Here is a 230,686-nt window from a genome sequence, read left to right on the forward strand (position 1 = left end):
CAGCCGGCGTCTTTTCTCTTGACTGCTTTCAGATCATGGCCTGTCGCTTTGATCTCTTTCGGATTGATGATTTCCGCAGTCCCTGATTCGTCTGAGAAAAGCTTTTTGCAGGCTTGGCATCTCCAGTAGGCTTCATATCCGGCTTCTGTGCAGCCGGCGTCTTTCTTTTCTACCTTTTCAAGATTATGACCGGTTGCTTTAATCGCTGTCGGATTGCTGATTTCCACGGCTTCGTCTGAGAAAAGCTTTCCGCAGGTCTGGCATCTCCAGTAGGCTTCATATCCATCTTCTGTACAACTGGCCTCCTTCTTCTCAATTGCTTTCAGATCATGACCTGTGGCAGAAATTACCTCTGTTTTTTTTCTTTCGCATGCAGAGCAGGTATATGTTTTCTCACCCGCTGTTGTGCAGGTTGGAGAAGTAGTTATTACCCCACTATTCCAAATGTGTTCCCCAACATCGGTCGTTTCTGCGCAGGCATTACACTTATGCCAATGATTGTTTTCATCCGAAATCCAGTTTAAGCTCCAAGCATGTCCGAGTGGATTGGATGTTCCGCCGCAAACTGTACAAGTCTGTCCGCTTGTGCAAGTTGCCGTTCCACTCCAATTATGTTTAGTGCGTGGACTCGCAAGATGCCTACCACATTCTTGGCAATAAGTAGGCCTCCGATGAAATTGCGCGTCAAAATATTCATAGTTACTATAGTTTACAGATACCCATTTACCACAAGTTCCGCAATAGGCATTCCCAGCATATGCCGTTGTTGGCAGCATCATTAGCACCATGCCCAGCGTAAGCAGGACGCTCAAAAATCCTTTTTTCATATAGTTTCCTCCCAATAAACATCGAATTTTGTTGGTAATTTCTGTATATGAAGATTTTATCATGTTGACTGCTTCTATATAATCTCCGTTTCGCCTCGAAAAAGTATATTTTGCTATTTCAGCATATACTTTTTCAGTTCATCCCTCTTTTTTATATTCAGCTTCACATAAATCCTGCTCAGATAAGTTTTAACCGTATTGGGTGAAAATCCCAGATAATCTGCAATTTCCTGGTTATTCCAGTCACGGCTTGCCAGCATGGCAATCGAGAATTCCACCGTGGATAATGCATCTGTTACGAAATTCTCTGACATTGGATTGTGGATTGCCATCCATCCTCTGCTAAAACTGATAACCTTATCCGATAATTTGTTATATAGTTTTGAATCTTCCTTACGGATACATGACTCCAGAAGTCCCTGCAGCAAACCATGATGTTCAATAAAGGGTTCCAGGAATTCGTCTTCTTTCGCCATATTCCATGCCAGCATCAATGCGTCTTTTGCTTTCTGCTGATGTTTCAGATTCATCTGGCACATTGCCATCATGCAATACAGATAAATCATACTAATCGGATAGGTGCCGTCCCTGAACATGAATGCTGCCTCACAAATTCCAAGCGCTCTGCCGTACTCCCCTTTCAAATACGCCATATGAGCTGTCACATAGGCAGAAAACATCTTAATTCCAGGAGGCAGTGCTGCTGCATAAAATTCCACATCCGGAAGTTCATCTACCGGAAGATGCAAAAGTACGGAAGACATATATCCTGCAAATACACTAATTGCTTTATCCTCCGCAGACGAAGAATATTTTATTTCTTTTTCAAGACATTCCCGAATCTCCCGTATCCCTTTTTGGGATGCCACGGCTCTGCCAAGTGTCAGATTCGAATATACATATAACAGGCAGGAAGACATCTTAAGCTTTATATTATGGCTCATCAGGTAACGTTCTGCTATATGGCTGCATTTCTCCGCCTGCCCGGTAAAATAATAATATTCAGCACGTGCAATTTTCTGAAAATCCCTGTCTTCAAAACCGGCTACCGTCCTTTTCGCCTCACCCGGCTGAAATGATGCATTGATCAGTGGCAGGATGGTATACTCATTCATGATCGTGTACCTCCAACAGCTTCTATATTATTCGACATAAGATCAACTCCTAGCACTATTATACTGCTTTATCCATTTTTTGAGTATACTATTTGCACGAAGTCCATATTTTTTACAAATATAAGCCTGAATTATTCATGGGCATATAGAAATGCTCAATACTGCAAAGATTTGAAACAGTTTCCTTGAATTCAATCAGCTCATCCGCACAGTCATCCTGAAAATATGCAGAGATGACCTGATAGATCTCTCCATCAAAATTTATTTTAGTAACTATGTGGCTTTCAGCCACTTTCACGGCAAAGCCGTGAATAATTCAGGCTACTTTTTGTTTTCTCGGATTTTTCAGATCAATGATGTTTTCCATTTGCTCCTCCTTGAAATTTATTACCGCATAAAAAAAGCTGCATCCACACCAACCTTTTCAGGTTCTGGCATGGATACAGCCTTTATTATTTCTTATAATTTTTTTCGCAAAACAAATTTGCCCTTATTTATTTCTCAGCAGCCTCGCTCTTGGTTACAACAACCTTATCCAGATGCCAGATATCATCTACATACTCCTGGATGGTTCTGTCAGAGGAGAATTTACCACTGCATGCAGTGTTCAGAAGTGCCATCTTCGCCCACTTCTTCTCATCCTTGTAAGCTGCCTCCACTCTCTTCTGAGCCTCGGCATAGGATCTGAAGTCTCCGAGAATGAAATACTGGTCTGCTCTGGAGCAGTTTTTAGTGTTCAGAAGAGAATCATAGATATCTCTGAACAGCTCTGTATCGCTGGAGAAGGTTCCATTGATCAGCTGCATCAGTACCTGACGGATCTCAGCATCTGTGTTGTAGATAAAGTCTGGATCATATCCACCATGATTCTCATAATTAATGATCTGGTCAGCACTCATACCGAAGATAAATGCATTCTCCTGACCAACCTCCTCAACGATCTCTACGTTTGCACCATCCATGGTTCCAAGTGTAGGAGCACCGTTCAGCATGAACTTCATGTTACCTGTACCGGAAGCCTCTTTACTTGCAGTAGAAATCTGCTCGGAAACATCTGCTGCTGCAAAGATCATCTCAGCATTAGATACTCTGTAGTTCTCGATAAATACAACTTTGATCTTGCCGCCAATTGATGGATCGTTGTTTACAACATCTGCTACGCAGTTGATCAGTTTGATGATCTTTTTCGCACGCTCATATGCTGCAGAAGCTTTTGCACCAAAGATGAAAGTTCTTGGATAGAATTCCATCTCCGGATGTAATTTAATCTGGTTGTACAGATAGATTACATGAAGGATATTGAGAAGCTGTCTCTTATACTCATGAAGTCTCTTAACCTGTACATCGAAAATGGAGTGAGGATCAACTTCAACACCATTGTGCTCCAGAATGTATTTTGCAAGACGCTGTTTATTCTGGAATTTAATGTTCATAAATTCCTGAAGAGCCTTCTCATCGTCAGCATATACCTTCAGCTTGCTGATCTGGGAAAGATCTGTGATCCAGTCTGGTCCAATATGGTCTGTGATCCATGCAGCAAGATTCTGGTTTCCGTGAAGAAGGAAACGTCTCTGAGTGATACCGTTGGTTTTGTTATTAAATTTCTCTGGCATCATCTCATAGAAATCTTTTAACTCCTGATTCTTCAGGATTTCTGTATGAAGTCTTGCAACACCATTTACAGAGAAGCCTGCAACGATTGCAAGGTGAGCCATCTTAACCTGTCCGTCATAGATGATTGCCATCTTTTTGATCTTCTCATAGTTTCCAGGATATCTGTTCTGTACTTCAATGATGAAACGACGGTTGATCTCTTCGATGATCTGATATACTCGTGGAAGAAGTCTGGAGAACAGCTCGATCGGCCATTTCTCAAGAGCTTCAGCCATAATGGTATGGTTGGTGTAAGCAACACATTTGGTAGTTACAGCCCATGCATCATCCCAGCCAAGCCCTTCCTGATCCATAAGGATTCTCATAAGCTCTGCAACAGCCATAGTCGGATGAGTATCATTCATCTGGAATACAACCTTCTCGTGAAGCTTCTTGATATCATCATGTGTCTTTTTGTATTTCTCAATTGCAGCCTGAATACTTGCAGATACGAAGAAGTACTGCTGTTTCAGACGAAGCTCTTTACCGGACATTTTATTATCGTTCGGGTAAAGTACGTTTACAATATCCTTTGCAAGGTTCTCCTGCTCAACGGCTTTCTTGTAATCACCTTTGTCAAAGGAATCAAATCCAAACTCTTCGATAGCCGCTGCATCCCAGATACGAAGTGTATTTACTACATTGTTCTCGTATCCAACGATCGGCATATCGTATGGAATAGCCTTTACAGCCTGATATCCTTCATGGATGAATTTGTTCTGGCCGGTTGCCTGGTCATACTCAACTCTTACATATCCGCCGAAATGTACCTCTTTTGCATACTCCGGACGACGGAGCTCAAATGGATAGCCTTCCTCAAGCCATGCATCCGGAACTTCAACCTGGTATCCGTCTCTGATTTCCTGTTTGAACATACCATAGCGGTAACGGATTCCGCAGCCATATGCACTATATCCAAGTGTTGCAAGGGAATCAAGGAAGCATGCTGCAAGTCTTCCGAGACCGCCGTTTCCAAGTGCCGGATCCGGCTCCTGATCCTCAAGTGCATTGATGTCAATTCCAAGCTCTTCCAGAGCTTCTTTCACTTCACCGTATGCACCAAGGTTTAAAAGGTTGTTTCCAAGGGCACGTCCCATAAGAAACTCCATGGACATATAATATACGATTTTCGGATCCTGCTTTTCATAAGCGTTCTGTGTATCAAGCCAGTTATCGATGATCACATCCTTCACTGTGTAGCTTACTGCCTGGAAAAGCTGCTCCTGAGTTGCCTCTTCAAGCTTTCTGCGGTAAAGAAACTTAACGTTGTCTTTTACACTTTTCTTGAAGGTTTCTTTGTCAAACTGTTTGTCAATCATTTTGATCCTCCTGTTGTATGTTAAATCAAAGCTTTGTAACACCAAGAGTTACATGCTCTTTATTAATATTCCACTCTTTTACATAACCATCTGTCTCGCCATAAACGACTTCCTCAGCCAGAACTTCAGATTTGATCTCAGCCTCGTTTGCCTTCATGGTCTCGATAATCTTGTCATTATCTTTTACAGATACACGGATCTTATCCATAACCTCAAAGCCAGCCTCTTTACGCATGGTCTGTACTTTACTGATGATCTCGCGGACAAATCCCTCTTCGATCAGCCCAGGTGTCAGGTTGGTATCCAGAACAACTGCTGTCTCGCCTTCTGACTCTGTTACATAACCTTCTGTCTGTGCAGTCTCGATGAGCAAGTCTTCCTCTGTAAGCTCAACCTTATTTCCATCGATATCAAGTACAAGTACACCGTTTGTCTTCAGGTCGCTCATAGCCTTGCTTCCGTTAATCTCAGCAAGTGCAATACGGATTCCGCCGAGAAGCTTGCCGTATTTCGGGCCAACTGTACGAAGCTGTGGTTTGAAGCTGTAGGAAATGAAAGATTCCACGTCATCTGCAAATTTCACTTCTTTTACATTCAGCTCGTCTGCAATAATGTCTGTGAAATATTTATCCATCACCTTCGGAGCTTTTACATACATGGTTCCGATTGGCTGACGGTTCTTGATGTTTGCTGTGTTACGGCATGCACGGCCAAGAACAACAACATCCAGAACTTCTTCCATGTTTTCTTCCAGATCCTTGTTGATCCACTCTTCCTTTACTTCCGGGAAGTCGCAGAGATGGATACTCTCAGGAGCTGTTTTGTCCAGAGATCTTACAAGATTCTGGTAAATATCCTCTGTCATGAACGGGATCATCGGAGCTGCAGCCTTGGCAACTGTTACCAGTGCTGTGTAAAGAGTCATGTACGCATTGATCTTATCCTGCTCCATGCCTTTTGCCCAGAAACGCTCACGGCAGCGTCTTACATACCAGTTACTCATCTCGTCTACAAAGCCCTGAAGTGCTCTTGCAGTCTCCGGAATCTTATAGTCGTTCAGATCCTCGTCAACAGTCTTTACAAGTGTATTCAGCTTGCTGAGGAGCCATTTGTCCATAACCGGAAGCTTGTCATAGTCAAGTGTATATTTGGTAGCATCGAAGTTATCAATATTTGCATAAAGTACAAAGAATGCATAGGTATTCCACAGAGTACCCATGAATTTACGCTGACCTTCCTGAACAGCCTTGCCATGGAAACGGTTCGGCAGCCATGGTGCACTGTTGATGTAGAAGTACCAGCGGATGGCATCTGCACCGTATGTCTGAAGTGCATCAAACGGATCAACTGCATTTCCCTTGGACTTGCTCATCTTCTGGCCATTCTCATCCTGAACATGTCCAAGAACGATAACGTTCTTATATGGAGCCTGATTAAACAGAAGAGTAGACTCAGCAAGAAGGGAGTAGAACCATCCTCTTGTCTGGTCAACAGCCTCAGAAATAAAGTTTGCCGGGAACTGCTGTTTGAACAACTCCTGATTCTCAAATGGATAATGATGCTGTGCAAATGGCATTGCTCCTGAATCGAACCAGCAGTCAATAACCTCCGGTACACGGTGCATAGTGCCGCCGCACTCCGGACACTTCATGGTAAGCTCGTCAATGTATGGGCGGTGAAGCTCTACTGTCTTGGCGCGCTCGTCACCAGTTTTCTCATAGAGATCCTGACGGCTTCCAACAGATTCCATATGACCGCAGCTGCACTCCCAGATATTCAGTGGAGTTCCCCAGTAACGGTTACGGCTGATTCCCCAGTCCTGAACGTTCTCAAGCCAGTCACCGAAACGTCCTTTACCGATGCTCTCCGGGATCCAGTTAATGGTGTTGTTATTGCGGATCAGGTCATCTTTAACAGCTGTCATTTTAATAAACCAGGATTCTCTTGCGTAGTAGATCAGTGGTGTATCACAACGCCAGCAGTGTGGGTAATCATGCTCAAATTTCGGAGCATCGAACAGCTTGCCTTCTTTTTCAAGATCAGCCAATACCATTGGGTCTGCTTTCTTAACAAATACACCGGCATATGGTGTCTCAGCAGTAAGATCACCCTTGCCATCTACAAACTGTACAAACGGAAGGTCATATTCACGTCCTACACGGCTGTCGTCTTCACCAAATGCAGGAGCGATATGAACGATACCGGTACCATCACTCATGGTAACGTAGTTATCACATACGATATAATGCGCTTTCTTGCCCTTGGATGCTACATAGTCACCTGTGCATTTAAACAGCGGCTCATATTCCTTGTATTCCAGGTCTTTACCTTTATAGGTTTCCAGAACCTCATATGCGGGCTCTTCTTCCTTTGCAAGCTTGCCAAGTACTTTGTCAAGAAGGGCTTCTGCCATATAGTAAGTGTATCCGTCTGCTGCTTTTACTTTACAGTAAGTCTCATCCGGATTTACGCAAAGTGCAACGTTAGAAGGCAGTGTCCACGGTGTTGTGGTCCATGCCAGGAAATATGCGTCCTCTCCAACCACTTTGAAACGTGCGATCGCAGAACGCTCTTTTACTAATTTATAGCCCTGAGAAACCTCCTGGGATGAAAGCGGGGTTCCGCAGCGTGGACAGTAAGGAACGATCTTGAAGCCTTTGTATAAGAGGCCTTTGTTCCAGATTTCTTTCAGTGCCCACCACTCGGACTCAATATAATTGTCCTCGTAAGTTACATATGGATGCTCCATATCAGCCCAAAAACCAACTGTTGAGGAGAAATCCTCCCACATTCCTTTGTATTTCCAGACACTTTCTTTACACTGCTGGATAAACGGCTCCATACCGTATTCCTCGATCTGCTCTTTTCCATCCAGACCAAGCTTCTTCTCTACTTCAAGCTCTACCGGAAGACCATGGGTATCCCATCCAGCCTTACGCGGAACCATGTAACCCTTCATTGCACGGTATCTTGGGATCATATCCTTGATAACACGTGTCAGCACATGGCCGATATGCGGCTTGCCGTTTGCTGTTGGCGGTCCGTCATAGAATGTGTAAGTCGGGCCTTCTTTACGGTTTTCCATACTTTTTTCGAAAATATGGTTTTCTTTCCAGAATTCTTCTACTTTTTTCTCGCGATCAACGAAATTCAGATTCGTGTCTACTTTCTGGTACAAAGCTTTTTCCTCCTTTAAAATTATCAGTCGATTGCTGTTGGGATTTCCTGTTACATAAAGAATCCTGCAAAGCAGGATTCTCCGCCTGCGGCGGGTCGCTATAAGCGACATCTACCTTTCCGCCGCAGTGCGATCCTGCCCGGCAGGGCTTTTTATGCTATAGGGAATTCCAACGGAATTTCCTATAGCATAAAAAAAGCTCTCATCCTGCAAAAGGACGAAAGCTGTCAGCACTCGTTATACCACCTGTTACATTGTACAGGCTTGCACACGCAGCCGATACACGCTCCCTGTAACGGGGGAATTCCGTTATCTCCTACTTGTTCCTTCAGAGATAAAACTCCGGAGTGATCTTCGGCTGAATCTACTTGCGGCGGGCTTACACCATCCCCGTCTCGCTGAAAAGATTGCTGCTGTCTGTGTCTGCACAACCTTAAACGTTCAAAATCAGCTTACTGTCTCCATCACAGTCTTTAACTATTCTGTTTCCTATCTATTATAAGGGTCTGAATTTCTATATGTCAAGTGTTTTTCCGCTGAAAAAATGGGGAGAATAGGGGAAAATAATGCTGAATTTGTGGATTTTCCGGGGTGCTGTGAACAATTCACACTCTTTTAATAGTTTTACATAAAGAAAAGTGGTATAATGCAATTACGTATTGGGAATTTTATGTACTATTTTAAGAAAGGATTTTATATGATCAGGAAAAATCTTCATATGAAAATAAAGCGGATTTTCTGTGGAATCCTGACAGCAGCAATGCTACTTGGGCAGACGGGCGCTGTCTGGGCAGAAGCTACAGACACTGCCAGCGAATCTCCCACTCCTACTCCGGATCCGCATACCGAATATTATGCACAGGCAGCTGATACCGATTCCATTGAGGGTTGGCCGGAGGGTCCTAAGATTGAGGCGCAGTCAGCAGTTCTCATGGACTTAAATACAGAGGCGGTCCTGTATTCCAAGAATGCTAATACTCAGCTTTACCCGGCCAGTATTACCAAGCTTCTCACCTGTCTTCTTGGATGTGAGAACCTGGACGTGAACGCACAGCTTACCCTTTCCCAGCAGGCGGCTTACGGAATTGAAGCGGGAAGCTCCACCATTTATGGTGATGCCGGAGAGGTTTTTACAGTTGAACAATGTCTTATGGCACTGATGCTGGAATCAGCCAATGAAATGGCACTTGGTATTGGGGAAGAGGTTTCCGGTTCTGTGAAGAAGTTTGTAGAGCTGATGAACACCAGAGCCCAGCAGCTTGGATGCAAAAACACCCATTTTAATAACCCTAACGGACTTCCTGATGAGACTCATGTAACCACCGCAGGCGACATGGCAAAGATAGCCAAGGCTGCATGGCAGAATCCACTTTGCAGGAAATTTTTCACCACAGATCTTTATGAAATTCCGCCTACCAATATTTTTACAGAAACCCGCTATCTGCTCAATCATCACAAGATGATGGCTGGCAGGGATTACGCCTACGATGGTGTTCTGGGTGGAAAAACAGGCTACACAGATGCTGCTGGTGCGACTCTGATCACCTATGCCAAGCGCGGCAATATGACCCTGGTTGCAGTTGTGATGAATTCCGTAAATGGCGCCTGGGCTGACACAAAAAGTCTCCTGGATTACGGTTTCGACAATTTCGAATGTAAAAAAATGAAAATCAGCAAGAATCCTGTCCCGAAGAAAAATCTTCCAAGTGAACAGTATCTGCTGAATAATTGCGGAAATACTTATCCATTCTACTACACAAAAAATGTATACGTGACCGTCCCCACAGGAACAGACCTCAGTGTTCTTACCAAGAAACAGGCCATTCTTTCCAACGCTGTGGGACCATTGAGATTAAAGAGCAAGTATTATTTCAATGGCCAGATGGTTGGATGGGGAATGCAGTATGAACGGTCGATCATGACCAGTCTGCTGACAACACCGACTTTATAGAATAAGGGCTAAGAATGAAAACTGCATTACGCATTTTCGTTCTTAGCCCTGTATTATTGTAGTTCCTCTACTTTACACAATGTTCTTTTATCTCTTTATTCGAAATGCTCCTATTACTACAATTTCATTTCTCAACTCTTATACCAGAATTTCAGACATTTCACCGTAATATTTGAAGGATCTGCTATTAGTTTTCCTATATTCAGCTTCATGGTTTTTGTCTTTCCCGGTTTTATATTGACCTTAAAGGTTTTGGTGCGGGTCATTTCTTCATTAATGGTCATGGTAAATTTCAGCTTCACTTTTGTGATGGTGCTTTTGGATTTATTGGTGAAGCGGGTTGTGTAAATGGTTTTGCCGGAATCCGGATAATATTTATAGCCTTTCACTTTTACCTGAAGCTGTTTCAGTTTTGGCTTGGGGGCAGGCTTTTTGCCGACGATCACGGTTATGGTTCTCCGCTTGCCATTTACCAGGGCACTTACCTTGGCAGTGCCAGGCTTCTTTGCGATCAGGAATCCTCCGGCTGCATCAACAATCTTTTTATTGCTGGATTTCACTTTCTTGATGGTGATGCTTCCACCGCCGGTTTTGAAAACATAATTGGAAAACATGGTGGTATCCCCCACCTTCAGGGAGATGGAGCTGGAAACAGTTATGACTGTTTTCGCTACTGTGAAGGTCACCTTTTTCGTCTGATTTCCATATTTAAAAACGAAATCCGCCGAACCTGCTTTTGCAAAATATACGCTCACCTCAAAGCTGTCATTGGATTTTGGAGTAATGCCTGTAACCTGTGCCACTGATGAATCCGAAATACTTACAGAATATTTGGACGAATCCTTATTTGAATAAAAAACATAAGGATCGTCAACCGTTACCAGGAACATTCCTGTGGTTTTATCGTAATTGTTTTCCGGCGGATAAATGGCAATATCTGCGTTTTTGCGATTTTCCCGCACATTTACAGTGATGGAAAAATCTACGTTCTGCTCACTTGGAAAACTATCATAATTTACAAATATTTCCATCAATTCCATTTCATCAGATTTGGAGAACGTGGCTGAGCCCTGCAGCACCGTACCTCCGTTTGAATATAAGGGAATGCTGTCGTCATCCAGATACACGCTTGCCCTGCCTGGCGTCAGACTGGAGCTTTGAAAAGTCATAGTCACATCTACCTTGTAATCCATGGAGTCTTCATGAGGGATCTGATAGCCGATATAATAGCGGAATTCGTCTCCATCCCACACATTCATGCTGCCCATTCCGCTGAGTTTAAAACCATCCGAGGTAACTTCCTTGGTGATAGCCGCCTGCGCCCGCAGCGGACCAAAGAGAACCATCAGCAGTGTTACAAAGAAAAATGTCAGAATGTATTTCCCAAACCTGTAAAAATAATTTCTTAAACTCATAAAAACCCCTCCTTTTTTATACGCTGTTGTTGTATTACTTATAATCAGCATATGTGATTGGAGGGGATTTTTCTATTAACCAAATGTTAGTTTTTCATTCGTTACAAGAAGTAGTTTCACGGATTTACTGCTCTTCTTTCTTCAGTCTCCGTTTGGCACGATGCGCATCACGTTTCTGGCGGATTTCATCGGCTTCTTCATCGGTTACATTGGTGAGCTTCTTAATTACATAGTACTTATTGTCTTCCGTTCGGCGAATCCTGATTTTTCCCAGTACAAAGCCATGCTCCTGACAGAGGGACACACTGTAGTAAACCTTGGAATTATTCATAAACCAACGGATCTTACGCTTGGCAGGATTATGGCACAATGGACATTTCGTGCTGGTTACTTCCCGGTCCTTCATGGCTTTTTCGCGGGAATAGAACTCCCGGGATACATATTTATCATAGGTTGGATAGGATATGTGAATCTCTTCACGCTTGCTCTTGGGATTCTGATACACGTCCAGGGATGAGTTTGGAAAAATGTATTTATCTTCTATTTTCTGGAGAATACATGCAGTATAATAAGCATCTCCCAGAGCGCGGTGAAAATCCATTTTCTTCTCCACGCCCATTTTATCAGCAGCAAATTCCAGAGCACGGCGCTCGTCATTTTCTTCATAACGAATAGCAAATAATTTCTGCACATCATAATAAGTCACCGGACCTTTGAGCAGGGAAAGTTTTCCATAATATTTCATGTTCCGCTGCAGTTCCATTACATCCTGATTTCCCCAGGTAAAGAAAATATATTCTTCGCCACACCATTCCAAAAATTCCGTGATGGCCTGTGGGAAAAGAGTTCCATTCTGCAGATCCTTATAATTCATGTGAATCACTTCATGAATGCTGTCATGAATCCAATTGTACACCTGGGGCTTGATCAGACGCTGAAAGCTATCCACAATTTCTTTCTCTTCATTTAGTTTTATGGCGCCGATTTCTATGATTTCAAAAGGCAGACGGCTGTTAGACCACCTTTTTCCCCCCGGACTCTGATTCCATTCCAGGTCAAATACAATGTAATTCATGGGTAAATTCCTTTTCTGAAAATGTTTTTGTTACTGTGAACAGGTAAGCAGTAACATGTTTTTGCCATCCACGATTACTGCAGCAACATCTTGTTTTCACGCTCTGGAGCCTGTTTGAAAAGGCTTTCTGCAAGATGTACATCATAATTTGTGGGAGATTTTTTGTTCTGTCCTTTGCAGTTATCAACAATTCCAGACAAGTATAGCAGACAGGTGAAATGATGTAAAGACATAAGAAAAAACCTGCCGGTGGGTAGCCGGCAGGAAATGAGGGGGTATGAAACAAAATCTATGTAAATTAGAAAATCGTCTTAAAATGAACACAATCTATATAAAAGAAGCTGTTTACCATTATTTCAATATTGCTGAATAATCCATACACTGCAAGCACATCAAACAAAACATGCTCTGCCGCCTTCACTCGTTACTTATGTAAGTCGGCAATATCAGCCGCCGCTTCTGATTTACGGCTAATGCACACTCTATATTATCTAATTCAATTATCTATTTCAATCGTCTATTTCAATTATTTATTTCATCGGCACGAAGCAGGTGAACTGCTCCGCGCCAGTTATTATCTGTTATCAGTTTCCCACGGGAATTCTTATCTGTTAAAACAGCTCTTTCCCCGGAAATCAGCCTTCAATAGAAATAAACTTCTTCTCTTCCGGCACTTTTTTCTTCGCTTCCTTCGGGAAAGTAACAGTCAGAACACCATTGTCATATTTCGCATGGATGTCCTCATGCTCCAGTTCCTTACCTACGTAAAAGCTTCTGGAGCACTGTCCGGTGTAACGCTCTCTGTGAACGTATTTGCCGTTATTGTCTTTCTCATCTTTATTCTCGGTTCTGGAAGCCTGAATGTTCAGATAGCCATCCTTCAGCTGAATCTTCACATCCTCTTTATGGAAGCCTGGAAGATCAATGCTCAGCTCATAATTTCCATCCACATCCTTAATATCTGTCTTCATCAATTCAGCAGCTCTGTAACCTCTGTGATTCTCTCTTTCTACAGGTAATCTCATCCAGTCATCAAATAAATCTTCTCCAAAAATACTAGGCATTAACATAATCCATTCCTCCTTATATTGTGAACACTTGCGTGTTTAATTAACATCGTTGTTGAAACTGGAAGATTTCTTTTTCTCTCTTCCTTTGTTCTGCATGTAATATAACACGCATTGTTAGCACTGTCAATAGGAGAGTGCTAATTTCACATTTTTTTCACATTTATCTTAAATAAAAAACTAAATTTGTGTCCCTTTTCATATTTTCCTTTGTGAATCTCCAGAAATTCTGGTACAAACGGACTGCCTCTCCATTTTCCTCTACTGCATCTGTATTTCCAGTGATTGTATTGTAGATCATGGCAAATGCCAGATTCTCCATTGCCCCGGCATATTACACTGGTTCCGAGGTAACTCCTGAAGTGACAGTTACCCACAGTGGTAAAACCCTAGTAAAAGACAGGGATTTCACTGTAACATACCACAACAACATTGAACCAAGCAGTTATTACAATTCTCCGTGGGTTGGAATTGATGGAATTGGAAATTACCAGGGGTATGTAACCAAATCCTTTACTATAAACAGAGCTGACATCAGCAGCTGCACGGTTACGCTTTCCGATGAAAGCCTTACCTACACAGGCTCCTCTTTACGCCCAACCGCCACAGTAAAAAGCGGGGACAAGGAATTAACCCTGAACCAGGATTATTACGTTTCCTACAGAAACAACTGAGATGCAGGTACTGCTTCCGCAATCCTCACTGGAACTGGAAATTACACTGGTTCTGTTACGAGAGACTTTACCATTAAACCATTGGATATCAACCGCTATTCCGCTTCCCTTTCCCAGTATTCCTACACCAGTGACGGAACAGAGAAATGCCCGGATGTTACCGTTACATACGGAGACAAGACACTTGCGGCAGGCACTGATTTCACAGTTTCTTATAAAGATAATGTGAAGGAAGGTACTGCTACTGTAACTATTACTGGAGCTGGAAATTACACCGGCATTATTAACACAACCTTTACGATCACAGCAGCTCCTGGCAAGGATGACTCGGACGCAGGAAAAGATAATCCTGGTAAAGATGATTCTGGTAAAGATGATTCTGGTAAAGACGATTCTGGTAAGGATGATTCCGGTAAAGATGACTCTGGTAAAGACGATTCTGGTAAAGATGACTCCGGTAAAGATGATTCTGGTAAAGATAACTCTGGTAAAGACAATTCCGGTAAAGATAACTCCGGTAAAGATAACTCCGGTAAAGATGATTCCGATAAAGGCAACCAGAACAGCAGCATGAAAAAGGCGAAAACCCTTACCGTAAAAGGCTCTGCTACACGCGCAACCTTAAAGAAACTGGTTTCAAAGAAAAAATATTATGTACGGATCTGCACCTACAAAGTTGTAAGCGGCAAAAAATATTATTCCAAATGGAGTTCCAAAAAATCCGTAAAAATTAGATAATGTCAAATGCCAGGCAGCGTCTTTGAACGACGCTGCCTGGCATTTTTTCATAAATCTTCCAAACCTACCTGAAGATTCTATATTCTCTGTGTAACTATTCAGCACCTTCACAGTTACAACCTCCGCAAAATAGTACATACCTACTGAATAGTTATTTTTCTGTTTAAGTTTTTATCAACTCAGGAAATTCTCAATGATCACATTTTCCGCCTCAGCTTCCATCATTCCAAGAGTTCTTAGCTTCAGAAGCTGCTCATCGTTAATTCTTCCAATAGCGGCCTCATGAACAATTGCAGCATCCACATGCTTCGCCTGGATTTCCGGGATAGAACCCACCTCTGCATGATCCATAATAATGGAATCACACTGGATATGTGCGTGACATTTGTTCTTTCCAACAGCCTTCGGATGGAAAACCTGGGAAGAGTTTCCCTTTCCAACAGAACGGGAAATAATCTGTGCAGAAGATCCCGCTCCGTTCATACAGACTTCAATATCAGACTCCGCTTTCTGCTCCCCATCTGTCATCAGACGTTCCAGAACAAACAGCTTGGAATCTGCATCCATTGAAACATTTGTGGTACGGATTGTGGAGTCAACACCTTTGATCTGAACGGTATCCAGCGTAAATACGGAGTTCTCTCCAAGCTCAATATTAGTTACGGGATTCAGCACTCTGCTTCCGGTTCCATTCCCCTCTCCATAGTGTTTTTCCTCGTAATGTACATTAGCATTTTTACCCACATGGAAAGTATGAATACCATCGTGACGACTGTCATTACAGCCACTATTGTGGATTCCGCAGCCTGCAACAATGTCAACATCTGCACCGTCTGCCACATAAAAATCATTGTAAACCAGATCGGTCATTCCAGATACACTTACCACTACCGGGATGAAAACCTTCTCTCCCTTTGTCTCCCCGTCAATGAAAATATCGATTCCCGGCTTGTCCTCTTTTTTCTTTATTTTGATATGTTCGCTGTCACCGTGACAGATGGAAATACCATTCTGACGGAGATTAAAAGCACCTTTCTGCGCAAAGCCTTCGCTGATCTTATCAAGCACACCCTGGGTTGTTTCTTCTACTTTAACCATCAACATTTTCCTCCTTCATTCAGACATTTCTGACATTTTTCCTGCTGAAATAAGGTTGGGAAAACGTCTTCTTTCGTACCATATTTCTTTACTTCACCGTCTTCAATTACCATGATCTTATCTGCCATATTGATGATTTTTTCCTGATGGGAAATCAAGATCAGGCACTCCTTTTTCTCACGATGAATCTCCTCAAAGCGCTTGATCAGCATGGAAAAGCTCCACAGGTCGATTCCTGCTTCAGGTTCATCAAAAATGCTTACTTTATGAGACTTCGCTAAAACTGTGGCAATCTCAATTCGCTTCATTTCACCGCCGGAAAGGGTTCCATCCAGCTGACGGTTCAGGTAATCTTCGGAACAAAGTCCTACAGCTGAGAGAAGGTCACAGCTCTCTTTTTCCGTTAAATTCTTTCCTGCTGCAAGAGATAACATTCTTGCCACGGTCATACCTTTAAAGCGGGGTGGCTGCTGAAATGCATAGCCAATTCCCGCATTTGCACGATGATCAATATCGTATCCTGTAATGTTCTCATCATCCAGATAAATTTCTCCGCTGTTTGCTTTCTCAATGCCAGCCAGTACCTTGGCCAGGGTGGATTTTCCACCTCCATTTGGTCCGGTGATTACCAGCATTTCTCCATCCTGAACATCAAAACTGATGTGATTTACCAGACAGCGCTTTTTCCCCTCTTCATTCACTTCAAAAGTCAGGTTCTTTACTTTCAGCATATTCGTACCTCTTCTGTTAATTTTACATTACTGCTCCAATTATGCCCGAAATTCCAGAAAAAAATTGCTTTTGAGCAATAACGATTTTATCTCTTCTTGGACTGTACTCCAAATAAAAAAAATTGTCAACCACGACCTTCACAGCAACGCGCTTCGCGACGCACAGAAACACGAACCTTTTTGTGACAGGCACAAGAAATAGCGTTTGCTACGCAAACTTAGTTCTCTGGTTTTCTGTAAACTTTATCCACCAAAAACACCTCGCAGAGCGTTGCAAATGAATAGTAACAAAACTATACCATATTGGAGCAACTTTGAATAGCGCTCAGAAAATAATAGTATTGAATTTTCTCTTCTTTTGGTTTATAATCGACATATGTCGAAAACAAGGAGGTGACATATATGCCCAGACCGCCCAGATGCCGCAGAATCTGCCAGGCACCCCAATATGAAACTTTTTCTCCTGAAGAATGTCCCAGAGAGTCGGAAGCTGTCACTCTGACTCTGGATGAATATGAAGTCATCCGTCTGGTAGATCTGGAGAAGAAAACTCACGAGCAATGTGCTGCCCAGATGGATATTTCCCGGACAACTGTCACAGAAATTTATGAAACTGCCCGGGAAAAAATTGCCCGGTGCATCGTCCTTGGACAGCGCCTTGTCATAGCCGGGGGAAATTACCGGCTCTGCGAAGGTCGGGAGCATACGCGCTGCGGGAAATGCTGTTGCCGAAAGGGATCTAAACAGACTCCGCTTACCAGCTTAGACCTTTCACAGGAACTGCCAGCCGCTGACCGATTTAATAGTTCACTTTCTAAATCAAATTTACAAAATGAAGGAGATATCATTATGAAGATTGCAGTTACTTATGAAAATGGAGAAATTTTTCAGCACTTTGGACACACAGAAGCATTCAAGATCTATGACATTGCAGATGGCAAGGTTGTAAGTGCCGAAGTAGTCGATACCAATGGAAGCGGTCACGGCGCACTGGCTGGATTCCTGGTTGCACATGGCGTAGATACCCTGATCTGCGGCGGTATTGGCGGCGGTGCCCAGAATGCACTTGCCCAGGCTGGAATCCGTCTTTTCGGTGGTGTCAGCGGCAACGCTGATGAAGCTGTAAACGCATTACTCGCAGGAAATCTTGGCTATAACCCCAATGTACATTGCGATCACCATGATCATGAAGCAGGTCACAGCTGTGGCGATCATGGCTGCGGAAGTCATTCCTGCCATTAATATCTGACACAGATTTAACCTAACGGTTAATCAGCTGTATTTATAAAAAAGACTGATATAACATACCGGACTCCAACAACCTCCTGAAGTACAGTATCATTTATATCAGTCTTTTTTATTATTTCTTCATGGCCACAAGCTCTCTTCGTGCAAACAATATCGCCAATGATAATGCCGCTGCATCTGCGATCGGTCCAGCATACATCACCCCGTCAATTCCCATTATTAATGAGAAAACAACGATCAATGGCAAAAGAAATAGCACCTGTCTGGTCAGGGACATGACGATTCCAAGCTTTGCTTTTCCGATAGATGTAAAAAATCCTGAGGACATTGGCTGAATTCCATTTGCAAAAGTCATAAACATAAATATCTTCAGATAGCGTTCTGCGAACTGGAAATAAAGGTCACTTCCAGTTCCGAAAATACTTACAATCTGATGGGGAAATAACTGGAAACAAAGGAAAAATACAGTTGCAATCGCAGTACATGAAATCATGGAATAACGATATGCAAGTCTTACCCTGTCGTATTTTTTTGCTCCATAATTAAAGCCCCAGATTGGCTGACAGCCCTGTGAAATTCCAATACAAATCGCCATAAACACCTGGTTTACTTTTGAAATAACTCCTACACAGGCGATTGGAATATCACTTCCATAGACAGATAAACCGCCGTAATAACGTAAAATATTGTTCAGCACAATCTGAACAATTGCCATAGCAATCTGATTAATACAGGACGCCATTCCGAGAGAAATAATGGCTTTCAGGCACTCTGAAGAAGGCTTTAACATGCTCAGCTCCAGATACATTTTACGAAATTTTCCAAAGTAGATAACCACCAAAATTCCGGAAACAACCTGTCCGATCACCGTTGCCCAGGCAGCACCCTTGATTCCCCAGCCAAACCCAAAGATGAAAAGGGGATCCAGAATTGTGTTGATAATGGCACCTGTAAGAACACAGGTCATAGAATATGTAGGACTTCTGTCTGCACGGACAATATGATTTCCTCCAATGGATAACGCATAAAAAGGAAGTCCCACAGCTGTGATGCCAAGATAATCCACCGCATAGGGCATAACATCTGTCGTTGCACCAAATAAGCTTAGAAGCGGACGCAAAAACAGAAGTACTGCCACTGCCAGAATCACACCTGTGATTACCAGTGTGGAAAGCGCCGTTCCGGCTATGGAGCTTGCCTTCTTCTCTCTTCCGGCGCCCATTTCCAGGTTATAGTTAGACGCACCTCCAATTCCCAGAAGCAGTGCCAACGCCGTTGCAATAGTTGTTACAGGAAACGCAACATTAGTAGCAGCATTTCCCAGCATTCCAACGCCTTGGCCAATAAAAATCTGATCCACTATATTGTACAAAGCACTGACCAGCATGCTGATAATAGCCGGAATTGCAAATTTCCCGATCAAACCACCTACCGGAGCCGTTCCCAATGGATTTTGCTCCTGACTGATGTTTGTTTCTTCCAAAAAATCTCCTCCCCTGTTTAAAAGTATTTCTGTTTATTTCTCATAAATTCTGATATGAATCATAACAAATTCTGAAAAACGATTCAAGAATTTTATGCTCAAAAAGCCCAGCTGCATACACAACTGGGCTTTTTGTATGAATATGGTTATTATTTCGCTATCTGCAGGCGCACCGCCATATACTCTTTCCCCGGCAGCTTTACTCGGAACTTTCCTTTATGAATTCCTCCATCTGTAACAGTCATTTCCCAGGTATCGATTATTTCCACCTGATACTCTGTAGTATCATCAAAGTAGAAGTCTCGGAAGCCCGGTCGCATAAAGGAATAATAGTAAATAAAATAATCTTTCCTTGCTGGGAAGCCGGCAGCACGGCAGGCAACCTCATCCCACTTACACGGCATAGGTTCCACACCAAGTCCCGGTGTTTCTTCCATGATTTTTGCAAGAAATCTGATACGATCCGGTGAGGTTCCATGAAGAACGCCGCCATGAGACCACCAGAGAATACGATCCGGACTGAGATAAGTTTCACCGTGTCCCGGATATCCTCCGCGGCAGAATGCCTCCCAGAATCTTCTTGTCATTTCCTCACCGCTGATATTTCCCCAGCCAAACTGAATGTTACCCTCATAGCAGATTTCATCCAGAATTACAGGCTTATGATATTTCTCGCGCCACTCATTTACCAGCTCGGAGGAGCGGTATGTCTCAGTTCTCTGGATACTGCAATGGGTGATCCAGGGCAGGTTGTAATCATAATACGCTTTGCAGTTATGAATGGATCTGAGATGATGATAAGGATCCTTCTCACAGATAATGCCAGCATATCTTTCCCAGTCAGAAAGCGTTTTCTCATGCATCAGATCATATTCATTAGCCAGGGACCACCATACATTTCGATATGCGGAAAAACGTGCCAGCACATACTTCCAGTAACGGTCATCATCCTCTGCTTTCATCATGGAGAATCCCCATCTGTCATACGGATGCATAACAATCAGATCTGCCTCGATTCCCAAATTCATAAGTGCCTGAATACACTTTTCAATATGTTGAAAATGGGCTGGATTGAATCTGGTAAAATCCCAGTCATTGTCCGGTGCACAGCCATTATATTCCGCGAAATTATTCTCATTTAACACAGAGCTGTCGCAGGGTGTTCCCTCATAAGGATAGGTAATCGGCTCATGAAGGTTGTAGTCATAGTGCTTGGGAAAAATACAGAACCGGATCTTATTAAAAGCATTTTCTTCCAGAGTTTTCAGTGTCTGCTTCTGCAATTCTTCGTTCTGCAGATTCCATACATAGCAGGTCGTTCCAATGCAGTGATAGGGTGTTCCATCCTCATAAGCCAGGTAGTATGTGCCGGCTACACGGACTGGGCCATGGTTGTCTGCGGATGGATGTGTGGCAGTAAAACTACCCGTAAACATATCGGTGTTTTCAAATGATGTTTCAATCTCAAAGTTATATGTATCTTCAAAAGAAGGCATAAATCTTACTTTATAAATCCCATCCCCATCATAAAAACCATCCACTGTTTTTTTCTCGTTTTTACACTCGAAGATTCCCCGGATCCACTGGTCGCAGAACGGATTTCCATCCTTCGGGCCGGTCACTGTCACTTCAAAAGTGCCCCATTTTTCCACTGTTTTTGCATAGCTTATTCCCATAGTTTTTTACTCCTTCGCAAAACTAATACCGTCTCAGATATGATCTGATATGTACTGTGTTTCTCTCGTTTTAAATAGAAAAGCCTATACTTTCTGGTATCATCATACTACAGAAAGCATAGGTCCTGCAATGCTACTTTATTATGAAAATGTTAGAATTTATTAATAAAAATTATTCCTGATCAATACAGTCTTTTTAACACATCTTCATTTCAAAATAATCAAAATCCGCATACCGTCTCAACCCTGTCATATCATGGCAGTACATTCCGAAATGTGCCCCAGTGAAGCCGTCGCTCTGCTCATCTGTGAGAATTTTGGTCGGCAGTTCTGCCAGTTCTTTATACTCTTTTCCATCCAGAGAGTAGAAAAACTTCGCATACAGACCTTCCTGGGTTGTCACAACCCGCAGGAACAGTGGTGTTTCTTCTGGAATGGAGATTTCTTGAACCACGTCTGTGACGTCAAAATGATCGCTTTTTATCAGGCGAAGCTTGGCCGGACTTTTCAAGTCCAGAGTCTGATTTCCAAACTCTTCGTCTCTGGTTTTTACCAGAAGATAAAAATTACCGGTATCATACATGTAGGCAAGACCTGCCATCTGCTCCCGGCAGGTCGGGGTGAATTCAACGCATGTTTCCACCTGGACATGGCGCTCCATCTGTCGTCTTGCCACCAGGCTTACGTTATAGCAGGAGTTCAGGGATTCCTGTCCATAAAGACGCAGATAACCCGGACGCTCAGTCAGGCTGGTGTAGCTGTCATAGGGCTGACGCAGGGAGGTGTAGCGCACATCCAAAGTCTCAATATCAAACTCATCTCTGCAATAATCTTTCTCTGCTTCTTCTGGAAAAGTATACTCAGCAAGCCCTTCTGGCTCTTCCGTCTCCCACTGTCCAAAGTTACCACCACAGGCCATTCTCAGCCAACCCTCTTCGTTCCATACCATTTTCTGAATCGCAGTTTCACGGCCTAATACACACTGTCTGCTTCCCATAGGTGGTCTGCTGCAAAGATGAACCATATACCACTCACCATTCTGGGTGCACACAATATCTGCATGTCCACAACGCTGCAGCTCATCTGGATTCTCTATGTCTGAAGTCAGCACCGGGTTCCCCGGATCTTCCTCATAAGGTCCCCAGATGGATTTCGCACGGGCCATTGTTACCATATGATCATAACCAGTTCCACCTTCTGCCATTAACAGATAATAATATTCTCCAATATGATAAATATGAGGTCCCTCTGTATAGCCTCTTCCAGTTCCCGGAAAAACATTCTTCGCTTCTCCTACCAGGCACTCCTGTACCGGATCATATTCCTGTACCAGAATTCCCTTGAAATTATTGATCATATTCACAATGTACATTTTTCCATCTGTGTCATGGAAAACAGAGGGGTCAAAGCCTGAGCTGTTCAGATAAACCGGTTCAGACCAGCCACCACGGATATCTTTCGATTTCACCAGATAGTTATATGTATTAAACAGTCCACCTGTACGGGTCTTTACATCTGTATAGATCAGCCAGAAATACTCTCCGTTCCAGGAGATATCCGGTGCCCAGACACCGCAGGAATCACCTTCTCCCACCATGTTCAGCTGGCTCATTCTGTTCAGCGGAGATGGGAGCTGCTCGTAATGTTTCAGGTCCTTTGAATGGTAAATTTTCACTCCCGGCCACCACTCAAAGCTGGAATTTGCAATATAATAATCATCCCCTACGCGGATAATGCTTGGATCCGGGCAAAAGCCCGGAAGAATGGGATTCTGGATCATTTTCGGTTTCCTCCTCGTGTTAATTTACAGTGTTATTGCTATATATTTTACCATAGTTTCCAGCTGCTGTAATCCATTTTGTAAAATCATTGATATTTATTTTGCTATACATACCGCTGTATAGAGCCAGCCGTTTTGACAATTTTACTTGCCTCCAACTGCCAGATGTGCTATATTTAATTAAAGAAAGGGAAGCCAGCGACACACGGCCTACCTTCCGACAATGAATACTTAAATGCTTTTCAGCACCAGCCGTTCACTATGGCAGTAGTGGGCGGCTATTTTCTTTTCCCAAAGATCGTATAGCACAATCCTATGAGAGCTACAATGAAGATACCTATCTGGACCAGATCCGAATATGTAACGTACATTGGCATCCCTCCTTTCTTTCGTCCGGAGGGTTACCCCTCCGAAGAGGGTAGACCGCCTTGTGGTGTTCTGACTTCCCATAAAATCAGTATAACATTACACCCTAATTATAACAATCTGCGAGTTCACTTTCGTCAGGAACCATAAATTAAGAGTTACTGTTCACTCCGTTCACAGTAACACGCTTCGCGATGCACAGAAATCATGCTTTGCATGATTTCGCGCCGCAACTCTCGGGTTTTCTGTGAACTTTGTTCACAAAAAACGCCTCGCGGAATGTTACCAGTGAACAGTAACAATTAAGACATATTAAGAAAAAATCTTCTACAAAATACGCATTACAATTTGCAGGAAATTTCATATACCAGTTGGTTTTTGCAGCTGCAATGGCTATCCTGGCACTGTTCCTGGTAGCTGAGGGTGTACAGACCTTTAAGAAGCAGAAAGCTTTGAAAAAAGCCTAACAAAAAGGATCTCTGTCTCTCATTCCGAGATGACAGAGATCCTTTTATATATTTTTTAAATATTCACCAATACCACACTCACAATTGCCAATATCAGCGCCGCCACCGTACTCCTGCTTATCTTCTCTTTAAACGCCAGTTTTCCTACCACCGCTGCAAATATCATATTTCCTGCAGCTGTAGTTGGTGCTACAATATTGGCGGTAACTGCCGTATAGCTTTTCAACATAAACAAAGTGGTTAAAATATTAGACAATCCGATAAATACTCCAATAAGAAAATCATCCTTCTTACATTTCCACGGCATTTTCCCTTTTTTTACCAGAATCACAGCTGCAAGTAAAGCCGCCATCAAAAACACAGTGGCTAAAAACAGGATTTCCGTTTTGCTTGAAAAATATCTGCCATAAACAATATTCAGAAACGAGACCATGCCATTGGTAAAAGTCAGCCCAAATAACATCCACAGATTTTCACGCTTTATCTGTTTCAGGTCTTTCATCATAAGCATCAGGCTTCCTACCAGGATTACCATTCCTATAATCTGCCATATGCCCGGAATATCCATCCAGATTATTGCCGACAGCAGAATGCAGGGAAGGAAACCGATCCTGTTAAAAAAGGTAGTGTTATTGATTCCATTTCTGTCTGTACTGGCATTATTTCCAACCAGATTTCCAAACATAAACAGCATCAGAAAAATCGCCAGCATAAGCATCGGCCCATTTTTTAATCCTGACACTTCTATATTTCCACTGGCCGCACAGTAGATTGCCATTCCCAGAAATGCAGTAAAATAATTCAGGAAAACAATATAGTCCTGATCGGTCTTTTTAATACTAGCCAGCTTAAATCCATAGGAAATAAAACAGCTTCCTATCAGCGTTAATGCCAAATAAATCATTTCCCCAGTATTTCCTTCATCAGTCCAAAAAATTTCTTTTGGTTCGCTTTCATGGCAAAACGTACCGGAAACTTTATTTCCTGGTTGTTTCGCTCATCCACGATCAGCGCGCCATCCCCGGAACCGCCATTAATATCAATATCAAAACCATTTGTTTTCCATTCCTCAATGACACTTTCATCCAACAAACTTGCTACTGCCAATGCATCGTGAATTGCATCTGAATACCCGTTTCCTGCATGCATTTTATCCAGAGCCTCTATTCTCTGACGAATCAGCTTTGCCGCAAATACTGCTGGCTCCTTTTCAGTTTCTTCTAATGTCTTTGCATTATCCAGAGAAATTTCAGCAGAATGAGTTGCGTTCAAAGGCACAACATCACATGGGATTCCGCTTTCCAGAACAATTTTAGCTGCTTCTGGATCATGATAAAAATTGGCTTCCGCACAAGGCGTGATATTCCCTTTATGTACGCCTCCTCCCATGAGCACTATTTTTTCAATATTTTCTTTCATTTCCGGACACATCCGCAATGCCATGCCAAGATTGGTCAAAGGACCTACCGCAACCAGAATCACTTTCTCTTTACTGCTTTTTACTGCATTCATTAAAAATGTACATGCATGTTCTTCCTGCGCTTTCGCTTTTGGCTCCGGCAATGGAAATTCTTTTGGATGGACCGTATATTCCTTTCCATCTATTGAAATACTGATTCCATCCTGATCCAGTGCTGCATTTCGCTGTCTGGTCAGATATCTCACCATAGCCTGTGGACATCCCTGATATACAGGAATATCTTTTTTTACCAACTCAAGCACTTTTAGTGTATTTTTCACACAGTCTTCTACCGGTCTGTTTCCCCACGTCACTGTAATTCCAATAACATCTAACTTTCCAGACAATACCGCCATCATAATTGCGATCGCATCATCTGACCCGGTATCTACATCAAGAATTACTTTTTTCACCATGATCTCCTTTCGTCTGTCAAAACTGCTTCCGATAGGGAATTGATGGAACTGCCCCCTGCCTGGTAACAGCCACTGCTGCCGCTTTTGTTGCCAGCTCCAGAGCTGCTTTCACGCTTTCCCCTTCACTGACCGCCGCTATATAATATCCTGTAAAGGTATCTCCAGCAGCCGTGGTATCTACCGCATTCACCTTCTTCGCCTCACAAAATACACAATTTTCCTTATCTGCGTATACAGAGCCTTTGCTTCCCAACGTCAGAATAATATGCATCTCCGGAAATTTATCCTTCAACGCTTCCAGCACCTGCTCTTTTTTCCCAGTGATCTGCTCACCTTCCACTTCGTTCAAAAGCAACGTGTCCACCAGTTCCAGCGGAAGCTCCATGATCTTTTCATCGCATGGTGAAGGGTTCAGGAAAATGCGCAGTCCTTTTTGATATGCCTTTTCCATAATGTATTTCAGCTCATTGATCTCATTTTGAAGCAGTATGATATCGCCCTTTTCAAAATACTTCAGAGTTTCGTCTACCTGCATTCCGGTAATACTTTGATTGGCTCCGCCATACAAAATAATACAATTCTGTCCTGTTTCATCTACCTGAATAATGGCATGTCCTGTTTCCAGCTCTTCTCTTATCTGTAAAAAAGAAGTGTCTGCCCCATCCTCTTCCAACTGTTTTTTTAATTGCAGTCCATCCATGCCAATTGCACCGGCATGATACACATTTGCTCCGGCTCTTGCAAGGGCTATGGACTGGTTCAGTCCTTTTCCCCCGCAAAAATGCTGTAATTTTGTAGAAGAGAGTGTTTCACCTGGCGAAACAAAATGCTGCACCTGATAGACATGATCCATATTTAAAGAACCAAAATTTAAAACCTTTGTTTTCACAATGCACTCTTCTTTCTCGCCTCACTGGCTGATTTTTTCCACATAGCAAGTACCAGAACGGTAATTGTAAAAATGTATGGAAGCATTAAAATAAATTGGGACGGAATACCATAAGACTGCAGTCTTGCTCCGATGGAATCTATGCATCCGAAGATTAACGTTCCGACCCACACCAAAATTGGATTCTGGGCACCGAAATTCATTGCTGCGATTCCCATAAATCCACGTCCGTTTGTAATATTTTCCGCAAACATTTTAGAATAGCCCAGGGACAAATGTGCACCAGCCAGCCCTCCCATAACACCAGATATAATCATTACCTGATATTTGAGCCTTCGCACATTAATTCCGGCAGTTTCAGCAGCCATTGGAAATCTGCCTACACATCTTACCCGAAGTCCCCAGGCTGTACGGAATAACAAGAACCACATGACAACTACCATGATGATGCCCAAAACCTCTGTCACACACCAATTATTCAACACTTCATTCAGGAAAATATTATTATCGAATGCTGCAATGTGGATTCTTGGGATTCCTATAATATCACTTCCGGAATAAGTTCCGGATGTTCCAAGAAAGCGTTTAATTCCAAATTTTGTGATTGCCAGTGCAAACATATTGATTGCCATGCCAATAGCACAGATATTGGCTGAATATTTGATATTGGCTACCGCCATGATCAACGCCATTACCACTCCACTGACAATCGCCATAAGAATTGCGATCAGCCAGCTTCCTGTCATAACGCTTGTGAGAACCGCTACGAAAGCCGAAGTCAGCATAATTCCTTCCGTACCGATATTCAGAATGTCTGCCTGTTGTGTAATCGTACAACAAAGAGCTGCAAACAGAATCGGTGTTGCAGATCGAATCGTTGCATAAATCAGCGTCAGATCAAATATCTTGCTCATACTGATTTTCCCCCTTCCGATTTACTGCTTTCCTGCTTCTTCTTTTTTCTCGCTGCAAATTTACCTTTCGAAAACTGAAATAAGGTTTCCATTGTTGCAAAAATGATAAACACTGCTGTGATCGTATCTACAACGGATCTTGGAACTCCTGCGAAACGTTCCATGGAAAGTGCACCTGCTTTCAGCGCTGCAACAAACAGGGACATAACAGGAACCAGTAAAATATCATTCCATACAATCAAGGAAGCAAGCATACCATCATTGGCAATGTTCAGTGAGAAGTTGTCCAGGAAATATCCATAAGATCCAAGGACCTCAATAGCACCTGCAATTCCTCCAAGAGCACCGGATACCATCATGCCCTGGATTACAACTTTTTTCACATTCACACCAAGATATTCCGCATTTTTCTTATTCAGACCTACCATCTGGAATTTCAAGCCAATTGTAGATTTGTAAATGAACCATCCAATATAAGCAATAATTGCAATACCGATAAATAAACCAAAGTTTGCCTGGCTTGGATCCAGAATCTTTGGAAGCAATGCATCATCTGTTACATTTGGTGTCTGTGGAATTCCGCTTCCTGCGGTCAACGGACCATTACATAACCAGGAACAGAAATACTTTGCCACGTAAGTTGACAAAATACATACACAGATTTCATTTACATTCCACTTCACCTTCAGAATAGCGGGAATTGCTGCCCATAATGCTCCGGCAACCATTGCCACCAGAAAACAAAACAGAATATGCAGGATTCCTGGTAAAAAGGTTACATAATGTCCAGCCCAGGCTGCTGCCATAGCGCCCAGATAAAGCTCACCTTCAATTCCAGCATTAAAGCAGTCTACCTTTGCGGCTACTGCGAAACCAAGTCCGGTAAGAAGAATCGGAACAAATTTCTGAAGTGTGGTTCCCAGATTTACTTTTCCTATAAACGCACCTTTAAAAAGCTGTACATATGCATCTAATGGATGGTAGCCTACCAGCCACATGAAAATGGCGCCTATCACCATAGACAAAAGCAATGTTAATAACAGCGTCACATAACGATTGGATTTTTTCATCCTCTCTACGCCTCCTCCCTGTTCTGTTCCGCCTGTCCCAGCATATACAGACCTACTTCTTCTTTGGTTGCAGTCTTTGCATCCAGTATTCCTGTGATTTTTCCTTCGTACATAACTACGATCCGGTCTGACATATCCATAACTTCGTCTAAATCAGCGGAAACCAGCAAAATGGCTTTTCCATCTTTTTTTACATTTTCCAGGATAGTGCGGATGGATTCAATTGCACCGATGTCAACACCTCTGGTTGGCTGTGCTGCGATCAGAAGCTCTCCACCTGCATCTACTTCACGGGCAATAACAATTTTCTGCGCATTTCCACCAGACAGAGACTGGGTAATAACTTCTGCTTTCTTAGGACGGATATCGAATTTTTCAATCAGGTCTTCTGCAAATTTCCTTACTTCTTTTTTATTCCTGTTATGATGACTGGAAAATGGTTTTTGTTCAAATTTCAATGCTGCCAGGTTATCTTCAATAGACATTGCACGATTCAAGCCACGGATGTTACGTTCTTCCGGAATATGGCTTAAGCCTGCTTCTCTGGCTTTCTTCGGTGAAAAATTGGTAATGTTTTTTCCATTTAAGATCACAGACCCTTTTTCCACTTTCCGTAAACCAGTGATTGCCTCAATCAGCTCACTCTGTCCGTTTCCGTCTACTCCGGCAATTCCGACCGTTTCTCCGGCACGCACATGGAAGGAAATTCCACGGATTTTTGAATTTTCTTTTTCACCGGAAGTCCAGAGATTCTCTACCTTTAATACGGTTTCTCCTGGTTTTACTGCGTTTTCCGACTTCACGTGGAGATTGACATTTCTTCCCACCATCAGCTTGGCAAGTTCTGTAGGATTTGTATCTTTTTTATCCACAGTTGTAATATATTTTCCGGCCCGCATGACACTGATCCTGTCTGAAATTTCCATTACCTCATTTAATTTATGAGAAATAAAAATAATAGATTTTCCATCTTTTTTCAGTTCCTGTAAAATTTCAAAAAACTTTACACATTCCTGGGGTGTCAGTACCGCAGTAGGCTCATCCATAATCAGTACATTTGCCCCACGGTACAGAGTTTTGATAATTTCAACCCTCTGTGCTTCTCCTACTGAGATCTGGTCGATACGCTTGTCCGGCTGAATTTCCATATGATAATTATCTATGTAAGTCTGGATTTTTTTCCTGGCTTCTTCGAAATTGATGGTTACACCTTTCTTCGGCTCAAATCCAAGAATCACGTTTTCCAGAACAGTCAGTTCATTTACCAACATAAACTCCTGGTGAACCATTCCAATTCCCTTTTCAATTGCTTTTCCCGGCGTCAGATTCTGCATTTTTTCTCCGCCAATTTTGATTTCACCAGCATCTGGCTGATACAGGCCATACAGCATCTTCATCATGGTCGATTTGCCAGCTCCGTTCTCTCCTATCAGGGAATGAATTTCTCCTTTTTTCAGATTAAAAAAACTATGATCTACCGCTTTTACGGCTGCAAAATTTTTTTCAATATCTGTCATTTCTACAACATAATTTTCTGCACTCATAGTAACCTTGCCCTCTTTCGCTTTTCCAGGGGACTTTCATCCCCCGAAAAAGTACCTGTCATTATTCTTTGTTTCTACTGCTCCGGTTTTCCATAGCCTTCGTAGGAATCTACTACAATCTCACCGCTGACGATTTTTTCCTTTAATTCCTCTACTTTATCAACAATATCCTGCGGGAATTCATCTCCCAGAGATTCCTTTATTACAGCGAAATCAGTAAGTCCCACACCGTCATGTGCCAGATCCATATAAGTAGAGGTTCCGCCTTCAAAGGTTCCGTCAACTACAGATTGAATGATCTGATAAGTACAGTTATCAACATTTTTGGTCATTGAGGTAAAAACAGAGCCTGGATACAGATCGTCCTGGTTTGTATCTACTCCGATTGCATATACCCCCTGCTCGCTTGCAGCTTCCAGCACACCCATACCAGTAATATTTGCTACATTCATAACAACATCTGCGCCCTGGTTGATCTGTGCATTTGCCAGTTCTTTTCCCTTTAATGCGTCTGTGAAGGTTCCTGCAAATGACTGGAGAATTTCGATATCCGGATCAATATATTTTGCCCCCTGCTCATATCCAACATAGAAATCATGCAGTACCGGAATATCCATTCCACCTACCCATCCGATTATTTTCTTATCGTTAATGCCAGGAATATCTGTTTTGGTAGTCAGCATGGCGGCTGCCGCACCAGCAAGGAAAGAGCCTTCATTCTGAGCAAACAACGTGGAAACAACATTATCACCTGCATCGCTGACTCCGTCGATCATGGCAAATTTTGTATCCGGATAATCCGGGCAGTGTTTTTTCATAATTTCTGAAAACTGTGTGGAAACACCGATTACCAGATCGTATCCTGCATCTGCCATAGCTACAAAGTTTGCCTCCCAGTCAGCTGCTTCTCCAGATTCCAGTTCCTGTACTTCTACACCAAAATCTTCAATTGCTTTCTGTGCGCCTTCATGTGCCAGGTCATTAAAGGATTTGTCCCCAAGGAATCCGGAATATACCAGTGCCACCTTCAGTGGTTCTTCCCCATCTGCATGTACTGTCATTCCAGTTCCCATAATTCCCATAATCGCTGCCATTGCAGCTGCTAATACTCTTCTCTTCATTTATTTTTCCCCCTGTAAAATTTATAAGCTTTCGTATTCCAGACTGTCATAACGTTTCAGATTGTCTTCCACGATATCCCAGAATTTCTCCACATCCAGTTTCATTGCCACTTTGGAGTTCATTGGTTTGTCTGATAAATGGAATACATCACAATTGGTACGTCCATGGCTGCAGCCTCCGGAAATATCAATCTCCGTATACATCTCTTTCACTTCCATACAGCTTGGATCGATCAGATAAGCAATTGTAGTAGGATCATGAAGCGGGCCGCCTTCCCATCCGAAGGTTCTCTTCTGTGTCATGCAGAAGAATTTCATCAGATCTACAAATAATTTTCCTGCTGTTGTCTTTACATGAGACATTCTCTCTACAATTTCCGGATAGCAAAGAGCCTGTCTGGTCAGATCCAGTCCCATCATTACCACCGGTCTTCCGCAGTGGAATACTACATAAGCAGCTTCTGCATCAGCCATAATATTAAATTCTGCTGCCGGAGTTACATTTCCATGCTGGTAAGCGCCGCCCATCAACACGATTTCATCTATTTTCTCCAGGAGGCGTGGCTCTTTCTTAATGGCCATTGCAATGTTGCTTAACGGTCCTGTTGGAACCAGTGTCACATTGTCTTCGGAATTCATCACAGTTTCAATGATAAAATCTACCGCATGTCTGGGATCCAGTTGCTTCGCCAATGGACCAAATACAGGACCATCAAGGCCGGAATCTCCGTGTACTCTCTCTTCTGTAGGAAGGGAAGGACGAACAATCGCATCTGCCAGTCCTTTACATACCGGAACATCAATGTTCAGAAACTGGCATACATTCAGGGCATTTTTTGTAACCTTTTCCAGTGTCTGATTTCCTCTTACTGTGGTAATACCAAGAAGCTCCAGCTTCGGGTTTCTTGCTGCCAGCATAATTGCTACAGCATCATCATGTCCTGGGTCGCAGTCAATAATAATTTTTCTTTTCTTATCCATTTTCTTTTTCCTCTCGCTTTCTTTGCTTTTACTTGATCTGTTCTACTGTCTCTGTTTTTGGTAAACTTTTGATAAAACGTTTTATCTCTTTCGTGTTTTCACAATACCATTGGTAAAATAAAAAGTCAAGTTTTATCATCTTTGTTTTGTTGGTTTTGTCGTATATTACAATTTTATTTATTTGTTTTTGTGTATATTTCACAGTGCTTTTGCATTGCAATTGCTGGTAATTTATGATAAACTTTTGATAAATCTTTAGTAGTGAGGTAAAGAAATGAAAATCACAATCAAAGATATTGCAGCTGCCGTGGGTGTTTCTCCCGCAACGGTATCCCTGGTTTTAAACAATCGCCCCTCCCGCATTGCAGAGGAAACCAAAGAACGGATCAAAAAAACAGCCGAAGAACTTGGTTATAAACCAAATTCTGCCGCTGTTCTTCTAAAAACCCAGAGAAGCTATACCCTGGGGCTGCTCATTCCCGAAATCTGTAACGATTACTATGGGAAATACGCAAAAGGAATGGAAGACGCCTGCCAGGCAAAAGGCTGGTCTACCTTCTTTTGCACCACCAATAACAATCCAGAGAAAGAGCGTCAATACATAGAAACTCTCCATGCAAAAAACGTAGATGGCCTTTCCATTATTACAACGCCCTCCAACCAGTCCGGTCTTTTTTCCGGCAACCGTGACCTGATCCTGTCCTATGGCATCCCCATGGTACAGATGGATATGACCGACTACCACAAGCCTGCAAACGCAGTTATTTCCGACCATTTCAAGGGCGGTTATATGGCTGCCAGGCATTTGCTTTCTCTTGGGCATACCAGGATTGCTTTTATAACCGGCCCGCAGTTTCTGGAAGGTTCTTCCAGCCGTCTGCGTGGCTGCCAGCAAGCTATGTCCGACGCAGGGATTCCCTGGAATCCTTCCCTTGTTTTTGAGGGAAATTACAGCTACGAATCTGGCTATGCAGCCATTGACAGCCTGATCAGCCAGAAATTTACTGCAGTTTTTGCCTTTAATGATCTTATGGCATACGGGGTTTATAACAGTCTGGAGAAATACAATTTACACATTCCGGATGATGTATCAGTAGTCGGTTATGATGATAATTTTACTTCTGCCATTATCAATCCGCCTTTGACAACTGTCTATCAGCCGATTTACGAAATGGGAAAAACAGCTGCGGAAATCTTAATCCATGCTGCGGAACAGCCTGATACCGAACCTGTGGTAAAAGAATTTGATCTTCAGCTGATCGTGAGAAAAAGTACCAGGGATATTCGTTGAAACGTAAAAACGAGGATACTGTAATCCGAAAATCAATTACAGTATCCTCGTTTTTTATAATTTCATTCATTTCACGTTTTTTATGATTTTATTCGTTTTACGTTTTTCAAAAATTACAATTTTCTAGAGCTTTCCATCCAGCTCCGGCAGACACATAGGTTTCTTCCCTTCCAGCTCATCTGCCATATTCAGCGCCAGTATGTTCCAGTTGATAAAACCTCCATTCATAATCGGTTCCCCGTTAAATGGATTGTAATACTCATGAAGACATCCTGTTTTCTCCAGGTCCTCTCCCAGAAGGCGCATGGTGCGCTTATACATAATTTCCGCCTCCATGCGGTATCCGTAGTTCAAAAGTCCGCGGAATACCACATAGTTTGCAACCAGCCAGATCGGGCCAAGCCAGTTGGACGGATTATTGGTAACAGACAGGTCAAACATTTTTTCATCCTTTGAAAGCGTGGTCAGACCAAAGTCAGAACCAAAGGTATCGGAATCAAAAATATGTTTCACCATATCTGCAGCCTGCTCTTTGGTAGCAATTCCTGCATACATAGGAATAAAGCCAGACCATACACGTACCTTGATCGGCAGTGTTTTCCAGAAAACACCTAGTCCCTGGTGGAACCAGTCATATTTTCTGGTCTTAACATCCACGTCAACAGAATAGAAGAAATGGTCACGCTTGTCCCAGCATTCCTGCTGAATCGCGTCAATCAGCGCCTCACGTTTCTCAAGGAGCTTCTTTGCCTCTTCCTCTTTTCCAAACTGTCTGTATAATTTCGCACCAGCTTCCAGTTCTACACACATAAAGCTGTTCAGATAAATATTGGCAGTGGAAAATGGCGGACGGCCAAAAGTAGCCGGATCATTGTCCATGCCGATCATAATATCATCCTGCCATACATACAGTCCGCTGTTTTCATGAAAATAATAGTGATCATAACATTCAAAATACTTCGCCACACCGGGAAGAAATTCTTCCGTCCAGGCATAATCACCAGTATAATCACTGATCAGGCACATCTGGCTGCAAAGGAAAGGCTTATGCATATTCATGATCTTGCCTTCCTTATGCCTCATATTCAGATAAGGCTCCGGCCAGTCTGCCACCTCGATCATCATGGGAATATATCCATCTTCCAACTGATGGTCGAAGAAATTGCGGATATTTCCCTGTGCATGCTCTATAATTCTTGGCTTCACAGACGGATCCTGGTAGGAATCCGCCAGATTCAGAAAGCCATATACGGACCAGTAAGTATCCCAGTCCCATACATTTCCATCGTAAACAGAGCCCGGATCAATAAACGGGTAACGGATAAAGCTTCGCGGATTCTTAAGCACATCCTCCGTATGAGACATTACAAATTCTTTTAATTCCTGTCTATACTGCTCTGTCCTTTTATCTTCCATAAAATCAACCCTTTACAGCTCCGGCTGTCATACCTTCCATCAGTTTCTTATTCAGTGCCATGTACAGAATCAGAAGTGGGAATACACTCATGGATACAGAAGCGAAAATTGCACCCCAGTTCTTGGATCCAAACTCATCAGAGAAGTACAGAAGTCCTGTCTGAACAGTCTTCAGTGCAGAATCACTGATGAATGTCATGGAAAACAGAAGGTCGTTCCATTTGAAGAAGAACTGAAGAACCAGTACGGTTACAATAGAGTTCTTCATAAGTGGTGTTACAATATGCCACATCAGTCTGTAAATACCACAGCCATCAATAACGGCTGCCTCCATAATATCATCCGGGAAGGAACGAAGATATCCCTGAACCAGATAAATGGACAGCGACAGACCAAATGCTATGTACGTAATGATCAGACATGTTCTGGTATTTAACAGGTTTGATCTGCTGTAAATCTGGAACAGCGGGATCAAAGCAATTGCTACCGGAATCATGATACCGAAACGGAAATACTGTGCAACTGCATTTCTGAATTTCCATTTCATCTTTGTTACAGCAAATCCTACAGTTACTGAGAAAAATACAATAAATACAAGTGCTACTAATGTAGTGATCAAACTGTTCTTAAAGAAGGTGGACATATGTCCCCTTGTCCATGCATCAGAATAGTTCTGGAAATAAAAGCCATCATTTAACGCATAAGCTGGCTTCTCACTCCACTCAGCCTGTTTCTTGAAGGATGCAGTAAGCATCCAGAATAACGGATAGATCTCAATTACGCAAAGAAGGAAAATTACAATTCCTCGAAAAGCTGCTTTTACTTTTTTCATAATATTTCCTCCTTTCAGTCTTTCACATCAAATCTGTTGATAACAAGAGATCCAACTACACAGATCAGGAAGATCACGATTGCGATAACGCTGGCGTAACCAACCTTATTATAAGTAAATGCAACGTCATACATATACATGGACAGTGATTTTGTTGCACTTCCAGGTCCGCCCTTTGTAAGAGCCATAGCAGACTCGAACATTTTTACAGTTCCGGAGAAGCTGAATACAAGGCTGGTAATTACCATCGGACGAAGAAGCGGAAGAAGAATGTTTTTAAATAACTGCCATCCACCGCAGCCGTCGATTCTGGCTGCTTCCAGGATATCATCAGAGATATCAAGGAGTGCTCCATAGAAAATTACAGAATAGAATCCCATGGCTACCCAGATATCCATTACGCACAATGCCCAGAGAGCTGTACTGGACTGGCCGATCCATGGCTGAACAAGGTTCGTAAAACCAAGAGAGTCAAGCAATGAGTTTAACAGACCATAATTTGGCTGAATCTCATATATCTTTGCAAACAGCTGACCTACTGCAACAGTAGGAAGTACTACCGGGAAGAAAACCAGAGTTCTTACGATAGTTTTGCATCTTCTCAGCCAGAATTTAAACATCAGGGAAAGTAAAAGTCCCATTCCAACCTGGCCAACGGTTACTACCAATACATATTTACAGTTTACTGTCAATGCATTTAAGAAGTTCTTGTCTCTGAAAAGTCTTGCATAATTATCAAATCCGGCAAATTCCCACTGAAGTCCCGGGCTGCCGCTGAAGAATGAATAATACAACGACCAGATAACCGGTACCATTACAATAATGGTGTAAATAATCAGTGCCGGAACTACGAAAAGGGATATCGCTTTCTTATTACCTAATACCTTGTTCATAAAATTCCTTCCTTTCTGTGTCAAAAACCATTAAAATTTCGAATTTTTTCAACAAAAACGGGAGTGTCTGCTGGCAAACACTCCCATTTGAAGTTCAAAGCTTATATTGCCAAAGCTGTTACTTACTGCATGTCATATACATCCTGAATGGACTGCATATATTCTTCGCCAGTCATTTCGCCGTTTAACAGAGGCTGTACATTTTCCTGAGCTGTCTTGGAGATTTCGCTAGGCATTTTTGCTTCCCACCATGCAAATCCTTCTGTGGATTTGTCAATCTCGTCAAGAACAAGCTTGGTGTAGTTATCCATATCATCTGCTGCAACATCATATGTGTAACCTTTAACAGTTCCCTGATCTTCCATAGCTACGTTTCCGATGTTCTCCATGAAGTATTTCAGGAACCAGCCAGTAGCCTCATCATATTTGTCATTGTCAAGTGCAAGAATGTTACCACAGTTCATAGAGTAAGAAGTAGCGGAGCTGATGGACTCATCTGCAACCGGAATGTTGAAGAATCCGATTCCGTCCTCGCCTGCCGGGTTCTGGGAATCATCAGTCAGGTTCTGTGTAAACCAGGAACCATTGTAGAAGATGGCTGCTTTTCCACTCATCAGCATGGAACCAGCTGTGTTCATATCAACTGTTGTGATACCTTCTCCGAAGTATCCTTTCTCTGCCCACTCTGCAATCTTATCAGCTGCTGCAACAAGTTTCTCATCTGTATAAGGAACTTCGCCGTCAGCTGCTTTTGTCATAATGTCGTTTCCTGCGGTTCTTACTGCGTATGCATTGATCAGACGGGTTGCACCCCATTTGTCAGATCCGCCGGTTGTAAGAGGCTGGATACCTGCATCGGAAAGTTTCTGAAGAACCTCTTCAAACTCATCCCATGTAGTAGGAACTTCGCATCCTGCCTGCTCGAACAGGGCTTTGTTGTACCAGAAGCCTTCTACGTTCAGTCCAAGAGGAAGATCATAAAGATCATCTGTTCCGGATAATCCTTTCAGAAGCTCAACAGCACCGCTGTTTAAATAATCTGCTGTTCCGATCTCGTCAACAGCTTCTGTAATATTTTTAACCTTTCCGGAATCGATGAGAACGCTGAGCGGAGCACCTGCTTCGTAAGCGAACAGATCCGGAAGATCATTGGATGCTGCAAGTGTAGCAATTTTCTGCTGAAGGTTGTCAGAAGCAACCATCTCATATTCCCATGTAAAATTCGGGTTTACATTTTTCTGATAGTCTTCGCAGATTTTATTTAACAGCATACCATTGTCATTATCTTCTGCCCAGATGGTAAGGATTTTGATGTTTTTCTCAAGCTGCGGATCCTCTCCTGAGTAATCTGCTGCAAATGTAGGAACTGCAAACATGGTACTTGCTGTTAATGCTGCCATTAAAATAGCTAATGCTCTCTTTTTCATTATAAATTCCTCCAGAATTTTCAAAATTATTGAACTTTGTTATAATTTACTCTTGATAGCCATTTACTTTTCGGTCACGTTTAATTTGTTTCTTTGTATCCCCGGGAAATATCTTATGGTTATATAATACCATTGTTCTGTTTTTTTACCAGTGCCTAATTTTTTTGGTAATGTACAGTTTTTTTAGACTGTTTTTTATAAAAAATTCTACCTGTTCAGGCATTCAATTGTGCCAAATATATAAAATGCACATATTCAGCAATTTGAATATGTGCATTTTTGCAAATCCTGTTTTTATCATTCTGCTTTCCACACGTTTCCCTTATACTCATTGGGAGTCATGCCCTCGTGTTTTTTAAAAATATCACAGAAATATCTGTAATTATTATATCCCACCATTTCACTGACTTCATTAACCTTATATCCATCCTGCAACAGCTTCTTCGCCTTTTTTATGCGAAGATCCGTCAGATATTTCACATAAGATGTGCCAACCTCTGTTTTAAAAAGAACACTTAAGTAAGCCGTGCTCATTCCGGCTCTGTCTGCAAGCTCACTAAGTCCGATATCCTGATCATAATGCTCATCCAGATAAGTAAGAAGTTCCAGGATAACTCTGTGTTTGCTTCCGGTCTGGTCTGCGGTCAGATGCTTGCTGATATCAGACAGAACGCTTTTTCCATAGGCCTGTACTGCTTCTATGCTCTGACATTTTGCCATCTCCTGAAAAGAGACAAGGGACCCTCGTTCCACCTGCTTCTGACTTTCGATCAGTACATCGCTGAGCACACAGAGATGCTTGTAAAATTCCCTGCGAAAATCCTGCAACTCCGGGTAAAGTTCCTGCAGGCATCTGATTGCCTGCCGGCATTCTTCCCGAAATGCTGCAGCATCACAGTCTGTAATACATTTTACACTTCTCTCAAAAGTTCTTTCCAATTCCTGAAATTTCTCGCGATTAGCCTGTGCCTTACGATTATCCTCATGACGAGTCTTCGCCCATTCATCTTCAATTCTGGTAAGGGCTTTTTTCAGTTTGTCTGCTGTAACCGGCTTATCAATATAATCTTTTACGCCAAGAGTAAGCGCCCTCTGCGCATACACAAATTCAGAATAGCCACTGATCACAATAAAATATGTATCCGGACATTCTTCCTTCGCCGCCTCGATCACAGACAGACCATCCAGCCCCGGAATTCGGATATCCGTAATTACTACATCCGGTTTCTCACTTCGGATCACTTCCAGTCCCTGGATTCCGTCATAAGCAGCCCCTACTACCTCATAATCCAGCTTCAGGCGGGAAATTAAAGCCTTAATTCCCTGCACAACTATATATTCATCATCAATTACCACTAAGCGATACATGAAAATCCTCCTTGTATCTGCATTTCCCTATCCCTTATCTTACCGGAACCACAATCGTTACCTTCGTTCCATTGCCTGGACTGCTTTCAAATGTTACGCCGTATTTTTCCCCGTAATTCAACTTTATACGCTCTATTACATTGCGCACTCCATAACCGTTCTCCAGTCTGGACATATCGTCAATTCCCACACCATCATCTTCAATAGTGAAAATCATATTATTCTGCTCCTGCCAGCCGCGAAGGGAAATCTTTCCTTTTCCAATCTTCGGCTCCAGACCGTGATACATGGCATTTTCAATAAATGGCTGAAAAATAAAGGTAATCGTTTCACGCTGAAGAATTTCCCTTCTGATATCCACGAACAGTTCAAAACGATTATTGTAGCGCATATTCTGAAGCTTCATATAGCCCTGCATCCATTTCACAGAATCCGCAACTTTAATATATTTGCTTCCATTATTCAGCGCCAGCTTAAAGTTATCAGAAAGTGCTTCTACCATTTCTGCCATCTGGTCATCCCCATGCATGATTGCAACAAAGTACAGGGAATCCAGTGTATTATAAAGAAAATGGGGATTGATCTGGGACTGAAGCAAAAGCAGCTCTGCTTCCCGTTCATTCAGCTTCACCGCCATAAGATGCTCGGAAAGCTCCAGGTTCGTATTGACCATTTCCTTGAATTTCCGTCCAATCCGGCCAACTTCACTGTAGTCAAACTCTTCTGTAATGTGACGCTCTCCTTCCCCAACCTGTGCAATGGTATTTTCCAGCTGCTTCAGAGGATGGCTGATGGTTCTGGAAATGATTCGTGCCATGAGAAAGCCCACTACAAGAACACAGCCGGCTACCAGAAACGAGGTCAGACGGATATTTTTGCTCTCTTCACTGATCTCATTTTTCTCCACTACGTTTACAATATGCCAGCCTGTAGTAGAATTGGTGACAGAAGAAAACAGATACAGATGGTTCTCTCCCGGATTAGAATAGGATTGCATAATTGCATTCTCCCTTTCCTCATTTCCCACAAAATAAACCAGCTGATCATCCTCATCTACAACCATAAAGTTACTGGAATCAAAGCTTTCATTGCCCATAACAAAGGATTTTCCCAACAGCTTCCGGCTCAGTCCCACCACCATATAGCCCATTCCCTGTCCATCAGAGGGATTGATCATATATTTCGCATAAGAAAATCCTTTCTTTGTTCCTGCTTTTAAAATACTGTCACGGAAAAAAATTTCCTTTCCCTGCGCAGCCTTTGCCTGTTTCACCCAGCTTTCTTCCAGAATATCCTTATCACTATAATAATTATAGAAATCATAAGTACCCTGGTTCACATTGTTCAGCTGATACACATGACCATAAAGATCCGTAAATACTATATAATTCACCCACACCTGCTGACTTGCCATTTCATTTGCAATCACACGAAGCTTCACACGGTCTGTGGACGTAAACTTGCTGCCTCCGTATTCATTGCCTTTTTCCAAAATCTGCTGAAGAGCTTCATCATTCAGAAAGCTTCGCCCTACGTCTACAATGTTCTTCAGATTCATATCCATAACGCGGCTGGAATTCTTCAGTGTAGACTGATAAGATGCCCTGTAATTCTGTTCAATCGCATCAATAGAGGTTTTGTATACAATATTCATCAAAACGCCCACACCCAAAAGGGTGATAAGAAACATGGATAAAAAAATCTGATTCTGAATACTCAGCTGTCTCCACGCTTTCTGTATTCCTGAAGGTTCCTTTTTCTTTTCCATATTCTCATCACCCTTTCGCATTTTGCGTTATGATTACTGTTCAAATGCGATATGGTATGTACCGCTTCCCGCTTCGGCAGCCATATAGTCTGCTTCCCTGGTAAATGTCAGTCCATCGCTTTCCAGAACAGCTTTCGCCTTATCCAGACGGATCTCTGCTGTTGTATTTACCGGAATCTGAACAGTTAAAGTAATCTGTTTTCCCTGGACTTCCCATTTTACACCAACATCACCATAAATGCTATGATATTTTCCTGCAGTGTACTTCAGATTTCCACCAATGCGCGGATAGAGTATCGCATGTTTAAAGCCCGGATGTTCCGAATCCGCTTCAATTCCGGCCATTGCACGGTACATCCACTCACCAATAGCCCCATAAGCATAATGGTTAAAGGAGTTCATATCTGCACTCCACATGCTTCCGTCATCCTTCATGCCATCCCAGTGCTCCCAGATCGTAGTGGCACCTTTTTTCACCTGATACAGCCAGGATGGGAAGTCTTCCTTCAGAAGCAGGTCATAGGCTTCCTTCAGAGCGTGGTTCTGACTTAGTGCATGGCAGAAATACGGAGTTCCCACAAATCCGGTAACCAGATGACCGTTTTCTTTGTCCAGAAGGCGTTTCAGACCTTCTACCGTTTTTGTGATATATTTCTCAGGAGTCAGCTGGAAATACAGTGCCACAATATGTGCGGTCTGTGTCTGTGCTGTCATATTTCCTTCTGCGTCGAAGAAGGTCTCCTGGAATTTCTTTACGATCTTATGATAAAGCTCCTCATACTCTGCTGCCACATCCTCTTTTCCAAGGGCTTTCGCCATCTGGACAAAAAGTCCGGTAGAGTATGCATAATAGGCAGTACAGGTCAGATCGTTTGGTGTGGCTCCAAAGTAGCTGCCTTCTTCTGCATCAAGAGCTACCCAATCGCCAAACTGCAGCTTATAGTTCCAGATATAATCAACAGCATGGGCACGCATGAAGTCAATCCATCCCTTCATGCTGTTGTACTGTTTTTTCAGAATATCTTTATCCCCATACATCAGATACATGGTCCATGGATTGATGATGGCCGCATCAGCCCAGGCTGCTGCAGAGTGAGGTCCCTGGCGGAGAAGCCAGTTTCCATCTGTACGGCCTTCCTCAATATTCGGAACAACATGTGGTACACCGCCCTCTGGTGTCTGATCAACCTCCAGATCATGGAGCCATTTCTTATAGAACGTATAGGTATTCATCAGATAAGTGGCTGTACGGCAGAAAATCTGCGCATCACCAGTCCAGCCCAGGCGCTCATCACGCTGCGGGCAGTCTGTAGGTACATCAAGGAAATTACTCTTCAGTCCCCACAGGAAATTGTGATGCAGCTGGTTCAGCAGCGGATTCGAACACTCCAGACTTCCGTTTGAAGCCATGTTGGAGTGAAGGGTGCAGGCTGTGAAATTCTCAGCTTTCGGCTCACCTGGATAGGAAACAATCAGCGCATACTGAAATCCCATGTACGTAAAGGTCGGATGCCAGGTAACTGTCTCTTCCCTTGCAAAAGTATATTTCATCGTTGCCTTGGCTGCACGAAGGTTATCCAGATATACATTTCCATCTTTATCCAGAACCTCGAAGCAGTGAAGCTCGATCACATCGCCCGGTTTTCCTGCTGCAGTTACTTCAATTCGTCCTGCCATATTCTGGGCAAAATCAATAACCGTATCTCCTGCCGGTGTTTTGAAAATACGTTTTGCAGGAATACGATCCATTACACGAACCTTTGCAGCGTACTGCGCACGCATAACCTGTGTATCAAAGAATACAAGCTGAACCGGCTTCCAGTCGCCTTTTGTGGTTTCTGCCTTTGACCAGTCCGGAATCTCAAGGGCTGCATCATAAGTCTCACCATCATAGATTTCTGCAAATACCACCGGTGAATCGCAGCCTTTCCATGATGGATCCGTATAAACAGATTCTGTTGTTCCATCGGTGTAGCGAATCAGAAGTTCCATAGTAAAAGCCGTCTGATCACCATAGTTGTTGCGGGCCTTTGTCAGTCCCATAACTCCTTTATACCAGCCTGGAGCCAGCATTGCTCCGGCACCGTTAATGCCCTTCTGCAGATATTCCGTTACATCATAGGTCTGATAGAGGAGATGTCTTCTATAGGATGTCCAGCCCGGTGTCATCTCGTCCTCACCAACTTTTTTGCCATTCAGGTAAAACTGATACAGGCCAAGGGCTGTGGTAAAGGCATAGGCTTCTTTTATATCTTTTTTGATTTCAAAGGTTCCTCTTACATAGGTTCCTTTGGAAACGTTCTTATAGGAATCGTCAGTTTCGGCGGATACAAAAGGAGCTTTCCATGCTGGTGCGCCTTCCTCCCACTCACCATTTTTTCCTGCAAGGGCAGTTACAAAGGATGCGGTTTCGCTCCAGTCCGTTTCTTCCTGATCATCACTGGCTTTTGCACGGACAAAATAGCGCTTGCCGCTCTCCAGTGAAGCACCTTCTGCATAAACATGTGCAGATTCCTCAGACTCTGTTTTTCCGCTGTTATAGATCAGATCTGTAAAATCAGCGTCTTTTGCAATCTGAAGTTCGTAGGATTTCTGTTTTACATTTTTCTTATCGCTTACAAGCTCCCAGGCAAACTGGGGCATATGGGAAACACCAACCGGGGCTGTTTCATAATCCATATATATTTTCTTGATTGCCAACATTTGTTTTAACCCATCCTTTCTGACATATATTTCTTTGGTATATCGTAACTGTTCAGTACCTTCATGGTCACACACTTCGCAGAATAACATCTACTGAATAATTACGATCCAACACTTTATATTTTTAAATCGTATTTTAGCGTTTTCTCAGATTCAACATCTGTCTTGCCTCATCCGGAGTCGCTGGCTCCAGACCCATAGCGCGGATCAGATTTACCAGTTTCTCAACCACCTGCCAGTTGTACTCGGCATCTACACCTTCTGCCAGATAGTGGCTGTCTTCAAAACCAACTCGTACTACCGTTGCTCCCATAGCAATTGCAGCGGCCAGGAATGTCCAGTTATCACGTCCAAAGTGTGTAACGCCCCAAAGTGCATCAGATGGAACAAAGGAACGGAAAGCTGCCAGCATCTCCGGAGTAGGCTGCATGCCGCCTTTGTGACCAAATACCAGGTTAAACAGCATTGGATCCGCAAATGGCTGCTCAGATTTTACCACTGCCATATTATGTAACATTCCAATATCAAAAACTTCTGTTTCCGGAAGGATTCCTCTCTTATAAACAGCGTCTGCGCAGTAGCGGATATCATCAAAAGAATTAATATAAACTGCTTCGCCAAGGTTTGTACTTCCGCCATTGAGAGATGCGCTCTCTACCTTGGGATAATCAAGCGGATTGCAGCGTTCCTGGATATTCATATCCGAAACACCGCCTGTAGACGCCTGAACTACCACATCTGTCCGTTTCAGAATCTCATCAAAACACTCAGACATATAAGAAATGTCAGGTGTAAGGCTTCCGTCTGGTTTACGGCAGTGAAGGTGACACATAGCAGCACCAAGTTTTACGCTTTTCTCTACATCCTCTGCAAGCTTTACTGCATCCACACTGGTTCCTGCCTGTACAGGTGCCAGGGATATAATTACTTTTTTCATTATGTAAACCTCCTATTTAAGCGAACCTCTTTCTAATAGACATCTTCCTAACATACAGAGTCTCCGTAAGCTGTTCAAAACAGACTAAAAATTTACTTGTTATGTCATTAAAACTCTTACGTAATTGAAATTTGCCACTCGCGTAAACGAAGACCTGCAATCATGCTATTTTTCAGATCAATTCCTCTACAATTTCCTTCAACGTACTTACTTCACCCACATTTCCCGGGAAAATAATGTATGGCATTCCAGGGAATTTGCTTTCTTCGCCGGTCATCCATACCGGGATTCCCTTCTTCACCTGTCCCATAACACGGGCTTTCTTTACCCGAAGTGCTTTCGTTCCTACGTCAGATGAAGTGATTCCGCCTTTTGCAATGATAAATTTCGGCTTCACAGAAAACTTTCCGATAATACTGGTCACTGCGTTGGAAATCTTTACAGAAATCTGCAGTTTCTCCTCCGGAGTCATATTCTCCGGCGCAAGAAGCTGTCTGCTTGTATAAATTACAACGGTTCGTCCAGACAGGATTTTCTCCTCTGCTGCCTTCACCGTTCTCTCTACCTCTTTCTCCAGACCATTTTCTTCGAATACGGTATTTACCTGAAATTCCATAAAATCAGCCTGTCCGTCCAGTTCTTTCAGACAGTTCAGCTGGTCTGTGGTCTTCTTTACATGGGAACCGATCAGAACGATTCCTCCGTTCTTCGTGTCACCCTCCAACTGCTCTCTTCCAAGAAGAGGCTGGTCAGAAATCCTTCCCATTACTTTGGTGAAAGCTGCTGCTGTTCTTGCCATGTAATGCTTTCCTTCTTTCATTGCAAGCACCAGTGCTGCGCTGAAAACTTTCAAATCTGCATAAGATACTGCATTGACGATAATTTTCGCCATATTCTGTGCGGACATCAGCTTCTCCTTGATTCCCTGCACATCCAGAGCATTCAGCTCGTCCAGGGAAATGGTGATACAGTCCTCTTTATGATACTTTCCTTCTGTTTTTTCCTCGACGTATTCCGTAAGATCCGAGGATTTGTAGCCGAAGGTTTTGTCCCTGGCAAATTCCGTCATACCGGCTGGAACCAGGTTGTCCTGCTCTTTTACATAATGGATATTGTCCATTGTGTAGCGGCCGCCTTCTGGAAAAAACGGGCAGATGATCTCACCGTCAACAGCTGTGCTCCCTGCAGAAGCTCCATTGTCTGCTGCCGTTTTCTCTGGTCCGGCTGTATTCCCGTCAGCCAGACCTTCCGCCAGAAGCTGTGTTTCCAACGGATAATGACCTCTTAAAGTGGAATCTCCACGGGAAATGATCATGAAATCCTGTCCCAGTTCCCCTGCCACCTTTGCAACACGTGCGGCAATATCCTGGTGTACCTTTGTGGTCTCTTCCACGGAAAAGCTGCGGGAATTGGTGAGGATAAAAAACATGGATTCTTTTTCCTCAAAGCCCTTGCGGATGGATTCTTCCTCCCAGTCCGTATAAACAGACACATCATGAACGGTCTGCACACCTGTAGGATCATCATCCAGCACTACTAATTTTTTATGAAAACCTTCCATTGCCTGGGAAAGAAGGGCTTCTGCTTTGTCGGCATCTGTTTTGCTTCTCTCCTCGACGGTATGGAAAGGAATTACTTTACATTCCATAATTTCTATAGCTCTCCATTCTGTTCGTTCAAAGTATAATAAGAAATTGAGTGACATTTGCTATTCCACCGCCATCGGATTCTGCACGGCAGGATTTTTTACATTCATATCCCAGGTTGTGATAACTCAATTGTTACTGTTCACTCCGTTCACAGTAACACGCTTCGCGATGCACAGAAGGACGAACCTTCTTGTGACAAGCACAAGAAGTAGCGTTTGCTGCGCAAACTTAACTCTCGGGTTTTCTGTGAACTTTGTTCACAAAAAACACCTCGCGGAATGTTACCAGTGAACAGTAACACTCAATTTGTTATACGGTATATGCGACAGGGAACCAGATCCTCATTTCTCCATAATCACGGTTATCCCATGCATAATACGGAATCAGACGTACATGCTTTCTGCTCATGCCATGATATTTCAACGGCTGATAAAGCGCATTTCTGTCAAATTCAGAGCGGTCAATGGCATATTCCTCAGTTTCAAGAGCCATCATTCTTCTTCCCTGGATTTCAAACTCCACAGGAGTAAACTCTGCATTCAGATCCAGGTAAACATCATCCAGATCCGCCGCATGGGTATCCACACTCTCGCAGCAGTATACCAATGGTCCCCGCTCGATTGCAGCCTGTCCCACAGTTTCTTCCACCATATTGTTTGCAACAGTATAGCGAACCTTCATATCCAGACTCAGCTGCACATCCATATTCTGAGGATCTTCCACCAGAATATCAAGGTAAGTTCCAGCATCCTCTTTCGTCAGTTCACGGTCTGCACCAGCGCCCTTAATGGAACCGCCCGCTGACCATCCCGGAACGCGCAGTCTTAAATGAACCGGAGCATTTACTTTCACATCTTTTGCTGTGAAACGGATTGTTCCGTCAAATGGATAATCTGTAGACTGCACAAGTGTAAATTCTCCACCATTTTCCAGCTTCACCTGCGCCTCACTTGCACCGTACATACCAGTCCATACGCTGTTATCAGATGTCAGATATGCATATTCACTAGACTGTGCAATGGTTCTTGCCAGGTTGGGCGGACAGCAGTAGCTGAGAATATATTCGCTTCTGGTAAGCGGCCAGATCAGCTTGTAATCAAGCTTTTTGGCACGTCTTAACATGTTTTCATAGAAAAATCTCTTACCATCCAGACTCAGTGCAGCCAGGTTGGTATTTAACATCATTCGTTCCAGAATGTCAAAGTACTCTGCCTTTGGCTCCAGCTGGAACATGCGGTACGCCCAGAAAACGCCGCCCAGAGATGCACAGGTCTCATTATATGCCGTGATATTCGGAAGCTGATATTCATAACCATAAGCCTGATGCACAAGCTGATGGTCAAAAAAGTATCCATAGGGGGAGGCACCGTTATACAATGCTCCACATCCACCTGTGATATAAAGCTTTTTATCCACAAGACTTCTCCATACCTTGTGGAGAACCTCCATATAATCCGGATCTTCCTCTTCCAGGCAAAGGTCAGCCACACCTGCATAGAGATAGTTTGCACGTACAGCATGTCCCAGAATCTTTTCATGCTGCTTCAGCGGAATCTTATCCTGGTTATCATCCATACCATTTTTTACACTGTCGCGAAGAGCGATTGCCTGCTTTGCAAGCTTCAGATAGCGCTCATCACCGGTGGTGCGGTACATCTCCACAAGCCCCATATAATGAGAGGGGCAGACTGCGGTCTGTACCTCGCCGGTACGCTCTGCCTCTTCGTAAAGATGCTCCAGATAATCTGCAGTTCTGGCCGCGATTGCAAGGAAATTCTCCTTTCCGGTAATCCGCTTGTGCACACACGCTGCAGTAAACATGTGGCCGAAGTTATAAACCTCAAAATCATTGATATCGCCCATTCTTGAGACACCATTCCCGGTTCTCTCCCCGATGATCTGCTTTGTGGAAAGATAACCATCCGGCTGCTGTGCTCTGCCGATCAGGTCTATATAATTCTCAATTTCTTCCTTCAGCAGCTGATTATCTGTCTGGTAAGCAGTATAGATGGCAGACTCCATCCATTTATAGAAATCTCCGTCTCCAAAAACGGTTCCGTCAAAATCTCCCTCTGCATCGCCGGCACAGATCTTAAAATTCTCTACTACATGACTGATATCTTTACTGTCAAACATGTGCTTCAGCTGAGGCACGGTACTGTTTGCGCAAGTGTCAAAGCGTTCTTTCCAAAGACCGCCGGTCCACTTTACTTTCATTCCATCCAGGGCATGAACCTTCGCGTAGGGGGATCTGGTTGTATCTGTCAGCATGATTATTCTCCTTCTGTAATTTCATATTCTGATTAAACGGACATGTCGCCTATCAGCGACATCACCATATAGGAAAGTCAGCTGCTCCGCGATATTCCATATATTATTCTTTATAAGCCTTTCGCTTTCAATGCTGCTGCAAGTGCCTGTGCTCCAAAGCGCGGGCTGGAAAGTACCGGTTTGCCGATCTTCTCGTGGATTGCATCCTCTGCATAGGCCATAGAGCCCTGTGCCAGAAGAATTACGTCTACCTGGTCTGCGATCTCAGCAGCTTTTCCGCAAAGAAGTGCCTTAAATTTATCCTGGTCTGCACCAAAAGCATCTACCAGGCCATCCACCAGCTCTACATGGCGATTCATCTCTCTTGCCACACGGGAAACTGTATTCTTAGTTGGTTCCAGGGTGGTAGGCAATGTAGCCAGAACGCCCACTCTCTTGCCAAGGCGGGCTGCCTCGCGGCACATCTCCTCATCAATACGGACAATCGGAATACCTGTATAACGGCCAATATCCTGAGCCGCATCTGCGACTTCGCCAACAGAAGAGCAGCAGTTCAAAACCGCATCTGCGCCGTCAGAAACAGCCTGCATATACATTCCTACAAGACGGGCTGCTGCGCCTGCTGTTACATATCCATGCTCTCTTACTTCTGCCAGAATAGACGGATCCTGATAATTCAGGATTTCCGGTGCATCGCCAAGATTTTTTTTGATTTCTTCATTTACACACTCAATCAGCTCTGGTGTGGTACTTGTATAAACAATTCCTAATTTCATTTCCCTGTTCTCCTTCTCTTAACCAGTATAGAGCCTTTTCAAATACGCTCTGCGTTTTCACAAAGCTCCGGAAACTTTCTCCCTGGCTTTGCATTTTCACTTGTGAATTTTGCCCTATTAAAGTATCAAAACCCACTCCATCCTTTTATAGTTTATACAAAAATTTTACGATTACAGGGCCTCCACCGTCAAGTCCAATTTCTTTATTTAGTGTCACATTTATTTAGCGATGCAGCCACCATACAGACAAAAAGGGACGGCGTAGTTTCTAACCGCGCTGCCCCTCCTGATTGTACCCTTAAATAAATTTATTTGTTTGTAATCACAGAAGCAACTGCTTTCTTCCATCCTGCATACTTCTGCTCACGTTTTTCCACTTCCATATCCGGTTTATAGGACACGCGGTTTAATTTTCCAAAAATACTTTCATCCCAGACACCAAGCTGCAATCCTGCCGCATAGGCCGGTCCAATAGCGGAAAGCTCCTCGGAATCCGGGACCAGAACTCCGGCATCTGCAATATTGCTCTGGAACTGCATCAGATAGTCGTTTCGAGTCGGACCGCCATCTACGCGAAGCTCCTTCACCGGAACACCAGCGTCCTCAGACATAGCCTGTACAACATCTGTAATTTGATAGGCAATACATTCAAGTGCCGCTCTTACAAACTCAGCCTTGCGGGTAGTACGGCTCATGCCTACAACAGAAGCTCTCGCCTCGCTGTCCCAGTAAGGAGCGCCAAGACCGCTGAATGCAGGAACCAGATACAGGCTGTCCTCCTGAATGGCTTCTTTCGCCAGTTTACCGGTTTCTCCAGGAGAAGAAATGATCTGAAGATCGTCCTTCAGCCAGGTAATCACAGCGCCTGTATAGTTCAGATTGCCTTCAAGCACATAGTTAACCTTGCCGCCGATTTTCCACGCAAGAGAAGTAACAACCCCATGAGTACTGAGAATCGGCTTCTCCCCAATATTCATCATAATAGAAGAACCGGTTCCATAAGTGGATTTGATCATACCAGGCTGCAAACATCCCTGTCCAAAAAGAGAGCCGTGGGAATCGCCCATTACGCCATGGATTGGAATCTTATGAGGAAGAAGTCCCTCGAAATCCGTTTCGCCGAAGCAGGCATCGGAATCCGTAACCTCTGCCATATTTGCCGGATCAATACCAAATAATCCGCAAATTTCTTCATCCCATTTCAGATCAAAAATATTGAAAAGCTGTGTTCTGGAAGCATTGGAATAATCGGTTCTGTATTCTTTGCCCCCTGTCAGCTTGTAAACCAGCCAGCTGTCAATAGTGCCATGGCAGATTTCATGACGCTCTGCCGCCGCTTTTGCGCCCTCTTCATTTTCCAGAAGCCATGCGATCTTGGAAGCCGGAAAATAAGGGGAAAGATTCATTCCTGTTTTCTGGCGGATCAGCTCTGCTGCGCCAGCCTTTTCCACACGTGCACAAATATCCACGGCACGGGCGCACTGCCATACAACTGCATTTCCGTAAGGCTTACCGGTGACGCGGTTCCATGCAAGAGAAGTTTCACGCTGGTTACTGATTCCCAGCCCAACTACATATTCCTTCTCTACCCCCTCCAGAAGTTCTTTCACAACCTCCAGAACATTGCTGTAAATTTCCTCTGGATCATGGGAAACCCAGCCCTTTTCATTGATGATCTGCCTGTGAGGGCGGTCAGTACGGCGCATAATGCTTCCTGTCTCATCGAAAAGGAGCGCCTTGGTACCCTGGGTACTCTGATCAATACTAATAATATATTTTGCCATGTTTACTATCCTCTTAAAACTTTTATATTCTCTAAAATCAATATCTCTGTACCTTAAGTCTGTTTTGTAACTAAATAATAAGCGTGCCTGACCAGACTGCTCAGAAGCACGCCCAATCGGGCAGCACTTCTAAGCAGCATCCTGGTTCTGCATCCACGCAGTCTGTCAGTCACGCTTAAATTTGTTTCTTATTTGATTTTTATTTCAGAGCTTCCACAGCCTTCTTCGCAATACCCTCAGCATTTAATCCATAGTAATCAAATACTTCCTGTGAGGTACCTGTGATAACCGGAGCATCCGGAAGAGCCATGTTCAGCACTTTTCTCGGGCATTCTGCACCAACAACCTGTGCAACCATGGAGCCAAGTCCGCCAAATGGTGCGTGCTCTTCTACCGTGATCACTGCCTTTGCATTCTTGGCAGCTTTTACAACACCTTCAGCGTCAAGCGGTTTCACGCAGTACATATCCAGTACAGTTGCGGAAATGCCCTGCTCCTCCAGTAATTTGGCTGCTGCAAATGCTGGGCGCACCATCTCGCCGCAGGCAATGATTGCCACATCTGTTCCTTCTTTCAGAACAGTTGCCTTGTCCATTTCAAATGGGCAGTTATCTTCTGTATAAATATCCTCAACCGGATTTCTTCCAACACGGATGTAAGATGGTTTCTCATCCTTCAACAGAGCCTCGAGCAGATGCTTTGTCTGATGACGGTCGCTTGGAAGGTAAACTCTCATATTCGGGATTGCGGACATAGCTGCGATATCCTGTGCAGAATGATGGCTCATTCCAAGTGCGCCGTAGCTGATGCCACCGCTGATACCGATAAGAGTAACATTTGTATTGGAGTATGCCACATCAACCTTGGCCTGCTCGTAGCTTCTTGTGGATAAGAAGCAAGCTGGTGAGCATGCAAATGGTTTCTTTCCACATTTTGCAAGACCTGCGGAAATACTTACCAGATTCTGCTCTGCAATACCGGTCTCAATAAACTGATCCGGGAAATTATCTGCAAATGGTGTCATGGAAGCGGATCCTCTGGAATCGCTGCAAAGCACCATAATATCTTTATCGTCTTTTGCCTTGTCCATCAGTACTTCACAGATGGCCTGTCTGTTTGGAATTTTATTCATGAAGAGCGGCCTCCTTTCTTGCTGCAAAATCCGCGATGATCTGATCATATTCTTCCTGAGTCGGAACCTTGTGATGCCAGTTTGCCTTGTTCTCCATTACGGAAGAGCCGCAGCCTTTTACAGTGTTGGCAATTACAGCTGTTGGTTTGCCTTTTACAGTTTTTGCTTCTTCAAAAGCAGCATTTAACTGGTCAATATCGTTTCCGTCTTTTACATCGATCACATGCCATCCGAAAGAACGGATACGCTCATGGAGATCATCATGTCCCATAACGTCCTCTGTATTTCCGGAAATCTGAAGACGGTTACGGTCAATTACTGCACAAAGGTTGTCCAATTTGTACTGATGTCCTGCCATGAAGCCTTCCCATACAGACCCCTCTGCCAGCTCACCGTCACCCATTACGGTGTAAACACGGTAATCTCTGTTGTCTTTTTTGCCTGCAAGAGCCATGCCTACGCATACAGGAAGTCCATGTCCCAGAGAACCGGAGTTCATCTCGATTCCAGGAAGCTTATTGTTCGGGTGTCCGATATATTTGGAGCCAAATTTTGAAAAATGTGCTTTAATATCTTCCAGGTCCAGAAAGCCCTTTGCTGCAAGTACAGCGTAGTAAGCCTCTACAGAATGACCTTTGCTGAGTACGAAACGGTCGCGATTCGGGTCATCCATGTTTTCCGGAGAAATGTTCATCTGGCAGAAATACAGGCTCATCAAAGTATCGATCACACTCATGTCGCCGCCGATATGACCGCCCTTTCCGGCAACGATAATATCTACAGTATCTTTTCTCAAGTCAAAAGATTTTGCCTTTAAATTTTCCATTCTCATTCACCTCTTAAATATGCTTTCACATCTTCTTCAATAGGATCATATAAATCAGGAGTGATTCCCATGTATTTGCATGCCTCGTAAAGTACCGGAACTACATCTTTATGGATACCTACACAGTGATGGATGTATGGTCCTTCTACAATCTTGGCTTCCAGACGTTTGATGTTCTCAACCTCAACCCAGAGATAAGTTCCCATACCTTTCGGTCCGTCAACGCCTTTTGCTTTTCCAAGGAGCATGGAGTATTCTCCGTTATCACCGTCGAAACGTGCCAATGTCACTTCGCCATGCTTTGCTTCTGCTGTAATGCTTCCCGGATGGCTGAATGCCAGCGGATAAGTAAGCTTCGGTGTCTCTCTTGCAACAGAGATCGGCCATGGTCCGCAGTGCTGAAGGAGCTCGCCGTTTTCAATGTCAGGATGGCGGATGGTCCAGTCTGCAAAGAAGCTTCTTGTGTCATCAAGTGCTGCTGCCTCAACAAGAAGAGCGGTAATTGCACCGTGAATATCTGTCTCACATACAACCGGAATTCCCTCTTCATTGAGAAGTGCGTTTGCTGCACACGGCATAATTCCGATCTCGCTCTGCAGCTGGTTCCAGCACTGGATTGCAGCTGCCTGGCAGCCGTATTTCTCGATCAGGTTCTTCATGGCAACTTTCAAGGCTGCTACATTCTCAAGTTCATTATCTTTAATGCAGATTTCCATGTTCTGGCGGCAGTACTCAACAACCTTTGCAACCTCTGTTCCTTCTGCTTTTGCTTTCTTCATCTCATCTGTCAGCTCTGGCATTGGGATTGGGGTCAGCTGGATGTTGAATTTCTCAAGAAGTTCACCCTCGTTGCACATGGTGGACCAGAACTCGTATGGTCTTGTGGAAATCTGAAGAATTCTCATGTTGCGGAAGGTTTTTACTACATTACAGACAGCCATGAAATCACGAAGGCCACGCTCGAATACCGGATCATTCAGTCTGCAATTTGTCATGTATGTAAATGGAACGCGGAATCTTCTGAGGACTTTACCTGTTGCAAAAAGTCCGCACTGTGTATCACGAAGACGGACACCGTTCTCGTCTGGTCTCTCATCAAGAGGTCCCCACAGGAGAACCGGTACATTTAACTCTTTTGCAAGTCTTGCACATTCAAACTCAGTTCCGAAGTTGCAGTGTGGAAGGAAAAGTCCGTCGATTTTCTCTTTTTTGAATTTCTCTGCAATCTTGATACGGCCTGCCTCATCATAAAGAAGCCCCTCATCATTTACATCTGTGATATCTACAAAATCAATTCCTAACTCTCTTAATCTGTCTGCAGTAAGTCCACGATACTTAACTGCGTCCGGTGCACTGAAAATGCTTCGTCTGGTTGGCGCGTAGCCGATTTTGATCTTTGCCATTCTGGTATTCCTCCTTGTTTATATTTATTATTTTCTTTTGGTTTTTCTTAGCTGTAAAATCTTTTTCTTTATTACTTACCCAGATATTCTGTTTGCTTTTCTTTATAGCTCTAGTATAGGTCTCCTTCAGCTTTATTCCAATAAAAAATAAAGTATTTTTGACTTTATTTCCGCTTTATTTTTCACAAATATATTGTTTATTTTTCAATTAAGAAGTACAATATATACAACAGAAAAAATTTCTGCCAAAGAAATATGAACAGTTTCCACAGAAAACCAACTTTCTGCCCTAAACAGCAGATACTTTACTAAATACCACTCCGGGAGGTGCCGCAAATGTCCATTACTGCTAAAGAACTGGCCAGAAAACTGAATCTTTCACAGACTGCCGTCTCCATGGCGCTGAATAATAAGCCCGGAGTCAGCACGGAAACCCGCCGGCTGGTGGTAGAAGCTGCGGAAAAATACGGCTACGACTTTACCAAACTTTCTCTAAAGAAAAATAAAGCCGGAAGCATTTACGCGGTAAGCTATCGTTCCCATAATGCCATCATGTCCTATTCTCCTATTTTTGATGCTATGGTGGAGGGTATGGAATCCGTAGTGCAAAAAGATAATTATAAACTGAAAGTAATCACATTTTATGAAAAGCGGGATAATCTGGAGCATTATCTGGGGGATTTAAGAACTACTGACTGCGTTGGAATTATTTTGTTTGGTACTGAAATGCGGGAAGAAATGGTCCGGCCTTTCCTGAAGCTTCCTTTTCCGGTGGTGATCCTAGACGCCTATTTTGAAAACCTTAACTGTAATTATGTTGTTCCCAATAACCGTCAGGGAGCTTATCTGGCTACCGATTATCTGATCAGCCGGAGAATGAAGCAGCCTGGATACCTGCAGTCTGCTTATCCTCTCCGCAACTTTTCAGAGCGCCTGGAGGGATTTTATCATGCTGTCCATGATAACGGAATGTCCCGTTCCCGCTGTATTATCCACCAGCTTTCTCCAACCATTGATGGAGCAATGGCAGATATGCTTGCAATTATTGACAGGGGAGATACTCTGGCAGACTGTTATTTTGCGGACAATGACCTGATTGCAATCGGAACCATCAAGGCCTTGCGTCTCAGAGGCTACAAGGTGCCGGAGCAGGTGGCAATTGTAGGCTTCGACAATATCTCTGAGGGACGCATTATCGACCCCTCCCTTACCAGTATCAGCATCCCTCGTCATTATATGGGACAGGTTGCCGCCAGAGAGCTTCTCTCTCAAATAAACGAACCCCGGCAGCATACCTGTAAAATTGAAGTTTCGGCAAATCTGGTGAAACGATTTTCAGTTTGACGTAAAAAAGGTATCGCAACCTTTCATTTCCGGTTGTGATACCTTTTTTATTACTTATTGCAGAAATATTTGATACTAAAATTCCTGTTTTTTCACTGTATTTATGATATATTTATCCACTTCGAAATTATTTTCGAAAATACCGTCTTTTATTGTGAAATTATCACAAATTTGCTTTTCAATTATAATATCCGTGCATTTTTTCATCTGAAAAAACCGGATTTTCTGCGCTCTTTTCGCCCAAAACAAATCACGATGCATACAGATCATGCAGCCTTATATTTTACCCAATTACACTGGTAAAATCTTTACGTTTATGGTATACTTATTTCATTATCTGCAGATAGCAATGTCAGAAATATAGTAACCTGACATCTTCTACCTTACACTAATAACCGGAGGGATATTTATATGGATGAAAAAATCATGAAATTTTTAAGGAAAAACAATATCCATATCAGTAATATCAAATATCTGCTCAGGCAGGAGAATAAGACCTGTATTTATATGACCGATAGACGAGTTGTGAAAACTTTTATCACAGTCAAAGATTTATATGAAATTCTTATACCTTATGATTATATTTCCATAAATAAGGGCACCGTGGTTTCCAGAGGACAGATTGATCATATTGAGAACTGCACCTATCATATGAAGGATGGCGTACGTCTGGAAGGACGTAAGCGTGGCGCGGCCACTCACAAATTTCTGAACAAATCTTTGCATCAGGATCCTGCCAAGACTTTATCTCCAAATATTCGTACGCGTTTTTCTGTATTAGATGATATGCCCATTGCTTTTTGTGTAATCGAACTGATTTTTAATAAAAACGGAACTGGAATTGACTTCGTTTTCCGCTATTGCAATAAAGAAATGCTTCTTCTGGAAGGCATGGATACTCTGGAAATACTTGACCAGTCTTTTTATCAGGCATTTCCCAACGGAGATAAGAAGCTCCTTGCCGCATATACAGATGTTGCCTTGAATGGCGGAAGCTGTCGTCTCAAGACTTACAGTGCCAGGATTCATCGTGAACTTATTATCAAATGTTTCCAGCCATTGGAAAACTTCTGCGCATGTATATTGATTCCTGCCTATGAAATAGAGAAATAAACATTTTCCAGATTTCCATATATACATGATATGAGAGTCAAAAGGTCTTTTGCCACTCATATCCTTATATTTATTGATAAAATATTGGGAGGGAAGCGACTATGCAAAATTCATTTCCTGACGAAAGATATTCTGTGGCGGATGAAGCCATCCTGGGTGCTTTTTTTAAACTTCTAAAGAAAAAAACTCCTGATCAGATCACAGTATCCGATATCACTAAGACAGCCGGTATCGCGAGAAGCACTTTTTATAATCATTATCAAGACATTCCCTCTCTTGTATCCGCTGTTGAGGAAAAGACGATCCAGGATGTTTTTTCTATAATGGAAAAATTTCATCCTGAAAATGACCGGGATATCTGTCAGTCCTATTTTCTGACACTTTGCCACTATACAATGGAAAATCCTTTCCTTTCCAGTCTTCTGAGCACCCCCCATGGGAATGATCTCTTTGAAAAAATGCTGACTATGCTTCATCACTATGTCACCGCTACTACCTCCAGTGCCAGACCCGGCAGACACACAAAAGAGGAAATATCTTATGTGATCACCTGTGCGATCGGCAGCACAATCGGTGTTCTTCACAAATGGACCCGGGATCATTTCGATCTTGCACCAGAAGTCATTGCAGAGATTCTGACTCAGGTTTTCCTGACTGGCATGCTGCCTCTTTTATCCTAACGTGTTTGAAAAAGCATTCCCGCAAAATGAGGCGTGCAGATTGCGGGAACACTCTTTCAAACAAGCATAAGAAAAACCCGTCTAAGCAATTCACTCAGACGGATTTTTTTATGCCTGTGGCTCATCAATCAGGACATCCTGTCTCCTGATTTTCTTTGTTGTACTACGTATAAACGGATTTTTCCGGATCACCAGGCCTGTAATACGACGATAGGTCGGCTGACTTTTATTGTATACATCCAGAAATGCCTGAAGCTGTAAACGAATCATCTCAGTATCCAGTGCTTTTGCCTCCACAACTGCCTGTTCCGGATAGATACGTGCTGTCAGACCATTCTCTTCACCTGTTACAATCACTTCCGCAACAAGTGGATTCAGCGCAAGCTTATTCTCGATTTCTTCCGGTGATACATTTTCCCCATTGGAGAGAATGATCAGATTTTTCACACGACCGTTAATAAAAAGGTATCCATCTTCATCCATATACCCCTTGTCTCCAGTATGCAGCCAGCCATCCTTCAGCGTTTCTGCTGTTTCATCCGGCATCTGATAGTACCCTTTCATAACACTTGTACCCTTTACCAGAATCTCCCCGTTTTCAAACTTTATCTCCACATTCTCAAGTGGTTTTCCGATAGAACCCGGTTTATGATTTTCCGGTGTATTATTACTGATAACAGGAGAACATTCCGACATGCCATATCCTTCCAGTATCTGAACGCCATATTCTGCAAAACGGTCAATATAGTACGGATCCAGATGTGCCCCGCCGGTAAAAATCGTCTGCAGTTTTCCGCCGAATACTTTTTCTGCAAGAACCGCCTTCGGGATTTCCGGATCAGCAGCCGCCAGTCTCTTATAAATTGTCTCAATCATCATCGGAACCATGAGCATGATATCTGGTTTAAAAATGCTCATATTTCTGACCATATGAAGCAGGGAGTCATTGATACAGATAGTTGCCCCCTGAGAAAATCCCTTCAGCCAGTCCATGATAAGGCAGAATGCATGATGGATTGGAAGTACACTGAGCATGGCAGTTCCAGGCTCTGCTGAAATCTTAACTGCCTCAACGTTGGATGCCAGATTATTCTGTGTCAGCATAACCCCTTTGCTCTTGCCTGTGGTTCCGGAAGTAAAGATAATAGTCGCAATAGCTTCTGCATCCGGACAGGAAGCATCTTCTGCTGCACTCTTTCCCATATCTCTCAGCTCATTGATACTGTACACTCCTGAAGGCAGATCCTCCACCTCTTTCTGGAGCATCCACACCTTCTGAAGCTTCGGACAGTTTGCAAGAAATGCTTCCAGATATGGTCTGTGTTTCGGACTTAAGAAGAGTGCTTCGGAATCGGAGCGATTTATCAGGTCGATCAGTTCTTCACACGGGAGTGCAGCATCCAGCGGCACCGCTGTAGCGCATCCTGTAATAATTCCCAGATAGCTTTCGATCCATTCTACAGAACTGGTTCCGATTAATGCAATATGTTTTCCCTCAAACCCTTCTGCAAGAAGTCCTTTTCTGGTAGAAATCACGTTTTTCATTATTTCGCTGTAACTTTTCTCCAGAACTTCTTTTCGGTTAAGCCATTTTACTGCTTTGACTTCGCCAAATTTCTGTACACTTTCTTCTAATATATTCCTGATCAGCATATTTTTTCTCCTTCACTGTTCTGTGAACTGACACTCTGTTGATTCTTACTGAAGCTCCTCAAGAAGCTTAAGCGCCTCCTCAAGAGTTGTAATTTTTGTCACTTCGTTTTCATCCAGTTCAATATCAAAGGTATCCTCGAGCTCACCCAGAAAAGACATAAAATCCAGGGAAGTAAATCCCAGATCTTCACGGAATCTCATCTCACCTGTCATCTCTTCCGGTTTCACTTTACTGTACTGTGCTACGATATTTTTAAATTCTATTTCCTGACTCATTCCATTTCCTCCTGATTTTTGATTTCGTAACTGTTCAGTACCCTCACAGTTACGAGTCAAAATGCATTCCAAATCACCTTCGGTGATGGCATTTTGCCTTGTATGGCTCGGGATTTTGGCAAAAAACATGCCAAAACGCCTCGCGGGATACTACCTTCTGAATAGTTACTTGATTTCTATAAAAACAATGCCGACAAGTTCTCTTTAACCGTTCTTACTCCTTCAAGCTTTTTGGAACCTGTTACGCTTTATACCTGTTCCATAATCTCTCCAATGCTCATATCCGGCTCTGCAATTCCTTTAAAAAGAATACGCATCATATAATAATACAACAATTCCATGTCATGCTCCTCCAGATGCGCAGTCTGATAATGATAGGAAAAGTTCATTCCCCCATCCTCGGTATGAGATACGGTCAGATACATTTTCTTGGTTGCAGCGCCGTTTGCAAACCATTTGGCATGCTGGCGGATAGTTCCAAGCATTTCATTCTCCACCCTCACCGGCATTGGCTGATAGGTCAGATAGCAGCTTTCATAGCTGGTATGCTCCGGTATATGATATCTTTTTCTCATCTCATCCACAATAAATGCCGGGTCATAATTGCTGTGCATATAAATTCGATTCTGCATATTCTGGATTTCATAAGCTGCCGAAAGAAAATCTGTCTCTGGTGAGATCACTGTTCTGCATGGAAACATAATGGTTCGGCTTCCTCCGGAAGTCCATTCGTCATGGGTAGAACGTCTGGATATAAAATTCTGAATTGTAATATCTTCCTGTCCATTATTTACTTTTGACAAATAAGTACGGATACCAAGCAGAAGCAAATTTGTCATAGAGAGCTGATGATTCATACAGAAATCCATCAGGTTCTGTGTCGCATACGGTTCCAGATGATAATCCTTTACTGCAACAAACAGCTCGTTCATCTCAATGTCAGAAGCACGAAGCTTCGGATTTCCATGGCGCTTTCTTGCTTCCTCCAATACGGATGGTCCCTGAATATCAGAATATAACGGCTCACCCAGTGCATCCAGCTGGTCATCCCAGAATTTTTTATCTTTTGCAAAACGCTTTTCATTGCCCGCCTTTGCCAGGTCTTTTTTCAGAACCGTTTCAAAATCTGCCAGTTCCTGAGGACAGGCTGTTCCATATCTGTAATGCGTATATAATTGGAACAAATCTTCGATCATAACTACAAGTCCACAGGAATCGATCAGTCTGTGATCCATATGTAAAAAGAAACCATTGTATCCTTCTGGAAGCTTCAGCATGGTAAATTCACACATCGGAATATTATTTCCGTCAAATGTTTCATATGCCCACTGCTGCATCAGCTCATCTGCCTTTGCCAGACTTTCCATTCCTGACAGATCCTTCAGCTCAATATCACGTGGGTCCTGTTTTTCAATATACTGTTTTACATTTCCATCTTTATCCGGCTTTGTAAAACGGACTCTGGTACAACCGGAACGCTCTGTTTCCATCTGAATACATTTTTTTAATAATCCAAAATCCAGTTCTGCCTGTACAGAAGCCACAACGCTTACACCCGATACCTGCTGTGTACCATAATCCAGAATCCAGTTGTGATGCATTTTCTGAGCTGCCGTCAAAGGATAATAATTTCTCATATAATAGATAACCTCCATTGTCCCGGGTTTCCTCTTTATCCGGGACAGAAAACATTGTATGTATGCTTCAGGTGAAAAAATATCATACCTTCTCAGGAAATTCCAGTACCCAGAAGACTTAATGAACACTTTATAAAAAATTGACCGAGACTTATCATACATTTAACATAACAATTCAAAGGTGTATTTCCTGCTATGTACTATGTCTGATAAATCCCGGTCAGGATTTTTTCCGTTTAATCGTATTTTTCAAAAAATTCCATCATCTTATGCTGATACAGTTCCGGATCTGCATAGGCACTGCACAGATGCCGAGCTCCTGGTATGATCACCAGTTCCTTCTCTGCCCTGCAGAGCATATAATTCTGAAAAGAGTTATTGGGATATACATAGGTGTCCTTCTCTCCATGGAAAAAGAGAACCGGTCTTTTATTTTTTTTCATGGCTTCTGTAGTGTCTGCATCTTTCATATGAAATCCAGCCAGAAGAGAACAGAACCAGTCCAGTTCCATCAGAAGCAACGGAATATGATGCAGATGGAACCAGTTAGCTGCCATATCACGCATCTGCCGTTCCATAGACTGAAAACCACAGTCCGCAATCAGGCCTTTCACCTCCGGTGGAAGTGTATGTCCTGATGCCATCAGCACAGAAGCTGCACCCATGGACTGTCCGTACAGGTAAATCGGAAGCTTCTCTTTGTTTCGTTCAGCCATATATACTGCCCATTGCTGCACATCCCATTGTTCCTTTGCTCCAAAAGTAATATATTTTCCCTCGCTGTCACCGCAGCAGCGATGCTCTATAAACAGGACATCGCACTGATGCTCATGCAGATATTTCGCCATAAAAGACAACGTGCCAAACCGGCTGCCACGATATCCATGACTTAATATGACGATCCGTTTCGCAGCTTCTGCAGGAAGATATAATGCATGCAGTTTTAATCCGTCAATGCTTTTGATATAACAGTCCTGCATATTCTGTTCAAAGCACCATTCCTTACTCTCATTATATTCTCTGGCATAACCGTTCTGTGGATGATTTTCCCTGATATGAGACAGTTCAAACCATTTCCTTCTTTCCTTTTTCTGCTCTCCCCTTTTGCAGCAGACCACCATGTTAAAAAAGCGCCATCCCATCTCCAGTGATCCCAGAAAAACAGCCGCCAGTATTGCGAACAGCTTAATAATTTTTTTCTTCGTCATGATTTCCTCCGCAGTTCACATTTTGAATAAGAATCCTGTCCGTAAAACTTCAGTTATATCAGACAGCTTTAAGGTCTTTCACCATAGACTCAGGTGGCAGATAAGGTATCCACCTTTCAGGCTGATATCTCTCCGATGAAGATACTATTTTACCGGACCATCCCACGAAGCAAATTGATCTGCATATGTATCCAGATCTGCCACACTTACCGTCAGTTTTCCGTCTGTATTCTTATAATCTATATACATAGGATTGCACCCGCCTGTAGTTTCACCTACACTGTCTGTCGTGAATACATTTCCACAATTCTGGCATACCAGTCTTCCGTTCTGTTCCTTAAAATACGCCCTTGGCGATGGATTGCATACCTGACATGTATTAAGTGATAAGCGCGGAGTTCCATCCGAGCCTTTTACAGCAATAAGCTGGATATTGGTTCCATTGGAATCGTAATTGATATACATTGGATTCGAAGTCAATGTATCTGCATTAATTGAAATTTCACCATTCTCTACGGCAGGAGTTTCATATACCACTGTTTCCTCTTTCTCCGCATCTGATTCCGTATTTTCAGCTTCTGACGTATCCAGACTTCCAAAACCAAGCATCAGAGGAACCGTTCCCAGACTGAACATCAGCATCGCAGCCGCACCTGAGACAGGATTTCCCGATCCAAGTGCTATAATCTGCATGGACTGCATGGGGCCACACGGCATCAGCCCATTCAACAGTCTGACAAAAAACGGTCTGTTCTCTCTTCTTTTCTTGTTTATTTTATCAGTCAGCCTTTGTGGAAATCTGATTTGGAACTTTCTTAATAATGTAATCCAGCCCAACATGTTTATTCCCATGATCACCATGAACAAACCCGCTATTATTTTCAATATCCCCTGCAGAAGCAGTGGAATTCCCATTCCGCCGCCTCCTGTTAACAGCATTCCCATTCCGCCCAGCAAAAAACCGATTACCGAATATGAAATCACACGTCCCGTATTATATAACAAGGATGGAAAGATTATCTTATTTTTCGGAGTTTTCCCATTGTCATCGTCTGCCACAGGAATGCACTGCGACAGATTAATCCCTCCACACATCGCTATACAATGAACAGATGTAAGAAGCCCTACTTCTTGAATTTATATCTTCCTTTTCCGTGACCGGATACCGGTTCAATAATGTCTGCCTTTACCAAATTGGAAAGAAGTTTTGAAGCACCTGAACCTTTTAGCTCAAGAAGCTCCATAACTGCACTTCTTCCAAACACCTCATCAAAACCAAATCTTTCAAAAAGTCTATGAATATGAATCGTCGTTTTTACTGAGAAATCACTACCTTTTCCGGAAAGCACACTTTCAATATCCACTTTTTTGTCTTGAATGTCCACTTTTTCATTCTCAATATCCACTTTCGAATCCCCAATGTCCACTTTTTCTTCGTTCAAAAGTCCACTTATATGAAGATTTCTATTATGAAGCTCATTTTTCTCGTTCAAAAGAAGATTTCTGAGAAATACTTCCAGATACTCTGTTGTTTCGTGAATACCTTTTTGCAGGTTCGTATAATTTGCACGGACAAGTGCATTTCTAAAATACCACGCATTTTCCGCAAAAATATCATTGGTTGCAGAAAAGCCCAGTGTCCTTAAATATTTGATAAAGAACACTGCCGTTGTTCTCGTATTGCCTTCTCCGAAGATATGGATTTGCCATAATCTTGAAACAAACACCGCAAGATGATGGATAATCTCGTCCATTGAAAGTCCTTTATAACTAAAATCTTTCTCCTGCGAAAAATCATATTCCAGTGTGGCTCTCAGTTCTGAAGCACTACCGTACATTACAGTTGCTCCATCAAGCACCCATTCTTTCTTTGTGATGTTGTAATCTCGAATCTTTCCGGCGTGTTTATAAATACCCCGAAAGAGTTTGCGGTGGATAGAGATATACTCATTTGGAGAAAATGAGAACGCTGTTTCAGAAAGAATTTCAGCAATACGGGACGAAACCTTATCAGCTTCTTCGGTACGCTCATCATCGGACAAATGCACAGGTCTTTCCTCATAGTAACTATCAATAAGGCTCTGTGCTTCTTTCATTGTGATTTTGCCTTCAATATTCTGAATGGCAGTATCAATCAAATATCTAGATGGTTTGAGTCCGTCCACTGCCTGAAGTCCGATTGCCGTACTCCAAGCATATCCCTTATGAGCTTTATCCGGTTCAGACTCCCTCAAATATTCCTTAAACGGGTCTTTTTCCATATCCACTACCTCGCTTCATAGTCTTATAATTCAATCTAATTTGTGCAGACTGTCTGCGCAAATTCAAATCTGCACTATTCGCTTTTCTGCATATCCTCATCAGCTTTTGCAATCATCTGTCTGTACTGTTCTTTCACACTTTCCGGTGCAAGTATCTGTACCTTGCCATTAATCCCCCAAGGGATACTGTTTCATTCTTATTTGATATTATACTATGAATAATCTATTTTTTTCAAGATATGAGGATTCGTTCGCAACTTCTATTCGTCAAGGTGTTACTGTTCACTCCGTTCACAGTAACGCGCTTCGCGATGCACAGAAATCATGCATTCGCATGATTTCGCGCCGTAATTCTCGGGTTTTCTGTGAACTTTGTTCACAAAAAACGCCTCGCGGAACGTTACCAGTGAACAGTAACGTCAAGGTGTCACTTTTTGATAACACCTGATACTACATTTTTGAGGATAAGAAAAAGAGAGGCCGAAGCACCTCAATTATGAATTGCAGACACAGCATGATAGATTCCGTAATATGCACGATTATTGGCACCACGAAACTCTTTCGCACCGAGAAGGATCTCTGCGGCTTTAATGTCACTTTGTGCCGTTTCAATTCTATACAGAACCAGATCCTTCTGTGTTCCTTTTTCATTAGGCTGCTTCAAATAGCTTTACCCCCTCTTTTTCCACGTTTGCATAAAATGGGTACGCATCAACCCAATTTTGAAAATGCTGTTGACTTTTAGCTATGGGCTTTATATCAAGATCGTGATCCATATTAAAATCAAAGGTTTCACCAGATAATTCATGCCGATACTGTTTTATATCCATATCAGATAAATCCAGAAGAATCATAATATCTATATCTGAATCATCCCTGTAATCACCTCTTGCATAAGAACCATACAAAATCACCTTTTTTAAATGTTTTCCATATATTTTCTGCAAAATTTCTGTGTACTGGTCCAATAAATTTCGTGTTGTTATCGGCATAGTCCCACCTCCTGCTGCTCATTACCAGTTTCAATGCCTCTCACGGCACCTTCTGTTCAAATATAGTAGATATCTTACTTTATTATAAGCGTACCACACTCGGTTATGCAATAAGTATTTTTCTCCAAATTTAGACAAACATCTCCCACTTAATAAGGAATAAGAGCAGCCACCCTATTATTTATAGAATAGCTGCTCAGTTAAAATTCCATATTCAGTTTTATTCTACAAATCTGACAGTGAAATTCGGTCGTATGCACCATTTTCTTATCTTCTGAGTGTGGCTCCAAACCGATAATTGTAATATCTTTCTGATCTGGACCGTAAACCCAGTACATTCTCATTGCGCCACTGGTTTTATTTTCCAGATATTAGTCTATAGCTCCATAGCTTATCTTTTGTTCCCTTTACATTTATTATAATCTTACTACCACTGCTTATGCAATAAGATTTTTTCGACAACGCCAGAAGAGAATCACGCATCCTTTTCCTGTCTGTTTTTCCATTCCTGCTTCTTTTCTTTCAGTTTTTTCTGGAAATCATCAAACTCTGCCTGTTTTAATTCTTTTGTTACTGTCGTATATATATCAAGTGTCACATCACTTCTGCTATGACCACACAGGTTCTGTATCACTTTAATATTTACTCCTGCTTCTACCAAGCGTGTTGTAAACGTATGTCTGAGTGAGTGGCAGGAGAAGTTTGGAAGTAACACGGGATTATTTTTTTCTTTCAGGAGCTGTTTGTCATTACAGTCTCTTATAATACGCCGTAAAGCCCTATTTAGGGTTCCCTGGTTCTGCACATTACCAAAGCGGTTTACAAAAATGAAGTTGTGGTACCCGTCAATAGTTACTTTGGACTGTATTCCTGCCAGATCCTGCATTTTTTTCTCTAACAGGAACGCATTCTTTACTTCCTCCGTCATAGGGATCTGACGCACTCCAGCTTTGGTCTTCGGAGAATGAATATCGAAATAACAGCCGTTCTCATCCCGATGTTTATAATAAACCAGCGTATGGTTCACGTCTATTATTCCAGACTTTAAGTCGATATCATTCCAACGTAACCCGGTAATTTCACCTACACGCATTCCAGTTCCCAGCATAACTGTAAAAATAGGAAGCCAATGATAATACTGTGAGTTCTCTTTGGACAAAAATTCCATAAACAGCTCCTGCTCTGGTAATGTCAAAGCGCGTCTATGTGAATCCTCATAATGATGAGAACTTTTTAATTCTTTCAGCAAATTATCTGAAATATTTCTTCTTATGTAATTGTCTTCAACAGCAAGCTGCAGAATCTGATGTATCACTGTATGAATATTATCTATTGTCGCAATCTTTAGGCCCCTTGCATTACTCTGGAGAGGGTTACGTACAAGAAAGCTGATTACTAAAGGCCTATGGATTTTTATAGATGAGTTCCAGAATCTTTCTTTGAAAGAGGATTCCGTTCTGTTAGAAATGCTGTGTGAAGCAAGAAAGTATCATGTGAATATTGTGCTGGCTACTCAGTCAATCGCTGGATACAGAAACGATATCAAAGCAGCACTGGATAAAACGGCAGTCCATTCGTGACCGCAAGCACCTTTCCACCATACTTTCTTATTCGAGCCGAAAGTTATACTGTCCGGTGTCAGTGGTAAATTCTTTTCTGACCACTCTGCAATCAATTCTGGATGTACTGCCGCTAAGCTGTTACTCATATCAAAACCTCCACTTCCTCTGTGATTAAAGTATATGAGGTTTCGGCTTTTTCTTGTAGTTTGCGAATATCCGTAAAAATAGAAAAAGCCCTTTGAGAAAAGATTTCTCCTCTCTCAAAGGGCTTGATAAATGGGAATTTTCAAATTAGTCTTTGCAAATAACCTTTGAACCTTCACCATCAATTACAATTCCCTGACGGTTGTTAATCGGGCATAGATTCAAATCCGAAAACTCAGTCATTATTTTCTCGGTAACTTTCTTAAATGGTGCTGTAAGATAATGCGGAAGAACATAGAAATCAATCAAATCAAGCCCTGCATCATCTTCTTGTGAGTAGTCCTCTGGCTTTTCATCCATTTGCTCGATATATTGGATGCTTGGAGCGCATATAATTGCGCCTGCCGACTCGCCGATCATCAATTTTCCATTTGCCAATTCCTTTTTCAGTAGCCCATCAGTTCCCGTTTTACGGAGCTGGTCCATAAGAAAGAAAGAATTTCCGCCGGTAAAATATATCACATCTGCTTCTTCAAAAACAGACTGTATCGTTGAATAAGCCTCCGTTGAAATATCAATTTCAGTTACGATTGCTCCCAACTTTTTGAATAATTTTCGAGCCGAGCCGACATAACCGGTGTAGCCTTCACGCAGTGAAGCTGTTGGAATAAATGCGACTTTCTTATTTTCAATTTCTTCCTTTATCAGACTTCCCACACTTGAAAAGTGCGAACATAAAAATAGTTTCATCAATATTCTCCTTTATAAATACCGTTTTATCTTTTTCTTTCTGAAAATGGGCAATTCCGCAATGGAACTGCCCATATATCTTTAAAATATGCGATTTTTAAGGCTCTGCACCGTTTCAAGCACCATTTGGTGTAAATTTGGTGTATTTGTGTATTTTCAGAGCTTTTTCACAAATGAAGTACATCCCGTTTTGTAAGGTAAAACGGTACTTCTTAATAGAGCTTTGCACCTGCCGGAATATGGTCATCTACCATAAGGAGATGAAGCTTTTCTTCGCCTTCTTCTTCGTGTACTGCACTGAGAAGCATACCACAAGAGTCAATGCCCATCATTGCTCTTGGAGGAAGATTTGTGATTGCGATAAGTGTCTTACCAACAAGTTCTTCCGGCTCGTAATATGCGTGAATACCGCTTAAAATGGTTCTATCTGTGCCTGTTCCGTCATCAAGAGTGAACTGAAGGAGTTTCTTTGACTTCGGTACTGCAACACACTCTTTAACCTTTACAGCTCTGAAATCAGACTTTGAGAATGTATCAAAATCAACATCTTCTTCAAACAAAGGCTCAACCTTTACCTTAGAAAAATCAATTTTTTCCGGCTCTGAATTTGGTGTAGAAACCTCTTTAGAACTTACACCATTTTCGGATTTTACACCACCGAGGGTCTTCATTGTCGGGATTTCTAACTGCATACATCTTATACAATTTAATTCCCTTTATTAAAACACTTTACAGCCTTTCATCATTTATTCTCTAAACCTTTAGAACTGATTAAGGCTCTTTAATTTGTCGTACTCTTGTCGTACTATACAAATTTTGTCGTACCTCCTCAGCAAAACTAAATCAGACTCTTTCCTAAAATACATCTAATTTTTTTGCTAATTCCTGCATCGACTCATGCTTTTTTGTTTCTGTAACTTCTGCATAAATGTCCATCGTAGTTTCAATATTTGCATGTCCCATGATAGACTGAATTACCTTTAAATTTGTCTCATTTTCACAAAACCTCGAACAAAAAGTATGTCTCAAATGATGACATGAAAAATGCGGTATAAGAATCGGCTCTCTCTTTTCTTTGGCAGCTTTTAGCACCTCTTCTACATTATATGCTTCGTATATACGCTTAATTGCTCTATTGATAGCCTGTGGATTATGTACATTTCCAAAACGATTAGAAAAAACAAATCCAGACATTCCATCAATTTCTGTTTCATTGAACCCGTTTTCTTCTTGAAATGCATACTCTCTTTTAAGAGCTTCATAAACTGTATCAAGCATAGGAATCATTCTTATGCCCGCCTCTGTTTTAGGTAATGATACGGCAAATGAACAAATACCATGTCCCTTATATTCCCTGCTATAATAAACCAAACTATGATTGATACTAATTATCCGCTTCTCAAAATCAATGTCATCCCACCGGATTCCAATCGCCTCACCTATTCTGCAGCCAGTGCCAAGTAAAAACTTGAATAATGTCACCCAGCTTTCAAACCTTTCATTATTCTCTATGTATCTTATGAAAGCTCTCTGTTGCTCCAAGGTTAGTGCATGTCTCACACCATGATTTCGCCCCGGTAGCTTTTTTACTTGTGCCATTACCCCATCACTCGGATTAGTTCTGATAATATTATCCCTTACTGCTAACTGAAAGGTTGGATGTAACACCGTATGAATAGTCTCTAGCGTATTCACTTGCATTTTCTTATCTTTCAATAAGTATTGATAAAATTGTAGGACATCTGAAAACTTAATCACAGCAATCTTCTTTTTGCCAAACCCATCTTTCACGAAACGATCATACATATATTTATAATTCGTTCTTGTTGTTTCTCTCAATTCTGATTTTGTAGAAATATATCTATCAAAAACAAAATTAACTGTTGCACTGCCTGCAACATAGGTGTCCAGACCGTCTAGCTGATCTTTAACTAACTGTTCTTCACGTTCTCTTAATGTCTTAATATCTTTTGAATAAATGCTGCGTCTTCTGCCTAATGTATCCATATATGTATACACATACTTTCCATCGCATTTACGTTGTGTTTCGCCTTTTCTTAATACCCTCCCTTTTCTATCCTTCCTTGAATATGCCATTTTTCTCCTTTCTCAAGGAAAGAATTTTCACACTTAGCTTCTTTGGGAATCTTCCATTGCATACTGCAAATCAATTCCTTTTTGTAGCACTTCTGTTACGGTCATGTCATGTTTGGACGCATATTCTCTAAGTTTTGTGGCTTCTTCCTCTGTCAGTTTCAATCCAATCAACGTATTTTTCGGATTCGCTGACTTTGGTCTTCCCATTTTAGCCACATCGTACACCTCCATCCATTTCTCCTTTATTATACTTTTGGTTTAACCGTAAGTCAAGTGTATTTTCCTTTTCTCTGAAAATCTTTCCTTATCAAAAATAATTATTTTACTGCACCCGGAATGTTTCAAGATATTGATCAAAAATATCTAAGTCAACCAATACCATTCTGTCTATCTTCAAGATGGCTCCCGCATCCTTTGCTAATGTCTGAAATTTATTCATTCCCATACTGTACATTTCTGCACCCTCTTTATATCTGACTAACCTTTTCTTTTCCACTTTTTTTGTTGCTCTTTGCATATTCTTTTATTCCTTTTCTCTCTATATTAATATAAAAATTCTGCAGGCGGCTGTCGGGAAACAGCCTCATTGGAATCACACCATCTTTTCAGACCGGGCAGCCATCCCGGAAGTATCATTATCAGAAACAGTGTCTTCGCCACAAAGTTCCCACACTCTGCCTACAGCCAGATATGAATCGCTCATGTCAATTTCTCATAAACACGTATTCACGTACTCCAACCTTGCGACACGGTGTCGCAAAGTTACCATCATGACATTCATGGCGTATCCGCTGCCAGGCTATACTGTTTCATTTGTCCCGCAGAATAAAATATTCTGTTATCAAGGTGCAATTTATTTCTTAAAATCAACTTTTATACGTTAAATGTCTCCTATCAGAAGCCAGCAGAAAGGGATACTGGTTTCCAGTCATTCTTAACGTACTATTTTAAATTCTAAAATCGTTTTCAGCAGTTTCGCTTCTAATCTGTCACGCAGAGTTTTATCTACGCAGTAATGAACGTTTCCATATTCATCATACATTTTTCTGGTTGCCAGCTTTGCTATGTAGCCTTCATAATGTTTCATTACCGTATTAATTGCCATAACATTACCTGTTGTAGCATCCTCAATAATGCAAAATGGAAGCAGCCATTTTTCTTCTGTATTTTTATTTTTTACACTCACTTTTGTTTTCCTCCATTATCTGCTTCAGCAATTCCAATGAACGTGTCCGGTGCTCATGCACCGTACTTCTAACAAGATTCATTTTCCTTGCAATCGCAGCATCACTCATCTCCATAAAATATGACAGCAGAATTACTTCTCTTTTTCTATCCGTCAACGCATTCAATGCCTCTGCCAGTAAAGAACTTTTCACTTTCACATCATACTCACATGTTTTAAAAAAGTAGGATGTTTCATTATATTCATCCACTACTGACAGTTTCCCTGTCTGACATTCAGATAGTTCTGAAAACAATATTTCATGTTTTCTCCGATAATCCATATGCCTGTCATAATCTACCACTTCGCCATCCAGCGCCAGTTTGCACTTTCGATCAAACTGATGCCTGACCGTTGTTTCGTCATAGGAAGAAGATTGCTCCATAGAGTTCACCTCCTTCCCGATCGCAAGATATGAGCAAAGGTCTTTTCCCTTTCACCCATATCCCGTATGGAAAGTACGCGATGTTCGGGTCTGGAAGAATTTTTTTATCTTTATAATAAGAAACGCCTCCTGAGCCGAAGCCTAGCAGACGTTTTTCATTACCGAAACAGTGTTGCTTATAAAAAATAAACGATTCTTTTATCCTCAAATAAAATAAGCGGAAATAATAGATTTCGTCTACTATTCCCGCTTATTATCTCTTTTCTATTTTATACTTTACTACCCCAATATATTGTGAAATCAAAACTGCTGCCATTGTCACTGCAACCAAAGACACTATTGCATTCATCCCAGTAAGTGTACAAATCCCCGCAAACACATATATGCCCACAATAATTTTTACAGCTACCTTTCTGCAGTGTTTTTTTTCATCTGCATCAAGTTCCCGGTTAATGCTTTGTACCGGAGCCATATTCCAAATTAGAACACTGCTCAACACAATTATTCCCCACGCAAGATTTAAAGGTTGTGTATACAAACGATTAACAACCAGTACCAATGTCTGCACAGTAACAGAACACATAAAGCAGGCATCAAAGCTGTTTAGATGCACTCCACCAACAAAACTGCGCAACATCATAAAAATTCCTGTAACCACTGCAAATTCCGGAATCATATGCAAATATACCGCAATTCCAAAACAGGCCAAAAGACAGCTCAACATTTCAAGTCCTATTTGAAACCCATATTGGTATATTTCATATGATTCTTCTGGAACAGCACCGGATTTAACAATATAACTTGTCAGTTTTTCAGAAAAATATTTCATGTTACATCTTTTTCATTTTCCTCAGTGTTTCCGGCATTTTAGGCTGATGGAAGATATAGCAGCATGCACTATCCGCTGACATTTTTCCAAGTTTCAAAGATACGTTTGCTAATGCTTTAGCTGACTGTTTTTTTACATTTTTAGAATTCATAATCTGAATCTCCTTTCATTTGTTTCCTCTACACTACTACAAAAAAAACTGAATTTGTCTTTCTTGTAAAAAAAACGAGTGTTGATGTAACTTTTTCTATTTCCCTTTAAAAATAAAAAGTAGCGGCGACATTTATATCACTGCTACTTCTCTTTTAACCCGTATTTTCCTAAATACCAATTCCATCGGGCAACATCTTCTATTTTCTTTCTATACTCCTCTGAACTCTTGGCTATTTCTAAGTAGTCATAGGCGCCCGCCATTAACGTTGAAAAAATATTTTGCGGTGTTCCTTCTTCCATCAGCGTAAGGATTGGTATCCTTTGTCCCAGCCTCCCCTTTACCTGAACAATTGTTTTAAATGTACCTTTCTTAACCATTTCTTTATCAAAGTACATAATAACTATATCCGTATACGGATATAACTTTTTTTCCAAGGACTTATAAGTACACCATGTTAATTTATATCTTCCGTCTATTACACTATTTGTCAAATTAAAGATTTTCTCATCATCACTGAATAATAACACTTCCGTCATACCGCACCACCACAATACCATTCTAAAAAAATCATTCGCCATTTCCCCAAAATTATCTTTTTATTTTATATCTTTTTTCCATAATACAAAATATAATGCAATAATATCGACTGTTGATGTAATTATTCCTGCTTTCCATATAACACTACTCTGATTAAAAAACGATTTGCCACATCATCATCAATCGTAACCACTCCATGATATTTGGCAGCAATTCGATATACGGATGAGAGACCTACACCATGATTTTCCGCATCTGTTTTTGTAGACTTTAACCTTTTATCTTTCGTCTTTATAAGCACACCTTTGTAATTATTTTCCACAAATAGCAGCAGGTTATTTTTATCATATTTCATGTGAAGCCTAATGTACTTTTTACCCTCCGCTTTTTGTGCTGCCTCTACAGCATTTTCTAATAAATTGCCCAGTATCAGGCAAATATCCGCACCCCTAAACGGCATTTCCATAGGAATATTTAAATTTACGGAAAAGTCTATTCCCACTTTCTTTGCCTCAACATACCAATACCCAATCAATGAATCTATAACAATATTTCCACTGTTTGTAACTGTAGATGTCTTTATTCCACCTTCTTCCATTATCTCATTGACAAATCTAATAATTTTTTCATTATCTCCGTTTTCTGCATATGCAAGAATTGACACAAGGTTGTTTTTCATATTATGTCTCATATCTCTTAATCGAAGTATTGACAGTTCTCTCTCCTGCTGATGTCGTTCACACAAATCTAATTGTTGTTCATAGACAGAGGTCATTCTTCTTAGCTGCAGATCATCCGCCAATTTTATATAAATATAGAAAACAAGTTTCACATTATATGCGGATGTATTGATACGATACCCGGTTGGTGCCGTAATCTCTTTTAAATATACCGTATCTTGTGTTTTCACAATTTCCACAGAGGCCGTACCGTTCTTATCTGTCTTTGGCATCTCCTTGATAAGCTGTGTACAGTTTTTATCTTTATAAATGCCGAACACTGCACCGGACAGTTTCGCATCCTCTTTTTCAGAATCTACTTTTACAACCTGAACTTTTGCAAGTTCCAGCCATGTAACCTGAAAAGAAGCCGTAGTTTCTTCCTCTATTCCCTCTCCAAAAACCAGTGCCAGATTTTGCGTATCGGAACCTGTGGTAATTTTATAAGCAGAATAATCCTTTGTTATGCTTCCTTTCATCTTTGCAGACCAGTTTTGTCCCACATCTTCCGTCTGGGTCAACGGCGCTGAAAGAAAAAACGTTGTACCTCCTTTTACTACAACATCTGCCCCTGCATTGCTGATTTTTCCTGTGGATACGTTATGAAACTTTACGCCCTTTGGCAGTTTCATGGTAATGGACTGTCTGCTGTCTGCCTGAAACGTTACTTCTTTTGTTCTCTGGATATTTCCATCTACATAAGCAGTTACTTTGTCATCTGAAAATGCCATAGCCGCATCCGGGATTTCCGGCTGGCTGACCGCATAACTATATAATTCTTTTGCCAATGCGATTCCGGTATCATTCGCCCCATAAAAAGCATCTTCACTTCCCTCTGCATAGGATGCCGCAAGATGTGTCACGACAAATCTTTTTCCGGCTGAAAAATCGGGATATTTCTTATCAAAAAAACAATCCTCTCCGCTTGCATTTGTCCCATAATAACACACTTTGGACAATTCTTTGCCGTCTCCCAGTTTTGTAATTTCATATACTCCGCTGCCCGGTCCCGGCTTTGACGGCTGGATGCAGTATGCGGTTGCCGTCACGCTTCCAAACTTTACGGTAAACGGACAAGTCAGGTAGGAACCCAGACCATAGTCTGCATAATAATACCAGCCGCCGGAACTTACCTCTACCTGTGATGAACGCAGCATTTTAGGATTGTATGCAGTAAAAGTAACCGTTTCTCCTTCCTCCAATGCCAAAAGGTCCACATTCCCTGCAATCATATGGTTTTTAAACTGTTCCATAACATCTAAAAGTTTCAGGCCACTTTCCTCATCATAAGTGTCCTGCCCTTTTAATGCTTCTAATGCCTGATTCAGTTCTGTTTCCGAAAGTTTTTTCTTATGCGAGTCCGTCTCGCCTTCCTCTGCATCCTCTCCCCCGGTCTGATCATTTCCGTCAGAATCCTGTGCATTTTTCTCTTTATGGATTTCCGCTGACGGCTCTCTTACCACAATATTTCTTTGCACATGATAAGACGGATGACCACTGACAGGCTCTACAAAATACACTGCATGATACGTATCTGCTTTATTTCCATCAAATGCCTGTCCATTCTGGTTCTTTGCCTCGTGGTACGTGACCTTTACTTTTTCCGGATGAATCTTCATTCCTGAGAAATCACTTTTCACGTCAAAACCCGTTCCTGCTTCTACTTCATAATCTTCCGCCGTTACAATCTCATCTTCAGCAAGGGCACCCTTTACTTTTTCCATGTCAGGATATTCTGCTTCGTAAGCCGCTGGCTCCGCTTCTGCCGCATAAGTGGTAACTGGCTGCATAATAGAAGAAATGATTGTCAATGCCGAGAGAAATCCCGATACGATTCTCTTTGATTTCCCTTTCATTCGCTAAGTACCTCTCTTTCTTTGTTTTTTGCCATTCTAATACTGTCCTGTTTCAAAAATTTTTCCTAAGTTCCCATATCTCTTTACCTCCTTTTTTACTTGTACTGCCCATAACAGTACATGAATACAGGGAACTTCCCTAAGCGGAACTTCCCTGCATGGTATCTACTGTTATACAGCCCGTAACCGGACTGTTTTTTTATTGAGCGTTTTTCCTGTTCTCATCCTGAACCCGTTCCCTGCTCCGGTTTTCTTTCCGCAGCGTTTTCTCCGAAAGGGTGGGCAGAATGCCCACTCCATGCCGGGTATCTATTCAGGCAGGCTATGAAATTATCAAGGTACATATAAAGGGATTTTTGAAATAAGAAAATACCCTCTCACTAATCGCAGGCTGGAGAGGGTAAAAATTGACCGTTTATAGAAATTTTTTGTTATATGGATTTCAAAGAATTGTCAGTGTGTTTTCTATCGCAACAAACACCAGCATTATTAAAGAGAATTGTTAAAACAACACTAGCGTATTTGATACAAAAAACGGGAGAGAACTGCATAAAAAACAATTCTCTCCCGTAATCATTATTCACATTAATTTTTAATTAGCCCAATCAAGATATGTAGAATCAACCAATATACCTCTACTTTCCTTAAATGTGTCTACCAATGTACATTCTTTAGTATTCAGTCTCTTTTTTACATTCATTATATGAATATAACGTATTAAGATAATTATGGTATTTTATAGAATCAGTTTCTATTTCACCAACATCTATTCCATGAAGAATCGTAATATACATTTCAAGCATGGCACAATTACTATATAGTCTATCCGTATCATTATCATACACAACACAAAGAAAAGGTTCTAATGCATATCTGCTATGAAAATACAAATAGAAACTATGGCTTATTTCATTGTCTTTAACTATATAAATATCTGACACATTTAAATTTTTAATTGGTAAAGTTTCCAACGTGGCACGTGTTATAGCGTCCATCTTTTGTATGGATACTTTTTGATATAAAACAAATTTTTTCATAAGAATTTCAAGAACATCTCTTGTTTTCTTATACGGTTTTACAATGCTGTTATTATATTCTCGTTTTAAGTCATTTATAAACGATTCTGTCTCTGGATTTATTAAAACTTTTTTACACATCAACCCATCCACCTATTTCATTAAATTTAATCCAATAATCTTCGTTGTAAAAATAGCATCGGAGATTATTTGTTGAAATATATACACTTTCTTCAGTGTCAGGAATCACGCAAGTACCTATTGAACGATATCCTTGTGTTGCAGATAATCCATCAATAAGAAAACCTTTACTATAATATTGTGAATCACCTACAATATATAGGTTATCAGCCCTTAACGCTTGAACCGCATTAGAACCTTGCCAACGAATATAAATCGTATATAAGGTAGGAATTCCACCAGTTCTTCCACTCAGGACACATGTTACCGTTGTAAAGCCACTACGAAGTTGCCCTGAATAGTTACCGTTTTCATCCAAAAACAGACGTCCATCAAATGTCGTAGAAGGTCCATCGAGAGACATTATATCAGCATTCGTATTTGTCTCTATGTCGGAAGCAAATACTGTTTCAAAATTTATCGACAACAACAAACAACAAGCCAAAAATATGCTCATTACTTTTCTAATTTTTTTCATATCCATCTTTATATGGTTTTTATTAAATCTGAACATTATCGCTACCTCCAATCGTAGAATTATCAGTTGTTATTCTTTACATTAAGCATACGTATATTTATCTTTTTCAAAGAAAATAACCTACTGAACAAATTTTAATGTATCAAAGTCAATCTCTGGTACCGTAACTGCTCTTCCTGCACTTTGGGCAGCACTTAAATAGATATAGTCATTCACGATCCATCCCGGATAACCGATTGAGCTGTCAGACACCTGCCACCAAATATAGTTTTCATTCAAAGAATAATTATCATTTAACAAAACCCAATCTTTTCTGGTTTCATACAATAACCCATTAATTACTCCGGAAGTGCTCGGTGTGCTTCTTAAACGAACACCATTTCCTTTTACATATGCGAGATAGTAATATTCTTTTGACTTCATCAGTGTCTTCACATCTGGATTTTCTTCCCAGATTTTTTCAATCTCATTCTGATCTGTGATAATTTCAAGATCGGCAAATACTTCGTTTTGGTCTAAATACTTTTGAATTCTGGGATTCTCTGAAACAATTTCATTAATGGTTTCTTTGTCAGTCACAACTTCTAAATTTGCAAAGGGCTCTTTAACTTTCTCTGCCGCAAATGCAGTCACAGAACTGGTTACTACAACACAACAACAAATGAATAAACCACATAAACGCTTAATTTTTCTCATATTTCTTCCTCCTAATGTGGTGCATGTGAATATGCAAACTGCCAATCAGAAAGACTCTTTAGAGCAGCGCCACAGCATTTGCACATAATAACTCTTTTGGTATAGACCCAGCATTCAGTAGGACTTACTTTCGCATGACCATAAAGAGTTGTCTTAACCTGATTGCATGGAATATGCGTACAGGAAGCTCTTAAATTTTTATCTGAGACAATGTTTACCTCTTTATCAACATCCAACTGTTCCATAAAAGAATCTGCTATTTCCTCTGATACGCTAACTTCCTCGCCATTTTCATTAAAAAATGAAACTTCAACCTTTTCCGGCTCCTGTTCTGCTGCTGAAACACTAATCGTCGGCACCAAAATCAGTCCACATACTAATAATATGCTCCATATTTTTTTGATTGTTTTCATATTCTTCCTCCGTTTTATTATTTTTTTAACATTTCAACACTACACTGTCCATCTCTCCTTTCCAATATCAATGTAATTCTTTCGACCATTTTTCCGTCATAATTACATACTTCAATATTTAGTGTTGAACTGTCAGTTTCTGGTATTTTAATAACATTCCCGTCCTGATCTCTGAAATTTATACTATTCATTCCATCTGGCATCCAAAAAATCTTATTTCCATTTCTGAAAATATTATCAGCATTCAAGTTTTGTTCATTTTCTATCGTATAATATCTGCTTCCTTCTTCCACACTCATTTCCAGAACATACCCATATCCCAATGGAGTTCTTTGTTTTTCCAAGTTTACTCTCTCATTTAGTCTTAATTGCACCATTTTATCCCCAGTTGCCGCATAAACTACTAAATCAGGAGATTGCAGGTAATAATTTACAGAAAACATTATCATCATAGCTAATGCAACTACTGCTACACGATAATATCCTCTCATAAGAACTTTTTTTCTTCTTTGGGATTCAATTCTCTTTTTGTATGCTATAAAGAGTTTTCTCTCATTCTGCTCTGTCAGCACAATATCATCTGCTAATTTTGATATATTCTCTAATTTTTTTTCCAATTTTATCTGCCCTCACTTTCATATTTTTCTTTTAATCTTTTTCTTGCCCGTTCTAGTTTTTTCTTCACTGCACTCTCTGAAACCTTCAACATATCAGCAATCTCCTTGCAAGAATAGCCTTCTATATAATAAAGAATTAGTACTTCTTTATCCTTTGCATTTAATGTCATCAATGTATCCATAATTCCTGTTTCTTCAGGTTTATGGTAATGTAGTGCAAGAGTTTCGTAATCTACCGTTGGATGCATCCTTCTGAAACGGAGTATGTTTTTACAAATATTAATATTAACTCTTGTCAGCCATGCTCTTTCATGGCTTTCGTCATTAAAGTCCTTTTTTGTATTTAAATATTTCAAAAATGATTCCTGCACTGCATCATAAGCATCCTCTTCGCTACACAGCATAATAATTGATATTTTATACAACAGTTTACAATATTTATTAAAAATCTGATCAGCATTTCTTTTCATCTTTTTTTCTCCTCATATATATCACACATATAATACATAATTGGTGACACCTAAACCAAAAAAGCAAAAAAATATTTAACCACCTGCTACTCACCAAAGATTTTTCCATTCTTCTGCTTGTATTCTATATCATAATTATAGAAGCTAACTTCGGATACATAAACAGCTTTGTAAACTGACAGCTCTTCCCACCAATTTACAAAGCTGTTTTCATTTCATATACGTTGTCTTATACTGATACTATAACTTTAAATTTATATGATTTTAGAACAATTTTCCACTATTTTAATTGAAATAAATACATCCTCCCTCAATTCCAAGTTCTTTCATTATATTTTTAAGTGTCTTCAAAATTCGTTTTTTTCTGTTCTGTATTGTTTTACGGCTACATCCACAAATTTGTGCCGCTTCTTTCACTGTAACCTCTTCAAAAAATAACAGATAAATCAGATATGCCTCCTGTTCCGGTAACTGTTCTAAACTCTCCTTCAATTTTTTCAGGCATTCACTGCGTACTGCCATCTCCTCCGGCTGTCCTTCCTGCGATATAGAAGTTTTTGCAAAACTGCCTTCCTGCACCACATCAAGACTGCAAACACCGTATTTCTGTTTCTGTTCCTGCTGGTATTTTTCCCTTCTCCGGGACTGATACCATTCCAGATAAACCTCCCTGGTTACTTCCACAAGTGTTCCGTTTTCTGTCCGCAAAATATAATTTTTTCGTTCTTTCGGCTTCTTTCCACGCATATCTTCTTTCCTCCCACTATCTTATCTCTTTTCGATTGCAGCCACCTGACCGTACATCTGCATAATATCTCCGCATCCTGTTCATCGCCCTTGACAGGGTTCTGGACACCGCAGACGGAGAAATTCCCAATTCTTTTGACAGTTCATTCTGTGTTTTTTGATGAAAGAAACATCCGTAAAATACCCTTTTCTGCAGTTCCGTCAAAACCTCAAATATTTCATTTACAGACTCTCTGCCAACCAGCATCTCCAATGGAGACTTTTCTTCTGTCTGAAGCATTCCCCATTCTTCCGAAACATCACTGTATGAGATTGTCCAGCCCTGTTCTTTCGATTCCTGATTACGACTCAAACGGTCTTCTCCTTCCAATACCAGACGGATATACCACTCCCTTTGATTAAAAAACTCTTCCGAAATACAGTCCGCCTGTTCCGCATTGTATTGATATTCCCCACAAAAACAAATCGGAAATACCGTAGTGAACCGACTAACCTGATACAACGCATAGCCATTTTGAAATGCCAAGATTTCTGTCTCACAACCCATGCTCTTTTTGGCAATGACCGTTCCATATTCTTTTAATTTTTTTGCAGTTGGAATTTTCATGCCCGGATATGGGACATCTACGATCTGTTTTAATTCCTGTAATGTCAGCATAACTACCACCTCTTCCGGGTGGCAGAAAATAAAAACATCACAGACGAAAAAACAGTAAAAGACAGCTCCCGGCACACCCGTTTTTTTTTAACGGGAGCCTGAAACTCCTTTTACTGCCACATAAATTTCTTATGCTTTATTTTGTTCTGATAATTCCGGCTGTGAAGCAGCCACTTCATTATCCCTGCTATCTTCCTTTTTCTCCGAAAAAACAGAGAAATCGCCCATTGCATCATATGGGCATCTTTGTCTGTATGCAAGGCACTCTTCCCTTGTCATATCCTGCCTCCTTTCTGTCCGCATCTGTTCTCTTTCCTGACTTAAAGTTTAACAACATTGGCTTTCCATTACCTCATCAGATATGGGGATATTTCTAAATATTCCCACCATATCTGTTGAATTTCTACAATTCCGTACCAAATCCCTCAATCAACACTTCCATTGTCTTTTCCAAAATTTTCTGTTCTTTCCGTTTCAGTTTTTTCGCACGACAAATCAAATCATACAGACGATGGTTTTCTTCTTCCTTACATTCCCCCAATAGTGTTCCTGCATCGGTTTTCAGAATCACCGCCAGCTTCCTGAATATCTCAATAGACATTGCTGTCTGTCCTCCCTCAATCCTGCTGATCGTGTTGGGGCTGATACCTGTTTTTTCTGCTAATACTTCCTGTGATAAGTGAATTTCCTGCCGCCTTTTGCGAATACGGTTTCCTAAGTCAATCAAATCCTGCGATTCCGCACGATTACCCAACACACATCCTCCTTTACTTTGCGACACCGTGTCGCAAGGTTTTTCTTAAAAAGGGCAAAAAAGCAGCCAATATTTTTTACGCATTGGCTGCTTTTCACACTCTATATTCTATTTTTTATACTTTGTTTTTTCTCTTTGAAATCATGTTCTAAATGCTTTTCTCACTATCCACAAACCACCATATCCAATACTCTTTAACAGATATGTTCCCACCATAAGCAAACGCCATGTCAAAACCACGCTGCCTATCATTCCTCCTATCAGCAGATTAAAAGCAAACATTCCAACAGTACCGCCTATATCAAACCCTTTTGGAATCATCCAGAAATACATTTTTTGTATGCCAAAGGGAATCCCTGAAACTATCCACAATTTCCGGTAATCACACACACCGTTTTCCACACAAAACAGATAAACAATAAACATTACCACAGCTATCCCTAAAAGCGGAACTGCCACATTCTCCAAAAATTCTTTTCTTCTCATCCGTTTTATCCTCCTCCATACATATCGTGATTCACTTCTGCTCTGTAATAATTTTCTATGGTCATGGTTGAATTGTAGAGTGTTGTCAGAAGATACGCCCGGATATTTCCTACCTTGCTGGTATTCTTCTCAAGGCAGCCAACGACATATTCAATATGCCCATGTTCCACCTTCATAAAGCGGTTCTTCACAATCACCACAGGCTTGTCCACTCCGCCAATGCGAACAGTGCTGTTATCCGGCATGACCATAACCTCTACCATCAGTTCCACAAGTTCATCCACTTCCTCCTGTTGTCGATACCTGCTGTCCTCAAAACACTCATACGAAATATTTTCCCTGATAATTTTCCGATAGGCTTCCATCTCTTCCACCATATCTATCATTCCTGCTGTTTTCCTCACTGATAGATGAGAAAGATTAGATAAGATATTATCTGTCTCGTTAAAATCAGTTTCACTACTCTCAGTGTCACTATACTCATTTTCACTAAAATCAGTATTGTTAATATCAGTATTATTAGATTGTGATTTTGGACATTCAGGAGTTGTGATTTTCACTATTCCAGAATTGTGATTTTCATCATTCTTGAATTGTGATTCTGCACATTCTTGAATTGTGGTTTTCATCATTCCAGAATTGTGATTTTCATCATTCTTGAATTGTGATTTTGGACATTCCTGAATTGTGGTTTTCACAACTCTTGAATTGTGATTTTCACAATTCTGTGTATTTACAGGCTTTTCCGGCTCTTTTTCTTCCTTTTCAGGCTGTTTGACCATAAAATTCTTCACATAAATCACGTTGGGTTTCCCCAATCCAAGCCGCCTTTTTTCCACCAGGCCAATGCCCTTTTCACTATCCAGTTCCTTTAATAACCGCACTGCCTTCTGTGTGCCACAGTTCATAAGCTCCGCAATTTCTTCCACAGTAAAAATAATGTATACCCTGTCCTCTTCATCGAACCAGCGATTTTTAATACTCAGGCTCATACGGTCCAGCAACAGACCGTATAAAACCTTTGCTTCGCAGGAAATAGTTTTGAAGCATTCTGCGGTAAATAAAATTTTCGGAATCCGGTAAAAGGTATACTGTTCCGCTTCCATTCCATGAAAATAATCAAACTGTATCTCCTGCATCTTCCTGTTCCTCCTTCCCTTTCTTCTTTCTCCACTGTTCCAACAGCGTATAAATTACTTCCTCAACCTGCTCTTTTGTATAGGCTGGCGGAAAATACGAGCGTACCTTCTTTGCCGAAAGAGTTACCTTTGTTTCTGCTTCCTTTTTCTGCAATAAAACAGAATAGATAATTCCCTGATTCAACGTCTTTTCCCTGCTATGATTCTTGAATAACTCCGCCTGTTTATCTGTTACCGTCAAAACTGCATTATCTATTGCCTCTAACACCCATTCCTGTTCTTCTACCGTCAGAAAAGAAAGTTTCTCTCCCGCTTTCATGGAAAGTCTTTTATTGTCTACATAGTCTAATAATCTGGAAATAAGGAATGATAGACGGATATACCGCTGAACCGTCCTTCCGCTTTCGCCAGCAGCTTCTCCTACCAGATCAGCCGTATGCTTCTCTCCCTTGCTTCCCTGATGTTTCATGGCTTCATATTTCATTTTATAAGCATGGGCTTTCTCACTGGGCAGAATATCTTCCCTCTGGATGTTCGTATCCACCATTATCACCGTAGCAGTATCATCATCCATTTCCCGGATAATTACTGGCATCTCTTCCATTCCTGCCAGTTCACACGCCCGCCATCTGCGGTGCCCTGCCACCATCTCATACTCACCATCACCATACGGACGTACAATTCCCGGCATCAGTATTCCATATCGTTTTACACTTTCCACAGTCTCCTGCATTTTTTCATCATCCAATACCCGGAATGGATGGTCTTTGAAGGTGTGAAAAAGACGAATCGGAACGGATACAATCTTCTCTTCTGCCGTTACTTCACTACTGCCAAATAAATCATCATAAGAAGTCAGCTTTATCTTTTCTGCGCTCTTACTCTTCATCATCCAACACCTCCCCTGTCAGATAGTGATAGCCCTCTGCCACAATTCCTTTCGGGTCATGGAGATAGATGCTTTTTCCCTCTGCGGTAGTTTCAGCCGCCCTTACAGACATCGGTATGCAATTTGCAAAAATATGTATTTTGTTTCCGTACACCTCTCGAATCTGAGCCGCAATATCCTTTGCGAAATTTGTCCTGCGGTCTACTTTTGTGAACAAAATCCCCATGATAGAAAGCTCCGGATTCAGTTTTCTGTGTACCCGCCCTATTGTCTTAATAAGCTGCTGTAACCCTTTAACCGGAAGATAAGCCGCTTCTACCGGAATCAATACCCTGTCAGCCGCCACCAATGCGTTAATGGTAATCATACCAAGTGAGGGCATACAGTCAATCAGGATATAATCATACTGTTTTTTTATCCCACATATATACTGCCGCAATACCATTTCCCGACTCATGACATTCACAAGGGAAGTCTCCAATCCTGCAAGTTCAATATTGGCAGGGATAAAATCCACCCCTTCTTCATGATGGATAATTCCTTCTCCCGGCTCCGGTTCCTTGTCATTGATAAGTTTTTCCATAATATTGACCAGTGTCTCATCCAGCTCGTCCGGTTCCTGAATCCCAAGACTGACCGCCATGCTTCCCTGTGCATCTGCTTCAATCAGAAGCACTTTTTTCCCTTCCCTTGCAAGACCGATTCCTAAATTCACACAGGTAGTTGTCTTTCCGACACCACCTTTTTGGTTTGCGACTGCGATTACTCTACACATACTTTCTTCCTGCCTTTCTCCTGTCATGCTTTACTGCATGGTATTTTCTCTTTTCTCTATTTCTGCGTATACACGAAAATATTTGTTTGTTCCTTTATTTGCAAACGGTTTCGATACTCCAAGCACCCGGATTTTCGGGTGCTGTTCCAAAAGTTTCCCAAACCACTGTATATCCTTAACTGTTCCCTGTAATCTAACCTTCAGCATATGAATCCTCCCAATCCCGATAAAAACAATACTCCGGATAACGGATTTTGACTGCCTCCCAAAAGTACCTTGCATAGCCACAGCAGAATAAATCACTGACCGAATATTCCCTGCATTCATCTACCTGTCTGTCACTGTCTCCTTCATAATCATAAACACTGGGAGTACCGTCACAATATAGGTTAAATGCCAGCCGTATAATCCTTACGCTGCCGCTTGTCTGCCAGCCTTCATGCAGGCATTCCGTTTTCACGTATCCTGTCTTAAAATCGTATATCTGTTCTGCGTTTTCTCTTGTATCCCGGTCAATTCCAAGACAATACACCAATGCCTTGTGGTATACATCCTGATATCTGCACTTTGGCAGATAGGTGTAATAAAATTTTTCGTGCTCCTTATTTTTGAAAGTAATTGTGCGAGTAGTATCTTTACCTGCTCTTAACGCTGTGTTATTTGCCATTTTAATTTCCTCCTGTTTTTTTGTACATGACCGTAACAAAAAAGACACTCTTCTAAAATTTCTCTTAGAAAAGTGTCCTCATAATGTAAAAATATTGATTTCATTTTGCATGGACTATTTAAAATCATTTATTATAGCCCATTAAGGAGGTTTTATTTGTCGTACCTTTGTCGTACTCTACATCAAAAAGCCTACATTTTTTAATCCTTTATCGGATTTTTAATACAGCTTTGCACCAGCCGGAATATGTTCATCTACCATCAGTAAATGTAATCCCTCTCTTCCGTCTTCCTCGTGTACTGCTGAAATCAGCATACCTTCGGAATCAATGCCCATCATCTTTCTCGGCGGAAGGTTTACGATTGCAATCGCTGTTTTTCCTACCAGTTCTTCCGGTTCATAATACTCGTGAATACCGCTTAAAATCGTGCGTTTACGGTCTGTTCCGTCATTCAGAGTGAACTTTAAAAGCTTCTTACTCTTCGGAACTGCCTCACACGCTTCAATCTTTACGGCTCGAAAATCTGACTTGCTGAAAGTGTCAAAGTCAACGTTTTCTTCAAAAAGCGGTTCGATTTTTACATTGGAAAAATCAATCTTCTCAGCAGGTTTTTCCTCTGCTTTTACAGCCGGTGCTGCCTGTGCCGCATTGTTTGCTTCGTTCTTGGAAGCGCCCTGTGACTTCATTGTCGGGACCCTTTTTGTGGTTCTTTCATACTCGACCAAGCTGGTGTTAATACTATGAAATTCTCCATATTCCAATTATCCCCCATACTTCATATTTTTGCTCTACTTTGAGTCACTTTGCGGGCAAATGATGTAAAATATGATGTAAATGATGTAGGGCGATAGTAGTATATGCAAGAGCATAGTCATATACAAGAAATTATAACTTCTCTTATTTACAATGTCAATCCACATCAAAGTAACGCTGCCTTATCTTTTCCTGCTTCAGAACAAGAAAAAAGAACACACAACACTCTGTATGTTCTCTTTCTGTATGTGAAGTCCAATATTATACTTTGAAGTAGCTATCCAATCCTTTGAACTCTTCCGCTTTCATTTCTTTTGTAACATCAGCATAGATGTTCAGTGTAGTTGAAATATCTGAATGTCCGAGTGCGTCTTGAATGACCTTTATATTTACTCCAGCTTCACACATTCTTGTTGTAAATGTATGTCTAAGCGAGTGGCAGCTAAAATGAGGAAGTAACACATCAGGTTCATCACTGTGCAAAAACTGCTCATCATTGCAATCACGGATAATTCTTCGGATTGCTTTGTTGAGTGTGGCTTGGTGCTGTGCCTGACCAAAACGATTGATGAAAATAAAATCTGTATATCCGTCAATCGTGACCTCGCAATGAAGTCCTAAATCTTCCTGCTTCTGTTTCTCATGTTCAAATGCTTCTTTCACAAAACCGAGCATTGGAACCTGCCTCATACTCGCCGGAGTCTTCGTTGTATTTACATTGAAATAACAGCCACTTTTACTTCCCTCGGTTCTGTGGTCATAATATACAAGAGTATGATTAACATCAATCATTCCACTTTCCATATCAATATCACACCATCTCAATCCAGTTACTTCCCCCACACGAAGTCCAGTTCCTATCATTACTGCAAAGACCGGATACCAGTGTTCATATACAGGGTGGGTTTTCAGGAAATTCAGAAATAGCTCCTGCTCCGGTTTCGTCAACGCTCTACGCTTTTCCGACTGAAAACAATGTGCTTTTTTCAATTCTCTCAACACATTATCTGACGGGTTATTTCTGATAAAGTCATCATCGACAGCAATCTGTAAAACCTGATGAAGAACCGTATGTATATTATCAATCGTTGAAGGCTTCAAATTTCTTTCATCAACAAGATAATTGTAGTATTTCTTAATATCCGATTTCTTCAGCGTTGATATTCTTTTACTTCCAATCACTGGTCGCACAAAAGTATTGTACATATATTTGTAATTTTCAAAGGTATTATTCTTCAGCCCTCTTTTCATATTTGCCCAAAGGTCAAATAATTCATCAATGGTTGTGTATCGTGCTTCGGTCTTAATACCATCACATTTATCTTTCTGAATACGCTTCTCTTTTTCTCTCAGGTCATCTAAGGTTCTTGCGTAAACAAATCTTCTTTTCATCTGGCTGTCCTGCCAGCTAAATTGATAAGTACCGTCTTTTCTCTGAACCTCTCCGGTTTTCAGAACAACCCTTGATTTATCTTTTCTTTTTGTCGCCATTGTATCCTCCTAAATTCTAAACTGCTTATCTATATATTTGTCCAGTCGTTCCCTCACAATATGGATTTTATTGCCTATCCATATTGCAAAGGGACAACCTGCTTGATTAGACAACTCACGCAACTTCGTTCTCCCTATACCGGAATATGCTGCGGCTTCTTCGATTGTCAGCCACTTTCTTTCCCATATCGGTTCTTCAGCATTGCTTATGAGTTTTTCCTGATATGTTCTTACTTCGGCAAGTAAGCGTTCATCATCATTCAAGGAAAGTAAGTTTTTCAATGTATTCATCAAAAATCCTCCTCTTAATCATTCGACGATTTCCTATATGAAGAACAAATGGGCATTCTTCTTGGCTTGTTAGTTTTCTCAGTCTTTCTCTACCTATGCCAGAATATTCAACTGCTTCATCAATCGTCAAATTAGACTTATGCCATATCGGCACATCATATTTTTTTCGGATAATCTTTTCTGTATCTGCCATTACGGAAGCACCTCCTTGTTTTTTTCTGCCCTTATGATAATTAAAAAATGGCGATGAGCCTATTATGCGAACCGACCCATCGCACATTTTACAAATCAGCTATATCGAATACGCATTATCAAGATATTCGTCCAGTTTTCTTCTTTTAATCAGTCGCTTACTTCCATTCCAAAGAACAAAAGGGCAAAACTCCGAGTCGGACATTTCTCTTAATTTTCTTGAGCCAATACCACAATAAGCTGCGGCTTCTTCTACTGTAAGATTGGACTTTTTCCAGATAGGAATAATGATTTTATTTTCTGTCATTGCTTCCCCTCTTTTCTTTCTTTGATGAATATCTGTCGGTAACAACATAATCCCAACCATCCCCATCGCACTTATCACATCTATCTTTTCGCTTTGCAAATGGGTCGAGTCGCCTTACAATATAGTCCGGATTGTGAATATAATCATTCAGGCACTTTGGGCATAGGCAGCGAATATTTTCTTTCCCCTCCGGCTTGTAAACCCAAAGTCCAAAAGTCTTTTTCAAAGTTGCGTTTATCTGCCTGAAAAGTTTATTATCATCTACCGTACCTATGTATTCACGCAAATCCTCTCTATTGACTGTCCGTATCTGCTCCAGAAGAACCATTGACGGTTTCTTCAGTCCAAACTTCTCGCCGAGAATAATGTGCGATGGCAAATATCTTTTCTTGATTACACTTGTAACTGCCGCAACAATAATCGTTGGAGCATTCTGGTTGTAATCGTCTGCCTGAACTACAAGTACCGGACGCTCTCCACTTTGTACTGAACCACTGTTATCTCCAAAGTCATAGTAGAATAAATCCCCACGATAAATCATTTTTTCTTTCATATACATAACCTCACAAGAATCTAATTTTTAAAGTGTCATTCGTATCCGGAATGAAATAACCCCTTCACTCATTTGGACAAAGGGTGCTGAAATGCACACCCAAAATCAGAGATTTTCATAAAATTTGATAAAGTTTTTCTTTGCCGCAGCAATAGACTTATCTACGGAGCTGTAATATACGCCCTCCTGCTTTGCAATCGCTCTGGAACTCAGACCGCAGCACACATTCTTCATAAGGCGTTCCCTTTGAAGTGGCTGCAACATTGAAAGTGCTATCCTTGCTTTCCTGATTTCACACTGACGCAATTCTTCTCTTTCCAGTTCAAGCCTTTCTTCCTCTGCTCTTTCAAACGGGTCGTCAAACATAATGGCAAGTTCTTTATGGAACTGTGAGGACATTTCATCGTCATATCCATAGCAGTCAAGTGTGCGACTGCTTCTCTTTGCATACTTGTCCTCATTTCGGTTTGCATCGTCAATTACCTCTCCCTGTGCAATGGAAAGATGAACAAACGGAGAATATCTTTCTATAACAAGGGGATACTTCTCCCAAAGCTCTTTTACCGATAATTCCGTAATAATCGCCCATCTTTCAGCTCCGGTATAACCGTTATATTCGTATTTAAGATTTATCAGTTTACAATCCTTTACAAATAATTCTTCTTGTTCTGTTAATGTAAGTTTGTTTTTCATTTCCGTAATCTCCTTTGAATTTTGAAAAATTGATAAGTTTCAAAATTCGGAGATTACGGGTACTCAGCTATCTGGCACTGCCATGCGTTATAAAACATAAAAGTCCTTTCCCAAGTAAGGGAAAAGACCTAATACTGCACGAAGCATAATCGAATAAAACAGCAACAAAAAAAGCACCGTCGAATCTGAACAGCAAAGAATACTTCTATTCTTCACTTATCCGGCTTCGTACGGTGCTTGGTAGTTTAGCAAATAAATTGCTTATCTCCGCTTACTCGATTAGAAATCGTTTCGATATTTACTTGTAATCTTCATCGCCTGCAATTCCTGCCATATCCGTTCCTGCGGATTCTGCGGAAGTAAGCGAGATTTAAGATATGGACATTCTTGCATTTCTGACACTTCACACTCAAATGTCCGGTTGCGTCTGAAAAAACTCTTTGTATCCTGAACCCACAAGTCGGGCAGAGAATATCACGCTCTTTCAGACTTTCAGCTTCCACTCTTGACAGAAGCAATCTCTTTTGTATTTCAGGTGCTACCTGAGTCTGTAACCTCATTGAGAAACACCTCCCAGATTTAACTCATTGGAAATGTACTCAAGGATATTGTGATACTCAAATAGCCCCATATCTCTCAATCTGATAACCAAGGCTGTATAAGATACTCCGATATAAGCTGCCATTCTGCGGATAACTGCTTTATCCTTTGAAGTAATGGTATTATCGCCATAAACTCTTATCGGATTTGACTGATTATATTTCGCCAAGGCATTTTCAATAATTCTTCTCGGCATAAGAAGCGAAGCTCCCATTGTATCTGCCTGCCACTCAACAGACGCAAACATCTGAGCCAGTTCCTCTTTGGAATAACTACGCTCACTGTCATACTCTGCATGAAAGCGTCCTTCACTCGGCATTGCATACATCTTACTCAAGATATGATGTGACGCTTCGTGTGCCATTGTAAATCTGCGACGTCCCTGCTCCTTTTCAGCAAGAAGAAATTTATCAAGTACGATGGTATCTTTCGGGAAAACAAAGGGAATAATTTTTCCGTCCTGATGTATCAGCAGTGGTGTTGCTCCATCTGCCAGAAAACCAATCCTGCCTGCATCATCTTCTGCGAAAGAAGCGTATTCAATTCGTAACATAAGAAATTCTGTAATGAAATGTTCTATGTCGATGGATTGAATCACTCGATTGCTAAACTTATTAGCATACGCTGTTATCAAGCCTTCGCTGATTTCTTCCAACTCGGCTCTTGACATATAAATACTCAAGTTGTGTCCACCTCCGACTCCACCTTGTCCGGCGGTGCAACTCCTCCGGCAAAGTTCTGTTGTATTTCCGCACTATCCAAATTGATTAGATAGCGAATTCCTTCAAGTGTTCTCATTCGTCTGTCCTCTGTTATAGTTCTTTGATGATGTGACAAGCCACACCCTGAATGCAGCACTCATCTACAATGATGTCTTTCATCTTCTTATTTTCCGGGTGGAGAATGATTTTCTTATTCTCATCATCTCGGAAGTAACGTTTCAATGTATTCTGATTATCCACAAGGGCAACTACTATATCGCCCTCATTGGCTTCTACCTGCTTTTTAACAACCACAAGGTCGCCGTCATCAATCCCTGCTTCAATCATAGACTGACCGCTTGCTCTTAATATGAAGAAATCTCCTTTACCGAAAATAGCAGTAGGAAGTGATACATATTCTTCAATATTTTCTTCCTCATACTGAGGACTGCCACAAGGAATAGAACCTACAATCGGTGTCTGTGTCTGTTCGCCACTGTACTTACGGGTCACATTGGTGCGAATCTCCTGCCCGTCGTACTCAATCATATTCTTCTCAGCCATCTCTACCAAGTATTTATATGCTGTACCTCTGGCAATACCAACCGCTTCAGCAATCTTTGTAGTCGATGGGGATTGTCTGTTTTGCAGGTAATAATCCTCGATATACTTTTTTATCTCACTCATAAGTTCAGGACTCTTGCTTCTCATACCTGCACCTCACTTTCTTTTCTATCGGAAGCAGTTTGCTTTCGATAGTTTTATTATACCTGATACGAAAATTTTTTCAAGTAGGTTTTTCGCAAAAGAAAAGAGGTGTCGCAATTTGCTAACACCTCAGTATCTTTCAATATTTTCATTGAAAAATTCCGCCCATAAAGGCTTTTTTGTTCAATGACCTTAGATTTTGCAATTTGTGCAGACCGTCTGCACAAATTCTATTCTGTTTCCTTTTCTTCGTTATCCTGCTGTTGAAGATAGAACATTGCCTTTTGAGTTTCAATCTCCGCTTTCAGTTCTTCTTTTGTCGGCAGGTATAATTTGTACTTGGAAGCAAATAATTGTTCATTGCCGTGCATAACAGAATAACGGGCAATATCATCATCTGTATCGGAACAAAGAACAATACCGATTGTTGGGTTATCGCCTTCACTGCGTTTCAGTTCGTCATACATACGGATATACATGTCCATCTGTCCTACATCTTGATGTGTTATCTTCTCTGTTTTCAGGTCGATGAGAACAAAGCATTTCAGTATGTAATTGTAAAACACAAGGTCGATATAATAGTCCTGCTTCTCCGTATGAATATGCTGCTGTCTTGCCACAAAAGCATATCCCTTTCCAAGCTCCATCAAGAATTTCTGCAAATTGGAAAGGATACTTTTCTCAAGGTCACTCTCTGTAAAATCTGTATTCTGCGAAAATCCTAAGAACTCCGCAACTACCGGATTTTTAATGAACTCCAACTTATCATTCTGATACGGTGCAGTCAGTTCCTTCATTTCACTTTCTACAAGCTCTTTTTTCTGTGTCCCCAGCATACGATAATAATACTGAGAAGAAATGTTCCTCTGCAAAGTACGAACACTCCAAGTCTGTTCTGCGGCTTCTTTCTCATACCAGTCACGAGCTTCAGGGTCTTTGACCTGTAATAATGTTCTATAATGCGACCACGAAAGCAGAACGCCGGATTGTCTACACGCCGTGTCGACAATTTCAGGAAAGGTTTTATAAAACTTCAGACAATGATATAAATTACTTCTATCATATCCTTTTCCATATCGCTGAGTCAGTTCTTTAGAAATTTTCTTTATTACCTCTAGCCCATACTCCGAGCGTTCATCTCCACCTAATTCTTCTTCTGCTATTCTGTAACCAATCAACCAATTTCTCTGCACGAGCAATGTATTGACAGCCTGATATGCAGCTTTTTGTGAGGACTCGATAATCCCACACATATCCTTTAAGATGTCATCGGTTTTAACAAAATTATCCATAAAACTATTTTGACCGATTTTTTCTAATTTATTCTCCATAGCCATCGCTCCTTTGGATTTCATTTTCAAATTATTCGCTTTCCTGCATATCCTCATCGGCTTGTGCAATCATCTGTCTGTACTGTTCTTTTACACTTTCCGGTGCAAGTATCTGTACCTTGCCATTAAAGCCAAACACCCAACCGAAAAAGGTAGGACTGGCTGATACTTCGGTCTGTACTCTGAAGGAAGTCATATCATACGCAAGGGTTGTCACATCTTCTCCGAAACGGTCAACCATTGTTTTCATCAGACTATTATCACATCTTAAATCCACAAGAACTTTCTCGCCTGAGAACATAAAGAATACTTCCTTTGTGTAATTCTCAATATCAAAATCATCAGGCATAGAAATAATATCTTTATCCAATATCTCCGGCTTGGAAGCAATACGGTCTACCCTGAAATTGATAACCTTACTTTTCTTCTCAGAATATCCGAGAACATAATAATAGTCCCCACACCAGAGAAGTTTATACGGACTGAGCTTATATACTTCGCCCTTATTCTTCAGAACCTTCTTCTTTAATCCGGTATAATCGTAATACTGGAAAGAAATCTGTTTACTTGCATTGATGGCGTCATTTATAGCGTCGATGATGTAATATATCTGCTCATTATCGGGCTTAATGCGATTGACCACATAGTTATTACGCTTCAGCTTTGCCACCTGCCCCGGACTGGTCATCGTATGTATCTTCTCAATCAAAGTTTCGCTTTTCTTCTTGGTAATGAACTTCGATGACTCCACTGCGTCTATCAGCAGTTTCAGTTCCGGCAATTCAAACTTACGACTGGCTACAAAGTATTTGCTCTGAGTAGAATGGATAGTAACAATATCCATTCCAAACTCTTGAAGTGCAGCAATGTCTTTCGTAACAGTAGTTCTATGTGCAGATATTCCATATTCATCATTCAATATATTGATTAACTGTGTTGTGGAAAGAGGATTTTCTTCATCAGTTCTTTCCAGTAAAATCTTTTGTAAATATAAAATCCTTGGCTTTGTTTCCATAATTTTTACATACTCATCACTTGATTAAATCTATATGTCGATACTTGCCTGTTGAACTACTAAAGTTGGTTCTAAAACATTTGATTTCATGAGCGTACTTCCTGCATACATTAAATAGTGGATACCGCTTGCAACTGCCATTTCCTCGGCTGCCGCTTTTTTGGCAAGTACAACTTCATCATCTATCTTATTATCGCCTTTTACCTCTATCAGTTGATATGAACCATCTTCCATTAGAGCAAGAAAATCAGGATAGTACTTTCTCAATCGCTTTGACTCAGGGTCATAATATTGCACCGACAAATCACCTTGATTAGAAGTAAACATACCAGTAAAATAAATTTCCTTAACCTTATTACTTGAAATATACTGTAAAAAACATTCTTTCTCTGGTTTAGAGTCGAAACAATATGTATCTGCATGGAAACTCTTTGCTTCTTCCTTTGGAGTGAAATTATTGTGTCCTTTGGTAATTACAAGCTCATCATTGGCAGAAAACTCATAGTATCCTGAATCTTTTGGTTCCCTAAGAAGTACCATATCAACATCTTCACTTTTCTGTGTACTCTTAACCTCATAAAGTGTATGAAAAATTTCAGGTATTATCACATCTTCCAAAATCTCATTATGACGATTAACTGCTGCAACAATATTATCTGAACCGTCCACGGACTCACGTAATATCTTAGCAATCGTAAGGCAAGAAATATTCATATACCGTGAAATTTCTGCCGTCAAAGAAAATTCGCTAAATCGCTCTTGCTCTTTCATAGAGTCAATATTCGTTTCCTTTTCAGATAATCCTAATCGCAAACTTCCTTTTTCATACATCTTAGCTTCATATTTTGACTCGTCCAATTCTGCCAAATGGAAATCAATAGGTACAGAATATTCCTTTTCGATGAGAGAATATTCGTGCCACAATCTTTTCATTTTAATACTTCTTGGCGGCGGTAAAACACGAACCTTATACACTTTTTTATTTGTATTTGGGGATTTACCAAAATCTGAAATCTCCATATTATAATTTTTTCGAAGTTCATCATCGAGCGTGTCATAATTCTCTTTTGACAAGAAAATTGTAGCTTTTAACTGTTCCTTTGTAAGCTGTCTTAAGCAACGCATTGTAGCCTGTAGAACAAATACTTTTGATTTTGGACTTCTAAATAAAGCAATTCCAAGCAGTGAACGACAATTCCAACCCTCTCGCCCCTTTTCAACAAGGATAATAAATTGCTTTTTACTTCCCTCAGTACCAATAACATCAAGGTTGTTAAAATTTTTAATATCCTCATCTTTTGTGACAGACGGGTCGCCTGTATTTACCAAAACAGTCGAAAGCGATATACCAAGTTCACTTAATACTTTTTCAACAGCAGGACGTACCACATCTGTTGCTTCTTTAACATTTGCTGCAAAAATAGCAAGCTTCGGTAATAATCCTTCATAAGTTTTACCGCCATAGCGTTCCCAAAATTTTGTAATCGAAGTACGCAGAAACTCCTCATTTTTAACGTTTTCAAACCCAATCGGGTCTGCATCTTTTAAATATCCGTGAGCAATAGACTCATTCAATCCATAGGCATATACTACCTCTGGTAACACCTGCTTATTAACATACGGTGTACCTGTGTAGTTATAGCACGCAACAATAGAGGTGCTTGCAGCAAGCATATTGATTGTATTACGAAGAGTGGTCTTGTTTGCTCCACCAGAACGAAGTTCTTTCTCCAAATTAGCTCCAAACAAATGATGTGCTTCATCGACATACACACCCAACTGTGGCAGACGGCAAAGTTTCTTAAAACGTTGATTATCAATCAATGAAGCATCGTCCCACACGTCAAAACCATCATCGCCGTTGCCTCCATAAACATCTGCGAGTAATGAACCTGAGCCGAAAAGGATATCTACCGGTGTATCCTCCTTACGTTTTTTCTTTACAATGATTTTCTGATTATTAGAAATAACTATATTAAAATCAGAATCATCAATTGTATGAAGCGTTATACCTGTCCCTTCAAGGAAATGGAACTTTATGTTTTGGTCTAAAACATGAGCATATTCTGGTGGCACAACCTTCGTTTTATCAAAGGTCATAATCTCTCGAAGAGATTCCAAAACAGTCTTATCTGGTGCAAATACCAATGCATTATGACAAAATCTTTTATCCTTTGGGTATTTCTTGGCAAGTAGGAACTCATAGAAAATACAAGTAGCCATAAGAATAGTCTTGCCAAGTCCCATAGTTAAAGCATAAATATAGTTAGGATAATCTTCCTTATACTTCTTCATCTGCTTAAACACAATTTCGTTCTGCTCATCACCCATATCTAAAAGTGTCCCCTGACCGCCTTTGTGAATAGTATAATACGACGCATCTGAAAATCTATTTTCTCTTTTTCTCCATTCATCGAACATTTGATACATATGGGCATTATCCATAAATTCCTTGACAAAAACATACATCTCCAAGGCTTCAAATTGTGGTTCACGCAGAAATGCATCACTATTTTCGTTGCTATCATTATATGCAAGGAATTTTTTTGTTAAGTCATTGTATCTTGAACGGATTTTTCCTCTATTTTTGCTGTAATATTCCCATAGCTGTTCATAGAAAGCAAAATCCTGAACAAATGCTTTTGTATTTTTTGCCATAGGTTATTCAACCTCCATTTCCAATGACTCCGACAACAAGTCTGTAATCTTAACTCGAATAGTTCCTGCATCTTCAGGAATATCATAAATACCACTTACAATTTCTTTCTTGTCTGGCACATCAGTTATCGTTGGCTGCATAACCACTCCATCGTAATTCCAGTCAATCATTATTGACTCTACTAGCTGACGCCAATCCTCCACATATTCTTTTTGTAAAGAAAGTTTCTGCATAAGATTCATTGGATAGAACGACCTAATAACCAGTTTACTTCCCTCTTTGACAATCTCTGCCTCCGCCTCTCGTTTCAGTTGTAAGTCTTTCTTATCTCTGAGAATATCCACAATTTCAATATCCAGTTTATACTCAGAAAGTCCCTGCTCCAAAGAAGCCTTTAAATCAGGTTCGTGTCCCATACAAACAATGGTTATTCTTTCTACAGGTTGAGTCGGATTATCTGCCTTTCTTTTTTCATATGTTTTATATGGAAGATTTGCTTTTAATTCTTCCAAATCTGCCTTAGTTGCAATACGGTTTACTGGCATAATTTTAACCATTCGACCGTCAAGTTCTCCGTCCCACACATCGCTCTGAGGAAACGGTTGAATCTCAAGCGCTTGAATAATCAAATCTCTCGCTTCCAAAGGATTCCTAAAAAAATCATAATTATTAACGTTATAAACTTCAAATCCAGTATATTTCTGGTTTTCCTGCAACTGACTATCTAACTCTTTTGCTACATTGATAAGACGTTTAGTAGTTGTTTGAATTGAGCCAAGGTTAATATCTGCCCCAATAAATTTTCTTCCAAGTTTCATTGCTACAGCTTGGGTTGTTCCACTTCCCATAAAGCAATCAAACACCAAACTTTCTGGATTAGAAGATGTTCTCATGATTCGTTCAAGTAAACATTCCGGTTTCTGGGTAGGATAATCTAACCTTTCAGATGATGTAGGACTAACACGATTTAAATCGTCCCATAAGTCTGTAACAGGAGTTCCTTTTGCATCCTTCAAATATCTTCTTCTACTAAGAGATTTTCCTGTTGAAGACAATTGTATTTCTCCGGCTTCATATAAGGACTGCATAGTTTCTTTTGAATATCTCCAATATCCCGATACTCCTAAGAATTCGTAATAGGGATTTCCTTTACTTGCTCCACCTGGTCCATCAACGGGTGTTAATCGATACCTTTCTCCAGTAACTTCATCTATATATTTATAATCTCTTTCAATAGTTTCCTTTGAATATGCTAAATACTGCTGGTTCCATATAGGATGTCCTGTCTTAGAATAAATAAAAATCGTGTCAGTTACAATTCCAAAATGCTCTGTTCCCTGACCAGCATTCCCCTGTGCGTGTGAACGTTTCCATGTTATAACATTATGACAATTCATTGGACCAAACAATTCGTCTAATATACACCTCAAATGTGATGATTGATGCCAATCACAATGTAAATATAATGTACCTGAATCTGACAATAATTCTCGCATAATTATCAATCTTTCGTACATAAATTGAAGATAACCATCATTGTTCCAAATATCTCCATATTGTTTTTCCTCAAAAGATGCCGTATCACTTGTTGCACTATTTGATTTAATACGTATGCTTTTCTTATAGTAAGCTTTACTATCAAATGGTGGGTCTATATAAATAAGGTCAATTTCCCCACGATATTCTTTAAGCAAATGGCTCATAACCTGTAAGTTATCTCCCCAAAATATCTTATTTATCCAGCCGTTAGTTTCCTCACCATATCTTTCACGAAGCTGAGCCGGATAATATTGTGTAGACTCATAGGGACGCTTTCCCGTCCATCTAAGCTCTGGATATCCCTTAATTGTCGGGCGTTTATCAAATTCAAAAGTCATTTGTCCTTCCATTTTTTAATCCTCCGTTATTCTTTGCTACCATATTTATTTCTGTGGCTCTAATCGGTATAAGTCGTCCTTCCATATACAAATCCCGCCCCAGTAAACTATGAAGTAGAATATATTTATCAGTTTCCAACAGATTAGGATTTTCACTCAGCAAAGCATTCACTCTTTCAATCATCATTGGTTCTGTAAGCTGTGCTAAAGTGGATTCAACATCAAGCTCTCCTGCATTTTGAAGTTTCGTAAGACTGCTTAACAGCCCAATCCAATGATAAAGAAGTTTTCGCTTTTCTGCATCTACTTCTTCCTTTGTCATAATTTCAGACAATATTGGCTGATTCTCAACTACCTTATGTTCTGTTTCACATTTTATCTGGTCTATCTTAAGCTCTTTAGAAAATAAAACATCTTTTGCCCCCTTCCAAAGTGGGACTATATGCTTATGCCAAACATTAGGAATTACTTCATAGAAGAAAACATCTTCTGCTCGGTCAATGGCATATTTAGAATATTCCACCATCTTATCTCGAACTAAATCTTTTATAGGAGAAGCATAACTTTTCTGCACCACACTATCAGCCACATAATGCTTTAATTCCTTAAGTACCCTATGTGGTTTTCGATTCATCAACCTGCCATATTCATCTATAAAAGCTTCATCATTTTTCCATTTTATGAAAAGTTCATCTGTTGGAATAATATATATAATATTATTTTTCCTAACTCTATGTTCTGCCATACACTCTACCTCTCGTTACTTATTGCAGTAGTATCGAAAATCGCAGTTCTTACAAGTTTTCGCATCATCGCAGCGATGCTTAAAATCCTTCCTAAGAATTTTATGTACAGTATCATCAAAAGCTGCAACTGTTCCTTCAATAGCAGTCCTTGTATAAGGATATGTTATCATCGGATTACCATTTTCTTCTCCCGTATAGTAGAGATGCATTTTGCTTACCTTCTGTCCGGTTCTCTGTTCAATAAGATAAGCATAGATTTGTAATTGTCTACGATAATGTTCTAACCTTTCTCGCATCTTAACCATATCTGGCTTTCGCTCAGATTTGAAATCAACTATTTCAACTGTACCGTCAACGCCTTTGACAAGGTCAATCTTACCATCTATGATATAGTCCTCTTTAACAAGACTTACATCTACCTCAGCCTGCTGAACAGATGCCCATTTGCCGTCCATTCTCTCTGCATATCGTTCTACTTGACTGAGTGCTGCATTACGCTGTGGCTCAGCCAAATAAGTATGCTCCGACTTAACAAGCGAATTATAATTTGACTCAAACCAAGTAGCAATATTATCGTTAGTGATTTTATCGACTTCTCCTCTGATAGCAGCTCTATGAATATCTTCAATGGTTTCATGAACCAAAGTACCGAACATCATAGCGTTCTGTCGAACAGGCATAAATTCAAGTTCCTTATAGAACTTATACTGTAAAGCACAAGTTTCATAAACTGTAATGTGAGAAGTAAACGAAAAGGAATTTTTCAAATTTACCTTCTTTACAGATTGAAAAGAAAATTCGCTTAAATCAAATTCGTCACTATCCACACTCTGAATTTCATCATAAATATCTCTAAAGTATTGGCTTGGAGTACGTTTATTTTCATCGCAGGTAAGTACGAGCAAATTCTGTGCCCTTGAAAAAGCCGTATAGTATAATCTCCAAAAATCAAAATACTTTGTTTGGTCATAAGGTTCAAATGCCGGTCTATGGAAATATTTTTCCTCGACTTCTGTCATAAGGTCTTTATATGTTTTTCTCGGTACATTACTTAAAGAATCCACCAATACAATTGGGAACTCCATTCCTTTAGATTGATGTATTGTAAGGAATGACACACAACCACTCGGTGCATACTCCGCCTCGTCTTCATACTCAGATATTCCACCGTCATAAAGTAGTTTTAAATAAAGATTAAAAAGTAGTTCTGTGTTTCTATCAATATATGAACCATTAAATACATCAACTCTATGCAGATACTCAAACTTACCGATTATCTGTGTAAGTAAAGCAAGATTTCTTGTAGGTCGAATATCAACAACACCTACACTCATATCTGTATCAAGAATATCGCTAAAAGGTCTAAACATAAACAACTTATAAAGCAATCCTGAATAAGCATAATCCGTCGTTCCAGTCAACCCTGCGTGTACTTTGCCGTGTTTTCTAATAAACTGTAATAGTTCTTTATTATCCGCCCTAGTAACATATTCATTAGCAGCAACAATGCATTCCCTATAATATCGGTAATGTTCTACCTGCAAAAAATCAAATTCTTGTTTTTCAAGTTTCATTACATATTTAGGAAACATAAGCATTAAACACCCCAATGCCAGTTTTATCTCATCACGTTTGAAAAACATATCTGAACGAGGAGAATAGACATTTATTCCATTTCTCTCCAAAAAATTTGCAAGTGCTGTTACTCGCTGATGCTTAACCGAGCTGAATAAAAAAGCCAGTTGGTTGTAATCCGTAAGCTTTCCTGATTCTTTTAACTCCTTAATAAAACCAAGTATTTTCTCATGCCACTCATCTTCATCATCTTTGCTAAATAATTTTACTACCGCAGGACTTTGTATATCGGACTTTACGTGTGGCTCAATTTTCTTTTGATAGCGATATCTATCCCAAGAAAATTTGAATTTATGCCCCGATGTAGTTGATATCCATTCGTTATAAAAATCCACAATATCACTATTAGAACGATAATTTACTACCAGCGGAATAATCTTACATCCCTCATTTTCAAATTTGTGCGGAAATTCAAGTATATTACGGATAGTTGCACCCCTAAAACGATATAAACCTTGGTCATCATCTCCTACAACGCATATATTATGATGTTTAGCTCCAAGCAAAAACACTATCTGTTCCTGTATGTAGTTTGTATCCTGATATTCATCTATCATAAGATATTGCAGTTTATCTTGTAATTCTTCTAATATCTGTTTATTCTGCATAAGCAATTTGTAACATTCAGTCTGAATTGTTGAGAAATCAATCAAATTTCCTTCCTCAAGCATTTCTTGATAAACAGACAGCACTCTTCCAAGTGTTCTTATCCCAGGATTATCATCTGACTGCAATGCTTCAATATCAACCATTTCTTCAGACAAATGGTTGATATATGTGCAAATCTCATCAGACCGTTTCCAAGAACCTCCCTTTGAAAGAAGCTCATCAATTCCCTCTATATTCTTGAATTTATGAAAATTTCTAAACACAAGATACTTTTGGTCGAAAGTATCAAGTAAACGATAATTTCGTTTAAGTCTTGTAAACTCTAAATTCTCTTTTATAATCCTCAAACATAAAGAGTGAAATGTACCAATATACATTTCATTTACATTGACAGAAATATTCCTTTCTGCTAACTCATTTGTAATACGGGTTATAAGTTCTTTAGCTGCCTTTTCCGTAAAAGTAGCCATCATTATTTGTTCAGGTTGTATGCCACATTCTTGAATAAGATAAACCGCCCTCTTAACAAGTGTAAATGTTTTACCTGTACCGGGTCCTGCTGTGATAAGCACAAGACCGTCTGTGGCACTTATTGCTTCTTTTTGAGCTTCGTTTGCATTTCCATAATTAAACATATAAACAGCTCCTATTCCGTCCCAGTAAAATCCACTTTTCTTTATTCATCTAAAATAACTTCGCATATATCTCCGATGTCACAATGAAACACCTGACATATCCTCATCAGTACTTCAAGAGATACTGGCTCATTCTTATTTATCTTCGTTGCAGCGTATGATGTAATTTCGGCTGCACGCATTAAATCCTGTCTTTTCATTTGATTGTCAATCATAAGTTTTTGAAGTTTGTTATAGCATATCTTCATCAGTAACACCTCTTCATCTTATAATTCTTCTTCGTTACAGTTAACCATTTAACATTATATATTAAATTTTCAGGCATTTCAAGATTTCGGACAGAAATGTAACCTTTCAGACACTAAGGTGTCACTTTTTACAAACACCTAATACGACTCTTTTAAAGAATACTAAAAAAGAGATGCCGAAGCACCTCAATTATACATTCTATTATTAACATTCAATGCAATCATTGCTATGACCTTTTCTATCGGCGGCTCTTTTCCGTCCGGTGCAACTACTTTCCAAAAAGCTATTGCTTCCGGTTCAGCACTTTTCATTGCTTCCCGAATGGCAAACTGCATTTCCTCTTTTACTGCTTTTTCGGTTGTTCCATTTTCTTTCGCTATTTGTCTGAAAATGTCGTTCACTTCTACTTCCTCCTATGTCTATTAGTATGTGTCTATCACTGACAGTTGTTGTTATAGCATATTCTCTCTGTCGAAGTCCCGAAAAATTTGTCGATAGCAGAAATTTTTTATACTGAAAAAAAGAAAGCTCGTCGATTAGGACGAACTTCTGTGTTTTATGGAAGTATTTGCTTTGACTGCTTCACAAGTGTATCTATGACTTCATAAATTCTGTTTCTATCTTCAGGAACAAGTTTTTCAAGCTTCTCATTCAGCATTGAGTTCTTGACTGTATATCCCGTTTCCAGAACATCTGTAAGAACCATATCCGATGATACACCTAAAGCATTTACTATCTTTATGAAAGTTTCGAGTGACGGAATTTTCTCTCCACGCTCAACCATACCAATATAATTTGTTGTCAAATCTGTTCTCTCAGCCAAATCTTCTTGACGTAATTTCCTCGCAAGTCGGAACTTTCTTATATTCTTGCCGATTGTATCGAGCTTCATCACATCACCTCCTTTAGTGTGTTTCCATAACTAATAGTATAGGTTAAGTCGATTTCAAATCACACGCACCCAAAGGAAGCCAAACCAACTATTAGTGATGATTCCCAACTATTTTTATGTTATACTATAAAAGTAGTAATTCACGATTGTTAATGGCGAAAGACAAATCACAACCCAAGAGCCAAGTTAAACAATCTCCATAGAATAAACTTAGGGGTAAAAGGAATGGACGAACAAAAGATAATATTCAGTAATCGGTTTGAAAAAGAGAAATTTGAGGATTACAAAACAGATTTGGGAACTGACAGCTCAGTTACTCCCGACTTTACGGAAGCTGATGATTTTTTAAAATTTATACAGAAGAACCGCAGAAGTGTTCCAAGTAAAGAGCGAATTGCTGACAAGGATAAATTTATCAAAACCGTTTACGAACTATCCAATAGCTTTGAAATTGACGCTGACCTGATAGAATTTGCCGAGGGATATATCGCCAACATCTATGTAGATTATGCCTGCTACACTGGATATATCAAGAAGCTGTTAGCAATTCTTTTTATCCTTGCCGATGATATTTCCTTTTTAGACGGCAGTAAAGAAAATGCCGATATGCTTTTCAGCTTCACTTATCACACACACCATATTTTCCTGAATAACAGAAAAACAACTGATTTCTCATAATGTACCCGATGGCTACTCAACTGAGCAGCCATCTTTTCAATTTTCCAGACACCGTCTGGAATTTTTAATATGCCGGAATACCGTATCCATAGATATTGCTGCTTCCGACTGCGTACTGTCTTTGCTTGCAGGCGTCGCCTGAGTTGCCCTCTACGGTATAAACTGTGCCATTCTCACACTTCTCTACGATACCAACGTGGTCTGTTGTACCGTCGCCTTCCCAATCAAAGAAGATAATATCTCCTACCTTTGGTTCATAAGTGCGGTCTTGCCATTTTCCATTTGACTTAAACCAGTTTGCACCATCCACGCAACCTGCAAATTTCAGAACAAGTCCGCTTTCAATATACCCGCATTGGTCAGCACACCAAGATACGAAGCAGGCACACCATTCCACTCGACTATTAAAGCCGTACCAGCTCCAGTAAGGTTGTCCGCCCTGATTGCCTAGCTGTGTCAAGGCAACCTCAACAATCGCCTGATTACCTCCGGCAGTAAAGGCTCGCCCATACGGATAGTATCTCAGAACGTGAGCCGGATATTGGGTATCTCCATAACTGTCCCAACCAAGCCTTTGTGCCTGCTGAGTGGAAAACTCCACTGCATTGGCATAAGAATAACCGCCATACTTTGTTTTTGCCCAAGAAATATACCCATTACCGAAGTTGTAGCCTTGCAAGGCAAGTTTGATATGCTCCATATCTATCGGACTTTCCACTTCTGCCGAAGTAAGAGCCGCTTTCAATTCCTGAACTCCACACTGGATAGAATATTCAGGGTCTTTAATTCCATTAGGTTCGTGCGGATACCTTGTATTGAAACTTCCCTCTGCTGCCTGCATAGGGTCAAGTCCTCTGCCACCGCTTTCCTGCATCATAACCGCCTTGATAAGTTCTACATACTCAGGAATGCCGTACTCTTTGGCATACTTCTGTATGATGGGTTCATAGGCTTCTACCTCTGCACTTACCGGAGTATAGGAATTACTGTCACTTCCTCCTCCAAACATTGCTACGGCAGCACCAAACAATACGACAATCATAATAATCAACACCGCTATCCAACCGCCTGCTGCGATTGCTGCTACAAGTGCTTTTGTCCCTGCAATAATCGCTTTGACTGTCGCAACGGTAGCTTTCGCTGTCGCTTTGACGGTATCTGCTGTGGCTTTCGCCGCTTTCTTTGCCGTCTGAGCTGCTTTCTGTGTTGCTTTGGCTGTTGTTTTTGCTGTTTTCTGTGCTATAATGGCAGCTTCTTTTGTGGTCTTAATAGAAGTCTTTGCCGTTTGTTCTGCGGTCTTAACCGACCTTTGAACAGTATTGGTCGCACCTTTCGATACGGTCTTGACTGTCGTATTTCCTGCCGACCTTGCAGACTGTTTAATTGTTTTCTCCGTACGCTCCAGAGTTCGGATGCTCTGTTTTCCGACAGGATTGACCGATTGTTTCTGAAGCTGTTTCTCTGCACGCTTGGTCTTGAAATTCTCAATTCCCGTTTTGGCTTTCTGATAATTCTGTCTTGTTTCACGCACACCCCATCTGCCGACTTTATCTGCACGGTATGCAGTTTCGTGAACAGTCCTATCCGTTGCCGCTTCGATTTTATCGGAAGCATATTCCTCTGCGGAATTTTCCGAAGCGTTAGTGGAATGTTCTGCCTTATCTTTCGTCATTACATAGGCTTTCTTCATTCGCTCCGTGGCAACTGCTGCCTTATTTATGGTCTTGATTGTACCTTTGCTTGTATCTCTTGTTTTTATATCAGCCATCGGTTTCCTCCTTTCTCGAAAAATAATAGAGAGTGGGGTTTAATCCACTCTCTTAGCGACAACAACAAGCCTGCCATTGTTTCTTGAATATTCACAAGTAGAAAGAGAAATCAGCTTGTCGCCATACTCTGCCGATACTCCGGTATCATACAGAGAAAGTTCCTTGCACTTGGCAACATACGCATCAAACTCTGCCACATTTTCTGCGTCCGTAAACTCATAATACTTAAAGCTGTCAGAGCTGTTTGTATAAACAACCGTCTTAAAGACTGCAATCACTTCATACTGGTGTCTATCCGTCAGTGTATCAAAGGTAATCGTCTTATGACCTTCCCAAAAGCTCTTGTTTCTGTACTTCATCAGTCCCGTAAACATAGAACCGTCATTCATGTGGTGTCCGTAAATAATGATGTTATCTGAAGGTTTCTGCACATCACAATTTTCCTGCACATATGGACAGCCATAAGCAGAATAGGTCTTATCAAACTTGTGCTTCAGGTAGAAGTTCGGCTCATTTACAGACTGCACGACCGGATAGTTGATATTGGTATCCTCAACCTTTATCCAACCCACCATATCCTCATTCTGCCGATAGAGTTCAAGATATTCTGCAAGATAGTCCTTATCTTCCGAAAACGTCACTCCCTCATTTTCCTTTGGCGGCTCGTCCTGCACAATCTCTGCAAGATTATCATAGACTTCATTCTGCTTGGCAGAGTCAATGTGATTACGGATAATAAAGAAGGTGCTTACAGACAACACTACCGTAAACACCATCGCAATAATAATATAGATTTTTCTGCTCATTTTCTCTTACCTTTCCATATCTTTTCTCTTAGGTGGAGTCAAATCTCTGCAATACTCCGGATACCTCAACTTGATACCCTCCATGAAATACGGAGCATATCCGCAACAGAACAGTTCCTCCGGTGTATAGAGATTTTCCCTGCCTTCTTCCGTAAATCCATTCCAGAGATTAAAGGCAAGGTGGCAGACCTTGACTGTGCCACTTGTCTGCCAACCGCCGTGCATACCTTCCGGTATAATGCAATCCCTCTTAAAATCAAACATCTTTCCGATGTTCATTCTTGTTTCTTCTGAAATACCCATCACATAGAAAAATGCTCTGTGATAGCAGTCGTTGACTTTGCACTTATCCAGATTTTCCAATACAAAATCTCTGTGTGCAGCATTGCGAAATTGAATCTTAGACATTGTAAATCCCTCCTTATGCTTCGCCTGGTTTGGTTGTCATCAGTTTATAAAGTTTCGTGTTCTTAGGGAATTTGTTTGCAAACGGTACAAGCGAACTTCCCACCTTGATAAGTCCGTGTCCTGCTTCCACATTCGTGATATAGGACATCTGGAGGTCAGAAATATTCAGAAGTTTTGCAAGCTCAAGCCTGTCTGTGGAAGCCTGATTCAGCATAATGATGAACTCTGAGTTTGCAAGCATTGTTCTCGCTGTGTGGCTCTGCAAAAGGTCATCGACATTCTGAGTGATTCCACTTGCGTATGCACCGTATTTTCTCACACGCTTCCACAAGGTAAAGAGGAAGTTTGCAGAGTATTCGTGCTGGAACAGAAGATAAATCTCATCAATGAAGATAAAGGTGTTCTTACCCTTTGCACGGTTCTGTGTGATACGGTTCAGGATAGAGTCAAGGACAACAAGCATACCAATCGGCATAAGCTGTTTACCCAAATCAAGAATGTCATAGCAGATAAGGCGATTATTGGTATCCACATTCGTCTGCTTTGCAAAGGTATTCAGAGAACCGTGTGTGAAAAGTTCAATGGCAAGTGCCAGTTCCTTTGCTTCCGGTTCGTCCTGCTGCAAAAGTTCTGCCCTGAAATCCTGCAAGGTCGGTATATGTCCCTGATAGTCATTCTGCTGGTAACTGCGATACACGCTTGCCGTGCAACGGTCAATGATAGACTTCTGCTTCGCTCCGAGATTTGTTCCTCCGATAAGCTGTTCACAAAGGGACATAATAAACTCAGATTTCAAAATGACAGGGTTTGCACCGTCGCCGTAATCCTTATTCATATCCATTGCATTGATGTGATTGTCAGAAGTAGCAGAAATATTGATTACTTCTCCACCCATCGCATTGACAAGCTGTGAATACTCTCGCTCAGGGTCAATAATAATAATATCTGCATCCGAAGAAAGCACCTGATTGATGATTTCTCCCTTTGCTGCAAACGACTTACCACCACCGGATACACCGAGAATAAAGGAGTTACCATTCAAAAGCTGCTTACGGTCTGCGATAATCATATTTTTGCTGATAACATTCTGACCGTAATAGATACCGTTCTCGTGGAAAATATCCTGCACCCTGAATGGGATAAATACCGAAAGGCTCTCTGTGGTAAGTGTTCTGAACGCATCAATCTTTCTCGTTCCAAACGGCATTACCGTATTGAGTCCGTCTACCTGCTGAAATCTCAGCGTTGCGAACTGGCAAAGATGTTTTCTTGCTGTGGTAAGCAATGCTTCCGTATCATTCTCAAGCTGCTCCTTACTGTCTGCTGTAATAACCATCGTGATAACAGCGAACATCATTCTCTGGTCACGGGTTGTAAGGTCATCGAGGAACTCTTTCATTTCTTTCTTCTGCTGCTCCATATCATACGGAACAGTTGCAGAGAAGTTATTATTGGCATTCTGCCTACGCTGCCAGTTCGTGATATTGGTTTCCACACCAAGCAAACGGTTCTCTGCTTCTTTTACTGCTTCATCAGTTGGAACGGGAACAATATCAATGGACATCATCAGATTTCTGTTCATATCCGTAAGTTCCGCTACCATACTGTCTTTGATATAGGACGCATATTCACGAAGAAAAAGGACTCTTCCATAACGGTTTCCCATCTTGAAATAGTCCTTTTCAAATTCCATTGTGTCAGGGCAGATATAATCCTTAAAATCGTGTCCCTTTTTTCTTGTTTCCTTAATATCAAAATGGAAAGAGCTTTCCTCTCCCACACGATAAAAGTCGTGAAAAATACGAAGTCTTTCGTCTGTTTCCAGTTCCACACATTTACTTCCGAGCCTGCCGAAGTGAGCAATCAAATCTGCACCGACACGGGCAAAATAAGTTCTTGCGTCCTCCACACTCTTTTTGTTGATGGAAATGGTAATATACTTATCCTGAACAATGGAGTTTGCACCCGTTGCCTTATCAAGAAGCATTTTATTGTATTCCTCTCGATATTCGTCCAGATTATCTCCGGTTGTCGGAATAAGAATTGTCTGCTCAAAATCCAGTCTGTTGAGCCGACGATTATTGATTGTGATTTTTGTCGTTGCACCACTGTCAAGGGAGTTCAGAAGTTCGGAATATTCAAGGAACATCGCTTCCTTATCCTCACGACTTGCCACTGCATAGTTAATATCCGTAAATCGATAAGTCTTTGAATATTTATCCTTTCCCACTTTGAAAATGCCATCATCAAAGATAGCTGCCACGGGAATAACGTCCTGCACACCTTTCGGTACAACAAATTTTTCTTTATCCTGTTTAAACAGGTTCGTAAGAGTCTTAATCATAAAAACTCATAACCTCCTTTATGGTAAAAAAATATCGCCACTAATTTTAGTGACGATACATCAAATTGGTTTTATTTAGTTCCAGTGCTTTCTTGAATTATATACATTATTGACTGCTTCAATATAGCAAATGAAAGAGGAATGATTGTAGTCGTTGGAAGTCAAATACTGATTTTTTATTCTCAGATACTGCTCTCTAACTAATGTCCATTTTTCTTTTTCTTTGACATACTTCGCTTTCTCTCTAATGTTTCTTGAATTAGGTGCTTGATTCCAAAAATATCTGTTTGGAAAACATCGCTTATCGTGAATAAGGCGATGATAGTTCCCGTCTGTATCCTCGCAAACAATACAAATATCCATTGAAAATTCTGTACTATTTCCCTGATTAAAGTGTCGCTTTTCCGTTGTCAAAGATGAGGTAGAATCTTGGCAGTCGCTCCACCCATATTCTCTAAGAACAATATTGAAAGCCTTTCTGACACATTCTTTGATTTCTTTGCAATCTTCCCAATCATCTATTCTTGTAATTTCAAGATTATAATCCAAATCAATCGGTCGATTAGCATTTTGTAATATCAGGTTTCTTGCACCACTACCCACGAGATAGAATGAAGCACCAATATCATATTCTTCTTTAAGCGTATGACAAAGGTCTTGCATTATTTCTCCACATAACGAACGCATACGGCTCAGAAACTGTTTGTCTTCCACATACTTATACATATTAACTTTTCTCCTTTCTTCCCAAGCCGCCCATCTAGTCAAATGCTAAATCATTATAGTATATTCAGAAAGCACTTGTCTGTCAATAGCTTAAATCTCATTTTATGTTTTAGATTCTCGGAAATGGTCTTTCTGCTTCTGTTCAATGCTTGGCTTCATCAGTTCATAATAAACATTGGTGGAGTGAAATACCAACTTCTTCGGCATTAAAAACTCCGACTTTATCCACGCATAAATTGCTTTTTCTGCGGTCATACCGTTGTACTTCACAAAACCAAGTGCCGCAAACGGAGCAGCACCCAAAATACACACCCACGATACGGTTTCCGTGCCAACATACGGTCTGAGCAAGAAATACAGTCCTACTGCAACGCCACAAGCGAGAACAGAAAAAATGAACTGTCTGAGCGACAGTCCAAAAAACATTGACTCTGTATAATTTCTGATTTCTCGGTTAATTTTTACTTCCATATCTGTTTCCTTTCCTGCGGTTTCGGTCTTTCTCCCTCACGCATTTATCATTCAGGCAAAAGACTTTGCCCTTCCGTTTACCGCCATAGTAAACACATTTCTTACAATCTCTTTGGTTCATCTCAAAATCTCTCCTTAAAGTCCCATCATCTCTCGGATAATACGGTCAGACATTTTCACTGCACCGACAAGAACGAGCATATTAAATACCAATTCCCCGATATATGCCCACACCTGCGTAACTGCTGCTGCGTCAGGATTAACCACTGGCGGCGATGAAGCAAATACGGAGAAAATAATACAAGCAAGTACGATGACTGCTCCCTCAAGCAGAACGGCACAATAGCTCTTGATAAAACTCTTGCCGACATTCTGTGTAGGTTCTCCTGCAAATGTGGAAAGCGGTATCGGTGCAAGTGCTGTGTACATATACAACTTGAAAAATCGTCCATACACTGTCATTATCAGAATGAACGACAGCACCGTGATAAATAATCCTCCGATAAGCGTTACCGCCCACAAAGGGATACTCTCAAAAAATCCGCAATCCTCTATGGTCGTTACCATCTCTGCGGGTAAGGTCGTCTGTTCCGGAGTTCCAAATCCGGCAGCATTCATAATGGTTGAAATCGTCCCTTGCACGATATTAAATAATGCAAGCATAAGCTCCATTCCGTATGTGATAACACCTTTCGCCAATGCAAAACGGACAAAGAGTTTTAAAGCGTGTTCCGGTTTCTTCACATCTGTAAAACTTCCGCAGGTCTTTACCATACCTATCACAAAAAACAATACAAGTAAGGCAAGCCCGATAGCCTGAACTGCACCGTTGATGTCAACAATAACCTTCCAGATATTCCCGCCCTTAAAGTTCTGCGGTGTAGTTGTGATGAGTGTCCATATTTCCGACAGTTTTTCATTCCAAGTTTCAAGGGCATTTTCAAGATTTTGAACTACCCAGTTATCACTCATTCAAAGCACCTCCTTACAATTAAGGGGTGTCCCTTAACTTGGCACACCCCTCGATAACTGTGTAACTCTTATCTTAGCCTGTGATAAGAGTAAGGATTTCTTTCGCAAAAGTTATAATGACACCGCCCGCAAGAGTCAGGAAGCCATTGGCTCTCTGAGAAGGGTCGTGAGATTTGAGTGAAAGACCGACCTGCACGATACCAAAGCCAAGCAAAATCATACCGATGGCACGGATAAGTCCGAAGATAAAGTCGGACAGATTATTGACTACGGTAAGCGGGTCATTCGCTGCAAATGCAGTCGTTGTCATTCCAAGTGCCAACGCACCGACAATGACCATTGTGCAGTAAGCACGGAAGCCTTTCTTAACCTTTCCGGTCATAAGCAGTTTCTTTGTTTCCTGAATGTCAGTTGCTTTTTTCTTAAAAATAGTCATAGTTGAATACCTCCAAAATTTAATTTGTTTGATTGTTTATGAACAGAGCTTCCATCTCCTCATCGGAAAGAAGTTCCCAGTTCGTTTCTTCCATTCCCTTTTCAGGAAGTGTTGCAGGGTCAATGTCCCAAATGGCAATCGAAGCAATATCTTTTGTGACTTCTCCGTGCTTATAAGGACTCGCCTTTCCGTCTGTGGTAAGTGCCACATTCGGGTGTTTCATAATGTCATATTTGAAATCCATAATGGGTCTTTCCCCACGGATGAATAAAATAGCGTACTGATTATCGAGCATACGCACCTCATCAGGGGTAAGTAACTCTCTACCGCTAATCTGATAGTTGGTGGAATAATTACCGCTTCTTCCGGTACTCTTTCCGAACGTGTTGGTATCAATGGTTTCCTTGCCCAACAGCTCCGACACATATTTATGGGTTGACTGCTCATTTCCACCGAGGTAAAGAAATTCATCGCAGTTACCCACAATGCTCTCCCACTGTTTTTCAAACAAGGCTTTAAGCTGTGCCAAGTTCTGTAAGATGATGCTTACCGATACCCCACGGGAACGCATAACCGACAGTATCTTGTCGAAGTCGTCCGGCAGTGAAACATTGGCAAATTCGTCCATCATAAAATGAACAGGCATCGGCAGACAACCGCCGTGGATATGGTCGGCTGCATAAAATAACTGCTGAAAGAGCTGTGTGTAAAGAATGGATACCAAGAAGTTGAAACTAGAGTCGTTATCCGGTATCAGTGCAAACAGTGCCACCTTTTTCTCTCCGAGTGACTGCAAATCCAGTTCATCGGCAGAAGTAAGAGCAGCAAGACTTTCCAAGTTAAACTTTTCAAGCCTTGCTGCAAGGGTTATCTGTATGGATTTTAATGTTTTGGAAGAACCGGAATGATAAGAGTGGTAATACTTCAAAGCAATGTGGTCAGGATTATCTATCATCAAATCCGAAAACAGATTATCAAGCGGAGAAGGACTTGGGTCGTCCTCGTCCTCAATCGCCCCGGCTCTGAGCATTTCCATTACCATCGCAAAATTCTGTTCTTCCGGCGGTGCTTCATAATGCAGATAAAATACAAGTGCAAGCAGAAGCATTGACGCTGCCGTATCCCAAAATGGGTCATTGCTCTGTGAACCTTTCGGAGTGGTACTCTTAAAAAGATTGGTTACGAGCTTCTGCACATCATTGTCATTCTGCAAATAAACAAAAGGATTGTAACAATGGCTTTTCTCCATTGAAATCAAATCAAGCACACGCACTTCGTAACCTTTCTTCTCAAGAAGATGTCCCGTATCTCGCAGGATTTCCCCTTTCGGGTCTAATATCACATAGCTGTTTCTTGCAGCGTTCATAATATTAGGCTTTGCATAAAATCTTGTCTTACCTGCACCGGAGCCACCGCACACAAGCGTATTCAGATTTCGTCTGTGCTTCTTGGCATTAAGCCCAATGCACACATTCTGAGTCATCAGCTTATTTTCTGACAGCGGCTTTTGTCGGTACTTTTTATCAATGGCTCTGACATTGCCCCATTTGGCAGAACCGTGTTCCTCTCGTCTGCGGTAATTCTTTCTTGTTGAGAAATAAATCCCGATACCCATTCCATAGCATAAAAGTAAAAAGAGGACAGTTTTCAGGCTGTCCCCACATAATTTTATGGAAAATGGATTATCAAAGAGTGTCGCAAGATTGGCTGCTATCTCCGGCAATCCTCCGCTTATGGAAGGTGCAATCAGAAGTGCCAGCCATATGACCGGAACGATACCGACAATGGATAAAATAATGGCAGTCTGCCTGTCATTATCTCGCTTCATCTGAGCGTTTCCTTTCAATCACTTTGAACTTTTTCAATGGGGCATTTCCGACTTTTACAAGCAGGTCGTCTACTGCGTCTGCGGACTTACCTTCCTCCATCAACTTTGTTTTCTCATCGTTTAAGGAGCGAATGACAACACCGTGTTCATAATCGTCCAAAGCAATGTGGTAAAGTTTTTCTTTTTCCATATCTGCCCTCCGTTATCTCTCATAGTCCTTTGAACGCTCCTGCTTCTTGCGGAACATTTCATCAGAGATATGACTGTGAATTTCTGCCATTGCATTTCGTGTCTTGGAAAGCTCCGCACGGATTTCTTTCGGCTCTTTGGAAGCCAGTCCCTCCGGAATACGGTTAATTGCAAAATTCTGTGTATCTACTCCATACTTCTTGCAAAGCATATATCCGATACACACTGCCTGAAAGCCCATATCCCTGCGGCTGTAACTTTCACTGTTGATAGAAAGCTGTGCGTGTCCGAGTTCCTGAGCGACACACTGGGCAACTGCTACGCTGTCGCCCACATTACGCTTCACATACAAGGTCTGCTTTTCATTATTATAGAAAGCTGCCATATTCGGATACGGAAGTTCATCGGTTGCCGCAACCTCCACCGGAGATACATCAAGCATTGTCGTGATAAGTGCTTTCGGGTCACGGTTTGCTGATACTGCCGGAGCTTTTCTTCCATTTGTCTGCGTAACATCAAATACCTTTTTGACATTGTAGGAAATACCCGGAGAACCATCTGCTCTTGTGTATTCCACTGGTTCAAGGATAGAAATACTCTTTGCCCCTTTGGTAATCTTCACATTGTCCTTACCCCAATCATCAAAATCTTTAAGCTGTGTCGCCTGCGGATACTGACTGTAAATAAGGAGAGCATTTGCTGCGGAATATCTGTCCATTCGACTCTGCGTATCAAGAAAGTTCTTGAACTTCTCAGGGTCACTCACAATCTCACGGGCAGCATCATCAATCATCTGATAGACTTTTTCTTTTTCTGCTCGCTTCTTTTCTGCATACTCCTCTTTGGATAATCTTGGCTGATTACCGCCAACCTTTGCGGGTTTGAAATCATTTGTCATAGTGAATTACCTCTCTTTTGTTTTGGATTTCTTCTTCGGCTGACGGTGTACCGTCTGACCGTTTTTCTGCTGCGGCTTCTTGCCGTCTTTCTTAACCTCCGGCTCTTTACGCTCTGCTTCTTTTTGCTGTTTTGCCTGTGCCTTGTAACGGTCAAGTTTCTCTTTGACCGATGGCTTTTCCACTGGCTTTGCAACACCCTTATCAGATTGCGTTTCTACCGGCTCTGAGTTTTGCCTTGACAGAGGGCTTTTGTCTGTTTTGGCGACTGAGGGGTTTGCGTTTGCTCGCTCCTCTTTCTGCATTGGATTTCTGACTGCTTCTTCCATAATGATTTCACTCTTGGATTTGGTCGGCTTTTCTTTCTCAACCGCTTCACGGTCTGCGATAGCCTTCTCTGCTTCACTGACAATCGAAGCCTTATCCACCTTGCCAAGTTCAAATCTTTCAACGATACGCTGAATTTTAGAAGCGTCCTCTGCTCTTGCAATAATATCTACCGGAGCGTTCTCTCCCTTTGTGTTCTTATCTCTGAGGACACAATAAAGAACGCCATAGCGTTTTGCCTGTTCGGTAAACTTCTTCAAATCCTTTTGCGGAATGGAAAAGACTTTCAGCTCCTTGCCTGACTTAATCATATTGGTAAGCCTTGCTTTGCCCTTCGTCTTTTGTTCCTGCTTCAGAACCGATACCAAAAGCAATGCGATATTCTTCGCCGCCGAACCGCTTAATCTTGCAGCAACTTCAAATCCTTCAAGCGAAAGCCTAACGACCTGCTCTGCTGCGTCACCACCGTTGTTCATAGCGTGATTTCTCCTTTCTCTGCTGTTTTTGTTCCTCTGTTTCGATATGCTCAAGGTTTTCTTCCATAACCTTTGACCTCTCTGCAATATCCTCGCAGAGTTTTACTTCCCGTCGAAGTTTCTTCAATTCTCCATTGATAGAAGTGATTTCATCTTTTGCCGCCTGAAGCTGACCATCATCAATATTTGTTCTTATCTTTTTTCGGAGATGTGTTCTTCCGGCAATCAGATTTTTCATCTGCTCCTCTAAGGAAGTCTTATATGAAAAAAGCTGTTCGTCCGTGGAAAGATTTTCTCGTCCGAGCAGCCTTACTTCATCAGTAATCTTATCGAGCTTCATCAAATCATCTTTCAAAAGATAATGAAGCCTTGCGTTATTCTGTTTCTTATACTTGGGCAGATAACCGAGTCTGTAACAGTAATACAAATACAGCCCGTAAAGTCCGCCTTTCTTTTTCAGTTTCTGTCCTCTGGTCTGCATACGGTACTGTCTTGGCTTATAAGTTGCCTTCTGGAACGGCTCAATCTCTGCCCATCTGTCACGATTTTCTTTGATACGCTCTACAATCCGGTCATTGGTATAATCTGCTCCGAGATTTTTCAGTCGTATCGGCTTATCGTATCCCTTTGGAATGACCGTCCAGTATTTTCGGCTTGGACTCAAGTTATAGGCATATCCCATTTCCTTGAGAGCAAACTGAAATTCTTTCAGGGTCTTGCTGTGGTCGATAGCATAATCAATGGCTTCTTTTGCAACCGAGTAGCGTGTCGGCATACCTGCTTTTTCTTTCATCGTCAGATACTCCGACTGCTTACTGCGGTTCGGATTCGGGTCATAGTAAAGTCCGTACTTCTCACAAATCCTGTCTGCAACTTTTCGGAATTTGAACCACGCTTTTTCCTCGCCCCACAAATGTTTGCCATCGACGAAAGAAATAGAGTTGACGACAAAATGGCAGTGCAGGTGCTTTGTGTTCAGATGGGTTGTCACAACGACCTGAAATCTTTTCCCCCACACTTCATTCGCAAACTCCATTCCGATTTTCTGTGCCATCTCAGGAGATATATCTGTTTCCTTGAAACTCAAATATCCGTGATAGGCTTGGATACCGTCTGTCTTTTGGTACTGCTCCTTAACCGTTATGAACTGGTCACGGGCAATCGCTACATTACAGTTGATACCCTCAACATAGAACTCACGCTCTGTTTTTTCCTCGTCCTTTGCATAAGCAATAACATCTGCAAGAGCCTGATACTGTTCCGGCGAAAACTCCCTTTTGATTTTTGCAGAAGTCTTTTCGGGATTGGTCGCATAGTCAATGACCTGACCGAGCCTTTCTGTTACCGACCACAACTTTGTTACTGCCATTTCATTTCGCTCTGATTTGGACGAAGATATGTCCTCTCAATCTCTGACTGGAACTTATTCCACTTTGCAGCTTCATTCTTCAGCATAGGTGCGTCAATGAAACCAAGTGTATTCGCTTTGGCAGCAAGCTGATTGATGTTATTACCGATAGAGGAAAGTTCCCTCATCACATCATAGAAACGGTCATCGGGTTTCTCTTTCGGTTCGTAACCTCTGATAAGTAAACGGATAAGTCCTGCTTCGGAAAGACAAGCCTTCTTTGCCTTTGCTGCCAAGTCCTGTGCTTCCTTGCGGTTAAAGCGTACAATCTTCTGAATGTTTCTCTTTCTCATAATCGGTATCTTCCTTTCTCTTTACTCTGCAATCTTTGTTAATCTGGAATAAGCACATCATCGTAACGCCAAGACAACTGCCGAGCAGTGTCCCGGCGGCGATAAGTAATAACTCTCTCAAATCAAGTTCTCCTTTCTCACGGGGTATTAGGGGCAACCCCTAACGAGCCTTTTACCGTTTGGGAAACTGTGTTTATCCAAATGGTCTGCTCGCTAAGAATAAACATCTCCTCCGGGTTGCCCCGTTCTCAGTCTACTATCTCTCATAATCCTTTGATTTCGGCTTAAAAGGTTCAGCCACGATATTGCCGCCCACTTCCTTAGAAAAGCGTTCAGGATACTTGAACTGTTCCTTGTATTTCTTCATCATATCGTCCGGCAAGCTCTGAAAGCTCTCACTCTCAGGCGGTGCATAACAGATAAAAAATTTGCCGCAGATAATATCTACCATCTCTTTCTTATCATTGTCCTGCACATAAACTGCACGGTTAAGCGGAAGTCCCCTCATCTTTCCTTCCTCATTACAGATGATTGCAACGTCATCGTCATAGGGCATATATTCCTCAATATCCCCGCCGACAACCTCCTGCATTGCTTCCAGACTGTCGTCGATTACAATTTCCTTCGGGTACTTTTCCGGTTCTACCAAGAGAACTTTAATCTTTGAATCATTCATCGTTCTTCATTCCTTTCGTGTGTTTTTTTATTGTAAATTCCCATCCGCATACAAAGAAAATCGTTGAAGTCCTTACCTGCTTTTGGTGGCTCATCAACGATTTCATACTTATCCGGCAGAATGGTTTTTAAGGTCTGTGCTGCCTTTCTGCCCGCTATATCATTGTCAAAATGGATACGGATTTTCCTGACAGATGGGTTACTGCCAAGATACTTTTCCAGTGCAATCGGCACTTTACTGTCCTCAATTTTCTTTGCCGGAGAATACACCCCGGACAGCGAAACAAAGCTCATTTCTTTCCAATCCTGCCCGTTCAGCTTCGCAAGTGTGGCATAGGATAACAAGTCAATGGCACACTCAAAGAGGTGTACTTCCTCTAAGTTTTCCTTACCAAGCCGAAAAGAATAATCTTTTTTACTGCCACTGCAATCGCCCATAATTCTACGCTTATTCGTGGAACGGTAGGCTGCATATTTCGGCTCTTTCTTCTCGTCATAGCCTACAAACACAACATTGTGATACGGCAGGCTCTCAAAGATAAGGTCATTAGAGATACAGTAATTGATGATTTCAAAATCTATTCCTCTCCCGAAAAGATACTCTGTAATCACTCTGTTGGAAACACATTTTTCAGGGAGAAGAAGTGGTTTATTTTCCTCTTTTGCCTGTGGCTTTTCATAGACCGGAGCTTGAATCGCTGTGTGTCCGATAATGGTTTCCACTGCTTCAAGGAAGCTGTAACCTTTGACCTTAATCAGATAATCCAAAGCACTCCTGCCGCCGATACCTCTCGACCACCATATCCATTTCCCGTTTGAAATCTTCAAGCTGTCGTGGGTTCTGGTGCAATAGGTGTTACCTGAAAACTTAACCAGTTCATACGGTTCATAATTTTTCAGGTAGGTTAATAAGTCCATCTGCTTCGCCTGAATGATTAACTCAGGTGCGATAAAAGGCATATCGACCACCTCCTTAAAATAAAAATAGCCACCTGATTTTTTGAAAACCAAGTGGCTATATAATATTAAATTTTGTGTCTATGTTTTATGAAAGAATCTTCTCTTAATCAATTTTTCTTTCCTGTAGCTTTACTTTTTCAGTTTTAACCCATCTTTGAAAGCTTCACCCACACGCTCTGTAACCTTGTAGTAACCATGAGTATAAGGGTCAAATGCAATGGCATTTACCTTGGAAATATCAATTTTACCGTCTACCATAACGCTCTCATCGGCAGTTACATTCACTACCTTTCCAATAACGCCACAACCGTATTCATTATCTTGATACTCAATAAATTTACATTCTAAACAAATTGGAAACTCATTGATAATAGGAGCATCTACGACTTCAGCCTTACTTGCAGTCAATCCGCTACGTGTAAATTTATCTGTTACACGATTACCAGACTCTACGCCAAAATAATCTGCTTCTACCAAGTGTTCTACATCTGCGATACTAACAGTAAATGCACCTCGTGCCTTAATATTTTGCACGGTTTTATGTGTTTCGGTAAGATTCAATGCAACTATGTCCCTTGCTTGCATTGTCCCCCAAGCAGCATTCATTACATTCACACTGTTGTCCTCATTATAAGTTGCCACCATCAACACTGGCATAGGAAAAATTCCTTCCGTAATTTTCAACTTTGTTCTCATAATAATCTCTCCTTAAAATTAGATTGACAGAATTATTTATCCTGCTTATAATTATATCCAATCAATTCAGAATTTCAAGTACTGGTAAAAATGATAGGTACTATCCAAGGAGAAAGTATAATGATACAAAACTACATTGAAAATGCCAATTTTGAAGATACAGGCTTTGCTTACACCTTGTCCCTGATTTCCGGCAAACATAAAATGGTCATTCTTTATTGTTTAATGGAATTTAAAACTGTAAGGTTCAATGAGCTGAAGCGTTATCTGAAAACAATTTCCGATAAAACATTAAGTAGCAATCTCAAGGAACTAGAATCTGACAAACTGATTATCCGTACTGAATATCCTCAAATTCCACCCAAGGTGGAATACTGTCTTTCGGAACGTGGCAAGTCACTAATGGTAGTGTTAGATCAGCTTTGTGTTTGGGGTGAAGAAAACAAACTGACAGATTAACATCTTCTAATTTTTTTGAAAATATTATTTCTGACAGTATAACTTTGTACCATCTTACCTAACATACTATCTGCGGTATGGGATTTTTCCATACCGCAATTCTAAACTCATCTTTCAAAATTTCTTGACTTCTTTTCAATCATTTCGCCCTCATCAGGTTCTCCGCCGACAATCTCATTTTCTTTTTTATCCATATTGAGCAGGATATTCAGCTCATCAAGTCGGGCAGTTTTTGCCCTCAATTCTTCCTCCTTTGCAAACGGCTTTTCGATTTCCTGCTTCGCTGTTTCAAACTGCTTCTCCGTATTTTCAAGGCTGTTTTTCGTATCAGCAAGTGCTTCCTCAAAGCGTTCTATGCCGTTATCTATTCTCACGATATTACCGTGAGAATCATCGCCAAGCGGTACATCTCTGCTCGTTTCGCCTTTTAATTTCACAACATAATTACGCTGCACCGTATCAAAATACAGTTCCATTTGAAAGCCACGGTACTCGCCAAGTGGTATCGCATCAGGACTGTTCATTGACTTGCAGGCATTGATGATTGCCTGACCTGCTTCGGCTTTTTCGGAATAAGAAACACCCGATACCATCATTCCAAGCGGCTGCTCGTCTATCGGTTTCGGGTGTGATTTTGCTGTTTCAACATCTTTTGTAAGTCCCTCTACACGGGATTTTAAGTAAGCAATCTGTTGTGGATAGAACTTGATGACCTTATCCTCCAGTCCGTATTTCTCCGATAAGAAATTGGATTTTAACATCTTCAGCTTCTGCACCTGAATGTCTAAGTCCATCTTTTCTTTGATATACGGATTGCCTGTTGCAAGCATTTTTATCTCTGCATAGGACAGTGCGGTTTCATCAATGTCCTCTGCCGACCTGACCGGAGATTTGCTCGTCATAATCTGACTTGCGAACTTCTGCTTACCTTCCACAAGCTGATAGAGGTATGCATCAAAGGTCTGCTCTGTTACATAGCGATAAATCTCTACCTGCGGATTTTCATTGCCCTGACGGACAATTCTACCGGAACGCTGCTCCAAATCTGAAGGTCGCCACGGACAATCCACATCGTGAAGTGCAATAAGTTTGTCTTGCACGTTCGTCCCTGCTCCCATCTTCTGAGTAGAGCCGAGAAGCACTCTGACTTCTCCCTTGCGGGTCTTTTGGAACAGTTCTTTTTTCTTCATATCCGTGTCGGCTTCGTGTATGAACTTCACTTCACTTTCAGGAATACCTCTCTCAATCAGCTTCTTTCTGATGTCGTTGTAGACGGAAAATGTGCCATCATTCTTCGGAGTGGAAAGGTCGCAGAACACAAGCTGTGCCGATTTTTTGTCGATATTTTCTTCCCATATCCGATAGATGTTATCGACGCAGGCATTGATTTTACTGCCCTCAAAATCAGGCAGCATATCGTTTAGCATACGCTGGTCAAGAGCCAGTTTTCTTCCGTCATTCGTGATTTTCAGCATATTATCTACGCTTGAATCCACACCGCCGCCACGCACCTGCTCGGCTCTCTCTGCAAGGGAAGCAACCATTTCCTTCTGCATTTCCGACGGCTTTACTGCAATGTTATGGTACTTTGCTTCCGGTACTGGCAGGTTCAACATATCTGCTGTTTTAATGTCCGCAATCTCCTTGAACATCGCCATTAGTTCCGGTAAGTTATAGAATTTTGCGAACCTTGTCTTTGCTCTGTATCCTGTTCCTTCCGGTGTAAGTTCCACTGCCGTAATGGTTTCTCCGAAAGTGGAAGCCCAGGCATCAAAGTGCTGCAACCCATTTTTCACAAGCGTGTTGTACTGCAAATATCGCTGTATCGTATAGAGTTCCACCATACTGTTTGAGATAGGTGTACCCGTTGCAAATACGGTTCCTCGCCCTCCGGTAATCTCGTCAAGGTAACGACACTTCATAAAGAGGTCGGAAGATTTCTGTGCTTCCGTCTGTGCGATACCGCCCACATTACGCATTTTTGTATAAAGATAAAGGTTCTTGTAATAATGGCTTTCATCAACAAAAAGCCTGTCTACACCAAGTTCCTCAAAGGTTACAACATCATCTTTTTTCGTCTGGTCATTGAGTTTATCAAGTTTCTGCTTGATGGATTTCTTTGACTTTTCAAGCTGTTTTATGGAGAAGTTTTCCCCTCGGTTTCGCTTGAGTTCTGCAATTCCTCCGGTTATCTCCTCAAGTTGCTGTTCTAAGATTGCCCTCTGTCTTTCAATGGACATCGGGATTTTCTCAAACTGTGAATGTCCGATGATAACTGCGTCATAATCTCCGGTTGCAATCCTGCCGCAGAACCTTTTACGGTTCTTGGTTTCAAAATCTTTCTTTGTTGCGACAAGGATATTCGCCGCCGGATAGAGCTGCAAATACTCAGCCGCCCATTGTTCGGTCAAGTGATTTGGTACAACAAACAGTGACTTATTACAAAGTCCAAGCCTTTTCGACTCCTGTGCTGCCGCTACCATTTCAAAAGTTTTTCCTGCTCCGACTGCGTGTGCAAGAAGCGTATTTCCTCCGTAAAGGATATGGGCAACCGCATTTTTCTGATGTTCCCTGAGTTCAATTTCAGGGTTCATACCATTGAAGATGATATGACTTCCATCATACTCACGAGGTCTGACGCTATTGAATTTCTCATTGTAGGATTTGCAAAGCCTTTCCCTTCGTTCTGGGTCAGACCATATCCAGTCCTGAAATTCCTGCTTAATCATTTCCTGCTTCGACTGAGCAATCGCTGTTTCCTTTTTATTCAGGACAGCCTTTTTCTTTCCCTCATCATCTTCGATATAATCAAAGATACGCACATCTTTTAAATTCAGCGTTTCCTCAATAATCTTATAGGCATTGATGCGGGAAGTTCCGTAAGTGTTATATGCCCTTACATTTCCTTTGTCGTAAGATTTGCCCTCAATATTCCACTCACTCGTAAATGGAGAGAAGTGAACTTTGATATTCCACTGTGCATAGCGTGGTGTTTCAAGCAAATGAAAGATAAACTCCTGCACATCGTCCGGTGGCAGCCAAGTTGCACCAAGTCGCACGGAAATTTCACTTGCAGTCAGGTCTTTCGGCTGCACCTTTTGAAGTGCTTCCACATTGACCTTATAATCTTCCGGATAGAGTTCTGCCGAGTTCTTTGCAATCTTCAGCTTTTCCCTGACATTACCCGAAAGGTATTCATCAGCCATCAGATACTTCGGTTCGTAAGAATTTCCATACTCATAAAGCGGGTTTAGGAAGATAACACCCTTTAAGTCCTCAAAGATTTCATTCTCCGATTTACCGGAAAGCTCCATCATATAGTCCATATCAATCGTGGCTTTTTCTCCAAGAGATACCGCCAACGCTTCGCTTGCCGTATCAACAGAAGTAACCGGAGTATGCGGCTTAATTGTCCTCTTAGAAAACATATCAGCCTTACGTTCCAGTTCTCCGTCCTCTCCGATTATCTCCAATGCGGAAAGCAAAGAGAATGAACTGTCCTGCGAAAAAGCAGAGGTATTTGCACGGCTGTTAATGAGTCCGTACTTACCTGAAAAGGTATCATAAAGTCTGTTTAATCGCTCCTGCTCCGCTTTGATTTCGCTGTCAGGGTAATCTTCTGTCTGCAATTCAATCAGCGTTCTGACGGAATTTCTAATAGCAATCATACCCTTAATTCGGTTCTCTGCGGTTGCCGACACTTCCACCGGAGTCATACGGGAATTTTCACGATAATAGATTTTATCGTCTACCACCGTATATGAAAAGTTTCTCACTGCCGGGTCTGCCGGAATAGAATTATCTTCCTCCTCCAGTTCTTCCTCGGCTTCATATTCCGTGATTTCTCCGTGAATGTTTGCTACTGCTTCATCAAGCTGTGCTGCAAGGTCTGCATTTTCATACGGCACACAAGTTGCTTCCATACCGAAACGCCCCGATACCATTTTCATTTCTCCGAGTATCATTTCGGGGTGCTGCACAAAATAAGAGTTCATCTTAATTCCGTTCTCATCGGTATCAAGATGAACCCAATCCGGCTCAATATCTATCAGTCTGTCACGCTTTTGCAGGATAAGAATATCCGAAATGACTTCCGTTCCTGCATTACCCTTAAAGGTATTATTCGGCAATCGGATTGCTCCAAGAAGCTCTGCCCTCTGTGCAATATACTTTCGTACTGCTAAAGTTTCCTTATCCATTGTGCCTTTGCTCGTTACAAGTGCCATCACACCGCCGGGTCTTAACTTATCAAGGGACTTGGCAAAAAAGTAATCGTGTATCAGGAACTTATGCTTGTCGTACCTTTTATCCGACACCTTAAAATCTCCAAAAGGCACATTGCCAACCACTCCATCAAAGAAGCTGTCCGGCAGATTGGTTTCTTCAAATCCTTGTGCCGCAATGGTTGTTTTCTGATAAAGCTGCTGTGCAATCCCTGCGGAAATCGTATCAAGTTCCACACCGTAAATCTTACTGTCCTGCATTGTGTCCGGCAGCATACCGATGAAATTACCGATACCGCAGGACGGCTCTAACAAGTTGCCTTCCTTAAAGCCCATCTGCTCCATTGCCTTATAAATGGCTGTGATAACTTCGGGCGGCGTGTAGAACGCAGTCAACGTGCTTTCTCTTGCCGAAGCATATTCCTCCGGTGTTAATACCGAAGAAAGTTCCAGATATTCCGTTGCCCACGCTGAATTATTTTCATCAAAGGCTTCTGAAAGCCCACCCCAACCAACGTACTTTGATAAGATAATCTGTTCTTCAGGAGTGGCAAATCTGTTTTCTTCCTGACATTTTTTTAGAAGCTGTATCGCCATAATATTTCTGCGGAAGCGTTCCTTTTTACCAACTGTTTCAACCTCATTTTCTTTGAGATTAAAGGTGTGGCGTTCTGCCATAGATACATCAGGGTGCAAGTCAAAGCCTTTGACTTTTTTCTTCTGCTCCCAAGCGGGAACTACCGGCTCAGGCTCTTTATCATAACCGTTTCCTATGCGATACCCCTGATGATACATCTCATCATAGCTGTCAAAACCTGACTGCGAAGCTACTATCTCTCGATAATCTTCAATCGGCATACTGCCCATATTGGTCTGAACTTCTTCCGTTTCATTTCTTTCTTCGGCAGGTTCTTCCTTTACAATCAAATGCTCATTCATCGGATTCTCACGCACTTTTCTGTCAAACTCTGTGCGTGAAAATTCCTTATTGAACAGTGGCATATCATAGTCATAGAGCATTACTCTCTCATCATCAACAGATAAGATTTCGTACTCAGAAGCACCGATATACACCTTATCGCCAAGATGATATTCATATTTCACATCTTGCGATATTTCCGCTTCTTCAGGTTCTTTTTCGGCTAGTTCCTGCTCCGGTGGTGCATTAGAGAGTATCTCACGGTTTCTTTTCGTTTCCTCGATTTTGGCTCTGCGTTCCTCTTGACTTTCAAGCCACTGAGGATAGCGTTCTTTTTCCTTTGGATTTAAGTATCTGTCCATTCGGATAAGTTCCCCGATACGTTTCTCCACCTGCGACCACGAAAGCGTGATATGTGGATTTTCTTTACCGATACCTTTCGTAATCGTAATACCTTTTCCATCGTGACTCTCATCAATTCCTGCTCCGATTATTACTGGATAAGAGCCGCCCCAACCGTACTCATTTTTTAAGAAGTCTGCGTTTTCTTTTGCTGAAAGGCTTTTTTCAAACTGCTCATAGATACGCATTTTACCCTCAGAAAATCCGCTTCCATTCGCAAGAACAGCGTCGATAATCTCCTGAGAAAAAGTAAAGGCAGAGGTTTTCTTTTCCTCTGCCCGACCGTCTAATATGAATGTCATCTGACCGTCCATTGACGGTAATGGTTTTATGCTGTCACTTAATTCTCCCAATAATCGCATAGCTTCAAAATGTCGAGCAATAACAGCCCAATCATAAAAACTCTGTGCGGTTCTGCTGTCGTATTTGCCCTCCCACAAATGCAGAACGTTTTCAAAGGTCTTGTACCCTACTGTCCTGCCATCCTCTAAAGTAAGCTCGGTATAATCATTATTGAAAATACTCTTTATATACTCTGTGCGGTCTTTGTTATCAGGATTACGTTCATAATAATCTTTGATTTCTTCCAGACTTGCTGATAAATGTGGTGTCGTTCTGAGAATTTCATTGATTACTTCATCACGCCCAAAGAACGGAAGGCTTTTATCCTCGTGTGTTCTGTCGTAATACTCTAAGCGAATATCACTTCCGCTTTCACGATTTCCTGTGCCGAGCTGCGAAGGGAGTTCATCAGACGAACCCATTTCATCATATCCTCCGCTTTCATCTGTTCGCTCACTCCCTCTTTCTGTGCCATCTGGCTCAGGATTGTTTCCTCCATCTTGCTGGCTCTCTGTTCCACTTCCGCCAAGTGCTGTGTCAGTTCGCCCCTCGTCAGGAGATTGTAGTAAAGGACTCTGTGATGTTCCTTCAGAAAATCTCTCCTCATCTGAGCGTATCTGCCCAAAGTCACTTCCGGCTGCTGTGGAAGTTTCAGGTTCGGAAGGCTGTAATCGCCCACCATCGTGTAGGTCAGTTCGTTCATTGTCCAAACTCCTTTCGTCGTTATTTTCAACCTTATTGTATTCATTTCTGTCCTGACCGACAATTATGCGATTTTGACGGTTGAGTGCAGTAATTGTTTTAGATATTTCCGTCAATCCCATTTCTGCAATATCACTGGTAGCAAATCCAAGTGCATTGAGTGTTTCCTGCGTATTGAAATTGGTAACATCTCTGAAATCATCAAGTTCAAAATAACCGTCCGTATCAACGCCAAGCCTTGACATCATCATATATGCCACACTATTTGTCACGACATTTTTATAAATGAAAGCCACAATATCCTCTTCCACTTCCTCGAAGGAACTGCCCTCGGTTGCATAGTAAAGGTCTTGCAGATAATCAGGGATATTATCCTCTGCCGCATTTCTTGCTGCTCCCATAATTGCTTCGGCAAGACTACTCTTATTCTCAATCTCTCCGAAAGTGCTTTCCAATGTTTCAATCACATCAGCTTCGTATTCCTGACGCATATCCCAAATCGGGACTGTTCTTGAATATCTGCTTTCGTGAGTATCTGAAATGTCAAAGTAATGTGTCAGTCTTTGCCGTGAACGGTTTTCATCAGCAAAAACAGCAATACCTCTTGCACCTCGGTTGACCCATCTGCCAAAAATTTTGTTCCACTGCTCTATCTCAAGAACCGCCGTTGCATCAGGTCGCTGTGCATATACAAGTAGCTGCTCGTCATAACGTAACTTATAATTTCGGCAAGCCGAAGCCAAGAATGCCTGCCAGTTCTGAGGATTTGACACAACCGTTTTGCAGGTGCGGTTGTAAAGCTCAGAAATAAGGTCATATTTTCGTGCCATTACTCTTGCACCTCCTTATCGCTGTTTTTCTCTGTTTCTGGTCTTGTTTTTTGACGGTTCGGATTGATTGATAGGTTCAACTTTGCTTCCATTAAGCTCCATTTTTTCAGCAAACTCACATATATGATAGCAGCAATTTCCGACATACAAATGGTAGTCATCAATATACTTGCACACTCTGTCTGCTGTGTGTCCATCACGAAAAGTAATCCTGATTTTTCCACCATCGGGAATATAGAATTTTAAGTTGTAATGACTGTTTATAAATCGAATTTGCTTTTCCTGCGGCTCTGCTCTATTCTCCTGTTGCTTCATTTTCCTTACCTCTCATTTTTGTTGCTTCATCAGAACCGCCGCCCAAATACGAAAAGAGTTTACCGGACTTTGTATTCTTCTGAAGCTCCATAATCACACCCATATCAGGAATCGTGATATTCGGAATTTTCAGGATTGCTTCCATATCAAGCTGCTGCAACTTTTTCTCCGTATCACAACCGGAGTCAAAGAGTTTATTCAGCACCTTAACCTTATTCTGAAAAGTTGCTTTGTCTTTCACGAAAATACCTCCTTAGCTAATGTTGATTACAATAGAAATACTGCCGCTCTGTTCTTCTTTCTGCGGATTACGTGAATACTCAGGAAAAAGGGACTGTACTCTCTGCCTTGCCCTGCGTATGGTTTCAAAACAAGGAAGTCCGTATGCTCGGTAATTAAATACAATATCCTCAAGCGGAAGATTTCCAGCAGGTATATATCCGTACCGATTGTAATAATGCAGAATAAGAAGCATATCATCATACCTCGACATCGGGCATTTCTTTAAGATTTCAAGCACTCGGCTCTCCACCGTTTTCTGTTGTTTCATAATGTTCCTCCAAAAATTAAAGGGACAGAGTTTTTTACGCTCTGCCCCGACTGGTTAATGTTCGCTTGTTACTTACTTCTTACGGTTTTTAACCTGAAGAAAGATAAAGCCGCCGACAATAACGGCGACTAATGCGATAGCGATAATTGTCTTTGCTTCCATTACTCGTTACCCTCCTTTTTCTTCTTTTTGTGTGCAACAACAGACGTTACAGCGATACCGACAGCAGAAAGTCCGGCAAGGACATACCAAAGTTTCATATTGGTATCATCTCCTGTCTTTGGAGTATCCCTCAACTCATTGTGCATTTTTACAACGGCTGTTTCATCAAGTTTGATAGTAACATTCTGGTCGGCAGGTGTGATATATGCGGCAGAGGCATTGTTTGCCACTTCGGATACGGTATATTCGCCAATACGAAGTCCCTCAATCACGATTTCGCCGTTCTTATCTGTTTCAAATGTCATATCATAGCCGTTTGCTCCGGTTACTCTGAACGCAAAACCTTTGACCTTACCGTCTGAAGATGTCTTAACGATTTTCAGTGTTCCACGCATAGCTTCATTGATAAATCCGACACCTGCCTTATTCTCAACGGAATAAGTTGTTTCGTCTTTCTCAATGAAAACAGAGTATTCTCCCTTATCAAGCAGGAAGCCCTCCGGTGCTTTTGTTTCACGGACAATATATTTTCCGTAAAGCAGTTCTTTCATCTCATAAATTCCGGTTTCAGTTTCTTCAAGATTTCCGATAAGTTCATCTCCATCATCAATCTTTCCGTTCTCATTGGTGTCCTTATATACCTCAAAGGTTGCACCCGTAAGCTTGTTATCCGGATATTCAGCGTCCACCTTCGTGAGTCTGATATTGCCGTGAACATACTCATTGACAATCTCAATTTCAACTACCTGCTCGGCTTTGCTAATATTGACCTCATACGCTTTTTCATCAAGAACAAATCCCTTTGGCTGCTCGATTTCTCTTACAATCCATTTGCCATAAGGTACTTTTTCAAAAGAAAAACTACCGTCTTTTGCAGAGATAGTCGTCATAAGTGCAGTATCCTTTGTAAATTCTGTTTCTTCGGCTTTGAAGATACCGATAACAGCACCCTCAAGTGCTTCTCCATTCTCGTCAATCTTCTTACCTGATACAGAACCATAGATAAGTTCATTCTTGATTTCTTTTCCGTCATTTACTTTAATTTCAACCGTTGCGGTATCCTGACCTGCGTATTCAAACACAACCGGATACTTCGTATCAGAGAGAATATAATGCTCATCGGTTGCATTCTCTTTGACATAGTATTTGCCAAACGGAAGGTCTGACTTCATAACAGCAGTTCCATTTTCATTTATGCTGACAATCTCAATCAGTCCATCAGCCGGAATAACGGTACCGCTTGCAGATACAATATCTTCTGCGGCATAAAGACCAAAGCTGATGTTTTTGATTTCTCCGTTGTCGCCAATACCAAATGTCTTATCCTTTTCAATGGCTTTTGCAAGGCTTACCTGAACTTTCTGTCTTTCGTTATAGAATGATGTGGAAGTTTCGGTAACAGAGATATTCTGACCTGCATAAGTAAGCTCAACCGTATGTGTTTCGCCACTCACTACCATTCCATCAGGTGCGGTAATTTCCTTGACCTCGTATTTTCCGAGATAAAGTTCTTTGCTCTTAACAAATCCATCGGAGCTTGTTGTGATAGTATCTACCACTTCGCCCTTTGAATAGCGGAGTGTACCGTCCGGTGTGCTAATATCTTCCGCAGCACGGACTTCATAAACTGCACCCTCAAGTCCTGCCACTTCATAAGCAGGCTGATAAATAACATCACTGTCCTCAGAACCACTTACATTGACACCACTAAATACTTCTCCGGTCTTTTCAACCGTGATAGTACCTTTCTGTGCCATATTCGGCTTATTGACTTTCACAACAGTTACGCCGCCTTCCTCTGTGGAATTTTCTTCGGTAATATCAAAATATACCGGAGTATCATCAAGTACATATCCGTATGGAGCTTGTACCTCTACGATAGAATACCCCTTGCCGTAATCCAGTTTCTCAGGTGTGACAAGAGAACCATTTGCATCGGTATAGAACACATCAATCGTGGTCGGTGTCGGATAAGTAAAGGTCATTTTGACCTGATTACCCTGCGGGTCGTAAATCTTAAATCCTGCTCCTGCATACGGAATACTCTTTCCGCTTTCTGCGTCCACCTTAACTACATTGACAAAGCTCTCGAAGTTACGGTTATTGATAAGATAACGATACGTCTGTGCGTTCTGTGAAATGAACACATCAAAATCGTCCATCATCTCTCTGCCTTCCCAACCAGAAGTCTGGTGTACAGTATAAATACCATACGGCATATCTTTTGTCTGACCAAAGCCATTTTCATCGCAAACGATAGTATCTCTCTCGTCTTTATTGGCTGCGTCATAGCTTCCGGCAGATTTCAGATAAATCTCAAAGGAAGCACCCTTTTCAGGTGTTTCAATCTTTGTTTCTCCATCGTCAGTGTGTTTAATGATAGCCACATTACCTTTGATTACCTGCTCGGTTACATCATTGGAAGTAAGGTTGTGTTCCACCTCATAAAGTTTCGGGTCTGCACCTACTTCATGGATAGTCTTATCAAGCAAATATCCCTCTGACGGTGTGATTTCTCGGATTGTCCAGTCGGTATCACAAACATATTCTTTGGTAGTGAACTGACCGTTTTCATCAGTAACATACTTATCTACAAGCGTTTCTCCCTTATAGATACCGTAAATTGCTCCCGAAAGTTTGGCATTGCCCTGTGCTTCGCCTTTCTCAGCGTCGCTCTTTGTTACTGTTACAGTAAACTTCTTCAAAATATTATTGAAGTTTCTTGTGGTTACTTCTTTCCACTTCACTGGTGCAATCTGATTTTTCGGCACAACATAACGGATAGCCGTGTCTACTTCCTCAAGGGTATATGGTTCAGAACCACTGATAAGCACATCTTTGAAAGTTGCCACACCGTTTTTGTCTGTAACTGCATACTGGTCGACAGCAGCACCGGAAAGAGAAGTACCGAAAAGATGGAACTTCATACCTTCAACAAGATTATCTTCTGAGGACTTCACTACCTGAAGGTCGCCACGCTTCAATTTGTTATTAAAATTGACCTTTGCAACCTGTCCTGCTACAACAGTAACTCTATGTGTTTCCTGCGGCTCGTACTTATCGTATGCCTGCTCGGTTACAGTATAGATACCCGGCATAAGGTTATCAATCTGGAACTTACCGCCATTAGCTGTTGTAACCGTCTGATTGATACCGTTTCCGGTAATCGTGAAGTTAATACCGTCAACCTTGCCGTCCTCACTGGTCTTTACAATCTGACAAGAACCATAGCTGACTTTCATCTTCACATAACCGTTGATACTGTCGCTTACTTCCTGAGCATAGCTGACAACATCCTGCACACTGGAATTCTGACCGTGTTTGCCCTCTGACCATACAACCACACCTCTGCGGACTGCATTTTTCTTGGTTGCGGTAATGGTAAATTCCTTACTCGGTGCTGTATCCATAGAAACCGTAAGTTTGTTACCATTCACTGAAAAGCTCACTCCACTGATGCTTGCCTTGAAATTATATTTGGACAGCACATTATTGGAATCTGTCAGAGTAGTTGTGTACTTGCTTCCGTTCCACTCAAGTTCTATTGTCTTTGCCGAACCGGATGATTTATTACAAAAACTCGGTATGGTCGCATGGTTCTGTACACTCTGCACCATACTGTTGTAATAACTGAAAATCTTATTGCGAAGCGGATGCTTTGCATTGATGACATCTTTCACATTGCTGCAACCACTGGCTGCTACATGATTGAAGTTCACATCACGCTCTCCGATAACAGTTTCCCAGATAAGAAGCTGTGTGGCATAAGCCTGTGCAATGCTGTTTGCTGCTGCTTCATTCTGTGACCTCCAAGATGTCGAGATTGTCCCACGGTAGCCATACTGTAAAATACGACCAACGAAAAGACGGATTTCATCTCCGGAAATAACCCCGTTGGATGCAAGGTTATTAAAATAATTTTCGTCATACTTATTCATTGTCTGACCGACCTTGAGCGAAATTCCCGGCTCAATACAATAAGCAACATTGCCTGAGTATGAGCCAATAGCCTTAAGATTGGTAAAATTAGAACGTCCGGTATGCCAACCATTTTTCAAGGTCAAATTACTGTGTCCCCATACCCCATCGTAATTAGCATCGCCATCACGAGGGAAATCGACCATATAAACATCGGCTTTTTCTCCCGAAGCAGCATATGCTGTTATCGAGCCAATGCCTGCAAAAGTGGTCACACACATAAGGGTCGCCAAGAAAAGCGACGTGACTCTTTTGAATTTTGACTTTATCATTGCGTTTCCTCCTGTAAAAATTGAAAAACACACCGTATCTCTACGATGTGCCTTTGTGGATTTTCTCTTACGACAAGATTTACCTGCCGAAAAACAAATGCGGATTTTTCGTTAATTTTTCATTTTACCATACACCTCCTGTCCGTTCATACTGTGCGATTGCCCCTTAGAGATAGACATATACTTTGAGATAGTTATATTCAAGTGAGATAGTATATATCATTTTCGGTAGGTAAAAGTATAACTAAGGGGTTAGAGTGTGAGAAAGGGGAACTGTAAAACAGGCTATCTGCTGTCACGCTCTGCACGATTACGCAAGAACTTGTTGTAATGCTCCAATGCCTTGCAGACAAAATCCTCCGTCTGACTGACGGGAATATTTTTCGGGATAAGCTGTCTTACTCTGTCGCCCCTCAACACGATTTTTTCCTTTTGGTTCGGCTTTTCCTCAGACATAACAGCGTGGATTGCTTCGGTTGTAAGGTTGCCCTCGTTGAATAACTTTCGCATACGGATTGTCTGGTCGTGTGACGGGGTAGCGTCATTCAGGTCGATTTCGTCAACCACATCACGCTGGCAATCTTCATCAAGATAGGAAAGTTCTACGGCAGGACGCATTTTGATACGCCCCTCATCAACAAATTCAAGCAGTTCGGGAACAAGGTTTGTTAAACGAATATAACGACGAACTTGCGTTTGACTGTCGCCCGATTGTTCTCCGATTATTTGAGCAGTTTCTTTGCCATCCGACTTCCGACCCAGTGGGTTGGAAGTTAAATCTGTTCTTTTCCCTTGTCTGCTTAATGCTTCTAAACGCATTTTATAGGCAAAGGCTTTTTCACTCGGCAATATCTCTGACCTTTGGAAATTACTCTCAACCATTAAAATGGTCGCTTCATCTCTGTTCAGGTCTACAATCTCACTTCTCAGTGTTTCAAATCCTGCCAGTTCACAAGCTCGCTTTCGTCTGTGTCCTGAAACAAGTTCATATCTGCCGTCCTCTTTCTGCCTTACCGTTGCCGGAGTAATAACCCCTCTTTCCTTGACACTCTCCACAAGCTGCATCATATCTTCATCGTCCCTGACCTTAAACGGATGGTCTGGGAAATCATCAATCAGCTCTAACGGAATATCTCGGATTTTTGAAAGCTGTTCTTCATCTCTCTGTGCCTGAGTGGTAAATAAATCATCGAGCTTCGTGAGAGTGAAGTCGCTCTTTCTTCCTGCCATCGGCTAACACCTCCTTTGTAAATTCAGCGTATGCCTTAGACACTGTGCTATTTGGCTCATAAGCATAAATGCTCTTGCCTTTGGAAGAAGTTTCAGCGGCTTTTACGGCAATCGGGATTTGTGTTCGATACATTCTTATCTGATTACCGAAGTTTGCCCTGAGTGCTTCAACCGTACTCTTTGCAAGGTTTGTTCGGCTATCCACCAAAGTAAGCAGCATACCGTCTATCTTAATATCCGGATTGATATACTTCTTTACTTTTGAAATAGTCTGCACAAGCTGTGTCATACCCTTTGCCGGCAAATACTGAGCCTGAACCGGAATGATAACACTGTCTGCCGCCGATAAAGCATTAAGAGTAACCATACCAAGTGAAGGCATACAGTCTATAATTACATAATCATATCTGTTTTTCACTTGACTCAGATAATTCTTGAGTGTAGTTTCTCTGCTCATTGCGTTTACAAGGTTAAATTCCATTGCTGAAAGCTCAAGGTTTGCCGGAACAAGGTCAACACCTTCTTCGTGGTGCAGGATACCAACCATAGGGTCTGTCATCGTTTCATTGATTACATCTGTGAGTTTCGTTGCAAGCGTGATACCCAAACCGTCTGTATCCTGCCAACCAAGACAAGTCGTTAAATCGCCCTGCGGGTCTGCGTCTATGAGCAATACTTTCTTGCCCTGCATTGCAAGCCCGACTCCGAGATTAACTGTTGTGGTGGTCTTTCCGACTCCGCCTTTCTGGTTACATACGGAAATCGTTTTACAGTTTGACACTTCTTTTTGCCCTCCTTTCTGAAAATTCATAGCCACCGCATTATGGCTATGTACCTGACCGACTCATTTCCTAATCGGTCATAGCAATATTTGTTCTCAACACCCCTTGCCAAGCAAAATGCTTATGGGAAGTCACTAAGGAACAGACTGCTTATCTGTATCATAGGATTCTAACCTCTGCCGGGTACTCCGCCAGCTCCGTAGAGAAGTATCATTATCATTCTGACTGTCATCGCCATATCAGGGGCAACCTGATACTCATAGCCGGAGTTCTCGCTATTCTGAAATACAGAAATCACGGCGTACCTGCTAAAGTGGCTATCATCAGAAGTAAAGTCTTAGTGAATGACTTATTCAATTTTCAAGTGAAAAGGCTTCCGTTTTTGCTATCTGGAATGAACCCCTTCACTCATTTGGACAAAGGGGTATGAAATGCACACCCAAAATCGCCGCTTTTCCAAAAATTTTTCAAAAAAATTTTTGAAATAAAAAAAGCCGCCTGCTCCGGTTAGGAAACAGACGGCAAAACACGTTCTAAATGTATTCAATTTTCAATTTCTTTTTCTTTGCTTCAAGCACTTTACAGAGGACATCATCTACTGCATCGGTGTATCGTCCCTGAGCTGCTAAATTGTTCTTCAGTTCAATGAGCGATTGTATCACTCGGCTTCGTTCTTCTTCATTTAAGTATAGATGATAGGTTTTCTCTCTCATTGGCTGTCCCTCCATCTTTCAAATGTATTTTTTATTATCTCCACATCTTCCTCGGTATCGGAAGAAATAAATATATGTACGCTCTGAAAAGCTTTCTTTAAGCTATTGGCATAATCCAGTTCTGTGCCTTTCATCGGCAGCTTAATCAGCCTTATCCCTCGTTGCTTACACATATATGCTTTCATTATTTCTATATTCTCATCAGCACTTCCGGACTCAATAGCCAACTTTTCTGAAGGTATGTATGTTTCAAGCGGAACTCCAAGCAATCGGTCAGAACCAAGTTCTGCTTTCAAGCCTTTCTTATTAGAATAATAGCTGACAGCCAAAGCAGGAAATAATGACAAATACTCCTGCTCACAAAATCGACAGCCTTTATTCAATATCGTTCTTTCATTTATCTTCATACTCCACGAATGACCGTGCCTGCATTTCCACCACGCTCTCTTTGCCGAAGTTCGTGATACTTGTGTCGGTTTCAATTTATTCTGTTCATAATCCCATTCGCTAAGAAGCTGACTGTCTGTTGTCGCCAAATCATTATATCCGGCAAGGACTTCTCTCTCTGCACAAACGGGGCATACCGTACCTTTTACACGAGCATTGATAACTGATTTCCACTCATTACCGCATTTTCTGCACTTCCACCAGACATTTTTCCTCGACTTTGCATTTACCTCATCAGGCTTCAATGACAAGTTCTTCTCCGACCACTCAGAAGCAATTTCAGGGTGTGTTGTCTGCAAATCGTTAAACCCTTTCAGGAATATGTACCCACTGCAATACGGGCATTTGCTCCCACCGGAACGAGTAGAAATAAGGGTGTTCCACTCTCTTCTGCAATCCTTACACTTCCACCAAGCCTTACGATTGGCAAAGACCGTAACCTGAGTTGGAAGTAACGGATAATTTCTATCCGACCACTCGGCAGCTATATCCGGCAGAAGTGTTGCAAGGTCATTAAATCCTGCCAACACTTTATTATGGGAGCAATACGGGCAACCTGTTTTATTTATTGTCCTGCTCTTAACGGCTGCTTCCCACTCGTGACCTTTCTCGCATCTCCAAATCACTTTCTTATGAGAACCAATAGAAACCTCTGTCGGTTTTATCTTATTCTTTTTCGACCACTGCTTTACCAGTAGCGGCTCTAATGTCGCCAAATCGTTAATCCCTGCAATCACTCTCGCACCGGAACATATCGGGCATTTTTCTCCATTAGAACGAGCCTTAACGCTTGTCTGCCATTCGTGACCGCAAGCACCTCTCCACCATACTTTTTTATTTGAACCAAAGGTAATATCATCAGGTGTAAGCGGTATGTTCTTCTCCGACCACTCCGAAACAAGCTCCGGGTGTACTTCTGCTAAACTGTTGTTCATAGCCAAACCTCAACCTCCTTGTGCTTAGAGTATATGAAGTTTTGGCTTTATCTTGTAGTTTGCGAATATCCGTATAAATAGAAAAAGCCCTTTGAGAAAAGGATTTCTCCTCTCTCAAAGGGTAAATTGAAAAACTTGAATCTGTACTACCGAATAAAATTAGTCAGTATTTTTTCTTCTGTATCAGGCATTTCAATTCCTTGCTTTTTTCCAAGTGCAATACATTTTAATAACCATGCCATATTATTGGCAAGTGTTCTCATTGTCTGCATTCCCTCTAAATCCTGTCTCACATCATCCGGTGTAAATCCGTGTACCTGATTCCAATACTGCGATGAAACAACAGGCATACTATTCATCGTAAAGTACTTGTTTAACTGATCAAAGGTTGCTGATGCTCCACCACGTCTACAGCTAACAACAGCAGCACCAAGTTTTCCCTCAAACTTACCACTTCCTGCAAAAAATGCTCGGTCAAGAAATGATGTAATCTGTCCACTTGCCCCTGCATAATAAACCGGAGAGCCTAATACGATTCCGTCTATTTCCGGCAGCTTTGCAATGAATTCATTAACACGGTCATCAACAAAACATTTCCCGGTTTTTTGACAGTTTCCACAGGCGATACAACCTGCTATTGGCTTTACACCTAAATACATCATCTCTGTTTTAATTCCATTTGCCTCAAGGGTATCTGCAACTTCTTTTAATGCTGTGTATGTGCATCCTTCCTTGTGAGGACTTCCATTTATCAATAATACTTTCATCGTAACCTCCTTAAAAATCTGTATAGGATGCTGTATCTTGCATTTCATCCATTAGCTGTACTGTGTTTAAGGCAATTTCTCGAATTCCGTTACAGCAATCTGTTCCCATTGGAAGGGATTCCGGTGGATTATCCATTTCTGCAACCTTGATATAGAGTTCTGCGGCTTTCTTTGGATTACCTGCTTGCGTTCCATTTTGTCCATTATAAAAATCCATATTTTCATCATAAAGGTCTTGATATGGGGAGTGTTCCGCTATATCTGTTTTATGTGAAGCCCCAAAAAACTCTGTTCTCATAAATCCGGGTTTTACATCCGTAACGTGAATTCCGAATTGCTTAACCTCCATTGCCAATGTTTCAGAAAGAGCCTTTACAGCGTGCTTTGTCGCACAATATGGACCGGATAAAGGACCGACATTATAGGCACCCAAACTGCTCACATTAAAAATATGACCGCTGTTCTGTTTTCTCATTATCGGTAATGCAGCTCTGATAACATTTAGCAGTCCAAAAACATTGATGTCAAATAGTTCTCGAACAGCTTTATCACTCATTTCTTCAATCGTTGCCAAATGTGTATATCCTGCATTATTGACCACTACATCCACTCTTCCGAATTTCAACACTGTCTTTTTCAATGCGGTTTTTACGCTTTCTTCATCTGCAAGATTCATTGAGAGTGGTAAAAACTGTTCACTTTCATTTCCAAAAGCTTCTATTAAAGCCTGCTTGTTTCTACTCGTCGCTGATACCATATAACCTTGTTCCAATAATTCGTTAACCAATGCGTGTCCTAACCCTTTGGAACATCCTGTAACAAACCATACTTTCTTATTTTTCATTTTTCTTCCTGCCTTTCCAAATTAACTTCTGCATATATTCGTGACTCCATTCGTCTTCCTTGCCGGCTAAAAGTTTTGCATAATGGTCAACTTTTCTATCCAACACTTTTATTCTCAGCTTCAAGTTTTCAATTTCTTCCAGTGTCTTTTCTCGCTGTTTGGACATAATCTCGAACCTTTGCTGTAATGTAGAATCACCCTGCTGATACAATTCAATGTATCTTTTTATTTCTTTTAAAGGCAATCCTGTATCCCTAAGTGAAATACTGACAAAAAGCCATTCTAATTCCATATCATCAAAAATTCGCTGATTATATGAATCTCGTTTTGTTCCCGGTATCAATCCCTGGTCATCATAATATCTGACTGTATGAACTGAAACTCCAAGAATATCAGCTACTTCCTTTACTGTATACATAGTCTTTGCCTCCTTAATTGCAGTATACAGCATTCGAGTTACTCGAATGCAAGAAGTTTTTTAAAGAGTGCAGGATTTTATTAAAATCTATACACTCTTACTCCTAATTTCTTTACAAATTCAGATTTGCATTTCCATTCATTTTAGAAAATGGGCAATCCCGATTGGGACTGCCCATTCATCTTGAAAATTATGCGATTTTTTCTTGCTTGCACCGATTTCTGCATCAATTGATGTAAGTTTGATGTAAATCGCTGTTTTTTCAGTTTTTTATCAAATGAAGTACGTCCCGTCTATTTGATAAAACGGTACATCTTTACATCATCTTAATAGAGCTTTGCACCTGCTGGAATGTGGTCATCAACCATCAGAAGGTTCAGTCCTTCGTGACCGTCTTCCTCGTGTACTGCTGAAATCAGCATACCTTCGGAATCAATTCCCATCATCTTTCTTGGTGGCAGGTTCACGATAGCAATTGCTGTCTTACCAACCAGTTCTTCCGGCTCGTAATACTCGTGAATACCGCTTAAAATCACACGGTCTTTGCGTTCTCCGTCATCTAATGTAAACTTCAGAAGCTTCTTTGACTTCGGTACTGCTTCACAAGCTAAAATCTTAACTGCACGGAAATCAGACTTACTGAATGTATCGAAATCTACCATTTCTTCAAAGATTGGCTCAATCTTTACGTTGGAGAAATCAATCTTTTCAGATTCAGTTTTTACATTTTTTTCAGGTGCTTCAGAAGCTGTATTATTTACATCATTTTTCTTATTTACACCATCTAAGGACTTCATTGTCGGGAACAGCAACACATCACGAATAGCCTGGCTGTCTGTCAGAAGCATAACAAGACGGTCGATTCCGTATCCGATACCACCTGTCGGCGGCATACCGATTTCCAGCGCATTCAGGAAATCTTCATCTGTATGGTTTGCTTCTTCATCACCAGCATCTGCAAGTGCATCCTGCGCCTTGAAACGTTCGCGCTGATCAATCGGATCATTCAGCTCGGAATATGCGTTACACATTTCCCATGTATTAATGAAAAGCTCAAAACGCTCTACCTTGTTTGGATCAGAAGGTTTCTTCTTAGTCAACGGAGAAATCTCGATTGGGTGATCCATAATAAATGTAGGCTGAATCAGCTCTTTCTCACAATATTCTTCGAAGAAGAGATTGATAATATCGCCTTTCTTGTGACGCTCCTCATACTCGATATGATGTTCGGCAGCAAGCTTCTTGGCAGCTTCATCATCTGCAACCTGGTCAAAGTCAATTCCTGCATATTTCTTGATCGCATCATTCATGGTCAGACGCTCAAATGGCTTTCCAAGATCAATCTCGATACCATTGTAAGAAATCTTAGTGGAACCGCAGACCTTCTCTGCCAGATAGCGGAACATGGATTCGGTAAGTTCCATCATTCCTTCATAATCTGTATATGCCTGGTAAAGCTCCATCAGTGTAAATTCCGGATTGTGACGGGTATCAACACCCTCATTACGGAATACACGGCCAATCTCGTAGACTCTTTCAAGTCCGCCAACGATCAGTCGTTTCAGATAAAGTTCCAGTGAAATACGAAGCTTAACATCTTCATTCAGTGCATTGTAATGTGTCTCAAATGGTCTGGCAGCTGCACCACCAGCATTGGAAACCAGCATTGGAGTCTCTACTTCCATGAAGTCACGGCCAGCAAGGAAGTTTCGGATCTCTTTAATGACCTGAGAGCGCTTGATAAATACGTTCTTGCTCTCCTGGTTCATGATCAGATCTACATATCTCTGACGATAACGCATATCTGTATCTGTCAGTCCGTGGAATTTCTCCGGAAGGATCTGCAGGCTCTTTGATAAAAGAGTCATTTTCTCTGCATGAATAGAAATCTCACCGGTTCTGGTTCTAAATGCAAAACCTTCCAGACCGAAGATATCGCCGATATCAGATTTCTTAAAGTCTGCATAAGAATCTGCTCCGATAGCGTCTCTTGCAACATATACCTGAATGTTTCCCTGTAAGTCCTGGATATTGCAGAAAGAAGCTTTTCCCATGACTCTCTTGAACATCATACGTCCAGCGATTGCCACATGGAGCGGGCTGGCATCCATAATACTTCTTCTCTCTTCGTAGTCGTTCTTCTGAACTTCCTTCGCCTGCTCTTCATCAAGACCTGTTACATCCGGCTCTGTACGATCCTTCAGCAGCTCTGCTTCGTGTGCCTCATAAAGGTTCTTTACTTCCAATGAATGATGGGTCTGATTAAATTTTGTTATCTGAAATGGATCCTTGCCATTCGCCTGAAGCTCTGCCAGTTTATCACGGCGGATTTTCAGAAGCTGATTCAGATCCTGATTCTTCTGTTCTGCCACTTTTGTGCCTCCTTAAATATTACGCTGGATTTCCAGCACTTTGTACTTCATGATACCGGATGGCAGCTCTACTTCTACAATATCACCTGTGTGTGCGCCCATAAGAGCCTTTCCTACAGGAGATTCATTAGAAATCTTGCCTTCCAGGCTGTTTGCCTCTGTGGAGCCAACCAGCTTCAGTTCTATATCTTCGTCAAACTCGAAGTCATGTACTCTTACTTTACATCCTACGCTGATCTTGTCAAGATCTACTTCGTCCTCAACTACAACCTCAGCGTTCTTCAGGATTTTCTCAATTTCTTCAATACGCGCTTCGATATCTCTCTGCTCATCTTTAGCTGCATCGTACTCTGCATTCTCGGACAGGTCTCCCTGCTCTCTTGCCTCTTTGATCTTACCTGCTACTTCTTTTCTTTTTACTACCTTTAAATCATGCAGCTCTTCTTCCAGTTTTTTAAGTCCTGCATAGGTTAGTAAGTTCTTCTTTTCTTCCATTATAGCCTTACTCCCTTTCATTCCGGCGGCTTGTCGCCCCGTATCATACATTTCTTATATGCTGTTTCTCCCGGAAAATTCCATTACTATAAAAGTCCTGAACAAAAAGCTGCAGAAATATACCAACCACAGATAACATTCATTCGCCAGACAGTCCACTTTTATAATTGTTAATGCCTGCAGAAGCAGACATTTCATTACCCAAAAGGGTACAAATTCACTAGGATATTCACAGTTTCACCATTATAGCTAAATCAACAGGCATTGTCAAGACAGAAAAATAGCGAACAAATGTAAAAAAAGATGCCGCAGAACCACCATTTTCCGTGATTCTGCGGCATCTTACTTCTTAATTATGCTATTCTCTCAGAATATGCTTCTGAAGGGGGAAACGTTATCCTTCGATGGCAATGTGTTTCTTCTCTTCCACTGCTGGTTTCGCTTCTTTCTTCGGAACAAACAGTTTCAGAATGCCATGTTTAAACTCAGCCTTAATATCCTCCTGCTGTACGTCCTCGCCTACATAAAAGCTTCTGCTGCAGGCTCCTGCGTAACGCTCCCTGCGGATATAATGACCTGATTCTTTCTCCTGCTCATCTTTGTCCAGACCTTTCTCAGCGCTGATGGTCAGATAGCCATTCTCCAGGGAAGCCTTAATCTCATCTTTGGTAAATCCTGGAAGATCAACTACCAGCTGATAACCGTTATCCATTTCCTTAATATCAGTCTTCATAACGTGGCTGGCTCTCTTGCCATAAAGCTTCTTCTCGGTATCTTTCATTGCTTTATCATCATAATAGAATGGAAAATCATTAAAGAAATCATCAAATAAGTTCTCTCCAAAAATACTAGGCATTAACATAAGTCATCTCTCCTTTTTATATATGCTGTTTACCTTGTTTCTTGGAACTCGGGTGGTAGGGAATTCATAAAGCCTTTCGCTTTTGCTTTCTTTTTATCCCCTTCCTTTGTTCTAGTTGTAATATAGCACATATTATTAGCACTGTCAAGTGGTGAGTGCTAATTTTTTGAGATTTTTTTTGCAAACTCTTTAAAATCAATGGTTTGCAGTATCTTATTTCTTTTGAAATTGTGATTTTTTCTGTTTTGACACCAATTTGACACCAATTTCTCTTTTTGTGGTGTCAAGCATTTAACACCATACTATCTAGTCTTGCAATCTCATTTTCAATCCTTGTCAGCTCTCCAATATGGTTATACACTTCCATTGTTACATCTATATGAGCGTGTCCCATAATATATTGAAGAACTTTTACGTCCATACGGCACTCTGCCATTCTGGTACAAGCTGTATGACGCATTACATGAGCTGAAAACTTTGGTAACAGCTCTGCTTTCCTATGCTCTTTTTTTGCTCTCTCTACTTCGGTTTTGTTATATGCGTCTACAATGTTATATAAAATACTATTTACGCCATTCGGCATAAGCGGTCTGCCCGATTTCGCTGTAAAGACAAACCCCGAATACCCGTCCACCTCAATGCTCTTATCCTTTGCAAGCATGAAATTGATTTTCCTTTGTTCCTCAAAGGCTTTTGCAACTTCTTGTGTCATAGGTATAATACGAATACCCGACTCCGTTTTTGGTGTTGAGATATGGAACTTGCAACCATCGCCTAAATTCTTATAAATGAGCTGGTGGTCTACATTAACCGTCTTTGCCTTGATGTTTATATCTTTCCATGTAAGACCAATAAGCTCCCCACACCTTAACCCCGTACCAATCATTATGGTAAACATGGGATAATATGTGTTATAGACATTGCTCTGTTTTACAAACTCCATAAACTTTTCTTGTTGAGGAACTGTTAAGGCTTCTTTTTCCTCTGCTGGTTTTCCATAATCGCTAATGGAACTTTTTGCAGGGTTCTTTCGGATAATATCATCATCAACAGCCATTTCTAATGCAGGATAAAGCAGGTTATGAATATACTTGATTGTAGAATAAGCATATCCAGCTTTGGAAAGCTTCGCATAATACGCTTTAATATGTGAGGGTAAAAGCTGAACAACTTTAATATTTCCAATCTCGTCTTTTACTCTGTTTTCCCAAGCACGAACATAACTAACTCTTGTAGTATCAGCCAGCTCACGAGTTGCCATATAACGCTCAAATAACGTGTTGAGCGTCATTTTTTTGATTGCTCCGTCTGTCAGTATGTTATCTTCCATATCCTTTGCAATCTGCTTCTCTTTTTCCCGAAGTTCGGGTAAATCTTGTGCATAGACTGTCAATCTCTTGCCTGTTCTTACATCTGTATAACGATAACTGTATCTTCCGTCATTACGCCAGTTTTCGCCCTCCCTTAATTTTCTTCCTTTAGGGTCTTTTCTACTAATTGCCATGAGAACCATTCCTTTCTGAAAAAGCCTCTTTTCTTGTTCTCACAGCGTGCTTTGTCCTTTTTTATTATACTACACACGCCAGAGAACATAAATAGAAAATCGCTCTATTCTTCCAAATATAGCAAGTAATTCTTGACTTTTTCTATGGAATAAAGAACCCTGCGACCTATCACAATTTTTGCTCCTGCCTGCTCGCCTATTTTTCTTGCAGTAGCACGACCACAAGATAACCTAGCAGACAGTCCCTCTATATCAACAGCAATCGGCTGTTCCGTTGCTCTTATCTTCGTTTTATTCATGTTCCAACACCTTACCTCGCTGGAACATCACATCATTTAACACATCAGTATTTAACATAATGTAACACCCCCTTTACTGTGTGTCTATTTATAAGTTACATAAGCAGACAGACGGCTTTGGAAAGCTCCATTAGTATCTCAACTATTCCCATTCTTGTGGGCAGAACCGCACCATGCGGACGTATCATTATTCTGTGAGGATAGGTCATGGCAAAACGACTTTTCCAACAGTCGCTCTCGGATCACTGCGTGGGTCGCTCGCTTTCTTTTGGAAAGGTCGTGGCGTACAGTCCCCGTGGCTCGCTATCTCACAAACGTATCTGTCTGCTTTATTCAGTTGTCAAAGAGCTGTGGCGAAAGCGTGTTGCTTTCATGTAAAAGCAGGGCAGAGCAGGAAAGAGGGGGACATTAAACCATGCTCTGCTAAAAACTGCTTATTCTTCTTCGATTTCTAAGGCAATATCAAACCCTAAAATCATTTTGATAAGTGCTTCTCGGATAAGTCCCTTTAACTCCATATCTACAACAATATAGACATTGCCGTATTCATCATAGAGTGGGCGCAAACAGCACTTTGATATGTACGGGTCATAAAATGCCAGTATTTTTTCAATCGCTTTTTCGTCCCCGTCCATTGCTTGCGAAAGCAAATAGTAGGACGGCTTCTTAAATGTTTGCTTCATTTTACTGCTTCTCCTTTAGTATTTTTTTCATAGTTTCCAAAGCATGATGTCGGTTTCTAAATACACCGCTTTGCGTAATCTTTTGTAAGTTGGCAATTTCACTTTCTGTCATTTCCAAGAAGTAATACATTAACAGAGTATTTCTCTTTCTTTCTGGAAGTTTTTTCAAGGCTTCTGCCAGCTCATCATCAAGGACACGAATATCAATGCCACATACTGAAAAGATTGTATAATCTGTTTCGTAGTCATCCCACACAGCAAAATTTTCAACGAAAATTTCTGGAAGTTCACAGAATGGAATTTCTTTATCTTTTCGTCGTTTCAATCCTTGTTGGTAGTCCTTTACAATATGACGGACAACTTTCTTCAAACAACTTTCAAATCGACATTGAACTGTTTTCTGGAAGTCAGACGGTTTCATCAATCTCACCCCCTTTCCACTATGATTTGAAAAGTGTTTATCCCTCTTTCCGCACCATATAGGGAATGAAAGGTGTGATTTAATGACCTCTTTTGAAAAATTTTTAAATTTTTTTCGAGTATGAAAAAAGCCCGCACAAAACATATAGTCTGTACGAGCCTTTAAAGCTAAAACATATTCAATTTTTAATAGTGTGCTATTAGGTGGAATTTGATTGCAAAGAATTGTACTTAAAGCTTTCCATAATGCAAGCCCCCTTAAAGCACCGTATCAATGTTGGCATGATTTTCAAATTACTCTGAAAAATTATGAACTGTTCCTTTTGGAAATGTAATGGTCAGTCTTGTATATTCTTTTTCCGTAGAAGCAATATCCAATTTCAAGCCCAACCTATCGCATAATTTTTTCGATAGATACAGTCCCATACCCGTTGCATTTGCCTTGTTTCTATTTGAACCCGTAAAACCTTTTTCAAATACACGGGATAAATCAGACGCTTTTATTCCACAACCATTATCTTCAATCACAAGCAATATATTTGTACCATTGTCTTGACTGTATATCGTCAGCTTATTTTCTTGCTTATCAAAATACTTAATCGCATTTTGCACGATTTGAGATAGAATGAATGTCAGCCATTTTTCATCAGTATAAATGACATTTTCTATGTCATGGATATTGATAATTGCTTTTCTTTCCATAAGCGAATGACGGAATTTCAGAATGACATTATGTATCACTTCGTCTAACTGCAACTGTTTTACAAAATAGTCTTTTTCCGTATTTTCGCTTCTTGCATAGTAGAGCATTTGTTCCACTAACTGAAATATTTTGTCTGTTTCTTTTTTTAATGTGTAATTTTTTGTATTGTCAAACGTCAAAGACAATGCTCCTATCGGTATTTTAATTTCATGGACGAAACTTTCCACATATTCTTGATAGTCCTGCTTTTCCTCTGTGATTTTGCCGATTTCATCATTCATAGATTTGCAGGCTTTTTTTAGTGCGTAGCAATAGGCTTTATTTTGAAATTCTTTTGGCTTTGGTAAAACGTCTGCAATATAATAGTTTTCTTCCAGTCCGTCTACTAAATCAATAATATGTTGTGAAGCGTTACGTTTCTTCCGATACAAACACCATTGAAAAAGCCCTTGTATGCTGATGAACAGAATTACCAGCGATACAACAAACAGCGTATCTACACCGTAGAAAATCAAGAGAAATGCTACTACGGCAAGAAAGAAAAGCTGAAACAATATCTCTGTTATTTTTTCTTCTAAGAATGTAAAAAAACTCACAGTTTCCAACCCTTTCCTCGTATATTTTCCAATAAATGAACAATACCGATTTCTTTCATTTTCTTTTTTAGACGGGTCATATTAACCAATAATACATTTTCGTCTATATAATATTTGTCGTTCCACAGCTTTTCCAGTAGTTCTTCTTTGCTAATAACTTTATCTTCGTTCATAAAGAAGTAGTACAAAATACGAAATTCATTTCTTGTCAGTTCAATGCTTTGCTCTTGATACTTCAAAATGGATAAATGTAAATCAAGGGTACAATCTTTTTTGACAAGCTCACGGAAATTATTCGGGTTTGACAACTGCAATGCACGCTTGATCTTCTCAAGAAGAATAAGCGTGTCATACGGCTTTGTGATGAAGTCAATCCCACCCACTTGAATACTTTTCAATTCGTCAGCATTTGTATCTCTGCTTGTTACAAAGATAATCGGTACTGGCATGACTTGTTTTATTTTCCTGCATACTTCATAGCCATTCTCATACGGCAGGTTAATATCAAGCAGAACCAGTTCTATGGAATATTGCTTTAATTCATCTGTCAGGTTTCCAAAGTCAATCAATAAAACTGTTTCATATCCTTGTGTGTTCAATAATTTAGAAAGCTCCAAACGAGTGATTTCATCATCTTCGATAATTGCTATTCTCATTTCAACACCCCCTTGATTTACCATTATAATAATTTCACAGCAGGAGAGCTAGAAAAATCTAACTCTCCTCATTGATATTTCGTTTGAAACCGATATACGTTGCTATCCAGTAAATACTATAAATTAGGAAGAAGATAATTAAATTCAAGCCAAAGTACATTAGATAAAGGTGTTTATCTCCCAAAATTTGTTGATACACATTATTCAATGACGACATCATCACAAAAGAACATAATATTGCTGATATTGCAGGGACACAAAATAATATCAATAATTGTTTTCTGATTGTCTTAAATAGCGACTTATCATTTATTCCTAATCTTCGCAAGGTCAAGTAGCGATATTTGTATTTAGTAGAGTCGCTCAATGATTGAACTGCCAAAATTGTTCCTACTGCGGAAATCAAAATAAATGCAATGTACATAAACAGACTGGCTACTATTGCAACCATTGCTTTTTGTTGTTCTATTTCTGCACCTCTTACGTTTACTCTATACGACTCATCATTTATTTCTCCATTTTCATCAACCTTTACTAATTGATGTTGCATATCTTCTTTTATCTTATTTTCTAATTCTGCGTCTGTATCTTCTTTTGTATCTATAATCAAATGATTTTCTGATACTTCAAGTCCTTGAACATATTTATCTGGAAGTACAACAACAAATCTGCCAGTATTAGTTATAGAGTTCCAATAAGACTTAGTGTCATATCCTTTTAATTTCAAATTTTTATTTGCTACTGTTATGGTTTCAATGTCTTTGTTATCTTCAACCTCATATGCAAACTTGCTATTTGTAACTATATAGTATTCGTTATCATTTAAAGAAAGCAACGGCATCTTTCTTAATTCTAGTAACCTATTATAATCACTTAACTTCAAGACTGGGTCAAAATCATAATATTCTGATTGGAAAAAATTTTGTACCTGATGATTCGGTTCTTTATAAATGTCATACTCAATGGTATTATCAATCGTATATTCTTCTTCAATTACTCGAATATATTCATCAAATACCTGCTTATCATCAAAGAGTTGTACATCATATGGTGCATTTAAATTCACGCTGATATCATACGAAGCTTTGTTGATACTAGAATAATTCAGAGCCAGCAGTGAAATTAAAATCAACATAGACAATGTACCAAATGTGAAGCTCATTGTTCTTGCTTTAGAAGCAAATGTTCTTGCTACAAACAGATTATCATTTTGATATTTCATTTTTTTATTCTTTAACAAAACAGTCAAGAACATATCTGCACAAGTTGTAGATATACCATAAATGCTGATAATCAACATGATTACGCTTACCATCAAATAAGTAAGTGTTTCTTGCTTATTAAAATTATCCATAGTACAACGTGAATTCCAGAGAAAAAGAGAAATCGCACCAAGAATAATACTTAAAACAAAAATGACATTTCTTTTTTTACTGTCACGGAACATTTTCTTTTCATTTTGTTTGTCAAAATAAAGAAAATCACGTATCGTCATTTTACTTATTCTTCTTAATAGATTAAGCAAAACCAAAACATAAATAGTTAAAAAATAAATTATCAATAGTCCAATAGAAACGAAATTCAAAGAAATAAAGAGAGTTTTTGGAATACCCAGTAAGTTTACAATTACTAACGACACAAACTGGCTGAATAAAAAGCCAATAGGAATAGCTAATACAAATGCTAAAATTCCCAACAGTATATTTTCAATTACAACTAAGTGGGCAATTTCTTTTTTCTTAATGCCAAGAAGCATATATGTTCCTAATTCTTTACTTCTTTTTTCAAACATAAATTTCGTTGTATAGTTGATCAAAAAGCATATCACAAAAATAATAAGAATATTTACAGCGAACAATGAATTCTTAAATGCATCCATACTGGAACATAACTTTACAATTTCATCAGAACTTGCCACCAAATTAAAAGCAAATATAAGAGAAAAGGAAACAGTAACGGTTATCAGATAAATCATATAATCTTTAATATTTCTTTTTGTATTTCTATACGCTAACTTACCTAACATTTCCCACTTCACCTCCAAGCAAGGTTAATATATCCAGTATTTCATTGAAGAAATCTTTTCTGCTTTTTTCCCCTCTGAAAATTTCATTGAATATTTTACCGTCTTTCAAGAACAAAATACGTTCACAGAAAGACGCACTAAACGGGTCATGTGTTACCATTAAAATAGTAGCCTGCATTTTCTTGTTGATTTCAGACATTGTTTCCAGTAATAATCTGGAAGCTTTTGAGTCCAAAGCTCCTGTGGGTTCATCAGCTAATATCAGTTTTGGTTCGTTAATTAAAGCTCTTGCACAAGCACAACGCTGTTTTTGTCCGCCCGAAACTTCATAAGGAAATTTTGATAAAATTTCTCGAATACCTAATTTATCAGCGATAGCATGAACCCGTTTCTCAATATCAGCAGAGTTCTGTTTGTTGATAACCAATGACAAAGAAATGTTTTCTTCAATCGTTAATGTATCTAAAAGGTTGAAGTCTTGAAAAATGAACCCTAGATTTTCACGTCTGAAATCAGCAAAATCTTTATCCTTGATTTTGGTAATATCTTGATTATTGACTGTAATGTGTCCGCTGGTTACAGTATCAATCGTAGAGATACAGTTTAATAGGGTAGTCTTTCCAGAACCACTAGCTCCCATGATTGCGACAAATTCGCCCTTATCTACATACATAGAAATACCGTCTACTGCCTTTGTGATATTTCCAGAGTTACCCCCATAGTATTTTTTTACTTGCTCTAAATTTAAAATGTGTTCCATTAAAAATCGCTCCTTTCTTCCTGCCACATTTATTTGTTTTGGAATACAATTAAATTATAGCAAGGGCAGTATTCAATTACACTTACAGTTTTGAAAGTAAACAGAGAGTAAAAGAGCCGTGATAATGCAGATCACAATTTTGTGAAGCATTTCCACGACCCTTTTATTATAATTTTGCCTTTGTCTTTTTCGTAATGATATAAATATATTCTTCTGGTGTAGGGCGTTTATTCCCAAAATACTTTTTGAAATTTGCCTGCACCTCTGGGTCGGTGCTATTCATAGCTTCATCAATCGTAGCTTCAATATCCGCCCGAACATCAGCCAATGATACACCGCCAGCTTTTGCACCAGCTTTCAATGCCTTTTTTATATCTCTTTTGTTCAGTCCTATCATATTCATACCTCAATTCTACTTTTTAAAGCTAATAAGTTTTCCATTGTATTTTACAATGATGAATATGATATAAAACACTCCTACAACAATCAAAATAAGACCTATGTAATAGCCTAATTCAGAATGAGAGATTAAATTGATAATCGGCATAACAAGAATACCAATACTAACCAGTAAAGTGCCTATTCCTATTTTTTTTGTAAACACCTTTTTATCTTTAGGGTCAAGTTGTGTATAATGATAACCATGTAATAAAGTAATATTCTCTTTTATACCTATTTGATAAGATGTAAAAAGTAAAAACAATCCTATAACTATTTCAACAATCAATTCCTCTAATTCCATAATCGTTCTCTCCTTTAATCAAAATAAAATAATTCTTCAAATTTTTTATCTAAAGCTATACAAAGCACTAATGCCAATTTTGCTGTTGGATTAAATTGTCCAGTTTCAATAGAACTAATTGTATTCCGAGAAACCCCGACTAGTTCAGCTAATTCTGTTTGTGATAATTTTTTTTCTTTTCGTACAGTTTTTAATCTGTTTCGCAAAATTAAATGTTCGTCCATTCTATAAACCTACCATTAAAAATTTATAAAAGTAATACCCCATAAATAGAAGAAAGAATAAAGCAATAACAAATTTGGATTTATTTTTTGAAATATGTGCTTCATAACCCATAGAGCCAAATGCCACAGACCCAATAATTGTCATTATGTCATAGTAAGGTTCTTTACAAACTGCTTTAATGAAAAGAATTAAAATGCAGATAAATAAAACAAACATTAAGCCAAAAGATTTCCCTTGAAGTTTAATATGTTTTTCGTATTCATCAAGATATAGATTCTCTTTTTTGTTTTGTGATAGTATTTTTTCTTTATCCATTATATAACGCTCCTTTCAAATAATACCAAGTACACTTGTCATTTATATTATAGCATTCGGTCATTACAAGTCAATATTTTTGCACAGTTTTCTTGTCGTTTTGTAAAAGCGTGCAAATCTGATAGGAAATGCACGCTATATCATTTATCCTACAATCTTCCAGTTACTATCCTTATGTAGCACAAGCTCATACTGCGATACCTGCGTCGCTTTTGTCTGATTATCAAGGAATTTCACAACAACCTTGACTTTCACATTATCCCCGTCTTTTGTAAAGATAGGGTTTACCAATTCAGAATAAAGGTAGTCCCTGCCGATAGGTTCAATCACATTTCCAGCTACATAGTAGGCAAGCTCTTTTTCTGTGGCTGTTGGGTACAGCTTAAAGAATGTTTCCAGAAATGCGGTAGCGTCGTTTACGGTATCAGCGTCCACGCTTGCGTCTGCTTCTGGTGTCTTAGGCTCATAGTCTGATTTTTCGATTGCTGGTGCAAGGGTAGGGTTCTGAACGATTACCATATCCCCGTCAGCGTCTATATGGACTTTTACGGTATAGGTTGCTTTCACATTGCTTGTCTTTTCTCCCTCTTTTATCTGCTGATCTACTTCGTAGGTAGCAGAAAAAGTGTCCGTTCCCGATTGTTCGATACTCCATACAATCACATCTGTAACTGTGGAGCTGGTCGGTATATCCGTTCTAATGGTATCAACATTCAAGTCCTGCAATTCCTTTGTCAGATAACCGTTGATTGCCTGCGTCCTTGATTCAATCGCTTCTTTACTGTTATTCCATGTGTAATAGGACTTCGCAAAATTCTTCACGAAATTTTCTATCCCGTTGGTGTCCTGCAAGCGAAGTTCAATGATTTCTTTTTCGTGGGTCGTGTGCTGGTCGATAGCCGTAAAATTCTTATACACCCCAAAGCTCACGCTTGCGACAAGCACCACCCACAACGCAATCACGGTTTTCTTATGTGTGCCTACCTTGACAGTACGCACCTTTTTTTCTTTTGGTTCTTTGATAGTTTCTGTCTGTTTCTTATTCTTCTTAAACATATTTTTCAAGTCCTTTCTATTGTTTTACTCGTCCTGCACCGATTAAGTGCTGTTGCCAGTAACTACTACTTAGGTCTGCATATCCTATCGGGTCGCCTGCATGGTACATCTGGTTATTTCCTACATAAATGCCGACGTGGGTTACATACGAACCAGCGTTATAGGTAGAATGGAAAAACACCAAGTCCCCAGCCTTTGCCTGCGAGAGTGGGAGATGTTGGGTAGCGTCATACTGTGCTTGTGCCGTTCTCGGTAAAGAGATACCAGCTTTTCCATAGCACCATTGCACAAGTCCGCTACAATCAAAGGAAGTGTTCGGGTTACTGCCACCATATACATACTTCCAGCCTTGATATTTCAACGCTTCATTCATAATCGCTTGTGCCGTCGCATTATCAAAATGTGCCACGGTCAGATATTGATTGAGTAATTCGACGTAGAACATATTTCCGTAACCATATCGCCAGCCCCCGTTCTTCGCAACGGCTATCGGGTTAGTATAGGTTACTTTCTTTCCACCCGACTTTTCACGGGCGAAGCTCTCTGCAAGATTAAAAGTGTGTTTCTTTCCTTTTCCAGCTACATAACCCACATAGCCACCGCCATAGTTATAAGACTGTATCACTACATTCAAATCGTCGATACCTTGATTTTTGCAAGAAGAAAGCAAGGACGCAAAATATTTACACCCCTGCTTGATTGAACTTTCCGTATCTAAAGAGTTGGGCGGTAAACCCAGACTTTCCGAACTCTGCATAACATCTTCTGCCGTACCGCCACTTTCTACTTGAATGATAGCAAGTAGCACATTGACATACTCGGAGATACCGCTTTCTCTGGCGTACTTTTCCACCATAGGCTGATGTTTCAAGACTTCTGCGGATAAGTTCATACCCGTAATGCCAGAAGAAAAGTTGCTGTTCTCATCGTCGCTGTCCGCACTAATCAGCACCCCAAAGAAAAGCACCAGAGAAAAGAGGATAGGAAACAGACTGCCGATAAGAGCGATATGTTTCAGTTTCATTTTTTCTTCTGTCCTTTCTTCGTTACAAGGTTACGAGTTTTCTCTATGGTCTGTTGGTTCTTCTGGACGGTTTGCGTTTGCTGAACCTTTATCCTGCGGTCTTTGGTGTCATTCTGGTGTGTTTCCTGCGATACCACTTTTTCTACATTCTGCCTATGTACTGGCTGTGCAGGCTGGGTCGCTTTTCTATCAGAAGCACCAGAAGATAACGGACGCTCTTTTACAACATTCGTCTTGACTGGCTCACTTGCTTTTGAAGTGGTCGCTGTGGCAGGGCGTTTCACTTCCTGCATTTTTTCCGCACTCGGCTTTGGAATGGTTGAAGCTGTGGCTGGTCGCTCATGGGGACGGGTAGCTCCCGTTGTCGCTGATCCGTCCGTCTTTCGCTGTGCCTGCCTTGCTTCTTGTGCCTTTTGAAGCTCAATACGCTTGTCAGCGATACTCTGTCTATGCTGTGCCTGCCTTTCCAATCGTCCCGACTGTCTGGACTGCTGTTCCTGCACCATGCCACGCTTGAAGTCGGACACGCTGGACTTTGCCTTTTCCTTTGTGGAATACACCGCATAAGCGGTCTGTGTCGGCATATCCTTGATATTCTCTTTGACAGCATTTGCCTTGTCTTTCACTTTATTTTTCGTATCTAAGACAGCACCCACCTTTGAGCCTGCACGCTGTCCCACGCTGGAAGTGGTATTGCCCCGATTTTCTTTAGAAGCGGTATTTTTTCTTTCAGCCCGTTTGCCAGCAACGGCACTTCCAGCAACCGCACCAGCGACACCGCCCGAAATACCGCCAGCACTTACCGCCCTTGCAATACGGTGTTCCATACGCCTAGCCCGATGTCGCATAAACAGATACGGTCTGCGGAAAATCCTGTGTCCCATGCTTTGACTGTCGCCAGCATTAAGTGAGAACATACTCATTAAGTCGCCCAGCTTCATGTAGATACCAGCGAAACACACTATCTGCAAGAACGCCACCATAAAAAACGGATAGTCCGTGGAGATGTTATAAAACATACTGGAAATGCTGAACGCTACTGTTACAATGAGCGTTATTCCTGCCCGTGTCATTATGGTATTAAACACCCTCACGATTGCCTGCTTTGCCATGCTTTCATAACTCGGTATCATGGAAAGTAGAAAACTGATAGGTAAAAACATTGCAAAGATAATAAAAAGTATCTGGCTAAACAACATCATGCCCGTAAGCAAGAATACAAATATCGTTATCCCTAAATTGAAGAACAGTAGGAAGAACACCATACCTAAACGGTTCACTACCTGCGGTATTGTCAGATTGTTGTTGTCGTTGTCCTCGATTTCTGTTTTCACGACTTCCTCTCTGGTTTTCCCGTCCTCGTCCTCTGGACTTGCCAATACAAGAGCTTCGACACGGTCTGCCCCGATTTCTTCTGTGTTGCTGTTACCGAATTGCAGAAGTAGCCACGGCTGTTCCACTTGAATAGAAAATAGGCTGTCCCGTATCAAGTCCACGCTGTCCTTGCCCTCGCTGTCGGAGTTGGGGAGCATGATTTTTGTTCCCAAGTCCAAAGAAGCGGTACTGATGTCTGATGAAAATTCATTTATCTTCTTGATGTAGTCGGGAGCGTAGGCAATAAACGAAGCGGACAGCACGAACACCACCACAAAGTTGATAACAGCGTGAAGTGCCTTGCTGGTTTCCCGTTTAATCAGTCCCGTATAAGCAACATACATTCCCACCACTAAGATAATGAGAAGCAGGAAACCAACATAGAAGCCCGTAGAAGAAAAGCCGTTCTCGGTTACACCTGCAAGGGTCTGTATGCTCTTTCCGATACTGTCTGCCATATCGTTAATAAAATCAAGTTTATAGGCTTCCTGCACCACATAGCCCGTGGCATTGCTTAAATAAAGGCTTATCGTCCAGACAAAGTTGGTAATGCAGTAAAGCCCGTACTGTACCGATTTTCCAATGCCGTCCAGCCAGTTCCACGGCAACCACGACCAGCTATTATCCACATAAAAATCAAGTTGGTAGTTAGATAGCGGATATTTTGAGTAAAGATTTTCTGCATTGATAGTATCGTCTACAAGTCCCGTTGCATGAGCCACCGTCCCCAAAAGTGAAAGCAGGATAAGGGAGAGTGCCACGACAAACAGAGCCATTTTGAGAACGTGAAGTATCTTCTTTTTTGTGAACGCACCTTTTATCCTTTCTTTCATCACTCCACCTCATTTCTCTGTACGGGCGGTCTGGTATCAAAGGCGTGTAGCAGTTCTTCAAAAACTGGGTGTATCTGTACCACACCGACACGCCCGTATAAGTCCTGCAATAAGCATTGTCCGTTCTCCAAATCACGAAGCCGTTTCTGGTTGTTTTCATCGTCCTTGTCGATACCGAAAAATTCTAAGGTCTGTTTTATCTCGTTGATGTCAGTAGAACGGAAAGCGAATTTTAAGCCGATATTGTTTTTCAGACTTTCCTTTGCCACGTCCCCAGAAGATTGTGTAACGAAATAAACGCCTGCCTGCATAGCTCGTCCAGCACGAACCAGCTTGTTAGAGAGCGTTTCTCCTTGTGCCACATTTAAGAACGCCCACGCTTCGTCCAAATCGACAATCTTAAAAATATTTCTGTCCGAATGGATAAAATCAAGGGCAAAGGTACTAATCACAATCAGCATAGACACCGACAATAATTCAATAGTCGTGTATTCCTCAAAGGTCGTGTCCTTATCTGGCAGTACAAGGTCGGCTACTTGAATGATATTGAGCTGGTTATCAAGGCTGATTGCATTTTCCACCGTACCGTCTGAAAACAGCAGATGTGCAAAGTCGTAGTCCGTGAAGCTGTCGATATGGTCTGCGATATTTCTTGATATGGGCGTATCTTCACGGCGTAGCTCGTCTATTACATGGAGCAAGCCCCGACTGTCGCTCTGGGTAACGGAACGAACCGCTTTTCGTAACACGGGGAATTTTTCGCCGTCCCTAGAGGAAATACCCGTAAGGAATGTTAAGATGTCGATTGCCAGACTTTCAGCGTCCTTTACATTCTTCATAATCACGAATGGGTCAAGAAGTCCTGCATTGTCTTTATCGCTGGTAAGATTTACGATATTGATTTCATGGGCGATTTCTGGAAGTGTTTCTTTCCAGTTGCCACGCTCGGCTTTGGGGTCTAAAATGACTGCTTGACCGCCAAACAACACCGAATAATACACCAGAAGATTGTTGCAGAACGACTTTCCACCGCCAAGCGAACCGACAAAAGCAGACGCTAAAGCGTTGGTAACTGTACCTTTTACGCCCTGCGAAGCTAAAGACGGTTGCAGGTACACATTTCTTCCCGTATCAACAGAATAGCCCATATAGATACCCGTAGTTTCCCCTAATTGCTGTGTCGCACCAAAGCCAAGCCCTGCCAAGAAGTCTGATTTTACATACTGCACATAGTCATTGATATATCGCTTGCTGGCTGGAAGAAATTCAGAATGAAGCCCCAGCATATCCCCAGCAGGACGCACCAGCTTTACATTGAGGTCGTCGTAAAAGTCCTTGACTTCATCACAACGGCGTTTCAGCTCGTCAAGATCGGGTGCAGACACCCGTATCACGTAGCTTAACTTATACATACTTTCTTTTGTCTGGTCTAAATCAGTTTCCAGCTCGTCCACGCTGTCTAAGGCGTCTACCACATTCGAGCTGGTTTCACTTCCTGCTTGATAAGCGTGATTGTCAAGGTCTTTCAATTCCTTTTTCTTATTTCTTACTGTGGTAAGAGCCTTTCTGTTCTCCACGATTTCTACATTCATAGAAGTATCAACGGGAAAGGTAAATTGCTGTTGCTGGAAATAGAAGATTTCAGACGACGGAAAATCCAGCTCGCCGACAATCGCATTGACGGTAAAATAGGACACATAACTTTCCTTGTCCTCATGTTCCAATCGTAAATACCGCTGGTTTTCCTCAATCACACACCTTGTCGGACGGATAAGGTCGTAGTATTTTATCAGCGTTTCTTTGTTCAATTTTTTCTTTGGTAGTTGGTACTCATAATCTTCATAGGCGATACCGTCCCTGCCGTAAAGATGTTCCATGAGATAGCCAAAATCATTGATTTCCAAGCGACGCACCTTGAAACGACGGGAGATTTTATTTTCCAGTAACTTTTCCATTTTCATGTAACGGTTGATTTCATCATTTGGCATGGAAACAAAGTCATTCATCAGCGTGTGGTTCACTTCATGGAGAAATTCCGTGAACGTCAGCCACGCCGATTTTTTGATGTTCTTCAGATTGAACTGTTCTTCCGTAACCATGAGCTTAAAGCCAAGAAAAAAGCGGTAGTCCACTTGATTGTCCCCAATCATAGATACTAACGCTTCGGTCTGTTCGTCTATCTTCTGATAGGCAACTTCCTTTAATTTTCCAGTTACCAGCTTCTTTGACTGTTCCTGCATACTGCGGATTGAGCTTTCTGTGGCAATCTGCAAGGCATGAATTTTACCCTCACGGGACTGTGCGATAAGCTGTCGAAAGCTGTCATGCACGATAAATTTCTGCTCTGCGGATAAGAAAGAATAGTTGTACGGTATCAGCTCATAATAGGCAAACACTTCATTGTCCTTGTTCCAGACAAGGTTATTGTCAATATATTTTATCGGGAACATAGTTCACACTCCTTACTGCCGTGATTGTTTCATTCAAGGTCTGCTTATGCAGTTTTACGGCTTTTCCTGCATAAGTGATTTTAGGTCGCAGGGCATAGGTTATCTGTGATTTCAAAAAGCTGTACGGCTTCTTTCCGTCAAAGGTTTTCTGCGACATAAACCAAGTGAGAGCAACGGGAATACCGAAGTATTTGAGAAATGCTCCCTCAATCATGGAAAGTGGGGGAATATCCCCAAACAGAATGATGATAAATTCTGTAATCACAAACCATGTAATCTGTGTAAAAGTAACGGGAAAGGGTAAGTTAAAGTCATTGATTGCATACAAGACTTTTTCCACGTTCCAGATACCCGTGTAGCTTTTAATCTTTTTCAAGTTCTTTCAGCTCCTTTCGTAAGTTTCTAAATAGAAAAGGACAGCCATGTTTCAGACTGTCCCTTAAAAGAGAAATACGCTGTCAGTAGCAACAATGCTTGTCGCTGATCTTCCAGCGTTAATATGGTATCTCGCACATACCTCGGCTTGTTTCAATAAAGCAACCGCCCATATCCAAATCTCGCCCGTAGGCTTCATAGTCAATGTAGTTCTGTAAGCTGGGTGGAATGTCGCCAAGTGCCTGCAATTCGTCTATGTAGTAGTAGGCAACGTCTGTCATGGTTTCACAGTCGGGATAATAATAAATATCGTCCTTGTGTTCTACGACTTCTTCCAGCGTCCCGTAGTGGCTGATAAATTCGTCCAGACACTCTACGATATAGTCGGGAAGTTCCTCTAGCATTTCATACATCTCATTGAGTTCTTCAATGGAAACATACTCGCCAATCGCAATCGGGAAGTTGTCGGTATCATGGATTGCGTATTCCTCATACTGTTCATTCAAGCCGATTTTTTCTTTCACATCTTCTTCGTCAATGGGGAACGTGAACCAAGCACCGACTAAATAACCCTCATTGTATTTACCAAGATTAGCAATATAAACCGCCATATCATCAATCATAAGCACCACCTCATTTCCTACTCTGGCAGTTCAAAGATACCGTGTTCCGTTACTAAAAATTTCCCGTGTTCCTGCAAGTGAGAAGCGTAGGCTTCAAAGTCAAAGTAATATTCTTGACAGTCCTCGGACAGATGTTTGAACGTCGGGTCGTTCATCAGCTTTTGCCTTGCAACATCAATCATGCTTTTGCAGTCGGGATAAACCGTAATCACGTTCCTGCAAATATAAAGTGCTTCTAAGTTCTCAAACACCGTAAGTAGTGATACATATTCTTCCTGCATATCACTTGAAAGCTGGCGATACATAAAATCTAATTCATTGAGCTGGTAGACGCTTGTATGTTCTTGAACTTCATCAGCATAAGGCAACACCTTTTCAATAATACGGTATTCCCCACTTTCTGCACCGACACCTAGCTTTTCTTCAAACTCGTCAACATCTATCGGCAGTTCAAACCAGTATGATATTGTTTCTTCGCCAGTTGTTCCTCTCGTTTCCACCAGCACCCTTGTTTCCTGCATTGTTCCTCACGTCCTTTCTGTTGGTTCATCACATCTTTTAAGTTCTGGTATGAGATACCAAACACATATTTAGAAAAATCTTCTAACTGTCTTTCTTCATAGTCGGCAGGGTTCAGCCGTTTCATTTCATGCCACACCTTACGCTTGTAAGAGGGCAGGTCGGAAATGTATTCACAGCCGACTTTTGCCTGCGTATCCTTAAAAATATCGTTCATTTCATCACTCCAATCTGAAATTTTAGGTAAGAAAAAAGCAGTCAATCCTAAGACTAACTGCTTTGTGTGTATGGATATGAAATTGTAAACTAGATTATCTGTTATAGAGTTGCGGTCATAATATATTCTTCGCTATTTTCATCAACAACAAGAAAACCTGCTTTCTTATACATTTTTACTGCATAATTATTTTTCTGAACAGATAAGGAAATTTTTGAATATCCAAAAGATTTTTCCATTGACAATAACTGTTGCAATAATGAAGTTCCAATCCCTTGTCCTCTATACTTTTGAAAAACAGACATAGCAAGGGACGGTGTATCATTGTCAATGTGTCCGTAATCGTTCATTATTCGTACCCAAATAGCACCCACGACATTTCCTTGAACTTCCGCAACTAAAGCCCTATCATCTTTTCGCTTTCCAAATTCAAAAACATATTCTTGTAATTCTGGACAGTTAATTATTGATTTAGGTGGTGGCTCAACACCGTCTGGAATATAAATTGCTTCATACAAAAAGTCATTGAGTAAAACATATTCTTCTTTTTTTATTTCCCGTATGACATAATCCATAGCTTAACTCCAAATCTATTTTATCTTTTTTCATACCCCAATTATACCATTCACATATAAGCATTACAACAAAATTTTAAGCACCGATAATTTTATTGAACAGCTCTAACAGTACATCTTTCACACCGCCAGCATTGAATACCAAACCGACAGCAATCAAGGCAACTACCAAGAAGCCGATAAGTTTGGAAAACTCACGCTTGAAACCTAAGTAGATACCGATAACTACAATCGCCATAAGCACTAAGCTCTGTGCGTTGCTTAAAAACCATTGATACAAATTTTGCCCGAAATTCATGTTATTTGTCCTCGCTTTCTTTTAATTGTTTCATTTCATAGTCAGCTTCTTTGCCGACATTCAAAATACACATCAAGACTACGCCGATACCCATTCCCATAGATACCAGCAGGAAGTCTTTTAATAATACCCACATTTTTATCACTCCTAACTTTCCACCAAATCTTTTGCAGGGGTCGTCTGCTGTTTGATTATCATTTCATGCTTTTCTGTGAGCTTTGCCTGCTGTTCGATTGTTTCCATGTAGTCTGTACCGTTTCCCTTATCAATCTTTTTCAGCATTTTTAAGGTCGGTGCTACCTGCCTTTGTACCCAACGCAATGTACGGTCTAAGGTATAAGGCTCTGGCTTTGTCGTCAGCTTCAAGCTCTGTCTGTTATCGCCGATAAACCAAGCCCAGCGGTCATTGAGTTTCCAGTCATTTTTTCGCTTGTCTGGTTCTTCATCAACAAACCGCACATACTGGTTGATGATAGAAAAGGCGGTCTGCTCTGCGTCATAATAGGTCAGCAAATCTCGTACTGCATAATAAGCACGTTCATTTCTAAGCCGTATCTCAAAACGGTTGATAATGTCGGCTTCTTCCAGAGGTGTCCCTAACTTGACGTACTGCTCATAGTCCTTTTCATAGATACAGAAATACACATCTGATTTCAGCGAACCAAGATAAAGGGTACGTCCCATATATTCTCTGTCGTCCTCTCTGTGCTTGATAAGTTCGCCAGACTGGTAAAACTTATAACTTCTGGACTTTCCGATATATTCCCGTTTCCTGCATTTTTCCGCAAGCTCTGGAATATCCAAAATGCCCGTATGGTCGTTGATAGCAAGGTCGATACGCTTCATCACGCCACCGTCTACTAATGCGTCCATGAGAAAGTCATACCAGCTTCTTTGCTGTGCCAGCAGGTAACTTTCAAACTGCCTGCAACCACGCCCCTTTAACTCTAAAAGGACACCTTTTTCTTCGTCAGCTGACGTATAGATAAAGATGTCCCCTAATGAATAATGCTCCGTATAACTGTAACGCCCGTAATCTTCATGGAGCATATAATTGATATTCAGTTTTAATATATCTTTGATGATGTGCTGTATATCCAGCGTGGGAAAACGAATTTTTACATAATCAAACAGCATGGTAAGTGGTGCTTCGGGATTGAACCTTGCCAGTTCCTTATGCAGAGTTTCCAAAAGTTCCTTTGACGGCTTCATTTTTCCGCTTTCTATCTTGTTGAGATATTCCCTTGTGATACCAGAAGCCACCGCCAGCCTGCCTTGTGAGATACCGTAAGCAATCCGTTTCTCCCGTAATTCTTTTATCCATTGTTCTTCATTCAGAACCATACCCCCAATCTGTAAAGTGTGAAGTTTTTCAAGGCGACTTCACAACTGATTTTTGCTAGGAAATCATGCCAGAAGCCTTATGTTTCCTATGTTTTTTGTCTATTGTCTATTTGCAAACGTACCCCTCTGTTAGATACCGAGGGGTTTTACCTGCTGGCGTGGCTAACGCCACACCAGCAACGGCTAGTCCGTGCCGTCGCCTTTCGCTTCGCACGTCGCCGTCCCGTCCTGCCTTGCTTGTGCAAGAGAGCCGATAGTCTGCAAAAAATCATGTCCTTTCGGGACTAAAGGCGTGTAAAACTCACTTATAACGCTTGTTCCCACATCACAATATCCACGCCCCTTGATACGCTTCTGAAAAAACTGCTTTTTCACATCTGAACCAAACAGCATACCGTAACCTAATTCGCTGATACGCCCAAGTCCCACACGGAAATTGAAGTTATCTCTGATACCGTCCGAGAAATACTTTGCGTCTGGACGCTGGCAGGCAACGATAAGGAAATAACCTGCTTGTCGCCCTAACATAACGATTTTCTTTAGCTAGCTAAGTAAGCTCACGCTTTCTTTCGTCCCCAGCATTTCAAAAAACGCCACATATTCATCAAAGATAAGAAAGCAGGGTGGCAGTCCCAGATAGGCGTAGTTTTCGCCTGTCTTATAGTTCGGGTGTCGCTTCATTTCCTCGCTTCGCTGTACCATGCCCTCATAAAAGGCATTGACGCAGTCTATCATTTCTTCTTTGGTATGGTAGACGTTTGGCATGACCGTTCCTAAGTCCGCAAGGTCGCTATTCTTCGGGTCTAATATGTAAAGGACAGCGTTGGTATGCAGTAAGGCTTCAATGAGCGTCAGCAGAAAATAAGTTTTACCGCCACCAGTTCCACCAGCAATCAGAGCGTGGGGGAGTGCGTCATATTCCCAGACAAGATTTTTCATCAATCTAAGACAGCCTTTTTCTGCACGTACTTCATCAATGGTAATGCGATTTGCTATCATATCATAAAGCAGGGTATATTCGATATAGCCGTCATGCAGGGTCTTGTCGGTCAGCTCACAATACAAGCCACTTTCCAATTTATCCTCTAACCGTAAAAGCTGGTCTTGATATTTCCCCAGCGTGATTTCACAGCGGATATGAAGCAGTCCCTTTTCCATTTGATAATAAATCTTTGGAAACCAGACGATTTTTTCTCTTGATCTGCTTTGCAGGTCAGTAAAAAAACCGCTGTCTTGTACGGTATCGGCTTCATACCACTTATTTTCCAGTATCATTCTTGCCAGCTTTTGACGGTGCAGGAGCTTCTTGAAACTATCGTAACAGAAGCGGTAATACAGAAAAGCGACCAATGCACAAACACCAGTCGCTATCAGTATGGTTATGAAGTTGTAAGGGGAGAGCGTCAAGCCGTTCTCTAACAAGCTGAAATGCTCCCAATCGGTACGCATGAGCTGTTTCGTATTCAGTAGCAAAAGAACCGCTACGAATACAAACAGAAGCGTCCCTATGGAAAAGTGATAGACAAGTTGCTTGTCGCTGGCTCTGATACGGTGTCCTTTGTTACAAATCTTACGCATAAATCAATCACTCCTTTCTGGATATGAAAAAAGCAGTCAATCCTAAGACTAACTGCTTTAAACTGTCTTTATTCAAAAATAAATATATCTTCTATCGGAGCTTTTACAGCTCTTGAAATATCTATTGCCAATTTAAGTGACGGATTATATTGTGCTTTTTCTAATCTCATAATAGTTTCACGACGAACACCTACAATGTCAGCGAGTTGTTCTTGTGTTAATTCTTGTGCTACACGATATTTTTTTAAATTACATACAAACTTTGCTTCCATAATTTATTCCCTTTTTTCATAACGATATAATAAATAGTTGCTAAGAAAAAGAACAAGAGCATAGATAAGTGAAACAGAAATCAGCATAAATATTGCACACCACTCAACATTACGGGAAAACATACCTATTGCCATAAGCCAGATAACTACAAATAATAGTTTAAAACCTATCTTGTAGGCTTCTAATTGTGCCTTACGTTTATTTTCTTGAAAAAGCTCATCTTCTAAGATATGAGAAAGTTTACCTTCAAAGAAAAAACTGAAAAAACCAAAAAATATGAAAAAAGCAAAAGGAAATATTTCTCCAAATTTATAGTATGTCCAAAATCCGCCAAACCCCAGAAAACCAAACATTCCACAAAATCCCCAGTAAGGAGAAATTGTTCTTGAATATCGTTTTTCCCTGCTGTTTTTTGAAAAGACATTTTTAAAGCAGATAATTACTATATAGATAGCATATAGTGCTATTAAAGCTCCAATTACTAACATAGGAATATCCTTGTAAGAAAATACATATTCCGACATATCCATATTTTTGACCCAGCGTCCATCATTGTATAATAGGGAGTAGATTGTACCAACAATAAGCAATAAAGCACACCCTACCCCCATAAAAATAATTTTTTTAATTTGTTTCTTTGACATATTTATCTCTCCTTTCAAATGAGATGTTTTTGTATCTTTATGAGATAAATATATCACTCCGCATTGTTCGTGTCAATCAAAATTAAGACAAATACATCACTTTTATTTCTTCGGCTGTCCCTGCGGTGTAGGGTTCTGTGGGCTACCTGCGTTCTGGTTGCCTTTATTCTTCAACACAATATCCTCTGCCTTTACATACCAGTCCACATCTGCACCCGTATAGGTTTTTCTTGATACCGTATCGGCTACTGGATTGACAAGCTCCACAACTGCATTGTAAGGAAATTCCCTTAACGGTACTTCTGGCGGTACAGACACGGGGATAATTCCACCGTGCAGACTGCACTTCAAATCATAGATACGCTTTTTAAGCTGGGTACTCGGTGTCCCGTCCTCATTCTGCAAGAACACATCACGTACCGCTGTAAACTTTAATTCTCCAAATGTTTTCTCTTTGTCAATAACAAACCCGTTTGATAATCTCATAAATTCTTCACTCCTTTACTTTTCTTCAACTGCTACAATATCATCAGCAACTAATACATAATCGGTATGTCCCATATCCCCGATTGCGTAACCTCTGCCGTATAACTTCGGATTGACAAGTTTTACTTTCTGTTCATACTTGAAATGCTTTTCGCCAGCCTGCACAGGAATTTCCACCACAACATTTTCGCCTTTCTGTATGTCAGAATAAAGGTTATAGCTTCGTCTGGCTAAGACCCTGCGGTTATTTTTATCTCTTTCAAAGACTGGCTCGCTTTCGCCTGCAAATTCAAGAGTTCCAAAAGACTGTGTCATATCTGGCACGACATATTTCATTTCCATATTGTTTTACCTCGTTTCTTTCTATATTTGATAAGTTTTTTAATTGTGATTTCTTATTCTGGCGGTTTGGGAAGTACCAGCAATCCCCCAGATAGTAAAGGGTAAAATCAATGCTTACGCACCCTTGACTATCCGTGTTCTTGCAGGTTGTAGGCAGACAAGCCAGAATAAGCAAAAATCTGCCGTTTGACAGCTTCGGCGGAGAGCGTGATTTTTCTTTCCTCATACCGTTACCGCCTTATGATTTCTTCATTTTACGGCGTTTGTAAAGATATGTTCCAGCCAGTCCACCAGCAGACGCAAGCAACATCACGATAAATGCCATTACATTTGTACTGTCGCCCGTTTTGGGACTGTCGCTAGGTCTGCTAGGCTTTTCTGGTGTCGGTGGTGTTTCGGGTTTCTCTGGTTCTTCTGGCTTTTCCTTAAAGGTAATCGTCTGTCCCTTATCCTCAATATTCTTATGTTCGGTAACTTTCTTCGGTTCGTCTGGATTGCTTAAATCGTACAATTCCTCAAAAGTTACAAGCTGTTTGCTGTCAAGAGAAGTAGCGTCAAAGGTAAAGGCAACTTCCACTTTCATAGCTTCGCTGTCAGCGGTAAAGGTATAATCACTTTCCACACGCTTTCCATTGATAAGAAGTTCTGCATTTTCTTCTTTCAACATCTGCCAGCCCACAAGTTTGTACTGTGTACCGATTTCTAAGCCCTCTAAGGTTACGGTATCAATGATTGTTACCTCTTTTTCAGCTTCAAGCTCTTTGTTGCCGTCTTTATCGGTAGCGGTTGTATGTATCTTGATGATACGCTCTGTGATAAGTACGGTCTGCCCGTCGTCCTTAATGTCTTTATGCTCCGCAACTTTTACGGGTTCGTCTGAATTGCTCAAATCGTATAATTCCTCGAATGTTACCAGATTTTTACCGCCAAGCTCGGACGCATTGAATGTATATGTAATTTCTATTTTCATTTCCTCATCATCAGCGACAAAGGTATAGTCATTTTCTACACGCTTTCCGTCAATGACAAGCTCGGCGTTTTCTTCCTTTAACATCTGCCAACCTTTGAGCTGATATTTTGAGCCTTTTGTAAGTCCGTCTAATTTGACCGTATCAACGATTGTTACCTCTTTTCCTGCAAGGATAGTCTTTTCGCCGTCCTTGCTGGTCGCTGTGGTATGGATAGAGATTTCTTTTTCGTATTCATCAGTCAGCGTCCCTAAATCAATCACAAGGTTATTTCTTGATACCACGATTTCAAAAGGTGGGATAAGTTCAAAGCCTTTGTTACTATCACAACGCATTTCTTCAATGATGTAGGTATCATAAGGTAATGCACCCTTGCTGTCGTCTGGTTCAGAAGTTCCAAACCACACACCGTCCTCGCTGGTCTTTCCTGCGTTGGTATTGTGCTTATGAGAAGCCCATTCAGCAGAAGTGGAGAATTGCCCGTTATCATCAGTTACCACGACGTGATTTTCGCCCGTTGTCTTGCTTGTGATCCTAAAAGGAACATCAGCAAGACGCTTGTGTGTGCCTGCACCGATTTTTACACCCTCAATATCTCCACGCTTAATCTGATTATAGATAGAATGGGCTTTTTCGGTTAAGTCCACGATTTTTCCATTTTCTGTGATTGTAAAATCAATCGGCTTTGCACCGTCAGTTAAGTAACCGTTGGGAGCTTCACTCTCAACGATACGGAATTTTCCATAAGGTAAGAGGTCAGAAGAAGTAGAAGCGACACCCTCAATATCTGTACGAATTGTCTTTACCACTTCATTTTTCTTGTATAACTTGCCCTCAACCAATACTTCATTATCATTTAAGGAAATGATGTCAAAGGCAGTATCTTTCAAAGTGGCACTTCCTTGTGGCTTTGTATCGCCCGTTTCTAAATCTCGTTTCTGAATTTTGACACCGCCACGGATAACCTTGTCTGATACGGAAAACTGGTTACTTCCAGATAATACGGCAAGGTCGCCGTCCTCGGTAATCTGTGTTACATATAAGCCTTTTATCTGTTCGGACTTATCGCCAGCCTGCATATATGCACCCTCTAACAAGTAGCCGTTTGGAGCTTTTGTTTCTTCTACGGTTAGTGTTCCAAGTGGAAGAACCGCCTTGCCGTCCTGCATATAGAAGCTGTCGCCAGATACTTTGTATGTGTCCGCTAATTTTGTGATGTAATGAGTTGTCCCGTCGCTGTCTGTTTCAGCGATTGTCTTTGTAACCCATGTACGAGTAGCTTCGGCAGGGAGATTGTCTTTATTGTAGAAGCCAGCATAATACTTCCATGTAAATTCCGCACCTGCTAAAGAAGCGTTCCCTTGCGGATTGTCTTTCTGTGTTTCCATATCAATCTTGAAAAGCTCAATCAAAGTGTCCGTTACTTTTGGCGTATCTGATACGTTCAAGGTTGCTGTTTCGCCAGCTTTGATTGTCAATGGATAGACTGTTTTATCCACTTTATATCCTGCTGGTGCGGATAATTCCTTGATATAAACTGTCCCTGCTTTTACCTCTGCAATATCTGTATCTCCGTTTTCATCAGTCGTAAGGGTGGCAAGCTGTTTCGTGCAGTCCTTATCAGCAAAGACACCGTATGTTGCACCAGCGATAGAGTAATTCCCGTTACCGTCTGTAATGCTGGTATTACTGGAAACCTTTTGCAGTTTCGTATTTCCGACATTCAGTTTCGCCCAGAATTGTCCCAATTCCTGCCCCTCGCCAGAGTAGATATAACCGCCACATTCATAGCGTTCTTTATTCTCTTTAACAAAGGCTCTTGCACCAGCGAAAACTTCGTCCTGCGTAGCCTTTGGTATTTCATCATAAGAAGCTCGCACGTTATCACATTGCCAGCCAAGATGTACGCTTAATCTCTGCCAGACTACACATTGTTCCAACAGATAGACTTGTTTGTAGTTCAATTCCTTGTGAGCTTCGCCATACTGTTTGACATACTCTAAGGATAACGCCACATCTGAAATCTGGTCGGCACTCATGCGTGAGCTTGCGTCAGCTCTGGTCTTGTAACCATTCTTAAAATCTGTATTGATGTCAATACAATAGGCAGTTTCGTCCTCGACTTTCATATAACCCTCATTGAATGTCGAACCGATAGAACCGTCATTCATTACTTTTTCAATGATACCGACACGCTCTGCACTTTCCGTCCAGTATTGCTTACTTTCTGCATGGACGGGTATAGTCGGTAAAGCAGTAACGACAGTTGCAAGAGCTAAGAAGCCCGTACACAATCGTTTCCATGTCTTTTTCATAAATCTAATGCTCCTTTCATTTTGGGTGATAAAATAGCCGTCCAATAAGAACGGCTGGAAATAGAAAAGGAACGTCATGTTAGGCGTTCCATAGTCTATAAAATATTCAATTTTTTATACTGATGTGTTGCTCATCAAAATCTCAAATTAAGGTTATTTGACACCAATTTTGACACCAATTTTTTGTATATTGACGATTTCTGATGAAATGTGATAAATTCATAAAACCCGTGAAAAGCCTGTAAATAGGCACTTTACGGCACTCTATGAACTAAGACAAAAGCTACGCTGTAATAACAAGAGGTGAGTGCTAATTATTTTGTGAAGAATTTGTGAACGCTACGGTCTGTGCTAGACGGATATCCACCGGACATCCAGCCCCCATCACATACTGCATAAAAAGGAACAACATATTTTTGCAACTTATCTTGCACTTTCACTGCTATCAACAAATGTATCTTCTGTTTATATATATTATTACCATGAATTTGCATTGCTCAGTCTACAATCCCCAATAACCAGTCTCTGGCATTAATACGTCGAATTCCCTCATATTGTTCTTCTGGTTCTTCATCCATTGTTAAGATAATCTTTGGATAATGATCTCGTATCGCCTGTAATGGCCTTAATTCTCTTAAAAGTGTATTTTCATCTCGTACAGTCAGTGCCACCTGGAAATATACTGTTCCCTTTTTATTCTGTGCCACAAAATCCACTTCATATGAATCGATTTTTCCAACATACACCTCATATCCTCGACGTAACAATTCCAGATAGACTATATTTTCCAGAACATGTCCTGCATCTGCCTGCCTCGAACCTAAAAGCATATACCTCATTCCAATATCAACTATATAATATTTTTCAAGAGTTTTTAAATATTGTTTTCCCTTTATATTATAACGTTTTGCCTGATATATAATATAACTCTCGCTAAAAGCCTCTAGATATTTTTCCACCGTTTTTGTATCAATTTTTCGCCCTTCTGAGGTCATCGTATCTGCAATTTTTTTTGATGACAATGGATTTCCTATATTATCAAACACAAATCTTAAGACACTCTTAAGCATCATAGTATCTGTAATTTTTTTTCTGTTTATAATATCCTTTACAACAATCGTATTATAGATTCCTTCCAGATAATCTCTGATCTCATCTGGCTGATTTTTTAATTCCAGTGTAAACGGAAATGAACTATTCTGCAAATACTCAGCATATTTGATTCCTCTGTCATTCATACTGCCAGTACTCTCCATATATTCCTTAAAAGACAACGGCAACATTTCAATCTGAATATATCTTCCTGAAATCATAGTTGCAATCTCACTGGACAACATATATGCATTGGAACCAGTCACATAAATATCTATGTTTTTTTTAATATAAAGACTGTCCAACACTTTCGGAAAATCTGTTACATTCTGAATTTCATCAAGGAAAATATATGTCATTTTTCCATCAATCAGACGTTCCTTTAAATATTTATATAATTTCCTGTAATCTGTCAGTTCTTCATAATCAAGATCTTCAAAATTAATAGAAATAATCTGTTCTTCCTCAATCCCATGCTCTTTTAAATAATTGCGATAAATTTCCAGAAGCATAGATTTTCCACAACGTCGTACACCTGTAACAATTTTAATCAACTGCTTATCTTTCCAGGCTATCAGTTTTTCTAAATATTCTTTTCTTTCTATAATCATAATAATGCTCCTTTCTTTACTAATTATATTCCAAAAGCAACAAAAAAATCAATAGTTTTAGGATTGTAGTCCCAAAACTATTGATTTTTTATTTTTATTGGAACAAAAATTAACTTACTAGCTGCTTCTGATAATTTACTGATGGCAATAGATCTTGCAGATGGCATTACTTTCCACAGCACTCCACAATGGCCTTTTCCACATCTTCTATCTGGAATGGTTTTGCCAGATGTGCGGTCATGCCGGCTGCGAGACATCTTTTTGCATCTTCCTCAAATGCATTTGCAGTCATTGCAATGATCGGAACTGTTTTTGCATCCGCCCTGTCCATAGCACGTATGGCTTTTGTTGCTGCGATACCATCCATAACAGGCATCATGACATCCATCAATATGGCATCAAAGGTTCCCGGAGAATTACTTTCGAAGTACTCCACCGCCTGTCTGCCGTTTTTTGCAACTGTAACCTTCGCACCGTCATCAGTCAGCAACATTTCTATGATTTCAGCATTAAGCTCATTATCCTCGGCTGCCAACAGATGCAATCCACGAATATTATATTTCTCTGCAATTTCCTCATCCTTTTTCTGTTTCTCTGCAATCTCAAAAGGAATGGTAATGACAAACACAGATCCAACTCCCACCTGACTTGTCACTTCAATACTTCCATGCATCTGCTCAATCAATCCCCTGGCAATCGCCATTCCCAGACCAGTTCCCTGATAAACACTACGGGCATCTGTTTTTTCCTGTGAGAACGGATCAAAAATGCGGCTCAGGAACTCTGCACTCATCCCTATACCTGTATCAGAAATTGTCCATCTGTATGTACAGATCCCATCATGTACATCTACAGCCTCCATTACCGTGGTAATCTTTCCTCCCGGCCGGTTATACTTAATGCAGTTTCCATAGATATTCAGAAAAATCTGGCGAAGATGCAGTGAGCTTCCATAGACATAAGGATAGGGAATATCCTCCTTATTTTTCTCATAAATCCACTGAATATCCTCATCTGCTGCCCTGTGTGTGATAATGCTCTCAATCTCATAGACCAGATCTTTAAGACAGATATATTCATGAGTCAAAACAATATGACCTTCCTCTATTTTGCTCATCTGCAGAACATCATTAATAAGGGAAAGTAAATAATCCGCTGCTATCTTCATCTTTTTATGATTTTCCCGTATCAGTGCTTTATCCTCAAAATGGGTCTCATCAATCTTTAACAGACCAATAATACCATTCAAAGGTGTCCTGATATCATGGCTCATACGGCTTAGGAAATTCGTTTTCGCCCTGCTCTCGGCACGCATTTCATTAAATGCAGCCTGAAGGCGTGCCTGTTCCTGCTCATCCCGTTCATGTCTCTGTGTGGTATCCTGCAACAGAATGATTGCATAAATCATAGGGATCTCAGCAAGAATTTCTGTATCAAACACCACCATTCTGGTCATAAGAACTGTTTTCTGTACCCAGCGGATACTTCCATCATCTTCGCGGGCACAATACTCCACAGACATATTTGTTTCTCCGTTCTCAAACCTCTTACGAAGCTTTTCACAATTATCTGTCATACAGTAACCGGCAATTGTTTCCTGGGTGATTTTTTTCTCATATTCCCAGCAGTAATCCTGATAAGAACATGGAAGTGAATAATCCATAAAAAGTTCCCGGCTCTTCTGTTCTTTTCCATTCAGTACAATCCTTCTTTCCAGAACATCTTTTGTCAGATTTACTGTATAGATCACATCTGACAATTCCAGAAGCGCATCCACATAGCTGTCATTTTCCAGGATAGACTGTTTCAGCTGTTCATAATAAAGCTGCAGCTGCTCTTTTGCCCCTGTCTGACCTTCTGAAGTCTTTCGGATGGTTTCAAATGCCAGGAGAAAATGATGCAGCTTTTTGTCCTCATCCCAGTCCACAGGAATCAGTGTCAGGCGGTTATATGCCCCCTGTTTCCCGATATTATACTCATATTCCAGCACATCTTTCTTCGTATGCATTTTCTTTTGAAGTTCCGAAATCTGCAGCCCTTCGCGAATATCTGCCTGACAGGACTTTTCAATCTGTTCCTCTATGATCTGTTCCACTGCACCGGAATATGCACCATCAGAGGCCAGGAAAAAATTTTCACTGGAACGAATCGCCCGATAGGTATCCATCCCGGCATCACAATACAGACAATCTGAGAAATTACTGCCGTGCTGATTAAGCAGCTTTAACAGCTGATATCCCTGATTCTTTTCTGCTGCAGCCTCTTCCCTTTTTACATGATTCTTATTGATATACATGTTTTTGTCTGCGCAGTTAAACAGCTCCCTCATTGTACTTCCGGGAAAATCACAGGCCAGTGCAAAACCTACCGCATAGCTTAGCTGAGTATCCGGATACACTCTGGATTCCTCTGCCATATCTCTGCGCACCTTTTCAAGGCACTGTGTCATCTGTTCCCTGTCCAGTCCATGGGTAACTACAAGAAACTCATCTCCACCTGCTCTTCCCACAAACTGCTCTGCTGGTATGGAAGCCCGCAGGCAGATAGCAAATCTACGGATATAGGCATCACCGGCTTCATGTCCTCTGCTGTCATTAATACGCCGGAGATTATTAAGGTCAAAACTGCAGACACCGGTATCTGCATCCGTTTCTTCCTCACTCAGTAATTCTTCACATTTATTTTTGTTCGGAAGTCCTGTCGCATCATCCAGATATACTTTTCGCTGCAACAGACGGTTCATTGCAGCATACTGTATTGCTTTTATAAACTCATATCCGATCAGCAGCATCAACACAACAATATCTGCTGTGATATATTTTTCAAGCAATGATAAGGATGTGGCTTTTTTCTGCGAATATTTTTCGGCCAGACCTGTTGCTTCATCACAGATTACAAAGAAATCCTCACTTCTGGATATAATATCTGTTTTTTCATATCCTTCAGACCGCCCCAAACAGATTTCTTTATACAGATCAGAAAATCCCTCGTCCAGTTCCTGCATTTTATTCTGAAAATCCGTATCATTCAGATATACCAGATTCAGTTTCGTATTTCCATTGCGCAGACCATCAATGAAAGACCTTACCTCCTGGATCATTGCATCGTCCTGTTCCCCGGCAACCTCCAGCTTGATGATCCTCTGTGTCTCTCCACGGACTAAACCAGTATAATTTACAATACGAGCCGTTCCCTGAATATCAGAAACAATTCCCATCATTATAATAATAAGAATAGCCAGAATAACTGCCAGAACACCAATACTGACCTGAATCATACTGGATTTCTTTTTCTTATTCTTTACTTCGGACATGGTCCTCCCCCTTCTTGTTTTATTCTGTAAAAAATGGCCTGGATGAACCGATATCCCAGATATCCTGATATAGCGCCTGCCAGGACTCCGCCAAGAACATCTGTGGGATAATGCACATACAAATACAATCTTGATATTCCTATCAGACAGGCAAGAACCAGAACCGGTTTCCACAGCTTCTTTTCTCCCATTCTTTCAGCATATGCATTATTTTACCCTACTTTTTCCTGTATGCCTACTCAAATTTGAATGTATTTATTTATAAACAGGATTAGGGTGTCAAAAGGTCACTGACCTTTGATATATATTTCCTTTTGCATCAAATAAGTGAAACCGGCTCAGTTCCGGTTCTTCTTTTGGATCTCGCTCAAACCGAAGAATATACTGTTCCAGTAATTTCTCAACTTCTTTCTGGTTATCCAATTTGCCAAGATACTCCTTCTCTTTGAACAATTGCCAGCCTGCTTTTCCATCAAGACCAGCGTCTTTGAAAAATGTCAGTAACTTATCACTTCCTTTCAGGCAAAGAAAAAGACGCAAGCCACATTTCTATGACTCACGCCTTACTTCGCTCACAATATTCTATTTTCATTAGTTATCTGCTAGATTGTTTACTGGCAACATTTATACATAAATCAATTCCTTGAGAATAATCTCTTCCGCAATCGCTCTGTGCTGATTAGCAGCTCTTACCCAGGCAATCTGATTTTTCTCTTTATCCGGTAATGGTTCTTTTTCTTCCAACTGTTTCAGGATCACTTCTTCCCGTTCTCTGGCTGCCTGCGTTCATTTTATTAGCACTCTCCATTTCTCATCATTTTTTGACCACAAATTTACGACATTTACGACAAATCTGACACTGCTTTACAATACCAGACAAAATGACTGATGCCCCGGAAAGCCTGTAAAACAGGCACTTCTAGGATACACAAGCCAGGACAAAAATCGACTTTCATTATCAAGAGGTGAGTGCTAATTTCACATTTTCCAATTTTTCTATTTTCCTACAGCATCTCCCTCAGCTGATAATTTGTATACACCTGTTCATAATCATATTCCGAATCATACCTAGTAAGTGTCACCATAGGATCTGCACCTGGAATGATCTGGTAGCTATAGGAAACTTCGTAATCCTCATCTATAAATTTCACAGCCCCCTGGTTTTCAGAGCCTTCTGTGATTTCCGTCCTGTAAGCTGTGAAAACACGTCCGCTGTTTATGTCGTTTGCCATGGCTGTCATAACTTCGGCCAGATTTCCAAGATCCTCATTTATCGTAAACTGGTTCCAGCGGTCTACCAGAACCGCACCATAGCATTTATCGCCATACTCACTGGTGGCCTCTCTCCAGCAAATGTTGATATAGTTATCATCCGTTATTCTGTAGCTTCCAACATAGTCCCTGGGATCATAATATTCATCTCCTGCCCAATGAGCTGTAAAGGTTCCATTGTCTTCATCCACGGAAACTTCATAACCTTTTTCCAAATTCGCAGCCCCAAGATAGCGGGCAATGATCTCCTCCGGATTGTCTGTTTCCGGATGATAAATGTAGGGATTCTCCTTTGGAATCTTAGCTTTTTCACTATCTTCCAGATTGTCCAGATTATCCAGGCTCTGAGCTTCTCCTGTCTGCACCAGTTCACGTCCAAAAATCACCTGGGTATCCTCATCTAAGCTCCCCACAAACTCTCCGTCCACTGTATCAAGATAAATGTCTCCCTCCTCCAGAGAAACAAGTATTTTCCCGCCCTCCAGCTTCCATGAGACCTTCAGAATTTCTGCCGAGTCTGACTCCTCACTATTGTAGGACATTTCCATGTAAGCACTTCCGTCTTCCATCAGCCTCATTTCCAAGTATTGGTTCAAATATTCCGCTACATTGTGGCGTTCGCTGCTTTCGTCGGAATATATTACATAATTGGCATACCAGATGCCCATATAGTCCTCCGGATTTTCGATTTCTGCATGGGCAATAGCAGGAAACAATGCGGCGGTTAACATTCCGGTAAATATTGCAGCAATTATTTTTCTTTTCATAAGCACCCTCCCTGGATCATATAATTTTTCTGAAAAATATAGTTTTAACTTTGCAGCCAGATACAAAACAGTAACCAGAAATTTTTTCTACAACTGTATCATTCTGCTGTAACTATATTATAAGAAATTTACCCAGGAAAAAGCACTATACTCTGGTTAGTATTTTTCTCATTGCCCATATAAAAAGGATCCAGCTTGCAGGATTCTCTGCCTGCGGAGGGTCGCCTCGAGCGACAGCTACCCTTCCGCCGCAGTGCGTTCCTGCTCAGTAAGACTTTTTATGTAATAGGCAATTCCAACAGAATTTCCTATTACATAAAAAAGGCGTCCCCTGCAAGCTGAACCACTTACAAGAACGCCCTATACATCGAATATTAAGTAACTGCCATATTAACTTGTCTGATTTTTCAGACACACTCTACCGCTCTATACCATATTCTATCTCTCTAAAAGCTTCCCAATCAGGCTTGTCACCAGAAACGCCGCAATATCTACAGCCACAATAGTAGACCCTACCGGCGTTCCGCCCAGGATGGAAACAATAATTCCAAGAAATGCACACAACACAGATAAAATCGCCGAACAGATAATTACTGCGCTGAATCGTTTATAGATTCTCATTGCCGACAGTGCCGGGAAAATGATCAAAGCTGAGATCAGCAGGGACCCCACCAGATTCATAGCCAGTACAATGATCACTGCTGTGATCACCGCAATCAGAAGATTGTACATATCTGTCCTGGTTCCAGTAGCTTTTGCAAAATTTTCATCAAAGGTAACCGCAAATATCTTATGATAAAATACTGTAAACAGTGCCACAACAATAACAGACACCACTACACACAGCCACACCTCAGATGTGGTTAGGGTCAGGATTGACGTAGAACCAAACAGGCTGCTGCACACATCTCCGGAAATATTAGCGCCTGTGGAAAAAACATTCATCAGCAGATAGCCAACTGCCAGGGCTCCAACCGAAATCATAGCGATTGCCGCATCTCCTTTGATCTTCGTACTCTGTCCTGTACGAAGAAGCAGCACCGCACAGATCACAGTTACCGGCATGACAAACAGCATATTGTTGCTGAAATTCAGCACCGATGCAATAGCCATAGCTCCGAATGCCACATGGGACAGTCCGTCCCCAATAAAGGAAAATCGCTTCAGCACCAGCGTTACCCCCAGAAGAGAGGAGCAAAGTGCAATAAGCACGCCTACGATCAAAGCATACCACACAAATGGATACTGGAAATAAAATACCAGTTTTTCAAAAATTCCGCTCATGCTTTTCCCTCCTCTCCAGCATCCACAAGCCTCTTTCCAATCTTGCTTTCCAGATATTCCTCTTTTGTTCCGAAGAAAACCTTCTGCCCAATATGCAGCACATGACTTGCATAAGTTGCTACTTCACTGATATCGTGAGAAATCATGATGATGGTTACTCGATCTTCTTTATTTAATTCGTTGATAATCTGGTACATATCCGCAGTTGCAACCGGATCCAGGCCAGAAACAGGCTCATCCAGAAGGAGGATTTTCCTTGTGGCGCAGAGAGCTCTGGTCAGAAGCACTCTCTGCTGCTGCCCTCCGGACAACTGTCGATAACAACGGTCAGCCAGATCCGTGATCCTGGTTTTCTCCATCAATTCGTGGGCTTCTTTTTTCTCTGCTTTATTGTAAAAAGGACGAAGTCCCATTCTTCCCAGGAAACCGGACATCACAATTTCATCTACCGAAGCAGGGAAGTCTCTCTGAAGCGCAGTCTGCTGTGGCAGATAGCCAATCTCGTTGATTTTTAAATCGTCTCCCAGAATGATACTGCCGCTCATAGGGCTCTGAAGATGAAGAAGGGTTTTCATCAGTGTGGATTTCCCAGAGCCGTTTTCTCCTACGATACAAAGGTAATCACCGGAATTTACGCTGAAATTCAGCCCGGACAAAATCGCTTTTCCTTCATATCCCAATGTAAGGTTCTCGCAAGTAATCAGACTCATAATGCCTCCTTCAGAATCTGGAGATTATTTTCCATGATGGAAAGGTATGTGGTTCCCTCTTCCACATCCTTTGTTGTTACGGACTGCATGGAATTTAATGTCAAAATCTTCTGATCCTTAGTGTTTGTATTTTCAATTACTGCTTTCGCTACTTTCTGATCGGAATTCTCGATGGTGAGAACAGCCGGAAGGTTCAGCTCATCCAGCTTGCCAGCCAGAAATGTGATGGTCTCGAAGCTGGCATCTGTTTCTGCGGAACAGCCGGCAAATGCAGCGTAGTAAGTAAGATTGTAGTCGTCAATTAAATAGCGGAACGGGAAACGATCTGCAAAAAGCAGGGTTTTTGACTGGGATTTCTCCACTGATGTCTGGTATTCCTGATCGAGAGCTGCCAGTTTTTCTTCGTAATCCTCGGCGTTCTGCTGATAAAGCCGGGAATGCTCCGGATCGGCATCCGCCAGACTACTGGCAATGGTGTCGCAGAACAGAGACGCATTTTTCAAAGACAGCCAGACATGCTCATCGTATTCCAGATCATCATCGTGGGTATGCTCTTCTTCGTGAGTGTGACCATCTTCATCCTGCATCCCCTCTACAATCTCTTCCTCCTTCACCTGGTCTCCCAACACGTCCATCAGGTTGATTGCTTTTCGGTCTGGGTTTCCGGCGCCCTTCAATGCATCGGCAACCCAGGAATCAGACTCACCGCCTACATAAATAAACAGGTCACAGGTGGATACTTTCAAAATATCTTCCATGGTAGGCTGGAAACTATGCATGTCTGTTCCGTTACCCAAAAGCAGGGTAAGATCCACATTATCAGCCTGGTCACCCAGGATTTCCTTTACCCAGTCGTATTCTGGAAAAATAGTGGCTACAATCTGAAGCTTCTGACTATCTGAGCTGGCATTTTCCTGTTCGCTGCCATTTACCCCGCTCTGGCTTTCTGTTACACTGGAATTGTCAGTTCCTGCTGCCGCACCTGCACCGCAGCCTGCAAGAAGGCAGGCAGTACCTATTGTGGCAGCTGACATGAATAGCCTTTTGAATTTATTTTTTAATTTGTGCATGTTCAACCTCATTATTTTCCTCTACACTCCTCACAGATTCCATAAAACACCGTCCTGGTAAAATCCCACTGAAATCCATGGTCTGCCAGCATATGCTCGCCCAGATGTGCCATTTCCCCGCATTCCAGATGAATCACCTTTCCACACTTCTCGCATTTGCAATGAAAGCATATATGCTTATGACAATGCTCATCATGTCCCAGATACTCGAAGCATGCACTGCTGGTGCCGTCTACCACATATTTGGCAACCAGTCCCTGCTCCACCATCCGGTCAAGCTGGCGGTACACCGTTGTGGTTCCGATAGAAATCCCCTGACTTTTAAAGTATTTGCATATATCGCTGACTGTAACATGTTTTCCTTCCATAGAGCACAGATAATTCTCCAGCTCTGTAATCTGTCTGGTACGATATTGTGCTTTTTCGCTCATTTCCCGCGCCTCCAATTTGAAAATCATTTTCATATTATAGCAGATTCTTTTTCAAAGTCAATATGAAAATCGTTTTCATTTTTGTCACTCCGTATTTTTTACAGTGCAATCAAAAATTCTCTTGTTTCTGCAGCACACAAGTGCTATTCTTATTCACAAAACAGACATGTCGTCTATCGGTGACATCACTATATATGAAAGTTTACATTTCTAAAGGAGCCTGACATCATGGAAAATATAAGTTATGGAAAAATTGTTCTGATCGGCGCAGGTCATGTGGGATCTGCAATTCTGGACTCTCTTCTGCGAATGAATCTTGCAGATGAGATCGTTGTCATAAACAGAAATCAAAAAAAAGCATTGGGAGTCGTACTGGATGCCAGCCACACCACCGCCTTTGCATACAGTGCCAACGCAAACATCCGGGTGGGTACCTACGAGGACTGTAAAGACGCCCAAATTATCATCAACACCGCAGGTCCCAGCATTCAGCCAGGCAATTCCCGTGACCGCATGGTGCTGCTGCAGACCAATGTACAGGTGATGAAGGAGATCATGACACAGATTACCACTTACACCCGTTCTGCCATTATTATCAATGTTTCAAATCCAATGGACATTCTTACTTATATTGCACAGAAGGAATTCAACTACCCCCGAAATCTTCTGATCGGTACCGGTACTCTTCTGGACACCGCCCGCTTCAATAAAATGCTTGCCGACCTATGCGGTGTAGATGCAAAAAATGTCACCGGATTCGTTCTTGGCGAACACGGCGGCACAAGCTTTATTCCATGGAATGCAGTTAATATTGTAGGAATTCCTTTCCATGATTTTCAGAAGCAGTTTGGCCTGAAAGAGCCTGTTGACTGTGAGAAGCTGCTTCACGAGGTGAAGGTCAGCGGTCTGGACATTGTAGAACTGAAGGGCTACACAAGCTCCGGCATCGCCCTTAGCGTCTGCCGTCTTGTAGGAGCCATTATGCGAAATGAACGTGCCGTCGTTCCGGCTTCCGTTGTTCTGGAAGGAGAATACGGATTAGAAGGAATCGCAATGAGCCTTCCATGCGTTATTTCACGAAATGGCGTGGAACGCACACTGCAGATTCCGCTGGATAAAGAAGGTGAGAAAAATCTTAAGATCTGCTACGAGTATCTCCGTAATGTAATCGAGAGTATTTCCTGACACCATAAATAATAAAAGCTTACTACAACTTAGACATTTATTTTTTCAATGTCTAAATCGCAGTAAGCTTTTTTACTTATAAAGCATACATAAAGTTAATCCCCATAAAAATGGTAAAAACATTCCTGTTATCTCTTGCACCCACTTGCAATGGCGTGTACCGGACATGCCTGCTTACACCGTCCGCAACGGATACATTCCGGACTGTTGGGGTTTTCCACAGGGTTGACCACCATCTGGCAAGCCTTTGCACATTTTCCACAGTGAACGCATTTTTCCATATCTACACGGTAGCGGTAAATGGAAACCTTATTGAATACGGAATAAAATGCGCCAAGCGGACAAATATAACGGCAAAATGGTCTGTAAATAATAATGGAAAGAACAATTGTCACGATCAGAATTGTATTTTTCCATATGTACAGCCAGCCAATGGCACCGCGCATAGCCTTGTTCAAAAGTACCAGCGGCAATCCGCCCTCCAAAGTTCCGGCCGGACAGATCAGCTTACAGAAATAGGGTGCTCCCTGGCCCATTATATCTGTGAGAAACAGGGGAAGCAGAATTACAAACACCAGAAAAATCACGTATTTCAGCTTTCGAAGAAGCTTGTCCCCTTTAAAGGTACGGATTTTCTTTGGAAAAGGAATCTTATTCAGCAGATCCTGGATCAGTCCAAACGGACAGAGAAATCCGCACACCAGCCTTCCCAGGATCGCTCCTACGAAAATCAGAAATCCGATTACGTAGTAGGCAAATTTAAAGTTCCAGCTTCCAACCACGGCCTGTAAGGATCCAATTGGACAGGCTCCTGCTGCCCCGGGACATGAATAGCAGTTCAGTCCCGGAACACAGGCATTTTTCAGCTTTCCTGTATATATTTTTCCAGTTACAAATCCGGATATATGAGAATTTGTAAGTGCTGCCCAGAGTGCCTGTATGGTATGTCTGGGCCAGTTTTTTATGTTCATTTTCTTATCATCCAATTCCAATACACTCCATACAGATATTTACAGCTTTTGTAAAAACAACTTCCATTTCACCCCGGTAAATACCAAAGGCCATCATCAGAATCCCCACCGCTGCAAGGGCGATTCCTGTCCATTTGGACTGAGTGATTTTATTTATATAATTTTTCATCCTACATTCCCTAACCACTTTTTATTTTCCGGAATTAATTTTTTCCAGTGCATCCTCTACAGCTGTTTTCCAGTCTTCCAGATTTTTGCTGCCCATGATTGGATCTCCTACAATGTTCCCATCTTTATCTACAAAGAAGGATTCCGGGAAACTGCTGAGACCGCTGATACGTCCATTCATGTTTCCTGCATCCGGAATCAGAAGAGGATAGGTAACTCCTGTTTTTTCCTTGAGAATCTGCGCTTTTTTCACAGTATCTTCATCTGTAGTTCCGTCCTCTCCTACAGAATCGATAACCATTCCAACTACGCCCACACCCTTTTCCTTCATCTCCTGATAAAGCTTGTCAAGGTCTGGCATTTCATTTACACACGGAGAGCACCAGGTTGTAAAGCAGTTTACAAGAGTCAGGTCATAGTCACTGAATACTTTTTCTGTATAGGCATTTCCATCAATATCCGTTGTCTCAAATGCGCCTACATTTCCTGCATCCGGGTTGGCATTTTCTGCAGGCATATCAAATACAGATTTGCTTGGATCAAAAGCTGTCATTTCTGTGATCGTAGTCTCAATTTTTTCGATCTCGTCTGTCAGGTCAGACTCTGCATCTTTATTAATGCTGAGATAGTACTTATAATTTCCATCCTCACTTGTTCCCAGCTCTTTGTGCTCATTGCAGCCTGTGATGGAATCCAGATCATCGATCACGTCCTTGCTGTAAACACCAAGTGTGCCAACTCTTTCAATGCTCTTAAGCCAGTCCTCATAGCCGGTTCCAAGAAGGTTTACATCTTCGTTTTTCTGATCCTCAGTAAGCTTATTCCAGTGGAAAAAGGCATACTTGAAGCCAGTACTGTCATCATTCCATTCTTCCTCTGTGATCATAAGCATATCGGAGTTTTCTATCTGTTTCTTCAGGTCTTCCGGAAGGACTGCCTTTAAGCCAAGGAATGGGAAATCGTAGGAATCCTGCACCTTCATATTAATATCTGCTGCTTTTACTGTTTTTTTCACAGGTGTGCCATCTTCAGAGAAAACAGCTGTCTCAGAACCGTCACCGGCTACCACTGCGCCAGCTTCGTCTGCGGAAACGGCTGCTCCGGCTTCGTCTGCTGATACTGCTGCGCCGGCCTCATCTGCTGAAACTGCTGCGCCAGCTGCATCTGCAGGAACTGCCATGCCAGCTTCTTCTGCTGATACGCTTTCAGCCTTGATCATAGCCGGATTGAAAGATGTTGCTGTCAGAACTCCTGCTGCCAGAATTGCCATAAGTCTTTTTTTATTCATCATTTTTAATTTTCCTTTCAGCGTTTTTTATTTATCTGAACGTATTTTAACATCTTTCCTATAAAATCTGTGTTAAGATTTCTATTTTTTTCAAAATATGATAATATGATATGAGTGTCAAAAGGTCTTTTGACACTCATTTGATACCCGGATTGCTACGCAGCTATGCTGCTCCCGCAATCCTCCAAATATTCGAAATCTGCTGATTTACTGCGTAAATCGCTACTTTCTCATATTTGGCGTGTCCCAAGTTCAAAAGCCTTATCGTGCAAGCACGAACAGCTTTTTGACCTTTTGACACTGGTATCATAATATTTAAATTATAAATACTCTTTTTTGCGAGTATCTGATCTGCGCAAAATCATATTACGAAAGGAGCAGCTATGCACATTTTAATTATAGAAGACGAAGAACAGCTCTGCCACTCTGTTGCGGAGGGACTTCGCATAGATGGTTATGAGACAGATATCTGTTTCGATGGAGACGAAGGGCTTTGCCTGTGTATGACAGAAAATTATGACCTGATCCTGCTGGATCTGAATCTTCCCGGCACGGACGGTCTGGAAATTCTCCGCCAGTTCCGGGAACACAATACTAATACCCCGGTTCTGATCCTGTCCGCCAGGGATCAGATTGAAGATAAAGTAACGGGTCTGGATCTGGGAGCCAATGATTATCTTACCAAACCCTTTCACTTTCAGGAGCTGGAAGCCAGAATCCGAAGCCTTACCCGGCGGAAATTTGTTCAGGAGGATGTATGCCTGAAATGGAATCAGCTTACCTTTGATACCAGAACAAGAGAAGCCTCTGTAAATGGAGTGCCGCTTTCCCTTACCAGAAAAGAAAGCAGCCTTCTGGAATATTTCCTGCTCCATCAGAACCGTGTAATTTCACCGGAAGAAATGATTGAACATATTTGGGATGGAAGCGTAAACACCTTCAGCAATTCCATCCGTGTGCACATTTCATCTCTCAGAAAAAAACTAAAGGCAGCAATTGGATTTGACCCTATTCAGAATAAAATAGGCCAGGGCTATATATTGGAGGAATACAGATGATAAAAAAACGTTTCCACACCTCACTTCAACTGAAACTCACTTTATTGCTGTCATTACTGATGATTATCTCCTGTGTTCTTATGTACTTCTTCATCAGCCATTCTGCCGTATCGGGAATGGACGGATTGCAGAATTATATGATCAAGGTAGACCCACAGGATGGCGATTCACCCATTACCTTTAATGTAGATCCCAAAGCTCTTTTTCCTCAGTTTGAGCAGGAAATCCAGGAAACCAAAGAGGTTTTTCTTCTCCGAAGTGTTATTGCAACCACGACCATTATTCTTCTTTCCAGTGTGTGTACTTATTTTCTTACGAAAAAGACCCTTACACCGCTGCAGAAGCTAACCAGTGAAGTCAGTCAGATTCAGGCTCAAAACCTTTCTACTCAGCTGTCAGTTCCCAATTCAAAGGATGAAATTGCACAGCTGACCAGCTCTTTCAATGAAATGCTGACCAGGCTGGACAATGCCTTTAGTACACAGAAACAGTTTTCTGCAAATGCAGCTCATGAGCTGCGGACACCACTTGCAGTATTGCAGACCAACCTGGAAGTTTTTGAGAAAAAGCAGGAACCGGAAATGGTTGAATACCAACAGCTTTTCACTATGATCAGGGAACAGACAACAAGACTTTCCCAGCTGGTGGGAACCCTTCTTGACATGACGAATCTGAAATCTGTTCCACGAACAGATCAGGTTGCGCTGGAAGAGCTTGTAGATGAGGTTTTCTGCGACCTGGATCCAGTTGCAGAAAAAGCAGGGATTTCAATTCATTTTGATGACAGCTCCAGTCAGGATTCGCATACCGATGTTACCGGCAGCTATGTACTTCTTTATCGTGCAGTCTACAATCTTGTAGAAAATGCCATTAAATATAACCGTCCCAATGGCTCTGTCACAGTTTCAGTGAAGGAAAAAAACAGCCAGGTCATGATTCTGGTAAAGGACACCGGCATCGGCATTTCACTTGAAAATCAGAAAAAAATCTTTGATCCTTTTTTCCGTGTAGACAAGTCCCGCAGCCGGGCTATGGGCGGTGCCGGACTGGGACTGGCACTGGTTGACTCCATTGCGCGGGAACACGGTGGCTCAGTAAAAGTATTAGAAAGTAATGAAAAAGGCAGCATAATTGCACTTATGCTGCCCGTTAGTAGTTCAAAAAATTAAATTTCATAATCCGAAAACGGCGCCGGATCCGTAGATACATCATAAAAATGCCACCATTCGCACTCATATGCCTGGAAGCCTACGGATTCCATTACTTGTTTCAAATACTCGCCGTTTCTTCTTCCGGTTTCGGAATGACCTGAAGAATTCAAAGCAGCGCGTTCGTCCATAGTGTCAAACGGAGATGGCATTTCGATTTCGTTGCCTTCTTTATCAGTCAGTGTGACGTCAACACACATTCCGTTCATATGAGTAGGACGGAATTTCTTAATTTTCGTCATATCCGGCGGACGGGCAATAAAGTCATCATTTGGCATTATCTCCCAGAACCGCTTCTGTGCACGAATGGGACGATAAGCGTCCCATATTTTCACCCGATAGCCATCTTTTTCGAAAATTTCCTTCGCTTTTATCAGAATCTGCGCAGTGTGCTCATCCAGCCAGCAGTCCGCTGACTGGTACACCTGCACGCCGGTGAAATTATCCGACGTGGCATATTTCAGATCAATGATAAAATCTGAGGACAGGTCTGTAAGTTTAATAAGATTTCCTTTTCTTTCCATTAGATATACCATTTCTAAAAATCAAACACTCTCTAGAACCCAATTCCAGTTGCAATTCCCAACAAAATCGCCTGTGTCACAAACAAGATCAGAAACAGCGGCGTAAACCACTTATACCATTTCTGCAGGGAAATTCCACCCAGGCCACAGATGATAACGATATCTGCCGTCGGCCAGAAAATATTGGAAAGTCCGTCGCCAAACTGGAATGCAAGAACTGCTGTCTGTCTGCTCACACCAATAATATCTGCCAGCTGTGCCATGATTGGCATGGTTGCAGAAGCCTGACCTGTTGCAGACGGAATGAAGAAGTTGATCAGCGTCTGTACTACGAGCATTACCTGTGCAGAAACTGCATGAGGCGCATTTTTCAGCACGTTTGACAGGCCGTAGATAACAGTATCCATAATCTGCGCGTCCTGCATAACAACTGTGATAGCTTTCGCAATACCAGTCAGGATACATCCCCACATTGCAGTCTTGGCGCTGTCAATAAACTCACTGCACCATTTATTCGGAGACCACTTACAGATTGCAGCAGCAATCATGGACATAAGAAGGAACAAGCCACAAAGCTGCGGGAAATCCCATCCCCATTTGATCAGACCCAGCATAAGAACAACCAGCACTACAAGAACATCCAGAAGAACCAGACCATCTTTTAAGGTAAAGCTGTATTCATTTAACTCATCTCTGTCAAAGGCATGAATGTTTTTTTCACCAAATACAACGGATGCACCTGGATTTTTCTTAATTTTCCGCCCGTAAACCATTACATAGATAATGGAAATTGCCATGAAGATCACGAAGCAGATCGCACGGTATCCGGTTCCGGAATAAAGCTCTACACCTGAAATTGTCTGGGCAATTCCTACAGAATATGGATTCAGTGTCGCTCCCATAAATCCAACAAACTCTCCAACTGCAATAATGGCAAATCCGAACATTGCATCATATCCAAGAGCAACTCCCAGACCTACGATCAATGGATAAAATCCGTAGAATTCACTTGCCATACCAAACACAGAACCGCCCAGTCCGAAGATCATCATAATAATTGGAACAAGCAGAATTTCTTTTCCTTTCAGTTTCTTTAAAATGGTTCCGATTCCTGCATGGAAAGCACCTGTTTTCACCACAACACCGAAGGTTCCGCAGCAGCAGAGGATCATGAAGATTACATCAGCAGCCTCCACGCAGCCTCGATACAGTACACTGAAAAATCCAAGAAATCCGGTTGTGGTAACTTCGGATTTATCAATTGTGTGATAAGTTCCATCAATGGCTACGTTTCGAATTCTTCCATTGATGTTCATTTCCTGATAATCGTAGGTTCCGGATGGAATGATCCATGAAAGAATCGCCACCAGAAGTACAACGGATGCTACGATGATCAGGGTGTCTGGCATTGCCAGTTTTCTTTTTCTCTTTCCCGTCATAAATGACTCCCCCTTTAGATAGATGGATTATAAAAACTATTCGCTTTGCCTGAAGAGTGTTACACTTTTTTCTTATGCATACCCCGTACATTTATCCACTCCGCAAACAGCAATTATAAATTCATAATACACTGCATATACTATGGAGTCAATCAAAATTAACGTGTTAAAGTGTTATTTTTCAGACTAAGTTGACATATTGTTTCAAATTTATAGACAAATTTAACTAACATTCCAGTCAACACTGTAACGAGATTCGTATTTCAAATAATCAAAATGCCCCGCCGGGGAAATGATGAAGCTTCCCTTTGACGAGGCATTTAAAACCTTATATTGAACTTCTGGTTCACGTGTCTTTCTCTTCCTTTAAGACTACCGGATTATGTTTGAAACAGGCTCTATGTTATTATTTTAGTGTAATCGTGTTATCCTTCAGATTATACCCGATCACATCATCCCAGTTTCTCCGAAGGGCAATCTCTGCGGTGAGATTGGTATCATCATAAACAATAGACCACTGGGTATTACTGGTAACTTCCTCCTCTGACGGCTCCTGTGATGCGGCCTTCAAAGCCTCCCATGCAACATCACTGTTGTAAACTTCCTCATAGTCAAAAATAGCTTCCATTTTGTCATACCGCTCTTTTCCGTGACCGTAAATGCCATTCTTCTGATTCGGAAGGACTTTATCCTTATAGAGTCCAAAGAAATTCGTGATGGAACGAATTGGTGTGGCAACCATTTCTCTGGTTTCGCTTTCACAGTCATACTCCACTACTCTGCCATCACCGGAAGCATCTGTGATATAAAAATGATAATCTCTGCCGCTTGTAGCAAACATGTCATACTGGTTCAGAAGCTCAACGGCTTCTTCTGTAGTTGCCGCACGGTCCAGAATCAAACGGATCACAAGCGTAGTTCCGATCACCGGCTTGCCTGTATTCTGGTGAACCGGTTCGCTGTCCAAAGTAAGAACTGCAATAGATACCCCTTTTTCATTCATGCCATCCAGGCAGATAAATGGTGCTGTTAATGTGGCAAGCTTTTTCTTCATACTCGCATCCGGAGTATTTGCTGAGATATTATCCAATGCTGCGAAAGCCACGGATTTGTAACCATCCTCCGGTTCACAGTAAACCAGCATTGCAGAAGTATCCCGTTTGAAATCATAGTTTCTGCCCATCAGCACATTTCCGTCTGCTTCCTGCAGGGTAAAAGCACTGCAGCCAAAATCCGGTGCTTTAATATGTACTGGCAAGATAGGAAGTGCCTCTTTCACAATGGCATCAACAAAGCTCTGGTTATCTGTTATGCCGTATTCGATCAGTCGATCCAGATCATAATCATATTTCACATCCATGCGATACAGATTATACTCGTCGTAATCTGTCACTTTCTGTATACTGCTTATGGTTTGAAAACGCCCCTCATACACTGAAATAAAACCACCCGCAGCCACTATCAGAAGCAAAAGAATCACCAGTAAAACCGTACGGATTATCTTATGATTCTTCGATTGTGTCCTCATCTGCATACCCCCCTCCTGTAATATTTTTGATATAATCATTATACTGGATTAAATAATAGGTATGCAAGACAATTATTGGATATAACTTGTTTTTCTGTTGAATTAACCTGTTTTATTCATAACCTAACCCCTAACCATGGCGCGTTTAAAAACTGAAATCAAACGCGTTCTATGAATTTGGCTCACTACCTTATAAACAACAAAGAGCCGGATTTCTCCGACTCTTCGTTTAACTATTTCTGATTTATTTAATTTCATATTTTCAAAAACATTTTCCTGTTTCATTCCAAAACTTCATAAACTATTGTCTCATACGGTTTCATGCAGATTTCACCATTTGCAATTACATTATCATATAAGGACCGCATCTGCTTTTTCAGCACAATTTTTTGTTCTGAACCCATATAGTTCAGGACAAAGAAGTATTTCTTATTTCCTTTCACACGCTGAATGACTTCCACCTCCTGTGGAGCTTCAAGCATAGCCTGGAATGGTTCCAGAATTCCTGTGTATTCTAACAGCACCTTCATGCTTTCTCTGGAAAAAGTACTGCCAAAATGAATTGCATATCCCTTTCCTGTATTCTTTCTGATTACGGCTGGTTTTCCTGCATAATAGCTATTGTCGTAGAAAGCCAGAGTTTCTCCCTCCTCTACAGGCTCCATAATGTCGTTAAATATTGGCATGTCAATCGTCTGACCGTCCCAGTTGGCGGTGACAGACGGCTCTGCTGGACTTGTGAATGTAAAATCTCTCACATCTGAACCAGTAATTTTCTGCAAAAGTCCGGGCTGCGGAAGCATAACACATTTGCCATTTTCCTGCTTATATCCGGAACGGCAGCCTATGATCAGGATTCCGCCATTTGCTACATATTCTTTAAGTAAAGCAGCTCTTTTTCCCGTCATAATAACAGGATGTGCATAGATGAGCACTGGATATTTCTGCAATTCCTTTATATCTGTATCCTCGCTCAGATATAACGTATTATATGGGGTGTGATAAATTTCAGAAGCAATGAAGATTTCTTCTGAGCTCTGCGCTTCCACCCTTCTGTGCCATACATCCACATTCGTATCCCACATATTGTCGTAGTCTTTTAATACTCCAAATGCAGCTGTATAATCCGCTCCGCAAACTTCATCCAGACACTTTAATTTATTATAAAAGTCTTTTACCTCTGCCAGCTTACGGTTATCGCGATTGTCATAATCCAAAATTCCATGCCAGTACATTTCTGTACTAAAAGTACAGGTTCTCCACCTGAAAAAAGAAATATAATCTGCGCCATGGGCTACACTCTGCATTGCCCAAAGTGTAAGCTGACCAGGTCTTGGTGCCGGACCTTCCATTCTTGTAGTCCATCCACCTGCCCCAGACTGCTGTTCCATAATACCAAAATGAGGACATATGGAACGTACTTCCGTTAGATTTTTACTCCAATGACGGTCATTCAGGTCTTTCGCGGTCTTCAGATCTCTGTTCAACCCAAATGCAAAACTTGGATAGGAATCATATGTATAAACATCCAGGCATTCCTCTGCCATCTTGTGATTATCCAGATTCCAGAACATACCATTTGTGGTGATATAGTCTCCGTCTTTCTTATATTTCGAGATTATTTCTGCCTGCATTTTACAGAAAGAAATTGTACTTTCTGAAATAAAACGGTAATAATCCAGCCTGAGATGTGGATTGCAACCATTATTTAACACCGGTCGCGGAACATAAATCTGCTCCCAGTCTGTATAGGTCTGATTCCAGAAAACAGTTCCCCATGCTTCGTTGAGGTTATCCAGAGTTTTATACTTTTCTTTCACAAAATTACGAAAGGCAACAGAATCTGCCTCTGAATAAAATTCATCCACCTCACAATTCAGTTCATTGTCAATCTGCCATCCCACAATTGCCGGATGTTTGCCGTAATGCTGCGCCAGCTTTTCTACGATCCTTGCAGATAATTCTCTATATTTTGGTGAATTGTAATTGTAATGTCTTCTGGCTCCATGACGATATGGAACTCCATCTTGACGGCAATTTAAAACTTCCGGGTATTTTTCCGTAAGCCATGCCGGCGGTGTAGCTGTAGGTGTTCCAAAAATCACCTGCATTTCTTCCTGTTTACATAACTCCATAAATTCATCCCAGAAATCAAAGGTAAAAACGCCCTCTTCCGGCTCCACTTTGTTCCAGGCAAACTCTGCCACACGGATCACGGTAATCCCTGCCGCCTTCATTCTCTGTAAATCATCCTGCCACAGTTCTCTACTCCAATGCTCCGGATAATAACAGGTTCCCATGGTCATTTCTTTCCATTGAAAATTTTGTGGTTTTCTCATATTCTGCTCCTTTTTAATTCATTTCTTTTGAAACAAAGGCGATGTGAAAAAACTCGATTGAGTTTTTTCGCATCTCCCTTTTTTGATTGATTTCAATTATTATATGAGCAAGTAGCGAAGCGGAACCTGGAATATCCACTTGACTTACTTCATCAGGGCAAATCATTTCCAGCAGCCAGATATATCTCGTACCACTCTTTTTTACTCAACCTAACTTCCGTTGCTTTTGCTGCTTCACGAACACGAGTCGATTTTGTAGTGCCGATTACAGCCTGAGTTGCTCCAGGGTAGCGGAGAATCCAGGCAAGAGCAACAGCCATAGGAGTGACCACCTTTTCAGAAGCAATTCTGTTGAGCACAGTGTTCAATTCCCGATAATTATCAGATTCAAGAAAAGTTCCCTGAAAATATCCATACTGAAGGGAAGACCACGCCTGAACCGGGATCTTTTTCATACGGCAGTATTCCAGTACTCCACCGCCATCCCTCATGATTCCCTTATCACACTGCATATCCATGTGAAAACCAGCGTCAAAAACCTGGGTAACGGCACAGCTAAGCTGAATCTGGTTTGCACAAATTGGGAACTGTATTTCCCTGCTTAGCATTTCCATCATCATAGGCGTCATGTTGCTAACCCCAAAATTCCGTACTTTTCCAGCTTTATAAAGGCGGTCAAAAGCCTCTGCAATTTCATCTGGTTCCATAAGCGCATCTGGTCTGTGAAGAAGCAGGCTATCCAGATGATCTGTATGAAGTCTGGACAGAATTCCATCTACAGCCTCCAAAATATAATCTCTGGAAAAATCGAAATAGGTAAAATCCGGATCACAACGGATTCCGCATTTTGACTGAACGAAAAATTTAGTGCGCAAAGAAGGATTCTCTGTAAAAACTTTCCCTATCACTTCTTCTGATTTTCCACCACCATAAATGTCTGCGAGATCCAGAAAATTAATCCCCTCTTCAAGACCAGTCTCAATCAAATCCAAGACCTCACCAGTGGACATCTCTGAAATCCTCATCAATCCCATAACAATTTCAGATACCTTATCTTTATCTTTTCCAAATTCAATATACTGCATACGATTTTCTCCTCTTGTACCAAACAGCTTCTTGTCCAGAAACCGCAATATTATATCTTATTTTGCAGAAAGCCTTTTTCAGACACACTTTAGTTTATCACACTGTTAATAGCCTTGCAAGATTCCGCTTTTTCGCCATTAAACAGTTTTTCAATTTCATTTGTTGTAGTACAAAACAAAGAGCCGGATCACTCCGACTCTTCGCTCGTTTCAGCATATAAAATTTTTACAACCGCTTATTTCTCCAGCATATAATCCTTAATCACATCATGGTCTCTCAGCACCTTCTCCACTAAGGTTCCCTTAATTGCTTTCAGCAAAGGTTTTTTCACCAGATTCAGCGGTCCAGGAAGCTCAATTTCAAGTGGTGATCTGCCATCCATGAGTTTTACGCTGGCGTCAAGGAGTTCTCGTACGTCGTATACGCTTCCCCATACTTCCGGAACGCCACGGTCTACGCCCATAAGTCCGTATACAGCTTCCATTGCAGTACGAACGGAATACTCTGTGGTGAAAATAGTATCTCTTGGAGTCTCTGCGAACTGTCCAAGGAATGCGAAGTTCACGCAGCCGTCCGGGATAACGTCCGGTCTGTCACCTTTGGCTCTTGGCATGAAGAATGCAGTGATGTAAGGCATCATGGTCGGTACGCAGACTGCGCTGTTTTCAGCCAGATTCTCAATCTGATCAGTCGGTACGCCCATATGGTACAGCCACTCTTCCGTGATTTCTTTACCGGTACACTCTTTCATTGGTTTCTTTACATAATCGCCAGGTACATCTGTGAAGAGACCATATACCCAGACACAAACCTTATCTTTATCCTGATCCTTGAACTGACCCTGACGGTTGATGGTCCAACTTAACAGCCAACTGGAATCCTGGCAGCTTACGATACCGCCGGTAACAACCTTGCCGCTCTTCGGATCTCGCTTGCAGATGTCGGTAATATAAGGAATGATCTTGTCATCCAGTGTGGTAACAGTTGCAGATTCCCAGTTAGTCTTCGCGATATCAGAACAGAATTTCTCCGGATGTCCGAAAGACGGATCCTGTTTTGCAATATTTTTCCAAAGGCTCCAGCAGCCGCTTGTACGAACCTCAGCATCTCCGTTTGGAGCGTGGTTCTGGTCACCGTAGATGGTTCCCTCTGTACAGCTTCCGTTGGTAACAAATACATAGTCATTCTCAGTAAGAAGGATTCCCTTCTCAACACCCTTTACCTTGCACTCAATAGCAGTTGCCACTTTTTTACCATCGTGGATATCGAAGATTACATTGGTAACCTCTGTGTTGAACTGGAAGTCAACACCTGCATCCTCCAGATATTTCTTCATCGGAAGGATCAGGGACTCATACTGATTGTATTTGGTGAATTTCAGAGCACTGAAATCCGGAAGTCCGCCGATATGATGGATAAAACGCTGGATGTAAAGCTTCATCTCCAGTGCGCTGTGCCAGTTTTCGAATGCAAACATAGTTCTCCAGTATAACCAGAATGTGGAATTCAGAACCTCGTCATCAAATACATCCTCAATGGTCTTGTCATAAAGATCCTCGTCCTTTGTAAAGAACAGCTTCATAATCTCCATGCAGCCCTTCTGGCTCAGATTGAATTTTCCATCTGTGTGAGCGTCTTTGCCCTGATTTACAGTAGCACGGCAAAGGGAATAGTTTGGATCATGTTTGTTCAGCCAGTAGTACTCGTCCAGAACGGAGGCACCTGGTTTTTCCAGAGATGGAATACTGTGGAAAAGATCCCAGAGGCACTCGAAATGGTTCTCCATCTCACGGCCGCCTCGCATGACGTATCCTCGCATCGGATCAAAAATACCGTCGCATGCACCGCCTGCAATGTCCATCGCTTCCAGGATGTGAATGTGGTCGCCAGGCATCTGTGCGTCTCTTACAAGGAAGCAAGCTGCTGCCAGAGAAGCAAGTCCGCTTCCTACCAGATATGCATGCTTGTCATCTACGCCTTCCGGTTTCTCTGGGCGGGCAAATGCTTCGTAGTTACCGTTTGTATAATAAATGCCCTTGCTGTTTTTCTCATTTTTGCCACGCTCTGTATTGCGGTAATTCGGGTCTACGTGTGCTTCTGTGATCTGTTTCTCTTCGCGGCTCTTGTTTGCCAGAATTGCTGCTCCTGCACCTGCTGCAGCAAGTGCTGCCATACCTAATACGGAATGTTTTTTCTTTGACATAAAAATTACCACCTTTCTGAAATTTGCCGTTACATTATTTCCGGCTATCTGTGTTTATTCTTGTTTTAACTTTTCGAATCAGCTTCTAAGCTTTCTCAGTTTTGTTTCCTAACCTTCAGATAAAAAGCTTTTATTTGACTAATTCGAAATTCTGCTGCCTTTTATTTAGTATTTCCTGTTTCTGAGTGTATTCTACGTCAAAAAATAATTTTCCTCAATTTACAAAACAAGACGGATGACAAAAAACTTATCATCCGCCTTACTTTGTAAAGTTGATTTCGAAAACTTTATGTCCCGCCCTTTCAGGATTAAAGCTGCTATGCCATAGTTATCCCTTATTTTCCGGATAAACTTAATCTTTATTGCCCTTCCTTCTCCATATTCCGCAGAGAATTCCCAATATTTCCATGCATGGTCACGCAGACCATATTCGCGATTTCTTCCGGGGCTTCCTTCATTCCTCTCTTGATCCAGTCAAGCATGACACCTACGAAACTGTATTTGTAAAAATCCGCAATAAATTTCTTCTGTTCCTCTGTAACCCTCAGATTCTCGCTCTGCTCTTCCACCACTCCTTCGATCAGCTGATAGGTCAGGCTGTACAGATAATTTTCCACCTGCTCTTGTTTCACAGAGCGATACACGTTCAAAATAAATGGTTTATTTTCCAAAACAGCCTCAAAAATCTGCTGAAGCCCTTCCTGCCAGGTGTCGTAAGTCTTTTTTCCCTGCAAAGCCCGGGAAGCGTCCTCAATACAGGACCATTCTACCAGGTCATAAATGTCTTTAAAATGATAGTAAAAAGCCATTCGGCTGATTCCGCAGTCTGTAGTCAGGTCGCTGATGGTGATCTTGTCCAGAGGCTTTTGAAGGAGAAATTTCTTCAAAGACTCTTCCAGTGCATTTTTTGTGATATTGTTCATTCAGATGTGCTCCTCCTGATAATATTTATTTTGCAGTATGGCATCATGCAATACATGAGGTCTGTACAATTTCTAGAGCGTGTTTGAAAAATCATTCCCACAATCTGCAGGCTCTAAGGATTTTATAAAGCCTTTTTGAATTTTTGTCAACAGGAGCGCTATGGAAAAAAGCAGATATCCGCCTCCGAACTTATATATGCACATATTTTCTGAAATATTCATCGCTATTCTGGAATGTATTTGAAAAATGTTTTCTAAAAGATGTGCATCACAATTTGTGGGAGAACATCCTCCACTTTACAAGAAAAACTCTCAATGCTACAATATTCCCCAGATATTTGACAAAAAAAGACCCTGTGGGGGAATACATAAGGAGAACACCATGGAATTAAAGCTTGAAAACGGACGTCCCGCAGATACCACGGGCAGACTTGAAAAAGAGATACGTACTTATGATTTTCTTGATGCACTTCAGGTGCCTTATCAGAGGATTGACCATGAAACTCTGATGACCATTGAAGCTTGTAAAGATGTGGATAAAGTGCTTGATGCAGTAATCTGCAAAAACCTGTTTCTCTGCAACCGCCAGGAAACGAACTTCTATCTGCTGCTCCTGCCAGGCGACAAGAAGTTTAAGACAAAGGAAGTATCTTCCCAGCTTGGCGTTGCCAGACTTTCCTTCGGCAATGAAACTTATATGGAGAAATTCCTTGATATTACACCTGGTTCTGTCAGTATACTTGGACTTATGAACGATAAGGAAAATCATGTGCAGCTGCTTATTGATGAAGACCTCCTGAAGGAACCTTACATCGGCTGTCACCCTTGTATTAACACCTCCAGCCTGAAAATTAATATGAAAGATATGATGGAAAAAATTATTCCGGCTATGAAACATGAACCGATTTTTGTGAAATTGGGACAGGAAGAATAAAATTGCAATTAACTAATTTGTATGTTACCCTTTCTTCCATCATGCCCAAAATAAAACAGACAGATACACATTTCAATCATGTACCCGCCTGTCTCATTTCAGTCTTTATTCAATTTTTATTTGCTCTTCCGCTCCTTTACCAGTGCAAATACACTCTGAAGTACAATGAAGAAGCACAGCAGGATTGCTGTTACAATGTTGGACCAGGAGCTGATCAGTTTTCCATTGGTTTTAACCAAAGTAGAAATCGTACCATTGATCAATACACCAAACAAGGAACCAAGTACATTTCCTACACCACCGGTAAGAAGTGTACCACCGATGACTGCGGAGGAAATAGCGTCCATTTCAAGGCCGGTTGCCTGGGTGGTAGTACCTGCCATGGTATTCAGACAGTAGCAGATTCCGCCGATGGAAGTAAGGAAACTGGAAAGAATATATGCCTTCATCTGTGTTTTCTTAACATCAAGTCCCATCAGGGTGGCAGACTGCTGATTGCCGCCTACTGCGTAAATACTGCGGCCGAAGCGTGTGTATTTCAGCATCAGATAAATAGCAAGAACTACGATCAATGCAACTACAACAGTTACACGAAGGTATGGAAACTGCATGATTCCCTTTTTGTTCAGATACCCTCCAAATGGAAGGGAAATCTTAAAGCTGGAAAGAGTAGTAAAAATCTTGTCAGAAACAATACTTACCTGCTCTTTACAGATCACGGCTGTCATACCTCTGGCAAAGAACATTCCTGCCATAGTAACGATGAAAGGCTGGATTTCCAGGTAGGAAATACAGAAGCCCTGAACAATACCAAATATAATACCAATTGCAAGAATCAGAAGCATAAGTACCGGGCTGGACCATCCCCACTGCTCGATTCCCACTGCCAGGATCATACAGTCCATAGCAACCAGGGAACCTACGGAAATATCAATACCGCCAGTAAGCATAACGCATGTCATACCAGCTGTGATGCAGATCAGACCTGCATTGTTGATCAGGATGTTCAGAAATGTCTGGAAACGGGTAAAGCCTTTGTCCGCATATACGATACATCCTGCAGCATACATTACAAAGAATAATACAATGGTGATCAGCAGCAACAGGTTATTGCTGTTTATTTTTTTCTTTTTCATGCCCGAGCTGCCTCCTTTCCGGATTTCTTTGTCAGCTTCTTAAAGAAGGCTTTGGCTGGCTCAGCCTGAATTACTACGATGATAATAACTACGATTGCCTTAAATACCGGTGCCTGTGCAGAAGAAACACCAAGTGCATACAGAGTTGTGGTAATCGCCTGGATGGTGTACGCTCCGATGATGGAACCTGCCAGGGAAAACTTACCGCCGCCAAGGCTGTTGCCACCAAGTGCTACAGAAAGAATTGCATCCAGCTCCATGTTCAGACCGATATTATTGGTATCTGCTGAATAGATTCTGGAGGTTGCAACCATACCTGCAAGACCTGCACAAAGACCGCAGATTGCATAGCACATAAGGATGATCTTTGCGGAATTAAAGCCTGCGATACGGGAAGCTTTTTTATTAATACCAACACTCTGGATGTAAGTTCCAAGTGCTGTGTAGCGAAGTACAATAGAAGCAATTGCCACACACACAGCTGCCACAATGATCGGTGTTGGAATGATTCCGCAGTAAGCACCAAGCTTCTGGAAGGACGGAACACGCACATAAACGATCTGGCTGTTGCAAAGAAGAAGTCCCACTGCACGTCCCGCCGACCATAGGATCAGGGTGGCGACCATAGGCTGAATATTCATATAAGCAACCAGAAATCCGTTAAAAACGCCACAGATCAAAGTGACAAGAAGTCCGGCTCCAATGCCAACCAGCAGCGGATGCGCATATTCCTGCACATTTACATTTCCGTATCCTGCAAGAATCATACAGCAGACACCTGCGTAAAGACTCATTACAGAACCAACGGAAATATCAGTACCGCCGGAAGCAGATACAACAAGTGTCATACCGATTGCCAGGATGGCGATTTCACTTCCACGGTTCAGGATGTCGATCAGACGTCCGTAAAGTACACCATTCTTAATGGAAATCATAAAGAAGGAAAGCGGTGCACTTCCTGTTGCAATATCATATACTACGTTGATCAGCATGACCAGAATCATACTGAAAACCGGAAGGAACAGACGTTTCTGCGCCAGTTTTTTGAAATTACCCATTACTGCTCACCTCCTGCGATTGCTTTCATTACGTTCATCTGGTTCATATCTGCCTCATCAATCTCTCCAACCTTCTGACCGTCACGGAGAACTGCCATACGGTTGCAGGTACGGAGCATTTCCTCGATCTCAGAGGAAATGAAGATCAGACTCTTTCCTTCATCTGCAAGCTTCAGAACCAGCTTCTGGATTTCTGTCTTGGTACCGATATCGATTCCTCGGGTAGGCTCGTCCAGGATCAGGAAATCCGGGTTTGTTGCAAGCCATCTTGCGAGGATAACCTTCTGCTGGTTTCCACCGGAAAGCTGTTTAATCAGAGTCTCACGGCTTGCACATTTGATCTGGAGAAGATCGATATACTTGTCTGCAATCTCACACTGTTTTGCCATAGGGATCTTTTTCAGAATGCCCTGTTTTGCCTGAATTGCAAGGATGATATTTTCTCTTACGGACAGATCTGCAACAATACCCTCCGCTTTACGGTCATCAGGAAGAAGTCCCATTCCAAGATGCATGGCATCAATAGGATTTTTCACCTTAACTTCCTTGCCTTTTACTTTCAAAGTACCAGTCTGGGCACGGTCAGCACCGTAAATAGTACGTGCCAGTTCGCTTCGTCCGCTTCCAAGAAGTCCGGTAAGACCGATAACCTCTCCTTTGTGGATATCAAGGTCAAATGGTTTGATGGTTCCTGCGTGGCTTAAGCCACGGGCTTCGATTACCATCGACTCTTTTCTCTTATCTCCTGTGGTCTCCGGTTTAATGGAAGCAAGATCGTCGAAATCTTTTCCCATCATAGCTGCTACCAGCTTCACTCTCGGAAGATCTGCGATCTCATACTCGCCAACCAGCTGACCATTTCGAAGAACAGTGATTCCGTCACATACTGCATAAACCTGCTCCAGGAAATGGGTGACAAATATGATTCCTACACCTTTCTCTTTCAGTCTGCGCATCATGGTAAAAAGCTTTTCTACTTCACGGTCATCCAGTGAAGAAGTTGGCTCATCCAGAATGAGCACCTTACAGTCCATATCTACAGCACGGGCAATTGCGATCATCTGCTGCAATGCCAGTGAATATTCTTCAAGATTACGTGTTACATCAACGTCAAGCTCCAGCTGTTTCATAAGGGCAGCTGCCTGACGGTTCATTGCCTTTCGGTTGACCGTTCCTAGCTTTGTCAGCGGCTCGCGGCCTATGTAAAGATTCTCTGCCACCGAAAGGTTTGGACAGAGGTTTACTTCCTGATATACAGTAGAAATGCCCTTCTTCTGGGCGTCCATGGTATCTTTATTTACGATGGGATGATCAAATCCTTCCAGATAAATCTCTCCAGCCTCAAATTTATTTACGCCGGTCAGGCACTTGATCAATGTGGATTTACCCGCGCCATTCTCTCCCATCAGTGCTCGGATTTCACCTTTTTTCAATGTCAGATCCACGCCTTCCAGTGCTTTTACACCTGGGAATGTCATGCAGATTCCCTGCATTTTCAATACTACTCCTGCCTCCAACGCGATTCCTCCCTTCCCGTTATCAACTTCATTTTTCATTCTCCTCGTTATCGCGTTATTTGCCATAGGTTCCTCTGTTCTGCGGCTCATAACCTCGCGAAAATTAAGGGGAAGAAAATCCGCCTTGGGACTTTCCTCCCCTATTTGTTCATCTTTATCGTTTTTCAGCTGCTTGCTGATAACCAATTTCGATGTTTACGGATTGTTTCACAGCTCTGCTGTTTTCACACTCTCCGATTGATTTTTCTGATTAGTAAGCACGTCCAGCCAGAACTTCATCTGTCATAGTTGTAGCATACTCGCTCTCAATTCCAGGTGCTACGAATGCCTGATCCTCAACAAGTGTTGTCTTCTCAAATTCTTCGCCTGCCTGCATTTTCTCGATTACGCCCTTAACAACCTCAGCCTGGATCGGGTTACACTCAACATCACAGTTGATCTTTCCATCTAATGTATACTGAAGTCCATCATGTGTTGCATCGAAGGAAATAAGAGTTACATCGCCATCAACACCATAGGTGATACCTGCTGCATCCATTGCATCCATTGCGCCGTATGCTTCGTTATCATTCTGGCAGACAACTACATTGAACTGTCCCTCGTAGGATTTGATGAAGGACTCCATAACTTCCTGTCCACCAGCCTGTGTAAAGTCACCGGACTGAGAATCAAGAATCTTCCAGTTATCATGCTCGCCAGCTACCTGATTGAATCCTTCTGTACGTCCAAGTGCTGCGGAAGCTCCTACGGAACCTTCGATTACAAGGATGTTCGCATCTTTATCGCCAAGATACTCAGCTAACCAGTTACCAGCTGTGATACCTTCGTTTGTTGTGTTTGTTCCAACCCATGCATCATATAAATCGTCACTTGCTTCGATCTCACGGTCTGCGATGATTACCGGGATTCCAGCGTCCTGCGCTTCCTGAAGAACGGTGTCCCAGCCAGCGGACTGGATCGGAGCGATTACGATGTAATCCATATCTTTACTAATAAATGTACGAACTGCCTCAAGCTGTGCAGCATTGTCATTATCGCAGTCTACAAGGTCAAGGCTGTATCCAGCGTCCTCTGAGAAAACGTCCTGATAGTTCTGGGTGTTTGCTGTACGCCAGTCTGATTCATGTCCAACCTGTGCGTATCCAACTGTTACCAGATCGTCAGCGTAAACCGGCATAGCCATCATGCTGAGTGTTGCTGCTGCGAGTGCCATAACTGCTAATTTCTTTTTCATAGTGATTATTCCTCTCTTTCTTTTAGAAAAAATACTTTTGCAGGTCGCGCCTGCCATTGGTTTCTCGTTCAACACTGATCCGTTTGCTGTCTCAGCTTTTCGTCCGTTCTTTGAATCCGTGTTCTTCTTGATGTCTATAATTTAGCGAAAATCAACATAAATTTCAATATTATCTTCCCGTCTTTTGGTTGTTTCGTCAGTTCAAACAATACAAATTTGTTAGTTTTCATAGTGAAATACAGACAAATTTATATTATAATGGACTTCAGGCAGGAAAAGGGGTGATATTTTATGATTTCTCATTTGGAAAGTTTGTTTTCTTATGATTTTGTGAAAAATATTACACCTTTTTCTATGTTTTTCGATTTGGCAAACTGTCTAAGCTTGGAAAAAAAGGTTTGATCATTTGAAAAAAGGTATAATATTTTGGGTTTTAAAAGTGAAAAAGCAGAAGGTTTATTGGGAAATCATAAATAATTCATGTGAAAATTTTATGAAATAACTATCTCAGCAAAATAAAAAAACATTATGCCGCTAATTAATGAAAAATTCCCCCTGAGTGATAAGATCCACTACAGCAACCAGAAACTGGGTAAAGAGTGGGGCATACAGATTGTGGGAATGCTTTTTCAAACACGCTCTAACCTAAGAAAGAGGAACTAAAATATATGGCGATCAAATATAAATGGCTGGTTGAACAGCTAAGAGAAATCATTTCAGATTCTATTCAAAAAGGAATCAACAAGCTTCCCACAGAGCAGGAGCTGGCTGGCAGATACCGTGTCAGCCGACAGACAGTTCGGGCGGCGCTGGCAGTTCTGGAGGAAGAGAGGGAAATTCGCCGCATTAAAGGAAGTGGTGCTTACATTACCGGGCTTTCCAGCCTTGAAGACCGGAATATAGTTGGAATTCTGATTCCCGATGAACAGCAATATGAATATCCTGCACTGATAAATGATATTCGTGTGACGCTGGCTGCAGAGGGATTTTCCTGCAAGGTTTACCCCACTCACAATCATGTGGACCAGGAACGGCAAATCCTTCAGTTTCTTTTGAAAAGTCCGCTGCGGGCGCTTATTGTGGAGCCTGTAAAAAGCGCTTTACCATCACCTAATACTGAGCTTTATCAAAAACTGATACAAAAGGGAACCTCCATTTTGTTCCTGGGATGTGCTTACCCCCAGTTGTCTCAGATTCCAGTAATCTATGAAGATAATCTATATGGGGCTGGTCTTCTGGTGCAAAGTCTTGTGGAAAAAGGCCACTCTTCTATCGCCGGTATTTTCCAGATGGACGATCAGCGGGGGCATGAACGATACCAGGGATTTCTGGATGCCATGCAAAATCAAGGGCTGACTGTACCAGACCGGAATATCTGCTGGTACACCACACAGGAGCTGGATGATTTCCGTCAGAGCCGGGATATCAGCTTCCTGAAAAAATTTCTGGAACGGATCACCCCAGACTGCACTGCGTTTATTTGTGAGGATGACTTTATTGCATGGCTGTTATGGGAAGAGCTGTCGCTTGGCAACACACTGGCGCTTAAACGTGAGAAAAGGATAGCAACTCATGCTCCCCTTTCATCCTCTCTTCAAAACACCGGATTCAAAGCTGCTTCCGCCGACCATAATTTCGAAACCACAATAGCACTAGCCGCCTTCAATACCAGCTACCTTACCACATCTGGTCTGCTCCGCGCCACAACACTGACCCATTCCGCACACCAGCCTGGTACTCTGGCCGCCCAGATGAGCATAAACAAATTAAAAGGACTCCCTGTCTCTTCACAGGAAGTCCCATGGCAGTTATCACTGCCGAAATCGCATAATTAATTTTGAATATCATGCAGTCCCCTTACTCCGATATTCCCTTGGGCTGCACCCGGATTTTTTCTTAAACACATAACTGAAATAATGGGGATCCTTATATCCCACCTCCTGTGCGATCTCTCCGGACGACTTGTCCGTCTCGCGCAGGAGTTTTTTCGCTCTGTCAACACGTTTGCAGGTAATATACTCTACAAACGTCTTCTGCATATTCTGGCTGAAAATTGCGCTTAAATAGTTGGCACTCATATTCACCGCATCCGCTACTTCATTCAGGGAAATGGTCTCTTTATAGTAATTCTCATCAATATAATCCAGCACTTTCCTCATGGCGCTGTTGCCCTGAGACTCATTCTTCTCATCCCTGATATCAATGGCACTCTGAAGAATGTCCACACAATACCCTGCCACCTGCGATGCCTTGATACTGGTATCCTGATATTTTCCCTCGATCCGTTCTGTATAACCCTCTTTTTCCACACCAATGGATTCCAGATACATAATAGTTGTAAACCGAATATGAAGCACCACATAATCCCGGAACATTCTGGACTCCAGTGCCTTACTCATTCCACCCAGATATCCCTGAACGAACTCCTGGATCTCACTGCTGCTTCCTTTTGTGAGAAAATCCTTGATGATCTCAGGATTCAGCTGTGAAGAATCCACTGCCGCTAAACGGTTACCTCCCTGCAAGTTTACATAACTTTCCAAAGTTTCTTCTGTAAGCACATGAAGCCCCGGCACCATAAAACGATATGCAAAATAATGATTCACACTCTGATAACATTGGGAAAGCAGGCTCAATCTCTCCACTGGTTTTCCTACAGCCACATACCAGTCCATCTGCTCTTCCCCTTCGCAGGTCCGTTTCACATACTCCACGCAATTATCTGCCAGCTCCGGAAGCCGGGACAATTCCCCCTTTACCAGAACTCCATAACTGTTTACATTCCAGCGGAAAAGCAGATACTGGGGATAGCGGAGAAAATAATGAAGCACTTCATCCTGTTTCCGAAGAAAACCTGCCATCTTGTCCTTATTTTTCTCCTGTAAATACAGGAAAAGCAGATTATATCCTGCTGCCGTAATTTCTATAGACTGACGCTCTGCCTCATCATAAATCTCCTTAACCGACAGCTCCCCCTCCAGAATTTTTTCCATAAAACGCCGTCTGGAAAACTGCTCATACTCCTGGATCTCATTCTGAAACTGGGTGCGGTAGTCCTCCTGCTCCTGATCCTGCTCGATCTTATCTTTCAGTTCAAGAAGTACATTTTTCAGCTTCATTCTGGTAACCGGCTTCAGCAGATACTGGTCAACACCAACTTCAATTGCCTGTCTTGCATATTCAAAATCATCATAACCACTGATAATAATAATCTTCATCCGCGGAAATTCTTTGCTCACAATTTTACTTAAGGAAAGCCCATCCATAAAAGGCATTTTAATATCCGTGATCAATACATCCGGCTTCGTCTTACGGATCAGGGGCAAAGCCATTTCCCCATCTGCTGCTTCCCCTACAAAACGGTATCCGAACTGATCCCAGGGAATCCTGTCTCTGAGCCCTTCGCGGATCACCGTCTCATCTTCAACCAGAAATACCTTCCGTAACATTTTCTTCCTCCCCAACGTTCTCCTGGGTATACACCCGCTCCGGAACATAATATGCTTTCTCTATTTCTTTACCATCTTCCATATCCTGAATGATCTGCTCCACGTATTTTCCCTGGTCAGGATTACACTGGACATCAATGTTGATCTCCCCGTTTCTCACCAGCTCCACGCCCGCATCCACTGCGTCAAAGGAAATTACCGTAATATCGCCGTCCACTCCTGCAGTTTTTCCTGCTTCTCTGATGGCTTCAAGAGCACCAAAAGTCATGTCATCGTTCTGTGAAACCACCACATCTATGTCCTCATACTGATCCAGAAGCCTTGCCATCTCTTCTTTTCCTTTGGCTGTGGTAAATTCTCCGTCTACCTGCTGCAAAATGTTCCAATTGCGCTGCACCTTTGCCACTTCATTGAATCCACGGGTTCTGCCGATGGTGGCGGAGGCGCCTTTGGTTCCTTTCAGCACTACGATGTTAACTTCGTCGTCTTCCCTGCCCTGCTTTTTCATGTAATCCTCAAGCCAGTAACCGGCATCCTGTCCTTCGCAGACAAAATCGGAACCAACCCAGGAAGCATAGAGGGAGTCATCATCCACAGAAACCTTACGGTCTATGAGAATTACCGGAATCCCGGCATCCTTCGCCTCCTGAAGCACAGTGTCCCAGCCAGATTCCTCAATAGGAGAAAGTACGATATAATCCACCTGCTGGGAAATAAAGCTTCGGATGGCCTTGATCTGATTGGCCTGTTTCTGTCTGGCATTGTCAAAAATCAGCATGTAGCCGTTTGCCCTGGTGAACGCATCCTGAATGGACTGCGTGTGGGCACTTCGCCATACAGATTCGCTTCCCACCTGGGAAACACCTACTACGATCAGATTGTCGTCCTCCGCAGGAGTTTCCTGCACTTTACTGCTGCTCAAAGGACTTCCCAGAAGAACCAGTGCCACAAGCATAAACACAACCGGTGCTACAGCCCAGATGTTTTTTCTTATAAACTGTCTCATACGCCTGTCTCCTCCTGCTGTGGCCGTCCACCCTCAATTATCTTATTGGCATTCTGCTGTTTCGGATTACTTTTTATTTTTTTATTTGCGTCAGAATTCACGCTGTTGCCGACTTCAACTACTTTTGCTGTATCATTCCCTGTTTTCTCAACCGGAGCTTCCAGAATAGCCGGGATCACAATCTCCACTGTAGTTCCCTTGCCCTTCTGTGACTGGATCTTCATTCCATACTCCGGTCCGAAATACATGTGGATACGCTCATTTACATTTGCCAGACCAAAGCCCTTCTCCGTCTCCTGGCAGGGCTTCTCGATCTGCTGGCGAAGCTGTTCAAGCTCTTCCTCATCCATGCCCACACCATCATCCCGGACAGTCAGACGGATAATATCGCCCTCTTTTTCCCCGTGAATGTGAATACAGCCTTTGGCACGTTTATATTTGATTCCATGGTAAAGTGCATTCTCCACCACTGGCTGAAGGGTCAGTTTCAGAATCTGATATTTATAAATCACCTGATCCAGCTGAATGTCATATTCCAGAATATCCCGATAACGCATCTCCTGAATCTGGAGGTAACTGCTGATGTGTTTTTCTTCTTCCTTAATGGAAATAAATTCCTTCCCTTTGCTGAGGATTTCACGGAAAAAGTCCGACAGTGTAACAACCATGGTCACCGCTTCGTCCGGCTCATTGGACTCGATCAGCCACACAATGGTGTCCAGCGTATTATAAAGAAAATGAGGCTGAATCTGCTCCTGAAGAAGGCGCAGATCTGCTTTTCGCATTTTCCGCTCGTCTTCCTTCACCTTATCGATCAGAGACTGCATGCTTCCTGCCATTTTGTTAAAGCTCACTGCAAGCTCAGCCACCTCATCATCGGAATCCGCCTGGGCTCTGGCATTGAAATCACCCTGGGCAATCTTCTCCGTAGCCTGGTTCAGCTGACTGATGGGCTGTATAATACCGGAAACGATCATCACCGCACTGACTGCAACCACAATGATCAGCACGCCGATCAGCACACTGCACACCACCATAAACCGCCCGATCTGATCCTGCAGGGTATCTGTGACCTTGTCCATATAACGTGTCTGATAATAGATATAATACTGGATATCATCCTGGATCAGTTCCGTCAGAATGTAAATATTATTGTCCAGCTTCTCAATATTCTCATTGTATCTGCCCCCGGCAGAAATACTGTCCACAATATCGTCCACCCTTTTTTCCAGGGTATCAATATTGCGAAGAAGACTCTCCAGCCACAGCTTGCTCTCAGATTCTGTGGTAATGGCTGTCAGTCTGGTAAATTCGCTGCGTAATTCATCTATTAAAGTATATGGATTCTTAAGACTTTTGTCTGTTTCGATGGTATCCAGAGTGACGTAGCCAACAACCAGCTTATACAGGCTCTCGTCCATCTCTTCCTTGAAATTCAGATTGTAATTATTCGCTACAGTCATGTTGCTTACGATCTCATCATAAGTATTGCTGTAACTTGCCATCGAGGCAAGAAGATACATCACAAGAAGAATAAACGGCAGTGTTACCACTGCCGCCAGTGTAAGAATTTTCTTTTTCATAAAGTAAAACTTACCCCCACTCCCGCAGGTCCCCCGACCTGCAAATGCTGCTGTTCGCGATTTTTACCCAAAATAATTCGTCGAACAATACCTCAATATATTACATTATAATAAGCCTTGCCTACTGCACCGTCTCGATCATCTTCCCCACATAAGAATTCTGTACAAGCATAGGCTGCTCTTCTGCCCGCTTCATTTCCTCCTGGATACGGCCCTGAATATCCTGCAAGCACTCCAGCAGCAGCGGATTGAAGGTTCCGCACTCACCGGCCAGGATCATCTCCATAGCCTTCTCATGGGAAAATGCTTTCTTATAAACACGCTCGCTTGTCAGTGCATCATATACATCTGCAACAGAAACCACCTGAGCTGCAATCGGAATTTCTTCCCCCTTCAGACCATCTGGATAACCCTTGCCATCGTAGCGCTCATGGTGCCATCTGCAGATCTGGTAAGCCACCTTCACAAGCTCTTCATTCTGATAAACACCCAGGCTCTTCAGCATGGAAGCACCGATCAGGGTATGCTTCTTCATTTCCTCAAACTCTTCATTTGTCAGTCTGCCTGGTTTATTCAAAATCTTCTCGTCGATTCCCACTTTACCAATATCGTGAAGGGCAGATGCAATTGTGATCATGTACTGGTCAGACCATTTTAGATCATATTTGTCTGTTTTCTGCATCAGTCTGTCCAGCAGAAATCCGGTCAACATCTTTATGTGCTGAACGTGCTGACCACTCTCTCCATTACGAAATTCTACGATATGGCTGAGAATATCTATCAAAATTTGACTATTTTTTTCTTTTTCTCGAATTTGATCCGTTACAAGTGTGATTAGGCGCCTCTGTTTTGCGTATAATTTAATAGTATTATATACACGCCGGTAAACAACCTTGGCATCAAACGGGCGGCTGATATAGTCTGAAACTCCCATTTCATACGCCCGGCGTATATATGATTCTGTCTCCTCACTGGAGATCATGATGACCGGAATATCCTCGATCCAATGGTTCCGGTTCATCTCCTCAAGAACTGCAAAGCCGTCCATGCCAGGCATTACAATATCAAGCAACACCAGTGAGATTCCTGCACCATACTCCCGAAGCACGGAGAGACATTCCTCCCCACTGCTTACTTCCATAGTCTTAAAATCATGGTGCAGAATCTCCGCAAGAATATCACGGTTCAGCTCAGCATCATCCACGATCAGAATCTGCTGTTTCAGCTCATCACGATTAACCTCTGCGCCGTCTGCATTTCCATCTTTTATCTCATTAGACTCGGTTACCACCAGATTCTTACGGGTTTTCGCCTGGTACATAAAACGGTCAGCTCTTCCTACCACACTTCCGATTGTTTCATCTGCCCCGGCAATTGTACCTCCAATGCTCACAGAAAGCTGAATCCCTGCATATCCCGGCACAGCAGCCAGATGGATCTTATCATGGATTTCCTGCAGTCTTCCGGCAAATTTCACTTCCGTTACTCCAGGAAACACCAGAAGAAACTCATCCCCACCATAGCGGATCAGAATATCATCCTTACGGATATGCTTGCATATGGTTTCTGCAACAACAGTCAGTGCCATATCCCCGACATTATGTCCATATGTGTCGTTATAAAGCTTAAAATCATCCAGATCGATCATGGCAATTCCAGCCGGTCCCATCTGGGACTTCAATTCTTCTTCATAATAACGTCTGTTGTATGCCTTCGTAAGAACATCCTGATACAGTCTCTCGTTATATCCGGTAAGACTGTTGATCAGGCGCTCATGGTCTTTCCGATCGATCAGACTGTTTTTGTCCATTTTCTTCAAAAGCTCCATTACATAAGGATTACCGTCAATTTCCAGATATTTAGCCATGATCTGATAAATGTCATCTCCAATAAATTCCAGCTTGCACAGCTCTGCCTTCCGTAAAAAGGCTTCCATTGCCACACAGCCCTGGCAAAAATGTCCTATGCACAAATCTGCTTTTTTTGTCTGTCCGCCCTCTGCTGCCAACAGACCTTCTGCATTCAATTTCTCCAGTTTTTCCTGGTCAAGAAGCCTTACAAAGTTAAAAACCCTACGGTAACAGACCATCTCGTATTCTGCCTGCTCCATGGTGATTTTGTAATCTGATACCATACTTTATCTATCCTTCTTCGTTGTAAAGCATATTTGGACAATAAGCTTTCTCAACTCTTCCTCTGTATATGCAATATAATCTGGTTTTTCCATACCTTCCGGAACCGTATAACGGTGATGGTTCATCCAGATGGTCTTCCATCCGGCATTTTTTGCACCTGCAATGTCATTCTCCAGAGAATCCCCGATCATAAAAGTATTCTCCGGCTCCATCCCCCATTTTTCTTCTGCCATGCGGAAAATCTGTACATCCGGCTTTGCCACTCCCACGCCTGCCGACACGATCAGATGATCCTCTGTAAACCATTTATCAAGTCCCAGTATGTGAAACTTCTGAACCTGATGGGAAAAAGGTCCGTTGGTGATCACGCCCATTTTCACTCCGGCAGCTTCGCATTCGTCCAGCAGTTGTGTCATTACCCCTGAAACATGAAGATGAGACTGATTCTCTTTATATCTCTCCTGGAAGAGCTCTGCCTGCTCTCTGGTAAAGGGAATTCCCAGGTCTTTCATAGTATTTTCAATTCTGTAAATCCGGGATTCATGAATGGAAACCTGTCCACTCTCGCTGAACAGAAACATTTCAGCGCTTCTTTTCCCGAAAATCCGGTAAAACAGCTCCGGATCCGGAAGCTTCCTGCCCAGACTGAACTCACAGGCTGTAAGCAACGGCTCCATCTGGCTATATAAGGTATCATCTATATCGAAAACCAGAAATCTTTCGTTGTTCATTTTACTGACTCTTTTCCTTTTTCGTATAACTCTTAAAAATATTATGCCGCAATCTGCAGACAATAAAATAATTATACCTTTTTAAGGTAGGTTACGCAATCTATTATTCAGTTTTCTATGTGTTTTCTAACTATTTCAAAGCAGAGTATATTTGAAAAATCTGTTTCGCAACCGGCATGCCTCGCTTTGTGGGAAATTTTGCCCGAAAAAAGAGGTTCACCTTTTTTACAGATGAACCTCTCTCATTCTATTATTTACATTTCCGTGGCTGAATCAATCCCGGTTCTCCTGCCTTAGAGCGTGTCTAAAAAGCATTCCGGCAATCTGTATGCCTTACTAGAGCGTATTCGCCCAAGTGTTTAATTCCAGCCCTCGCCGTACTGGAGACCTGAGCCGCCTTCGTTATTCTCCCAGTCTTCCAGAAGATTATCATCCTGGCTGCTTCCCTGACCGTCACCGTTGTCCTTGGAATCCGTACTCTGTGTATTTGTGTTCTCGCCAAGAGTTACAGTTACCGTCTCTTCTTTGTAACCTTTTCCATCCGGAACCTCAAGGGTAAGCTCTACATCCTCACCTGGCTCGTAGTAGGAAAGGAAATCAATCAGCTGTTCCTTGGTTGTAACAACCTTGCCTGCAAATTTTGTAATGATGGATTTTGCTTCAATACCAGCCTCATCAGCTGCACCGCCTTCTGTTACGTCTCTTACAAGAACGCCTTCCGGAACACCGTATGCTTCACTTACTGCACTGTCAACACTCCGAACTGTGATTCCCAGAACACCGTGGTTATCAACTTTATCTCTGGTCTCCTCATTCATCAGGCTCTCCAGCGTATCTGTTACATCAGAAATTGCAATTGCATAACCGATACCCTCAACCGCTGTGGAAGCAAGCTTTGCAGAGTTGATACCAACAACCTCACCGTTCATGTTCAGAAGAGCACCACCGCTGTTGCCTGGGTTGATTGCTGCATCTGTCTGGATCAGGTTCGTAGCGGAATTGCTGTCGCTGTCATAATCGCCGACTGTATCATCAGAATTCAGCTGACGGTTCTTGGCGCTTACAATACCGGTTGTTACGGACTGACCATAACCAAGTGCGTTACCAATTGCAACAACCTGTGCACCAACCTTCAGGTCATCGGAATTACCGATAGTTGCAATCGTAATGGCATCCATTGTATCGCTGTCAATATCATCCAGGGAAACTGCTACAACTGCAAGATCCTTCTCGCTGTCATAGCCTTTTACCTTAGCCTCACATGCTGTGCTGTCGCAGAAGCCAACTGATAAGGTCTCCGCACCTTCTACTACATGATAGTTGGTTGCGATCAGAAGCTCGGAATCGTTCTTACCAATGATAATACCGGAACCGCTTCCCTGAACCTCCTGTTCCTGGGATGGTGAATAAGCACCGTACTGGCCAAACATTCCGTAGTAGTTCTGAACCTCTTCTACAGATTTAGTTGTAATGGAAACGATACTTGGCATTGCCGCTTCTACAATATCAGATACATCAAGGCTACCCTTTGCTGTACTCTCATCTTTGCTGTCATCCTTGGAATCATCCGATTTCTTCTCGGATTTCAGCAGCTCAACCTTATCTTCGCTTGCTGCCTGTACGCTCTGCTCATAGCCTGTCAGATAGTTAACTCCTGTATATGTTCCTGCTGCAAGGCCGCCTGCCAGTACTGCACAAAGACTAATGCTTGCTGCCTTTTTAAGTTTTCTCTTTAATTCTTCATTTCTATTCTTCATGATAAAAGCCTCCTTTAGAAACTCCTTTATGTTCTTTTCATTTGATAGTTCACAGTATATAGACAATTTGTGTTCTCTTTGTGGGAAAAATGTGTTTAAATTGTTAAATTCCGCCTTTTAATATTAGAGCGTGTTTGAAAAATCATTCCCGCAATCTGCACGCCCCACTTTGCGGGAGATTTCACCCGAATTCGGTTGCCGTAGCCCGCTACGGCGCCCTCATCCGAGCGAAATCTCCCACAAATTGTGACGCACATCTTGCAGAAAGCCTTTTTCAAACACGCTCTAGCATTAAAAAACCCGGACTGCAAGGCAATCCGGGTAAAGGACAATCATCTTTATTTGTTCGGCATGATCCAGAATTTCATGGTCGGGTAGCTGAGAACTACCTGAACCAGAATGTTCAGAACATTTGCGAGTGTAGGTGCAAGTGCTTCGGAAATACCGATGTTTACGAAAAAGCTCTGGCTGTAAGCCGGAAGTGCTGCGGATACAAGCACCAGCACAACTGCAAGTACAATGTATTTCGGTACAGCCTTCTCAAACGCTGCATTGGATTTGAAAACCAGATTCTTCTGTACAAAGAAGTTTACGGTCTGAGCTGCTGCAGTTGCAACCAAAAAGCTTAAAAATCCACATAAACCAAGATTGGACTCGATATTATCTGCGTAATTGAACACCAGAAACTTAAATGGTGTATTTGCAAAGCTTTTGAAAATAAAACCGGTGCACAGCCACATGATAATGAAGTTTGTAATAGTTGCGCAGTTGGATAATACGTTAAATTTAATAAACTCCCAGATGTTTGGGTGATCTTCGATTAACTGTTTGATTTTTCCCATAATGATACTCCTCCTATTTCTGCTCTTCCAGATCTTTCTCATACTGCTTGTTCAGCTTCTGGTTTCTGAAAAATCCGCTGATTACTTTTCCAAGTCCGCTGAAATGACCGTTTACAACCTTTAGAAGTCCCTCTACCATTTCCATGGAAACCATACCGCCTGTCATCTTGGCGATTGCACGGAATGGCATGTTGTACTGGAACAGGGTGTTCAGATCCGGAATTCCCGCTGCCTCGCTCTTTTTCAACTTTTCACCCAGCTTCTTACAGATGAAGCGGGCAATTCCGCTCTTCGCGTAATACATCTGGCAAAGGGCATCGTTCATGCCAAGCTCGCCGCTCCAGCTTCCGTCCGGAATGGAATGTCCCAGGATCGTCTCGTACTCCTCATTTCCGATCTGCTGGATTTTTCCCTCCACGTAAGAAGAAACGCGGTTAGTATAGTATGGCATTACCTCAGTGGTTCCGATAATGGCAAGAGAATCCTGAAGACGGATATCCGCACAGCTTGCACCGATCATAATGCTGTAAACGCCGCCTTCTACTTCCCATTTATTTGTCTTCATATTCCAGTAACGGAATGTCTTGTCGTCGAACTTAATGGTAACGGTTTTCTCCTCGCCTGCCTTTAAGAACACCTTGGAAAAACCTTTCAGTTCCTTGACCGGGCGGAAAACTTTTGCTCCCGGAAGTCCTACATAAAGCTGGGCAATCTCTGCACCATCATACTTTCCGGTGTTGCGAAGGGTAAACGTCGCCCCATCCGGCTTCACCTGAAGATTGTCATATTCAAATGTAGTGTAGGAAAGACCATATCCAAATGGATAGTTTACCGGCACACCTGCGGTGTCGAAGTAGCGGTATCCTACGTAAATTCCCTCTCTGTACTCAGAGTTCCGCTCCTGTGACGGATAGTAATTGTAAGAAGGAGTATCCTCATATTTCTTAATGTAAGTTTCAGCAAGCTTTCCGGATGGGTTGACTTTACCGGAAAGAATATCAAGCACTGCACCTGCACCTGCCTGACCCATGAGAGCGGTGTGAAGCAGGGCTTTGAAATGATGGTGCCATGGCATTTCAATAACAGAACCTGCACTGATGATACCAATCATGTTTGCGTTGGCTTTTGCCAGCTCCTGGATCAGGTTGATCTGGTTCTGCGGAATGCGGAAATGCTTGCGGTCAAGACCTTCTGTCTCGCTTTTCTCGTTCAATCCGAAGAAAAACAGAACCACATCAGAACGGCGGGCAAGATCTACGGCCTCTTTTTTCATAGCTTCGTCTTCCTTGCCATCGCGCTGATAACCGCGTACAATTCCAGTCACAGAGATTCCGCTGGTCTCCAGCATGTCCTTGATGGAATCTACTTTTGTGGAATTTACCATGGAAGAACCTGCGCCCTGGTATCTTGGGTCAAAAGCGAAGTCACCGATTATGGCTGCCTGAACCTTCGCTCCAACCGGAAGGATTCCGTCCTCATTTTTCAGAAGAACTGCACTGTTCTCGCAGGCAAGACGTGCCAGCTTGTGGTGCTCCTCATGAAGGGCTTTCTTGTCCGCCACTTTTTTATAATGCTTTGCATTCTCGGTGGTAGTAAGTACCAGATCAAGAAGCTCGTCTACGCGCTCGTCGATGTCCTTCTCACTGATCTTGCCGCTTTCTACGCTGGCAAGAAGCTCTCTTGCCGCATCAAGTCCCGGAGTCGGCATTTCCAGAGTGGAACCGTTCTTTACACCGAGAGAATGGTCGTTAGAAGCGCCCCAGTCAGTGATAACAGAGCCTTCGAAGCCCCACTCATCGCGGAGAATGTCTTTCAGCAGATGCTCGTTTTCGTTGGCGTAAACACCGTTTACCTCGTTGTAGCTGCTCATAACCGTTTTCGCGCCACCCTCTTTGATGGCAATCTCAAAACCGGTGAGGTAGATTTCACGGAGAGTTCTCTCATCTACCACCGCATTCATTGCCATACGGCGAAGTTCCTGGCTGTTTACAGCGAAATGTTTTGCACAGGCTGCTGCTCCTGTGCTCTGCACACCGCGGATAAAAGCAGCTGCCATTTTTCCGGAAAGATAGGGATCCTCGGAAAAATACTCGAAGTTACGTCCACAGAGAGGATTTCTCTTAATGTTCAGTCCAGGTCCAAGAAGAACGTTTACGTCTTCTTCCATGGATTCTTCACCAAGGGCAACGCCTACCCTCTGCTCCAGCTCTTCATCCCAGCTGTTTGCCATAGCTGCCGCTGTAGGAAAACAGGTTGCCGGTACTGCTGGATTGATTCCCAGATGATCTCCTGCTCCTGCCTGTTTACGCACACCATTCGGTCCGTCTGAACAGAAAATCGCCGGGATATCCAGACGCGGGAAATCTCTTGTCTGCCACTCGCTTTTTCCGCTGAGGAATGCGGCTTTTTCCTTCAGGGTCATGTTATCTATGATATTCTGATATTTCATGCTTGTGATCGCTCCCTTCTATATTGCCATAAATATAACATAACCCCGTCTGTAAAAGACGGGGTTATCACAAACTGTCAATATATTGCACAAGATGCATTAAAAAACCATTTATTTTTATCCCAGCACTTTCTGCAGCGTTTTCTCCAGCACCTGCAGATTCACAGGCTTGGAAAGATGTCCGTTCATACCGCTTGCCAGGGAACGTTTCACATCCTCGTCAAAAGCGTTGGCGCTCATTGCGTAAATCGGAATCTTTTTGCAATCCTCACGATCCAGATTCCGGATGGTCCGGGTTGCTTCCAGTCCGTCCATTTCCGGCATCATAATATCCATAAAGATCATATCGTAATATCCGGGAACGGATTCTTCCATGCGCCGCACAGCTTCTTTTCCGTTAACTGCCTGCTCGGTTTTAATTCCGTAATTTTCAAGAATCGTACAGATAATTTCCATATTCAGCTCATTATCCTCAACCACCAGGATTCTTTTTCCCGGGAAGCTGATCTCCTCCGGCTGGCTGGTGACCGTAGTCTTCTCTCCGCTTACCGGCTGAAGCTTCACGTTAAAGCTGAAGCTGCTTCCCTTACCAGGCTCACTTTCCAACTTAATATCGGAATCCATCATCCGCACAATTCTTCTGCTGATGGCAAGACCAAGACCAGTGCCCTGTTTTCTTGCATTTTCAGAATTATCCGCCTGCTCAAACTGCCGGAAAATAAGCTGCTGTTTCTCAGGTGCAATTCCAATTCCATCATCCCTGACCTGAAAATACAGATTGGAAAAGCCTTTCTCTTCTTCTGTCTCGCGAACGGTCAGCCACACATGTCCATCTGGTCTGGAATACTTCAGCGCATTTCCCAGAAGATTTACCAGAACCTGGTTCAGCCGCAGGGAATCTGCCATAAACCAATGGTTTTTCAGCTGGATATCTGCTATATACTGAATGTTATTTTCGTTCAGCTTCGCTTCCAGCAAAGGACGAAGTCCCTGTATCATCTCCATGAGATTGCATTTTTCTTCGATCAGCCTCATCTTTCCGCTCTCAATCTTGGACATATCCAGAATATCGTTGATAAGTCCAAGCAGATATTCCGAGGAGTACTCGATTTTTCTCAGACAATCGATTCGCCGCTCCTCAGTCTGTCCATCTTTCAATGCAATCTCCGTCATACCTATAATACCGTTCATAGGAGTACGGATCTCATGAGACATACGGGCCAGGAAATCCGATTTCGCCTTGGCAGAAAGATCGTGACGCTCCAGATTCAACCGGTTTTGAATAATTGCGCTGATTTCTTCCAGACACTTACACTCTTCTTTTTTCTCCAGAACATCCTGGTCAATGTCCCGGAATACAATACTTCCGGAATACTGTCCGTTATCTGTCATATGGAATACAATATCGTTTCTGCCTGAAGCAAAAGGCTGAATCAGCGGCTCTTTCCATATGCTTTCCCCGGAAGTCAGAAGCTGCTGCATTTCCTGTGTCTCCACAAAGTGCTGGTATTGCTTCTCAGAACAGTGGACCATACCGTCCCAGCCATCCTTTTTCTCCCAGGTTTTCCAGCAGTACAGCAGGTTATTTACCATATATTCCCCGTTGAAATGGGTGATCACAATGTCTGTCAGATGGTATTTCTCCTGCAGCTTCAACGCCAGAATATCCAGAACCACAGAAGTATCACCATCTCTGTCAAACAGGTTCAGAGCTATAGAGGAAAGTGTCATTTCCTTCAGACGTTCCAGAGAAGCCACCTCCGCAAATGCCACATCAACCGCACAGGCTTTTTCCACCGTTGAAAGCTCCTCATAGAACATGATTTCCTGCTTTCCATGACGTGCAGCTGTAAGAGCAGTCTTCGTCTGTTCAAGTGCCTCAGACAGCGAATTTCTGCTGCCTGTAACTGCGATTCCACATTTCAGGGAAAGGGACAGATGCTTCTCATCTGTAAGCGCCCCAAACTCCTTTTCCAGTCCCTGCACACTTCTCACGATCGGTCCGGTCGTACATACCGGCAGCCATACCAGCATCTGGTCTGCACCAGCCCTGATATAAATACCACCGTTTAAACCGTCCTCCTGGAAGCGCTTCGCCAGCAGACCGGCAAACTGCTCCAGGATAATATCTCCGAAGATCAGGCCATAGCGCTCATCGATTTTGGAAAACTGCTGGATTTCCAGAAGTACCAGTACTCCTTCCGGGTCATCCCGACACAGTGTTTCCACAACTTCCAGTCCGCTTCCAAGGCGGTAAAAAGAGGTAATGGAGTCATAAATCTGCTTTCTTTTCTGCGCCTGCTCCAGAAGCTTGTGCTGATGCACATTGTGAATACAGCCAACGACCCTGCTGCGCTCTTTATTCTCATCAAAAGTAATGCTTCCGGATAGATTTACCCACTGAAATTCTCCATTGGCATGCTGCAGACGAAAGTCAACATCCAGAACGCCGTCTGAGCTTTTTACTGCGTTCACCAGCTTTGCCTTATCTGCCGGATGGATACTGTCATTATCAAGAAATTCCGGATGCTTTCCGCAGTCCCATACACCGTCATTGCCTTTACTGTTAACTATTTCCAGCAGTTTTTCCTTACATTTGTAGGTAAAAAAGGCATCCTGGGAACTTTCTACTGCAATCCGATAGCGCTCCTTTTCCTCCAGAAGCTGATTCTCTGTCTGCATCTGGGTATCCGTCAGATTCTCTATCACTTTATGGAGCTCATCAAGCTCCTGAATACCTGACTTCTGAAAACCGTGAATTCCCTTCACTCCGCCTCGTACACTCTCCACCAGGTGATAAACCGGTTCCGTCGTATACTGGACAAGGAAATAAACCAGGATAACTGCCATCAGGGCACTTCCCAGAATCGCTCCCAGAATTCTCTCATAAACATCGGAAATCAATCCATACACAGAATCCTCTGTAACAAAACCGCACAATGCCCACTGGGTATCTTCATACGGCACATTTCTGCTGTACAGCTCCAGATTGCTCACAAATCCGTAAATCTTCTGTTTCCCAACAGTGGCTCCTTGTGCCAGCCGCAGAGCACCCTGCTCCGGCTCCTCCAGAACAAAGTCTCTTCCATCCCGGGAGACCGCATCATACAGCGCACCCTCACCGGCAATTCCCTCATAATTTCCATTTCCATGGTCTACCACAAGGGCAAATCCTGCATTCAGATTAGAATCCAGATCTTTTACCGGAAAATATTTGGCAAGATCATTCACTCCCACTTCAATGCCAAGTACACCGTAAACTATTTTATCATAAACAAGAGGTACCGAATATGTGATCATCTTATGGTTATCCATATAGAAATCTTCCAGAATAAACGGCTTCGACCAGTAGCCCAGGTTTTCCATACTGGTGTGGGAATCAACGTAATTTTCTGCTGTTATATATGGCTGGTAAAAAAAGTCATCGGCAGCTCTTTTCCCATTGCCCTGGAAGCGGAAATCTGTATGCCAGGAAGTATCCAGTGAAATGGACATGTTCTGTGACAGCACCTTACTTCCACGCTCCATCAACAGATCCGTGTGGGAAGCCGTTTTGGTCTGGGGATCTGAATCTCTCACCCAGAAGCCTTTGTATTCCCCTTCCGAATCTGTGTCGCCGTCATTTCCCAGAACCAGAAAAATTCCAGAAGTGGAATTGTACTGCAAAACCTCCACCATATCATAGAAAACCGTTTCCAGATATTCCTCCTGGACTTTCCCTGAGCCCATGAAACCCTGCATATCCATCTGATGATCGCTCAATACCTTTGTCAGCGCAGAGGAAAGACTGTCACTTTCCTTGTACACGCTGCTCCATTGCTCGATCATATCGTTCTCCAGAACCACCTTACGGTTCTCCACCGTATGACTGTCCAGACCGATAACCGCATTCTCCATGTTTGAGCGGATTCCGCTGAAAATCAATGTCAGGAATGGGACTGCACCCTGTACAAACACAATGATCAGTATAGGAAGCAGAAATATATTCCAAAGAGATTTCTTTTTCTTCACAGCCTTCCTCACCTCCTTATTTGCGGGAATGTTTTTTAATCCTGCTCCAGGCTATGGCAGAATTCTGTATACCAGTTCTGGAAATTCTCATCTGTCAGATACTGTGCAAGAGCCTCTTCCCGGCTCTCTCCGTCTGCGATTGCAGCGTCCATGGCATCTTTATCTGCCTTTGCCTTGTCAGCCAGGGAATAATCCAGGATCTTACGGGCACTGTAGCTATTGTCAAAAGCTCCAATTGTATAGAAACTTGTTTTATCAAAGTCTTCCATTTCCGTTGCAAAACAATCGTAGACCTTCTGGTTGACTTCTATATTATTCTCTTTGATAACGGAATCCAGTGCCTCTACGCTGTTGGCTTCTTTCAGCACCGGCATATAGGAGGATTCGCATACAAAGCGCAGGTTCTGGTTCTTCTGTGTGAACCATTTCAGGAATACACTTGCAGCATACTCATGTTCCTCATCAGACTTGGTCACTGCCATTCCGGCCCCCTGCTGAACTTTTATGTTCTCGCCGCTCTCCATAACCGGAGAATCACATACGATGTAATCAATCGGATAGCTTTCATTCTCTTTTTCCACGGTATCCGGGAAGTATACAGCGGAAGATGTGGAGCCTGTATATGCAAGAATATCTCCAGTCTTCACATCATCGGAACGGAATTTTCCAAGAGATGCGAAATAGCCCTTCATATATGGTACATAGTAATTATCCCAAAGGCGACGGATCAGATCTTCATCTGTGTTTAAGATCATTTTTCCATCTTTCACCTGGAAAATTTCCTTTCCCATCTGCTTCATGCCAATGATAAAATAGTTGGACATGGAGTCTCTGCCGTAGAATGCTTTTCCATCGTCCGGCACATCCGGGGTCTGCTCATCCGTCCACTCATAATAGCGCTGTGCAACCTCTGTAATACCTTCTGTAGTGGCAAGTTCGTCCACTGTAGTTCCAGTCGCTTCTGCAAAAGGCTCCCAGTCAGTCTTATTGATCATGGTGATCTCTGTGGATTTGGCAACCGGGAAAAGATATAAAGCGCCATCCTGGTTAAAATAGCCCTCCTGGATGTAGGAATCTACATACCTGGACAGCTCATCTTCTGTAAAATACACGGAAAGGTCTGCCAGCTTGTCCTGCTTCTGTACTGCGTAAGCAGTATCGGAATAGGAAGAGAAAATATCCGGCAGTTCTTCTGCTCCTACTTCTCCGTTCAGAGAGCTGTTGACTGCTTCCTCAAGGTCGGATACGGAACCCTGACTGTAGCTCTCCACGTAGATACCCTCCTCTTTTCCAATGGAGGAGTTAAATTCCTTTACAAGGGTGTCAAACATTGCCTGTTGGGCACCGTTGTAATAATGCCAGATCGTCAAGGACACCGGGTGATCCGAATCCAGCTTTACAGATTTACCGCTTCCGTCCTTGCTGCTTCCACAACCAGCTAAAGATGCGGTCATTATTGCGATTAACATCATTGCCACACATTTTTTCTTCATACTCTTTTACTCCCTCACGGCACCTGATACCGCAGCTTAACTCAATATATACTTCTGTCTGCAACACTGTCCAAAGACCTGCTGCCATGGCAGACCAGAGCGTGTTTGAAATCCCAAATCTTCAAAACAAAAAGCCCCTGCAACAGGTAAAATGCATCGCTGACTTCTACGGGATACAATATCCTTTCCGGCGTTTTTACATGTCACATGGGTAAATTTATAACACATAGGCTTATTATAGGAAATGTGAGAAAAAGAATCAATAAATATTCATGAAAAAGGACAGAAAATATTTCATTCCTGTCCTTTCAAAATATACGTTATTTCACAGTCACCTTACACTTAACTGTTTTCTTCCCTGCTTTCACCGTAATTACGGCTGTTCCTTTTTTCTTTGCAGTAATTCTGCCCTTGGAATCTACCTTTACCACCTTGGAGGAGCTGGATTTGTAGGTGATTTTTTCTTTGCTTGTTACTGGTTTTAAAACCGGTTTCAGGGAATATTTCTGATTTTTCTTTAATTTCAGTGTTTTCGGCACACCTTTGATCTTTGTGGTTTTTACAGCGGTTTTCTGGACTTTTACGGTAACAGACTTTTCATATCCGCTGTTCAGGTATATGTGAATACGGGTTTTGCCTGTAGTTTTACCGGCGGTAATGTTACAGGTTCCATCTGAACTAACAGATACATCTGCAATACTCCAGTTATCCGTACTCCAGGTGGAAATGAAATCTCCCTTTGCAAGCCCGGTTACTTTCAGACACTTCGTCTTCTGTCCGGTCTTCAACACAATACTGGACTGATTCAATTTCATTGTTGGCTGCAGTCTGTCCCGGGTAATTTTTGTTTCCTGCTCACCGCATGCACTGCAGGTACGTGTCTGGACTTCTTCCTCATCCACAGTTGCTTCCTGTGTTACTGCCCATGCAGAAAATTTATGTCCGGTTGCTTTTATTGTAGTTCTCTTTTCCGTATCGCAATATCTGCAGGTGTATTCATCGACTCCGTCATCTGTACAGGTTGCATCTTCATGCCATGACCTTACCCAGCTATGTCCGGTTGCTGGAATTGTCTCTTTCTTTTTGTCACCACATCTTCTGCAGGTATAAGTTTTTTCTCCGTCACTTTCACAGGAAGCATCTTCTGTTGTTTCCCCACGGTTCCAGTCATGACCAAGTGCCGGTGTTTCTTTTGTATAGTAATCACCGCAAAATTCACAGATTTCTTCTTCAGATCCCGAATAGGTACAGCCACTCATTTTTATCACATGTGACTTGTAGGAATGGGTATGGTTCGGATTGTAACTGTAATATACGGTTGTATTTGAATCACAAATGTATCTGGGCTGCCACGTGCTGCTATTTGCATAGCAGCGGATACTTCTCAGCTTGGCACAGTTTTTAAACGCATCATTTCCTATAGATGTCAAACTTGCCGGGATTTCTATGGTTTCTAACGCATTACATCTGCCAAAAGTCTGATCTCCAATTCTGGTCAGGCCCTCTGAAAGCTTTACACTTGTCAGACTGGTACACCCCTGGAATACACCGCTTCCAATGCTCGTTACGCTTGCAGGAATAGTTATGCTTGTCAAACTGCTGCACTTCCAGAATGCCTGAACTTCTATAGAGGTTACCGTTCCCGGAATGGTTACGCTTGTCAGACTGGTGCAATTGCCAAAGGTCATACCATCTATGACGGTTACGCCTTCTGGAATTGTCACACTTGTCAGATTGGTGCAGCCAGTAAATGCACCGGAACCAATGCCTGTCACTCCTTCTGAGATAACCACACTTGTTATCTTAGTGTTGCCAGCAAATGCATCATCTGCTATGCTTCCAGTTCCGGAAATTACCAGTTTCCCATCATCTGACAAGGTATAGGTAATTCCTGTGTCTTCTCCATCTGAAAAAACCAGAGCTTCGTCTGCTGTTGCCGCTTCCTCGTTCTGCCATTCTGCAGCTGTTTCCATGCCAGACGCATCTGAGAATGAATCCTCGGATGACTGTTCCTCCACCTGATCCATCTCCGGAGTCTGAACCTGTTCCTGAACCTCATCCTGATTGTCCAGACCCTCATTCTCCACTTCGTCAAAAACTGCTTCTGCTACTTCCTCAGAAGAAAAATCAGCTCCACTTACTGCCAGTGCTGCTCCGTCTGCACTTGTGATTGCCAGCAGCAATGCTGCAGCCAATGCCAGTCGTCTGTTTCTCATACGCTTTACCTCGCTATTCTTTTTTTCGTCCTTTCAAACACACTCCAGAGGCAAAGATTTTTCCATTAATATCTGTTGCATAACAATAAACGCTTCCTCTAAATGGATAACCTGCTATTCTGCAAATGAGCCCGCAGCATACTCCCTCCCAAAATTTGTCAGACGATTAATTTAATGATAGCGTAAAACCGCATTTAAAACAATTAACTAACAGCATAGTATAGACGATAATATCAAAAAAAGACAGAGAATCTTTCATCTCTGTCCAAAAGTTTGGTCTCATAATTATAGCAATGCACAACTTTTATACATTACAAGCCTACCGTTCACAACGTAAACCAAAACTATTTCTTCAATGTTTCATTCATACTTCCCATGCGGTATCCCTGGAGATCCATGGTCACGTATGTAAAGCCATATTCTTTGAAGGCTTTCACGATCTGGTTGCGGTTCTCCAGGACTTTCTGGAGTTCATCTGGCAGTACTTCAATTCGTGCCAGTGTACCATGAATACGCACACGTAGCTGATGAAATCCCAGATCCAGAAGAAGCTGCTCTGCCTTATCTACCATGCCAAGTTTCTCCTTCGTGATGGTCTCGCCGTACACAAAACGGGAAGAAAGACAGGCGAAGGACTGTTTCTCCCAGGTGGGAAGGTCAAGGTCTTTGGACAGGGCGCGGATGTCTTCTTTATATAATTCGCTATGGCGCAGCGGGCTCTTAACTCCAAGCTCTGCAACAGCCTGTAAACCAGGTCTGTAATCGCCGTTGTCGTCCATATTGGAGCCTTCTGCCACTGCATTCAGCCCCTCTTTTCTGGCAATGTCCCAAATTTTCTCAAATAACTCTTTCTTACAGATATAGCAACGATTGGCAGGATTCTGGCAGAAGCCCTCAATTTCCAATTCTTCAGACTCTACTGTAATGTGTCGGATTCCTTCCTTCTCACAGAAGGCTTTCGCCTCCTCCAGTTCTCTCTTCGGGAAAGAACAGGACATGGCAGTAATCGCGATACATTTATCCCCCAGCACATCGTGTGCTGTTTTCAAAAGAAACGTGGAGTCCACCCCGCTTGAAAAAGCCACAGCCACACTTCCCAGACTGCGTAAGTATTCTTTTAAAGCTTCGTATTTATTCTGCTGCTCTTTGGTTGCAGTGATTTCGCTCATATGATTATCCTCCCACGGCGATATGTTGCTATTTATGTTACTACGAATTATCCTAGTATGTCAATGGGATTAATTGTGATTTTCTTCATCATCCTTAACTTAAACGCCAGGTTCATTCCCCCTGGTGTTCTTTCAGTCTCTGTTCAGCTGCGATCCGCTTGGGATGTTCCGGTGGGTAGCATTCCCGGAAGCCTTCCACGGCGGCTTTCAGATATATATCTTCTTTTTCTTCATCTCCAAGTGCGCGGTAAACGCGTGCCAGATTCCAGGTAGGCTCTGCAACTGCCGGACCTACAAGTCCATTCTCCTTCGCAAGCTCCAGCGCCTCTGTCAGATATGGGATCGCTTCTTCCGGTCTTCCCAAGTCCAGGTAGACTACACTCATATTGTTGTCCACCATCAGAAGTATAGAGCCCTCACGATAGCCATTCTTAAGCAGCTGATTGCGAACCGCAAGATGACATGCCAACGACTCTTCCCTTCGTCCGGCGGCATTGTACATTCGTGCCAGTTCCTCTGACATGGCAGAATATATCTGATTTTTCTCACCACAGTACATTTTGCACCTTTCCGTTGCTTGTTCCATACAATAGGCGGCTTCTTCCATATTCTGATCCATAGCTGCAAGCTGACCACGAAGCTGCCATATTGCAAACTCACTCTCACCCTGACGCTTTCTTTGTATCTGTTGTATCTGCTCTATTTTTTCCAGACAATCTGCCAGCTTTTCTTTTTCCTGAAGAAACATATGACATTCTGCTTTTTGATAAAGAAAATCCAGTATTCTCTGGCTATGCCCCCATTGTACACACATAAGGATTCCACGTTCTGCCCACATTTCAGCCTTTTTCACATTAAGCTTCAACATCTGCATATTCGTCTGCAAAAGCACATATCCAATTTTATAATCAATATTATCCTTCTGTTGAAAAATTAAATCACAGATCTCCCGGTAACACTCATAATTACTGCTCTGCTCCAACCCATTGCAAAAATCACTTATAGCAAACAACATCCATTCCGATGATAGCGTTCTCTTTTTCAGCTGTTCGCGGAAGAGTTCTATATATTCTTCGTTTTGTTCAGGTTTTGTCTCTGTCAGACACGCTACCATAAACTTCGTCTCATTGGAAATCTGTGCACATCTTTTTTCCAGTTTCCGGATTTTCTCGCACATAGGAACAGGCAGCTCCAGATATCGGGCAGCCTCTGACGCCAGTGCCACAAGCTGGTCACTGACCGCTCCCTGCACTCTGGAAATTCCCTGGAAGACAAGCCACGCAATTTCCTCCATACGAGGATCCTCATCTTTCGGTGCCTGTTTCGGGAAAAAGCACTTCTGTGCCCGCTCCCAGAATGACTGAAACTCTGCTTCTGAAAAATCCTTTGTACACAGACTCTCTGCAATTACAGGATGCATACGGTAACCATTTCCCGTATCTTCCAGCCAGCCGAATTTCACCAGTCTGCCAAGCGCCTCTCCCAGAGTTTCGTTTTTCTTCAAAAATCCCTGGAAAAACATCACAGTAAAATTCCGGTCAATTTCCTGATAAGGCAGAAGCGCGAACATCCTTGCCAGCTGGCTTCCTGTTTCTCCAATATCAGCCAGTTTGTACAGCCCACGGTACATATCAATGAGTCCGGACTCTTCTGCAACATCATTCCAGTTATTCTGCAGCTCTTCTTCCAGATAATCCCAATTTCCGAAATAGTAGGTTCCCGCTTTTCCAAGAAGCTTCAATGTCAGAGGATGCTGAAAAATCTCTTTTTCCAGCAAACGACTCAGCCGGTCTTTTTCCTCTCTGGAAAGTATTTTGTTGTAATTGTCACGAAAAATCAAACTTAAGGCACTCTTTTGCGGTGCCTTTATGCCAAATGTAGTAAACCCATCCAGATGTTTCTGACGTGAAGTAACAAATATGGTGCACGGCAGATCTTTCAGTTCTGACAGGTAAGTATCTTCCTCTTCCGTATGGTTCATATTATCCAGAAAAAGCACTGTTTTTTCCTGATGCTCTTCTGACAGGTGATAGATACTTTCGTGAAATCTTTCTTCCACGCTCTCACCAGTAAGATTCAGAAAACTTCTGGAAAAGCTGACCGCCAGATTCTCCTCATACTGAACAGCTGCGATCCGGCACTTCACTTCTTCCTGCTCCATCCAGCTCACAAGCTGACGCATAAGTTCTGTTTTTCCAATTCCTCCAATTCCGGAAATCAGATACTTTCCGGAATTGAAGAACATCTCTTTCAAGTCATATAACTCTTCTTCTCTGCCAAAGAAATGGCTGGCTTTCACAGATTTCCGGAACAATTCACAGTTTCGCAAGGTGAGAAAACTCTGCCTGGTTTCCACGGATTCCTGATAAATACAGCTCCAGATATATTCCGGCTTTAAGTCTTCACGGTTTCTTACCAGTTCCATTTTTGCCCCGGATATTTCCGGCCCCGCCATCGCGTGCAGACTAAGCAGGGTAAACAACCAGGCATCCCCAAAGGACTGGGAAAAATCCTTCTGTTTTTTCTCTATGTAACCGATCCAGAAGATCAGCTTTTCCCCACACTCTCTGGACAGCCATGGATCTGACTCCATGACCATGCCCAGAAATTTTCTCAGCTTCTGCACAAACACAGAATGATTATAATTTTTTTCTTTCAGGAACTTTTCAAAAATCAATACCTGGCTGCCAAATGTCTCCGCATTCAGACCTTCCAGCACTTCCTCTATGTATATATGATACAAGGGAAAGCTTTCCTTGCGATTACAAAATTCCGAATGATAACGGTTCTGGCTTCCATCCTTTCGAAAAATCATTTTTCCGTGTCTGGTGCTTTTCCACTCATAGAGAAGATATTCATCCCAGAATCTGACCAGAGTCAGACCTTTTTTACTTTTTTCTCCCAGAATTCCGGTAGAATAGACCGGATAATCTTTCACGGTAAACAACCGATATAAGTTTTTCAGCGAAAGCAACACATTTGTCTGCTCATCTTTTTTCATGTCACGTTCTCTCCGGTTGTAAACACAGTTCCTTTTTTATTACTGTCTGCTGGTCACCTGACCAGCAGCACTTTTTGCAGGTAACTAAATACAACAACTGATTTCTTATTTTTTGATTGTAATCTTAGCTTTCTTTGCGTACACACCAAACACCTTCTGTTTCTGCTTGTTCAGCTTATATGCACACGCACGTATATAATAGGTATGTCCCTTCGTCAGGTTCTTCACAGTTACCGTATTCTTTTTGGATTCCTTGATGTCCACAATATCGTAAAGATTGGAATCTGCGGTAACCACAAACGCATATCCGGCAGCACCTTTTACCTTGGACGCCGTAATGGTGATCGTGCCCTTCTTGTTATTCTTTACACTGATCTTCTTTACCTTCGGCACAACATAAGTTGTAAACTTAACAGCCTTGCTATACTTTCCGGTAACCTTCTTGCCGCCGCCCTGTGCGACTGCTCTTACTTTTACATAGTAGGTTTTTCCTGATTTCAGGCCATAAATCAGTTCAGAATTTGTATTTTCCTTAACAGTATAATTCTTTACGCCCTTCTTGAATTTCTTATCGGTGGAAATTGTGATCTGATATCCGGTAGCGCTTGCGATGCGCTTCCAGGAAATCTTCGCACCATCAGTAAGTACATTCGTCACTTTGGTTCCGGTAACCTTCGGAAGCTTGGATGGAATTACAGTGTTCTGATTATTATCAGAAGCGTTCGGAGTCTTCGTCGGTTCCGGAGCAGATGGAGCCTTGGTCGGCTCTGCATTCGGAGCTTTTGTCGGCTCTGCCGCCGGGGTTTTCGTCGGTTCTGGTGCCTTGGTAGGATCTGGGTTCTTTTTCCAGTTTGCAGTCAGTTTAACACCGCTTACCAGTTCACCCATTGATGGTGTGTAAGAACCGGAAGAATTTACTTCTTCATCCGCATCTACTGTCGTCCATCCGGTAAAGGTATAACCGCTTCGTGTAGGCGCTTTCAGCTCAATACTGTTTCCACCTGTGAAAGTGGATGGGTTGGAGCTGTCATTTGTTCCGCCAGCCAGATCATAACTGATTGGAAGCACATCACCATTTTCATAATAAAAATGATAACGTGTATTAAAGTAATTGTCCACATAAGAATTTTTTACAACGTATAATTTACAGCTGTCTTTGATAGAATCAAAGGCATAATATGTGTTCGTATCTCCTATAGAAGCCATAGAGTCATAATCCAGATCCAGTACACGGGCCGGAATGTGAATCTCTGTAAATTTACAGGAATCAAATGCAAAACCGCCTAACAATACTACATCTGACGGAAGTGTATAGCTTCCTGCCCAACTTTTTCCTGCAGGATAGGTGAAAATACTTCTGCCAGCCACTTCCCCTCCGCTGCTTTTATAGACCTTACTGTAAAGCACACCGTCCTGGGAAGAAAGGTACGGATGTCCTGCGTCAACTGTGATTTCTTTTAAGCTTGTGCAGCCCTTGAACATTGCACCAACTGTATATTTTACATCAGCACCAATGCGGATACTTACAATTCCACTGTCGGTGAACTGATATTTCAGGCTGTCAGTTCCATGAATATATACATTTTCAAGATGGAGGTTCTTGCAGCCCCTAAATGCACCTTCTCCGATACCTCCGCTTACGCTTGCCGGAAGAGAGGTAAAACCTGTAAGCGCTGTACAGCCTGCAAAAGCATAACTTCCAATAGTGGTTAAGCCCTCCGGGAGATTGATGTAAGTAAGGTTCTTGTTATCCTTAAATGCGTCCCAGCCAATTTCCTTCAGTGTGGAGGGCAACGTTACTTTTTTCAGTGTTTTAATGTATTCTCCCTGTCCGCGCGAGGGACTTCCATCCTCATTCCATTCAGAAGCTACAATAGTCGAAATTCCACCGACATATGTAAGTCCTTCTGCAAAGGAAACCTCCTCAACGCCGGCACAGTACTGATCCCAGCCCAGTTCCAGCTCGGATGGGGCATTATAAATTCTTTTCAGGTTACATTCCCCATAACTGTAAAAAGCTTCTTTATCAATCTCGTTATAAGCTCCTGTTGGCGGAAACGTTATCTCTTCCAGTTTCGGACAGTTACCAAATGCCTGCTTCTCGATTTTTACAGGCTGTGCACCGCCTACTGCGTCATTAAAATGCACGATTTGAAGATTCTTATCCCCATAAAACGCACCTTCTCCAATTACAAGCCGTGGATTCTGCGGCAGCTGAACGGCTGCCAGTCCGTCAAACCAGCTGCCACCTGTTGAAAATGCATTGGGCATCACATAGCAGAGTGTATCCGGAAGAATCAACTTATACAGCATTCCGTTGCCATACTTTCCATCGTAATAGAAACAGCTAAACCGGTCCCATGTGTAATCATATTCTGAATCCGGAAAATACTTACCGATTCCAATTACCTTCTTCGCCACACCATCCTTATACACATATGACGGAATCTGCAGTTCCATAACAGCCTCGGTTACTGCGCTGATAATAGCTTCTCCATTTGTTCCATATTCATGGGCATACCAGATCTGCCCCTGACTGTCTGTCCAGGAAAATTCTTCCTTGTTCCACTTTTCGCCGTCGAACTGGAAAAACTGTCCTGAGCCTTCTGCATGCACGCTAAGCGCCATACCCAGGCACATGATAATGCCCAGAAACAGCATTTTGATACATCTTGAAATTTGTTTTTTCACTCTTTCTTCCTCCCTCATTGTTTCAGTCATTTCCCTGTAATGAAAAGCATTTGGACTTTCTATTGGCAGTTCATAGCATTGCTGCTGTTCACAACCTGATCAGCAACCGCTTCGCGGAATGCTACCTG

The 230,686-nt window shown here is 41.7% G+C and carries 209 protein-coding genes and 3 pseudogenes; 16 read left to right on the forward strand and 196 right to left on the reverse strand.

The window, feature by feature from the left end:
- The 4 genes from ACESTK_RS00090 to ileS all read right to left on the reverse strand — a co-directional run.
- A partial coding sequence (locus tag ACESTK_RS00090; RefSeq protein ID WP_373118063.1) for a hypothetical protein occupies nucleotides 1-827 on the reverse strand: 827 nt, incomplete at its 3' end.
- Between the two features lie 113 nt (nucleotides 828-940).
- Nucleotides 941-1,942, reverse strand: coding sequence for a response regulator transcription factor (locus ACESTK_RS00095; RefSeq protein WP_373118066.1), 1,002 nt, complete (start codon nucleotides 1,940-1,942; stop codon nucleotides 941-943).
- Between the two features lie 494 nt (nucleotides 1,943-2,436).
- The gene (locus ACESTK_RS00100; RefSeq protein ID WP_373118344.1) at nucleotides 2,437-4,911 is read right to left on the reverse strand and encodes a glycogen/starch/alpha-glucan phosphorylase; all 2,475 of its coding nucleotides are present in this window, start codon (nucleotides 4,909-4,911) and stop codon (nucleotides 2,437-2,439) included.
- 28 nt (nucleotides 4,912-4,939) lie between these two features.
- On the reverse strand, nucleotides 4,940-8,092 hold the full coding sequence (gene ileS / locus ACESTK_RS00105; protein ID WP_373118069.1) for an isoleucine--tRNA ligase: 3,153 nt from the start codon (nucleotides 8,090-8,092) through the stop codon (nucleotides 4,940-4,942).
- Nucleotides 8,093-8,810: 718 nt separating this feature from the next.
- Here ileS and ACESTK_RS00110 point away from each other — a divergent pair.
- Nucleotides 8,811-10,043 (forward strand): D-alanyl-D-alanine carboxypeptidase family protein, encoded by a 1,233-nt coding sequence (locus tag ACESTK_RS00110; RefSeq protein WP_227200623.1) that lies wholly within the window; start codon nucleotides 8,811-8,813, stop codon nucleotides 10,041-10,043.
- Nucleotides 10,044-10,174: 131 nt separating this feature from the next.
- Here the strand turns inward: ACESTK_RS00110 and ACESTK_RS00115 are convergent, their stop codons facing one another.
- From ACESTK_RS00115 to ACESTK_RS00125, 3 genes are all read right to left on the reverse strand, one after another.
- Nucleotides 10,175-11,458: a hypothetical protein gene (locus ACESTK_RS00115; protein WP_204452502.1), complete on the reverse strand. Its 1,284-nt coding sequence runs from the start codon at nucleotides 11,456-11,458 to the stop codon at nucleotides 10,175-10,177.
- Between the two features lie 124 nt (nucleotides 11,459-11,582).
- Complete coding sequence (locus ACESTK_RS00120; protein WP_118577640.1) at nucleotides 11,583-12,533, reverse strand: 3'-5' exonuclease; 951 nt, start codon at nucleotides 12,531-12,533, stop codon at nucleotides 11,583-11,585.
- Between the two features lie 635 nt (nucleotides 12,534-13,168).
- Entirely contained in the window at nucleotides 13,169-13,603 is a 435-nt protein-coding gene (locus tag ACESTK_RS00125) for an Hsp20/alpha crystallin family protein (protein ID WP_173734793.1), read from the reverse strand.
- Between the two features lie 296 nt (nucleotides 13,604-13,899).
- Here ACESTK_RS00125 and ACESTK_RS00130 point away from each other — a divergent pair, with 296 nt between their 5' ends.
- Nucleotides 13,900-14,274, forward strand: coding sequence for a hypothetical protein (locus tag ACESTK_RS00130; RefSeq protein WP_187565257.1), 375 nt, complete (start codon nucleotides 13,900-13,902; stop codon nucleotides 14,272-14,274).
- On the opposite strand, the gene ACESTK_RS00135 is transcribed toward ACESTK_RS00130, so the two are convergent.
- The 3 genes from ACESTK_RS00135 to ACESTK_RS00145 form a co-directional block, all read right to left on the reverse strand.
- Nucleotides 14,230-14,835: a pentapeptide repeat-containing protein gene (locus ACESTK_RS00135; RefSeq protein ID WP_207728011.1), complete on the reverse strand. Its 606-nt coding sequence runs from the start codon at nucleotides 14,833-14,835 to the stop codon at nucleotides 14,230-14,232. The two genes, ACESTK_RS00130 and ACESTK_RS00135, sit on opposite strands and share 45 nt — an antisense overlap.
- 351 nt (nucleotides 14,836-15,186) lie before the next feature.
- Nucleotides 15,187-16,110 carry a SufD family Fe-S cluster assembly protein gene (locus tag ACESTK_RS00140; protein WP_373118074.1) on the reverse strand — a complete coding sequence of 308 codons (924 nt, stop codon included), beginning with the start codon at nucleotides 16,108-16,110 and terminating at the stop codon, nucleotides 15,187-15,189.
- Nucleotides 16,110-16,841: an ABC transporter ATP-binding protein gene (locus ACESTK_RS00145; RefSeq protein WP_173718622.1), complete on the reverse strand. Its 732-nt coding sequence runs from the start codon at nucleotides 16,839-16,841 to the stop codon at nucleotides 16,110-16,112. The genes ACESTK_RS00140 and ACESTK_RS00145 overlap by 1 nt, the downstream gene beginning before the upstream one ends.
- A 402-nt stretch (nucleotides 16,842-17,243) precedes the next feature.
- On the opposite strand from ACESTK_RS00145, the gene ACESTK_RS00150 reads away from it, so the two are divergent.
- A complete protein-coding gene (locus tag ACESTK_RS00150) occupies nucleotides 17,244-18,083 on the forward strand; it encodes a NifB/NifX family molybdenum-iron cluster-binding protein (RefSeq protein ID WP_373118077.1) in 840 nt (279 codons plus the stop codon).
- A gap of 118 nt (nucleotides 18,084-18,201) precedes the next feature.
- Here the strand turns inward: ACESTK_RS00150 and ACESTK_RS00155 are convergent, their stop codons facing one another.
- From ACESTK_RS00155 to ACESTK_RS00210, 12 genes are all read right to left on the reverse strand, one after another.
- Nucleotides 18,202-19,572 (reverse strand): MATE family efflux transporter, encoded by a 1,371-nt coding sequence (locus tag ACESTK_RS00155; protein ID WP_373118080.1) that lies wholly within the window; start codon nucleotides 19,570-19,572, stop codon nucleotides 18,202-18,204.
- 149 nt (nucleotides 19,573-19,721) lie between these two features.
- The gene (locus tag ACESTK_RS00160) at nucleotides 19,722-21,248 is read right to left on the reverse strand and encodes a DUF5605 domain-containing protein (RefSeq protein ID WP_373118084.1); all 1,527 of its coding nucleotides are present in this window, start codon (nucleotides 21,246-21,248) and stop codon (nucleotides 19,722-19,724) included.
- A gap of 196 nt (nucleotides 21,249-21,444) precedes the next feature.
- The gene (locus tag ACESTK_RS00165) at nucleotides 21,445-23,028 is read right to left on the reverse strand and encodes a glycoside hydrolase family 43 protein (RefSeq protein WP_373118087.1); all 1,584 of its coding nucleotides are present in this window, start codon (nucleotides 23,026-23,028) and stop codon (nucleotides 21,445-21,447) included.
- A gap of 278 nt (nucleotides 23,029-23,306) precedes the next feature.
- Nucleotides 23,307-23,405: a putative holin-like toxin gene (locus tag ACESTK_RS00170; RefSeq protein WP_373118091.1), complete on the reverse strand. Its 99-nt coding sequence runs from the start codon at nucleotides 23,403-23,405 to the stop codon at nucleotides 23,307-23,309.
- A gap of 511 nt (nucleotides 23,406-23,916) precedes the next feature.
- On the reverse strand, nucleotides 23,917-24,765 hold the full coding sequence (locus ACESTK_RS00175) for an EamA family transporter (RefSeq protein ID WP_373118094.1): 849 nt from the start codon (nucleotides 24,763-24,765) through the stop codon (nucleotides 23,917-23,919).
- A complete protein-coding gene (locus tag ACESTK_RS00180) occupies nucleotides 24,762-25,736 on the reverse strand; it encodes a nucleoside hydrolase (RefSeq protein WP_118577660.1) in 975 nt (324 codons plus the stop codon). The genes ACESTK_RS00175 and ACESTK_RS00180 overlap by 4 nt, the downstream gene beginning before the upstream one ends.
- 16 nt (nucleotides 25,737-25,752) lie before the next feature.
- A complete protein-coding gene (locus ACESTK_RS00185; RefSeq protein WP_279254374.1) occupies nucleotides 25,753-26,625 on the reverse strand; it encodes a ribokinase in 873 nt (290 codons plus the stop codon).
- Nucleotides 26,622-27,539, reverse strand: coding sequence for an ABC transporter permease (locus ACESTK_RS00190; protein ID WP_373118097.1), 918 nt, complete (start codon nucleotides 27,537-27,539; stop codon nucleotides 26,622-26,624). Before ACESTK_RS00190 ends, ACESTK_RS00185 begins: the two co-directional genes overlap by 4 nt.
- The gene (locus tag ACESTK_RS00195) at nucleotides 27,536-28,609 is read right to left on the reverse strand and encodes an ABC transporter permease (protein ID WP_118577662.1); all 1,074 of its coding nucleotides are present in this window, start codon (nucleotides 28,607-28,609) and stop codon (nucleotides 27,536-27,538) included. The genes ACESTK_RS00190 and ACESTK_RS00195 overlap by 4 nt, the downstream gene beginning before the upstream one ends.
- Nucleotides 28,610-28,614: 5 nt before the next feature.
- Nucleotides 28,615-30,153, reverse strand: coding sequence for an ABC transporter ATP-binding protein (locus ACESTK_RS00200; RefSeq protein WP_118577663.1), 1,539 nt, complete (start codon nucleotides 30,151-30,153; stop codon nucleotides 28,615-28,617).
- Nucleotides 30,154-30,227: 74 nt separating this feature from the next.
- Complete coding sequence (locus ACESTK_RS00205) at nucleotides 30,228-31,274, reverse strand: BMP family protein (RefSeq protein WP_187565267.1); 1,047 nt, start codon at nucleotides 31,272-31,274, stop codon at nucleotides 30,228-30,230.
- A gap of 21 nt (nucleotides 31,275-31,295) precedes the next feature.
- Nucleotides 31,296-32,255, reverse strand: coding sequence for a nucleoside hydrolase (locus ACESTK_RS00210; RefSeq protein WP_373118100.1), 960 nt, complete (start codon nucleotides 32,253-32,255; stop codon nucleotides 31,296-31,298).
- Between the two features lie 274 nt (nucleotides 32,256-32,529).
- Here ACESTK_RS00210 and ACESTK_RS00215 point away from each other — a divergent pair, with 274 nt between their 5' ends.
- A complete protein-coding gene (locus tag ACESTK_RS00215; RefSeq protein WP_373118103.1) occupies nucleotides 32,530-33,546 on the forward strand; it encodes a LacI family DNA-binding transcriptional regulator in 1,017 nt (338 codons plus the stop codon).
- Between the two features lie 123 nt (nucleotides 33,547-33,669).
- Here the strand turns inward: ACESTK_RS00215 and ACESTK_RS00220 are convergent, their stop codons facing one another.
- From ACESTK_RS00220 to ACESTK_RS00290, 15 genes are all read right to left on the reverse strand, one after another.
- On the reverse strand, nucleotides 33,670-34,962 hold the full coding sequence (locus ACESTK_RS00220; protein ID WP_373118106.1) for a trehalase family glycosidase: 1,293 nt from the start codon (nucleotides 34,960-34,962) through the stop codon (nucleotides 33,670-33,672).
- 4 nt (nucleotides 34,963-34,966) lie between these two features.
- Nucleotides 34,967-35,794 (reverse strand): carbohydrate ABC transporter permease, encoded by an 828-nt coding sequence (locus ACESTK_RS00225; RefSeq protein WP_118577667.1) that lies wholly within the window; start codon nucleotides 35,792-35,794, stop codon nucleotides 34,967-34,969.
- A 14-nt stretch (nucleotides 35,795-35,808) separates the two neighbouring features.
- Nucleotides 35,809-36,687: a carbohydrate ABC transporter permease gene (locus ACESTK_RS00230; protein WP_118577668.1), complete on the reverse strand. Its 879-nt coding sequence runs from the start codon at nucleotides 36,685-36,687 to the stop codon at nucleotides 35,809-35,811.
- 122 nt (nucleotides 36,688-36,809) lie between these two features.
- Nucleotides 36,810-38,114, reverse strand: coding sequence for an ABC transporter substrate-binding protein (locus tag ACESTK_RS00235; RefSeq protein ID WP_118577669.1), 1,305 nt, complete (start codon nucleotides 38,112-38,114; stop codon nucleotides 36,810-36,812).
- Nucleotides 38,115-38,411: 297 nt separating this feature from the next.
- Nucleotides 38,412-39,482, reverse strand: coding sequence for a response regulator (locus ACESTK_RS00240; RefSeq protein WP_373118110.1), 1,071 nt, complete (start codon nucleotides 39,480-39,482; stop codon nucleotides 38,412-38,414).
- 34 nt (nucleotides 39,483-39,516) lie between these two features.
- Complete coding sequence (locus ACESTK_RS00245) at nucleotides 39,517-41,250, reverse strand: sensor histidine kinase (protein WP_373118113.1); 1,734 nt, start codon at nucleotides 41,248-41,250, stop codon at nucleotides 39,517-39,519.
- Between the two features lie 33 nt (nucleotides 41,251-41,283).
- Nucleotides 41,284-43,929, reverse strand: a complete 2,646-nt coding sequence (locus ACESTK_RS00250; RefSeq protein ID WP_373118116.1) for a family 78 glycoside hydrolase catalytic domain — start codon at nucleotides 43,927-43,929, stop codon at nucleotides 41,284-41,286.
- Between the two features lie 160 nt (nucleotides 43,930-44,089).
- The gene (locus ACESTK_RS00255; RefSeq protein WP_373118118.1) at nucleotides 44,090-44,890 is read right to left on the reverse strand and encodes a 3-keto-5-aminohexanoate cleavage protein; all 801 of its coding nucleotides are present in this window, start codon (nucleotides 44,888-44,890) and stop codon (nucleotides 44,090-44,092) included.
- A 172-nt stretch (nucleotides 44,891-45,062) separates the two neighbouring features.
- Nucleotides 45,063-46,538, reverse strand: a complete 1,476-nt coding sequence (locus tag ACESTK_RS00260) for a four-carbon acid sugar kinase family protein (RefSeq protein ID WP_373118121.1) — start codon at nucleotides 46,536-46,538, stop codon at nucleotides 45,063-45,065.
- A gap of 310 nt (nucleotides 46,539-46,848) precedes the next feature.
- Nucleotides 46,849-48,810: a glycoside hydrolase family 127 protein gene (locus ACESTK_RS00265; protein ID WP_373118124.1), complete on the reverse strand. Its 1,962-nt coding sequence runs from the start codon at nucleotides 48,808-48,810 to the stop codon at nucleotides 46,849-46,851.
- 110 nt (nucleotides 48,811-48,920) lie between these two features.
- A complete protein-coding gene (locus ACESTK_RS00270) occupies nucleotides 48,921-49,586 on the reverse strand; it encodes an aspartate/glutamate racemase family protein (RefSeq protein WP_118577675.1) in 666 nt (221 codons plus the stop codon).
- 308 nt (nucleotides 49,587-49,894) lie between these two features.
- Nucleotides 49,895-51,370 carry a glycerol kinase gene (locus ACESTK_RS00275; RefSeq protein ID WP_195379580.1) on the reverse strand — a complete coding sequence of 492 codons (1,476 nt, stop codon included), beginning with the start codon at nucleotides 51,368-51,370 and terminating at the stop codon, nucleotides 49,895-49,897.
- Between the two features lie 199 nt (nucleotides 51,371-51,569).
- Entirely contained in the window at nucleotides 51,570-52,502 is a 933-nt protein-coding gene (locus ACESTK_RS00280) for a transketolase family protein (RefSeq protein WP_373118127.1), read from the reverse strand.
- Nucleotides 52,495-53,328 (reverse strand): transketolase, encoded by an 834-nt coding sequence (locus ACESTK_RS00285; RefSeq protein WP_173715704.1) that lies wholly within the window; start codon nucleotides 53,326-53,328, stop codon nucleotides 52,495-52,497. Before ACESTK_RS00285 ends, ACESTK_RS00280 begins: the two co-directional genes overlap by 8 nt.
- 2 nt (nucleotides 53,329-53,330) lie before the next feature.
- Nucleotides 53,331-54,731, reverse strand: coding sequence for an L-fucose/L-arabinose isomerase family protein (locus ACESTK_RS00290; protein WP_373118130.1), 1,401 nt, complete (start codon nucleotides 54,729-54,731; stop codon nucleotides 53,331-53,333).
- 336 nt (nucleotides 54,732-55,067) lie between these two features.
- Between ACESTK_RS00290 and ACESTK_RS00295 the strand changes: the two genes are divergently transcribed.
- The 3 genes from ACESTK_RS00295 to ACESTK_RS00305 all read left to right on the forward strand — a co-directional run bounded on the left by ACESTK_RS00295 (nucleotide 55,068) and on the right by ACESTK_RS00305 (nucleotide 57,868).
- The gene (locus ACESTK_RS00295) at nucleotides 55,068-56,075 is read left to right on the forward strand and encodes a LacI family DNA-binding transcriptional regulator (RefSeq protein WP_118577680.1); all 1,008 of its coding nucleotides are present in this window, start codon (nucleotides 55,068-55,070) and stop codon (nucleotides 56,073-56,075) included.
- A gap of 411 nt (nucleotides 56,076-56,486) precedes the next feature.
- Nucleotides 56,487-57,188 carry a hypothetical protein gene (locus ACESTK_RS00300; RefSeq protein WP_373118134.1) on the forward strand — a complete coding sequence of 234 codons (702 nt, stop codon included), beginning with the start codon at nucleotides 56,487-56,489 and terminating at the stop codon, nucleotides 57,186-57,188.
- A 101-nt stretch (nucleotides 57,189-57,289) separates the two neighbouring features.
- Nucleotides 57,290-57,868, forward strand: coding sequence for a TetR/AcrR family transcriptional regulator (locus ACESTK_RS00305; protein WP_118577683.1), 579 nt, complete (start codon nucleotides 57,290-57,292; stop codon nucleotides 57,866-57,868).
- Nucleotides 57,869-57,976: 108 nt separating this feature from the next.
- Here ACESTK_RS00305 and ACESTK_RS00310 read toward each other — a convergent pair whose 3' ends face one another.
- The 9 genes from ACESTK_RS00310 to ACESTK_RS00350 form a co-directional block, all read right to left on the reverse strand.
- A complete protein-coding gene (locus ACESTK_RS00310; protein WP_118577684.1) occupies nucleotides 57,977-59,521 on the reverse strand; it encodes an AMP-binding protein in 1,545 nt (514 codons plus the stop codon).
- Nucleotides 59,522-59,566: 45 nt separating this feature from the next.
- A complete protein-coding gene (locus ACESTK_RS00315; protein ID WP_118577685.1) occupies nucleotides 59,567-59,797 on the reverse strand; it encodes an acyl carrier protein in 231 nt (76 codons plus the stop codon).
- A 248-nt stretch (nucleotides 59,798-60,045) separates the two neighbouring features.
- Entirely contained in the window at nucleotides 60,046-61,434 is a 1,389-nt protein-coding gene (locus tag ACESTK_RS00320) for a condensation domain-containing protein (protein ID WP_118577803.1), read from the reverse strand.
- A 236-nt stretch (nucleotides 61,435-61,670) separates the two neighbouring features.
- A complete protein-coding gene (locus tag ACESTK_RS00325; protein WP_373118138.1) occupies nucleotides 61,671-62,642 on the reverse strand; it encodes an alpha/beta hydrolase in 972 nt (323 codons plus the stop codon).
- A 144-nt stretch (nucleotides 62,643-62,786) separates the two neighbouring features.
- Complete coding sequence (locus tag ACESTK_RS00330; protein ID WP_373118141.1) at nucleotides 62,787-63,737, reverse strand: Fe-S-containing protein; 951 nt, start codon at nucleotides 63,735-63,737, stop codon at nucleotides 62,787-62,789.
- A 29-nt stretch (nucleotides 63,738-63,766) separates the two neighbouring features.
- A complete protein-coding gene (locus ACESTK_RS00335; protein ID WP_173715694.1) occupies nucleotides 63,767-64,903 on the reverse strand; it encodes a Fic family protein in 1,137 nt (378 codons plus the stop codon).
- Between the two features lie 490 nt (nucleotides 64,904-65,393).
- Nucleotides 65,394-65,567: a hypothetical protein gene (locus ACESTK_RS00340; RefSeq protein WP_226814914.1), complete on the reverse strand. Its 174-nt coding sequence runs from the start codon at nucleotides 65,565-65,567 to the stop codon at nucleotides 65,394-65,396.
- A complete protein-coding gene (locus ACESTK_RS00345) occupies nucleotides 65,554-65,895 on the reverse strand; it encodes a nucleotidyltransferase domain-containing protein (protein ID WP_173703807.1) in 342 nt (113 codons plus the stop codon). The genes ACESTK_RS00340 and ACESTK_RS00345 overlap by 14 nt, the downstream gene beginning before the upstream one ends.
- A gap of 475 nt (nucleotides 65,896-66,370) precedes the next feature.
- Entirely contained in the window at nucleotides 66,371-67,210 is an 840-nt protein-coding gene (locus ACESTK_RS00350) for a site-specific integrase (RefSeq protein ID WP_330382804.1), read from the reverse strand.
- 100 nt (nucleotides 67,211-67,310) lie between these two features.
- Here ACESTK_RS00350 and ACESTK_RS00355 point away from each other — a divergent pair, with 100 nt between their 5' ends.
- Nucleotides 67,311-67,475, forward strand: a complete 165-nt coding sequence (locus ACESTK_RS00355) for a hypothetical protein (protein WP_373118348.1) — start codon at nucleotides 67,311-67,313, stop codon at nucleotides 67,473-67,475.
- On the opposite strand, the gene ACESTK_RS00360 is transcribed toward ACESTK_RS00355, so the two are convergent.
- The 47 genes from ACESTK_RS00360 to ACESTK_RS00590 all read right to left on the reverse strand — a co-directional run bounded on the left by ACESTK_RS00360 (nucleotide 67,409) and on the right by ACESTK_RS00590 (nucleotide 104,076).
- Nucleotides 67,409-67,603 (reverse strand): zinc-ribbon domain-containing protein, encoded by a 195-nt coding sequence (locus ACESTK_RS00360; protein ID WP_202017096.1) that lies wholly within the window; start codon nucleotides 67,601-67,603, stop codon nucleotides 67,409-67,411. The two genes, ACESTK_RS00355 and ACESTK_RS00360, sit on opposite strands and share 67 nt — an antisense overlap.
- A 145-nt stretch (nucleotides 67,604-67,748) precedes the next feature.
- A complete protein-coding gene (locus tag ACESTK_RS00365) occupies nucleotides 67,749-68,351 on the reverse strand; it encodes a Type 1 glutamine amidotransferase-like domain-containing protein (RefSeq protein ID WP_055271744.1) in 603 nt (200 codons plus the stop codon).
- A gap of 212 nt (nucleotides 68,352-68,563) precedes the next feature.
- Nucleotides 68,564-69,043: a methionine--tRNA ligase subunit beta gene (locus tag ACESTK_RS00370; RefSeq protein ID WP_243284005.1), complete on the reverse strand. Its 480-nt coding sequence runs from the start codon at nucleotides 69,041-69,043 to the stop codon at nucleotides 68,564-68,566.
- A 163-nt stretch (nucleotides 69,044-69,206) separates the two neighbouring features.
- Nucleotides 69,207-70,448, reverse strand: a complete 1,242-nt coding sequence (locus ACESTK_RS00375) for a tyrosine-type recombinase/integrase (RefSeq protein ID WP_144167544.1) — start codon at nucleotides 70,446-70,448, stop codon at nucleotides 69,207-69,209.
- Between the two features lie 33 nt (nucleotides 70,449-70,481).
- On the reverse strand, nucleotides 70,482-70,679 hold the full coding sequence (locus ACESTK_RS00380; RefSeq protein ID WP_144167542.1) for a hypothetical protein: 198 nt from the start codon (nucleotides 70,677-70,679) through the stop codon (nucleotides 70,482-70,484).
- Between the two features lie 91 nt (nucleotides 70,680-70,770).
- Entirely contained in the window at nucleotides 70,771-70,965 is a 195-nt protein-coding gene (locus ACESTK_RS00385; protein ID WP_117639540.1) for a DUF6462 family protein, read from the reverse strand.
- A gap of 417 nt (nucleotides 70,966-71,382) precedes the next feature.
- Entirely contained in the window at nucleotides 71,383-71,634 is a 252-nt protein-coding gene (locus ACESTK_RS00390) for a helix-turn-helix domain-containing protein (protein ID WP_144167540.1), read from the reverse strand.
- Entirely contained in the window at nucleotides 71,618-72,058 is a 441-nt protein-coding gene (locus ACESTK_RS00395) for an RNA polymerase sigma factor (RefSeq protein WP_144167538.1), read from the reverse strand. The genes ACESTK_RS00390 and ACESTK_RS00395 overlap by 17 nt, the downstream gene beginning before the upstream one ends.
- Nucleotides 72,059-72,311: 253 nt before the next feature.
- Nucleotides 72,312-72,887, reverse strand: coding sequence for an accessory gene regulator ArgB-like protein (locus ACESTK_RS00400; protein WP_144167535.1), 576 nt, complete (start codon nucleotides 72,885-72,887; stop codon nucleotides 72,312-72,314).
- A gap of 1 nt (nucleotide 72,888) precedes the next feature.
- Nucleotides 72,889-73,038: a cyclic lactone autoinducer peptide gene (locus ACESTK_RS00405; RefSeq protein ID WP_144167533.1), complete on the reverse strand. Its 150-nt coding sequence runs from the start codon at nucleotides 73,036-73,038 to the stop codon at nucleotides 72,889-72,891.
- Nucleotides 73,039-73,181: 143 nt separating this feature from the next.
- On the reverse strand, nucleotides 73,182-73,577 hold the full coding sequence (locus tag ACESTK_RS00410; RefSeq protein ID WP_173770348.1) for a hypothetical protein: 396 nt from the start codon (nucleotides 73,575-73,577) through the stop codon (nucleotides 73,182-73,184).
- Nucleotides 73,578-73,699: 122 nt separating this feature from the next.
- On the reverse strand, nucleotides 73,700-76,153 hold the full coding sequence (locus ACESTK_RS00415) for a thioester domain-containing protein (RefSeq protein ID WP_373118148.1): 2,454 nt from the start codon (nucleotides 76,151-76,153) through the stop codon (nucleotides 73,700-73,702).
- 671 nt (nucleotides 76,154-76,824) lie between these two features.
- Complete coding sequence (locus ACESTK_RS00420) at nucleotides 76,825-77,310, reverse strand: hypothetical protein (RefSeq protein WP_117639532.1); 486 nt, start codon at nucleotides 77,308-77,310, stop codon at nucleotides 76,825-76,827.
- The gene (locus ACESTK_RS00425; protein ID WP_117639530.1) at nucleotides 77,303-77,863 is read right to left on the reverse strand and encodes a hypothetical protein; all 561 of its coding nucleotides are present in this window, start codon (nucleotides 77,861-77,863) and stop codon (nucleotides 77,303-77,305) included. The genes ACESTK_RS00420 and ACESTK_RS00425 overlap by 8 nt, the downstream gene beginning before the upstream one ends.
- An 84-nt stretch (nucleotides 77,864-77,947) precedes the next feature.
- Nucleotides 77,948-78,523, reverse strand: coding sequence for a hypothetical protein (locus tag ACESTK_RS00430; RefSeq protein ID WP_151190353.1), 576 nt, complete (start codon nucleotides 78,521-78,523; stop codon nucleotides 77,948-77,950).
- Nucleotides 78,524-78,534: 11 nt separating this feature from the next.
- The gene (locus tag ACESTK_RS00435; protein WP_117639526.1) at nucleotides 78,535-78,936 is read right to left on the reverse strand and encodes a hypothetical protein; all 402 of its coding nucleotides are present in this window, start codon (nucleotides 78,934-78,936) and stop codon (nucleotides 78,535-78,537) included.
- A gap of 17 nt (nucleotides 78,937-78,953) precedes the next feature.
- On the reverse strand, nucleotides 78,954-79,553 hold the full coding sequence (locus ACESTK_RS00440) for a hypothetical protein (protein ID WP_151190354.1): 600 nt from the start codon (nucleotides 79,551-79,553) through the stop codon (nucleotides 78,954-78,956).
- A gap of 2 nt (nucleotides 79,554-79,555) precedes the next feature.
- Nucleotides 79,556-80,023: an RNA polymerase sigma factor gene (locus ACESTK_RS00445; RefSeq protein ID WP_151190355.1), complete on the reverse strand. Its 468-nt coding sequence runs from the start codon at nucleotides 80,021-80,023 to the stop codon at nucleotides 79,556-79,558.
- Nucleotides 80,024-80,308: 285 nt separating this feature from the next.
- Nucleotides 80,309-80,770 carry a sigma-70 family RNA polymerase sigma factor gene (locus ACESTK_RS00450; protein ID WP_173770150.1) on the reverse strand — a complete coding sequence of 154 codons (462 nt, stop codon included), beginning with the start codon at nucleotides 80,768-80,770 and terminating at the stop codon, nucleotides 80,309-80,311.
- A gap of 16 nt (nucleotides 80,771-80,786) precedes the next feature.
- Nucleotides 80,787-81,428, reverse strand: a complete 642-nt coding sequence (locus ACESTK_RS00455) for a sigma-70 family RNA polymerase sigma factor (RefSeq protein WP_151190434.1) — start codon at nucleotides 81,426-81,428, stop codon at nucleotides 80,787-80,789.
- A gap of 129 nt (nucleotides 81,429-81,557) precedes the next feature.
- Nucleotides 81,558-81,707, reverse strand: coding sequence for a hypothetical protein (locus ACESTK_RS00460; RefSeq protein ID WP_173770149.1), 150 nt, complete (start codon nucleotides 81,705-81,707; stop codon nucleotides 81,558-81,560).
- A gap of 124 nt (nucleotides 81,708-81,831) precedes the next feature.
- On the reverse strand, nucleotides 81,832-82,185 hold the full coding sequence (locus tag ACESTK_RS00465; RefSeq protein ID WP_334284918.1) for a helix-turn-helix transcriptional regulator: 354 nt from the start codon (nucleotides 82,183-82,185) through the stop codon (nucleotides 81,832-81,834).
- 138 nt (nucleotides 82,186-82,323) lie between these two features.
- The gene (locus tag ACESTK_RS00470; protein ID WP_151190433.1) at nucleotides 82,324-82,668 is read right to left on the reverse strand and encodes a DUF6050 family protein; all 345 of its coding nucleotides are present in this window, start codon (nucleotides 82,666-82,668) and stop codon (nucleotides 82,324-82,326) included.
- Nucleotides 82,669-82,673: 5 nt separating this feature from the next.
- A complete protein-coding gene (locus ACESTK_RS00475; protein ID WP_373118351.1) occupies nucleotides 82,674-83,798 on the reverse strand; it encodes a DUF6017 domain-containing protein in 1,125 nt (374 codons plus the stop codon).
- Nucleotides 83,788-84,699, reverse strand: a complete 912-nt coding sequence (locus ACESTK_RS00480; RefSeq protein WP_330591321.1) for a ParB/RepB/Spo0J family partition protein — start codon at nucleotides 84,697-84,699, stop codon at nucleotides 83,788-83,790. Before ACESTK_RS00480 ends, ACESTK_RS00475 begins: the two co-directional genes overlap by 11 nt.
- Nucleotides 84,686-85,471 carry a ParA family protein gene (locus tag ACESTK_RS00485; RefSeq protein WP_151190431.1) on the reverse strand — a complete coding sequence of 262 codons (786 nt, stop codon included), beginning with the start codon at nucleotides 85,469-85,471 and terminating at the stop codon, nucleotides 84,686-84,688. Before ACESTK_RS00485 ends, ACESTK_RS00480 begins: the two co-directional genes overlap by 14 nt.
- A 30-nt stretch (nucleotides 85,472-85,501) precedes the next feature.
- The gene (locus ACESTK_RS00490; RefSeq protein WP_173770147.1) at nucleotides 85,502-85,678 is read right to left on the reverse strand and encodes a hypothetical protein; all 177 of its coding nucleotides are present in this window, start codon (nucleotides 85,676-85,678) and stop codon (nucleotides 85,502-85,504) included.
- Complete coding sequence (locus ACESTK_RS00495) at nucleotides 85,665-86,138, reverse strand: DUF6075 family protein (RefSeq protein WP_151190430.1); 474 nt, start codon at nucleotides 86,136-86,138, stop codon at nucleotides 85,665-85,667. The genes ACESTK_RS00490 and ACESTK_RS00495 overlap by 14 nt, the downstream gene beginning before the upstream one ends.
- Nucleotides 86,139-86,357: 219 nt before the next feature.
- Nucleotides 86,358-86,825 carry a methionine--tRNA ligase subunit beta gene (metG, locus tag ACESTK_RS00500; protein ID WP_118031657.1) on the reverse strand — a complete coding sequence of 156 codons (468 nt, stop codon included), beginning with the start codon at nucleotides 86,823-86,825 and terminating at the stop codon, nucleotides 86,358-86,360.
- A gap of 328 nt (nucleotides 86,826-87,153) precedes the next feature.
- On the reverse strand, nucleotides 87,154-88,383 hold the full coding sequence (locus tag ACESTK_RS00505) for a tyrosine-type recombinase/integrase (protein ID WP_117461305.1): 1,230 nt from the start codon (nucleotides 88,381-88,383) through the stop codon (nucleotides 87,154-87,156).
- A gap of 9 nt (nucleotides 88,384-88,392) precedes the next feature.
- Nucleotides 88,393-88,674: an excisionase gene (locus ACESTK_RS00510; RefSeq protein ID WP_023920548.1), complete on the reverse strand. Its 282-nt coding sequence runs from the start codon at nucleotides 88,672-88,674 to the stop codon at nucleotides 88,393-88,395.
- Nucleotides 88,640-88,867, reverse strand: a complete 228-nt coding sequence (locus tag ACESTK_RS00515; protein WP_002594705.1) for an excisionase — start codon at nucleotides 88,865-88,867, stop codon at nucleotides 88,640-88,642. The genes ACESTK_RS00510 and ACESTK_RS00515 overlap by 35 nt, the downstream gene beginning before the upstream one ends.
- A gap of 99 nt (nucleotides 88,868-88,966) precedes the next feature.
- Nucleotides 88,967-89,173, reverse strand: coding sequence for an excisionase (locus ACESTK_RS00520; protein WP_002594704.1), 207 nt, complete (start codon nucleotides 89,171-89,173; stop codon nucleotides 88,967-88,969).
- Nucleotides 89,160-89,726, reverse strand: a complete 567-nt coding sequence (locus ACESTK_RS00525; RefSeq protein WP_118374205.1) for a type II toxin-antitoxin system PemK/MazF family toxin — start codon at nucleotides 89,724-89,726, stop codon at nucleotides 89,160-89,162. Before ACESTK_RS00525 ends, ACESTK_RS00520 begins: the two co-directional genes overlap by 14 nt.
- A gap of 105 nt (nucleotides 89,727-89,831) precedes the next feature.
- Entirely contained in the window at nucleotides 89,832-90,419 is a 588-nt protein-coding gene (locus ACESTK_RS00530; protein WP_055291085.1) for a hypothetical protein, read from the reverse strand.
- A gap of 311 nt (nucleotides 90,420-90,730) precedes the next feature.
- Nucleotides 90,731-90,979: a hypothetical protein gene (locus tag ACESTK_RS00535; protein WP_002594701.1), complete on the reverse strand. Its 249-nt coding sequence runs from the start codon at nucleotides 90,977-90,979 to the stop codon at nucleotides 90,731-90,733.
- The gene (locus tag ACESTK_RS00540; RefSeq protein WP_055196061.1) at nucleotides 90,976-91,701 is read right to left on the reverse strand and encodes an ImmA/IrrE family metallo-endopeptidase; all 726 of its coding nucleotides are present in this window, start codon (nucleotides 91,699-91,701) and stop codon (nucleotides 90,976-90,978) included. Before ACESTK_RS00540 ends, ACESTK_RS00535 begins: the two co-directional genes overlap by 4 nt.
- Before the next feature lie 130 nt (nucleotides 91,702-91,831).
- On the reverse strand, nucleotides 91,832-92,431 hold the full coding sequence (lexA, locus tag ACESTK_RS00545; RefSeq protein WP_002587849.1) for a transcriptional repressor LexA: 600 nt from the start codon (nucleotides 92,429-92,431) through the stop codon (nucleotides 91,832-91,834).
- Nucleotides 92,432-92,658: 227 nt separating this feature from the next.
- Nucleotides 92,659-93,759, reverse strand: coding sequence for a YhcG family protein (locus ACESTK_RS00550; protein WP_229027226.1), 1,101 nt, complete (start codon nucleotides 93,757-93,759; stop codon nucleotides 92,659-92,661).
- Between the two features lie 31 nt (nucleotides 93,760-93,790).
- The gene (locus tag ACESTK_RS00555) at nucleotides 93,791-94,774 is read right to left on the reverse strand and encodes a YafY family protein (RefSeq protein ID WP_118374204.1); all 984 of its coding nucleotides are present in this window, start codon (nucleotides 94,772-94,774) and stop codon (nucleotides 93,791-93,793) included.
- A 30-nt stretch (nucleotides 94,775-94,804) separates the two neighbouring features.
- On the reverse strand, nucleotides 94,805-97,432 hold the full coding sequence (locus ACESTK_RS00560) for a DEAD/DEAH box helicase (RefSeq protein ID WP_118374203.1): 2,628 nt from the start codon (nucleotides 97,430-97,432) through the stop codon (nucleotides 94,805-94,807).
- A 3-nt stretch (nucleotides 97,433-97,435) separates the two neighbouring features.
- A complete protein-coding gene (locus ACESTK_RS00565) occupies nucleotides 97,436-99,322 on the reverse strand; it encodes a site-specific DNA-methyltransferase (RefSeq protein ID WP_148336043.1) in 1,887 nt (628 codons plus the stop codon).
- Nucleotides 99,300-100,055 carry a hypothetical protein gene (locus ACESTK_RS00570; RefSeq protein ID WP_118374202.1) on the reverse strand — a complete coding sequence of 252 codons (756 nt, stop codon included), beginning with the start codon at nucleotides 100,053-100,055 and terminating at the stop codon, nucleotides 99,300-99,302. Before ACESTK_RS00570 ends, ACESTK_RS00565 begins: the two co-directional genes overlap by 23 nt.
- Nucleotides 100,056-100,070: 15 nt before the next feature.
- Entirely contained in the window at nucleotides 100,071-102,935 is a 2,865-nt protein-coding gene (locus ACESTK_RS00575; protein ID WP_148336042.1) for an ATP-dependent DNA helicase, read from the reverse strand.
- A gap of 41 nt (nucleotides 102,936-102,976) precedes the next feature.
- Nucleotides 102,977-103,183, reverse strand: coding sequence for a helix-turn-helix transcriptional regulator (locus ACESTK_RS00580; protein ID WP_118374201.1), 207 nt, complete (start codon nucleotides 103,181-103,183; stop codon nucleotides 102,977-102,979).
- A 186-nt stretch (nucleotides 103,184-103,369) separates the two neighbouring features.
- Nucleotides 103,370-103,585 (reverse strand): hypothetical protein, encoded by a 216-nt coding sequence (locus ACESTK_RS00585; RefSeq protein ID WP_117537645.1) that lies wholly within the window; start codon nucleotides 103,583-103,585, stop codon nucleotides 103,370-103,372.
- A gap of 155 nt (nucleotides 103,586-103,740) precedes the next feature.
- Entirely contained in the window at nucleotides 103,741-104,076 is a 336-nt protein-coding gene (locus ACESTK_RS00590) for a helix-turn-helix domain-containing protein (protein WP_055291077.1), read from the reverse strand.
- 225 nt (nucleotides 104,077-104,301) lie between these two features.
- On the opposite strand from ACESTK_RS00590, the gene ACESTK_RS00595 reads away from it, so the two are divergent.
- Nucleotides 104,302-104,754: a hypothetical protein gene (locus ACESTK_RS00595; RefSeq protein WP_118374200.1), complete on the forward strand. Its 453-nt coding sequence runs from the start codon at nucleotides 104,302-104,304 to the stop codon at nucleotides 104,752-104,754.
- A 64-nt stretch (nucleotides 104,755-104,818) separates the two neighbouring features.
- On the opposite strand, the gene ACESTK_RS00600 is transcribed toward ACESTK_RS00595, so the two are convergent.
- From ACESTK_RS00600 to ACESTK_RS00690, 19 genes are all read right to left on the reverse strand, one after another.
- Nucleotides 104,819-106,522 carry a lysozyme family protein gene (locus ACESTK_RS00600; RefSeq protein ID WP_118374199.1) on the reverse strand — a complete coding sequence of 568 codons (1,704 nt, stop codon included), beginning with the start codon at nucleotides 106,520-106,522 and terminating at the stop codon, nucleotides 104,819-104,821.
- Between the two features lie 39 nt (nucleotides 106,523-106,561).
- Nucleotides 106,562-107,329, reverse strand: a complete 768-nt coding sequence (srtB, locus tag ACESTK_RS00605) for a class B sortase (RefSeq protein WP_117460456.1) — start codon at nucleotides 107,327-107,329, stop codon at nucleotides 106,562-106,564.
- A gap of 6 nt (nucleotides 107,330-107,335) precedes the next feature.
- Nucleotides 107,336-107,737 carry a DUF6075 family protein gene (locus ACESTK_RS00610; protein ID WP_055303985.1) on the reverse strand — a complete coding sequence of 134 codons (402 nt, stop codon included), beginning with the start codon at nucleotides 107,735-107,737 and terminating at the stop codon, nucleotides 107,336-107,338.
- Nucleotides 107,738-107,750: 13 nt separating this feature from the next.
- Complete coding sequence (locus ACESTK_RS00615; RefSeq protein WP_055062744.1) at nucleotides 107,751-110,081, reverse strand: VirB4-like conjugal transfer ATPase, CD1110 family; 2,331 nt, start codon at nucleotides 110,079-110,081, stop codon at nucleotides 107,751-107,753.
- A 75-nt stretch (nucleotides 110,082-110,156) separates the two neighbouring features.
- Entirely contained in the window at nucleotides 110,157-110,807 is a 651-nt protein-coding gene (locus ACESTK_RS00620; protein ID WP_118374198.1) for a hypothetical protein, read from the reverse strand.
- 102 nt (nucleotides 110,808-110,909) lie between these two features.
- Nucleotides 110,910-111,278 (reverse strand): PrgI family protein, encoded by a 369-nt coding sequence (locus ACESTK_RS00625; protein WP_118049505.1) that lies wholly within the window; start codon nucleotides 111,276-111,278, stop codon nucleotides 110,910-110,912.
- Nucleotides 111,262-111,399 (reverse strand): hypothetical protein, encoded by a 138-nt coding sequence (locus ACESTK_RS00630; protein ID WP_017144064.1) that lies wholly within the window; start codon nucleotides 111,397-111,399, stop codon nucleotides 111,262-111,264. The genes ACESTK_RS00625 and ACESTK_RS00630 overlap by 17 nt, the downstream gene beginning before the upstream one ends.
- Nucleotides 111,400-111,413: 14 nt before the next feature.
- Nucleotides 111,414-112,250 carry a hypothetical protein gene (locus ACESTK_RS00635; RefSeq protein WP_002594677.1) on the reverse strand — a complete coding sequence of 279 codons (837 nt, stop codon included), beginning with the start codon at nucleotides 112,248-112,250 and terminating at the stop codon, nucleotides 111,414-111,416.
- A gap of 73 nt (nucleotides 112,251-112,323) precedes the next feature.
- A complete protein-coding gene (locus tag ACESTK_RS00640) occupies nucleotides 112,324-112,686 on the reverse strand; it encodes a glutamyl-tRNA amidotransferase (RefSeq protein WP_118374197.1) in 363 nt (120 codons plus the stop codon).
- A 19-nt stretch (nucleotides 112,687-112,705) separates the two neighbouring features.
- Complete coding sequence (locus ACESTK_RS00645) at nucleotides 112,706-114,514, reverse strand: VirD4-like conjugal transfer protein, CD1115 family (protein ID WP_118374196.1); 1,809 nt, start codon at nucleotides 114,512-114,514, stop codon at nucleotides 112,706-112,708.
- Nucleotides 114,501-114,704 carry a hypothetical protein gene (locus ACESTK_RS00650; protein ID WP_008789327.1) on the reverse strand — a complete coding sequence of 68 codons (204 nt, stop codon included), beginning with the start codon at nucleotides 114,702-114,704 and terminating at the stop codon, nucleotides 114,501-114,503. The genes ACESTK_RS00645 and ACESTK_RS00650 overlap by 14 nt, the downstream gene beginning before the upstream one ends.
- A gap of 12 nt (nucleotides 114,705-114,716) precedes the next feature.
- Nucleotides 114,717-115,601 (reverse strand): LtrC-like protein, encoded by an 885-nt coding sequence (locus ACESTK_RS00655; RefSeq protein WP_118374195.1) that lies wholly within the window; start codon nucleotides 115,599-115,601, stop codon nucleotides 114,717-114,719.
- 6 nt (nucleotides 115,602-115,607) lie between these two features.
- On the reverse strand, nucleotides 115,608-116,402 hold the full coding sequence (locus ACESTK_RS00660) for a PcfB family protein (RefSeq protein ID WP_002594672.1): 795 nt from the start codon (nucleotides 116,400-116,402) through the stop codon (nucleotides 115,608-115,610).
- The gene (locus tag ACESTK_RS00665; RefSeq protein ID WP_373118165.1) at nucleotides 116,386-117,771 is read right to left on the reverse strand and encodes a relaxase/mobilization nuclease domain-containing protein; all 1,386 of its coding nucleotides are present in this window, start codon (nucleotides 117,769-117,771) and stop codon (nucleotides 116,386-116,388) included. The genes ACESTK_RS00660 and ACESTK_RS00665 overlap by 17 nt, the downstream gene beginning before the upstream one ends.
- Nucleotides 117,762-118,103: a plasmid mobilization relaxosome protein MobC gene (gene mobC / locus ACESTK_RS00670; protein ID WP_002594670.1), complete on the reverse strand. Its 342-nt coding sequence runs from the start codon at nucleotides 118,101-118,103 to the stop codon at nucleotides 117,762-117,764. The genes ACESTK_RS00665 and mobC overlap by 10 nt, the downstream gene beginning before the upstream one ends.
- The gene (locus ACESTK_RS00675; protein WP_087203228.1) at nucleotides 118,066-118,224 is read right to left on the reverse strand and encodes a DUF3789 domain-containing protein; all 159 of its coding nucleotides are present in this window, start codon (nucleotides 118,222-118,224) and stop codon (nucleotides 118,066-118,068) included. The genes mobC and ACESTK_RS00675 overlap by 38 nt, the downstream gene beginning before the upstream one ends.
- Before the next feature lie 135 nt (nucleotides 118,225-118,359).
- Nucleotides 118,360-118,779 carry a DUF3846 domain-containing protein gene (locus ACESTK_RS00680; RefSeq protein ID WP_002594669.1) on the reverse strand — a complete coding sequence of 140 codons (420 nt, stop codon included), beginning with the start codon at nucleotides 118,777-118,779 and terminating at the stop codon, nucleotides 118,360-118,362.
- Complete coding sequence (locus ACESTK_RS00685) at nucleotides 118,776-119,738, reverse strand: DUF3991 and toprim domain-containing protein (protein WP_117825223.1); 963 nt, start codon at nucleotides 119,736-119,738, stop codon at nucleotides 118,776-118,778. Before ACESTK_RS00685 ends, ACESTK_RS00680 begins: the two co-directional genes overlap by 4 nt.
- Nucleotides 119,739-119,867: 129 nt before the next feature.
- Nucleotides 119,868-120,434, reverse strand: a complete 567-nt coding sequence (locus tag ACESTK_RS00690) for a flavin reductase family protein (RefSeq protein ID WP_054754268.1) — start codon at nucleotides 120,432-120,434, stop codon at nucleotides 119,868-119,870.
- Between the two features lie 120 nt (nucleotides 120,435-120,554).
- Between ACESTK_RS00690 and ACESTK_RS00695 the strand changes: the two genes are divergently transcribed.
- Nucleotides 120,555-120,893, forward strand: coding sequence for a helix-turn-helix domain-containing protein (locus tag ACESTK_RS00695; RefSeq protein ID WP_054754266.1), 339 nt, complete (start codon nucleotides 120,555-120,557; stop codon nucleotides 120,891-120,893).
- 107 nt (nucleotides 120,894-121,000) lie between these two features.
- Here ACESTK_RS00695 and ACESTK_RS00700 read toward each other — a convergent pair.
- From ACESTK_RS00700 to ACESTK_RS00970, 55 genes and pseudogenes are all read right to left on the reverse strand, one after another.
- Nucleotides 121,001-125,776 (reverse strand): annotated as a pseudogene (locus ACESTK_RS00700) (N-6 DNA methylase); the annotation flags it as partial.
- A 1,352-nt stretch (nucleotides 125,777-127,128) separates the two neighbouring features.
- On the reverse strand, nucleotides 127,129-127,527 hold the full coding sequence (locus ACESTK_RS00705; protein WP_318289587.1) for a TnpV protein: 399 nt from the start codon (nucleotides 127,525-127,527) through the stop codon (nucleotides 127,129-127,131).
- A 1,079-nt stretch (nucleotides 127,528-128,606) separates the two neighbouring features.
- The gene (locus tag ACESTK_RS00710; RefSeq protein ID WP_023920501.1) at nucleotides 128,607-128,867 is read right to left on the reverse strand and encodes a hypothetical protein; all 261 of its coding nucleotides are present in this window, start codon (nucleotides 128,865-128,867) and stop codon (nucleotides 128,607-128,609) included.
- 12 nt (nucleotides 128,868-128,879) lie between these two features.
- Entirely contained in the window at nucleotides 128,880-129,176 is a 297-nt protein-coding gene (locus ACESTK_RS00715; protein WP_054754262.1) for a hypothetical protein, read from the reverse strand.
- A gap of 161 nt (nucleotides 129,177-129,337) precedes the next feature.
- Nucleotides 129,338-133,588: a SpaA isopeptide-forming pilin-related protein gene (locus tag ACESTK_RS00720; RefSeq protein WP_117963939.1), complete on the reverse strand. Its 4,251-nt coding sequence runs from the start codon at nucleotides 133,586-133,588 to the stop codon at nucleotides 129,338-129,340.
- 285 nt (nucleotides 133,589-133,873) lie between these two features.
- On the reverse strand, nucleotides 133,874-134,818 hold the full coding sequence (locus ACESTK_RS00725) for a ParB/RepB/Spo0J family partition protein (RefSeq protein ID WP_117825218.1): 945 nt from the start codon (nucleotides 134,816-134,818) through the stop codon (nucleotides 133,874-133,876).
- Nucleotides 134,775-135,599, reverse strand: coding sequence for a ParA family protein (locus tag ACESTK_RS00730; RefSeq protein WP_054754259.1), 825 nt, complete (start codon nucleotides 135,597-135,599; stop codon nucleotides 134,775-134,777). Before ACESTK_RS00730 ends, ACESTK_RS00725 begins: the two co-directional genes overlap by 44 nt.
- 534 nt (nucleotides 135,600-136,133) lie before the next feature.
- Nucleotides 136,134-136,313 carry a hypothetical protein gene (locus ACESTK_RS00735; protein ID WP_002594660.1) on the reverse strand — a complete coding sequence of 60 codons (180 nt, stop codon included), beginning with the start codon at nucleotides 136,311-136,313 and terminating at the stop codon, nucleotides 136,134-136,136.
- Nucleotides 136,310-137,695: a zinc-ribbon domain-containing protein gene (locus ACESTK_RS00740; RefSeq protein WP_117825216.1), complete on the reverse strand. Its 1,386-nt coding sequence runs from the start codon at nucleotides 137,693-137,695 to the stop codon at nucleotides 136,310-136,312. Before ACESTK_RS00740 ends, ACESTK_RS00735 begins: the two co-directional genes overlap by 4 nt.
- 146 nt (nucleotides 137,696-137,841) lie before the next feature.
- Nucleotides 137,842-138,462 (reverse strand): flavodoxin family protein, encoded by a 621-nt coding sequence (locus ACESTK_RS00745; protein WP_117825211.1) that lies wholly within the window; start codon nucleotides 138,460-138,462, stop codon nucleotides 137,842-137,844.
- Between the two features lie 10 nt (nucleotides 138,463-138,472).
- The gene (locus tag ACESTK_RS00750) at nucleotides 138,473-139,306 is read right to left on the reverse strand and encodes an SDR family oxidoreductase (protein ID WP_117825208.1); all 834 of its coding nucleotides are present in this window, start codon (nucleotides 139,304-139,306) and stop codon (nucleotides 138,473-138,475) included.
- The gene (locus ACESTK_RS00755; RefSeq protein ID WP_054754248.1) at nucleotides 139,296-139,724 is read right to left on the reverse strand and encodes a MerR family transcriptional regulator; all 429 of its coding nucleotides are present in this window, start codon (nucleotides 139,722-139,724) and stop codon (nucleotides 139,296-139,298) included. The genes ACESTK_RS00750 and ACESTK_RS00755 overlap by 11 nt, the downstream gene beginning before the upstream one ends.
- A gap of 326 nt (nucleotides 139,725-140,050) precedes the next feature.
- Entirely contained in the window at nucleotides 140,051-142,096 is a 2,046-nt protein-coding gene (gene lysS, locus ACESTK_RS00760) for a lysine--tRNA ligase (protein WP_373118173.1), read from the reverse strand.
- Nucleotides 142,097-142,108: 12 nt separating this feature from the next.
- Complete coding sequence (gene greA, locus ACESTK_RS00765; protein ID WP_148461413.1) at nucleotides 142,109-142,591, reverse strand: transcription elongation factor GreA; 483 nt, start codon at nucleotides 142,589-142,591, stop codon at nucleotides 142,109-142,111.
- Nucleotides 142,592-142,985: 394 nt separating this feature from the next.
- On the reverse strand, nucleotides 142,986-143,453 hold the full coding sequence (locus ACESTK_RS00770; protein ID WP_148461412.1) for an Hsp20/alpha crystallin family protein: 468 nt from the start codon (nucleotides 143,451-143,453) through the stop codon (nucleotides 142,986-142,988).
- A gap of 283 nt (nucleotides 143,454-143,736) precedes the next feature.
- Nucleotides 143,737-144,957, reverse strand: coding sequence for a tyrosine-type recombinase/integrase (locus tag ACESTK_RS00775; RefSeq protein WP_373118177.1), 1,221 nt, complete (start codon nucleotides 144,955-144,957; stop codon nucleotides 143,737-143,739).
- 104 nt (nucleotides 144,958-145,061) lie between these two features.
- On the reverse strand, nucleotides 145,062-145,256 hold the full coding sequence (locus ACESTK_RS00780; RefSeq protein WP_373118180.1) for a hypothetical protein: 195 nt from the start codon (nucleotides 145,254-145,256) through the stop codon (nucleotides 145,062-145,064).
- 434 nt (nucleotides 145,257-145,690) lie between these two features.
- A complete protein-coding gene (locus ACESTK_RS00785) occupies nucleotides 145,691-145,939 on the reverse strand; it encodes a helix-turn-helix domain-containing protein (protein WP_004613734.1) in 249 nt (82 codons plus the stop codon).
- 1 nt (nucleotide 145,940) lies between these two features.
- Nucleotides 145,941-146,360 (reverse strand): RNA polymerase sigma factor, encoded by a 420-nt coding sequence (locus ACESTK_RS00790; protein WP_044998991.1) that lies wholly within the window; start codon nucleotides 146,358-146,360, stop codon nucleotides 145,941-145,943.
- A 293-nt stretch (nucleotides 146,361-146,653) separates the two neighbouring features.
- The gene (locus ACESTK_RS00795; RefSeq protein ID WP_117628743.1) at nucleotides 146,654-147,658 is read right to left on the reverse strand and encodes a sensor histidine kinase; all 1,005 of its coding nucleotides are present in this window, start codon (nucleotides 147,656-147,658) and stop codon (nucleotides 146,654-146,656) included.
- Complete coding sequence (locus tag ACESTK_RS00800; protein ID WP_117628737.1) at nucleotides 147,655-148,314, reverse strand: DNA-binding response regulator; 660 nt, start codon at nucleotides 148,312-148,314, stop codon at nucleotides 147,655-147,657. The genes ACESTK_RS00795 and ACESTK_RS00800 overlap by 4 nt, the downstream gene beginning before the upstream one ends.
- 58 nt (nucleotides 148,315-148,372) lie before the next feature.
- A complete protein-coding gene (locus ACESTK_RS00805) occupies nucleotides 148,373-150,340 on the reverse strand; it encodes an ABC transporter permease (RefSeq protein WP_370848351.1) in 1,968 nt (655 codons plus the stop codon).
- Complete coding sequence (locus ACESTK_RS00810; protein ID WP_117628735.1) at nucleotides 150,330-151,100, reverse strand: ABC transporter ATP-binding protein; 771 nt, start codon at nucleotides 151,098-151,100, stop codon at nucleotides 150,330-150,332. Before ACESTK_RS00810 ends, ACESTK_RS00805 begins: the two co-directional genes overlap by 11 nt.
- Before the next feature lie 166 nt (nucleotides 151,101-151,266).
- Nucleotides 151,267-151,497: a hypothetical protein gene (locus tag ACESTK_RS00815; protein ID WP_003060191.1), complete on the reverse strand. Its 231-nt coding sequence runs from the start codon at nucleotides 151,495-151,497 to the stop codon at nucleotides 151,267-151,269.
- Between the two features lie 15 nt (nucleotides 151,498-151,512).
- Nucleotides 151,513-151,842 carry a DUF3784 domain-containing protein gene (locus tag ACESTK_RS00820; RefSeq protein WP_003061243.1) on the reverse strand — a complete coding sequence of 110 codons (330 nt, stop codon included), beginning with the start codon at nucleotides 151,840-151,842 and terminating at the stop codon, nucleotides 151,513-151,515.
- Nucleotides 151,843-151,856: 14 nt separating this feature from the next.
- Nucleotides 151,857-152,066, reverse strand: a complete 210-nt coding sequence (locus ACESTK_RS00825; protein WP_005342572.1) for a helix-turn-helix transcriptional regulator — start codon at nucleotides 152,064-152,066, stop codon at nucleotides 151,857-151,859.
- A gap of 1 nt (nucleotide 152,067) precedes the next feature.
- A complete protein-coding gene (locus ACESTK_RS00830; RefSeq protein ID WP_055157126.1) occupies nucleotides 152,068-152,382 on the reverse strand; it encodes a DUF6442 family protein in 315 nt (104 codons plus the stop codon).
- Between the two features lie 144 nt (nucleotides 152,383-152,526).
- Complete coding sequence (locus ACESTK_RS00835) at nucleotides 152,527-153,438, reverse strand: conjugal transfer protein (RefSeq protein ID WP_373118185.1); 912 nt, start codon at nucleotides 153,436-153,438, stop codon at nucleotides 152,527-152,529.
- Between the two features lie 16 nt (nucleotides 153,439-153,454).
- On the reverse strand, nucleotides 153,455-154,462 hold the full coding sequence (locus ACESTK_RS00840; protein ID WP_373118188.1) for a lysozyme family protein: 1,008 nt from the start codon (nucleotides 154,460-154,462) through the stop codon (nucleotides 153,455-153,457).
- Complete coding sequence (locus tag ACESTK_RS00845) at nucleotides 154,459-156,669, reverse strand: CD3337/EF1877 family mobilome membrane protein (protein WP_373118191.1); 2,211 nt, start codon at nucleotides 156,667-156,669, stop codon at nucleotides 154,459-154,461. The genes ACESTK_RS00840 and ACESTK_RS00845 overlap by 4 nt, the downstream gene beginning before the upstream one ends.
- Nucleotides 156,669-159,119: an ATP-binding protein gene (locus ACESTK_RS00850; protein ID WP_373118193.1), complete on the reverse strand. Its 2,451-nt coding sequence runs from the start codon at nucleotides 159,117-159,119 to the stop codon at nucleotides 156,669-156,671. The genes ACESTK_RS00845 and ACESTK_RS00850 overlap by 1 nt, the downstream gene beginning before the upstream one ends.
- Nucleotides 159,097-159,495 (reverse strand): conjugal transfer protein, encoded by a 399-nt coding sequence (locus ACESTK_RS00855; protein WP_004843362.1) that lies wholly within the window; start codon nucleotides 159,493-159,495, stop codon nucleotides 159,097-159,099. The genes ACESTK_RS00850 and ACESTK_RS00855 overlap by 23 nt, the downstream gene beginning before the upstream one ends.
- A 118-nt stretch (nucleotides 159,496-159,613) precedes the next feature.
- Nucleotides 159,614-160,117 carry an antirestriction protein ArdA gene (locus ACESTK_RS00860; protein WP_195699261.1) on the reverse strand — a complete coding sequence of 168 codons (504 nt, stop codon included), beginning with the start codon at nucleotides 160,115-160,117 and terminating at the stop codon, nucleotides 159,614-159,616.
- Between the two features lie 17 nt (nucleotides 160,118-160,134).
- Nucleotides 160,135-160,638, reverse strand: a complete 504-nt coding sequence (locus ACESTK_RS00865; RefSeq protein ID WP_077746905.1) for an antirestriction protein ArdA — start codon at nucleotides 160,636-160,638, stop codon at nucleotides 160,135-160,137.
- Entirely contained in the window at nucleotides 160,557-160,853 is a 297-nt protein-coding gene (locus ACESTK_RS00870; protein ID WP_373118196.1) for a conjugal transfer protein, read from the reverse strand. Before ACESTK_RS00870 ends, ACESTK_RS00865 begins: the two co-directional genes overlap by 82 nt.
- A 101-nt stretch (nucleotides 160,854-160,954) precedes the next feature.
- Complete coding sequence (locus ACESTK_RS00875; RefSeq protein ID WP_117613851.1) at nucleotides 160,955-161,428, reverse strand: GNAT family N-acetyltransferase; 474 nt, start codon at nucleotides 161,426-161,428, stop codon at nucleotides 160,955-160,957.
- 76 nt (nucleotides 161,429-161,504) lie between these two features.
- On the reverse strand, nucleotides 161,505-161,726 hold the full coding sequence (locus ACESTK_RS00880; RefSeq protein ID WP_002323342.1) for a hypothetical protein: 222 nt from the start codon (nucleotides 161,724-161,726) through the stop codon (nucleotides 161,505-161,507).
- Nucleotide 161,727: 1 nt separating this feature from the next.
- The gene (locus ACESTK_RS00885) at nucleotides 161,728-161,862 is read right to left on the reverse strand and encodes a DUF3789 domain-containing protein (protein ID WP_021651360.1); all 135 of its coding nucleotides are present in this window, start codon (nucleotides 161,860-161,862) and stop codon (nucleotides 161,728-161,730) included.
- An 11-nt stretch (nucleotides 161,863-161,873) separates the two neighbouring features.
- Complete coding sequence (mobT, locus tag ACESTK_RS00890) at nucleotides 161,874-163,070, reverse strand: MobT family relaxase (RefSeq protein WP_106629291.1); 1,197 nt, start codon at nucleotides 163,068-163,070, stop codon at nucleotides 161,874-161,876.
- A gap of 183 nt (nucleotides 163,071-163,253) precedes the next feature.
- Nucleotides 163,254-164,648: pseudogene (locus ACESTK_RS00895) on the reverse strand (FtsK/SpoIIIE domain-containing protein).
- Between the two features lie 68 nt (nucleotides 164,649-164,716).
- Nucleotides 164,717-164,920 (reverse strand): helix-turn-helix transcriptional regulator, encoded by a 204-nt coding sequence (locus tag ACESTK_RS00900; RefSeq protein ID WP_008787613.1) that lies wholly within the window; start codon nucleotides 164,918-164,920, stop codon nucleotides 164,717-164,719.
- A gap of 3 nt (nucleotides 164,921-164,923) precedes the next feature.
- Nucleotides 164,924-165,565 carry a DUF3796 domain-containing protein gene (locus ACESTK_RS00905; protein WP_025579173.1) on the reverse strand — a complete coding sequence of 214 codons (642 nt, stop codon included), beginning with the start codon at nucleotides 165,563-165,565 and terminating at the stop codon, nucleotides 164,924-164,926.
- Between the two features lie 102 nt (nucleotides 165,566-165,667).
- The gene (locus ACESTK_RS00910; RefSeq protein ID WP_027089108.1) at nucleotides 165,668-166,051 is read right to left on the reverse strand and encodes a YdcP family protein; all 384 of its coding nucleotides are present in this window, start codon (nucleotides 166,049-166,051) and stop codon (nucleotides 165,668-165,670) included.
- 15 nt (nucleotides 166,052-166,066) lie between these two features.
- Nucleotides 166,067-166,393 carry a YdcP family protein gene (locus tag ACESTK_RS00915; protein ID WP_027089109.1) on the reverse strand — a complete coding sequence of 109 codons (327 nt, stop codon included), beginning with the start codon at nucleotides 166,391-166,393 and terminating at the stop codon, nucleotides 166,067-166,069.
- 238 nt (nucleotides 166,394-166,631) lie between these two features.
- Nucleotides 166,632-169,676: an SrtB-anchored collagen-binding adhesin gene (locus tag ACESTK_RS00920; RefSeq protein ID WP_373118200.1), complete on the reverse strand. Its 3,045-nt coding sequence runs from the start codon at nucleotides 169,674-169,676 to the stop codon at nucleotides 166,632-166,634.
- Between the two features lie 497 nt (nucleotides 169,677-170,173).
- Entirely contained in the window at nucleotides 170,174-171,376 is a 1,203-nt protein-coding gene (locus ACESTK_RS00925; protein ID WP_373118355.1) for an ATP-binding protein, read from the reverse strand.
- A 169-nt stretch (nucleotides 171,377-171,545) separates the two neighbouring features.
- Entirely contained in the window at nucleotides 171,546-174,692 is a 3,147-nt protein-coding gene (locus ACESTK_RS00930) for a response regulator (RefSeq protein ID WP_148461403.1), read from the reverse strand.
- Nucleotides 174,680-174,883 carry a phosphatase PAP2 family protein gene (locus tag ACESTK_RS00935; RefSeq protein WP_319017142.1) on the reverse strand — a complete coding sequence of 68 codons (204 nt, stop codon included), beginning with the start codon at nucleotides 174,881-174,883 and terminating at the stop codon, nucleotides 174,680-174,682. The genes ACESTK_RS00930 and ACESTK_RS00935 overlap by 13 nt, the downstream gene beginning before the upstream one ends.
- A gap of 88 nt (nucleotides 174,884-174,971) precedes the next feature.
- Entirely contained in the window at nucleotides 174,972-175,145 is a 174-nt protein-coding gene (locus ACESTK_RS00940) for a hypothetical protein (RefSeq protein WP_226840925.1), read from the reverse strand.
- Between the two features lie 171 nt (nucleotides 175,146-175,316).
- Nucleotides 175,317-175,463: pseudogene (locus ACESTK_RS00945) on the reverse strand (TnpV protein); the annotation flags it as partial.
- Nucleotides 175,464-175,696: 233 nt separating this feature from the next.
- Nucleotides 175,697-176,731, reverse strand: a complete 1,035-nt coding sequence (locus tag ACESTK_RS00950; protein WP_373118203.1) for a hypothetical protein — start codon at nucleotides 176,729-176,731, stop codon at nucleotides 175,697-175,699.
- A 438-nt stretch (nucleotides 176,732-177,169) separates the two neighbouring features.
- Entirely contained in the window at nucleotides 177,170-178,015 is an 846-nt protein-coding gene (locus ACESTK_RS00955; RefSeq protein WP_173772969.1) for a metal ABC transporter permease, read from the reverse strand.
- Entirely contained in the window at nucleotides 178,012-178,725 is a 714-nt protein-coding gene (locus ACESTK_RS00960; protein WP_342978537.1) for a metal ABC transporter ATP-binding protein, read from the reverse strand. Before ACESTK_RS00960 ends, ACESTK_RS00955 begins: the two co-directional genes overlap by 4 nt.
- Nucleotides 178,722-179,795 carry a metal ABC transporter substrate-binding protein gene (locus ACESTK_RS00965; protein ID WP_187565312.1) on the reverse strand — a complete coding sequence of 358 codons (1,074 nt, stop codon included), beginning with the start codon at nucleotides 179,793-179,795 and terminating at the stop codon, nucleotides 178,722-178,724. Before ACESTK_RS00965 ends, ACESTK_RS00960 begins: the two co-directional genes overlap by 4 nt.
- Nucleotides 179,796-179,806: 11 nt before the next feature.
- Nucleotides 179,807-180,226 carry a Fur family transcriptional regulator gene (locus ACESTK_RS00970; protein WP_118577699.1) on the reverse strand — a complete coding sequence of 140 codons (420 nt, stop codon included), beginning with the start codon at nucleotides 180,224-180,226 and terminating at the stop codon, nucleotides 179,807-179,809.
- 228 nt (nucleotides 180,227-180,454) lie between these two features.
- Between ACESTK_RS00970 and ACESTK_RS00975 the strand changes: the two genes are divergently transcribed.
- Complete coding sequence (locus ACESTK_RS00975; RefSeq protein WP_118577700.1) at nucleotides 180,455-181,411, forward strand: L-lactate dehydrogenase; 957 nt, start codon at nucleotides 180,455-180,457, stop codon at nucleotides 181,409-181,411.
- Nucleotides 181,412-181,539: 128 nt separating this feature from the next.
- Here the strand turns inward: ACESTK_RS00975 and ACESTK_RS00980 are convergent, their stop codons facing one another.
- The 3 genes from ACESTK_RS00980 to ACESTK_RS00990 are packed head-to-tail and all read right to left on the reverse strand — an operon-like array spanning nucleotide 181,540 to nucleotide 183,841.
- On the reverse strand, nucleotides 181,540-182,382 hold the full coding sequence (locus ACESTK_RS00980) for a 4Fe-4S binding protein (RefSeq protein WP_118577806.1): 843 nt from the start codon (nucleotides 182,380-182,382) through the stop codon (nucleotides 181,540-181,542).
- A gap of 7 nt (nucleotides 182,383-182,389) precedes the next feature.
- On the reverse strand, nucleotides 182,390-182,551 hold the full coding sequence (locus tag ACESTK_RS00985; RefSeq protein WP_148461398.1) for a CD1871A family CXXC motif-containing protein: 162 nt from the start codon (nucleotides 182,549-182,551) through the stop codon (nucleotides 182,390-182,392).
- A 21-nt stretch (nucleotides 182,552-182,572) separates the two neighbouring features.
- Nucleotides 182,573-183,841 (reverse strand): TlpA family protein disulfide reductase, encoded by a 1,269-nt coding sequence (locus ACESTK_RS00990; RefSeq protein ID WP_373118207.1) that lies wholly within the window; start codon nucleotides 183,839-183,841, stop codon nucleotides 182,573-182,575.
- A gap of 380 nt (nucleotides 183,842-184,221) precedes the next feature.
- Between ACESTK_RS00990 and ACESTK_RS00995 the strand changes: the two genes are divergently transcribed.
- Nucleotides 184,222-184,896, forward strand: coding sequence for a response regulator transcription factor (locus ACESTK_RS00995; protein WP_373118208.1), 675 nt, complete (start codon nucleotides 184,222-184,224; stop codon nucleotides 184,894-184,896).
- A complete protein-coding gene (locus ACESTK_RS01000; protein WP_373118210.1) occupies nucleotides 184,893-186,065 on the forward strand; it encodes an ATP-binding protein in 1,173 nt (390 codons plus the stop codon). Before ACESTK_RS00995 ends, ACESTK_RS01000 begins: the two co-directional genes overlap by 4 nt.
- Here ACESTK_RS01000 and ACESTK_RS01005 read toward each other — a convergent pair.
- The 7 genes from ACESTK_RS01005 to ACESTK_RS01035 all read right to left on the reverse strand — a co-directional run bounded on the left by ACESTK_RS01005 (nucleotide 186,062) and on the right by ACESTK_RS01035 (nucleotide 196,146).
- Nucleotides 186,062-186,628: a M15 family metallopeptidase gene (locus ACESTK_RS01005; RefSeq protein WP_373118213.1), complete on the reverse strand. Its 567-nt coding sequence runs from the start codon at nucleotides 186,626-186,628 to the stop codon at nucleotides 186,062-186,064. The two genes, ACESTK_RS01000 and ACESTK_RS01005, sit on opposite strands and share 4 nt — an antisense overlap.
- Nucleotides 186,629-186,660: 32 nt before the next feature.
- Nucleotides 186,661-188,067, reverse strand: a complete 1,407-nt coding sequence (locus ACESTK_RS01010; protein ID WP_118577704.1) for a YfcC family protein — start codon at nucleotides 188,065-188,067, stop codon at nucleotides 186,661-186,663.
- Nucleotides 188,068-188,473: 406 nt separating this feature from the next.
- Entirely contained in the window at nucleotides 188,474-189,601 is a 1,128-nt protein-coding gene (locus ACESTK_RS01015; RefSeq protein ID WP_373118216.1) for a linear amide C-N hydrolase, read from the reverse strand.
- A gap of 275 nt (nucleotides 189,602-189,876) precedes the next feature.
- On the reverse strand, nucleotides 189,877-191,934 hold the full coding sequence (locus ACESTK_RS01020) for a beta-galactosidase (RefSeq protein ID WP_373118218.1): 2,058 nt from the start codon (nucleotides 191,932-191,934) through the stop codon (nucleotides 189,877-189,879).
- Between the two features lie 152 nt (nucleotides 191,935-192,086).
- A complete protein-coding gene (locus ACESTK_RS01025) occupies nucleotides 192,087-193,019 on the reverse strand; it encodes an aldo/keto reductase (RefSeq protein ID WP_347087886.1) in 933 nt (310 codons plus the stop codon).
- Between the two features lie 236 nt (nucleotides 193,020-193,255).
- Nucleotides 193,256-195,223 carry an oleate hydratase gene (locus ACESTK_RS01030; protein WP_373118222.1) on the reverse strand — a complete coding sequence of 656 codons (1,968 nt, stop codon included), beginning with the start codon at nucleotides 195,221-195,223 and terminating at the stop codon, nucleotides 193,256-193,258.
- A gap of 359 nt (nucleotides 195,224-195,582) precedes the next feature.
- Entirely contained in the window at nucleotides 195,583-196,146 is a 564-nt protein-coding gene (locus ACESTK_RS01035) for a TetR/AcrR family transcriptional regulator (RefSeq protein WP_187565324.1), read from the reverse strand.
- Nucleotides 196,147-196,528: 382 nt separating this feature from the next.
- Between ACESTK_RS01035 and ACESTK_RS01040 the strand changes: the two genes are divergently transcribed.
- Nucleotides 196,529-197,080, forward strand: a complete 552-nt coding sequence (locus ACESTK_RS01040) for a prolyl-tRNA synthetase associated domain-containing protein (RefSeq protein ID WP_118577811.1) — start codon at nucleotides 196,529-196,531, stop codon at nucleotides 197,078-197,080.
- Between the two features lie 116 nt (nucleotides 197,081-197,196).
- Here the strand turns inward: ACESTK_RS01040 and ACESTK_RS01045 are convergent, their stop codons facing one another.
- The 4 genes from ACESTK_RS01045 to ACESTK_RS01060 form a co-directional block, all read right to left on the reverse strand.
- Entirely contained in the window at nucleotides 197,197-198,216 is a 1,020-nt protein-coding gene (locus tag ACESTK_RS01045; RefSeq protein WP_118577724.1) for a sugar ABC transporter permease YjfF, read from the reverse strand.
- Nucleotides 198,213-199,274, reverse strand: coding sequence for an ABC transporter permease (locus ACESTK_RS01050; protein WP_118577725.1), 1,062 nt, complete (start codon nucleotides 199,272-199,274; stop codon nucleotides 198,213-198,215). The genes ACESTK_RS01045 and ACESTK_RS01050 overlap by 4 nt, the downstream gene beginning before the upstream one ends.
- A complete protein-coding gene (locus ACESTK_RS01055; RefSeq protein WP_330602837.1) occupies nucleotides 199,274-200,830 on the reverse strand; it encodes a sugar ABC transporter ATP-binding protein in 1,557 nt (518 codons plus the stop codon). Before ACESTK_RS01055 ends, ACESTK_RS01050 begins: the two co-directional genes overlap by 1 nt.
- A 211-nt stretch (nucleotides 200,831-201,041) precedes the next feature.
- Nucleotides 201,042-202,025 carry an ABC transporter substrate-binding protein gene (locus ACESTK_RS01060; protein WP_148461385.1) on the reverse strand — a complete coding sequence of 328 codons (984 nt, stop codon included), beginning with the start codon at nucleotides 202,023-202,025 and terminating at the stop codon, nucleotides 201,042-201,044.
- Nucleotides 202,026-202,553: 528 nt separating this feature from the next.
- On the opposite strand from ACESTK_RS01060, the gene ACESTK_RS01065 reads away from it, so the two are divergent.
- Nucleotides 202,554-202,688: a DUF6783 domain-containing protein gene (locus ACESTK_RS01065; RefSeq protein ID WP_373118229.1), complete on the forward strand. Its 135-nt coding sequence runs from the start codon at nucleotides 202,554-202,556 to the stop codon at nucleotides 202,686-202,688.
- Between the two features lie 5 nt (nucleotides 202,689-202,693).
- Nucleotides 202,694-203,860, forward strand: a complete 1,167-nt coding sequence (locus ACESTK_RS01070; RefSeq protein ID WP_195589581.1) for a GntR family transcriptional regulator — start codon at nucleotides 202,694-202,696, stop codon at nucleotides 203,858-203,860.
- A gap of 9 nt (nucleotides 203,861-203,869) precedes the next feature.
- On the opposite strand, the gene ACESTK_RS01075 is transcribed toward ACESTK_RS01070, so the two are convergent.
- The 15 genes from ACESTK_RS01075 to ACESTK_RS01145 all read right to left on the reverse strand — a co-directional run bounded on the left by ACESTK_RS01075 (nucleotide 203,870) and on the right by ACESTK_RS01145 (nucleotide 230,558).
- Entirely contained in the window at nucleotides 203,870-205,474 is a 1,605-nt protein-coding gene (locus ACESTK_RS01075; protein WP_256144065.1) for a response regulator, read from the reverse strand.
- On the reverse strand, nucleotides 205,449-206,480 hold the full coding sequence (locus tag ACESTK_RS01080; RefSeq protein ID WP_256144064.1) for an ABC transporter substrate-binding protein: 1,032 nt from the start codon (nucleotides 206,478-206,480) through the stop codon (nucleotides 205,449-205,451). The genes ACESTK_RS01075 and ACESTK_RS01080 overlap by 26 nt, the downstream gene beginning before the upstream one ends.
- Nucleotides 206,477-208,063 carry a sensor histidine kinase gene (locus tag ACESTK_RS01085; RefSeq protein ID WP_373118232.1) on the reverse strand — a complete coding sequence of 529 codons (1,587 nt, stop codon included), beginning with the start codon at nucleotides 208,061-208,063 and terminating at the stop codon, nucleotides 206,477-206,479. Before ACESTK_RS01085 ends, ACESTK_RS01080 begins: the two co-directional genes overlap by 4 nt.
- A gap of 121 nt (nucleotides 208,064-208,184) precedes the next feature.
- Nucleotides 208,185-210,197, reverse strand: coding sequence for a diguanylate cyclase (locus ACESTK_RS01090; protein ID WP_173716784.1), 2,013 nt, complete (start codon nucleotides 210,195-210,197; stop codon nucleotides 208,185-208,187).
- Nucleotides 210,198-210,200: 3 nt separating this feature from the next.
- The gene (locus ACESTK_RS01095) at nucleotides 210,201-210,929 is read right to left on the reverse strand and encodes an HAD family hydrolase (protein WP_173716783.1); all 729 of its coding nucleotides are present in this window, start codon (nucleotides 210,927-210,929) and stop codon (nucleotides 210,201-210,203) included.
- Nucleotides 210,930-211,288: 359 nt separating this feature from the next.
- The gene (locus ACESTK_RS01100; protein ID WP_187565330.1) at nucleotides 211,289-212,686 is read right to left on the reverse strand and encodes a S1C family serine protease; all 1,398 of its coding nucleotides are present in this window, start codon (nucleotides 212,684-212,686) and stop codon (nucleotides 211,289-211,291) included.
- A 95-nt stretch (nucleotides 212,687-212,781) separates the two neighbouring features.
- On the reverse strand, nucleotides 212,782-213,018 hold the full coding sequence (locus ACESTK_RS01105) for a DUF6783 domain-containing protein (RefSeq protein WP_373118237.1): 237 nt from the start codon (nucleotides 213,016-213,018) through the stop codon (nucleotides 212,782-212,784).
- Nucleotides 213,019-213,024: 6 nt separating this feature from the next.
- A complete protein-coding gene (locus ACESTK_RS01110; RefSeq protein WP_118577927.1) occupies nucleotides 213,025-213,528 on the reverse strand; it encodes a GtrA family protein in 504 nt (167 codons plus the stop codon).
- A gap of 13 nt (nucleotides 213,529-213,541) precedes the next feature.
- A complete protein-coding gene (locus ACESTK_RS01115) occupies nucleotides 213,542-215,977 on the reverse strand; it encodes a glycoside hydrolase family 3 C-terminal domain-containing protein (RefSeq protein ID WP_187565331.1) in 2,436 nt (811 codons plus the stop codon).
- A 117-nt stretch (nucleotides 215,978-216,094) separates the two neighbouring features.
- Nucleotides 216,095-219,988 (reverse strand): ATP-binding protein, encoded by a 3,894-nt coding sequence (locus ACESTK_RS01120; protein WP_187565332.1) that lies wholly within the window; start codon nucleotides 219,986-219,988, stop codon nucleotides 216,095-216,097.
- Between the two features lie 35 nt (nucleotides 219,989-220,023).
- Complete coding sequence (locus tag ACESTK_RS01125) at nucleotides 220,024-221,481, reverse strand: ABC transporter substrate-binding protein (protein ID WP_187565333.1); 1,458 nt, start codon at nucleotides 221,479-221,481, stop codon at nucleotides 220,024-220,026.
- A gap of 320 nt (nucleotides 221,482-221,801) precedes the next feature.
- Complete coding sequence (locus tag ACESTK_RS01130) at nucleotides 221,802-223,697, reverse strand: leucine-rich repeat domain-containing protein (protein WP_187565334.1); 1,896 nt, start codon at nucleotides 223,695-223,697, stop codon at nucleotides 221,802-221,804.
- A 344-nt stretch (nucleotides 223,698-224,041) separates the two neighbouring features.
- The gene (gene larE, locus ACESTK_RS01135) at nucleotides 224,042-224,866 is read right to left on the reverse strand and encodes an ATP-dependent sacrificial sulfur transferase LarE (RefSeq protein WP_173735966.1); all 825 of its coding nucleotides are present in this window, start codon (nucleotides 224,864-224,866) and stop codon (nucleotides 224,042-224,044) included.
- A gap of 112 nt (nucleotides 224,867-224,978) precedes the next feature.
- Complete coding sequence (locus ACESTK_RS01140; protein WP_373118242.1) at nucleotides 224,979-227,867, reverse strand: tetratricopeptide repeat protein; 2,889 nt, start codon at nucleotides 227,865-227,867, stop codon at nucleotides 224,979-224,981.
- A 105-nt stretch (nucleotides 227,868-227,972) separates the two neighbouring features.
- Nucleotides 227,973-230,558: a leucine-rich repeat protein gene (locus ACESTK_RS01145; protein WP_294424183.1), complete on the reverse strand. Its 2,586-nt coding sequence runs from the start codon at nucleotides 230,556-230,558 to the stop codon at nucleotides 227,973-227,975.
- Nucleotides 230,559-230,686 lie beyond the last annotated feature (128 nt).

It is taken from the genome of Ruminococcus sp. Marseille-P328, from assembly GCF_964249465.1.
In the GTDB taxonomy this organism is placed as follows: Bacteria; Bacillota; Clostridia; order Lachnospirales; family Lachnospiraceae; genus Blautia_A; species Blautia_A faecis.

What these genes read in the sequence shown, in the direction of transcription:
- ACESTK_RS00785 (WP_004613734.1), bottom strand. Translation starts at nt 145,939, where the DNA reads ATGAAGCAAACATTTAAGAAGCCGTCCTACTATTTGCTTTCGCAAGCA.
- ACESTK_RS00345 (WP_173703807.1), bottom strand. Translation starts at nt 65,895, where the DNA reads ATGCCGATAACAACACGAAATTTATTGGACCAGTACACAGAAATTTTG.
- ACESTK_RS00600 (WP_118374199.1), bottom strand. Translation starts at nt 106,522, where the DNA reads ATGGCTGATATAAAAACAAGAGATACAAGCAAAGGTACAATCAAGACC.
- ACESTK_RS00280 (WP_373118127.1), bottom strand. Translation starts at nt 52,502, where the DNA reads ATGAATAAAATTCCAAACAGACAGGCCATCTGTGAAGTACTGATGGAC.
- ACESTK_RS00210 (WP_373118100.1), bottom strand. Translation starts at nt 32,255, where the DNA reads ATGGATAAGAAAAGAAAAATTATTATTGACTGCGACCCAGGACATGAT.
- ACESTK_RS00125 (WP_173734793.1), bottom strand. Translation starts at nt 13,603, where the DNA reads ATGTTAATGCCTAGTATTTTTGGAGAAGATTTATTTGATGACTGGATG.
- ACESTK_RS00995 (WP_373118208.1), top strand. Translation starts at nt 184,222, where the DNA reads ATGCACATTTTAATTATAGAAGACGAAGAACAGCTCTGCCACTCTGTT.
- ACESTK_RS00955 (WP_173772969.1), bottom strand. Translation starts at nt 178,015, where the DNA reads ATGAGCGGAATTTTTGAAAAACTGGTATTTTATTTCCAGTATCCATTT.
- ACESTK_RS00990 (WP_373118207.1), bottom strand. Translation starts at nt 183,841, where the DNA reads ATGATGAATAAAAAAAGACTTATGGCAATTCTGGCAGCAGGAGTTCTG.
- ACESTK_RS00935 (WP_319017142.1), bottom strand. Translation starts at nt 174,883, where the DNA reads ATGGGAGAAAAGAAGCTGTGGAAACCGGTTCTGGTTCTTGCCTGTCTG.
- ACESTK_RS00385 (WP_117639540.1), bottom strand. Translation starts at nt 70,965, where the DNA reads ATGCAAAGAGCAACAAAAAAAGTGGAAAAGAAAAGGTTAGTCAGATAT.
- ACESTK_RS01015 (WP_373118216.1), bottom strand. Translation starts at nt 189,601, where the DNA reads ATGCAGATGAGGACACAATCGAAGAATCATAAGATAATCCGTACGGTT.
- ACESTK_RS00225 (WP_118577667.1), bottom strand. Translation starts at nt 35,794, where the DNA reads ATGAAAAAAGTAAAAGCAGCTTTTCGAGGAATTGTAATTTTCCTTCTT.
- ACESTK_RS00380 (WP_144167542.1), bottom strand. Translation starts at nt 70,679, where the DNA reads ATGGAGGTGTACGATGTGGCTAAAATGGGAAGACCAAAGTCAGCGAAT.
- ACESTK_RS00165 (WP_373118087.1), bottom strand. Translation starts at nt 23,028, where the DNA reads ATGATCCAGAATCCCATTCTTCCGGGCTTTTGCCCGGATCCAAGCATT.
- ACESTK_RS00930 (WP_148461403.1), bottom strand. Translation starts at nt 174,692, where the DNA reads ATGTCCGAAGTAAAGAATAAGAAAAAGAAATCCAGTATGATTCAGGTC.
- ACESTK_RS00170 (WP_373118091.1), bottom strand. Translation starts at nt 23,405, where the DNA reads ATGCCAATGTACGTTACATATTCGGATCTGGTCCAGATAGGTATCTTC.
- ACESTK_RS00880 (WP_002323342.1), bottom strand. Translation starts at nt 161,726, where the DNA reads ATGAATTTCGGGCAAAATTTGTATCAATGGTTTTTAAGCAACGCACAG.
- ACESTK_RS01025 (WP_347087886.1), bottom strand. Translation starts at nt 193,019, where the DNA reads ATGCAGTATATTGAATTTGGAAAAGATAAAGATAAGGTATCTGAAATT.
- ACESTK_RS00815 (WP_003060191.1), bottom strand. Translation starts at nt 151,497, where the DNA reads ATGATAGGACTGAACAAAAGAGATATAAAAAAGGCATTGAAAGCTGGT.
- ACESTK_RS01080 (WP_256144064.1), bottom strand. Translation starts at nt 206,480, where the DNA reads ATGAGACAGTTTATAAGAAAAAACATCTGGGCTGTAGCACCGGTTGTG.
- ACESTK_RS00455 (WP_151190434.1), bottom strand. Translation starts at nt 81,428, where the DNA reads ATGCTGACATTACAGGAATTAAAACAGATCGTAGATGTCCCATATCCG.
- ACESTK_RS00835 (WP_373118185.1), bottom strand. Translation starts at nt 153,438, where the DNA reads ATGTTTAAGAAGAATAAGAAACAGACAGAAACTATCAAAGAACCAAAA.
- ACESTK_RS00810 (WP_117628735.1), bottom strand. Translation starts at nt 151,100, where the DNA reads ATGGAACACATTTTAAATTTAGAGCAAGTAAAAAAATACTATGGGGGT.
- ACESTK_RS00405 (WP_144167533.1), bottom strand. Translation starts at nt 73,038, where the DNA reads ATGAATTCTAAAAATGTAAAAAAACAGTCAGCTAAAGCATTAGCAAAC.
- ACESTK_RS00915 (WP_027089109.1), bottom strand. Translation starts at nt 166,393, where the DNA reads ATGGAAATGAAATATGTCGTGCCAGATATGACACAGTCTTTTGGAACT.
- ACESTK_RS00685 (WP_117825223.1), bottom strand. Translation starts at nt 119,738, where the DNA reads ATGCCTTTTATCGCACCTGAGTTAATCATTCAGGCGAAGCAGATGGAC.
- ACESTK_RS01035 (WP_187565324.1), bottom strand. Translation starts at nt 196,146, where the DNA reads ATGAACAATATCACAAAAAATGCACTGGAAGAGTCTTTGAAGAAATTT.
- ACESTK_RS00980 (WP_118577806.1), bottom strand. Translation starts at nt 182,382, where the DNA reads ATGAACATAAAAAACTGGCCCAGACATACCATACAGGCACTCTGGGCA.
- ACESTK_RS00425 (WP_117639530.1), bottom strand. Translation starts at nt 77,863, where the DNA reads ATGTTCAGATTTAATAAAAACCATATAAAGATGGATATGAAAAAAATT.
- ACESTK_RS00800 (WP_117628737.1), bottom strand. Translation starts at nt 148,314, where the DNA reads ATGAGAATAGCAATTATCGAAGATGATGAAATCACTCGTTTGGAGCTT.
- ACESTK_RS00570 (WP_118374202.1), bottom strand. Translation starts at nt 100,055, where the DNA reads ATGGCAGAACATAGAGTTAGGAAAAATAATATTATATATATTATTCCA.
- ACESTK_RS00595 (WP_118374200.1), top strand. Translation starts at nt 104,302, where the DNA reads ATGGACGAACAAAAGATAATATTCAGTAATCGGTTTGAAAAAGAGAAA.
- ACESTK_RS00190 (WP_373118097.1), bottom strand. Translation starts at nt 27,539, where the DNA reads ATGAGCAAGATATTTGATCTGACGCTGATTTATGCAACGATTCGATCT.
- ACESTK_RS00205 (WP_187565267.1), bottom strand. Translation starts at nt 31,274, where the DNA reads ATGAAGAGAAGAGTATTAGCAGCTGCAATGGCAGCGATTATGGGAATT.
- ACESTK_RS00130 (WP_187565257.1), top strand. Translation starts at nt 13,900, where the DNA reads ATGGCAAATGCCAGATTCTCCATTGCCCCGGCATATTACACTGGTTCC.
- ACESTK_RS00525 (WP_118374205.1), bottom strand. Translation starts at nt 89,726, where the DNA reads ATGAAAGAAAAAATGATTTATCGTGGGGATTTATTCTACTATGACTTT.
- ACESTK_RS00120 (WP_118577640.1), bottom strand. Translation starts at nt 12,533, where the DNA reads ATGAATTACATTGTATTTGACCTGGAATGGAATCAGAGTCCGGGGGGA.
- ACESTK_RS00580 (WP_118374201.1), bottom strand. Translation starts at nt 103,183, where the DNA reads ATGAAGATATGCTATAACAAACTTCAAAAACTTATGATTGACAATCAA.
- ACESTK_RS00620 (WP_118374198.1), bottom strand. Translation starts at nt 110,807, where the DNA reads ATGTATAAGTATGTGGAAGACAAACAGTTTCTGAGCCGTATGCGTTCG.
- ACESTK_RS00145 (WP_173718622.1), bottom strand. Translation starts at nt 16,841, where the DNA reads ATGCTGAAAGTAAAGAACCTGACTTTTGAAGTGAATGAAGAGGGGAAA.
- ACESTK_RS00735 (WP_002594660.1), bottom strand. Translation starts at nt 136,313, where the DNA reads ATGAGAGAGAAAACCTATCATCTATACTTAAATGAAGAAGAACGAAGC.
- ACESTK_RS00285 (WP_173715704.1), bottom strand. Translation starts at nt 53,328, where the DNA reads ATGGAAAATTTAAAGGCAAAATCTTTTGACTTGAGAAAAGATACTGTA.
- ACESTK_RS00295 (WP_118577680.1), top strand. Translation starts at nt 55,068, where the DNA reads ATGTCCATTACTGCTAAAGAACTGGCCAGAAAACTGAATCTTTCACAG.
- ACESTK_RS00375 (WP_144167544.1), bottom strand. Translation starts at nt 70,448, where the DNA reads ATGGCATATTCAAGGAAGGATAGAAAAGGGAGGGTATTAAGAAAAGGC.
- ACESTK_RS00520 (WP_002594704.1), bottom strand. Translation starts at nt 89,173, where the DNA reads ATGACAGAAAATAAAATCATTATTCCTATCTGGAAAAAGTCCAATCTT.
- ACESTK_RS01140 (WP_373118242.1), bottom strand. Translation starts at nt 227,867, where the DNA reads ATGAAAAAAGATGAGCAGACAAATGTGTTGCTTTCGCTGAAAAACTTA.
- ACESTK_RS00560 (WP_118374203.1), bottom strand. Translation starts at nt 97,432, where the DNA reads ATGGCAAAAAATACAAAAGCATTTGTTCAGGATTTTGCTTTCTATGAA.
- ACESTK_RS00850 (WP_373118193.1), bottom strand. Translation starts at nt 159,119, where the DNA reads ATGTTCCCGATAAAATATATTGACAATAACCTTGTCTGGAACAAGGAC.
- ACESTK_RS00550 (WP_229027226.1), bottom strand. Translation starts at nt 93,759, where the DNA reads ATGGAGAATAAATTAGAAAAAATCGGTCAAAATAGTTTTATGGATAAT.
- ACESTK_RS00290 (WP_373118130.1), bottom strand. Translation starts at nt 54,731, where the DNA reads ATGGCAAAGATCAAAATCGGCTACGCGCCAACCAGACGAAGCATTTTC.
- ACESTK_RS00305 (WP_118577683.1), top strand. Translation starts at nt 57,290, where the DNA reads ATGCAAAATTCATTTCCTGACGAAAGATATTCTGTGGCGGATGAAGCC.
- ACESTK_RS00445 (WP_151190355.1), bottom strand. Translation starts at nt 80,023, where the DNA reads ATGAAAAGAAATGCTGATCAGATTTTTAATAAATATTGTAAACTGTTG.
- ACESTK_RS00140 (WP_373118074.1), bottom strand. Translation starts at nt 16,110, where the DNA reads ATGGTTAAAGTAGAAGAAACAACCCAGGGTGTGCTTGATAAGATCAGC.
- ACESTK_RS00150 (WP_373118077.1), top strand. Translation starts at nt 17,244, where the DNA reads ATGCCCAGACCGCCCAGATGCCGCAGAATCTGCCAGGCACCCCAATAT.
- ACESTK_RS00750 (WP_117825208.1), bottom strand. Translation starts at nt 139,306, where the DNA reads ATGAAAAATAAGAAAGTATGGTTTGTTACAGGATGTTCCAAAGGGTTA.
- ACESTK_RS00645 (WP_118374196.1), bottom strand. Translation starts at nt 114,514, where the DNA reads ATGAAGCGAGATAATGACAGGCAGACTGCCATTATTTTATCCATTGTC.
- ACESTK_RS00240 (WP_373118110.1), bottom strand. Translation starts at nt 39,482, where the DNA reads ATGTATCGCTTAGTGGTAATTGATGATGAATATATAGTTGTGCAGGGA.
- ACESTK_RS00845 (WP_373118191.1), bottom strand. Translation starts at nt 156,669, where the DNA reads ATGAAAGAAAGGATAAAAGGTGCGTTCACAAAAAAGAAGATACTTCAC.
- ACESTK_RS00590 (WP_055291077.1), bottom strand. Translation starts at nt 104,076, where the DNA reads ATGAAGCTCGATACAATCGGCAAGAATATAAGAAAGTTCCGACTTGCG.
- ACESTK_RS01065 (WP_373118229.1), top strand. Translation starts at nt 202,554, where the DNA reads ATGCCGCTAATTAATGAAAAATTCCCCCTGAGTGATAAGATCCACTAC.
- mobT (WP_106629291.1), bottom strand. Translation starts at nt 163,070, where the DNA reads ATGGTTCTGAATGAAGAACAATGGATAAAAGAATTACGGGAGAAACGG.
- ACESTK_RS00885 (WP_021651360.1), bottom strand. Translation starts at nt 161,862, where the DNA reads ATGTGGGTATTATTAAAAGACTTCCTGCTGGTATCTATGGGAATGGGT.
- ACESTK_RS01125 (WP_187565333.1), bottom strand. Translation starts at nt 221,481, where the DNA reads ATGAAGAAAAAATGTGTGGCAATGATGTTAATCGCAATAATGACCGCA.
- ACESTK_RS00865 (WP_077746905.1), bottom strand. Translation starts at nt 160,638, where the DNA reads ATGCAGGAAACAAGGGTGCTGGTGGAAACGAGAGGAACAACTGGCGAA.
- ACESTK_RS01130 (WP_187565334.1), bottom strand. Translation starts at nt 223,697, where the DNA reads ATGAGAAACAGACGACTGGCATTGGCTGCAGCATTGCTGCTGGCAATC.
- ACESTK_RS00695 (WP_054754266.1), top strand. Translation starts at nt 120,555, where the DNA reads ATGATACAAAACTACATTGAAAATGCCAATTTTGAAGATACAGGCTTT.
- ACESTK_RS01020 (WP_373118218.1), bottom strand. Translation starts at nt 191,934, where the DNA reads ATGAGAAAACCACAAAATTTTCAATGGAAAGAAATGACCATGGGAACC.
- ACESTK_RS01045 (WP_118577724.1), bottom strand. Translation starts at nt 198,216, where the DNA reads ATGAAAAAGAAAAAAATAAACAGCAATAACCTGTTGCTGCTGATCACC.
- ACESTK_RS00195 (WP_118577662.1), bottom strand. Translation starts at nt 28,609, where the DNA reads ATGAAAAAATCCAATCGTTATGTGACGCTGTTATTAACATTGCTTTTG.
- ACESTK_RS00505 (WP_117461305.1), bottom strand. Translation starts at nt 88,383, where the DNA reads ATGGCGACAAAAAGAAAAGATAAATCAAGGGTTGTTCTGAAAACCGGA.
- ACESTK_RS00265 (WP_373118124.1), bottom strand. Translation starts at nt 48,810, where the DNA reads ATGCTGACAGATACAACCAGATCCCCCTACGCGAAGGTTCATGCCCTG.
- ACESTK_RS00825 (WP_005342572.1), bottom strand. Translation starts at nt 152,066, where the DNA reads ATGGACGAACATTTAATTTTGCGAAACAGATTAAAAACTGTACGAAAA.
- ACESTK_RS00780 (WP_373118180.1), bottom strand. Translation starts at nt 145,256, where the DNA reads ATGAATAAAACGAAGATAAGAGCAACGGAACAGCCGATTGCTGTTGAT.
- ACESTK_RS00860 (WP_195699261.1), bottom strand. Translation starts at nt 160,117, where the DNA reads ATGATTGATGATATGGCGGTTTATATTGCTAATCTTGGTAAATACAAT.
- ACESTK_RS01070 (WP_195589581.1), top strand. Translation starts at nt 202,694, where the DNA reads ATGGCGATCAAATATAAATGGCTGGTTGAACAGCTAAGAGAAATCATT.
- ACESTK_RS00315 (WP_118577685.1), bottom strand. Translation starts at nt 59,797, where the DNA reads ATGAGTCAGGAAATAGAATTTAAAAATATCGTAGCACAGTACAGTAAA.
- ACESTK_RS00395 (WP_144167538.1), bottom strand. Translation starts at nt 72,058, where the DNA reads ATGGAGCAATCTTCTTCCTATGACGAAACAACGGTCAGGCATCAGTTT.
- ACESTK_RS00775 (WP_373118177.1), bottom strand. Translation starts at nt 144,957, where the DNA reads ATGGCAATTAGTAGAAAAGACCCTAAAGGAAGAAAATTAAGGGAGGGC.
- ACESTK_RS00510 (WP_023920548.1), bottom strand. Translation starts at nt 88,674, where the DNA reads ATGAATACATTGAAAAACTTACTTTCCTTGAATGATGATGAACGCTTA.
- ACESTK_RS00790 (WP_044998991.1), bottom strand. Translation starts at nt 146,360, where the DNA reads ATGAAACCGTCTGACTTCCAGAAAACAGTTCAATGTCGATTTGAAAGT.
- ACESTK_RS00480 (WP_330591321.1), bottom strand. Translation starts at nt 84,699, where the DNA reads ATGATGAAGAGTAAGAGCGCAGAAAAGATAAAGCTGACTTCTTATGAT.
- ACESTK_RS01100 (WP_187565330.1), bottom strand. Translation starts at nt 212,686, where the DNA reads ATGAAGAATAGAAATGAAGAATTAAAGAGAAAACTTAAAAAGGCAGCA.
- ACESTK_RS00690 (WP_054754268.1), bottom strand. Translation starts at nt 120,434, where the DNA reads ATGAGAACAAAGTTGAAAATTACGGAAGGAATTTTTCCTATGCCAGTG.
- lexA (WP_002587849.1), bottom strand. Translation starts at nt 92,431, where the DNA reads ATGAGAAGCAAGAGTCCTGAACTTATGAGTGAGATAAAAAAGTATATC.
- ACESTK_RS00635 (WP_002594677.1), bottom strand. Translation starts at nt 112,250, where the DNA reads ATGAGTGATAACTGGGTAGTTCAAAATCTTGAAAATGCCCTTGAAACT.
- ACESTK_RS00175 (WP_373118094.1), bottom strand. Translation starts at nt 24,765, where the DNA reads ATGATTTATTTGGCATTAACGCTGATAGGAAGCTGTTTTATTTCCTAT.
- ACESTK_RS00215 (WP_373118103.1), top strand. Translation starts at nt 32,530, where the DNA reads ATGAAAATCACAATCAAAGATATTGCAGCTGCCGTGGGTGTTTCTCCC.
- ACESTK_RS00960 (WP_342978537.1), bottom strand. Translation starts at nt 178,725, where the DNA reads ATGAGTCTGATTACTTGCGAGAACCTTACATTGGGATATGAAGGAAAA.
- ACESTK_RS00610 (WP_055303985.1), bottom strand. Translation starts at nt 107,737, where the DNA reads ATGTCTAAGATTCAATTTCGCAATGCTGCACACAGAGATTTTGTATTG.
- ACESTK_RS00515 (WP_002594705.1), bottom strand. Translation starts at nt 88,867, where the DNA reads ATGGCAGATACAGAAAAGATTATCCGAAAAAAATATGATGTGCCGATA.
- ACESTK_RS01005 (WP_373118213.1), bottom strand. Translation starts at nt 186,628, where the DNA reads ATGGAAAGAAAAGGAAATCTTATTAAACTTACAGACCTGTCCTCAGAT.
- ACESTK_RS00400 (WP_144167535.1), bottom strand. Translation starts at nt 72,887, where the DNA reads ATGAAATATTTTTCTGAAAAACTGACAAGTTATATTGTTAAATCCGGT.
- ACESTK_RS00410 (WP_173770348.1), bottom strand. Translation starts at nt 73,577, where the DNA reads ATGACGGAAGTGTTATTATTCAGTGATGATGAGAAAATCTTTAATTTG.
- ACESTK_RS00630 (WP_017144064.1), bottom strand. Translation starts at nt 111,399, where the DNA reads ATGAACCAAAGAGATTGTAAGAAATGTGTTTACTATGGCGGTAAACGG.
- ACESTK_RS00220 (WP_373118106.1), bottom strand. Translation starts at nt 34,962, where the DNA reads ATGGAAGATAAAAGGACAGAGCAGTATAGACAGGAATTAAAAGAATTT.
- ACESTK_RS00260 (WP_373118121.1), bottom strand. Translation starts at nt 46,538, where the DNA reads ATGGAATGTAAAGTAATTCCTTTCCATACCGTCGAGGAGAGAAGCAAA.
- ACESTK_RS00485 (WP_151190431.1), bottom strand. Translation starts at nt 85,471, where the DNA reads ATGTGTAGAGTAATCGCAGTCGCAAACCAAAAAGGTGGTGTCGGAAAG.
- ACESTK_RS00180 (WP_118577660.1), bottom strand. Translation starts at nt 25,736, where the DNA reads ATGGTGAAAAAAGTAATTCTTGATGTAGATACCGGGTCAGATGATGCG.
- ACESTK_RS00650 (WP_008789327.1), bottom strand. Translation starts at nt 114,704, where the DNA reads ATGGAAAAAGAAAAACTTTACCACATTGCTTTGGACGATTATGAACAC.
- ACESTK_RS00365 (WP_055271744.1), bottom strand. Translation starts at nt 68,351, where the DNA reads ATGAAACTATTTTTATGTTCGCACTTTTCAAGTGTGGGAAGTCTGATA.
- ACESTK_RS00470 (WP_151190433.1), bottom strand. Translation starts at nt 82,668, where the DNA reads ATGAGAAGAAAAGAATTTTTGGAGAATGTGGCAGTTCCGCTTTTAGGG.
- ACESTK_RS00335 (WP_173715694.1), bottom strand. Translation starts at nt 64,903, where the DNA reads ATGGAAAAAGACCCGTTTAAGGAATATTTGAGGGAGTCTGAACCGGAT.
- ACESTK_RS01040 (WP_118577811.1), top strand. Translation starts at nt 196,529, where the DNA reads ATGGAATTAAAGCTTGAAAACGGACGTCCCGCAGATACCACGGGCAGA.
- ACESTK_RS00920 (WP_373118200.1), bottom strand. Translation starts at nt 169,676, where the DNA reads ATGAAAAAGACATGGAAACGATTGTGTACGGGCTTCTTAGCTCTTGCA.
- ACESTK_RS00460 (WP_173770149.1), bottom strand. Translation starts at nt 81,707, where the DNA reads ATGACAAGGGAAGAGTGCCTTGCATACAGACAAAGATGCCCATATGAT.
- ACESTK_RS00270 (WP_118577675.1), bottom strand. Translation starts at nt 49,586, where the DNA reads ATGAAATTAGGAATTGTTTATACAAGTACCACACCAGAGCTGATTGAG.
- metG (WP_118031657.1), bottom strand. Translation starts at nt 86,825, where the DNA reads ATGAAGTCACAGGGCGCTTCCAAGAACGAAGCAAACAATGCGGCACAG.
- ACESTK_RS00715 (WP_054754262.1), bottom strand. Translation starts at nt 129,176, where the DNA reads ATGAAACAACAGAAAACGGTGGAGAGCCGAGTGCTTGAAATCTTAAAG.
- ACESTK_RS00870 (WP_373118196.1), bottom strand. Translation starts at nt 160,853, where the DNA reads ATGAACGATATTTTTAAGGATACGCAGGCAAAAGTCGGCTGTGAATAC.
- larE (WP_173735966.1), bottom strand. Translation starts at nt 224,866, where the DNA reads ATGAGCGAAATCACTGCAACCAAAGAGCAGCAGAATAAATACGAAGCT.
- ACESTK_RS00115 (WP_204452502.1), bottom strand. Translation starts at nt 11,458, where the DNA reads ATGAGTTTAAGAAATTATTTTTACAGGTTTGGGAAATACATTCTGACA.
- ACESTK_RS00235 (WP_118577669.1), bottom strand. Translation starts at nt 38,114, where the DNA reads ATGAAAAAGAGAGCATTAGCTATTTTAATGGCAGCATTAACAGCAAGT.
- ACESTK_RS00575 (WP_148336042.1), bottom strand. Translation starts at nt 102,935, where the DNA reads ATGTTTAATTATGGAAATGCAAACGAAGCTCAAAAAGAAGCAATAAGT.
- ACESTK_RS00900 (WP_008787613.1), bottom strand. Translation starts at nt 164,920, where the DNA reads ATGGAAGCAAAGTTTGTATGTAATTTAAAAAAATATCGTGTAGCACAA.
- ACESTK_RS00840 (WP_373118188.1), bottom strand. Translation starts at nt 154,462, where the DNA reads ATGAAACTGAAACATATCGCTCTTATCGGCAGTCTGTTTCCTATCCTC.
- ACESTK_RS00875 (WP_117613851.1), bottom strand. Translation starts at nt 161,428, where the DNA reads ATGGATTATGTCATACGGGAAATAAAAAAAGAAGAATATGTTTTACTC.
- ACESTK_RS00200 (WP_118577663.1), bottom strand. Translation starts at nt 30,153, where the DNA reads ATGAGTGCAGAAAATTATGTTGTAGAAATGACAGATATTGAAAAAAAT.
- ACESTK_RS01000 (WP_373118210.1), top strand. Translation starts at nt 184,893, where the DNA reads ATGATAAAAAAACGTTTCCACACCTCACTTCAACTGAAACTCACTTTA.
- ACESTK_RS01075 (WP_256144065.1), bottom strand. Translation starts at nt 205,474, where the DNA reads ATGTTACGGAAGGTATTTCTGGTTGAAGATGAGACGGTGATCCGCGAA.
- ACESTK_RS00110 (WP_227200623.1), top strand. Translation starts at nt 8,811, where the DNA reads ATGAAAATAAAGCGGATTTTCTGTGGAATCCTGACAGCAGCAATGCTA.
- ACESTK_RS00745 (WP_117825211.1), bottom strand. Translation starts at nt 138,462, where the DNA reads ATGAAAGTATTATTGATAAATGGAAGTCCTCACAAGGAAGGATGCACA.
- ACESTK_RS00755 (WP_054754248.1), bottom strand. Translation starts at nt 139,724, where the DNA reads ATGTATACAGTAAAGGAAGTAGCTGATATTCTTGGAGTTTCAGTTCAT.
- ACESTK_RS00300 (WP_373118134.1), top strand. Translation starts at nt 56,487, where the DNA reads ATGGATGAAAAAATCATGAAATTTTTAAGGAAAAACAATATCCATATC.
- ACESTK_RS00680 (WP_002594669.1), bottom strand. Translation starts at nt 118,779, where the DNA reads ATGAATGATTCAAAGATTAAAGTTCTCTTGGTAGAACCGGAAAAGTAC.
- ACESTK_RS00160 (WP_373118084.1), bottom strand. Translation starts at nt 21,248, where the DNA reads ATGGGAATAAGCTATGCAAAAACAGTGGAAAAATGGGGCACTTTTGAA.
- ACESTK_RS00430 (WP_151190353.1), bottom strand. Translation starts at nt 78,523, where the DNA reads ATGAGAAAAATTAAGCGTTTATGTGGTTTATTCATTTGTTGTTGTGTT.
- ACESTK_RS01085 (WP_373118232.1), bottom strand. Translation starts at nt 208,063, where the DNA reads ATGAAAAAGAAAATTCTTACACTGGCGGCAGTGGTAACACTGCCGTTT.
- ACESTK_RS00705 (WP_318289587.1), bottom strand. Translation starts at nt 127,527, where the DNA reads ATGAATACAATAAGGTTGAAAATAACGACGAAAGGAGTTTGGACAATG.
- mobC (WP_002594670.1), bottom strand. Translation starts at nt 118,103, where the DNA reads ATGAGAAAGAGAAACATTCAGAAGATTGTACGCTTTAACCGCAAGGAA.
- ACESTK_RS00970 (WP_118577699.1), bottom strand. Translation starts at nt 180,226, where the DNA reads ATGAGCGAAAAAGCACAATATCGTACCAGACAGATTACAGAGCTGGAG.
- ACESTK_RS01090 (WP_173716784.1), bottom strand. Translation starts at nt 210,197, where the DNA reads ATGGTATCAGATTACAAAATCACCATGGAGCAGGCAGAATACGAGATG.
- ACESTK_RS00660 (WP_002594672.1), bottom strand. Translation starts at nt 116,402, where the DNA reads ATGAACAACGGTGGTGACGCAGCAGAGCAGGTCGTTAGGCTTTCGCTT.
- ACESTK_RS00720 (WP_117963939.1), bottom strand. Translation starts at nt 133,588, where the DNA reads ATGATAAAGTCAAAATTCAAAAGAGTCACGTCGCTTTTCTTGGCGACC.
- ACESTK_RS00435 (WP_117639526.1), bottom strand. Translation starts at nt 78,936, where the DNA reads ATGAAAACAATCAAAAAAATATGGAGCATATTATTAGTATGTGGACTG.
- ACESTK_RS00420 (WP_117639532.1), bottom strand. Translation starts at nt 77,310, where the DNA reads ATGTGTAAAAAAGTTTTAATAAATCCAGAGACAGAATCGTTTATAAAT.
- ACESTK_RS00905 (WP_025579173.1), bottom strand. Translation starts at nt 165,565, where the DNA reads ATGTCAAAGAAACAAATTAAAAAAATTATTTTTATGGGGGTAGGGTGT.
- ACESTK_RS00910 (WP_027089108.1), bottom strand. Translation starts at nt 166,051, where the DNA reads ATGAGATTATCAAACGGGTTTGTTATTGACAAAGAGAAAACATTTGGA.
- ACESTK_RS00655 (WP_118374195.1), bottom strand. Translation starts at nt 115,601, where the DNA reads ATGACAAATGATTTCAAACCCGCAAAGGTTGGCGGTAATCAGCCAAGA.
- ACESTK_RS00740 (WP_117825216.1), bottom strand. Translation starts at nt 137,695, where the DNA reads ATGAACAACAGTTTAGCAGAAGTACACCCGGAGCTTGTTTCGGAGTGG.
- ACESTK_RS00615 (WP_055062744.1), bottom strand. Translation starts at nt 110,081, where the DNA reads ATGATTAAGACTCTTACGAACCTGTTTAAACAGGATAAAGAAAAATTT.
- ACESTK_RS01060 (WP_148461385.1), bottom strand. Translation starts at nt 202,025, where the DNA reads ATGAAAAAGAAATTAGCAGTTATGGCACTCGCAGCAGCAACACTCAGC.
- ACESTK_RS00310 (WP_118577684.1), bottom strand. Translation starts at nt 59,521, where the DNA reads ATGCTGATCAGGAATATATTAGAAGAAAGTGTACAGAAATTTGGCGAA.
- ACESTK_RS00640 (WP_118374197.1), bottom strand. Translation starts at nt 112,686, where the DNA reads ATGACTATTTTTAAGAAAAAAGCAACTGACATTCAGGAAACAAAGAAA.
- ACESTK_RS00975 (WP_118577700.1), top strand. Translation starts at nt 180,455, where the DNA reads ATGGAAAATATAAGTTATGGAAAAATTGTTCTGATCGGCGCAGGTCAT.
- ACESTK_RS01115 (WP_187565331.1), bottom strand. Translation starts at nt 215,977, where the DNA reads ATGAAATATCAGAATATCATAGATAACATGACCCTGAAGGAAAAAGCC.
- ACESTK_RS00330 (WP_373118141.1), bottom strand. Translation starts at nt 63,737, where the DNA reads ATGTGTGGAGGGATTAATCTGTCGCAGTGCATTCCTGTGGCAGACGAT.
- ACESTK_RS00535 (WP_002594701.1), bottom strand. Translation starts at nt 90,979, where the DNA reads ATGAGGTTACAGACTCAGGTAGCACCTGAAATACAAAAGAGATTGCTT.
- ACESTK_RS00095 (WP_373118066.1), bottom strand. Translation starts at nt 1,942, where the DNA reads ATGAATGAGTATACCATCCTGCCACTGATCAATGCATCATTTCAGCCG.
- ACESTK_RS00370 (WP_243284005.1), bottom strand. Translation starts at nt 69,043, where the DNA reads ATGCAGTTAGAAATCCCGACAATGAAGACCCTCGGTGGTGTAAAATCC.
- ACESTK_RS00555 (WP_118374204.1), bottom strand. Translation starts at nt 94,774, where the DNA reads ATGGAAACAAAGCCAAGGATTTTATATTTACAAAAGATTTTACTGGAA.
- ACESTK_RS00415 (WP_373118148.1), bottom strand. Translation starts at nt 76,153, where the DNA reads ATGAAAGGGAAATCAAAGAGAATCGTATCGGGATTTCTCTCGGCATTG.
- ACESTK_RS00805 (WP_370848351.1), bottom strand. Translation starts at nt 150,340, where the DNA reads ATGTTAGGTAAGTTAGCGTATAGAAATACAAAAAGAAATATTAAAGAT.
- ACESTK_RS00565 (WP_148336043.1), bottom strand. Translation starts at nt 99,322, where the DNA reads ATGGAAGGACAAATGACTTTTGAATTTGATAAACGCCCGACAATTAAG.
- ACESTK_RS00725 (WP_117825218.1), bottom strand. Translation starts at nt 134,818, where the DNA reads ATGGCAGGAAGAAAGAGCGACTTCACTCTCACGAAGCTCGATGATTTA.
- ACESTK_RS00950 (WP_373118203.1), bottom strand. Translation starts at nt 176,731, where the DNA reads ATGAAAAGAAAAATAATTGCTGCAATATTTACCGGAATGTTAACCGCC.
- ACESTK_RS01010 (WP_118577704.1), bottom strand. Translation starts at nt 188,067, where the DNA reads ATGACGGGAAAGAGAAAAAGAAAACTGGCAATGCCAGACACCCTGATC.
- ACESTK_RS00985 (WP_148461398.1), bottom strand. Translation starts at nt 182,551, where the DNA reads ATGAAAAATTATATAAATAAAATCACTCAGTCCAAATGGACAGGAATC.
- ACESTK_RS00255 (WP_373118118.1), bottom strand. Translation starts at nt 44,890, where the DNA reads ATGAAAAAAGTAATTATATCCCTGGCACCTGTACAGGCAGGAACCAGT.
- ACESTK_RS00325 (WP_373118138.1), bottom strand. Translation starts at nt 62,642, where the DNA reads ATGACGAAGAAAAAAATTATTAAGCTGTTCGCAATACTGGCGGCTGTT.
- greA (WP_148461413.1), bottom strand. Translation starts at nt 142,591, where the DNA reads ATGGAAGAAAAGAAGAACTTACTAACCTATGCAGGACTTAAAAAACTG.
- ACESTK_RS00245 (WP_373118113.1), bottom strand. Translation starts at nt 41,250, where the DNA reads ATGGAAAAGAAAAAGGAACCTTCAGGAATACAGAAAGCGTGGAGACAG.
- ACESTK_RS01110 (WP_118577927.1), bottom strand. Translation starts at nt 213,528, where the DNA reads ATGGGAAAAATCAAACAGTTAATCGAAGATCACCCAAACATCTGGGAG.
- ACESTK_RS01095 (WP_173716783.1), bottom strand. Translation starts at nt 210,929, where the DNA reads ATGAACAACGAAAGATTTCTGGTTTTCGATATAGATGATACCTTATAT.
- ACESTK_RS00830 (WP_055157126.1), bottom strand. Translation starts at nt 152,382, where the DNA reads ATGGATAAAGAAAAAATACTATCACAAAACAAAAAAGAGAATCTATAT.
- ACESTK_RS00665 (WP_373118165.1), bottom strand. Translation starts at nt 117,771, where the DNA reads ATGGCAGTAACAAAGTTGTGGTCGGTAACAGAAAGGCTCGGTCAGGTC.
- ACESTK_RS00495 (WP_151190430.1), bottom strand. Translation starts at nt 86,138, where the DNA reads ATGGCAAATAACACAGCGTTAAGAGCAGGTAAAGATACTACTCGCACA.
- ACESTK_RS00275 (WP_195379580.1), bottom strand. Translation starts at nt 51,370, where the DNA reads ATGGCAAAATATATTATTAGTATTGATCAGAGTACCCAGGGTACCAAG.
- ACESTK_RS00450 (WP_173770150.1), bottom strand. Translation starts at nt 80,770, where the DNA reads ATGCGTGGAAAGAAGCCGAAAGAACGAAAAAATTATATTTTGCGGACA.
- ACESTK_RS01050 (WP_118577725.1), bottom strand. Translation starts at nt 199,274, where the DNA reads ATGGGTAATTTCAAAAAACTGGCGCAGAAACGTCTGTTCCTTCCGGTT.
- srtB (WP_117460456.1), bottom strand. Translation starts at nt 107,329, where the DNA reads ATGAGCAGAAAAATCTATATTATTATTGCGATGGTGTTTACGGTAGTG.
- ACESTK_RS01055 (WP_330602837.1), bottom strand. Translation starts at nt 200,830, where the DNA reads ATGAAAAATGAAGTTGATAACGGGAAGGGAGGAATCGCGTTGGAGGCA.
- ACESTK_RS00530 (WP_055291085.1), bottom strand. Translation starts at nt 90,419, where the DNA reads ATGAAAAACAAACTTACATTAACAGAACAAGAAGAATTATTTGTAAAG.
- ACESTK_RS00250 (WP_373118116.1), bottom strand. Translation starts at nt 43,929, where the DNA reads ATGGATTATGAAACAGCCCCGGTTGGTGTTTCCCATATGCCCCAGTTT.
- ACESTK_RS00770 (WP_148461412.1), bottom strand. Translation starts at nt 143,453, where the DNA reads ATGTTAATGCCTAGTATTTTTGGAGAGAACTTATTTGATGATTTCTTT.
- ACESTK_RS00360 (WP_202017096.1), bottom strand. Translation starts at nt 67,603, where the DNA reads ATGAGTAACAGCTTAGCGGCAGTACATCCAGAATTGATTGCAGAGTGG.
- ACESTK_RS00625 (WP_118049505.1), bottom strand. Translation starts at nt 111,278, where the DNA reads ATGGAAGTAAAAATTAACCGAGAAATCAGAAATTATACAGAGTCAATG.
- ACESTK_RS00320 (WP_118577803.1), bottom strand. Translation starts at nt 61,434, where the DNA reads ATGAGAAATTATTATCCTTTGACGGCAGCTCAGAAAATGCATCACAAC.
- ACESTK_RS00490 (WP_173770147.1), bottom strand. Translation starts at nt 85,678, where the DNA reads ATGCTGAAGGTTAGATTACAGGGAACAGTTAAGGATATACAGTGGTTT.
- ACESTK_RS00820 (WP_003061243.1), bottom strand. Translation starts at nt 151,842, where the DNA reads ATGGAATTAGAGGAATTGATTGTTGAAATAGTTATAGGATTGTTTTTA.
- ACESTK_RS01030 (WP_373118222.1), bottom strand. Translation starts at nt 195,223, where the DNA reads ATGTCAAAGAAAAAACATTCCGTATTAGGTATGGCAGCACTTGCTGCA.
- ACESTK_RS00230 (WP_118577668.1), bottom strand. Translation starts at nt 36,687, where the DNA reads ATGAACAAGGTATTAGGTAATAAGAAAGCGATATCCCTTTTCGTAGTT.
- ACESTK_RS00965 (WP_187565312.1), bottom strand. Translation starts at nt 179,795, where the DNA reads ATGCACAAATTAAAAAATAAATTCAAAAGGCTATTCATGTCAGCTGCC.